At 43.9% G+C, this 230686-nt stretch carries 226 protein-coding genes, 1 riboswitch and 1 other annotated feature (2 of these 228 cut by a window edge); of the genes, 44 read left to right on the top strand and 182 right to left on the bottom strand.

All coding sequences use genetic code 11. The annotated features are described in order from the left end of the window. On the bottom strand, window positions 1-702 hold the 5' portion of the coding sequence (locus IGJ01_RS01930; protein ID WP_034878114.1) for a DUF871 domain-containing protein. 363 nt of this gene lie to the left of the window's left edge; only the first 702 of its 1065 coding nucleotides appear in the window; the start codon lies at window positions 700-702; its stop codon lies beyond the left edge, outside the window. A 246-nt stretch (window positions 703-948) separates the two neighbouring features. Between IGJ01_RS01930 and def the strand changes: the two genes are divergently transcribed. Next, the gene (gene def, locus IGJ01_RS01925; protein WP_429947330.1) at window positions 949-1512 is read left to right on the top strand and encodes a peptide deformylase; all 564 of its coding nucleotides are present in this window, start codon (window positions 949-951) and stop codon (window positions 1510-1512) included. A 93-nt stretch (window positions 1513-1605) separates the two neighbouring features. On the opposite strand, the gene IGJ01_RS01920 is transcribed toward def, so the two are convergent. The 7 genes from IGJ01_RS01920 to IGJ01_RS01890 all read right to left on the bottom strand — a co-directional run bounded on the left by IGJ01_RS01920 (window position 1606) and on the right by IGJ01_RS01890 (window position 8318). Then, entirely contained in the window at window positions 1606-2814 is a 1209-nt protein-coding gene (locus tag IGJ01_RS01920; protein WP_005232314.1) for a M20 family metallopeptidase, read from the bottom strand. A gap of 59 nt (window positions 2815-2873) precedes the next feature. Beyond that, window positions 2874-3713 carry a MetQ/NlpA family ABC transporter substrate-binding protein gene (locus IGJ01_RS01915; RefSeq protein WP_008376213.1) on the bottom strand — a complete coding sequence of 280 codons (840 nt, stop codon included), beginning with the start codon at window positions 3711-3713 and terminating at the stop codon, window positions 2874-2876. Window positions 3714-3765: 52 nt separating this feature from the next. Next, a complete protein-coding gene (locus IGJ01_RS01910; RefSeq protein WP_005232318.1) occupies window positions 3766-4446 on the bottom strand; it encodes a methionine ABC transporter permease in 681 nt (226 codons plus the stop codon). Beyond that, the gene (locus IGJ01_RS01905) at window positions 4447-5523 is read right to left on the bottom strand and encodes a methionine ABC transporter ATP-binding protein (RefSeq protein WP_005232319.1); all 1077 of its coding nucleotides are present in this window, start codon (window positions 5521-5523) and stop codon (window positions 4447-4449) included. A 360-nt stretch (window positions 5524-5883) separates the two neighbouring features. Next, window positions 5884-6122: a binding site (T-box leader), on the bottom strand. 120 nt (window positions 6123-6242) lie between these two features. Continuing rightward, window positions 6243-6767 carry a transcription repressor NadR gene (locus IGJ01_RS01900; RefSeq protein WP_016619644.1) on the bottom strand — a complete coding sequence of 175 codons (525 nt, stop codon included), beginning with the start codon at window positions 6765-6767 and terminating at the stop codon, window positions 6243-6245. Next, window positions 6764-7612: a chorismate mutase gene (locus IGJ01_RS01895; RefSeq protein ID WP_034878116.1), complete on the bottom strand. Its 849-nt coding sequence runs from the start codon at window positions 7610-7612 to the stop codon at window positions 6764-6766. The genes IGJ01_RS01900 and IGJ01_RS01895 overlap by 4 nt, the downstream gene beginning before the upstream one ends. Window positions 7613-7625: 13 nt before the next feature. Beyond that, window positions 7626-8318: an NAD-dependent protein deacylase gene (locus tag IGJ01_RS01890; RefSeq protein WP_005232325.1), complete on the bottom strand. Its 693-nt coding sequence runs from the start codon at window positions 8316-8318 to the stop codon at window positions 7626-7628. Between the two features lie 157 nt (window positions 8319-8475). Between IGJ01_RS01890 and IGJ01_RS01885 the strand changes: the two genes are divergently transcribed. Together IGJ01_RS01885 and IGJ01_RS01880 are read left to right on the top strand one after the other, a co-directional pair. After that, window positions 8476-9144 (top strand): response regulator transcription factor, encoded by a 669-nt coding sequence (locus tag IGJ01_RS01885; RefSeq protein ID WP_005232327.1) that lies wholly within the window; start codon window positions 8476-8478, stop codon window positions 9142-9144. Window positions 9145-9158: 14 nt separating this feature from the next. Further along, complete coding sequence (locus IGJ01_RS01880) at window positions 9159-10064, top strand: sensor histidine kinase (protein ID WP_005232328.1); 906 nt, start codon at window positions 9159-9161, stop codon at window positions 10062-10064. Between the two features lie 73 nt (window positions 10065-10137). Here IGJ01_RS01880 and IGJ01_RS01875 read toward each other — a convergent pair whose 3' ends face one another. Both IGJ01_RS01875 and IGJ01_RS01870 read right to left on the bottom strand, forming a co-directional pair. After that, window positions 10138-10899 (bottom strand): ABC transporter permease, encoded by a 762-nt coding sequence (locus tag IGJ01_RS01875; protein ID WP_086332928.1) that lies wholly within the window; start codon window positions 10897-10899, stop codon window positions 10138-10140. 1 nt (window position 10900) lies between these two features. Beyond that, window positions 10901-11818 carry an ABC transporter ATP-binding protein gene (locus tag IGJ01_RS01870; RefSeq protein ID WP_034878119.1) on the bottom strand — a complete coding sequence of 306 codons (918 nt, stop codon included), beginning with the start codon at window positions 11816-11818 and terminating at the stop codon, window positions 10901-10903. A 315-nt stretch (window positions 11819-12133) separates the two neighbouring features. Between IGJ01_RS01870 and IGJ01_RS01865 the strand changes: the two genes are divergently transcribed. The 6 genes from IGJ01_RS01865 to IGJ01_RS01840 all read left to right on the top strand — a co-directional run bounded on the left by IGJ01_RS01865 (window position 12134) and on the right by IGJ01_RS01840 (window position 19109). Next, window positions 12134-12436, top strand: coding sequence for a hypothetical protein (locus IGJ01_RS01865; protein ID WP_005232333.1), 303 nt, complete (start codon window positions 12134-12136; stop codon window positions 12434-12436). A 147-nt stretch (window positions 12437-12583) separates the two neighbouring features. Further along, window positions 12584-12757: riboswitch (Lysine riboswitch) on the top strand. 115 nt (window positions 12758-12872) lie between these two features. Then, window positions 12873-14462, top strand: coding sequence for an ABC transporter permease subunit (locus IGJ01_RS01860; RefSeq protein ID WP_005232337.1), 1590 nt, complete (start codon window positions 12873-12875; stop codon window positions 14460-14462). Window positions 14463-14473: 11 nt separating this feature from the next. Further along, entirely contained in the window at window positions 14474-15208 is a 735-nt protein-coding gene (locus IGJ01_RS01855; protein WP_005232339.1) for an amino acid ABC transporter ATP-binding protein, read from the top strand. A gap of 204 nt (window positions 15209-15412) precedes the next feature. After that, window positions 15413-16765 carry a branched-chain amino acid transport system II carrier protein gene (brnQ, locus tag IGJ01_RS01850; RefSeq protein ID WP_008376239.1) on the top strand — a complete coding sequence of 451 codons (1353 nt, stop codon included), beginning with the start codon at window positions 15413-15415 and terminating at the stop codon, window positions 16763-16765. A gap of 118 nt (window positions 16766-16883) precedes the next feature. After that, window positions 16884-18389, top strand: a complete 1506-nt coding sequence (locus IGJ01_RS01845) for a helix-turn-helix domain-containing protein (RefSeq protein ID WP_005232342.1) — start codon at window positions 16884-16886, stop codon at window positions 18387-18389. Between the two features lie 360 nt (window positions 18390-18749). Beyond that, a complete protein-coding gene (locus IGJ01_RS01840) occupies window positions 18750-19109 on the top strand; it encodes an iron chaperone (RefSeq protein WP_005232344.1) in 360 nt (119 codons plus the stop codon). A 63-nt stretch (window positions 19110-19172) separates the two neighbouring features. Here the strand turns inward: IGJ01_RS01840 and IGJ01_RS01835 are convergent, their stop codons facing one another. The 35 genes from IGJ01_RS01835 to IGJ01_RS01665 form a co-directional block, all read right to left on the bottom strand. Continuing rightward, window positions 19173-19526, bottom strand: coding sequence for a hypothetical protein (locus tag IGJ01_RS01835; RefSeq protein ID WP_005232346.1), 354 nt, complete (start codon window positions 19524-19526; stop codon window positions 19173-19175). 107 nt (window positions 19527-19633) lie between these two features. Further along, the gene (locus IGJ01_RS01830) at window positions 19634-20092 is read right to left on the bottom strand and encodes a low molecular weight protein-tyrosine-phosphatase (protein WP_005232347.1); all 459 of its coding nucleotides are present in this window, start codon (window positions 20090-20092) and stop codon (window positions 19634-19636) included. A 3-nt stretch (window positions 20093-20095) separates the two neighbouring features. After that, window positions 20096-20665 (bottom strand): TetR/AcrR family transcriptional regulator, encoded by a 570-nt coding sequence (locus IGJ01_RS01825; RefSeq protein WP_005227190.1) that lies wholly within the window; start codon window positions 20663-20665, stop codon window positions 20096-20098. 208 nt (window positions 20666-20873) lie between these two features. Continuing rightward, entirely contained in the window at window positions 20874-22334 is a 1461-nt protein-coding gene (locus IGJ01_RS01820; RefSeq protein WP_430601332.1) for a helix-turn-helix domain-containing protein, read from the bottom strand. Beyond that, window positions 22312-22803: a hypothetical protein gene (locus IGJ01_RS01815; protein ID WP_244732916.1), complete on the bottom strand. Its 492-nt coding sequence runs from the start codon at window positions 22801-22803 to the stop codon at window positions 22312-22314. Before IGJ01_RS01815 ends, IGJ01_RS01820 begins: the two co-directional genes overlap by 23 nt. 44 nt (window positions 22804-22847) lie before the next feature. Next, entirely contained in the window at window positions 22848-23648 is an 801-nt protein-coding gene (locus tag IGJ01_RS01810) for a class A sortase (protein WP_016611452.1), read from the bottom strand. Further along, complete coding sequence (locus tag IGJ01_RS01805; protein WP_016611453.1) at window positions 23638-24720, bottom strand: DUF916 and DUF3324 domain-containing protein; 1083 nt, start codon at window positions 24718-24720, stop codon at window positions 23638-23640. Before IGJ01_RS01805 ends, IGJ01_RS01810 begins: the two co-directional genes overlap by 11 nt. 67 nt (window positions 24721-24787) lie before the next feature. After that, window positions 24788-25528, bottom strand: a complete 741-nt coding sequence (locus IGJ01_RS01800; protein WP_005232357.1) for a WxL domain-containing protein — start codon at window positions 25526-25528, stop codon at window positions 24788-24790. Between the two features lie 11 nt (window positions 25529-25539). After that, window positions 25540-26340, bottom strand: coding sequence for a WxL domain-containing protein (locus tag IGJ01_RS01795; protein ID WP_086332927.1), 801 nt, complete (start codon window positions 26338-26340; stop codon window positions 25540-25542). 45 nt (window positions 26341-26385) lie between these two features. Further along, window positions 26386-27099 (bottom strand): WxL domain-containing protein, encoded by a 714-nt coding sequence (locus tag IGJ01_RS01790; protein WP_016609549.1) that lies wholly within the window; start codon window positions 27097-27099, stop codon window positions 26386-26388. Beyond that, on the bottom strand, window positions 27032-27400 hold the full coding sequence (locus IGJ01_RS01785; protein WP_008376260.1) for an LPXTG cell wall anchor domain-containing protein: 369 nt from the start codon (window positions 27398-27400) through the stop codon (window positions 27032-27034). The genes IGJ01_RS01790 and IGJ01_RS01785 overlap by 68 nt, the downstream gene beginning before the upstream one ends. A 14-nt stretch (window positions 27401-27414) precedes the next feature. After that, on the bottom strand, window positions 27415-32298 hold the full coding sequence (locus tag IGJ01_RS01780) for a hypothetical protein (RefSeq protein ID WP_244732915.1): 4884 nt from the start codon (window positions 32296-32298) through the stop codon (window positions 27415-27417). Between the two features lie 638 nt (window positions 32299-32936). Then, on the bottom strand, window positions 32937-33893 hold the full coding sequence (locus IGJ01_RS01775) for a LacI family DNA-binding transcriptional regulator (RefSeq protein ID WP_244732914.1): 957 nt from the start codon (window positions 33891-33893) through the stop codon (window positions 32937-32939). 13 nt (window positions 33894-33906) lie between these two features. Continuing rightward, entirely contained in the window at window positions 33907-37197 is a 3291-nt protein-coding gene (locus IGJ01_RS01770) for a GH36-type glycosyl hydrolase domain-containing protein (RefSeq protein WP_430601331.1), read from the bottom strand. A 15-nt stretch (window positions 37198-37212) separates the two neighbouring features. Beyond that, on the bottom strand, window positions 37213-39363 hold the full coding sequence (locus IGJ01_RS01765; protein WP_430601330.1) for a glycoside hydrolase family 3 N-terminal domain-containing protein: 2151 nt from the start codon (window positions 39361-39363) through the stop codon (window positions 37213-37215). Between the two features lie 6 nt (window positions 39364-39369). After that, window positions 39370-40149: an endonuclease/exonuclease/phosphatase family protein gene (locus tag IGJ01_RS01760; protein WP_430601329.1), complete on the bottom strand. Its 780-nt coding sequence runs from the start codon at window positions 40147-40149 to the stop codon at window positions 39370-39372. Next, the gene (locus IGJ01_RS01755; RefSeq protein WP_430601328.1) at window positions 40146-41060 is read right to left on the bottom strand and encodes an acetylxylan esterase; all 915 of its coding nucleotides are present in this window, start codon (window positions 41058-41060) and stop codon (window positions 40146-40148) included. Before IGJ01_RS01755 ends, IGJ01_RS01760 begins: the two co-directional genes overlap by 4 nt. Next, window positions 41053-41655, bottom strand: coding sequence for a DUF624 domain-containing protein (locus IGJ01_RS01750; RefSeq protein WP_429960346.1), 603 nt, complete (start codon window positions 41653-41655; stop codon window positions 41053-41055). The genes IGJ01_RS01755 and IGJ01_RS01750 overlap by 8 nt, the downstream gene beginning before the upstream one ends. Before the next feature lie 13 nt (window positions 41656-41668). Continuing rightward, window positions 41669-41812 (bottom strand): hypothetical protein, encoded by a 144-nt coding sequence (locus tag IGJ01_RS01745; RefSeq protein ID WP_194187873.1) that lies wholly within the window; start codon window positions 41810-41812, stop codon window positions 41669-41671. A gap of 274 nt (window positions 41813-42086) precedes the next feature. Continuing rightward, window positions 42087-43688 carry a sugar ABC transporter substrate-binding protein gene (locus IGJ01_RS01740; protein ID WP_086372551.1) on the bottom strand — a complete coding sequence of 534 codons (1602 nt, stop codon included), beginning with the start codon at window positions 43686-43688 and terminating at the stop codon, window positions 42087-42089. 14 nt (window positions 43689-43702) lie between these two features. Continuing rightward, window positions 43703-44584: a carbohydrate ABC transporter permease gene (locus tag IGJ01_RS01735; RefSeq protein WP_005227173.1), complete on the bottom strand. Its 882-nt coding sequence runs from the start codon at window positions 44582-44584 to the stop codon at window positions 43703-43705. A gap of 11 nt (window positions 44585-44595) precedes the next feature. After that, window positions 44596-45507 carry an ABC transporter permease gene (locus IGJ01_RS01730; protein ID WP_005232388.1) on the bottom strand — a complete coding sequence of 304 codons (912 nt, stop codon included), beginning with the start codon at window positions 45505-45507 and terminating at the stop codon, window positions 44596-44598. Between the two features lie 352 nt (window positions 45508-45859). Beyond that, window positions 45860-46861, bottom strand: a complete 1002-nt coding sequence (gene ruvB / locus IGJ01_RS01725; protein WP_301389418.1) for a Holliday junction branch migration DNA helicase RuvB — start codon at window positions 46859-46861, stop codon at window positions 45860-45862. Between the two features lie 14 nt (window positions 46862-46875). Then, window positions 46876-47466, bottom strand: a complete 591-nt coding sequence (gene ruvA, locus IGJ01_RS01720; RefSeq protein WP_005232405.1) for a Holliday junction branch migration protein RuvA — start codon at window positions 47464-47466, stop codon at window positions 46876-46878. Between the two features lie 181 nt (window positions 47467-47647). Then, entirely contained in the window at window positions 47648-48079 is a 432-nt protein-coding gene (msrB, locus tag IGJ01_RS01715; protein ID WP_061053658.1) for a peptide-methionine (R)-S-oxide reductase MsrB, read from the bottom strand. An 88-nt stretch (window positions 48080-48167) separates the two neighbouring features. Continuing rightward, window positions 48168-48566, bottom strand: a complete 399-nt coding sequence (locus IGJ01_RS01710; protein WP_430601327.1) for a GFA family protein — start codon at window positions 48564-48566, stop codon at window positions 48168-48170. 2 nt (window positions 48567-48568) lie between these two features. Further along, complete coding sequence (locus IGJ01_RS01705; RefSeq protein ID WP_430601326.1) at window positions 48569-49129, bottom strand: Maf family protein; 561 nt, start codon at window positions 49127-49129, stop codon at window positions 48569-48571. Beyond that, complete coding sequence (gene mutL, locus IGJ01_RS01700) at window positions 49126-51234, bottom strand: DNA mismatch repair endonuclease MutL (protein ID WP_430601325.1); 2109 nt, start codon at window positions 51232-51234, stop codon at window positions 49126-49128. The genes IGJ01_RS01705 and mutL overlap by 4 nt, the downstream gene beginning before the upstream one ends. Window positions 51235-51249: 15 nt before the next feature. Further along, window positions 51250-53802 (bottom strand): DNA mismatch repair protein MutS, encoded by a 2553-nt coding sequence (gene mutS, locus IGJ01_RS01695; RefSeq protein WP_430601324.1) that lies wholly within the window; start codon window positions 53800-53802, stop codon window positions 51250-51252. Next, complete coding sequence (locus tag IGJ01_RS01690) at window positions 53786-54175, bottom strand: YlbF family regulator (protein ID WP_429970093.1); 390 nt, start codon at window positions 54173-54175, stop codon at window positions 53786-53788. The genes mutS and IGJ01_RS01690 overlap by 17 nt, the downstream gene beginning before the upstream one ends. Window positions 54176-54182: 7 nt before the next feature. Continuing rightward, window positions 54183-54980 (bottom strand): TIGR00282 family metallophosphoesterase, encoded by a 798-nt coding sequence (locus IGJ01_RS01685; RefSeq protein ID WP_010748642.1) that lies wholly within the window; start codon window positions 54978-54980, stop codon window positions 54183-54185. Window positions 54981-55129: 149 nt separating this feature from the next. Then, window positions 55130-56365 (bottom strand): peptidase T, encoded by a 1236-nt coding sequence (gene pepT, locus IGJ01_RS01680; RefSeq protein ID WP_008376304.1) that lies wholly within the window; start codon window positions 56363-56365, stop codon window positions 55130-55132. A gap of 37 nt (window positions 56366-56402) precedes the next feature. Beyond that, window positions 56403-56825 (bottom strand): methylglyoxal synthase, encoded by a 423-nt coding sequence (locus IGJ01_RS01675; RefSeq protein ID WP_008376307.1) that lies wholly within the window; start codon window positions 56823-56825, stop codon window positions 56403-56405. 118 nt (window positions 56826-56943) lie between these two features. Next, on the bottom strand, window positions 56944-57720 hold the full coding sequence (locus IGJ01_RS01670; RefSeq protein ID WP_005227160.1) for a Cof-type HAD-IIB family hydrolase: 777 nt from the start codon (window positions 57718-57720) through the stop codon (window positions 56944-56946). Window positions 57721-57939: 219 nt separating this feature from the next. Continuing rightward, the gene (locus IGJ01_RS01665; protein WP_005227159.1) at window positions 57940-58737 is read right to left on the bottom strand and encodes a formate/nitrite transporter family protein; all 798 of its coding nucleotides are present in this window, start codon (window positions 58735-58737) and stop codon (window positions 57940-57942) included. A gap of 368 nt (window positions 58738-59105) precedes the next feature. On the opposite strand from IGJ01_RS01665, the gene rpsD reads away from it, so the two are divergent. Then, complete coding sequence (gene rpsD, locus IGJ01_RS01660) at window positions 59106-59717, top strand: 30S ribosomal protein S4 (RefSeq protein WP_005227158.1); 612 nt, start codon at window positions 59106-59108, stop codon at window positions 59715-59717. A gap of 149 nt (window positions 59718-59866) precedes the next feature. Here the strand turns inward: rpsD and spx are convergent, their stop codons facing one another. The 4 genes from spx to IGJ01_RS01640 form a co-directional block, all read right to left on the bottom strand. Beyond that, window positions 59867-60316, bottom strand: a complete 450-nt coding sequence (gene spx / locus IGJ01_RS01655) for a transcriptional regulator Spx (RefSeq protein ID WP_008376310.1) — start codon at window positions 60314-60316, stop codon at window positions 59867-59869. Between the two features lie 50 nt (window positions 60317-60366). Beyond that, window positions 60367-60768 carry an Asp23/Gls24 family envelope stress response protein gene (locus IGJ01_RS01650; protein WP_429970091.1) on the bottom strand — a complete coding sequence of 134 codons (402 nt, stop codon included), beginning with the start codon at window positions 60766-60768 and terminating at the stop codon, window positions 60367-60369. A 286-nt stretch (window positions 60769-61054) separates the two neighbouring features. After that, complete coding sequence (locus IGJ01_RS01645) at window positions 61055-62476, bottom strand: peptidoglycan DD-metalloendopeptidase family protein (protein ID WP_429970089.1); 1422 nt, start codon at window positions 62474-62476, stop codon at window positions 61055-61057. 232 nt (window positions 62477-62708) lie between these two features. Then, window positions 62709-64070 carry a citrate/2-methylcitrate synthase gene (locus IGJ01_RS01640; protein WP_086332918.1) on the bottom strand — a complete coding sequence of 454 codons (1362 nt, stop codon included), beginning with the start codon at window positions 64068-64070 and terminating at the stop codon, window positions 62709-62711. 235 nt (window positions 64071-64305) lie between these two features. Here IGJ01_RS01640 and acnA point away from each other — a divergent pair, with 235 nt between their 5' ends. The 4 genes from acnA to IGJ01_RS01620 all read left to right on the top strand — a co-directional run bounded on the left by acnA (window position 64306) and on the right by IGJ01_RS01620 (window position 69849). Beyond that, window positions 64306-67002: an aconitate hydratase AcnA gene (acnA, locus tag IGJ01_RS01635; RefSeq protein WP_005232449.1), complete on the top strand. Its 2697-nt coding sequence runs from the start codon at window positions 64306-64308 to the stop codon at window positions 67000-67002. Further along, window positions 66995-68245, top strand: coding sequence for an NADP-dependent isocitrate dehydrogenase (icd, locus tag IGJ01_RS01630; RefSeq protein WP_016611475.1), 1251 nt, complete (start codon window positions 66995-66997; stop codon window positions 68243-68245). The genes acnA and icd overlap by 8 nt, the downstream gene beginning before the upstream one ends. Before the next feature lie 104 nt (window positions 68246-68349). Beyond that, a complete protein-coding gene (locus IGJ01_RS01625) occupies window positions 68350-69204 on the top strand; it encodes a helix-turn-helix domain-containing protein (RefSeq protein ID WP_016611477.1) in 855 nt (284 codons plus the stop codon). Window positions 69205-69309: 105 nt separating this feature from the next. Continuing rightward, window positions 69310-69849, top strand: coding sequence for a biotin transporter BioY (locus IGJ01_RS01620; RefSeq protein WP_005232455.1), 540 nt, complete (start codon window positions 69310-69312; stop codon window positions 69847-69849). Between the two features lie 91 nt (window positions 69850-69940). On the opposite strand, the gene IGJ01_RS01615 is transcribed toward IGJ01_RS01620, so the two are convergent. The 6 genes from IGJ01_RS01615 to IGJ01_RS01590 all read right to left on the bottom strand — a co-directional run bounded on the left by IGJ01_RS01615 (window position 69941) and on the right by IGJ01_RS01590 (window position 73448). Beyond that, entirely contained in the window at window positions 69941-70507 is a 567-nt protein-coding gene (locus tag IGJ01_RS01615; RefSeq protein WP_086316800.1) for a nucleotidyltransferase family protein, read from the bottom strand. A gap of 30 nt (window positions 70508-70537) precedes the next feature. Beyond that, entirely contained in the window at window positions 70538-71287 is a 750-nt protein-coding gene (locus IGJ01_RS01610) for a 3-oxoacyl-ACP reductase (RefSeq protein ID WP_005232459.1), read from the bottom strand. Then, entirely contained in the window at window positions 71284-71505 is a 222-nt protein-coding gene (locus IGJ01_RS01605) for a DUF2829 domain-containing protein (protein ID WP_005227147.1), read from the bottom strand. Before IGJ01_RS01605 ends, IGJ01_RS01610 begins: the two co-directional genes overlap by 4 nt. An 85-nt stretch (window positions 71506-71590) precedes the next feature. After that, on the bottom strand, window positions 71591-72484 hold the full coding sequence (locus IGJ01_RS01600; RefSeq protein WP_430601323.1) for a metallophosphoesterase: 894 nt from the start codon (window positions 72482-72484) through the stop codon (window positions 71591-71593). 1 nt (window position 72485) lies between these two features. Further along, window positions 72486-72863: an iron-sulfur cluster biosynthesis family protein gene (locus IGJ01_RS01595; protein ID WP_086316797.1), complete on the bottom strand. Its 378-nt coding sequence runs from the start codon at window positions 72861-72863 to the stop codon at window positions 72486-72488. A 15-nt stretch (window positions 72864-72878) separates the two neighbouring features. Beyond that, complete coding sequence (locus IGJ01_RS01590; RefSeq protein ID WP_016619612.1) at window positions 72879-73448, bottom strand: GNAT family N-acetyltransferase; 570 nt, start codon at window positions 73446-73448, stop codon at window positions 72879-72881. A 107-nt stretch (window positions 73449-73555) separates the two neighbouring features. On the opposite strand from IGJ01_RS01590, the gene IGJ01_RS01585 reads away from it, so the two are divergent. After that, window positions 73556-74008 (top strand): YueI family protein, encoded by a 453-nt coding sequence (locus IGJ01_RS01585; RefSeq protein WP_005232467.1) that lies wholly within the window; start codon window positions 73556-73558, stop codon window positions 74006-74008. Between the two features lie 14 nt (window positions 74009-74022). Continuing rightward, window positions 74023-74442 (top strand): hypothetical protein, encoded by a 420-nt coding sequence (locus tag IGJ01_RS01580; protein WP_194199328.1) that lies wholly within the window; start codon window positions 74023-74025, stop codon window positions 74440-74442. 70 nt (window positions 74443-74512) lie between these two features. Here the strand turns inward: IGJ01_RS01580 and gshAB are convergent, their stop codons facing one another. Beyond that, window positions 74513-76777 carry a bifunctional glutamate--cysteine ligase GshA/glutathione synthetase GshB gene (gene gshAB, locus IGJ01_RS01575; RefSeq protein ID WP_430601322.1) on the bottom strand — a complete coding sequence of 755 codons (2265 nt, stop codon included), beginning with the start codon at window positions 76775-76777 and terminating at the stop codon, window positions 74513-74515. A 244-nt stretch (window positions 76778-77021) separates the two neighbouring features. On the opposite strand from gshAB, the gene IGJ01_RS01570 reads away from it, so the two are divergent. After that, window positions 77022-77390 (top strand): BlaI/MecI/CopY family transcriptional regulator, encoded by a 369-nt coding sequence (locus IGJ01_RS01570; RefSeq protein WP_005227140.1) that lies wholly within the window; start codon window positions 77022-77024, stop codon window positions 77388-77390. Between the two features lie 282 nt (window positions 77391-77672). On the opposite strand, the gene ftsY is transcribed toward IGJ01_RS01570, so the two are convergent. The 14 genes from ftsY to IGJ01_RS01500 all read right to left on the bottom strand — a co-directional run bounded on the left by ftsY (window position 77673) and on the right by IGJ01_RS01500 (window position 95916). Next, window positions 77673-78965 (bottom strand): signal recognition particle-docking protein FtsY, encoded by a 1293-nt coding sequence (ftsY, locus tag IGJ01_RS01565; RefSeq protein WP_087664795.1) that lies wholly within the window; start codon window positions 78963-78965, stop codon window positions 77673-77675. Between the two features lies 1 nt (window position 78966). Further along, entirely contained in the window at window positions 78967-79785 is an 819-nt protein-coding gene (locus IGJ01_RS01560) for a Cof-type HAD-IIB family hydrolase (RefSeq protein WP_016619609.1), read from the bottom strand. A 12-nt stretch (window positions 79786-79797) separates the two neighbouring features. After that, the gene (gene smc, locus IGJ01_RS01555; protein WP_430601321.1) at window positions 79798-83376 is read right to left on the bottom strand and encodes a chromosome segregation protein SMC; all 3579 of its coding nucleotides are present in this window, start codon (window positions 83374-83376) and stop codon (window positions 79798-79800) included. 15 nt (window positions 83377-83391) lie between these two features. After that, a complete protein-coding gene (gene rnc, locus IGJ01_RS01550; RefSeq protein WP_005227136.1) occupies window positions 83392-84084 on the bottom strand; it encodes a ribonuclease III in 693 nt (230 codons plus the stop codon). 213 nt (window positions 84085-84297) lie between these two features. Then, complete coding sequence (locus tag IGJ01_RS01545; RefSeq protein ID WP_016619606.1) at window positions 84298-86082, bottom strand: oligopeptide ABC transporter substrate-binding protein; 1785 nt, start codon at window positions 86080-86082, stop codon at window positions 84298-84300. A 16-nt stretch (window positions 86083-86098) separates the two neighbouring features. After that, window positions 86099-86968 carry an ABC transporter permease gene (locus IGJ01_RS01540; RefSeq protein ID WP_153883525.1) on the bottom strand — a complete coding sequence of 290 codons (870 nt, stop codon included), beginning with the start codon at window positions 86966-86968 and terminating at the stop codon, window positions 86099-86101. A 63-nt stretch (window positions 86969-87031) separates the two neighbouring features. Then, a complete protein-coding gene (gene opp4B, locus IGJ01_RS01535; RefSeq protein ID WP_005227132.1) occupies window positions 87032-87988 on the bottom strand; it encodes an oligopeptide ABC transporter permease in 957 nt (318 codons plus the stop codon). Next, window positions 87988-88932 (bottom strand): ABC transporter ATP-binding protein, encoded by a 945-nt coding sequence (locus tag IGJ01_RS01530; RefSeq protein ID WP_005232492.1) that lies wholly within the window; start codon window positions 88930-88932, stop codon window positions 87988-87990. Before IGJ01_RS01530 ends, opp4B begins: the two co-directional genes overlap by 1 nt. Then, entirely contained in the window at window positions 88933-89940 is a 1008-nt protein-coding gene (locus IGJ01_RS01525) for an ABC transporter ATP-binding protein (protein WP_005232494.1), read from the bottom strand. It abuts the gene before it with no gap. A 322-nt stretch (window positions 89941-90262) separates the two neighbouring features. Further along, window positions 90263-90505 (bottom strand): acyl carrier protein, encoded by a 243-nt coding sequence (gene acpP / locus IGJ01_RS01520; RefSeq protein ID WP_005227129.1) that lies wholly within the window; start codon window positions 90503-90505, stop codon window positions 90263-90265. A gap of 110 nt (window positions 90506-90615) precedes the next feature. Continuing rightward, on the bottom strand, window positions 90616-91635 hold the full coding sequence (gene plsX, locus IGJ01_RS01515) for a phosphate acyltransferase PlsX (protein WP_422705461.1): 1020 nt from the start codon (window positions 91633-91635) through the stop codon (window positions 90616-90618). 45 nt (window positions 91636-91680) lie between these two features. Further along, window positions 91681-93747, bottom strand: a complete 2067-nt coding sequence (gene recG, locus IGJ01_RS01510) for an ATP-dependent DNA helicase RecG (RefSeq protein WP_254904959.1) — start codon at window positions 93745-93747, stop codon at window positions 91681-91683. A gap of 77 nt (window positions 93748-93824) precedes the next feature. Beyond that, a complete protein-coding gene (locus tag IGJ01_RS01505) occupies window positions 93825-95507 on the bottom strand; it encodes a DAK2 domain-containing protein (protein WP_005232500.1) in 1683 nt (560 codons plus the stop codon). A 46-nt stretch (window positions 95508-95553) separates the two neighbouring features. Continuing rightward, on the bottom strand, window positions 95554-95916 hold the full coding sequence (locus IGJ01_RS01500; protein ID WP_005227125.1) for an Asp23/Gls24 family envelope stress response protein: 363 nt from the start codon (window positions 95914-95916) through the stop codon (window positions 95554-95556). Window positions 95917-96182: 266 nt separating this feature from the next. Between IGJ01_RS01500 and rpmB the strand changes: the two genes are divergently transcribed. Together rpmB and IGJ01_RS01490 are read left to right on the top strand one after the other, a co-directional pair. Beyond that, complete coding sequence (rpmB, locus tag IGJ01_RS01495; RefSeq protein ID WP_005232504.1) at window positions 96183-96371, top strand: 50S ribosomal protein L28; 189 nt, start codon at window positions 96183-96185, stop codon at window positions 96369-96371. Window positions 96372-96533: 162 nt separating this feature from the next. Continuing rightward, window positions 96534-99182, top strand: coding sequence for a YfhO family protein (locus IGJ01_RS01490; RefSeq protein WP_042890158.1), 2649 nt, complete (start codon window positions 96534-96536; stop codon window positions 99180-99182). Between the two features lie 208 nt (window positions 99183-99390). Here IGJ01_RS01490 and IGJ01_RS01485 read toward each other — a convergent pair whose 3' ends face one another. Further along, a complete protein-coding gene (locus IGJ01_RS01485; protein WP_034872077.1) occupies window positions 99391-100377 on the bottom strand; it encodes an Rgg/GadR/MutR family transcriptional regulator in 987 nt (328 codons plus the stop codon). 303 nt (window positions 100378-100680) lie between these two features. On the opposite strand from IGJ01_RS01485, the gene IGJ01_RS01480 reads away from it, so the two are divergent. Next, on the top strand, window positions 100681-101994 hold the full coding sequence (locus IGJ01_RS01480) for an MFS transporter (RefSeq protein ID WP_086332906.1): 1314 nt from the start codon (window positions 100681-100683) through the stop codon (window positions 101992-101994). Window positions 101995-102051: 57 nt separating this feature from the next. On the opposite strand, the gene truA is transcribed toward IGJ01_RS01480, so the two are convergent. From truA to thiD, 34 genes are all read right to left on the bottom strand, one after another. After that, window positions 102052-102798, bottom strand: a complete 747-nt coding sequence (gene truA / locus IGJ01_RS01475) for a tRNA pseudouridine(38-40) synthase TruA (RefSeq protein WP_008376361.1) — start codon at window positions 102796-102798, stop codon at window positions 102052-102054. A gap of 155 nt (window positions 102799-102953) precedes the next feature. Next, window positions 102954-103751, bottom strand: a complete 798-nt coding sequence (locus IGJ01_RS01470; RefSeq protein ID WP_005227113.1) for an energy-coupling factor transporter transmembrane component T family protein — start codon at window positions 103749-103751, stop codon at window positions 102954-102956. Further along, window positions 103741-104607, bottom strand: a complete 867-nt coding sequence (locus tag IGJ01_RS01465; RefSeq protein WP_008376364.1) for an energy-coupling factor ABC transporter ATP-binding protein — start codon at window positions 104605-104607, stop codon at window positions 103741-103743. Before IGJ01_RS01465 ends, IGJ01_RS01470 begins: the two co-directional genes overlap by 11 nt. Next, window positions 104583-105419, bottom strand: coding sequence for an energy-coupling factor ABC transporter ATP-binding protein (locus IGJ01_RS01460; protein ID WP_005227109.1), 837 nt, complete (start codon window positions 105417-105419; stop codon window positions 104583-104585). The genes IGJ01_RS01465 and IGJ01_RS01460 overlap by 25 nt, the downstream gene beginning before the upstream one ends. 271 nt (window positions 105420-105690) lie before the next feature. Then, a complete protein-coding gene (gene rplQ / locus IGJ01_RS01455; RefSeq protein ID WP_003128038.1) occupies window positions 105691-106071 on the bottom strand; it encodes a 50S ribosomal protein L17 in 381 nt (126 codons plus the stop codon). 70 nt (window positions 106072-106141) lie between these two features. Continuing rightward, window positions 106142-107080 (bottom strand): DNA-directed RNA polymerase subunit alpha, encoded by a 939-nt coding sequence (locus tag IGJ01_RS01450; RefSeq protein WP_008376367.1) that lies wholly within the window; start codon window positions 107078-107080, stop codon window positions 106142-106144. Between the two features lie 79 nt (window positions 107081-107159). After that, window positions 107160-107549, bottom strand: a complete 390-nt coding sequence (gene rpsK / locus IGJ01_RS01445; protein WP_005227104.1) for a 30S ribosomal protein S11 — start codon at window positions 107547-107549, stop codon at window positions 107160-107162. A 27-nt stretch (window positions 107550-107576) separates the two neighbouring features. Further along, a complete protein-coding gene (gene rpsM / locus IGJ01_RS01440) occupies window positions 107577-107942 on the bottom strand; it encodes a 30S ribosomal protein S13 (protein ID WP_005227102.1) in 366 nt (121 codons plus the stop codon). Between the two features lie 17 nt (window positions 107943-107959). Further along, a complete protein-coding gene (rpmJ, locus tag IGJ01_RS01435) occupies window positions 107960-108076 on the bottom strand; it encodes a 50S ribosomal protein L36 (protein WP_002288710.1) in 117 nt (38 codons plus the stop codon). A gap of 32 nt (window positions 108077-108108) precedes the next feature. Beyond that, the gene (gene infA, locus IGJ01_RS01430; protein WP_002288695.1) at window positions 108109-108327 is read right to left on the bottom strand and encodes a translation initiation factor IF-1; all 219 of its coding nucleotides are present in this window, start codon (window positions 108325-108327) and stop codon (window positions 108109-108111) included. A 188-nt stretch (window positions 108328-108515) separates the two neighbouring features. After that, the gene (locus IGJ01_RS01425; protein ID WP_005227100.1) at window positions 108516-109160 is read right to left on the bottom strand and encodes an adenylate kinase; all 645 of its coding nucleotides are present in this window, start codon (window positions 109158-109160) and stop codon (window positions 108516-108518) included. A gap of 60 nt (window positions 109161-109220) precedes the next feature. Beyond that, window positions 109221-110516 (bottom strand): preprotein translocase subunit SecY, encoded by a 1296-nt coding sequence (gene secY, locus IGJ01_RS01420; protein ID WP_005227099.1) that lies wholly within the window; start codon window positions 110514-110516, stop codon window positions 109221-109223. Further along, entirely contained in the window at window positions 110516-110956 is a 441-nt protein-coding gene (gene rplO, locus IGJ01_RS01415; RefSeq protein WP_003128016.1) for a 50S ribosomal protein L15, read from the bottom strand. The genes secY and rplO overlap by 1 nt, the downstream gene beginning before the upstream one ends. Window positions 110957-110996: 40 nt before the next feature. After that, a complete protein-coding gene (gene rpmD, locus IGJ01_RS01410) occupies window positions 110997-111176 on the bottom strand; it encodes a 50S ribosomal protein L30 (RefSeq protein WP_003128015.1) in 180 nt (59 codons plus the stop codon). Window positions 111177-111189: 13 nt separating this feature from the next. Beyond that, window positions 111190-111690 (bottom strand): 30S ribosomal protein S5, encoded by a 501-nt coding sequence (gene rpsE, locus IGJ01_RS01405; protein WP_003128014.1) that lies wholly within the window; start codon window positions 111688-111690, stop codon window positions 111190-111192. Between the two features lie 20 nt (window positions 111691-111710). After that, window positions 111711-112067 carry a 50S ribosomal protein L18 gene (gene rplR / locus IGJ01_RS01400; RefSeq protein WP_005227097.1) on the bottom strand — a complete coding sequence of 119 codons (357 nt, stop codon included), beginning with the start codon at window positions 112065-112067 and terminating at the stop codon, window positions 111711-111713. Between the two features lie 57 nt (window positions 112068-112124). Beyond that, window positions 112125-112661, bottom strand: coding sequence for a 50S ribosomal protein L6 (gene rplF, locus IGJ01_RS01395; RefSeq protein WP_005227095.1), 537 nt, complete (start codon window positions 112659-112661; stop codon window positions 112125-112127). A gap of 31 nt (window positions 112662-112692) precedes the next feature. After that, window positions 112693-113091: a 30S ribosomal protein S8 gene (gene rpsH / locus IGJ01_RS01390; RefSeq protein ID WP_005227093.1), complete on the bottom strand. Its 399-nt coding sequence runs from the start codon at window positions 113089-113091 to the stop codon at window positions 112693-112695. Window positions 113092-113123: 32 nt separating this feature from the next. Continuing rightward, a complete protein-coding gene (locus IGJ01_RS01385) occupies window positions 113124-113309 on the bottom strand; it encodes a type Z 30S ribosomal protein S14 (protein WP_003128010.1) in 186 nt (61 codons plus the stop codon). A gap of 18 nt (window positions 113310-113327) precedes the next feature. Further along, entirely contained in the window at window positions 113328-113867 is a 540-nt protein-coding gene (rplE, locus tag IGJ01_RS01380) for a 50S ribosomal protein L5 (RefSeq protein ID WP_005227088.1), read from the bottom strand. Between the two features lie 27 nt (window positions 113868-113894). Next, window positions 113895-114206: a 50S ribosomal protein L24 gene (rplX, locus tag IGJ01_RS01375; protein ID WP_005232526.1), complete on the bottom strand. Its 312-nt coding sequence runs from the start codon at window positions 114204-114206 to the stop codon at window positions 113895-113897. A gap of 35 nt (window positions 114207-114241) precedes the next feature. Continuing rightward, window positions 114242-114610 carry a 50S ribosomal protein L14 gene (gene rplN, locus IGJ01_RS01370; RefSeq protein WP_003128006.1) on the bottom strand — a complete coding sequence of 123 codons (369 nt, stop codon included), beginning with the start codon at window positions 114608-114610 and terminating at the stop codon, window positions 114242-114244. Window positions 114611-114670: 60 nt separating this feature from the next. Continuing rightward, window positions 114671-114937, bottom strand: a complete 267-nt coding sequence (rpsQ, locus tag IGJ01_RS01365) for a 30S ribosomal protein S17 (RefSeq protein ID WP_005232528.1) — start codon at window positions 114935-114937, stop codon at window positions 114671-114673. Between the two features lie 24 nt (window positions 114938-114961). After that, a complete protein-coding gene (gene rpmC, locus IGJ01_RS01360; protein WP_005232529.1) occupies window positions 114962-115150 on the bottom strand; it encodes a 50S ribosomal protein L29 in 189 nt (62 codons plus the stop codon). Continuing rightward, window positions 115140-115574, bottom strand: coding sequence for a 50S ribosomal protein L16 (rplP, locus tag IGJ01_RS01355; RefSeq protein WP_005226918.1), 435 nt, complete (start codon window positions 115572-115574; stop codon window positions 115140-115142). The genes rpmC and rplP overlap by 11 nt, the downstream gene beginning before the upstream one ends. A 2-nt stretch (window positions 115575-115576) precedes the next feature. Continuing rightward, the gene (rpsC, locus tag IGJ01_RS01350; RefSeq protein WP_005226916.1) at window positions 115577-116233 is read right to left on the bottom strand and encodes a 30S ribosomal protein S3; all 657 of its coding nucleotides are present in this window, start codon (window positions 116231-116233) and stop codon (window positions 115577-115579) included. 13 nt (window positions 116234-116246) lie between these two features. After that, on the bottom strand, window positions 116247-116594 hold the full coding sequence (gene rplV / locus IGJ01_RS01345; protein WP_003127973.1) for a 50S ribosomal protein L22: 348 nt from the start codon (window positions 116592-116594) through the stop codon (window positions 116247-116249). 23 nt (window positions 116595-116617) lie between these two features. Further along, on the bottom strand, window positions 116618-116896 hold the full coding sequence (gene rpsS, locus IGJ01_RS01340) for a 30S ribosomal protein S19 (RefSeq protein WP_005226914.1): 279 nt from the start codon (window positions 116894-116896) through the stop codon (window positions 116618-116620). Window positions 116897-116938: 42 nt separating this feature from the next. After that, entirely contained in the window at window positions 116939-117772 is an 834-nt protein-coding gene (rplB, locus tag IGJ01_RS01335) for a 50S ribosomal protein L2 (RefSeq protein ID WP_005226912.1), read from the bottom strand. Window positions 117773-117811: 39 nt separating this feature from the next. Beyond that, window positions 117812-118105 carry a 50S ribosomal protein L23 gene (locus tag IGJ01_RS01330; protein WP_005226911.1) on the bottom strand — a complete coding sequence of 98 codons (294 nt, stop codon included), beginning with the start codon at window positions 118103-118105 and terminating at the stop codon, window positions 117812-117814. After that, the gene (rplD, locus tag IGJ01_RS01325; protein ID WP_005226910.1) at window positions 118105-118728 is read right to left on the bottom strand and encodes a 50S ribosomal protein L4; all 624 of its coding nucleotides are present in this window, start codon (window positions 118726-118728) and stop codon (window positions 118105-118107) included. The genes IGJ01_RS01330 and rplD overlap by 1 nt, the downstream gene beginning before the upstream one ends. Before the next feature lie 29 nt (window positions 118729-118757). After that, entirely contained in the window at window positions 118758-119387 is a 630-nt protein-coding gene (rplC, locus tag IGJ01_RS01320; protein WP_003127967.1) for a 50S ribosomal protein L3, read from the bottom strand. A gap of 22 nt (window positions 119388-119409) precedes the next feature. Next, on the bottom strand, window positions 119410-119718 hold the full coding sequence (gene rpsJ, locus IGJ01_RS01315) for a 30S ribosomal protein S10 (protein ID WP_003127966.1): 309 nt from the start codon (window positions 119716-119718) through the stop codon (window positions 119410-119412). A gap of 341 nt (window positions 119719-120059) precedes the next feature. Continuing rightward, entirely contained in the window at window positions 120060-120890 is an 831-nt protein-coding gene (gene thiD, locus IGJ01_RS01310; RefSeq protein WP_430601320.1) for a bifunctional hydroxymethylpyrimidine kinase/phosphomethylpyrimidine kinase, read from the bottom strand. Between the two features lie 107 nt (window positions 120891-120997). Here thiD and IGJ01_RS01305 point away from each other — a divergent pair, with 107 nt between their 5' ends. Then, a complete protein-coding gene (locus IGJ01_RS01305) occupies window positions 120998-122443 on the top strand; it encodes a PLP-dependent aminotransferase family protein (protein WP_430601319.1) in 1446 nt (481 codons plus the stop codon). Further along, window positions 122427-123152, top strand: a complete 726-nt coding sequence (locus IGJ01_RS01300) for a nitroreductase family protein (RefSeq protein WP_430601318.1) — start codon at window positions 122427-122429, stop codon at window positions 123150-123152. The genes IGJ01_RS01305 and IGJ01_RS01300 overlap by 17 nt, the downstream gene beginning before the upstream one ends. A gap of 132 nt (window positions 123153-123284) precedes the next feature. Here IGJ01_RS01300 and tuf read toward each other — a convergent pair whose 3' ends face one another. From tuf to rpsL, 4 genes are all read right to left on the bottom strand, one after another. Next, window positions 123285-124472 carry an elongation factor Tu gene (gene tuf / locus IGJ01_RS01295; RefSeq protein WP_005226902.1) on the bottom strand — a complete coding sequence of 396 codons (1188 nt, stop codon included), beginning with the start codon at window positions 124470-124472 and terminating at the stop codon, window positions 123285-123287. 148 nt (window positions 124473-124620) lie between these two features. Beyond that, the gene (gene fusA / locus IGJ01_RS01290) at window positions 124621-126705 is read right to left on the bottom strand and encodes an elongation factor G (RefSeq protein WP_005226900.1); all 2085 of its coding nucleotides are present in this window, start codon (window positions 126703-126705) and stop codon (window positions 124621-124623) included. 80 nt (window positions 126706-126785) lie between these two features. Continuing rightward, window positions 126786-127256, bottom strand: a complete 471-nt coding sequence (rpsG, locus tag IGJ01_RS01285; RefSeq protein ID WP_003127957.1) for a 30S ribosomal protein S7 — start codon at window positions 127254-127256, stop codon at window positions 126786-126788. A gap of 70 nt (window positions 127257-127326) precedes the next feature. Next, window positions 127327-127740 (bottom strand): 30S ribosomal protein S12, encoded by a 414-nt coding sequence (rpsL, locus tag IGJ01_RS01280; protein WP_003127956.1) that lies wholly within the window; start codon window positions 127738-127740, stop codon window positions 127327-127329. A gap of 304 nt (window positions 127741-128044) precedes the next feature. Between rpsL and rpiA the strand changes: the two genes are divergently transcribed. The 4 genes from rpiA to IGJ01_RS01260 all read left to right on the top strand — a co-directional run bounded on the left by rpiA (window position 128045) and on the right by IGJ01_RS01260 (window position 131082). Next, window positions 128045-128719 carry a ribose-5-phosphate isomerase RpiA gene (rpiA, locus tag IGJ01_RS01275; RefSeq protein WP_005226875.1) on the top strand — a complete coding sequence of 225 codons (675 nt, stop codon included), beginning with the start codon at window positions 128045-128047 and terminating at the stop codon, window positions 128717-128719. Between the two features lie 151 nt (window positions 128720-128870). Further along, window positions 128871-129452: a recombinase family protein gene (locus IGJ01_RS01270; RefSeq protein ID WP_430601317.1), complete on the top strand. Its 582-nt coding sequence runs from the start codon at window positions 128871-128873 to the stop codon at window positions 129450-129452. A 194-nt stretch (window positions 129453-129646) separates the two neighbouring features. Beyond that, window positions 129647-130333, top strand: a complete 687-nt coding sequence (gene gpmA / locus IGJ01_RS01265) for a 2,3-diphosphoglycerate-dependent phosphoglycerate mutase (RefSeq protein WP_005226871.1) — start codon at window positions 129647-129649, stop codon at window positions 130331-130333. 101 nt (window positions 130334-130434) lie between these two features. Further along, entirely contained in the window at window positions 130435-131082 is a 648-nt protein-coding gene (locus tag IGJ01_RS01260) for an SGNH/GDSL hydrolase family protein (protein ID WP_005232551.1), read from the top strand. Window positions 131083-131134: 52 nt separating this feature from the next. Here IGJ01_RS01260 and IGJ01_RS01255 read toward each other — a convergent pair whose 3' ends face one another. The 13 genes from IGJ01_RS01255 to IGJ01_RS01195 all read right to left on the bottom strand — a co-directional run bounded on the left by IGJ01_RS01255 (window position 131135) and on the right by IGJ01_RS01195 (window position 144897). Further along, a complete protein-coding gene (locus IGJ01_RS01255) occupies window positions 131135-132322 on the bottom strand; it encodes an iron-containing alcohol dehydrogenase (protein WP_005232552.1) in 1188 nt (395 codons plus the stop codon). Between the two features lie 198 nt (window positions 132323-132520). Continuing rightward, on the bottom strand, window positions 132521-133225 hold the full coding sequence (gene deoD / locus IGJ01_RS01250; protein ID WP_005226852.1) for a purine-nucleoside phosphorylase: 705 nt from the start codon (window positions 133223-133225) through the stop codon (window positions 132521-132523). Window positions 133226-133250: 25 nt separating this feature from the next. Beyond that, window positions 133251-134069, bottom strand: a complete 819-nt coding sequence (locus IGJ01_RS01245) for a purine-nucleoside phosphorylase (protein WP_430601316.1) — start codon at window positions 134067-134069, stop codon at window positions 133251-133253. A 10-nt stretch (window positions 134070-134079) separates the two neighbouring features. Next, a complete protein-coding gene (gene deoB / locus IGJ01_RS01240) occupies window positions 134080-135246 on the bottom strand; it encodes a phosphopentomutase (protein ID WP_005232555.1) in 1167 nt (388 codons plus the stop codon). A gap of 194 nt (window positions 135247-135440) precedes the next feature. Beyond that, window positions 135441-136394: an ABC transporter permease gene (locus tag IGJ01_RS01235; protein WP_005232556.1), complete on the bottom strand. Its 954-nt coding sequence runs from the start codon at window positions 136392-136394 to the stop codon at window positions 135441-135443. Next, the gene (locus IGJ01_RS01230; RefSeq protein WP_005226844.1) at window positions 136394-137545 is read right to left on the bottom strand and encodes an ABC transporter permease; all 1152 of its coding nucleotides are present in this window, start codon (window positions 137543-137545) and stop codon (window positions 136394-136396) included. The genes IGJ01_RS01235 and IGJ01_RS01230 overlap by 1 nt, the downstream gene beginning before the upstream one ends. Further along, a complete protein-coding gene (locus tag IGJ01_RS01225) occupies window positions 137538-139148 on the bottom strand; it encodes an ABC transporter ATP-binding protein (protein WP_005232559.1) in 1611 nt (536 codons plus the stop codon). The genes IGJ01_RS01230 and IGJ01_RS01225 overlap by 8 nt, the downstream gene beginning before the upstream one ends. A gap of 137 nt (window positions 139149-139285) precedes the next feature. Further along, complete coding sequence (locus tag IGJ01_RS01220) at window positions 139286-140404, bottom strand: BMP family lipoprotein (RefSeq protein ID WP_034872080.1); 1119 nt, start codon at window positions 140402-140404, stop codon at window positions 139286-139288. A 63-nt stretch (window positions 140405-140467) separates the two neighbouring features. Continuing rightward, complete coding sequence (locus IGJ01_RS01215) at window positions 140468-140866, bottom strand: cytidine deaminase (RefSeq protein WP_005226837.1); 399 nt, start codon at window positions 140864-140866, stop codon at window positions 140468-140470. Window positions 140867-140920: 54 nt separating this feature from the next. Next, a complete protein-coding gene (gene deoC, locus IGJ01_RS01210; RefSeq protein WP_430601315.1) occupies window positions 140921-141583 on the bottom strand; it encodes a deoxyribose-phosphate aldolase in 663 nt (220 codons plus the stop codon). A 13-nt stretch (window positions 141584-141596) separates the two neighbouring features. After that, entirely contained in the window at window positions 141597-142898 is a 1302-nt protein-coding gene (locus IGJ01_RS01205) for a pyrimidine-nucleoside phosphorylase (RefSeq protein ID WP_042890150.1), read from the bottom strand. A gap of 123 nt (window positions 142899-143021) precedes the next feature. Beyond that, complete coding sequence (locus IGJ01_RS01200) at window positions 143022-144041, bottom strand: LacI family DNA-binding transcriptional regulator (protein ID WP_005226832.1); 1020 nt, start codon at window positions 144039-144041, stop codon at window positions 143022-143024. Window positions 144042-144291: 250 nt separating this feature from the next. Continuing rightward, the gene (locus IGJ01_RS01195) at window positions 144292-144897 is read right to left on the bottom strand and encodes a class I SAM-dependent methyltransferase (RefSeq protein ID WP_086332898.1); all 606 of its coding nucleotides are present in this window, start codon (window positions 144895-144897) and stop codon (window positions 144292-144294) included. Between the two features lie 336 nt (window positions 144898-145233). Between IGJ01_RS01195 and coaA the strand changes: the two genes are divergently transcribed. The 4 genes from coaA (at window position 145234) to IGJ01_RS01175 (ending at window position 149989) form a co-directional block, all read left to right on the top strand. Next, window positions 145234-146157, top strand: a complete 924-nt coding sequence (gene coaA / locus IGJ01_RS01190) for a type I pantothenate kinase (RefSeq protein ID WP_005226828.1) — start codon at window positions 145234-145236, stop codon at window positions 146155-146157. A gap of 80 nt (window positions 146158-146237) precedes the next feature. After that, a complete protein-coding gene (gene guaA, locus IGJ01_RS01185; protein WP_016619593.1) occupies window positions 146238-147803 on the top strand; it encodes a glutamine-hydrolyzing GMP synthase in 1566 nt (521 codons plus the stop codon). A gap of 335 nt (window positions 147804-148138) precedes the next feature. Beyond that, window positions 148139-149014 (top strand): glycosyltransferase, encoded by an 876-nt coding sequence (locus tag IGJ01_RS01180; protein WP_016619592.1) that lies wholly within the window; start codon window positions 148139-148141, stop codon window positions 149012-149014. A 132-nt stretch (window positions 149015-149146) separates the two neighbouring features. Beyond that, window positions 149147-149989 carry a matrixin family metalloprotease gene (locus IGJ01_RS01175; protein ID WP_233499076.1) on the top strand — a complete coding sequence of 281 codons (843 nt, stop codon included), beginning with the start codon at window positions 149147-149149 and terminating at the stop codon, window positions 149987-149989. Between the two features lie 323 nt (window positions 149990-150312). Here the strand turns inward: IGJ01_RS01175 and IGJ01_RS01170 are convergent, their stop codons facing one another. The 4 genes from IGJ01_RS01170 to IGJ01_RS01155 form a co-directional block, all read right to left on the bottom strand. After that, window positions 150313-153330, bottom strand: a complete 3018-nt coding sequence (locus tag IGJ01_RS01170; RefSeq protein ID WP_430601314.1) for a polysaccharide lyase 8 family protein — start codon at window positions 153328-153330, stop codon at window positions 150313-150315. A gap of 204 nt (window positions 153331-153534) precedes the next feature. Next, window positions 153535-154344, bottom strand: coding sequence for a PTS system mannose/fructose/sorbose family transporter subunit IID (locus IGJ01_RS01165; protein WP_005226799.1), 810 nt, complete (start codon window positions 154342-154344; stop codon window positions 153535-153537). After that, window positions 154328-155116, bottom strand: coding sequence for a PTS mannose/fructose/sorbose/N-acetylgalactosamine transporter subunit IIC (locus tag IGJ01_RS01160; RefSeq protein ID WP_005226797.1), 789 nt, complete (start codon window positions 155114-155116; stop codon window positions 154328-154330). Before IGJ01_RS01160 ends, IGJ01_RS01165 begins: the two co-directional genes overlap by 17 nt. A gap of 140 nt (window positions 155117-155256) precedes the next feature. Next, window positions 155257-156219, bottom strand: a complete 963-nt coding sequence (locus IGJ01_RS01155) for a PTS mannose/fructose/sorbose transporter subunit IIAB (RefSeq protein WP_430601313.1) — start codon at window positions 156217-156219, stop codon at window positions 155257-155259. A gap of 190 nt (window positions 156220-156409) precedes the next feature. Here IGJ01_RS01155 and IGJ01_RS01150 point away from each other — a divergent pair, with 190 nt between their 5' ends. Continuing rightward, window positions 156410-157117: a GntR family transcriptional regulator gene (locus tag IGJ01_RS01150; RefSeq protein ID WP_008376433.1), complete on the top strand. Its 708-nt coding sequence runs from the start codon at window positions 156410-156412 to the stop codon at window positions 157115-157117. 24 nt (window positions 157118-157141) lie between these two features. Here IGJ01_RS01150 and IGJ01_RS01145 read toward each other — a convergent pair whose 3' ends face one another. The 31 genes from IGJ01_RS01145 to IGJ01_RS00995 all read right to left on the bottom strand — a co-directional run bounded on the left by IGJ01_RS01145 (window position 157142) and on the right by IGJ01_RS00995 (window position 189254). Further along, the gene (locus IGJ01_RS01145; RefSeq protein ID WP_430601312.1) at window positions 157142-158917 is read right to left on the bottom strand and encodes a glycoside hydrolase family 35 protein; all 1776 of its coding nucleotides are present in this window, start codon (window positions 158915-158917) and stop codon (window positions 157142-157144) included. Window positions 158918-158930: 13 nt separating this feature from the next. Then, the gene (locus IGJ01_RS01140) at window positions 158931-160094 is read right to left on the bottom strand and encodes a glycoside hydrolase family 88 protein (protein ID WP_430601311.1); all 1164 of its coding nucleotides are present in this window, start codon (window positions 160092-160094) and stop codon (window positions 158931-158933) included. A gap of 148 nt (window positions 160095-160242) precedes the next feature. Then, window positions 160243-161070 carry a DUF7402 domain-containing protein gene (locus IGJ01_RS01135; RefSeq protein ID WP_430601310.1) on the bottom strand — a complete coding sequence of 276 codons (828 nt, stop codon included), beginning with the start codon at window positions 161068-161070 and terminating at the stop codon, window positions 160243-160245. Continuing rightward, the gene (locus IGJ01_RS01130; protein ID WP_086332891.1) at window positions 161045-162811 is read right to left on the bottom strand and encodes a DUF2264 domain-containing protein; all 1767 of its coding nucleotides are present in this window, start codon (window positions 162809-162811) and stop codon (window positions 161045-161047) included. Before IGJ01_RS01130 ends, IGJ01_RS01135 begins: the two co-directional genes overlap by 26 nt. Before the next feature lie 445 nt (window positions 162812-163256). After that, a complete protein-coding gene (locus IGJ01_RS01125) occupies window positions 163257-164714 on the bottom strand; it encodes a glycoside hydrolase family 1 protein (RefSeq protein WP_086332890.1) in 1458 nt (485 codons plus the stop codon). 19 nt (window positions 164715-164733) lie between these two features. Beyond that, window positions 164734-166590: a beta-glucoside-specific PTS transporter subunit IIABC gene (locus IGJ01_RS01120; protein ID WP_430601309.1), complete on the bottom strand. Its 1857-nt coding sequence runs from the start codon at window positions 166588-166590 to the stop codon at window positions 164734-164736. 88 nt (window positions 166591-166678) lie between these two features. After that, on the bottom strand, window positions 166679-167494 hold the full coding sequence (locus IGJ01_RS01115; protein WP_223347153.1) for a PRD domain-containing protein: 816 nt from the start codon (window positions 167492-167494) through the stop codon (window positions 166679-166681). Window positions 167495-167877: 383 nt separating this feature from the next. Next, a complete protein-coding gene (locus tag IGJ01_RS01110) occupies window positions 167878-168372 on the bottom strand; it encodes a GNAT family N-acetyltransferase (RefSeq protein ID WP_429946947.1) in 495 nt (164 codons plus the stop codon). A gap of 278 nt (window positions 168373-168650) precedes the next feature. Next, a complete protein-coding gene (lacD, locus tag IGJ01_RS01105; protein ID WP_430601308.1) occupies window positions 168651-169646 on the bottom strand; it encodes a tagatose-bisphosphate aldolase in 996 nt (331 codons plus the stop codon). A gap of 185 nt (window positions 169647-169831) precedes the next feature. Beyond that, complete coding sequence (locus IGJ01_RS01100) at window positions 169832-171001, bottom strand: SIS domain-containing protein (protein WP_430601307.1); 1170 nt, start codon at window positions 170999-171001, stop codon at window positions 169832-169834. A gap of 178 nt (window positions 171002-171179) precedes the next feature. After that, window positions 171180-171914 carry a GntR family transcriptional regulator gene (locus IGJ01_RS01095; RefSeq protein WP_016619581.1) on the bottom strand — a complete coding sequence of 245 codons (735 nt, stop codon included), beginning with the start codon at window positions 171912-171914 and terminating at the stop codon, window positions 171180-171182. A 214-nt stretch (window positions 171915-172128) separates the two neighbouring features. Further along, the gene (locus IGJ01_RS01090) at window positions 172129-173157 is read right to left on the bottom strand and encodes a PTS system mannose/fructose/sorbose family transporter subunit IID (protein WP_008376454.1); all 1029 of its coding nucleotides are present in this window, start codon (window positions 173155-173157) and stop codon (window positions 172129-172131) included. Further along, a complete protein-coding gene (locus IGJ01_RS01085; RefSeq protein WP_005232623.1) occupies window positions 173147-173953 on the bottom strand; it encodes a PTS mannose/fructose/sorbose/N-acetylgalactosamine transporter subunit IIC in 807 nt (268 codons plus the stop codon). The genes IGJ01_RS01090 and IGJ01_RS01085 overlap by 11 nt, the downstream gene beginning before the upstream one ends. Window positions 173954-173979: 26 nt before the next feature. Then, window positions 173980-174462: a PTS N-acetylgalactosamine transporter subunit IIB gene (gene agaV, locus IGJ01_RS01080; RefSeq protein ID WP_005232625.1), complete on the bottom strand. Its 483-nt coding sequence runs from the start codon at window positions 174460-174462 to the stop codon at window positions 173980-173982. A 19-nt stretch (window positions 174463-174481) separates the two neighbouring features. Then, entirely contained in the window at window positions 174482-174757 is a 276-nt protein-coding gene (yajC, locus tag IGJ01_RS01075; protein ID WP_008376459.1) for a preprotein translocase subunit YajC, read from the bottom strand. A gap of 2 nt (window positions 174758-174759) precedes the next feature. Further along, window positions 174760-175191 (bottom strand): PTS sugar transporter subunit IIA, encoded by a 432-nt coding sequence (locus IGJ01_RS01070; protein ID WP_086332885.1) that lies wholly within the window; start codon window positions 175189-175191, stop codon window positions 174760-174762. A 456-nt stretch (window positions 175192-175647) separates the two neighbouring features. Next, a complete protein-coding gene (locus IGJ01_RS01065; protein ID WP_005226765.1) occupies window positions 175648-176400 on the bottom strand; it encodes a DeoR/GlpR family DNA-binding transcription regulator in 753 nt (250 codons plus the stop codon). A 159-nt stretch (window positions 176401-176559) separates the two neighbouring features. Then, window positions 176560-177000 (bottom strand): ribose 5-phosphate isomerase B, encoded by a 441-nt coding sequence (gene rpiB / locus IGJ01_RS01060; protein WP_016611535.1) that lies wholly within the window; start codon window positions 176998-177000, stop codon window positions 176560-176562. Continuing rightward, window positions 176997-177659, bottom strand: coding sequence for a ribulose-phosphate 3-epimerase (locus IGJ01_RS01055; protein WP_077453031.1), 663 nt, complete (start codon window positions 177657-177659; stop codon window positions 176997-176999). Before IGJ01_RS01055 ends, rpiB begins: the two co-directional genes overlap by 4 nt. Window positions 177660-177686: 27 nt before the next feature. Continuing rightward, complete coding sequence (locus tag IGJ01_RS01050) at window positions 177687-178151, bottom strand: PTS sugar transporter subunit IIA (protein ID WP_077453032.1); 465 nt, start codon at window positions 178149-178151, stop codon at window positions 177687-177689. A 14-nt stretch (window positions 178152-178165) separates the two neighbouring features. Continuing rightward, window positions 178166-179539 carry a PTS transporter subunit EIIC gene (locus IGJ01_RS01045; protein ID WP_077453034.1) on the bottom strand — a complete coding sequence of 458 codons (1374 nt, stop codon included), beginning with the start codon at window positions 179537-179539 and terminating at the stop codon, window positions 178166-178168. 14 nt (window positions 179540-179553) lie between these two features. Then, entirely contained in the window at window positions 179554-180498 is a 945-nt protein-coding gene (locus tag IGJ01_RS01040) for a sugar phosphate isomerase/epimerase family protein (protein WP_077453036.1), read from the bottom strand. Between the two features lie 421 nt (window positions 180499-180919). Beyond that, on the bottom strand, window positions 180920-181516 hold the full coding sequence (locus IGJ01_RS01035) for an alpha/beta hydrolase (protein WP_005232636.1): 597 nt from the start codon (window positions 181514-181516) through the stop codon (window positions 180920-180922). 13 nt (window positions 181517-181529) lie between these two features. Beyond that, the gene (locus IGJ01_RS01030) at window positions 181530-182138 is read right to left on the bottom strand and encodes a flavin reductase family protein (RefSeq protein WP_016611541.1); all 609 of its coding nucleotides are present in this window, start codon (window positions 182136-182138) and stop codon (window positions 181530-181532) included. A gap of 17 nt (window positions 182139-182155) precedes the next feature. Next, window positions 182156-183049, bottom strand: a complete 894-nt coding sequence (locus tag IGJ01_RS01025) for a VOC family protein (protein WP_167822637.1) — start codon at window positions 183047-183049, stop codon at window positions 182156-182158. A 13-nt stretch (window positions 183050-183062) separates the two neighbouring features. After that, on the bottom strand, window positions 183063-184025 hold the full coding sequence (locus tag IGJ01_RS01020) for a ring-cleaving dioxygenase (protein ID WP_430601306.1): 963 nt from the start codon (window positions 184023-184025) through the stop codon (window positions 183063-183065). 10 nt (window positions 184026-184035) lie between these two features. Next, on the bottom strand, window positions 184036-184464 hold the full coding sequence (locus IGJ01_RS01015; RefSeq protein ID WP_005232643.1) for a MarR family winged helix-turn-helix transcriptional regulator: 429 nt from the start codon (window positions 184462-184464) through the stop codon (window positions 184036-184038). 298 nt (window positions 184465-184762) lie between these two features. Next, entirely contained in the window at window positions 184763-185827 is a 1065-nt protein-coding gene (locus IGJ01_RS01010) for a bifunctional transcriptional activator/DNA repair enzyme AdaA (RefSeq protein ID WP_430601305.1), read from the bottom strand. A 320-nt stretch (window positions 185828-186147) separates the two neighbouring features. Further along, complete coding sequence (locus tag IGJ01_RS01005; RefSeq protein ID WP_429970071.1) at window positions 186148-186636, bottom strand: glycosyl-4,4'-diaponeurosporenoate acyltransferase; 489 nt, start codon at window positions 186634-186636, stop codon at window positions 186148-186150. Between the two features lie 12 nt (window positions 186637-186648). Then, on the bottom strand, window positions 186649-187755 hold the full coding sequence (locus IGJ01_RS01000; RefSeq protein ID WP_429970070.1) for a glycosyltransferase: 1107 nt from the start codon (window positions 187753-187755) through the stop codon (window positions 186649-186651). 11 nt (window positions 187756-187766) lie between these two features. Next, complete coding sequence (locus IGJ01_RS00995; RefSeq protein WP_429970069.1) at window positions 187767-189254, bottom strand: phytoene desaturase family protein; 1488 nt, start codon at window positions 189252-189254, stop codon at window positions 187767-187769. Between the two features lie 552 nt (window positions 189255-189806). Between IGJ01_RS00995 and IGJ01_RS00990 the strand changes: the two genes are divergently transcribed. Further along, window positions 189807-190184: a DUF7006 family protein gene (locus tag IGJ01_RS00990; protein WP_005232663.1), complete on the top strand. Its 378-nt coding sequence runs from the start codon at window positions 189807-189809 to the stop codon at window positions 190182-190184. A gap of 232 nt (window positions 190185-190416) precedes the next feature. Here the strand turns inward: IGJ01_RS00990 and IGJ01_RS00985 are convergent, their stop codons facing one another. The 3 genes from IGJ01_RS00985 to IGJ01_RS00975 form a co-directional block, all read right to left on the bottom strand. Continuing rightward, a complete protein-coding gene (locus tag IGJ01_RS00985; RefSeq protein WP_223347152.1) occupies window positions 190417-191910 on the bottom strand; it encodes a helix-turn-helix domain-containing protein in 1494 nt (497 codons plus the stop codon). Window positions 191911-192198: 288 nt separating this feature from the next. Beyond that, window positions 192199-192603 carry a hypothetical protein gene (locus IGJ01_RS00980; protein WP_429970068.1) on the bottom strand — a complete coding sequence of 135 codons (405 nt, stop codon included), beginning with the start codon at window positions 192601-192603 and terminating at the stop codon, window positions 192199-192201. A gap of 495 nt (window positions 192604-193098) precedes the next feature. Continuing rightward, a complete protein-coding gene (locus tag IGJ01_RS00975; protein ID WP_429970067.1) occupies window positions 193099-194616 on the bottom strand; it encodes a peptidoglycan DD-metalloendopeptidase family protein in 1518 nt (505 codons plus the stop codon). Window positions 194617-195207: 591 nt separating this feature from the next. On the opposite strand from IGJ01_RS00975, the gene IGJ01_RS00970 reads away from it, so the two are divergent. Continuing rightward, on the top strand, window positions 195208-196701 hold the full coding sequence (locus IGJ01_RS00970) for a helix-turn-helix domain-containing protein (protein WP_005232669.1): 1494 nt from the start codon (window positions 195208-195210) through the stop codon (window positions 196699-196701). A gap of 183 nt (window positions 196702-196884) precedes the next feature. Here the strand turns inward: IGJ01_RS00970 and IGJ01_RS00965 are convergent, their stop codons facing one another. The 5 genes from IGJ01_RS00965 to IGJ01_RS00945 all read right to left on the bottom strand — a co-directional run bounded on the left by IGJ01_RS00965 (window position 196885) and on the right by IGJ01_RS00945 (window position 202499). After that, complete coding sequence (locus IGJ01_RS00965) at window positions 196885-197148, bottom strand: hypothetical protein (protein WP_005232670.1); 264 nt, start codon at window positions 197146-197148, stop codon at window positions 196885-196887. A gap of 16 nt (window positions 197149-197164) precedes the next feature. Next, on the bottom strand, window positions 197165-198595 hold the full coding sequence (locus IGJ01_RS00960) for a catalase (RefSeq protein ID WP_005232671.1): 1431 nt from the start codon (window positions 198593-198595) through the stop codon (window positions 197165-197167). Window positions 198596-198897: 302 nt separating this feature from the next. Then, complete coding sequence (gene budA, locus IGJ01_RS00955; RefSeq protein WP_101698755.1) at window positions 198898-199614, bottom strand: acetolactate decarboxylase; 717 nt, start codon at window positions 199612-199614, stop codon at window positions 198898-198900. An 18-nt stretch (window positions 199615-199632) separates the two neighbouring features. After that, window positions 199633-201285 (bottom strand): acetolactate synthase AlsS, encoded by a 1653-nt coding sequence (gene alsS / locus IGJ01_RS00950; RefSeq protein WP_005232673.1) that lies wholly within the window; start codon window positions 201283-201285, stop codon window positions 199633-199635. Between the two features lie 254 nt (window positions 201286-201539). Further along, window positions 201540-202499 carry an alpha/beta hydrolase gene (locus IGJ01_RS00945; protein WP_005232674.1) on the bottom strand — a complete coding sequence of 320 codons (960 nt, stop codon included), beginning with the start codon at window positions 202497-202499 and terminating at the stop codon, window positions 201540-201542. A 218-nt stretch (window positions 202500-202717) separates the two neighbouring features. Here IGJ01_RS00945 and IGJ01_RS00940 point away from each other — a divergent pair, with 218 nt between their 5' ends. Beyond that, window positions 202718-203647, top strand: coding sequence for a methyl-accepting chemotaxis protein (locus IGJ01_RS00940; RefSeq protein WP_008376493.1), 930 nt, complete (start codon window positions 202718-202720; stop codon window positions 203645-203647). 89 nt (window positions 203648-203736) lie between these two features. Here IGJ01_RS00940 and IGJ01_RS00935 read toward each other — a convergent pair whose 3' ends face one another. From IGJ01_RS00935 to IGJ01_RS00925, 3 genes are read right to left on the bottom strand one after another with little or no spacing between them, the layout of a single operon-like run. Continuing rightward, a complete protein-coding gene (locus IGJ01_RS00935; RefSeq protein ID WP_429970065.1) occupies window positions 203737-204510 on the bottom strand; it encodes a hypothetical protein in 774 nt (257 codons plus the stop codon). Between the two features lie 4 nt (window positions 204511-204514). After that, window positions 204515-205900: a hypothetical protein gene (locus IGJ01_RS00930; RefSeq protein WP_077453065.1), complete on the bottom strand. Its 1386-nt coding sequence runs from the start codon at window positions 205898-205900 to the stop codon at window positions 204515-204517. 48 nt (window positions 205901-205948) lie between these two features. Continuing rightward, complete coding sequence (locus tag IGJ01_RS00925) at window positions 205949-207250, bottom strand: hypothetical protein (RefSeq protein ID WP_430601304.1); 1302 nt, start codon at window positions 207248-207250, stop codon at window positions 205949-205951. 424 nt (window positions 207251-207674) lie between these two features. Here IGJ01_RS00925 and IGJ01_RS00920 point away from each other — a divergent pair, with 424 nt between their 5' ends. Beyond that, window positions 207675-208811 (top strand): serine protease, encoded by a 1137-nt coding sequence (locus IGJ01_RS00920; RefSeq protein ID WP_430601303.1) that lies wholly within the window; start codon window positions 207675-207677, stop codon window positions 208809-208811. A 108-nt stretch (window positions 208812-208919) separates the two neighbouring features. On the opposite strand, the gene IGJ01_RS00915 is transcribed toward IGJ01_RS00920, so the two are convergent. The 4 genes from IGJ01_RS00915 to IGJ01_RS00900 all read right to left on the bottom strand — a co-directional run bounded on the left by IGJ01_RS00915 (window position 208920) and on the right by IGJ01_RS00900 (window position 212210). Next, entirely contained in the window at window positions 208920-209420 is a 501-nt protein-coding gene (locus tag IGJ01_RS00915) for a hypothetical protein (RefSeq protein WP_061053579.1), read from the bottom strand. Between the two features lie 243 nt (window positions 209421-209663). Then, window positions 209664-210092: a DUF1761 domain-containing protein gene (locus IGJ01_RS00910; RefSeq protein ID WP_008376507.1), complete on the bottom strand. Its 429-nt coding sequence runs from the start codon at window positions 210090-210092 to the stop codon at window positions 209664-209666. Between the two features lie 106 nt (window positions 210093-210198). Continuing rightward, the gene (locus IGJ01_RS00905) at window positions 210199-211545 is read right to left on the bottom strand and encodes an amino acid permease (protein WP_430601302.1); all 1347 of its coding nucleotides are present in this window, start codon (window positions 211543-211545) and stop codon (window positions 210199-210201) included. Window positions 211546-211841: 296 nt separating this feature from the next. Beyond that, window positions 211842-212210, bottom strand: a complete 369-nt coding sequence (locus IGJ01_RS00900) for a YxeA family protein (RefSeq protein ID WP_016619558.1) — start codon at window positions 212208-212210, stop codon at window positions 211842-211844. A gap of 321 nt (window positions 212211-212531) precedes the next feature. Between IGJ01_RS00900 and IGJ01_RS00895 the strand changes: the two genes are divergently transcribed. From IGJ01_RS00895 to IGJ01_RS00870, 6 genes are all read left to right on the top strand, one after another. Further along, window positions 212532-213083 carry a GNAT family N-acetyltransferase gene (locus IGJ01_RS00895; protein WP_430601301.1) on the top strand — a complete coding sequence of 184 codons (552 nt, stop codon included), beginning with the start codon at window positions 212532-212534 and terminating at the stop codon, window positions 213081-213083. Window positions 213084-213158: 75 nt separating this feature from the next. Next, window positions 213159-214085, top strand: a complete 927-nt coding sequence (locus IGJ01_RS00890; RefSeq protein WP_005232693.1) for an ROK family protein — start codon at window positions 213159-213161, stop codon at window positions 214083-214085. Window positions 214086-214142: 57 nt separating this feature from the next. Beyond that, window positions 214143-214901, top strand: a complete 759-nt coding sequence (locus IGJ01_RS00885; protein WP_005232695.1) for a MurR/RpiR family transcriptional regulator — start codon at window positions 214143-214145, stop codon at window positions 214899-214901. 159 nt (window positions 214902-215060) lie between these two features. Beyond that, the gene (locus IGJ01_RS00880; protein WP_008376519.1) at window positions 215061-216371 is read left to right on the top strand and encodes a PTS sugar transporter subunit IIC; all 1311 of its coding nucleotides are present in this window, start codon (window positions 215061-215063) and stop codon (window positions 216369-216371) included. A 32-nt stretch (window positions 216372-216403) separates the two neighbouring features. Next, on the top strand, window positions 216404-217843 hold the full coding sequence (locus IGJ01_RS00875) for a 6-phospho-beta-glucosidase (RefSeq protein ID WP_034872089.1): 1440 nt from the start codon (window positions 216404-216406) through the stop codon (window positions 217841-217843). Window positions 217844-218048: 205 nt separating this feature from the next. Then, window positions 218049-218552 carry a GNAT family N-acetyltransferase gene (locus IGJ01_RS00870; protein WP_005232701.1) on the top strand — a complete coding sequence of 168 codons (504 nt, stop codon included), beginning with the start codon at window positions 218049-218051 and terminating at the stop codon, window positions 218550-218552. A gap of 43 nt (window positions 218553-218595) precedes the next feature. Here IGJ01_RS00870 and araD read toward each other — a convergent pair whose 3' ends face one another. From araD to ulaG, 7 genes are read right to left on the bottom strand one after another with little or no spacing between them, the layout of a single operon-like run. Further along, complete coding sequence (araD, locus tag IGJ01_RS00865; RefSeq protein ID WP_016611578.1) at window positions 218596-219282, bottom strand: L-ribulose-5-phosphate 4-epimerase AraD; 687 nt, start codon at window positions 219280-219282, stop codon at window positions 218596-218598. Then, window positions 219254-220153, bottom strand: a complete 900-nt coding sequence (locus IGJ01_RS00860) for an L-ribulose-5-phosphate 3-epimerase (protein ID WP_016611579.1) — start codon at window positions 220151-220153, stop codon at window positions 219254-219256. Before IGJ01_RS00860 ends, araD begins: the two co-directional genes overlap by 29 nt. A 6-nt stretch (window positions 220154-220159) precedes the next feature. Then, window positions 220160-220798 (bottom strand): 3-keto-L-gulonate-6-phosphate decarboxylase UlaD, encoded by a 639-nt coding sequence (locus tag IGJ01_RS00855; RefSeq protein ID WP_034872090.1) that lies wholly within the window; start codon window positions 220796-220798, stop codon window positions 220160-220162. Between the two features lie 60 nt (window positions 220799-220858). Then, window positions 220859-221152, bottom strand: a complete 294-nt coding sequence (locus IGJ01_RS00850; protein WP_008376531.1) for a PTS sugar transporter subunit IIB — start codon at window positions 221150-221152, stop codon at window positions 220859-220861. Between the two features lie 23 nt (window positions 221153-221175). Then, the gene (locus IGJ01_RS00845) at window positions 221176-222642 is read right to left on the bottom strand and encodes a PTS ascorbate transporter subunit IIC (protein ID WP_016611581.1); all 1467 of its coding nucleotides are present in this window, start codon (window positions 222640-222642) and stop codon (window positions 221176-221178) included. Then, on the bottom strand, window positions 222643-223116 hold the full coding sequence (locus tag IGJ01_RS00840; protein WP_005232715.1) for a PTS sugar transporter subunit IIA: 474 nt from the start codon (window positions 223114-223116) through the stop codon (window positions 222643-222645). 47 nt (window positions 223117-223163) lie between these two features. After that, window positions 223164-224228, bottom strand: a complete 1065-nt coding sequence (gene ulaG / locus IGJ01_RS00835; RefSeq protein WP_005232716.1) for an L-ascorbate 6-phosphate lactonase — start codon at window positions 224226-224228, stop codon at window positions 223164-223166. Between the two features lie 332 nt (window positions 224229-224560). On the opposite strand from ulaG, the gene IGJ01_RS00830 reads away from it, so the two are divergent. Further along, the gene (locus IGJ01_RS00830) at window positions 224561-225328 is read left to right on the top strand and encodes a DeoR/GlpR family DNA-binding transcription regulator (protein ID WP_005232717.1); all 768 of its coding nucleotides are present in this window, start codon (window positions 224561-224563) and stop codon (window positions 225326-225328) included. Window positions 225329-225493: 165 nt separating this feature from the next. On the opposite strand, the gene IGJ01_RS00825 is transcribed toward IGJ01_RS00830, so the two are convergent. Beyond that, the gene (locus IGJ01_RS00825; protein WP_016619553.1) at window positions 225494-226516 is read right to left on the bottom strand and encodes a YeiH family protein; all 1023 of its coding nucleotides are present in this window, start codon (window positions 226514-226516) and stop codon (window positions 225494-225496) included. 65 nt (window positions 226517-226581) lie between these two features. On the opposite strand from IGJ01_RS00825, the gene IGJ01_RS00820 reads away from it, so the two are divergent. Continuing rightward, complete coding sequence (locus IGJ01_RS00820; protein ID WP_016611586.1) at window positions 226582-227433, top strand: LysR family transcriptional regulator; 852 nt, start codon at window positions 226582-226584, stop codon at window positions 227431-227433. Window positions 227434-227665: 232 nt separating this feature from the next. Next, window positions 227666-229456: an excinuclease ABC subunit UvrC gene (uvrC, locus tag IGJ01_RS00815; protein ID WP_005232721.1), complete on the top strand. Its 1791-nt coding sequence runs from the start codon at window positions 227666-227668 to the stop codon at window positions 229454-229456. A 74-nt stretch (window positions 229457-229530) separates the two neighbouring features. On the opposite strand, the gene IGJ01_RS00810 is transcribed toward uvrC, so the two are convergent. Beyond that, window positions 229531-230271 carry a GntR family transcriptional regulator gene (locus IGJ01_RS00810; protein ID WP_008376546.1) on the bottom strand — a complete coding sequence of 247 codons (741 nt, stop codon included), beginning with the start codon at window positions 230269-230271 and terminating at the stop codon, window positions 229531-229533. 186 nt (window positions 230272-230457) lie between these two features. Continuing rightward, window positions 230458-230686, bottom strand: the end of a protein-coding gene (locus tag IGJ01_RS00805; RefSeq protein WP_005232725.1) for a PTS sugar transporter subunit IIC. 1052 nt of this gene lie beyond the right edge of the window; 229 of the gene's 1281 nt are visible here — the last part of the coding sequence; its start codon lies beyond the right edge, outside the window — the gene reads right to left on this strand; the stop codon is at window positions 230458-230460.

Below are 230686 nucleotides of genomic sequence, written 5' to 3'. Positions count from 1 at the left end.
CAGATACGTCGCAAACTGCTGCGCACTTTTTGCAGAAACCATCCCATCACCAATGTAAACAGCATCAACTGAGCCAGTAGCCAACAAGTCGATCGCTGCGGCAAAAGGCGACCAGTTGCGGTGTCTTTCCAGTGTGGGTAATCCTTGAAATAACGGTCCGCGTTTCTTGGCATCTCCTGGAACAAAGGCTTGGACGAAAAAGCCTTGTGCTTTCAACCAGCGGTTCTTCTCCTGAAACCAGTCAGCATCCAGTCCTGTTTCTGGTCGGGGGTAATAATTGTGCCAAGCTTCCAAACGAGTAAAATCAGCTCCATACGTCTGCAGCTCTCGAATGTCTTTTTCCGTTAATGTACTGGCATTCAAACTAATGGTCATTTCTTTTGAAAAAGCAGCGATTTGTTGATTGTCGATGGCATAGTCCATTCGTAAACCAGTTACACCGATCTCCCTTAGTTCCGCCAGATTGTCGATGGAAAAGCCCGCTTCTGCTAAGGCGTTTCCAGAAATATCTACCATTAAAGACAGCTGATGGTCTTTTGCGAAACCTCCCAAGTCCGTCAGACGCTGCCGATAGGTACTGCGATCGTCTTCTGGTATGTGCATGGAGGTGAAAATCCCTTTAAAGCCTGATGCCATCGCAGTCATCTGCTCAAGTTCTGCTGCCGTCAAGTCTTCGTTCATAAATACAGAAAAGCCGAACATCTCTTTGCCTCCTTGGTGAGTCACTATCGTGATACCGTTTTCTATAAAAGCATTATAACTGATTCTCTCCCTGTTCGCAACTATATTTCATAATTAAATCATAAATATAGAAATATCGTTTCATTTAATAAGAAAGCTTTACCGTTTAAACTTTCTTATGCCCTTCTTTCTGCACTTGTGGTACACTTTATTAGGAACGAAACTTGCTTTCGTCATTTTTACATAGTAGGAGGAATCACATCATCAATGATTACAATGGATGATATTATTCGCGAAGGCAATCCAACCTTGCGTGAAGTAGCAAAAGAAGTACCATTTCCTTTGAGCGAAGAAGATATCGCACTAGGAAAAGAAATGATGACCTTTTTAGAAAACAGCCAAGACCCAGTCAAGGCAGAAGAACTCGAATTAAGAGGTGGTGTTGGTCTAGCAGCTCCTCAATTAGATATTTCAAAACGAATCACAGCGGTCCTCGTCCCTAGCAGCGACCCAGAAAAAGCAGAACCTGATTTTAAAGATGTTCTTTACAATCCTAAAATTCTAAGTCATTCCGTGCAAGAAGCTTGTTTGGGTGAAGGCGAGGGCTGCCTGTCCGTGGACCGTGAAGTCCCTGGCTACGTGGTACGCCATGCCCGGATCACGATCAGCTATTACGACATCAACGGCAAAAAGAAAAAAGTTCGTTTAAAGAACTATCCTGCGATCGTCATTCAGCATGAGATCGATCATTTGAACGGGGTCATGTTCTACGATCATATCAATCAACAAAATCCTTTTTCATTGAAAGAAGGCATTTTAGTCATCGACTAACTAAAAAGTCTCTACCGACATTTTGCGGCAGAGACTTTTTTTTCTTCTATATTATTGAGTATCCTCTGGATATCTTCCTTCAAGGTTTTGGCGTTAATTGCCTTTTGCTAGGCTTTCTTGATGATCGGCTTTGATTTTTTCTAATAACGCCGGTTGTTCAAAAAGATCTAACGCGGTCAGCGCTAAAAGTTCAGCCGCGATAGCGATCGACTGCAAGCCTTTTTCACTCTTGGCAGCGGCTTTGAATTCTTCCGAATGACCCGCAATGTAGTCATCTGAAATCGAAACGGTGGGTTGGATCGTCGGGATCACTTGACTGACATTGCCGACATCAGAAGAACCAAGACTTGTTTTGGCTTCCGTATCGATCTCATCGGCAGGTACGCCCGCTTCTTGGGCATGGGCAAAGAAGATCTCATCAAAACTTGGTGTCACGATCACATCGTCGACGGAGTTTTGGAACAAGCCGAATTCATAGGTCGCTCCCGTGGCTAAAGCGGCTCCTTTGACGATGTTTTCGACTTTCTCGTAGACATCGTTCAAGGTCGCACGATTGGCTGCTCGTAAATAAAAACGACCGGCTGCATATTCTGGCACGACATTGGCTGCCACGCCACCATCGGTGATCACACCATGAATATTGACGTCTTTTGGTAAGTGCAGACGCAATCCATTGATCCCGTTAAAGACTTGCAGCAATGCTTCTAACGCGTTGATGCCTTTTTCTGGTGCAGCTGCCGCATGGGAAGCTCGACCATAGAACTTGATATCCACTGGATCATTGGCTAATGACGCTGTCGTTTTGCCATAGCGATGGGCTGGATGGACACAAAGAGCGGCATCGACATCATTGAAGAACCCTTCACGGACAAAACTGCCTTTAGCGGAACCATTTTCCCCACCTTCTTCTCCTGGCGTCCCATAGACTCGAATCTCCCCGCCTAGCTCATCGATGAAAGGTTGCAGGGCACTGGCTGCTAAGACGGAATAAGTCCCGAAGAGATTGTGCCCACAAGCATGACCGATCCCTGGTAACGCATCGTACTCAGCTAAAAAGGCAATCGTCGGGCCCGGTTTTCCACTGACATAGCGGGCATCAAAGCCGGTGCGATGTCCTGCGACATCCTTTTTAACAGCAAAGCCTTCTTTTTCTAATTGGGCGATCAGGGCATCGGCTGAGTAAAACTCATAGTTGCTGACTTCTGGGTGATTATGGATATCTAATGCCAAGGCTTGATAAGCGGCTAAACGCTCTTGGATAAATGGTTTAATCGTTGCTTTTGTAATAGTTGCTGTTGTCATAATCAAATCTCTCCTTTTTTATACATGTTTTTTCAATTTTATATCAAATTACGTGGTACTTATTTTGCCCCAAAGGTTTCCCAAGCAGGAACACTTGATCCTTTTGACGTTTCCTCGATGACTTTTTTCGTATCCTCTGTTTGGTAAGCAGCAACCACTTTTTGGTAAACTTCATTGTCTTCATCTTCTTTACGGGCGGCAATGATGTTGACGTAAGGACGGGCCGTTTCATCAACAGGCTCTAAAAAGATTGCATCTTCGGTAGGCACAAATCCTGCATCTACCGCCATGCCGCTATTGATAACAGAAACATCGACATCGGAAAGTGCCCGGGCTGTTTGCGCTGCATCAAGTTCCGAAATTTCTAAATTCAAACGGTTTTCAGTAATATCCGCGACCGTTGGTGTTTGTCCGGCTGCTTCATCCACTTTGATCAATCCAGCTGATTGTAACAAGAGTAATGCCCGACCACCATTGGTCACATCATTCGGGATCGCAACTTTAGCTCCTTCAGCCAAGTCGTTGACATCCGTCACTTTGTCGGAATAAATGCCTAATGGCGCGTTGACTGTATTGCCGATCGATACGAGATCGGTACCAAATTCTTTATTATAATTGTCCAAGAAAAATTGGTGTTGGAATGAATTGAGGTCAATGGAACCATCCGCTAATGCTGCGTTGGGTTGATTGTAATCAGAGAATTGGACATATTCTAAATTGATGCCTTCGTCTTTCAAACGATCTTTGACATCATCCCAGACATCGGTGTCCGCGCCAATCACTCCTAATTTCACAGTGACTTCTTCTTGATCAGTGGCTGCGGCACTGCCATTGTTTCCGCATCCTGTAATAAATAATAATGCTGCCCCTAAGACGATTGATTGTACGATTTTTTTCATTTTTTCTTCCTCCATAGACTTGCTTGTTTTTTTATTTGTACGTAAGTGGTGGTCAGTGTGATACTCGTTTAATGAGTAGGTTGCTGACAAATTGACTGATAAAAACGAATACTAAGATGATCAAGGTCGCCATGATCGTGACATCGGTCTGGAATCGGTTGTACCCGCGGGTGATGGCTAAGTTACCTAAACCGCCAGCGCCAACTGCTCCTGCCATGGCGGTCAATCCGATCACATTGATCACGGTCAATGCAGAGACCCGAATGATTCCCGCCACGCCTTCTGGCAAATAGACCCGAAAAATGATGCCGAAAGGACTGGTGCCCATCGCTTCGGCTGCTTCCACGACACCGGGGTCAACTTCTAGCAAGGCAATCTCGATCTGCCGAGCAAAGAAAGGAATGATCCCAGCAATCAGAGGAACCAATGCTGCTGTTTCGCCGATCGTCGTTCCCACAAGAAATCGGGTAAAGGTTCCTAGCAACGTCAATAAGATAATAAAAGGGATCGAGCGGACCACATTGATGACCTTATCGAGAAATTCAAAGAGTGGTCGATTTTCTAAAATTCCACTCGGTCGAGTCACTACCAGGACGATCCCTAACAAGATGCCTAAGATGCCCGCGATCAAGGAGGTCCAAAAAACCATATACAAGGTTTGGATCGTTGCTGCGACAAATTCATCTTGGATCGCAACAACATTGGGAAAATATCTTTCTAATAAGGCAGCCATCTAAAATCCTCCTTTAATCACATTGTTTAATGGTTCTGCATGATTTTCTTTTAAAATATTGGTGTACACTCCTTGAGACTTCAAATATTCTAAGGCATGTTTGCGCTGTTGGTACTCTCCGGATAAGCTAACGACCAAGCTGCCGATCGGCACTTCTTGCAAGATCTCCACGTTACCGTAAAGAATATTGGTGGTCACTTTGTAGCGACTGTACAATTGGGCGATCAGTGGTTCATTGGTTTGATCCCCCACGTAGGACAGCTCCACCAGCCATTCATTCGGTGCCAAGGAAGAAAACTTCGAACTGCCGAGGATCGTTTCTAAGGCTTGGTCGATGTGCGTCGCCGTTCGGATGAAATCTTTGGTCAATGGTTTTTCTGGTTGGCTAAAAATCTGAACGCTCGAACCTTGCTCAATAACTTCACCGTCTTCCATCACTGCCACTTTGTTGCAGATTTCTTTGACAACTTGCATTTCATGGGTAATGATCACGATGGTCAAACCGAGAGTCCGATTTAATTTTTTCAACAAAGCCAATATCTGTAAGGTCGTTTTCGGATCAAGGGCGCTAGTTGCCTCATCGCACAGCAAGATCTCTGGATCATTTGCCAAAGCTCTGGCAATGGCGACCCGCTGCTTTTGCCCTCCAGATAGTTGGCTAGGAAACGCTTGGGCTTTTTCTTCCAATCCAACAAGCGTCAGCAGCTCGGTTACTTTTTGATGACGTTCCTGTTTGGACCGTCCCCCATATTTCAAGGAAAAATCCACGTTATCAAAAACATTGCGGCTGTCCATCAAGTTGAAGTGCTGAAAGATCATTCCGATCGTTTTCCGTTTTTCTCGCAGGTCTTTCGCAGAAAGTGTGGTCAGCTCCGTGCCGTTGACGACGACGCTGCCGCTGCTTGGGCGCTGCAATAAGTTGATCACACGGACGAGTGTACTTTTCCCGGCGCCTGAGTAACCCACGATGCCGTACACGTCCCCTTTGTCGATCTCGATCGATACGTTTTTGACCGCTTGGATCGCGGGTTTCTTTGATTGATTGAATGTTACTGATATATCTTTTAATGAAATCATCGTCTTCCCCCTAGTTCTTGTCTTTTTCAATAAAAAAAGGCATCCTCAAACAAGTCACCTGTGACTTGTTTGAGGACGCCTTTTTGCGTGTTACCACCTCAGTTTAAGCTGTACTCGCATACAGCTCCTTTTCGAGTACGATCATACTCTAGCCAGATAACGGTCGCTACCGTCGTCGCCTTGCAAACTACTGCTCGGAACGAATCACTCCTTGGCCATTTTCTAAAAGTCGTTTGATGCTTCTTTTCAGCTACCGAAGCTCTCTGTTGAAAAAACGTGCTTTTGTACTTACCAATTCTTCGTGTGTGGTGCTATTTGATTTTTGTGTATAAAAAAAGTCCTTTTACCAGCGTTTGCTAGTAAAAGGACGAATACTCGTGTTACCACCTTTTGTTTAGAAGGTTTCCCTTCCCTCAACCCAACGTCTAGCCGTGCTAGAGATTGGTGCACTTTGTAACGGTAGTGCGCATCCGTGATTGCCTACTTATCGACAATCAATCCTCCAAGGCCATTTTTCATCGCTTCTGACTTGACTCTTTCCACCAACCAGAGTCTCTCTTTAAAGTATCCGCGGTTACTTTCCTTCTCAACAGATTCATTATTCTTGTTGAGTTGTACTTTACTGGAAAATGAACGTCTTGTCAACAAAAAATCACAATTTTTTCATCTAAGTGTTCCCCAAGACTGCCGATAGCGTCCTTGCCAGAATGGTTTACGCCTCAATTTTGATAGAGCATGCCTTTTTCTGCTAACTGTTGTTTGGCTTTTTCCAGAGCCGCAGGATCGGTATAACGCAGCGTATGCAAGTGCACCCCGTTGGTTAAATCAGAGAGCAAGCGGGCTTCTGCATGTTGGGTTTTGTTGATGAAATCAGTCACGTCTTGGTCTGTTTGAATCTGCAAATTGCCAGTGATCTCTCCATAGATTTCATGTTCAACGATGACATCGACCACTTCCACGCCACAAGCGACAAAAATCCGCAATTCTTCTTCGGTTTGTTCAGGCCGATGCTGCACCGCTAGCTTGCTGACATGCCCCGCCTCATTCAACAGTGCTTGCAGTCGATAGCCGCGAGCAGTGGCCGCGATCGCTTCACCGGCTGCTCGCAGCAAGGCAATGTCCCCAACGATGATTTGGCGACTGACTCCTAGTGATTCTGCCAGTTTGCTGGCACTGATCGCTTTGTCCGCTTGCTTCAATGCCGCTAAAATCGTTTCTCGACGTGTTGCTCCATCCATACTCATTCCTCCAATTGATTCTCTTGATAGGTTTTTGAGTGTTTCATAATTGATTGAAACATGGCTAAAATCGTTTCCTCATAGGCTTGATTTGAAATCGCCTGCCGAATATTTTCCAGCACTTTCTCTTCACGATTTTCATCTAAAACCGGCAACTGACTACTTTTCTTCAATTGCACGATTTCATTGACTGTACTCATGCGTTTTTCTAAAAGATGCGTGAGCTGCCAATCAAGGTCATCGATCGCCGCTCGCTGAACAGCCAAAGGATCTTGCTGGTTGTTTTCTTCTTCCAAGTCGATCGTCTTGATGACCCGTGCCGGATTTCCCGCCAGCACAACATTGTCTGGGAATGATTTTGTGACCACACTGCCAGCCCCCACCACGACATTGTTGCCTAAGCGGACCCCTGGCAAAATCGTGGCCGCGCCACCGATCCATGCGTTGTCGCCAATCACGATCGGTGCTCCTAATTCTAAGCCACTGTTTCGTTTGACCGGATGTAATGGATGAGTCGCCGTAAACAACCGAACATTGGGTGCCAGCATACAATTGTCACCAAAGGTAATCGGGCAAACATCTAGTAACACACAGTCGTAGTTAGCATAGAAGTTTTTGCCGACAGAAATATTGTAGCCATAATCAAAGCGGACATTCGGTTCGATATAGATTCGACCAGTCACAGAGCCGAAAGTTTCTTTTAGTAACTGCTCTTTGATTTTTGTATCAGTTTCTTGGTTGATCAGGTTCATTTGTTCACGGGCATATTTCCGGTCTGCCACCAATTCTGGATCTGGGGAAAAGTACAATTCGCCAGCAATCATTTTCTCTTTTTCGGTACGTTGTGTCATATCATAAACTCCTTCATTCAATTTTCTGGAAAAACGTTTCGGCTGCTGCGGTCAACATGCCATATTCATTCGGGATCGCCAATGGTTCCTTATTGATGACCAACACCTGCTGGCTGTAATCGACTAGCCCTGCAAAAGGATAGACTTGCAGCGAAGTCCCCACGACCACCGTCAGGTCGGCTTGAGCAACGGCTTGAATGGCTCCCTCAATGGTTTCATCCGTAAATCCTTCCCCATAAAGCACGATCGCCGGCCGAATCTGACCGTCACATCCTGCATGGTGCCAATCCTGCAAATACGCTTGCCAAGGTACCGGATTACCGCATTTTCGGCAATAACAGTTGTACAAAGAGCCGTGAAAATCGATTCTTTGGTGACTCCCCGCTTTTTCATGCAGTCCATCGATGTTTTGTGAAACGACCCAAACTGTTTTTTTCGTTTGCAGCGCAGCCATTTTTTGATGAATGATGTTCGGCTGGGCCTGAGGATGGTAGAGGTGCTTGACGAACTGATAAAATGTTTCCGGTTCGTTTTCTAAACAGTCATGGCTTAACAAATACTCTGGCTGGGCCAGTCCTTGATAGACCCCTTTTAAGGAACGGTAATCAGGAATGCCCGATGGGGTTGAAACACCGGCACCCGTCAAAAAGGTCACGGATGATGCGGCGGTGACCGTTGCGATTGCTTGCTCAATAGATACCTTCATCGTTCTAACTTCCTTTATGGCTTTTCTCTTATTCTAACCGAAAAAGAACCGTTTTTGCGAAAAATCAGCCATTTTCTTTTTTAAAAGCAACTAATGCTTTTTCTTGCGGAATTGCTTATAATAAATGCAATAAATACAAGAAGAATGGGAAAACCAAATGAAAATTTTGATTATCGAAGACAACAATGAGATCAGCGAAATGTTGGCTACTATTTTAGCAGCTGACTATACCGTCCAGCAAGCCTATTCAGGCACGGAAGGTCTGCTGCTTTTTCAGCAAGATGCTTTCGACTTGATTTTGCTAGATCGAATGCTCCCTGGTAAAGATGGGACACAAGTCTTGCAAGAGATTCGCCAAACCTCCACGGTCCCCGTCATTATCTTGACTGCCTTAGATGAACCAGCCGATGTTTCCACCCTTTTGCTGGCGGGTGCCAATGATTACTTGACCAAACCCTTCAATGTCGAAGAATTAAAGGCACGTATCATTGTTCAATTGCGAACAAATAAACAACCCCCTCCAGTTGCCAGCAGCCACTCGTATAAAAACATTCAACTGTTGCCTGACTCGTTTCAGCTGCAACGAGGAGAGGCAACGGTTCAGTTAAAGAAAAAGGAGTTTGAGATTTTTTCCCTGCTCTTAGCGAACCCCAAAAAAGTTTATACCAAAGAAATGCTCTATGAAGCTGTTTGGCAAGAACCTTACTACGGTGAAGAAAACACGATCAATGTCCATATCAGCCATTTACGCAGCAAAATCAAAACACTCGATCCAGATGAAGCGTATATCGATACTGTCTGGGGCATCGGCGTCAAGCTAGCTTAAAAAGGAGGAACCTCATGCATATACTTCAGTTTTTCGCCGCTCTGATCGTTGTGTTATTGTTTGGCTATTGGTTTTTCTTACTATATGATCTAAAAAAGTACCACCAGCAATTAACAAGAATCAGCGAAATCGAAACAAATCAAGAGATCCATTTACAGACCCGCGTCCCCGCTTTAAAAGCGATCGCCTTGTTAAACAATCAGATACTTAGAAAAAATAAGCAGCAACACTATCAAATGCTGCAAGAAAACCAGCAGTTGGAACAAGCCATTCAAAATATCTCTCACGACTTACGCACACCTTTGACGGTCGCCAGCGGCTACACACAACTGCTGCAAGCCGATGCGACCCTCACCCCGCAACAACTACAGCTGCTGGATAAAGTCAGCAGCAACCTAGAAAAAGTCGAAAATCATCTGGAACAGTTGTTGACCTATCAGCGTCTCAAAGACAATCAGCTCGCTTTGACTTTGGAAGAATTCAATCTTTCTCGTTTATTGGAAGAAGAACTGCTCCAGCTTTATCCTTCTTTTGAGGAAAACCATTTATCACTGACGGTTGCGATCCAACCCAACATCATGATCATTTCAGATAAAAAAAGCTGGCAACGAATTTTCCAAAATGTCCTTGGTAACCTGCTGGAACATGGCAGTGAAACGGGGACGATCCGCTTGAATCAGCAAGGAGATCGCATCGTTTTCCAACAGGAAAATCAGCTGAGATCACCGATCCAGCACCCAGAAAAATTGACCCACCGCTTTTATACCGAAGACCTTTCACGGCATAAACAGCAAGCCGGACTTGGTCTGTATATCATCGCGGCATTGACTAATGCATTAGACGGCAAGATCCAATTGGATACAACCGAAGAGACGTTTCGTTTGACCCTTTTTTGGCAGCAGTCCGTTGAATCCCACTAACTCATGGCTATACACAAAAAACACCCAATCGCTCGACCTTCACTAGTCGATACGGTTGGGCGTTTTTCTGCTCTTACAATTCTTGTCTCTTAAACACCAGATGCGCAGCCAAGAGGCAAAGCAATAAACTGATCAGGCTCCCAAGAAAAATGGGTTGGACTGTTTCCCATGTTTGGAAAGTAGTCATGGTCACCATCTCTAAACCGCCTTGAAAGTCCAAGTATTCTAAAAACTTCCAGTTGGGTAAAGAGATTCGGGCAATCGCAAAGGCCATCGGAATAAAAATCGTCGCCAACACGCTGACCGCTGTATTTTTGGTCAAATACAAAACTAGCACTGCAAAAGAGGAAGTCGCTAATAAAATCAGTACAAAACTAACGAAATAATACAACAAGTTTTCTATCTGTGAAAGGTCATTATAACCAATCCCCCCAATAACCGTTCCCGCTACAAAGCTCACCAAACAAATCGCGACGATCTGTAAGACCAGCACCAATGTATAAACCAAGAATTTCCCAAAAAGATAAGCGGGTTTGGAGACACCAACGGTAATGATATTCTTCATGGTCCCTTTCGTGTACTCACTGCCTAAGACCTGCATCACCAATGGCAAGGAGTAATACAGCAACATGGAAGACAAACTGGTCTGGATCGCCAGAAAGCCAGTCATTTCCGTAAGGCTGCCTCCTGTTTGCGTACTATCCCCAAGAGTGACCCCTACACTACCATTGGAAACAACGGATAAAATCACCAACAATAAAATAATTCCTTCTGTGATCCAAAAACTTTTACTTCTTGATAAACGATACAAATCGGCTCGAATAAAATTCAACATCTTAATTTCCCCCTTCACTTGTTACTAACTCTTTGAAATACGACTCTAGATTTTCCCCTTCAAAAGAAATCCGGTCGATAGCGATCCCTTCATAAACCAGCTGACGGACCAGGTCACGAATCAACACATTCTCTTGATAAATATGAATTTTGTGGTCACTGACGACTTTATATTCGGAAATCAGCTGACTCTCTAGCAAGCGGCTAGCTGTGGCTACATCATCCACTTCTAATTGAATAAACCGTTTCGCCATCAGATCGAATTCGTGTTTGGTCATCTCTTTGATCAGACGCCCCTCACTAATGACCCCAAAACGTGTAGCCACTAGGTACAGCTCTTCTAAAATATGGCTGGAGATCAAAATCGTCATGCCACGTTCTTGATTCAATCGTAAAAGCAGCTCCCGAAATTCAACGATCGCTACAGGATCCAAGCCATTGATCGGCTCATCTAAAATTAGAAAATCCGGCTGATTCAATAAAGCAATCGCTAAGCCCAGTTTTTGTTTCATCCCTAAAGAAAAATCACGGTATTTCTTGTGGCCAACATTGGTCAATCCGACAAACGCCAATGCTTTACTGACCGCCTCAGGTTCCACCACCCCGCTGATTTTGCAATAATAGTTCAAATTTTGTTCAGCGGTCAATTGGTCGTAAGCGACTGGGGTCTCAATCACATTACCGACCCGTTTCAGCATCTGAGTGTACGCTTTGCCGCCTTCAACATCAAACAACTGCAGACTGCCACTAGTTGGTTGGATCAACTGAACGATCGCTTTTAATAGGGTCGTCTTCCCAGCACCATTTCTCCCCACCAATCCATAAATATCTCCCTTAGCGATCGTTAGATCGACATCATGTAGCGCCTGCTGTTTGCCGTAACGTTTGTTTAATCCTTTGATTTTAAGAACATTTTCCATTTTTACTTCCTCCTTGCTTGCTTCTGTGCTCATTCTAGCAAGCAGATCTAAATCAGCTATTAACTAATTATTAATTGATTCTTAACTCGTAGTTTTCTGCAAAAAACAGTTTATTTCTATTATACACAGCTGAAAATGAACCGATCTAGAAAAATCGTCTCTTTTCAGTAAACCCACCAATAGCAAATGTAGTAGATGATCTTTTCATTACTGCTCTTGCTCTTTGTTTTTTGCCTCACAAAGAAAGAGATTCCTTCATGACAAGGAACAAAAAACGTGGTAAACTAGTCACGAATCAAAGTGAGGTGAAATACATTGGTAGCAGCTATTATTTATTGGGCAATGATCATTATCAGTTTCGGTTGGTTGGCAGTCAGCTTATATTTCTCTATCTTCTATTTAGCACGTAAAGAAAATGGCAATTTATGGGCATTCGGCTTTTTAAATGTCATCACAGCAATCATTCAAGCCATCGTCCTTGTGGTTTACCGTACCTTCGGACAAGATTGGGGCGTTACACAATACTCAAGCCTCATCTATCTAGCACTTGGCTTATTGCTTGCTTTGACAGTCATCCAAGCTGTTTTAGGCCGTGAACCAAAAGCGAAAGTCGCTTAAGGGTTCCAATAGACACTCGTAAAAACGATCCGCTTTCTCTTTGATAAAAATAGGGAAATGGTCGTTTTTTTGTTAAAAAGAATTGACATTTGGGTGCTTTTCTTCTAAACTCTGAGAAGAATCAAATTAAATACGAGTACCCTTTAACATTTAGGTAGAGGTCGCGAGGTTCATTAATCCTGCTGAGTGAAGCAACACGTTTACAGCAGAGCTAGGGAACATCGCCGAAACAAGGTCGGTTTTGCTTGCATCGATTTTGTTGGGCCGCAAATGAACAATTTGCGGACTGTCTTAGCTTGTCTAAGTTGCGCTATGTTTTGTGAAAGGTTTGTCGACGATGACCTGTCAACAGCCGTTTTCCAATCATGGAGTACGGCTGTTTTTTTGCTTTTTCATCCTTACCTGCTTGTCCAACTCGTGAAAGGAAAGAGAAAAAATGAAAAAAAATAATTGGATCTGGGCAGTCTTCGCCCTCTGTCTAACCCTCATTCAGCTGCCCCTAACCGTGCAAGCGGATGACCAAACGCCTGCGGAACAATTCCGTGTCGGTATGGAGGCAGGCTATGCCCCATTTAACTGGACGCAAACGACGGACGCCAATGGTGCCGTGCCGATTTCTGGGGAAGAAGGCTCGGCGTTTGCCGGCGGTTACGATGTCCAGATCGCCAAACGAATCGCTGAAGGCTTAGGCAAAGAATTAGTGATCGTCAAAACTCAATGGGACGGTTTGCCGCCAGCTTTGCAAGCGGGGACTATCGATGCTGTGATCGCTGGTATGTCACCAACTGCCGAACGTCGCGAGCAAATTGATTTTACCGATCCTTACTATGAATCAGATTTGGTGGTAGTGGTTCGTAAAGATGGCGAGTTCGCCGATGCCAAAAGCCTCGCTGATCTTTCGGGGGCAAAAATCACTGCCCAGCTGAATACTTTCCATTATACCGTCATAGATCAAATCCCTGAGGTCCAAAAAGAACAAGCCATGCGGGACTTCTCCTCCATGCGCGTTGCTTTAGCTTCGGGCATCATTGACGGCTACGTCAGCGAACGTCCAGAAGGCGTCACTGCCGTCGGTGCAAATCCTGATTTGAAGATGGTCGAGTTCGATGAAGGAGCCGGTTTTGAAACCAACCCAGAAGACGTCCAAGTAGCAGTCGGAATGCGCAAAGGCGATCCCGATGTTGAAAAAGTCAATGAGATTCTTGCAGGAATTTCTGAAGAAGAACGGGTTTCCCTGATGGATCAAGCAGTCTTAGATCAACCTGCAGATGCCAGCGGAGAAACAGCAGATCAAGGTCTGATCGCTGATTTTAAAAAAATCATTGATGATTACGGCATGCTCTTTTTACGAGGCGCTGGCTTGACCTTATTCATCGCGATCCTTTCAACGATCATCGGATTGATTATCGGTCTTTTAGTCGGTATCTTCCGGACATTGCCGCTTTCAGAAAATCCAGTAGGACGTTTCTTCCAACGCATCGTCAATGGTTTACTGACCATTTATATCGAAGTTTTCCGCGGCACCCCAATGATGGTTCAAGCAATGGTTATTTTCTACGGAACTGCTCTAGCCTTTGGTGTCTCCATGAATCGCACGCTGGCAGCCGTGCTGATCGTTTCTATCAATACGGGTGCCTACATGTCTGAAATCGTTCGTGGGGGGATTTTTGCTGTAGATGACGGCCAATTTGAAGCAGCTCAAGCCATCGGAATGACCCATTGGCAAACCATGATCAAGGTCGTGTTGCCGCAAGTGATGCGCAATATTTTACCAGCTACCGGGAATGAGATCATTATCAATATCAAAGATACTGCCGTCTTAAGTGTCATCAGTGTTGCAGACCTCTTCTTCCAAGGTACATCAGCCGCTGGAACGAACTTCCAATACTTCCAAACATTTGCGATCATCGGTGTGATCTACTTAGTCTTGACCATCAGTGCCACCCAGATCTTGCGCTTTGTTGAACGCAAAATGGATGGTCCCAGTGCGTATGTCAAATTAGAAGACATCAACCCGAACGAATAAGGAGGAAGAACATGTCAGCAATCATTGAAATTGACCATTTAAAAAAGAGTTTTGGCGACAACGAAGTCTTAAAAGACATCAGTTTGTCTGTTAATAAAGGAGAAGTTGTCACGATCATCGGTTCTTCTGGTTCAGGAAAATCTACACTTCTTCGCTGCATCAACTTATTAGAAAAACCAACCAGTGGGCAAATCATCTACTTAGGTGAAAATGTGCTGGAAAAAGGCTATGACTTGCCGAAATACCGTACGCATCTAGGAATGGTTTTCCAATCCTTTAACCTATTCAACAATATGAATGTATTAGAAAACTGCGTGACGGGCCAAGTCACTGTTTTGAATCGTGATCGCAAAGAAGCAGAAGCGACTGCCAAAGAAAATCTGGAGCAAGTCGGTATGGCTCAATATGCCAATGCCAAGCCTTCCCAGCTTTCAGGTGGACAAAAACAACGAGTAGCCATTGCCCGTGCCTTATCGATGAATCCGGATGTCATGTTGTTTGATGAGCCGACTTCTGCGCTAGATCCAGAAATGGTCGGTGAAGTGTTGAAGACCATGAATACGTTAGCTCATACTGGCTTGACAATGGTGATCGTTACCCACGAAATGGGCTTTGCCAAAGAAGTGTCTGATCGGGTCATCTTTATGGATCAAGGTGTCATTGCCGAACAAGGGACGCCTGAAGATATCTTTATTCATCCAAAAGAGCAACGCACCAAAGAATTCCTTTCCCGTGTGTTGAATTAATTTTCTGTCTTGAAACACTTAGCGGTCTTCTTCCGAGCTTTTTCGTCCTTTTTCAGTAAGCTTGGAAGAATTCAATGCTAAGTGTTTTTTTATTGCAGGAGGAGTAATTGTCAGAATTTATCAAAAAATCACAAAAAACCATTGCTATTTGTTAGAAACTTTGTTATTTTTTTTAAAACTAAGGAATTATAGGAGCTTTCATTTATGGAAAAAAAGTTACAGTTTAAGGATTACATGTATGTTGGATCAATGCTTTTCGGTCTTTTCTTTGGTGCCGGAAATCTGATTTTCCCCGTTCACATGGGACAAGAAGCTGGCGCGAATGTCGGCTTAGCCAACCTTGGCTTTTTAGTTACAGGGATCGGCTTGCCATTTTTAGGGGTCATTGCTATTGGCGTTTCCCAAAGCAGCGGTGTTTTTGAATTAGCTTCTCGGATCAATCGCCGCTATGCAATGATATTTACGATTTTGCTTTATTTAGTGATTGGGCCATTCTTTGCTCTGCCTCGTTTGGCTACTACTTCTTATGAGATCGGGATCGCTCCCCATGTTTCATCAGACATGCAAACTTGGTTATTGGCGTTGTTCTCTGCCCTATTTTTTGGAGCTGCCTGGTGGTTTTCACGCAAACCTAGCAAAATCTTAGATTATGTAGGGAAGTTTCTAAATCCCTTGTTTCTGGTCTTACTAGGAGTTTTGCTCTTTTTTGCCTTTTGGCAACCACTAGGAACCATCAGCGATGCGCCGATCTATCCTAGCTATCAAAGCGATGCTTTCTTTACTGGTTTCACAAACGGCTACAATACTCTCGATGCGCTGGCATCTTTAGCCTTCGGGATCATCATCGTCTCAACGATTCGCAATATGGGGGTTGAGAAACCTGCGACGGTCGCAAAAGACACGATCCTTTCCGGCTCTGTCAGCATCGTGTTGATGGGGATCATCTATACCTTACTTTCTTATATGGGAACCAAAAGTTTAGGCCAGTTTCCCATCAGCGAAAACGGTGGGATCGCTTTGGCACAAATCGCCAACCATTACCTTGGCACTGTCGGCAGTCTGCTATTGGCATTGATCGTCATCTCTGCCTGTTTAAAAACCGCCATTGGTTTGATCACGGCCTTTTCCGAAACCTTTGCTGGATTGTTTCCAAAGCAAAGCTACGGATTCTTTATCGCTTTGACAAGTATCTTACCAGCGATCTTCGCTAATGTCGGCTTGACCAATATCATCGAGTTTTCTATTCCAGTCTTGATGTTTATCTATCCACTGGCGATCACTTTGATTTTGTTGGCGATCATCAGTCCATTATTTAACCATCGTGCCAGTGTCTATCGAATGACGACATACTTCACGTTGATCGCTGCAATCATCGACGGCTTAAATGCGAGTCCTGCAGTGATTACCAACAACGCTTTCGTGCAAGGAATCTTGTCTTTTGCGTCAGATTATCTGCCCTTTTTCCAAATCGGGATGGGGTGGGTCGTACCAGCTGCGATCGGATTTTTGATCGGTTTGCTATGGTCGTGGTTCAAAAAAGACCCTGTTTCAGCCTAAATTAGTTAAAAAGATGAAAATAACCTACCTTTTTTTAAAGGGTAGGCTATTTTTTTGATTAAAAAGACTGACAGTTTCGTAAAAAAAAGATACAATAGAGCCACAAAGGAGGATACCTATGTTTTATGAAGAACTTATGATGGACCCGCAAACATTAATTAAATTTAAAATATTCCGGCGTATGCTGACTCTGCAAAACCCTAGCCACCCAATCGCACAATTGGCAAAGGAAATGGAGTTAAGCTACCAACAAGCTTTTATAGAGTTGACTGAGATCGACCAAGATCTAACTGAGTTAACTCCGGATCATATGTCGATACTCGGTCGTGGCGGTAAATTACAGCCTCAGAATATCGCGGTAACGATCGATGAATACCGCTTCTATTTATTGAATAAAAGCGTTCCGTTCTTATATGTTCTTTACATGCTGAATGAAGACAATCCTACGATCACGGATTTTTGTGCAAAATACGATGTCAGTCGTTCAACGGTGTCTCGCAAATTTGAACATCTAAAAAAACATTTGAAGCAATTTCAGCTTCGCTTTACGTACACTGAATCAAACTTAGTAGGCGATGAGCGTCTTGTGCGGCTCTCCCTATTCAATATCATTTGGTTAGGTACTCGTGGAATAGAATGGCCATTTGCGATCGCTGAGAGTGAGACAGAAAAAATGGTGGATCGATTCACGGAGTATTTCCCAATGACTCATTCTTATCTTGGCCGATTAGAGTTGAAGTATTTCGCCGCCTTGATTCTTTTACGAATCAAAAAAGGGAATTTTGCCAAATACGACAAGCGGTACAATTTCCTGATGAAAAATAATCCATATTTCGATTTTGAGCGTTTGACACAAGTCGTTGATCCTGAAGTTTCAATGACAGACAAACAATTAAAAGGCGAATCAGGGTTTATTTATTTGATGGCGCAAATCTTCCCATTCTACTTGAGTCCTGAAGAAGAAGCTTTGCAACAAACCTTGCAATTCTTTTCAAGCAAACAAAACCCAGTTTATCCGTTAGTCGCAGACTTGTTAGCAGAGATGAAAGCAACCTTCTTTGCTTCACAACCTGGCCTGTTAGACGAGCCATTGGTCGTGGGTAATTTAATCAATGTGACTTTCGGCAACTACGTTTTCCGTCAGCCGTTTCCAAATATCTATCGCTTGCTGACACCCTCGATCAATCGCGGGTCTGCTGAAGAGCAGCTGCAGCAAAAAATCGATGAATTCTTAACGAACTATCGCGAAGAATCAGCGGTGGACTATATCAATGATGAAAACCAAGAGCAGATGGCAACGATGTATACCCACGCCCTGCTGCCGTTTTATGATCAAATCCGTTATTCGAATCGTTTACGGGTAGGGGTTGCGTTAGAAGATAATTTCTTAGTCGTTCAAGGATTGAATCAATTCCTACATGACTTGACCTTCGTAGCAGCAGAACCTTATGATCTAAACCAGCAAGAAAATTATGATGTCATCGTTAGTTCCAATCAGTTGATGAAAAAACTCAAACCAGAAAAAATGAGTTATATTTGGGATTATGCGGCAGACGATCGGCAATACATTGATTTGTATCGTACGTTGAAAAACCGTTTTGATGAAAAGAACCTTTCTCTGTAACCAAACCGTTACGGTTTCTTAAGAACTTCCGAAAAGATTTGTCACAGAATATTCATATTTATCTCGTATACTCTATGTATACCAACAAACAACCCTAACTAACACTTTTTCATTTTTAACTCCTTCCCGTCGGCCACCCACCGACGGGTCTTTTTTTACTTATTTTCGCAGCCAGCAAACTTAAACACTTTCCAATCTTTTCTCCACAAAAAATTCATATTTGGACAGTATAGTATACATAACCCAACAAACAACCCTAACTAACACTTTTCATTTTTACTCCTTGCCTGTCAGCTACCCACTGACAGGCTCCTTTTTTTCTTACGGGGTTTGCCGTATACTAAAGGCAGGAGGTGGCCTATGACAACAGCCATTACGACAGTTGACCAATACATTGCAGCAGCTCCAGCAGAACGACAAGCGATTTTAAGAAAGGTCCGTCAAACCATCAAAGCCGTTTTACCTGAAGCGGTTGAAAAGATCAGTTATCAAATGCCTACTTATCATCAGGGAGAAAATATCGTACATTTTGCCTGCGCCAAACAGCATCTAGGCTTTTATCCCACGCCTTCTGCGATCACGGCCTTCCAAGAGGACTTACAACCATACAAGACCAGTAAAGGGGCGGTCCAGTTTTCTTTTGCACAGCCGATCCCTTACGAACTGATCGCTGTGATGACCGCTTGGCGACTCGCAGAAGTCAAAAACAAGCACGCGTAACTAGCAATTAAAAAACCGCTATGTCTAATGACGCAGCGGTTTTTTTGCTATGCACAGGCTTGTTTACAAGCCGGGTTTTGTATTCAAGGTGCTAACTTTCAGCACATGATGCAGGGGAATAATCCGCAGCTGCTGACGGTCGCTTTGTAATTTCAAGACAACTTGTTCTTTTGCTACCGTTTTGCCGACGATCCAGCCGGTAACGGTTTCAAAACCACCCAATTTCTCTGTTTTTACTTGCAGCACGACCAGATGCTTGGCAGCGGCTGCCTCTTGCAGCGTTCGCCGGATTTCTTTGACTTTCTCAGACTGATTCTTCTTGTCAGCATCATCACTGAAAAAGGTATCCAGCAACGTTGTGGATGTCATCACAATGAGTTTGCCCAATTGTTTGATGGGCGATGGTTTCTTTTCCATTGGACATTCCTTTCTGCGCGTTGCAGCAGTTTCTAAAACCACACATACGTTCGCATTTCCATGGTTCTATTTTAGCAAATTTTTGATAAAATACAAGCGAACACGCCTTATTTTTCAGAAGAAATAACCTCTAGCCAATAAGGAATCCCCTCTTGCAGCAGTTGATAGGTCTCTTCGAAATCTCCTGTATAATAAGGATCTGGTACTTCCTCAGCCTCTTTGCCAGGAACAACACTCAAATACGAACGGATCTTTGCGGTCGTATCGGCAGGTGCTAGCGCTTGAAGTGTTTCAACATTGTTCGCATCCATGCCGATGATCCAATCAAATGTGGCAAAATCCGCTTCAGTGATCTGCCGTGAAATAAGACCGTCACTAGAGATCCCTGCTTGACGCAGTCTTTTTTTGGTTCCGGGATGAGCAGAATGTCCGACTTCCCATGAGCTGGTCGCTGCCGAATCGATCTGCCAATCCAACTTGTGTTTTGCTATTTCTGCTTTATAAATAGCTTCTGCCATGGGGGAACGGCAAATATTACCTAAACAAACAAATAAAACTTTCGTCATCGCTTACTGCTCCTCTTTTTCATAGATTTGGTGGCCAAAAAATTCCACATCCTTCGCCAAACGAAACAATTGCGTCGCAATCTCTAATGGGGTCTCTGGAAAGTCGTTGTGAATCCAATTTTCCAAAATGCCTCCGCAGCCGTAGGAAAAGAATCGGCTATAAAATAGAATGTCTTGTTTCGTCAATTGCTGCTCTTGATCGACCTCCAAGAACAAGCGCTGAAAAAGCGGTTCTGTGATCTGTAAAAAACCGTTCATTAAGATCTCGCGGTCATAAGCCAGTGATTTGCGGTAAAAGGCCGGCGCTTGTTTCATTGCTTTCAGCATGCGCAAGGCGGCTTCTTCCCAGTTATCAAGGGAGACATCTTCTGTCGTCAAAAAAATCAGGGCATCTTGCCGATAGATCCATTGGATCAAAGCTTTTTTATCAGGAAAATGGTAGTAAAACGTCTGCCGATTGACTTGCGCCTTTTCGGCGATCTCCTGTACGCTGATTTTATTCACTTCTTTGGTCTCACAAAGGGTGATCAATGTCTGGCCAATCACAGCCTTCGTTTGTTTCCCATCCATCATAGGGCACCTCTTTTTCTTCTCTTTCTATCATACCAAATTTTCTAGCAAAAAAAAATCCTATCAAATGGTCCTTTTTCACAGACCTTATCCGAACACTTCGTCAGGGCAATAGATCCCTGTGTGCTTTTTGCATATGGCTGATTTCTGCAAAAAACGCCTGCCTTCATTTGAGGCAGACGCTGCTTTCGATAGTTAAACGGCAAGATGCTCACTGTGCCATTTTGGTTTGAAATTGTTCTCTGCGAATCACGCTGATTTTTTCAGTAAAATTGGCCCAATCGATGGGTCTAGGTGGTGCGAGCCATAAAATATGGTCGATCCCCAACGCACCATAAAATGGCAGGTTTGAAAGAATCAGGTGCGTATGATCATCTGGGTAACTCTGGAATTGTACATTCAAATCGAGAATTTTTTCAATATTCTTTTTGATCATCTGGTTGTAGGAATCACCAAATGAAAAATCAACACAGACATATAAAGGAACCAAAATCTCTTTTAATGGAATCGTAGAAACTAATAAAATAAGGTATCTAAAAAACAAAAACTCTTTATTGTTCCATAAGATCGGTCGATTACGACTTTCTTCCAGATAGTTGCGGCAAAAGGCAGCATATTCAGGATACGTCTCAAGAAAATACGTGACATCCATGTATTGGTACTCATAGCGAGAACTAAAAGAAAACGACAGGAGCTGGTAATGAATCGTAGTCGTTTCGGCATGAAGCAGTGCCAACGTGTCCGTGGCTAGCGAAAACTGCTGTTGGACCGCCTGAATAAACTGCTCGTTTAATTGTTGGATATAGGTTTGTTCTTGGTCGATGTAGCTATTATTGTCGATCAGCCAACCCTCAACGATCAAAAAGCGCAAAATATCTCGTGCTTCACGTTCTAGGACTTCTTGATTGTTGATCGTCAAGATCTCCTGCAACCAACGCTTCAAATCTTCAATGATCACTAAATGTTTTGACAAGACTAAATCGTTTTCCACACTGTTTTGTATGAAATGTCCTTTAGACATCCGCGCCAAAACAATACCTAGATAATGTTTCTTGCGAATCCGCATGCGGGCAGACTGTTCTGGATTCAGCCAAGTACTTTCATTGAATCGATCAAAGGTTTTTTCTTTGTCCAAGATACATTTTGGGAAAGGGGAATGGTTCAAATAATATTCCTTCATAAAAAAGAGAAAAATAAACTCCCGAATCTCACTTTCTTCACCCACCAGCTGAAACTCTTTCGTCACTTCAATGTCGTATTCTTTCAAGATCAGTTTAAACTGTTTAAATTCTTTATAGACGGGATTATGACTTAGATAGTGATTGGTAGCAAATTCGTATAAAGAAGACAATTGCTCAAAAAAGCATTCTTTCAACATAGAAAATTTTAACGCTTGATCTAGATAATAGGTCAGTAGTGTGTCTGAAGTTGCCAGCCCGGAGGCATTCAGTTTAATGACCGTCCCATCGGTCACGATCTCAAATTCCTCATTCAATCCTAGTTCATAAAAATCAAGATTCAATTCTTGAACGGTTTTATTGATCAGAAATTCCGACATGGTCAATTGGTCCATCAATGTTTCCTTCGTTTCAGAAAGAGCGACTGCGTTTTCCAAATATTGCAGCATCATCAATTTTCGTTTGTCCGCCTTATTCAAAAATGTCACAAACATGCGTTTTCAAGCCTCCGTTATTTTTTTGGCCATAAAGAACGTTTCCTGAAAATAGATAGCATAAGCTGGCAAGATACGAAGGTTTGTCATCCCCGTCACCATCCGTATTATTTCCCGGCAGTGCTAAATCGACAGCCAAACGATCCGACGCAAAAACATCTTCCAACATGACTCGTTGTGCTAAGTGCTTCTGTTTTTCCAAAAAACTGCTTTCTGGAAATGAGGATTGTTCCTGTTCTTTTTTCGGAACAGGTTCCGGTTCAGGAGCCGGTGATTCTTTGGATTCTTCCTTTTCTGCAGGCGGTTCATCTGCTTTCTCCGTACTTCCTTCTGGCGGATCCTTTGGGACGATTTCTTCTGAGGGGTCTAGCGGATTATAGATAGTCGCAAAAACAACTTGTTCTGTGACAAGATCGATCATTCCAATAATCATGCAGGCACCAATGACAAAACCAAATCTGCGTTTCATTTCTTCACCCTCCTTATCAACAGAGCTTCTTTTTGATGCTCTTTCTACGGCGCTGAACGTTTCAACAGTTTGTGAACGCCAAGCAGACATCCACTAATTATAAATAAAATAACAAATAAAAGAAACCAATTTTTTTCAGATTGTTGTTTCCATAACATTTCTTGTTTTTGAGCCAACACTCTTGCGCCTTGTGACGTACTGCCCATGGTCGCTGTGTTTTGCGACTGCCCGGCAGTTGCTTGCTCAACAGGAATCGCTGTCAGCACGTAGCGTTCTTCTGTTCGAGTAGGTGTGGGACAAGTAATCAATGTCAACTTTGGTGTCTGGTCATCTGTTAGAACCGACAAGTCGGATTCATCTACGACTTTTTTATCGATAATAATATACTGCTGGCGTTCCTCGAGGTAGGTTACGGACACTTCCATCCCCACCTGTGCTTCTAGCAATTGACCAAATAACAAACTTTGTCTACCGAGATGATGCCCTAAAACGACAAAATTGTTATTTTTTAACAAACGTTCCGGAAACATCACGACACCGCCTTTCAGCAGCTGCTGATTGGTTATCCCCACCAATAGCGGCTGCTGGAACTCGATCGCTTCAATTGCAACAAAGCCGTACCCGGTGATCGTTGCCGACTGCGGAGCCAATACATCCCCTAGAGCCGGCATTTGAATCGTTTCTTCTTCTGGAATCGTTGTCGGCAGCTGGGTCGCTATCGTCAATTCGCTTGTGCGTAATTGCCAACTGACGATGCTTTCTTTTAAAAAAGGAAGTGCCAACAAGAGGATACCTGCGATGATCAAGCCATCGATCAAGTATTTCTCAAGGTGCTCACGCTTCATCCGTTTCATTTTTTTTCTTTCGTCGGTACCATAAAAGCAGCAGTAAGGCGAGCAGCAGCAACAGACCGCCGATCAAGAAGTAAAGCCACGTGTAATCTGTTTCGATCGTCACATCTTTCTTATTAAGATCACGAGCAACATCGCCAGTCACTGTGAATTCTTTTTCGAAGCTCCATTTATAGAGATAGCTTTCTTCCTCGCCTTCTTCATTCTCCACTTTGTATTGTCCTTCATCGCTTTTCCCACCATAGGCCACGGAAGTCAACACATAGGTCCCTGCTTCTAAACGTTGTCCTTCCAAGGAAATTGGGTACGAGAAGTTTGAATTAGGTGCCATTTGCATTCGTGAGGTATCTGAAGCATACAAGACGTCACTATCGCCTTTCTTCTTCACTTCATTGATCAACCGTAAGGAATTTAAGTAAGCTGATTCAGGATTTTGCAACGTAACATTGATGGTATTGCGAGCGTTGACTTGTCCCGGTCCAACATCCAGCAGTTTTAGATCCGGCGTGACTTCTGTTGTATTTTGACGGAGTAAAATCGCAACGACATAGGCATACTCATTCTTGATGGCTAACCCTTGGTCTTCTTCACTGTCAGCAGTATCGGTTTCCGCTGTCGTTTCTTTCAAGGTCAAACCACCGGCAATAACCCCTTCAAACGATTCTGAGGGCATACTGATCTTTAAGGGTAAGGTGATTTGGGATTGTTTCGGGATCGTGATCTCTTCCTCCACTTCAATCAAATCAGCCATATCATAAGGCAAGGTTTCGTCCGCTTCGATGTCGTTTTCGCCATATTCCACGACCCCGTTTAGATTCGTAGTAGCAGAAGCGATCACTGGCGCGATGACGACCTCTTGATCGGTGTCATTGCGCAATTGGACTTCTACAGTTTGAACCGCTCCTGGCTCCATTTTCAAGTCAAAATAAGTCTTTTCTTTATCGATTTGATTCTCTGGAATCACTGGATTGACGGCAAAGTTAAATTCAGAAGCGGTTCCTATGGTTGGTACAAAAAAGAAAATACTTGCGAATAGGAGCGCCAAAAGCTGTTTGATTTTTTTCATGATGGATGTCCCTTCTTTCTATGTATTCTCCTTGAACCCTTTCGAGGTTCAAGGAGAAAGCTGGTACTTATGGGTTGGTTGGTGTGTCTGTTAGTAACCAAGTAAATGTGGTGTTGTATTGGCTGGCATATTTCGTCGTTGAGCCTGGAACTTCCAACTCAATGCTATCCATGGCTGCAGCTAAACTATCGCCCCAGCTCATTAAATAGGTCCCTGCCCCTTCGCCATCTTGGGCACTCATCACTAAGGATTGGGCACCATTTGGATTCAATGTGATCGTTGCGCTCACATTTGATGGTTTTGGTGACAATGAAGGAGTTACCACAGTTCCCTTCGTCAAACGAATTTGCGCAGCAGTCAATTCTTGATCTTCCGCTGTTTTGAACTGACCATTTTGGCGAACATTCAATGTCCAACCGCTCTCTGTTCCCCGATTGTCTGTCACTTGGACAAAATTCGGTCCTTCTTGATTATCACCAACTGAATCCACATATTTTTGAGTTTCCGCATGGTAGATCTCTGTTTTTGAGGTGATTTTTTGTGTGCCAAAGTAAAGGCTTGAAGCAAAATCAATCGATAGCGGTCCGTTCGTTCCCGGATTTGGTCCATCTGGGTCCGTTGGATCCACTGGTTTGATTGGATTTTCTGGATCTGGATCCGTTGGGCTGATTGGATTAGTTGGATCCGTATTTGGTTCAAAGGTGATTTGTCCATTTGAGTTGTATTCTGCACTGTCCGCTGCTTGTGCCAGCACTGGTGCTGCTAGGCTTAAGCCTAATACTGAGAGAAATGCTAGTGTTTTTTTCATGTCTATACTCCTTATCCTTCCGTTCCTGGTGTATCTGATAATACCCAAGTCAATGTAGTCGTGTAGCTAACGGCATCTTTTGGGGTGCTGCCTGGTACAGAAAGTGCGACTGCTTTGGTAATATCGGCTTGTACTTCTTGATCATCTTTGTCTATTTCAGTGATCGACTCAACACTTCCCCAAGCGTTGACCCATGTTCCAGCACCTGTTTGCTTTGCTGCAGTCATCACCACTGATTCAGCACCGGCTGCATCCAACGTGATCGTTGCTTCTGCCACGGGAGCTGTGACGCCAACCGCATTTGATTTAACGGCAGGACTTGTTAGGGTGATGACAGAACCTGTCAATTCTTTATTCAAGGTCGTCTCATTTTTAAATTGACCATTTTGCTTCACAGACAACCGCCAACCGGCATTACTACCGCGATTATCAGTTACTTGGACATAATTGGCAGTTTTTAATGTAGAAGCTGTGCCATCATCGTTCAAGTACCCTTGTGCTCGTGCATAATAGACTTCGTTTTTATTAGAGATTTTATTGACACCAAAATCTAAGCTAGAGGCATAATCGATCGATAATGGGCCATTCGTTCCAGGATTTGGTCCATCGGGATCGGTTGGATCCACAGGATTGACCGGGTTTTCTGGATCTGGATTTTCTGGATTGACTGGGTTCGTCGGATCAGTATTCGGAATAAAATCAACCGCCCCATTTGAGGTGTAAGAAGCCGCTTCGGCTGCTGAAACCTCGGTTGCTGCACTCGCTGCTGCCAAGACGGCAAGACTTACAAAGACCCATGCTGTTTTTTTCATTTCTATTTGACACTCCTTTATCTGTTTTACTGAAAATCAGTGATTTTAATTGCTTTCAGGGACATTCTTTAAATTCCAAGTCAATGTCGTCCGATACTCTTTGGCTAATTTTACGGAACTGCCTGGTACGTTTAATTTTACTGCCGTTGACCCTTCCGTTGCATCGTTCCCAAACTTGTAAATCCAAGTTCCCATTCCTTTTCCGACAGGTGCATTGACCAAGGTGATTTCACTATCGGGTACAAAGGTATGACTTGCAGTAACTGTTGGTGCATACTGCATATCGGTGACTGAAGTTGCTGCACCTGAGGCGATCGATAATGAAGCGCCGACTAGCTCTTCGTCATCAGCCGTTTTGAATTGTCCGTTTTGCACAACACTCAATGACCAACCTTCTTGCGTTCCTCGTTTATCTGTTACTTGCACATAGTTTGGTCCAGCAGCGCCAGCTGTGAACTCTTGCAGCTGTGCGTAATAATCTTTTGTTTCAGAAGTAATCAGTTGGTTGCCAAATTGAAAACTTGAAGCAAAATCAATCGATAATGGTCCAGCTGTTCCAGGATTTGGTCCATCTGGATCGGTTGGATCGACGGGATCCACTGGTTTTTCTGGATCGGTCGGATCAACTGGATTGGTTGGATTCGGGTCCGCTTCAAAAGTGATTGCTCCATTTGAAGTGTATTCAGCGGCATTAACGGTTGTTGGTAACAGAGCAGTGCTCATCAATAGAATGCCTGCCGTCAAGAAAAGTTTTTTCATTTTTTGTTCTCCTTTTGATTAAAATGATTCCTGCTGCCAACAAAACGACAAGACCACTGCTTTGATAGCTATTGAAGTGATCTGATCCTGTTGCCGGCAGAATATTGTTGCCTTTTTGATTAACTTGTTTATTCCCTGGCTGTTCTTTTACGGGCTCTTCTGGCTCCTCAACTGGTTCTTCATAGACGCCGAAAAAGGAAGTAATGCCATTGCTGTCATAAGCACCTGCTTCGGCTGCTGAAACGAGCTGAGGAAATATTAATAGACAGCCAGCAATAATACCGATCATGATTTTTTTCATTTGTTTTCCTGCCTTTATGGGTTGCCCGGTGCCGAAACCAGTTGCCAGCTCAAGGTTCCTTGATAGTCCCCAACTTTTTGCTGTTCGACTGGAACGGTAAGCTTGATTCCTTCATTCTGACTTTCGCCCCAGTGCTGATTCACGACGTATGTGCCATTTTCTGTCAATTCCGTTTCCTCGATGATCATTTCCCCACTGGTTATCATCTGTTCTTGACCGTTTGTCACAAAGCGGAAGACATCGGTTAATTGATCTGTCCCATCCGTTAATGGCTGTTGCTCTTTGACCGTCAAGCGCCATGGACTCCGTTCGGACCCTCTCGTATCTTTCACCGCTAGCTCACCTGTGATCGTTGGCCAATAATCTTGTGTTTCTGTGGCAACTTTCTGCTGCCCAAAATCAAAGTCTGTTGGCACACTGCTTAAAATAAGCTCGCCGGCAACTGCGACATTGACGACTTTTTCTGCCCGTTGACTGCCTGCTTCATAATGGTAAGCCGTTGATACATTTTTCAACAGCTCATCTTCCGTTGCTTGCTGGATCGCGGCAAAAGCTTGCGGATCGACAGTCGGTGGTATATTTGCCCGATTATCTGCAAAAATCGTGGTTGCTTGGGTATAGTCTGCCAAAGCGGCTTCATCTGTCAGCGCCGTTGCTTCTGGTAAGGTCAAACGGACATCTTTTGCATAGACGGCAAATTGCCGATCAGCAGAAATGACACTTTCATTTTTGACCACCACCAGATTCACGGTAGTTTCTGCCTGATTCTGATCGTTTTCCCCTACTGAAAAAGTGATCGCTTGTTTGCGGTAGACCGCTGTTTCTAACGGTTCTTGAATCGCAGCTAAGACCTCATCTGTCAGCGTATCCTTAAAGAAAGGACGCCCGCTGGCTTCGAGATAAGTCACGGCTTGTTCTTTGGTCAGCGATTGTGCCTCTTGCTCTGTAAGGATCACATTGCGGGCTTGGACTTCCGCCTTATTTGAGTAGCGGACACTAATATCGTAACTATACTCCCCATCAGGACTCGTCCAGTCAACTGGCTCTGAATCTGGTTGTTCCGTCAACTGCTGATCCGTGCTATCCAGCTTGCTGGATTTGATTTGCCCCGCATAGACCCATGAACCGGACGTTTGGGTTTCTGGTGTAAACGTCAATGTTGGCAATTCCGTTACCGTGTAGGGAATCAATAAACGCCCTTTTTGCACCTGTGTCCCCGCCTGCTCAGTTCCCCATGCTTGCAAGGTCAGCGGCGTATTGTTCTCTTTGACTGCCGTTACATTGTGACTAATGGCGCCAATCCCGTTAGCGACTCCCGGTGTTTCGACTTCGTAGTTAATGATCGAACCTGGTATCGCAATACCGTACCCGTTGGCTGCATTGGTCACATCGTTGTCCCCGATGAAGGTTTTCCCAGTCGCTTTTTCGATCCCGCTGAAGTTGATTGGCGTGATCGCTGCAGCATTAGCAGCAGTTGGATTTATAGTCAGTACTTGATAGGCACTAACCGCTCCAAACCACGTCCCTTGACTGTTGACTCGAGAACCTGCATCATTGGTCGTCGTTTTCAGCCACGTTAAATGATCTTTGTCCGTATCTGGTGTTGCGAAATCTGAAAGATTGATTCGCCCCGTTCCCGGCGGTGACTCAATCGTCCCTTTGTCTTCCACCGTTAACTTCGCGCCTGAAATCAAATTCGTTGCAGAAGAAATACCGATACCGGCATCCTTGGAAAGATGGATGTCACCGAACTGATGATAGGTCGTTGCGTGATTCGCAGCAGTGGCTGAACGGCCATTTTTGATGTCTCCCCCATTGGCCATCAGCTTGATGCCATTTGTCACGTTCAATTCGGTAAAGTTAACAATCCCCAGACCCGTCACAGCGATCGGATCAGTTTGATAAGAAGCTGTCCCATCGACATTTTCACCAAAGCTCATCTTCACTTGATTACTGCTGTTGGCTACGATCGTGTTGATAAAGCTGTCTGACGCATTTCCGCCTGAGATCCCATTAATACTTTTGGCTCCTTGAACTCGCATCTCGACATCTCTTAAAATTCGATTTGAAGAAATGTTTGAATAATTTGTTGTATACAAGTTACCGATGCTTGATCCTTCTGCTTGTATATTAATATTGATTTTACCGCTTCTTGTGTTGGCGGCCGTTGAACCACCATCGCCATAGATCGTTGCCCCGTTCAATGCATCTGATCCCGGTTTTGTATAAATGTTCAATGTAATCGTATTGGAGCTGTCAGTCCCAACGATGTTGGTACTGTTATACGGATTTCCACCTGAGATATTCGTTCCTGAAGGAAGCTTAAATTCCCCTTCATAATCCCTTAGATCGATTGTTAATTGTGCATCCCCTAGCAGCGAACCTGCATTCGTGATTCCCCCAGAAAAAGCACTTGGACCTGTCCGAGGTGTTCCAGAAAAATCTCCGCCGTAAATTCGATTATCAGAATTTCCATTGATCGTGTGTCCAGAAAAATACCCATACGAGGCCCCCATTGAGGCATTGATGATACCATCATGAACAGTCACTGAAACGTCCCCAGTAATTTTGGCATCCCCCCAACCGCCGCCACTGAGAAACCAGTCGACTTGACCGTAATTTACTTCAGCATGTGAATTACCAAATACACGTTTACCGGTATATCCTGCACCTTCCAACGTATCCACGATCCCGCCATTCAAGATGTTTGCCGTGTTTCCCTCGATGATTCCTGAAAAACCACCACCATAGGTCCAACGAGCGACTACATTGTTTAAGACTGTTTTTGTATCCCCATAAATATAAAGGTTGGTTGCTTGCACACCATTGGTACCGCCTCCGCCTACGATATCAAACGTTCCGACACCATTTGCTCGTGAATTCAAGCTATTTGAATAGGCAATACCATCTTTATAAGATCGTCCCCCATAACTATAAACGAATCCAGGTCCGCCGACCGTGCGAGAATCATTTAATACGCCGACTTCGACAGTTGTGCTGCCGTCAATAAAGCCACCATACCCAGCTGCCCGCGTATACGATAAGTTGTCTCCTCCATAGCTGACACAGCCTTCTAGGATTTTCGTCGTAATATCACCGTATACTTTAAAGCGAGCAGTGGTTTCAGCGTAAGCCCGGCGATCAGTTGGTGTCATCGCGTCATACACACTATCAGATCCAGTTTGCAGACTGGTAACACTTACGTCCATTCCTGCTCCGCCATCGACACGATTGAACGACCCTTGATTGTAGTCACCTGCTTTAATCGTATTTTCAATACTCCCAGTAATCGTTCCATTGGTTCGATTGGCACCAATAAAATAGGCTGCTCCTGTAGAATAGGCGCTAGTGTCTACTTGGTTCGTAATCGCTGTTTGCTCTCGTGTCTGTCCAATATTTCCTTCTCTGGAACCACCATAATAATTCAATCCTGTACCGGTCCAACCACCTACTCCTGTGAGAGTATTGTGGACTGTTCCACCAATGTTCCCGTATTGAACACCGCCATAATAGGTTCCTAAACGGAAATTGGTGTTCGTTGTTTGAAAGACTGTTGCGACATTACCGGTAACATTGGCTGTATTTGAAGTAGTGGTTCCGACACCGCCCCCATAATAATTGGTCAGTGTGCCATTTAGTCGATTGATCGTGACACTGGTATTCCCATCAATCGTACCGATATTGGCACCTCCTGCAATCGTACTGATGCCGCCCACCGTATTATTTACGACAACCGCTGTATTCCCAGTCAATGTACCACCGCTTTGATTCCCACCATAGATGTTCCAAGTTCCAGAGCCTGTCGCATTTACAGTGATCGTCGGATTTCCAGTAAGGTCGCCATTGTTGCTTCCTCCATAAATAGAAAGGCCATTGCCGGTGGAACCACCGTTCAAGGAAAGACTATGTCCATTCATGTACATTCTCGTCCCCGTATAGTTGAGGTTTCGAATCACTACATCAGAACCAAAGTAGATGTCCGTGCCAAAAGGAACGGTTCGACTACCCGAAGTCAACGTTGTTGCATCTGTGATGGGATCATCACTATGCCCTGTGATGATCAAGCGACTGATTTTTCCTTGTAGTGCATAAAAAGTCATGTTGGTATTATCGACTGTGTCTGGAATCGTCTTTGAAGTCAGATTTGTTGGCAAAGTCGCTAAAGCTGAGCCAGAGCCGACATACAAAGCAAATTCTTGACCATTGCCGTTTTGATACATATCAAACAACGCTTGACGAATCCCTTCAGCACTATTGGTGTATTCTGCATATGCTGAATCATCTCCAGCTGGACTTGGTACAGCGATCACTTTCGTTTTATCGGCTTCTGCAATGATCTCTTTGATCGATTGTTCTGCCAACGAGATGTCCGCCGCTCTTGCCTTAACAGTCGGTTTAAAAACAGCGGTCAAGGTTTGATTCTCCGTGAGAATCAATTCGGTCAGCGCTTGACTTGTATAGACCGTACCGTCTAACGCCCATCCTTCAAAATTCCTATCATCTTCAAAAGCCGGCAGTTCACTTTCTTTTAATGCTTCCCCTTTATTTTTGCTGATTTGGATGCGAGTTTTTCTGGTAGCAAATACATGCTCAGTATCTGTTAGAAAGGTCACCTGGACTTCTTCTACAGCTTCGGATGACTCTTCTGTCTCAGAAGAAGATGTCTCAGTGGTTGCTGCAGTCGAATCTGCCGAAGCAGCTTCGCTAGATTCTTGTATTTCCGTTTGATTGGTTTCTTCCTGATTGTCGGTTGATGAAGCGACCGGCTCAGCAGAAGAAATCATTTGTTCTTCACTTGTTTTTGTAACACTTTCGGCTTGTGCCACTACCATTGCATATGAAAAACAAGGACCTGATGTTAGTAGAAAAACAAGCAAAGTTGTTAAAAACCGTTTCACTTTATCCCTCCTATCTAAAAAAATGAACGTATCGCGCAGTGCACGCCCTGTGTTACAACTCTTAGTTTAGCGATTTCAAGAAAAAAAATTATAATTCTTTTTTTCTCCCACTCAAAATTATGATTATAATTGTTTTTTCATAATTAAAAATATCTAACAATTTCCATTTATAATGAACTTATTTTTAATTTAAAAACTTCTTTGAAGAAAACCTATTTTAAAAACCTTTTTTTGCAAACAATGAGTATCAAGGATTCATTCATCCTTACAGATAATACAAAAAACGAGGAATAAATCAAGAGAGAAAATGAGCGTTACATTAGAAAAATAAATTAAAATCCAAAAAAATTGACAAATAGAACATCAGTTATAATTTAAATAGCTAAAACTAACTAATAATTAGTACCCAATCAATCCTTACTCGCCCTAAACAATATAATGGTTATAATGTTACAACAATAATTAGAGAGTTTTTTTAATCATCTATATTTAAAATAACAAAAAAAAAAAAATATTTTTTTTTGCAAAATTACTTTTAGGATGATGTATTATATAAATATTTAAGAAATGCGGATATTTATAAAACAAAAAAAGTATCAAACAGTCTTCACTGCTTAATACTTTTTTTGTATTGCTTGTTAAAACGAGCCACCATCCACAAAAGTGGTATAAATATGCTCGTCCGCCACTGGTTCCCCTTGGATCGATTGTACGATTTTCTCAGCTGCCACCATGCCCCATCGATGTTTCGAATAGGAGATCGTCGCTAAGCGCGGCTGCACAAAAGCGCCTAATTCCGTGTTATCAAACCCGATGATGCGGATCTCTTTTCCGATGCGATAGTCGGTCTCGCGGACATATTTGTAGACCCCGATCGCCATTTCATCATTGAAGGCAAAGATATCAATGGGAAACTGGGGATCATTTGCTAAGAGCTGTTTTGCCGCTCGATAACCAGAAGGTTCCGTGAAGTCACCAGGAATGACTTCATAAGGAATACCAAAGCGCGTCAATTCTTTCGTACTGGCTTCCAAGCGCTCCCGACTGTCGTAGCCTTTTTCTGGCCCTGCTAAGAGGAAGACTTTTTGGCTTTGTCCAGCGATCAAGCGATCGATCGCCAGCGCCGCCCCTCCTTTGTTATCTAACAAGACTTGATGGATATTTTCATGAGACAAGACACGGTCTAACACGACGATTTGATGCCCTCGTTGGGCGTATTGCTCGATTTCCTTTGCTGGAAACGTCCAATCCAAAATGATGGCACCGTCCACCATCCGCTCAGGAATAAACAAGTGTGATTTCTTGCCGCTGCAGACGATCATTTCATAGCCGAAAAGTTCCAACCCTTTCTTGATGCCATCTAGCAATTCCCCATAAAAACTTCCGGCATAATCGGCGAGATAAACACCGATGATGTTGGTTTGTCTGCGTTTCAGTGTGCGAGCAGCCATGTTCGGAACATAGTTCAATTCGTTTGCGATCGCTTGAATCCGCGCACGGGTTTCCTCGGTCACTTTTGGACTGCCATTCAATGCATACGAAACGGTGGATATGGAGACACCCGCTTTTTGGGCAATATCTTTGATTCCTACCATGGCTTCTCCTTTCTTAACGATAGATATCGATCGTATTGGTTTGGTTTTCGTTTAATTTGGCGCAAAGCGCTGCTTTCTTCAGGACAAACGCACCTTGGCGGTAGCGATTTTCCGCAAACCCAGTGGACATTTCTTCGCCGTTGATCAATATTTTCGGCGTACTTGACGAATGATAGACGATTTCGACTGGCCGATCAAAGAGTCGATATGTCAGAGTCAATCCTGCTAATTCCGCTGGCAAGACAGGATCAAGTTCAACATGATCAACAAAGGTCCGAATGCCTAACACATTGCTGATCAACTGATTCATATAGATCCCCGGTCCACTAGAATAGATGCGCCAGCCGCCTTTGACGCCGACTGTTGCCTCCTTAAGTTTACCAAAATTTTCTTGGGCTTCAACCCTTGTTTTGAAATCGCCATCAGAACTACTGAAATACGCATTTGCTTGACGGATTTCCGCATTTTCGACCCGTTGAGCGATTTGGATCGGATTAATGACCCCAAGTGCTTGCCAAGTCTCTTCTTCTCGACCTAATTTCGCCATGGCCTCTATAAAGCGGATGTGGGCGTGAACGTACTGTAAACCGATTTCTCGTCCAAAGTTGGCGGCTTGTTCTGCCCGCTTGAAGTTGGTGCTGACACCACCCGCATAAGTCGCTGGACGATTCATCAAGCGCACCCCATCTGGAAATTGCAAATGCTCCTTGATGATCGCCACATGATGCTCGGCTTGTTCGGGAGATAACAGCTCACCGATCATGCTTTGCTGCATCGGCAGCAAGCGGTATTGGATACCGGTTTTCTTGTCAGTCGGATGGACCATCAGTTCCACGTGCTCGCTATCTTCCATATAGACAAATCCTGGCAAAGTCCCATCAGCTAACATGTATTTTTCAAAGTCATGTTTGATTCCCGCAGACAGTTCCGTTAGATGTTTGGCATACTCTGGGTCAACTGACTGCAACTGGCTGGCTAATTTTTTCAATACTTCATAGGTCAAGGCAACGGTCCAGCTGCTGGCCATTTGTTTCTTCAACTTACTGTTATTTGGCTGCAAGGTGTCATCCCAATCGCCATCACCATAACAAGACAGGTACGTTCCTTCCAAGAAGTTCGCTTCGATATACGCCACTTCTTTTTTCAAATGATCAAACAAAGAAGCTTTGGTCTTGGTTTTCAAGAAGGTCGCGCGATCCGTATAAGGCAGTTCTTTTTCCAAAATCGCGAAGTCTTTGGTTTTTTCGAGATAGTCACTAACGACTTTCATTGGCCAGACGATCACATCTCCGTGGCTCTCATCAGCTTTTTGTTTCTCATAGCGATCAAACATAAACCATTGTGGCCAGTTGCCGTCATCTGCAAATTGATTTTCAAACAAATGCTCGATGATGGATGCCACCATCTCAGGACGATTAAGTGCTAAGAAATACTCAGTCGGTCCTTGGGAAACGTCTCGAGTCCCCCAAGCAGCACCACCGTACTGTTCAAGGCCATGAGGAGACAAGTAATGAACAAGCATATTGTGGGTGTACCAACGTGCCAAGTGATTGAAGGATACGACGTCCGCCTGCGAATGTTTCAATTCAAACTGATTCAACAAATCATCGACAAAGGCCGTATAGGCAGTGTCTTCTTGCTGGCGATCTAACGTTTCGGAAACAAAGGGTTCACCAGTCAGTGTGCCTTGGATCACGAAGGAAACCGTCGCCTGTTCTGCAAAGGTCAATACGGTCGTGCTATCGTCGGCTGCCACATTGAAAATCGTTTCATCGGTCAGTTCAAAAGATTGAGCCGCATGGAGATAATACGTCAATTCTGGATAAGTTTCCGCAATCGGTGAATCCGCTGTTCCTTTGATGGTGAGCAATTGTTGATCTTGCGAAATGGTAGCAGTCGGTACAGCTTCATCGATCCCCATCACAAATTGATTAGTGATGGCCCAGGTGTAGGCACGACCTTGTTCACTAGTGATGGTCGTTGCAATCGTGCGTCCATTTGCTTTCGTGAAAGTCGTTACTTGAATGACATCATCTGCTGTTTTGTAGTACCACGTCGCCGAATTCAAGCCCATTTCAAAGACAGATGGCATCGTTAAAATCCGCCATTGATCGCCGTCTTTCAAATAGATCCGCTGACCGGAACGTTTGAAAAGATTCAATGAGTTGCGGCTATTGCTCAACAATTTGTTCATGTTCGTATTGCCTAATACGATTTGGGAGTTAAACATCCCCGTCATGTAAACGGTCGTGCTCAAAATGGGTTGATCGACGATCAGATCTTGTCCGCTCATCAAAATATGTCCATGGGAGCGTTCCATCTGTCCTTCCTTTTCCTTCAACACGACATGGTGATAGTCAGGGGTAAAAAAGGAATACAGCTGTTCGTCAACGATTTCCACTGCTTCTTGCTGAGGAAATCGCTCGTTGATTTCTTCTGTGGTAAATGTCAGCCCTGTGAGCGGTCGACCGAAGTTTTTTCGAGCCTGCGCCGTTGCCTGCAACGAGTCAAAGGACAAGGCTTGATACGTTTCTTTCAACGTTTCAAGTGCAAACTGCGGTTCATTGACTGCCGTCGCTTGATTGGCTTTGACCGCTGCGTAAAAAACGATTTCCGTAGGTGTCTCACTTATTGTCAACCATTGCGTTTGCAGTGCCGTATAGGCAAATTCGTATTGATACACTTCATTGGCTAATGTCTCTTGGCTGAGTGCAGCTGGTTGATTCGTTTCTTTGTAGCTGCGACCGAAAAATTGATAGCCATCCGTCGAGAAGCCTTTTAAGGCTTGGAAGCTGCCCTGTTCCACCAATGGAAACTGACCATTTTGTGGTTGATTTTGACGCGAAGATAGCACGATTCGATCCTTATCATGGCTAACATGATGGTCGATATATTGTGAAACATAGGCTTCATTGGATTGAACAGCACCTTTGGCTGCGTTACCAAGATCTTGTCCGTAAACCAATTCCGCTTCCCCAGAACCACTCAATTGAACTCGCCAGAACCAGCAATCTTGTGCCAATTGAAAATCTACTTGGTAACTGATAGACTGGTACGTTCCAGTCCAAGTCAGCTGTTTGTCTGAGTAAGCAAAGGCACTGTCAGCATTTGAGCCGATCAAGGGAATGAAGTGCCATTCCCCCGCTTCACGCAGTCGTAGATAGATTTGATTCAAACTGCCATCTAGCGCATTCCCATTCAATTGATTGATCATCACATCGTGACTTTGGATCTCATATAAATCACCGTTTGGTAAAAACGTCACGGTCGTATTTGCATTATTCATCACTATTTTTTTCGTCATAGAAACCTTCCTATCTTACCTCACTAATTGCAGGGTTGTTTGTTGGGTGTCTCGGCTGTTCCCACCAATCATGATGTGGAATTTCCCAGGATCACTGCTTGCTTGTTGGTTGCTGTGGACATAGCGCAGCAGTTCTTCCGTGATCTCAAATTGAACGGTTGCTGATTCGCCAGCTTCTAGCCAAATTTTCTTAAAGCCTTTCAGTTCTTTCACTGGGCGAACCACTTCACCGACTAAATCGCGAATGTAGCATTGGACCGTTTCCCAGACCGCTGCTGTTCCTTGGTTCGTAACAGTGATGGATGCCGTGACTGTTTGATCTTTGGTCATGGTCGGTTGATCCAACGTCACCGCAGAATACGCAACTGGGCTATAGCTCAAGCCGAAGCCAAATGGATATTTGGCATAATTGGAGACATCCAAATATTTTGAGACATATTTTTCATCCGGTGCACTTTCATAAGGACGACCGGTATTGTCAACGTTGTAATACACAGGAACTTGTCCAACGGTTTCTGGGAATGACATACTCAAGCGGCCGCTTGGATTGTATTCTCCCCACAGGATCTGAGCAAGTGCGTTTCCGCCTTCGGTTCCAGGGAACCAAGCCTCGACGATCGCTTTGGCTGCATCAACCCCTTGCAAATCAAGAGGACGACCGTTATAAAGGGTTACGATCAATTGCTCGTTGTATTCTTTCAAGGTTTCAACCAAGGACAATTGGGCTTGCGGCAAGCGAATGTCGCTGCGACTGGCAGCTTCACCGCTCATCCATTCTTGCTCTCCTAGCGCTAAGACAACTTTATCCGCTTCTTTCACTAATTCGATCGCTTCTTGGATCGCTGCTTCAGACGGCGCAAAATAATCAAAGGGCTCTTGACCGATCAACAGATCCGCACCCAAGGATTGAGCCCCCGCCACTAACGTCACCACTTCTTCTTGTTTCCCTTGCCAAGACCAAGCACCTAATAGATCACGGGAGTGAGCACCCGGGCCCACAATCGCCACTTTTTCGGTTTTCTGCAACGGCAGGACACCTTCATTTTTCAACAACACCATTGATTTCTTTGCGATATCTCTGGCGATCTCTCGGTGTTCTTGAGACAGAACAGTGGCTGCTTCAGCGGCTTCATCAGCACCGCGGTATGGATTTTCAAATAGACCTAGTTCATTTTTCAAGGTCAAGATTCTTAGCACGGCTTCATCGACTAAGGCTTCCTCAACGGTGCCTTCTGCGATCAGCTCTTTCAAGTTATCAGTGTAGCAAGTCGTCATCATCTCGATATCGACCCCAGCTTTGATGGCTAATTCAGCGGCGTGTTTTTCATCTTCCGCTGCGCCATGGGCGATCACTTCTTTGATTGCTGCCCAGTCAGAGATCACAACGCCTTCAAACCCGAATTCTTCTCGCAAAACATCGCGGAAAAGCCAGCGATTGGCTGTTGCTGGAATACCGTCCACCGTATTGAAGGAGGTCATCACCAGTTTGGCACCGGCATCAAGGGCCGCTTTATAGCCCGGTAAATAACTTTCTCGCAGTTGGCGTTCTGACATATTGACCGTGTTGTAATCGCGACCGCCGATAGCCGCACCGTAAGCCGCAAAATGTTTGACGCACGCAGCCACGCGGTTGAAATCTGTTCGCAGATCATCCCCTTGATAGCCTTTGACAAAGGCTTCAGCGAAGCGACTGTTCAAGTAAGGATCTTCCCCCGTCGATTCCATGACACGGCCCCAACGTGGGTCTCTTACTAAGTCCACCATCGGTGAAAAGGTCACATGCAAGCCAGAAACAGCTGCTTCTTTGGCAGATACTTCCGCCATCTTCTCCGCTGCTGCCAAATCCCATGAACTACCTAATCCTAATGGAATCGGAAAAATCGTCCGAAAGCCGTGAATGATGTCCGCCATCAATATCGTTGGGATATTCAAGCGGTTATTTTCGATATACTCTTTTTGGACGCGGATCGCTTCTTTTGCACCAGAAACACCTAGCGTTGTTCCCGCATTGTTGATGTTCTCTTGTGTCAGTCCTAAGTCGCCCATTGGGCCGGTTTTCTCTTCTGCTTTATCTGAATAAAAAGCCGCTGCCAGTTGCAGCAACTGATCGATTTTTTCATCTAAGGTCATTTCTGAAAGTAGTTCGGTTAATTTCTGCTGTTCCATTTTTATTCATCCTTTGCTTTCTTCAAATTGGACTTCTGCTTCTAAAGGAAAATGATCGGAGGGAAAACGACGATCACAAGAATCCGTTAGACAGGCGGTTTTGACCACCGTGAAGCCTTTCGTATAGATATAATCAATTTCTTCTAGTTCTTGCCATGGTAACGTATAAATAAAATTTTGATAGGAGCCTTTTGGCCCGTGATGGGGCTTCTGTCCATGTTCTTTGGCATTTTGAAAATGTTGCTCTAAGTACCGATGCACCCGCTCGGTTGGCTCCGCATTCAAGTCGCCCATCAGCAATACAGGATAGCGTTCGATTTGATCTGCCAGCTGCTCAAAGATCACTTTCATCCCTTCAAAACGAGCCATTTCTGAAATATTATCTAAATGGGTCGTGATGACAAGAAACGGCGGATTCTTTTTTTCCTGTATGACTGCCCAAACACATAAGCGTGAATACGCAGCTTCTGGATGAATACTTGGTTCAGTCGGTGTCAATGACAACCAAAACGAACCTGAAGCTAATAACTCGAAAGCCTCTTTTTGATAATACAGTCCAATGCCTTCGCCTAAGCCATCACCATCTCGTTCAGCAGTGACGGAAGCATACTGCGCTAACTTTGCTAAATCTGCAAATTGGCTGGGACGAGCTTCTTGGATCGCCAGAACATCCCAGTCGTAGTAATCGATCAAGGAGCAAACCGCCTCCGATCGATAGTGCCATTGCCATTCTTGGTCATAGTCGGTATCGACTCGTAGATTGTAGGTTGCTACTTTCATCTTCATTCATTTCCTTTGAGTAATTTTTTGATTTGCTGCATTTCACGACGGATTTGTTTCGCTTCGCCGCCGCCATGCCCTTTATTTAAGTAAATACGCAATTCTTTCGGTCCAGGAATCTTTTTATAGGAAACGAAGAAATCTTCCATGGGACAGATTGGATCAGCACTGCCGACCGATGTATAAACAGGACCAGTTATCTGATGAGCAAAATACTTCAAATCAAAATAACTCATGACTTGATAGATCGTTTCCCGCATTTCTGGAAATTGTTCGATATACTCTTGAATCACATGGTAACTTCCTGTTTTTTGTTCGATCCGATGGACAAGATTGGAGTGGCTTGGCACATCGGCAAACGTCGCAAAAATTGGGACGTTCGTTAATGCGTTGACCAATAAGGCGATGCCGCCGCCTTGTGAGCCGCCTCTTAAAATAATGCGCTGCGGATCGATTTCCGGTATCTGTTGAAGGACTTCTAGTGTGCGCAAACTATCTGCGACCAATCGCTTCATATAAAAATCTTCTTTTTTCAAGATGCCGCGTCCAAAAGGTGCTTCATGCTGCGTGGTTTCATAAGGAACTTGATCTTGCGTGCGTCCCCCTTGTCCACGATTGTCGATGACAAGACAGCCGCAGCCGATCAGTAACCAATGAGCGAATTGGAAGGGTTCTTGCACATGATTCATATAGCCTAAAAAATCAATCACGATTGGACAATCTGCCGCTTGTTCTGGCAGCAGCAGATGCCCATAGATCGTTTCATTACCAAGACTTTGAAAAGAAATCGTAAAACAATCGATCCCTTTCAGCAAAGGCGCTTGTTTGGTTCTTTCAAAGGCTAGCGGAAGGGCGTCAAGTTCTTGTTGGACCGAAGCCCAAAAACAGGATCGATCAGTTGCGGTCGATTCAGTCATTTGTCTCTTCTCCCTTCGCTAATACTTTATTGAAAAACAACACTTGTACAAAGGCTGATCCTGAAATGCCTAAACAAACAAATAAGAATAGGTTTACTTTGCTGCACAATACAAAAACAATGATTGGGATCACCAGTAAAATGATCGCATTCGCCGTACTGCTAAGAACCGCATATGCTGTTTCTTTCGCTGTTTCTTGCAATGATTGCGCAAACAAACTGTACAAGAGAACGAACACGACGAGATACAGCGCAGCCAAGCTGACGAGGATCACGGCTAAAACGCCAAAGTAAGGTGTAAGCATCATCAAGGAATAGATCAAACCGGCAAAGACTGCGACATACGCCATAACAAGACCTTCTAAGAAGAGACCACGTTTGAGGTTGCTTAAGAATGCTTGCTTGTATCGTTGCCAAATCGGGACATCTCGTTCCTTGTACAATTGATCGATCGTCCGATACAGCGCGATCAATGCTGGCCCTGCGAGAATCAGCGTCATTGCTGGAATCATAAAGAGAAAACTAACAATGATCATATCTGCTAGAAAAGCAAAGACCCGATAGTACCATCCTTCATAAGAAAATAGTCGATTCATTATGATCCTCCAATCAAAACTTGCTGATTTGTGCTGCGGGTGCTGCGTAAACTTGTTTCTTGCCTTCTTGTGATTTTGGGTCGTTTCTCAACGTAGGGTTTTCTGGGTTGCAGGTCTCACTCAGTGAGCCAATCGCAGTGCTTCTTTGTACGGACACTACGCTCCCTGCGGTCGCCTAGTACTTTTCATCATCTGCTCGTCTCCGCTTTCGCTTCGCCTACAGTTGCACTAAGTAAAACACACTAAGTGCAGCTTGCATGTCTCACTACGCGAGCCAATCGCAGTGCTTCTTTGTATGGACACTACGCTCCCTGCGGTCGCCTAGTACTTTTCATCATCTGCTCTGTCTCACTACGTGAGCCAATCGCAGTGATTCAAAGTAAAGGGAGAGGAAAGGTCTTTTTTTGGCTTCCTTTCCTCTCCTATGGGGGTTATTCTAGTCGTTCGCGGTTTTCGGCCATTTTTTCAGTTTTAATGTCTTTGATTGCATCCCAGTTGTTTGAATCTAAGAAGCCTTCAAAGTCGGTTAGTGTGCTGTCAAATGTTCCTTCATCTTTTGAACGAATCAATGAGATGATCGTACTGTTGATTTTGGTTTTGATTGCTGTGTTTGAACGTGCTTCAGCAGTTCCGGCATCTGGATCCGTATTTTCGATCACAAAGTGTGGATACAATTTGCCTTCGCCCCATTCTTGCATTTGGGTCAACGCATTTTCGGTTTTGACTTTCAGTGCATTGACACGGTCGTTGTTAAAGTAGTTGAAACGGCTGATACCATATTTTTTGTTGTAGCCTTCGTTGTCGGTTTGTTCCATTTCTTTGATTTCTGGCAAGTAATCGATTTTGCCTTCATCGTTGTATTCATACGTCACGCCTTCAACACCGAATTTTGTCAAAATTTGTCCTGGTTCATCGATCAAGTACGTGAAGAGTTGGGTTACTTTTGCTGGATCCGCCGCATCTTTTGTGATGTAGTTGATCAACCAGCCAGAGATTCCTGTTTGGTTCAAGGTTGCTTCACGACCAGAAGTGCTGGCAGGTCCGTCGATTGCGATGTAGCGTGTGTCAGAGTTTTTCATGAATTCGGTGAAGTTCCCACCTTGTCCGCTCGTTCCTGCTACTAAGATCGTTGCATAGTCCCCTTGTTTTACTTTTTCATCATAGGTTGGACCGTCATCGGTAAAGCTGTCATCACTGATGTTGCCGTCACGATACACTTGATTAAAGGTTTTCAACCATGAGATATATTCTTCATCTAAGTTACGATCGTAGAAAGCACCATCTTCATCTTCTAACGGAACACCTAAGAAGTCTTGCAATTTATCTAAGAATGGTCCTGCTGTTTCGCCGATCGTTGTGAAGCCCATTGGTGTCAAATCAGGGAATTTCTCGCTGATTTCTTTCATGACTTTCACATAGTTTTCTGGAGTCGAAACATCTGGTTTGCCCAATGCTTCATAGACATCTTCACGGATCACAAAGTTATCGTTGACGGGAATATTGCCGCTTTCGTAGTCCGCTGCTGTGTTGGAATAGTTTGGATAGCCATAAGTTTTGCCATCATCTAAAGCAAACCATTTGAAGGTATCTTCGGTCACGACATTCATCAAATACGGATCGTATTGTTCCGCTAAATCGTTTAATGAGTATGCCCAGCTATCAGCTTTTGTGGCTGCTTGACTGGTTTTATCCATCAACGTCACGATATCAGGCATATCACCACTTGAAATCAAAGCATTTAATTTCGAATCATCACCTGAAATAAATTCAATATCAATGTTCAAATCTTTTTTGATTTGGGCTGTCGTCACATCTTCACCAAATGGCAAAGCTGTCCAGTCTGAATTGATGTACCATGTGATCTTGGTTGGTTCTTCTTTGGTATCGAGTTTCCATGCTGGTGTCTTTTCATCTAACTCATACCGATCTTTGATAGAAAAATCCGAACTGCTGGCATTGTCTGAGCTGCCGCCACATGCTGCTAAGCTAAGTAATGCTGATGCTGCCAATAAACCGCCTACTACTTTTTTCATGTCTATCCCTCTTTCTATTCTTTTACTGCACCGGCCATCATACCGCCGATAAAGTGTTTTTGAAGCAATGGATATATAATTAAAATTGGCACTGTCGTGATGACGATCGTAGCCAACTGAACCCCACGGGTCGTTGCTTGGACGATAAAGTCGGTACTACCGCTTTCAGTCATCGTACTCAAGTTGGATTGGACGATGATTTCATAAATCTTCATTTGCAGCGGATAGAGATACTCTTTTGTGATATACAGTTTTGTTGTCATAAAATCGTTCCATTGGCCAACCCCGTTGAACAAGATGATGGTTGCCAATGCCGGTTTCGTTAATGGTAAGAAGATTTTATAAAAGATTTGGAATTCACTTGCACCGTCGATCTTCGCCGATTCTTCGAGTGAAGGCGGAATCTCACGGAAAAAGTTCATTAAAATCACGACATCATAATAGCTGAACAAAGCTGGAATAATGTAGACCCAGAAAGAATCCAGTAATCCTAGCGAGCGAATCAGCAAGTACGTTGGAATCATCCCACCACTGAAGTACATGGTGATGACCCCCATCGTTGTATAAATGTTGCGGCCAACCAAGCGTGATTTACTCAATCCGTAAGCCACGATCGCACAAAACAAGGTATGGGTTGCAGCCCCAAGAACCGTTTTTAACACTGAGATCAAGAAGGCACGGGGGATACTTGCGTCGGAAAAAACTTTCCGATAGTTTTCCCAGGTAAAGCCTTTGGGCCATAACACGAGGCCGTTGCCCGCTAATCCAGAACTAGAAGACACGGAGGAAACCAAGATATTCCAAATCGGTACAATGATCATTAACGAGAATAAAATCAAGATCACGGTATTGAAGAAGTAAAACCACGTGTTTTCTTTTGCTTTTCTTTTGATCATGTTTTTTCCTCCTATAAGATAACTGAATTGCCGTTGTTCAACTTGCGGGTCACTCGATCCGTGATCACCAATAAGATGACGGAAATGACCGCGATCCCCAAGCCGACAGCAGTTGCATAAGAGAAATCACCTTGCGTCAACCCCATTTTATAAACAAAGGAGTTGATAACTTCTGAACGGTTTTGGTTCTGTGAATTCATCAAAACTAATGTTTGATCTAGGTTTGACCCTAAGATACCGCTCACATTCAGAATCAAGTTTAAGGAGATGATCGGTGTCAGTAATGGCAATGTGATCGAACGAATCTGTCTTAGCTTGCTGGCACCATCGATTCGTGCGGCTTCATAAAACGTTGGATCGATCCGCGACATACCTGCCAAGTAAAGAATCGTTCCCCAGCCGACTTCTTTCCATAGATCCGAAAGGACCGCGATCCACCAATATTTGCTTGGATCCAATAGATGATTGACCCCTTTGTCCATCAATCCTACGGACATCAACACTTGGTTGATAAAGCCGTTCGTTGACAGCCAAGAGATCATCATCCCACCTAGCACGATCCATGAGAAAAAATGGGGAATGTATGAAACCGTTTGAATAAATTTCTTCAAGCGGCCATCTTGCATTTCAAAAATCATAATGGCTAACACAATCGGGATTGCAAAACCTAATCCTAATTTCAATAAGCTGATGGCTAACGTATTTCTAACTGCTTCCCAGAAAAAACTGTCATTCATAATGATACGGAAATTCTCTAACCCAACCCATGGTGCTGATGAAATCGTGTCAATCACCGTATAGTTTTTGAAAGCGATTATAATTCCGTAGATCGGAATATAATTAAATACGATCATAAATGCCACGCCGGGAAAAACCATCCAGTGAAGCTGCCGTTGACTATAAAACTTTTGCAGTTTACTCATACACAAAATCTCCTTCTTTCTATCCTCGCAACACTACGTATATCTCCACATTTTGGTGAAACGTTTCTACAAAAAGATTATATCCGCTGCCATTCGAAAATGCAAGCCTTTCCAATTATTTTTTTCAGGTTTTCTTTTTTCACAAATTTCGTTGATTTCCTCACAAACACAAAAGCTATTATATCAACATTTTCATAAGAAATCATTTTTCCAAACACTTCCGTTTAATCAAATTTCACAAATAATGTATTTTTTCAACATCTATTGATTCTCAGAAATTATTAAAAAATAAAAAGAAACGTTTCACCAAAAGCACAAAAAAGCAGCAATCATCGTTGATTGCTGCTTCGTTCTAATCACTTCTTTGGGGATAGCCAAAATGGTCATAGGCTAACGGTGTTGCGATCCGCCCACGCGAGGTACGTTTCAAAAATCCTTTTTGGATCAAAAACGGTTCGTACATATCTTCCACTGTTTCGGTTTCTTCCCCGATATTGACAGCGATCGTACTTAATCCCACCGGGCCGCCTTGATACAATTCGATCATCGTGCGGATCAATTTCTGATCGATATAATCCAAGCCGGCATGATCGACTGCCAAAAGCGCCAATGCCTGGTCAGCAACGGTGCGATCGATCAATCCATCTGCTTGCACTTGCGCATAATCGCGAACTCGTTTAAGCAAACGGTTAGCGATCCGTGGAGTGCCTCGAGATCGGCGGGCGATTTCGATCGCCCCTTCTTCCACGATATCCGTTTCAAAGATCGACGCAGTCCGCTGCACGATCTCTTTTAAATCATGGTCTTCATAATATTGCATATGAGAAATGATTCCGAAGCGATCCCGTAGTGGCGCCGAGAGCATCCCCGCCCGTGTCGTTGCGCCGACTAAGGTAAATGGCGGGAGCGGAAAATGAACTGGGTGAGCCGTTGTCCCTTGCCCCACCATGATATCCACATAAAAATCTTCCATTGCCGAATAAAGCATTTCTTCGGCGACACGAGGCAAGCGATGGATCTCATCGATAAACAGAACATCCCCTGGCTGCAGCTCATTCAAGATCGCAATCAAATCCCCTGGTTTTTCGATTGCAGGACCGCTGGTCGTCTTGATTTGGACCTGCATCTCGTTGGCGATCACCATTGCCATCGTCGTTTTCCCTAAGCCTGGCGGACCATATAAGAGGACATGATCCAACGCTTCTTCTCGATTTTTCGCCGCTTGGATATAAATCGAAAGCTCCTGCTTGACTTTGTCTTGTCCGATATATTGGGCAAGGGTTTGCGGACGCAAGGATTTTTCGATGATCTCTTCTTGTTCAGTACTTTCTGGCGAAACAATTCGTTCATCCATCGTCTACTTGCTCCTTACTTTTTCATCATCAATCGGAGAGCTTCCCGCAAGTACTCATCCGTCGATTTTGTCGTATTCGCCGCTAATTGTTTTTCGGCTTTCTTGACTTCTTTTTCGCTATAACCCAATGCTTTCAAGGCTTCCATCGCTTCATCTAAAGCAGTCGTTGCCACGCTTAGAGGAACGATCGCTTCTTCTCCAACCAGTTCAGCCACTTTGCCTTTCAAGTCTAGGATCATTTGCTGCGCCGTCTTTTTACCGACACCTGGGAACTTAGTCAAATAGTTGACGTCCCCATTTTCGACTGCTGTGATCAACCCTGTATGGTCTTCATTGGCCATGATTGCTAACGCACTCTTTGGTCCAATGCCTGAGACACTGATCAATTTTAAAAACAACTGCTTGCCTTCGATCGTGGCAAAGCCGTAGAGACTATGAGCATCTTCACGAATCACTTGGTGCAGATAGATTTTTACTTCTTGGTTTAACTTGCCGCTAAATGAATACGGATTGCCAAAAGCGATCTGATAGCCGATGCCATGGGTCTCAACGACGATATACGCCGGAAAGATATCCGTTACTTTCCCTATGATATATTCGTACATGTGCTTTCCTTTCTGTACATATGTTCCCTTTATTGTAGCACAGACGAGAGGGCAAAAAAAGGACTGTGAACGAAGGAAAAGGTTTAGCAGGAAACAAACGGAGGAAAAACCGTTGTTTCAGTCGCATTTTTTCAAACGAGACATGCTGCTGAATCTTTTTTTCGCACACAGTTCCTAATACTTACTCAACGAGTGATTTGAATTCGCCATAGCCTTTTTCATCCATTTCTGCTAAAGGGATGAACTTCAATGCTGCCGAGTTGATACAATAGCGCAAACCGCCTTTGTCTTGAGGACCGTCTGAAAAAACATGTCCTAAATGAGAGTCAGCTTCTTTGCTGCGGACTTCTACCCGATGCATACCGTGAGAAAAATCGGCTTTTTCTTGAATATCTTGGCGACTGATCGGCTTCGAAAAGGAAGGCCAGCCACAACCGGCGTCATATTTATCAGTAGAAGCAAACAATGGTTCTCCGTTGACGATATCAACATAGATCCCTTTTTCATAAAAATCATCATACTCGCCAGTAAAGGGGCGTTCGGTTGCATTTTCTTGGGTCACCGCATATTCGATCGATGACAATTTTTCTTTTAATTCTTTTTTATCTGTCATTTTTTCACCTGCTTTTCCTCTAGACTCATCCTGTATGCTCTATCATGCCTTTTTTCTTAGCGAATGTAAAATGACTTGCTCAAATTGTTTAAGGGTTTTGCAGCTTTTGCCAACGAGTCGTTGGTTCCGCAAAATGGTAAAACTGCGGTTGGTCTTTTGTATAGATTTCTTCGGTTAAGACAGCTTCTGGCATGTTACCAAATAATCCAGCCGCAAAAAAATAGGTGTGTGCTTCTTTGAGGTAAAAGAACAGACTCGAGCCACATTGACTGCAAAATCCTCGTTGTGCCCACTTAGAAGAATCATAACGTCGCAGCCACTTCGCTCCTTGAAGAGCCATCTGGTTCTCAGAACATGGTGCAAGAGCAAACATTGGTCCGCCGTGAAATTTCTGGCAGAGACTACAATGACAAACCGTGATTTCTTTCGCAACTCCCGTCAAGTTGATCGTGACTTTGCCGCAAAGACAACTACCAGAAACATCCATCCTTATTCCTCCTCCGTAAACTCTTGCAACAACTGATAGACCGTAGCGACAGGAAACCCTACGATCGTATAAAAATCGCCGTTTATCGATGAGACAAATACTTTGGCCGCCCCTTGGATCCCATAGGCGCCCGCTTTGTCTTGGTACTCATCTAAGACAAGATATTGGTCGATCTCTTGATCCGTCAAAGGACGAAACACAACTTCCGTCGAAACCACTGCTTGGCGTTGCTGTTTGCCTTTTTGCAAAACGACGGCGGTATGCACCCAATGGGTCCGTCCGCTCATTTTTCGCAACATCGACCGAGCATCTTTACGGTCTACTGGCTTTCCTAAGATCTCTTCATCCACCACGACCGTGGTATCGCTCGCGATCACCAGATCTTCAGGATAGGTTTGCGTAATAGCCGCCGCTTTTTCTGCTGCCATCCGTTGGACATAAGGGATCGCCGCTTCGTTTGGTCGGACCGACTCGTCGATATCCGCTGGTATGACTGCAAATTCCGGGACTAACTCCGCTAATAATTCTTTGCGTCGCGGCGACTGTGAAGCCAAAATAATCATTCCATGCCACTCCTTGCTCGATGAGGATCTTGAATCCGTTTGAACATCCGCTCCATGTCGCTGTTGGTGAAATGGATCAGCACCGGGCGACCATGGGGACAGTTGAAGGGATTCTCGCATTTCGCTAAATCTTGCAACAAGATCCGGGCTTGTGCTTCATTCAAATAATGATTGGCTTTGATGGATCGTTTGCAGCTCATCATGATCGCGGTTGCTTCACGAAACTTTTTGACACTGACACTTCCTGTCGTCAATAACATATCGATCATTTCGCGGATGATGGCTTCTTCTTCACCGCTAGGGTACCACGTCGGGTGCGCTCGGACGATGAAACTATTGGTCCCAAAAGATTCCAGACGGATCCCGACTTCTACCAGCTTGTCACTTTGTTCTTGTAATTGCAGTGCATCGCTGTTGGGATAATCCAAAACGATCGGCACTAACAACTCTTGCAGGTCATTGGTCACTTCGCCGATTTTTTCGCGGTAATACTCATATTTGATTCGTTCCTGTGCCGCATGCTGGTCGACGATATAGAGCCCCGCCTCGCTTTGGGCAAACAAATAGGTCCCATGCATCTGCCCAAAATAATCCAGTTGGGGAAAACGCTCCTTCGCTGGTTCTTCTTCCAACAACCGTTCGACCGTTTTCAGGTAGTTACGGTCATCCCCATGCATTTCAGGGTGCAGAGTCGCTTGACTTTGCAGATCTTGCGCCGTAAGCTCTGGCGTCTCTTCCGAGAGAAAGGCTGGCGCTTCTAGCAGCGGCGCTTTTGTTTCCATCTGATCTTCCACAAATGGTTTTCGGACAGGCTTATTTGGCAGCGTCTCTTCCAAACTGCGAAAGGTTTCCTCAGTTTCTTCCAACAGGTTTTCGCTAGATCCCTGTGGCATTTCTGGAAGTTTTCCACCTTCCTCCACAGGTTTTTCCACAGAGTTATCCACAGTCTGTTGATAAGTACTGCCCTGAACCTCAAATTTCCCGGTTTCCCGATTATAAGACAAACCAGAAGTCGAATTTCCTGCTGACTCCAGTTCCAAGCCAAGCTGCTGGGCTTTTGGCTGATCGGCAACTTTTTTCTTAAACCGCAGATTGTCAGCCGCGTTAGGAATCAAGTTGATTTCCCGCAGCGCCTCATTGATGGCTTTACTGATTAGTTTCGTTAGCTCTTCTTCTTTTGACAAACGAACTTCTTGCTTAGTCGGATGGACATTGACATCGACTAATAAGGGGTCCATTTTGACTTCAAGGACAGCTAATGGAAAACGACCGACCATCAATTTTGACCCGTAACCGGCTACGATCGCTTTATTCAAAGCAAAGTTGCGAATATAACGACCATTGATGATCGTGGATAAATAGTTGCGGCTGGCTCGGGTGACTTCTGGCAGTGACACAAAGCCAGTGACTTTAAAGTCGAGATCCTCAGTATCGATCGCAATCATTTTTTTGGCCGTTTCCACTCCGTAGATCCCGGCGATGGTTTGTTTTAACTGCCCACTTCCAGTGGTGCTCAACATCTTGTTGCCTTCATGAACGAGGCGAAAAGCCACTTCTGGATGGCTCAGGGCGATCCGATTGACGATATCGCCGATGTTCGCAAGTTCCGTTTGCAGCGTCTTGACATATTTTAAACGTGCCGGTGTATTGTAAAAGAGGTTTTCGACAGTGATCTTGGTTCCTTGCCGCAAGTTGGCAGGCAGATGCTCTTCAACAGCGCCGCCTTTTAAGCGCACAAAGGAGCCTTGTTGGGCGCCTTTGACTGCCGTTTCAATCGAGAGGATCGAAACCGAAGCGATACTAGGCAAAGCTTCCCCGCGAAACCCGAGGGTACGTATTCGAAACAAGTCATCTCGATTGTGGATTTTACTGGTGGCGTGGCGTTTAAAGGCAGTCAAGACATCCTCTTCTGCAATTCCTTCGCCATTATCGATGACTTGGATTTTACGCAAGCCTGCTTCTTCAATAAAAATATCGATTTGGGTACTGCCGGCATCCACGGCGTTTTCAACTAATTCTTTGACGACAGAAGCCGGTCGCTCAACAACTTCTCCTGCCGCGATTTGGTTCGCCAGACGTTCGGATAGCTCTTGGATCTTTCCCATCTGCTGACCTTCTTTCTAAATTCGTTTTTGCAGCTCGTACAATGTATTCAGAGCATCCATCGGGGTCATTTCCAACAGATTCAATTTCTTCAATTGATCGATGACGCCGATTTCTTCCGTAGATACTTCACTAAACAACGACAACTGCTGACTTTCTTCGACGACTGGTTTTGGCTGTACCGTCGGTTCATGTTCCTCCAGCGCTTTTAGGATCGTCGCTGCGCGCTGTAAGAGTGCACTTGGCAGTCCAGCGATTTTGGCTACATGGATTCCATAGCTTTTATCTGCGGGTCCTTCCATCATCTTATGCAAGAAGACAACTTCGCCTTCTTTTTCAACGGCACCGACATGGACATTGCGTAAGTGTGCCAATTCCTCATCTAAAACCGTCAGCTCATGATAATGGGTGGAGAAAAGTGTTTTGGCATGAACTTCTTTGTGGATATATTCAATGATGGCTTGTGCCAATGCCATCCCATCATAGGTCGCAGTCCCACGCCCTAACTCATCAAACAAAATCAAGCTGTTAGGTGTTGCATGACGCAGCGCTTGGTTGGCTTCCATCATCTCTACCATAAACGTACTTTGACCGGCGATCAGGTCATCGCTGGCACCGATGCGAGTAAAGATCCGATCAAAAATCGGCATCTCTGCAGATTTTGCCGGTACGAAACAGCCGATCTGCGCCATAATGACTAGCAAGGCAAACTGCCGCATGTACGTACTTTTCCCAGACATATTTGGTCCTGTGATCAACAGGATCTCTGTTTCTTCATCCATCACGATACTATTTGGAATGTACTCTTGGTGACCAAGGACTTTTTCCACTACAGGATGACGGCCATCGATGATCGATACTGCTCGTTTTTTCGCTACTGTCGGCCGCACGTATTGGTAGCGTTCCGAAACCGTGGCGAAACTTTGTAAGACATCGACCGCACTGACGGCTTTGGCTAACTTTTGTAGACGTGTGATACTCTTTTTCACTTCTTCACGAACGTCAAGAAAGAGGCGATATTCCAAATCCACCGATTTTTCTTCGGCTTCTAAAATCAAAGTCTCCAGTTTTTTCAACTCGGGTGAAATAAAGCGTTCCGCATTGGCTAAGGTTTGCTTGCGCTCGTAGCGAGAGGTATCTAAATTCACTAGATTGGCTTTCGTGATCTCAATGTAATAGCCAAAGACGCGGTTGAACCCAACTTTCAGGTTTTTGACCCCCGTCGCTTGACGTTCGTTGGCTTCTAATTCCGCCAACCATTGCTTGCCATTACGCATCGCCGTACGGTATTCATCTAATTGTTGATGGAACCCGTCTTTGATGATGTTGCCTTCTGTGATCTGCAACGGGGCATCTTCATCGATCGCCGCTTCGATCAGTGCAACCAAATCATCTAAAGGCGTTAATTCCAGCAGCAAGTCATTCCACTCGCCACGGTTGATCCCCTGCAGCAATTGCGCGATCAAAGGCACTTGCTCCAAAGAAGATTTCAACTGCAGCAAATCGCGGCCATTGACATTTCCGAAGGCGACCCGTCCGACTAGGCGTTCCATGTCATAGACTTTCGTCAACGCTTCTTGCAGATCCGCTCGCTCAAAGAAACTGTCCAGTAACGATTGGACCATTTCTTGGCGGGCAGTGATTTTCTTTGGCTGGATCAAGGGACGATCCAACCATTGCTTTAACAAACGTCCCCCCATTGCGGTCTTTGTCTCGTCCAGCAACCACAAAAGAGTCCCTTGTTTTTTTCCGGTTCGAATCGACTGCGTCAATTCTAAGTTGAATTTGGAATAATGATCCATTTTCAAGGCATGATCCGGCTGATATTCCACGGCTTGCTGAATGTGGGCTAAACTGCGTTTTTGGGTAATCGCCAAATAACTTAGCAATTTCTCTGTGACTACTTTTTCTAACCCTTGGGAGAGAGGTTCCGTTAAAAATTGAAATTCGGCATTTTCTTCCAACGTTTCTTGCTTAGAAAACACGACATTCAAGCGATTGGTCAGCATCGTTTGCAATGATTCAGGAATCTCGCTGCACAAAACGACTTCTTTCGTTTGCAGAGCGGCGGCCTCATTGACGACGGCTTCTTCATCTTCCAATTGCGCTGCTTTTAATTCACCGGTACTTAGATCGACATAGGCAAAGCCAAAACGCTCCCCTTGCTGCAAAACAGCTGTTAAAAAGTTGTTTTCTTTGGCGGATAGGCCTTTACTGTCCATCACCGTTCCCGGCGTGATCAGTTGAACGACTTCGCGTTTGACCATTCCTTTGGTGGTTTTTGGGTCTTCCACTTGCTCACAAATCGCTACTTTGTAGCCTTGCTCGATCAAGGTGTCGATGTAATTGCTGGCGGCGTGGTAAGGCACCCCACACATAGGGATCGGTTCCTCCGCATTTTTGTTGCGGCTGGTTAACGTCAGTTCTAAAATTTGTGCTGCCTTGACAGCATCCTCATTAAATAATTCATAGAAATCTCCTAAACGATAGAATAAAAAAGCATCTTGGTACTGAGCCTTGATGCTTAAATACTGTTCCATCATCGGGGTATTTTTAGTTTTTTGAGGCATTGGTTTCATCCTCCTCGATGGCTTTATTCATTTTCTTTTGGATCTCCGTCGTGACATATTGCAGCAATTCATCTGCTTGCAGTAACGCTTGGCGATAAGCAACCACTAAGGGGTGCTGCTCGTATTCGTTTGTCAATGACGCATAACGCTGCTCCGCAGCTTTTTTTGCTTCGGGTTTCTCATAATGCTCAAATTGAACGATTTCTTTTTGCGCTTGCTTCAGCGCTTCTTCCAACTCCAGTAGCCCTAGGTTTTGCAAGGCTCGTACTTGAATTTCTTGAAATTCTTGAACGATCGGATGATTAGACAAAAGCTTTTGCAAAGCAGCCAACTCTTGGGCAACGTTTGATTCTTTGGTTAATTGCTCTTCCATGCTTCTCCTATTCTGTAAACGGGCGATCTTCACTGATTTGGATCGGACGGATCGATTTTGCTTTACCAGTGGCTTCATCAATCTCAAGCAAGCAAGCCGACAAAATACTGCGGCCTTTTTCAATCACTTCAAACCGTTGCGGCAACGCCGTCAAAAATTTTTCAATGACTGGTTCGCGTTTCATTCCCAAAATCCCATCATAAGGACCAGTCATGCCGACATCTGACAAATAAGCCGTTCCTTGGGGCAAAATCCGCGCATCGTTGGTCTGTACGTGGGTATGCGTGCCGACGACTGCCGAAACTCGGCCATCCAAATACCAGCCCATCGCTTGTTTTTCGCTAGTAGTCTCCCCATGAAAATCCACAAAGATAAACGGTGTACGTTTGCGGGCAATCGCAACCAATTCATCCATTTTGCGAAACGGATCATCAAGGTCTACCATGAACGAGCGAGCTTGCATGTTGATCACCGCCAACTCAATGGTGTTGACTTTCACAAACACCATGCCGACCCCCGGTGTTCCCTCTGGAAAATTGGCTGGACGAATCATTTTCTTCGCATCGCCAATAAATTCAAAAATGTCACGGTTGTCCCATGTATGATTGCCTAATGTCACGACATCGACACCATCTTGCAAAAATTTCTTATAAATTTTACCAGTGATCCCACGACCCGCCGCCGCATTCTCGCCGTTCGCGATCGTCACCTGTGGTCGATACGCCTTCTTTAATTTGGGAAGGTACTCCGTGATTGTTTCTCTTCCTAATGAACCAACTACATCTCCAATGAATAATACCCGCACACATTTTTCCTCTTCTCTTTTAGCTTCTTTTCTATTATAAGGGTTTTGGTCCAGAAAAAAAAGGTTCTTTCACTTGCTGTTCTTCCTTGCAGCAAAACAAAAAAACACGCTAGACTTTTTCGCTTTAGTCTAGCGTGTTGCCGCGTTCTCTAGGAAACGGTAGTGTCTTCTTTCCCGACATGTTCCACGATCGCCACGATCAAATCACGGGCTTTTTCCATCGCTTCCACGGTAATAAATTCATACTGGCCATGGAAGTTTTCACCGCCAACAAATAAGTTCGGTGTTGGAATGCCTTTATAGGTGATTTTCGAGCCATCGGTCCCGCCACGAAACGGCGCTTCGATCGGTGTCACACCAATCGCTTGCATCCCTGCTCGGGCAGCTTCGATACTGCGGGGATCTTTCTTGATCAAATCCCCCATATTGTAATATTGGTCATACAGCGTATAGGTGATGCGTTCTTGCCCATAGGCTGTGTTCAATTCGTCAATGATCCCCACGATGTTAGCTTTTCGCTGTTCAAAAAGCATATGATCGTGATCACGAATGATATAAGAAACTTCTGCTCGACCAATATGTCCCGTCAAATTGTGCAGTAGGTAAAAACCTTCATACCCGCGGGTGCGTTCAGGAACTTCCTCTGCTGGTAAGGCATCGTCGATTTGATGCGCGATTTTCAAGGCGTTGACCAAACGACCGTAAGCAGTTCCAGGATGCACACTCGTACCATCAATCGTTATATCAATACGAGCAGCATTAAAGGTTTCATATTCCATATGCCCCACACGACCACTGTCCATCGTGTAAGCAAATGCCACTGGAAAATCCGCCGCATCAAAGCGATCAGCGCCAGTCCCGATCTCTTCGTCAGGCCCAAAAGCGACCCAGACATCGCCACGTTTATGCGCATCCATCGTTTGTAAGATTCGCAGCGCGTCAATGATCTCTGCGATACCAGCTTTATCATCTGCACCCAGCAGGGTCGTTCCATCCGTTGTGATCAGCGTTTCGCCGACATAGTCTTTGAGATTAGGAAATTCAGCAGTTGTCATATAAATGGCTTTTTCTTTATTTAAACAAACATCCTTGCCATCGTAATTTTCATGGATCTGCGGCTGAATATTTTCAGCTTCGAAATCTGCCGTGTCTACATGGGCAATAAAGCCAATCGCCGTTTTTTCAGGATTACCAGGTAGACGTCCGATCACAAAACTATTCTTTTCATAGTAAGCAACATCCGCTACCCCCATCTCGATCAACTGATCTTTCAATAAAAGAGCCAACTCAACTTGTCCCGGCGTCGTTGGGATGGTCTGACTCGTCGCATCTGAGCGAGTATTCATTTTTGCATAGGTCAAAAAATCCTTTAAGATTGCTTTCAATTCTGCACGTCCTTTTTCTTCAATTCTTCTACTATCTTTATAACGACAAGGGACGATTGTCCGTTTCGTGGATCACTTGTCGAAAATCAGCAAAGCCAGCTGCTAACCCCCGCAACAAGATTTCTGCCGTTCCCATATTGGTAGCTAAAGGAATCTCGTACACGTCTGACAAGCGAATCAATGCCGTTACATCTGGTTCATGGGGTTGCGCGGCTAAAGGATCGCGCAAAAAGATCACCATGTCCAAGTCATCTTGCGAAATCATGGCGCCAATTTGCTGATCTCCTCCCAGCGGCCCTGATTTGTAGCGGTGGACAGGCAACTGGGTTGCTTCTTCGATCCTCTTCCCCGTAGTTCCTGTTGCGAAAAGTTCATGCTGCGCTAAAATTTCTCGATAGGCAGTCACTAATTTTACCATTACATCTTTTTTTCGATCATGAGCAATCAATGCGATTTTCATTTGCTGCATTCCCCCTTTTTTCTATTGTACCAATTTATTTTCTTTGCGACCGAGAAAAAACAAAAAAACATAGCACAGATGCCGTAAACCGACTGTGCTATGTCTAAAGGATTCCTTTTTAAATCAGTTGTAATTCTTTCAAGGCTAACCAGATGCCATCTTCATCATTGCTAGCGGTCACCATATCTGCGACTTGTTGGATCTCAGGGACCGCATTGCCCATTGCCACACCGACACCTGCGGCAGTCAGCATTTCACGATCATTTTGGCCATCACCAAAACAGATCACATCTTCTTGCGCTATCCCTAATTGTTCCGCGACGCACAGGATCGTTGCTGCTTTGGAGCCTTCTTTTGGAACGACATCCACACTGTTTTCATGCCAACGCACAAAACGCAGTTTGCTGTATTTCTCGTCAAAGAAATGCTCATACTCTTTTCCGTAAAAAGCCAATGCTTGATAGACTTCTTTTTCTTCGGGAAAATCCATGTCCAACTCAGGAAGTTGGGCACCAAAAGAATGCATCGCTGCTTCCATTTTAGCAATATCCAAAGAAGACGCTCGTTTCGCTGTATCCATCCCGACAAATGCCGTGTCGATCCCAAGCTCTTGGGCTTCTGCCACGAAAGCAGCCAATTGCGTTTCATCGAGTAAGTTTTTATACACCTGCTGATGCGAAAGAAAAGCAGCTGCGCCATTACATAAAATGTAATTATCAAAGGACAACGAACGAATAATATCTTGAGCGTGGAAACGACTGCGTCCAGTGGCAACGGTCACGAAATGGCCAGCATCTCGCAAAAGATCAAGGGCTTTTAGCGTACTGTCGAGTGGCTGTTTGTTCGAGTCAAGCAAGGTTCCATCAATATCAAAGGCAAAGAATTTCCGATTCATAAAAGGTTAAGGCTCGCTTTCTATTAAGAAGTAACTAAGATTTTGGTCTTGGTTGCGGTCATTTTTACAAAAAACAGCAAGAAAAACCGTACATACTTATTCTTAACATAAATAGGCGCTGATTTCAACGCTCCGTTAAGGGATGATGGCTTCTTCCTGGAGAAATGTTAGAGAAAAGAAAAAAAAAGAAGCATCGCTGCTTCTTTTGGTAGGTTCTAATTAGTCGACATAGGTCGATTTTGAGTTGTTCAACCATGCATAGCCCAGCCCCATGACCAAGCCACCGCCGATATAGTTACCGATAAAGGCAAAAACTAAATTATGGATCACACTGCCGACAGTCATACCTGCCAAGTGTCCGCCTGAAGCCCAGAAAGCTAAGGTAAACGCTGGGAAGTTAGCAATAACGTGTTCGAATCCTAAGAAAGCAAAGATGAAGATGATGAAAATGATTGCTGCAACTTTTCCGGCATCGTCTTTCATCCGCATGCTTACTAGCACAGCTGTGTTTACAACGATATTGGCGAACATCGCTTCTACTAAAATTTGGATGGTCGATTTTTCTAATTTCGCAGTGATCGAGGTCAGCATAAAGTTGTCTGCGGTCAGCCCTTGAAAAGGACCTGTCAGTGCAACGATTGAGCCGAAAATCACCCCGCCGATCAAGTTGAACAAGACACACGTAAGCAAAATTTTCAATGCCAAAGGAATACTTAGACGTTTACGGTAAACCCCAACAGTCATATACAACATATTTGATGTTCCTAATTCTGCGTTCATATAAAGAATCATGACTAAAGACCAGCTAAACATAAATGCATATAGAATTTTCCCTAACCCGTGAACCATCGATTCACCTTTCATAGCGATCGCAAAAGCAATAGCTGTTCCGAGGGTCAAGAATAAACAAGCCATCATCGCACGTACAGCGTAACGCAAATAACTACTCTTGATCAGATCGATTTTCTTTTCTATGGAAGAATCGATCTTCTCAAATAATGGGGATACTGGATTCATTTTTTCTACTCCTTTTATGAATAATTTCACTTCGTTATCATTTGCACAATACTTTCATATTCTAATGACGAAAAGCTGTTTTGTAAAGAGATATTTGAAAATATAAGTAATTAATGAAAAATTTCAAGATTTGTTTTCATCAAATCCAAAGCCAGCTCCATCTTGACTTTTGCCCCTAGTTTGTCGTATACTATTCCTTGTGTAAAATAATGCAGCAGGAAAATAACAGCTCGTCACCAGTTCGTTGCCCCTCGGGTGCAATTGCGTAACCGCGGCTGCAAAGGTGAAGATTGAAGAACGAACTGCACGAATGTGAGTTTTTCAACGGATTATTTTACTCCAAACTATTTTATTGGAGGAACTAAATTATGTCTCGTTATACAGGACCATCATGGAAAATTTCTCGTCGTTTAGGAATTTCTTTATCAGAAACTGGAAAAGAATTGGCACGTCGCCCTTACGCTCCAGGACAACACGGACCAAACAGCCGTGGCAAAAAATCAGAATACGGCATGCAATTAACTGAAAAACAAAAATTGCGTCATATGTATGGCATGAACGAACGTCAATTCCGTACATTGTTTATCAAAGCAAGCAAAATCAAAGAAGGTAAACACGGTGTTAACTTCATGATCTTGCTAGAACAACGTTTAGATAACGTTGTTTACCGTCTAGGTTTAGCAACTACTCGTCGTCAAGCACGTCAATTAGTAAACCACGGTCACGTTTTAGTTGATGGCAAACGCGTTGATATCCCTTCATACCACGTTGAAGTTGGACAAGTCATCAGCGTTCGTGAAAAATCACAAAACATCTCAACAATCAAAGAAGCAGTTGAAGCAACAGCTGGCCGCGCGTCATTTGTAAGCTTTGATAGCGAAAAATTAGAAGGTTCATTAACTCGTTTACCTGAGCGTGATGAATTGTCTGCAGAAGTTGACGAAGCACTAGTCGTTGAATTCTACAACCAAAAACTTTAAGATTTCAACCGACACGATTCCTTTTTGGAATCGTGTTTTTTTGTGGAATCAACGGATTTACTGATCCTCTTAAGAAGACCCTTGAAAAAATACCAAAAAAACCGACAATGATACATCGCTGTATTCATTTGCCGGTTTTGTTCCCATTATTAGATAAAGTTCGCAACAGATTCGCCTTCTTCTTGCTTTTGGCGATAATTAAACATGAGCAGCTCTGTTTGGCGTCGTTTGAAAATGATCTTTCGTAAGTTTCGTGGCACGAATTTACGAATGTCTTCTTCATTGTACCCCACTTGGAGCTTGTTCTCATCTAAGATAATTGGCCGTTTCAATAAGTTCGGGTATTGTTCGATCAATGAAAGCAGCTCTTCTAGCTTCAACTCTTCTAAATCGATGTCTAACTTTTGGTACACTTTCGAACGAGTAGATATAATATCTTCCGTTCCATTTTTTGTTAAAGAAAGAATCTCCATTAGTTCATCACTATTTAATGGATCGCTAAAAATGTTTCTCTCTTTAAATGGCAGTTCATTTTCGGTCAACCATGCACGGGCTTTACGACATGACGTACAGCTGGGTGTTGTATATAGTGATATCATTTGTTCATTCTTCCTTTCTCTTTGATGTACTTCGATTTTTTGCCTGGTGCTCAACCTTCGATTTGATCGATCGTTTCCTGTTTGACGATATCGGCGATTCGAATATTGATCTCTTTGACTTTCAAAGAAGTCAAGCGGCTAATTTCTTCTAAAACCACTTCTTGGACTTGCGCAAAGAGTTTGGGGATATCTTTGCCGTAAGTCACGATTACTTCCAAATCAACTGCAACCTCTTCTTTGCCAACTTCCACATCGATGCCAGAAGCGACTTGTGGCTGTTCTTCAAGGTTTTCGGTCATATCTGAAAGAAATCTGCCATTTACACTAATCAAGCCATCAATGGACTGCAAAGCGACACCAACAATTGTTTCAATGACTTTCTCTTCAAAGGACAGTGGACTTGCTTGCGCTGCTTCATTAGACACATTCGTTGTTTGCTGATCGTCAGTCATTTTTCACACTCCTTGGTTAAATAAGAAAGGATACTAGAGACATCGCAAAGTCGCATACACGACCTTGTCTAAAGTGGACATTCCTCTTGGGAATTTTTTTCCCTACCTTTCTAGCATAAATTCTTTTTGTTTTTTTTACAAAGAAAAACACTTGTTTTCGGAATAAATTTATCGTGCAAAATAAAATGAATGCGCTAAAAAAATCTCAAAGCATAATTTCCCTGAAATGATTCGTTTTTCTTGACAAAAAAAAGAAAGCAGCTACACTGCTCTCTTTTATTCTTTGTTATTTTGACAAGGCATCTAATGGATCAATCAGTTGATGCCGGGCTAAACTAGGTGAAAGACTAACTTCAAAATGCAAGTGAGGACCTGTACTGTTCCCCGTACTTCCCATGGAAGCAATCACTTCGCCTTGTTCGACCGTTTGACCGACTTCCACTAAATTGCGATGATTGTGCGCATACAATGTCGTCAGCCCATCTTTGTGCTCGATAGCAACATAATTCCCCCATGAAGAATGATATTCTGAGCGGATCACCGTTCCTGAAAGACTAGCCATGATTGGCGTTCCTTGCGGGGCGGCGAAGTCCACTCCACGATGAAACCCATTGCCTCGTGGACCAAAGACAGAAGAGACAACTGGATTGCTGACAGGATAGATCATCTGTTCGCTGCCTGTCGGTAATTCTGGTTTCTCTTTGTCATAACTCGTCAGAGCATATGCTTCGATCAGCGCATTTAGCTTCTCATTGTATTGTGTATCTGATGCATAACGCCCGGTCAGATATTCCGTGGCATCTTCATAAGACTCCGTTTCTGATTTCCAAACACCTTTATAAAAATTCGGATTGTGGTCCAATCCTTCTTTCAACAATTTCGCATAATCTTTCAAAGAAGATTCGATACTGTCATATTGGCGAAACGTGGCATGAACTGTGTATAAATTACCGGAACCATCGTCTTCTTGCGTTTGGAAGGAAATCCCATTCCCTTCATAAAGTCCCTTAATACCAAATAGGTTATAAAAAGGCTCCTGGCTCAGACGACTTCTTCCGCTACCAGACTCTAAAATCGCTTGTGCAATCATGACCGATGCGTAAAGATTTTCTTCTTGTCCAACTTTACGAGCATCTTCTCCAATCTCCATAATAAAGTCCCACGTTTCTTTGACTGGCGTGACTTCAAATTTTGCTGGCTCATCTTCTTGCGGCGGCGTTACCGTCAACTCTGGTACGTTCGGTACTTCTTTGATGTCAGGCGAAGGCTGGCTTGGTGTTGATTCTTGCTCTGGATTTGGTGTTGTCTCTGGTTCTGGGTTTGGTGCTGGCTCTTCTGGTTCTGGCGCCGGCTCAGGTGTTGGTTCTGGCTCTGGATTCGGCTCTAGATCAGGATTTGGTGCCGGTTCTTCTGGTGTTGGTTCTGGTGTCGGGGTTGGTTCCGGTTCTGGCAATGGTTCTGGTGTTGGCTGTTCAGGAACAGGTGTTGACTCTCCTGGAACTACTTCGCCGTTTTCTCCTGGTACCGTTGCGGCATCTTCAGGGACCAAGCCCATTGTTGGCCCGTTCACTCCCGGAACCGTTGACTCAGCTGTATTTTGACCAGCAGTAGACTCGCTCGTTAAAACAGCCGCAGCCGCTGATACTGGCAGCAATGTTGAAAATTGACTGGTAATAATGGCAATTGCCATCCATTTCTTTATTTTCATTCGTGAACTTTCCTCCTTTATTCCTCCCTCTATCATACAAAAAATGCAAGAAACTTTGTAATCAATTTTTGCATTCCTATATGAAAAAGGAGAAATACTTGATTTTTCTAACGAATGAATGATCCAAGCCATTCATTTGCTCTCTAGTAAAAATACGCAAAAACAGCTCAATACCATCTTTTCAAATGTCCAAAACAAAAACAGCAGCGAGCGTCCTCCCTGCTGTTTTGATCTATCTTGACTCTATATCGATATATTCGCGATCATTTGACACTTCTTTATAGGCGGGGCGCATGATTTTTTGTGCGTTGACCAGCTCTTCGATCCGATGGGCGGACCAACCAACGATCCGTGCAATAGCAAACATTGGTGTATACAGTTCTTCTGGTAGATCCAACATGTTATAAACAAACCCGCTGAAAAAGTCGATATTGGCACTGACTCCTTTGTAGATTTTGCGCTTTTCATTGATGACTTGAGGAGCAATGCGTTCGACCATCGTATACAATTGATATTCTTGCCAAGCTTCTGATCCTTTTTCTTGTGCCAGTTTGGCTACATAATTTTTAAAGATCGCCGCACGAGGGTCGTTGTCGCTGTAAACCGCGTGGCCCATGCCATAAATCAATCCTTTACGGTCAAATGCTTCTTTATCTAGGACTGCTTCCAAATAAGTGCGGACGGCCTGTTCATCGGTAATATCAGCAACGTTGCGCTTCAAATCTCCCATCATTTCTGTCACTTTGATATTAGCACCACCGTGTTTAGGCCCTTTCAAAGAACCTAGCGCTGCAGCAATCGTTGAATAGGTATCCGTCCCACTGGAGGTAACGACTCGTGTCGTAAAGGTCGAATTATTCCCGCCGCCATGTTCCATATGCAAAACCAGTGCCATATCCAATGTTTGGGCTTCTTGGAAGCTATATTCTTTCGTTGGACGCAGCATAGTCAAAATCGTTTCAGCTGTACTCAACTCTTCGGTCGGGCGGTGGATATACATACTCTCCCCTTGATTGTAATGATTGTAGGCATGATAGCCGTAGATTGCCAAGAGCGGAAAGACACTGATCAGCATCAGACTTTGTTCCAATACATTTTCAATGCTGATGTCATCTGCTTGTGGATCGTAACTTGCCAGTGTCAAGATACTGCGAGATAAACTATTCATGATATCAGAAGAAGGTGCTTTCATAATGACGTCACGAACAAAATTGGTCGGCAAAGTACGTTTTTCTGCTAATAGGCAATGAAATGCCGCAAGTTCTGTTTTGTTTGGCAGTTCGCCGAAAAGTAATAAATATGCAATTTCTTCAAAGCCAAAACGTTTTTCATTGACGAACCCTGCTACTAACTCATTGATGTCAATTCCGCGATAACGCAGCTCGCCACAAGCTTCAACTGGCTTGCCGGCAATGATTTTTTCTGGATAAATGGTGGAGATCGTCGTAAGACCTGCTAAGACCCCCGTGCCATTTAAATCCCTCAGTCCACGCTTTACATCATATTCTGAATAAAGATTCATATCTATCAAATTGTATTTCTGACATTGCGATGCAAGATAGGACAATTTCTCTTTCTTTTCTAATCTTTCCACGGTGATGTTACCTCCAATCTTTCTACAAACTATCGACTATAATGTTATTTAACCGTATACAAACATCGTTAAAATAGTCATCCTATAAAATCGTTGCTTTTTAACAAACTTTCACACATTATAGCACGATGTTTAGAAAATGAAATATTTTTCATAAATTTAATTGATTTTTTAAATTATCAACGTATAATTATTCCTAATAAGTACGATTATCTTCGTAAAAAGGAGGATTCTTATGAAGTGGCAAACTCAACTCACCGTCAATGACACGCAATACACGTATATTGACTTAGCGAAAATCACCCAAGACTTAGGGGCTGATTTATCTCGCTTGCCCTACTCCATTCGAGTTTTATTGGAAAGTGTTGCTCGTCATCAGGACGAGGAAATTACAGAGGATTATTTACCATTTTTAGCGAATTGGCAGGCAGAAAGCCCTACCGGTGTCGTGCCATTCAAACCAGAGCGGGTCGTCTTGCAAGACTTTACTGGGGTGCCTGCAGTTGTTGATCTGGCTGCCATGCGGGATGCGATGGTCGCTTTAGGCGGTGCCGCAGAAGACATCAATCCTGAGATCCCCGTCACACTCGTCGTCGACCACTCTGTGCAAGTCGATCAAGCCGGTACGCCTGGGGCGATCGCTTTTAATACGGAGCGGGAATTTGAACGCAACGCAGAACGCTATCAATTCTTGAAATGGGCACAAGGTTCTTTCGACAATTTCGAAGTCGTTCCGCCTGAAACAGGGATCATTCATCAAGTCAACATCGAATCATTGTCTGATGTGATCTTGCAAAAAACACACGAAGACCAACGTCTGCTGTTTCCTGATACATTGCAAGGAACCGATTCTCACACCACGATGATCAACGGTTTGGGGGTCCTCGGTTGGGGGGTTGGCGGTATTGAAGCGGAAGCTGCGATTCTTGGCGAACCTTCTTTCTTTCCTACACCTGAAGTCATCGGGGTGAAATTTATCAACGAGATGCCTGCAGGTACCACAGCAACCGATTTAGCACTAAAAGTAACCGAAGTGCTGCGGATCGAAAAAGTGGTTGGAAAATTTGTCGAATACTTTGGCCCGGGCTATGGTCATTTGAGCTTAGCCGATCGGGCGACATTAGCGAACATGGCCCCTGAATATGGTGCCACTTGCGGTTTTTGTCCGATCGACCAAGAGACCTTGAACTACTTGGCAACGACCGGGCGCTCCAGCGAGCTGATCGAACTCGTTACCGCTTACGCCAAAGCCAACCATTTCTTTTATGATGAAACGACCGTGCCGACCTATACTAAGGCGATCACCATTGATCTAGCAGAAGTTCAGCCGGCATTAGCGGGCCCCAAACGCCCGCAAGATCGGATTTTGCTTCCAGCAGTCCGTCAGGATTTTGAACAATCAGTCACAGCAGCCGTTGGTCCCAAGGGCTTTGGACTTTCGGAGGATGAATGGCAAAAAGAAGCCAGCGTTACTTGGCCAGATGCTGCAGCAGACAAATTAGAGACCGGCGATATCGTTTTGGCGGCGATCACTAGCTGTACGAATACTAGCAATCCTTTCGTCATGCTCTCTGCAGGCTTATTGGCCAAAAAAGCCATTGAAAAAGGTTTGACCGTCCCTCGTACGGTCAAAACCTCCCTTGCACCTGGTTCCCAGATCGTGACCACCTATTTGCAAAACAGTGGTCTGCTGCCGTATTTAGAGCAACTCGGCTTTTATTTAGTGGGCTACGGTTGTACCACCTGTATCGGAAATTCCGGTCCTTTAGAAGCGCCGGTCGCTGAAGCAATTGAGGCGGAAAATCTACTGGTGGCGTCGGTTCTGTCAGGCAATCGGAATTTTGAAGGAAGAATCCATCCACAGATCAAAGCCAATTATTTGGCTTCGCCGCCGTTAGTTGTTGCCTATGCGATCGCTGGCAGCACTCGCAAAGATCTTACAAAAGAACCATTAGCTATCGTCAATGACGAGCCGGTGTATTTGTCTGATATTTGGCCTAGCAATGAAGAAGTCAATGCTTACGTTCAAGAATACGTCGGACCAGAAGCATTTCGCGCTGCCTATGAGCATCTTTTTGATGCCAATGAACGCTGGAATGCGATCGAAACCACCACGAGCGCATGTTATGAATGGGAGGAACAATCTACTTACATTGCTCATCCGCCCTACTTTGAAACATTGACCAAAGAATTGCCTAAACCAGATGTCTTAGCCGATCTGAAAGTCTTGGCAAAATTGGGTGATTCCGTCACCACTGACCATATTTCTCCTGCCGGCAGCATCAGTATGGATTCAGCAGCTGGAAAATTTTTACAAGAAAAAGAAGTTCCATATCGTGAATTCAATTCCTTTGGTTCGCGGCGCGGCAATCATCAGATTATGATGCGGGGGACTTTCGGCAACATCCGTCTGCAAAACCAGCTGGTTCCTGGCAGTACTGGCAGTGTCACGCATTATTTTCCAACTGGGGAAACCTTGTCGATATTTGATGCCGCTATGAATTACCAAAAAGCCGGCCAAAGCTGTATCATTTTAGCCGGTAAAGATTATGGCATGGGTTCTTCTCGCGACTGGGCCGCCAAAGGAACACAATTGTTAGGCGTTAAAGTCGTTTTAGCAGAAAGCTTCGAACGGATCCATCGCAGCAACTTGGTCATGATGGGGATCATTCCTCTTGAATATCTGGCTGGTGAAAGTGCCGCCTCTTTTGCTTTAGATGGCAGCGAAACATTCTCGATTGCTTTGCCAGAAGAGCCAGCGGTCAAGCAGCTGGTCGAAGTCACTGCGCAACGGACCGACGGAGGGACTGTCTCCTTTATGACCCGTCTACGCTTTGATGCCCCTGCAGATATTCGCTATTGGAAGCATCAAGGAATTTTGCCAATGGTCATTCGAAAAAAAGCGGAATTAGGAGGAGCTGCCCATGTCTAACCAAACAACCCATGAAGCAACGACGATCACCATTCCTTACATTGCAGGAGACGGCATCGGTGCCGAGATTTGGCAGGCTGCGCAACCTGTGATTGATGCAGCTGTGAATAAAGCTTATGACAATCAGCGCCACATCGAGTGGCTGGAAGTTTTAGCTGGAGAAGCCGCCTTTGAACAGACAGGGGAATGGCTACCGCAAGCAACCATCGATACGATCAAGGCCCAGCAATACGCCTTGAAAGGACCGTTGACTACCCCGATTGGCGAGGGCTTTCGCTCCTTGAATGTCACCTTACGGCAGACCCTGGATCTTTATGCCTGTGTCAGACCTGTTCGCTATTTTACAGGGGTCCCTTCGCCTTTAAAACAGCCAGAAAAAACCGATATGGTGATCTTTCGAGAAAATACTGAAGATGTTTATGCTGGCATCGAATTTGCCAAAGACGACGACGCAACACAGCGTTTGATCCAGACACTGCAAGCAGACTTTGCCGTCAAGGCGATTCGTTTTCCTAAAACTGCCGCTATTGGCATCAAGCCGATCTCTTTAGAAGGCAGTCAGCGCTTGATCGCTGCTGCCATTGAGTATGCGATTACTCAAAAGCGGCCCACGGTGACACTGGTGCATAAAGGCAATATCATGAAATTTACAGAAGGCGGATTTAAAAACTGGGGCTATCAGCTTGCAGAAACCACGTACGCCGACCAGTGTTTTACAATGAATCAATACAACAAAATCAAAGCAGAAAATGGTTCAAAGGCAGCCGAAGCCGCCCTTGCCTCGGCAAAAACGGCTGGAAAGATCGTTGTTAACGATGTGATCGCCGACAACTTTTTACAGCAGATCCTTTTGTATCCAGAAAAATTCGATGTCATTGCCACTTGTAATTTGAACGGCGACTACATTTCTGATGCACTCGCTGCACAAGTTGGCGGCATCGGGATCGCCCCCGGCGCCAATATCAACTACGATACTGGGGCAGCCATCTTTGAAGCTACCCACGGAACGGCACCGGATATCGCGGGACTTGGCAAAGCCAATCCTTGTTCCCTGTTGCTATCGGCGTGCATGCTATTAGAACATTTGAACTGGCCGGAAGCTGCTGCAATACTGACGCAAGCCATTGAACAAGCCTTGCAAAGTCAGCACGTCACTGCCGACTTCGCACAGTTGATGCCCGAAGCCGTCTGTTTAACGACACAAGCGTTTGGTGAATACCTCCTTCAGCTGATCCATTCGTAAACTCAAGCTGTGATTGAGTCGGCATTTGCCTGCTCAATCACAGCTTGATTGCGTTTTCACCTTTTGAGAAACTATACTTAGAGCATGAAAGGGGGAATTCATTTATGAGTGAATTCAACATGAGAAAAATTGGTCAGCAGATCGCTACCAAACGCAAAGAAAAAAATCTGACCCAAAGCAACTTGGCCGACCAATTACTTGTCAGCTATCAAGCGGTCAGTAATTGGGAGCGGGGCAACTCACTGCCGGACATTGAAAAATTGCCGCAGCTAGCGGCGATTTTAGGCCTATCGATCGATGAGCTGTTAGGGAAGCCAGCAGCTGCGGTTCAACATTATCAAGCAGGAACCGCGCAGCCAAAAGAAATCGCCGAACTAGCTCCGCTGATCAAACCGCAAGAACTATCGGCACTGATTCAAGAAGAACCGTTTCAAGAATCTTCTTTAGACCTAGACTTATTGCCTAGACTAGCTCCTCATTTGAATAGTGCTGACTTGCAGCACTTGCTTAATGGCGCCGAAAATATCCCAGAAGATGTCATGGAAGAACTCTTGCCGTTTTTGAAAAAGCCCCAAATAGAAGAGATCCTTAAAGGCAACCACTATTCCATGGCTTTTTGGGAAGAGGCGGCGCCCTTTTTAACCCCCAACTTTTTGGCGGGAGAAATCAAAGGCTGGCTTGAACCCCCTGACTTTCGCTTTTCTGAGATTGAAGAACTGCTTCCCTTTTTACCTGCACCGTATCTGGATGAACTCCTGCTGACGGCCCTGGAACAGCCAAACGTTACCGCATCAGAACGCTTGTCTTATGATGAAATCGAAGAACTGCTGCCGTTTCTGACAGAAGCAACGATCTGCCGGCTTGTTCAAGCACTGCCCTTCTCAACAGATGAATTGGAAGAAATCGCCCCTTTCCTCTCCTCAAAGAACTTACTTGTCCTATTAAAAAAAGGACACTAAAAAAACAAGATTCTTCTTTACTTTTGGTAAACCACCGTTTATAATTTCGTTAACCAAATAAATCTTTTTTAGGTTAACGAAATTATTACTAGAGAGAAGGATTCGATGAAATTATCATTACGTGAACAAATCCATGCCGCATTATTTGCGATCATTATTGCTGGTCTTTCCCAATTGACGATTCCGTTCGGTTTGATCCCATTGACAGGACAAACCTTTGCGATTGGACTGGCGGTGACTTTCCTCGGCACGCGAACAGGAACGATGGCGATCATCATCTACTTGCTGTTAGGATTGATCGGTTTGCCCGTTTTCGCTGGTTTTTCCAGCGGTGTCGGTGTTTTGTTAGGACCAACCGGAGGCTATTTAGTCGGCTTCCTCTTTAACGGATTGCTTACTGGATTGGTCGTAGAAAAAACGGCGTTTCGCTACACAGGAGCAGTGATCGGCAATATTGTCGGTGCGCTGGCAACTTTGTTGTTTGGTACATTATGGCTGAAATGGAGCACTGGCATGGCATGGCCGGCGGCTTTTAACGGTGGTTTTGTTTTGTTTATTATCCCCGGGATCATCAAAGCCGTTGCCGCAGCTTATCTAGGTATCTTTTTAAGAAACCGCTTGGCGCAACGACTGGCTTTGCGTTAATAAAAAACACTCGCGTCATATGCAGCGATTCCCATCAGTTAGCTTTTTCGTCTAACTTTTGGAAATCGCCACATCACGCGAGTGTTCTTTTTTAGTTGTCGATCTCTTCAATCAACAACTGCGGCCAAACTTTCTGCCACTGCTTCATCGCTTGGCGTTGTCGGTAAACCGCAAGGTACTGGTCATTTTGGGCGAAATGCGGTGTTGGACGCACCCGAAAACTGCAAACATCCTGCCAACCGAAAGGCGCCATCAATTCAATCTCGCCTTGTTTCATTCGTGCCGCCACCGCTGTACAACGCTCTGGAAACTTCGTTAAAGCATCGAAGGTACTTGTATAAGTGGGTTCCTCGGCAAAGTTGTGCTGGTGCATCAACGCTTGGTTTCGAACCTCCCAAGGAAATTCGGGAAACGAACGGCGCAGTTGCGCTTCGATCGCTGCTGTTTCTTCTACGCTTACAGTCGGATCATAAAACACGACATCAATATCGGTTATCGGCACCTCCGCTATTTTTCCGCTGAGAAAACCCCATAAATAATTCCGCAGGTACCCGGCACACAGCCAGCAATCCGGAAGCTGTAACGCTTCAATGATCGTAAGCAGTTGTCGACATTCACGATTTTTTGCAAACAAGTTCTGGATCGCTTGTTCCTTCATTGGCGTCCTCCTCTAATGGGCTCAGGCTAGTTATTTCAAGGTCCAACCACCGTCGATGGGCACGATCGCCCCCTGCAAGTAACTAGCTTGCGGGCTGGCAAGAAAAAGGGTCAGCGCTGCAACTTCTTCTGGTTGCGCCCAACGCTTGACCGGCGTCTCCTCTGCCACCCATTGCGCCATTTTTCCGTCACCGGCAAAATCAGCCGCATTCATCGGCGTTTGAATCGCACCTGGCGCGATGCCCTTCACCGAGATCCCTTGATCTGCAACATCCAATGCCAACTGTTTGGTAAACCCGACGATCGCGTGTTTTGCGGTTGTATAAGCGATCCCACCTCCACCTGCGACCATTCCAGCGATCGACGCCATATTAATGATCGTTCCGCCACCATTGGCTTGCATCAGCGGCAAAATTTCTTTCGTTAAATAAAACATGCTGGAGACATTGGTTTGAAATATCTCCTCCCACTCCATTGATGTCGTCTCAGCGATCGTATGATAGCCATCTAGTTTCCCGGCTGTATTCAACAAGATCGTCATGCCACCAAAGTGTGTAACACAAGCTTGGACCGCTGCAAGACAATTTTCTTCCACCGCTAAATCGCAACACGTGCCGAAAAAGCGGGGCTGGGCTAAAAGCGTATCAGGAAACGATTGGCAGTCAACCCCAAATACTTGAGCGCCTTCTGCAAGAAACGCCTCTGCTTGCGCTCTGCCGATGCCTGAAGCAGCTCCTGTGACAAACACAATCGTTTTGTCATCGATCCACGATGCTGTCATTCCACGATTTTCCAATCTTCCGCAAGAATGTCGCAAACAGTCGGTGCGAAACTCGAGAATCCCTCATCTGCTGTTTTGATCAAAAAGTAAGGGGTGACTGGGGCATTGTCGTACACTTCCCCTTCAACGAATGTCACATAAAGTTCAAAACCGCCCCAACCTTCACGGATGATTTTTTTGCCGGCTTTTAATTCTGGTAAGATTTCTTCAAATGTCATGATTTTTCTCCTTTGGGTTTTTCTTCTAATGGTTTAAATTGCTTGGAAATTCAATTACGAAAACAAGCAGGACTCGGTTGCTGCGCTAATACGGCAGTAGTGTGATCGCTTGCGCCAATTCTTCTAAAAGATGCGTCGTTTTATAGTCCTCAAATGCCTCATGATGGTTTCGCAGCAGCGTCCGAACTTTCGTTGGCGAATATGCTTCTGCTAAGTGATTTTCCATAACGAACCGGCGGGTCAACTGCCATTCATAATAGTAGCCGAAGGGGCGGCAATAGTAGCTGGTTCCCGCAAGTTCTTTTTTCTCAAAGCGTCGATGGGTATGCCCAAAGACAACTGCCCGAACATTGGCGTAGCGGTCGATCACTGCGCCAAAATCGGGCGACCCTAAAAACGCATTTAGGTGGTTCCAGCGGGCATACTTGCCGGTCTGACGAACAATAAACGCTTCTTGGGGCACAAAATGGGTAGAAAGAAGAATTTCTTGGTCTTGCGGCAAACGGGCCAATGTTTCCGCTAAACGCTCATTGATGGCTTGGCTGATTTCCTTATCCGATCCCTTTCGCTGAATCATGCGGTCATACCAAAACAAATTTTTCAGCCGCAAGATCTCAGATTCACTGGTCAGATCAGAATATTGGTAGTCATACCAGCCATTGATTCCCAACAGCAGTGTTTTTTCTGATAAGCGATACGTCTGAAAATTAAGAAAGGCGGGATCATCGAAAGCCTCGGTCTCTTGTTCCGTCAAGTCCACCATTTCATGATTGCCCCAGTGAAAGGTCGTTGGCACCTGTCGACTTTGAAAAAATGCGACCACGTCTAATAGCCGTTGCTTTTTATTCGCCACATCTCCTGCCAGATGCAGATGGGTCACCTGATTTTGCTGCAAATAATCAGCGATCAGCTTCAGATGGGGGTCGAATAATTGGTTGATATCGACGTGCAAGTCGCTAATAACCGCCAGCGTGCCCATATCAGTGGCCTGCCGTCTGCTTTTCGATCCGTAACAATTGGACATCGTTAGCTAAGATCCCGCTATTTCCAATCAATTGCAACCGTTGATAGGTCGGTTCCACCTGCAACCGGGTCTGTTCTTCTAAATACACCTGTGCCCCTTGCTTCAACCAAATCGTGCCTAAGGGTGTCGTTAAAGGGGTGTCATAGATCGCCAATCCTTCTTCTGGATAGCTTTGCGGCACGATAATCAGGCGAAAATGGATGTCCAAACGGCAGGTGATCTCCGTTGCGGGAAACGGACCGACGCCGTCTTCAAAATCCAAATAGAGACGATCGTCTGGCTGCACATAAGGGGTTATTTTTTCAATTGCTGCTGGCTCAATGTTCAGTTCCATGACGAGAGCCCTCCTTTACATAATACGTTTTTTCCATTCCTCAAGGGTGATGCCGCGCGTGACTTCATCGATGATTTCTTCACCCGATTTGCGGGCAGCTGGGATCGTTGCTTCCAATTTCATCCCAATTTTCTCCATAACCCGTCCAGACTTGGGATTTCGGGCATCATGTCGAGCAAAAATCCGAATCAATTCGAGTGTTTCAAAACCAAAATGCAGCAGTGTCATTGCCGCTTCTGGCATGATCCCTTGCCCCCAGTAATCGCGACTTAATGTATAACCAAGCTCAGCGATCTCTTTTTCAGATTCCACCCGTAAATCGATGGTCCCGATCATTTTGCCTGAGTCTTTTTCTTCGATCGCAAATTTTCCTAAGGGTGCAGCAACAAAATACTCGGCGATGCGCAGTTTTGTTTCGTCAACCGACCCATGTCTAGCAAAGACGAAGGCTGTCGTTTCTTCATCATTTGCATAGGCAAACATGTCCGCTGCATCCGCCAAGGAAACGGGGCGCAAGAGTAGCCTCGGTGTCTCCAACCGCTGATTTTCTGCTAATAATAGCAAATGTCGTTCTTTTGTTGTCATAGGATCCCTACTTTCTGTCAATACTCTCTCACGATCGCACCCCTCTTTTGCTATTTACTGGATATGCTATAATAAGCATAAGTAAACGCTTTGAGGAGGATACTTCAATGTCAGACGAATTAGAAAAACGCCTTGATACAGGAATGTATGGGACGCCTCGCGTCAACCCAGATGAACAGCGCAAGTATTTAGGCACGTTTCGTGAACGGTGTTATCTTAGTATGACAGTAACAGAAATGAAGAAGAAGGACAACCAGAAAACGCTCTTGAACGCCTTACCAGATTATCAAGGTGCGCTCGTGCTGCTCAACGGAAAATTGCCAGAATCGATCCAGACCGATTACATCACTTTACTGACCAAACAACAGATGGAATTTCGGATCGTCTCCGATGCCCAAGATGCCGGTCCAGACAGTATCGGCTTGCTGATTGCCGGGAAAGAAGCCGTCAATCAAGACGTCATCGATATCGAAAAAAAATACCCTGCAGCTGCCGCTCCATCAGATAAAGAGCACGAACAACCAGAGAAAACGTCATTTTGGAAACGTCTTTTCCATTAAAAGGAGGAACTATCATGGAACAATCAACACCGCCCTACCTTTCATTAAAGAAAGAACTGCTTGATGCTTTGGATTTGCATATCGATTTGTTGAAAACGGCCCCTACGATCGAATCGAGCCATCTGGATGGCGTATTGTTCATGATGCGCAGCTTGGGTTTTATGCTGGATCGCGCTCCGAAAGTACTCCTACTGGAGGATCAGAATGAAATGAACTTTATGATGTTTCAATATTATAGCCTCCTGTCGGAACTGAAGTACAATCTCGTTTTAAACTTTCCCTATGCCTCGATTCAAGGCGTACCGTTATTGACCTTGATCCAACGTTTTCCTACCACGTATGAAAAAGAAATGAAACAATGGTGGGAAGCCCGAACGGGTCTCAAGGTGGAAGAAACAAAACAAACGATTGAGATCGCTACTTTTGAAGCCTAATAAAAAGACTGCACACTTTCGAAGGGAATCACCTTCCAGAGTGTGCAGTTCTTTGCTCTCTAAGCTTCCATCAGCTTTCGAAGACTTCAGGGAACAACAGGCGTAAAACAGACATAGTTAAGCGTCGGCCTTTCCCGCTGTATGGATAAACGTGCATATGCATCGCTGGGTTGAAATTGGCTTCAATGATTCCATAAGCCCCCGGTTCATTGGCTGGCTTGGTTTTATCTGGAATAATCAGATCGATTCCACTGATAGACGCTTGTAATGCGGCGACCGCATCGACTGCTACTTGTTTGTAGTCATCGTTGAAGTCATCCGTTACATCGATAGAATCACCGCCAGTACTGATATTCGAGTTTTCTCGCAGATAAACGATCTGCCCTTCTTCCGGCACTGAATCAACTTGATACCCTTGCTCTTTTAACATCAGTTGTTCCAGTTCCCCTAATTGAATCAACTCTAATGGAGTCCGATGATGGGTGCCGCGCAATGGATCGAGATTTTTCTCTGCGACGAGTTCCGTGATCGTACGCTTGCCGTCACCCACGACATTGGCTGGGATACGTAATAAAATCGCATCAACTCGCCCATCGATCACGAAGAACCGATATTCTGTCCCTGATAAAAAGGTCTCAACGAGGATCGAATCATCTTCCGCAAAGGCAATGGCGACCGCCGCTTGATAATCCGCTAAAGAGGCGCCTTCTTTGAAAATCGAGATACCGATCCCATAGTTGGTGGTTTTCGGTTTTACCACAAACCCGCTGTGGGCAACTTGAGGATAAAACGCGATCGCTTCTTCTGCCGAAGCGAATTCAGCACCACCTGGTACATGAAAGCCATTTTCGGCTAAGATTTTTTTGGTGACCGTTTTATTCGCCATGATCAATGGGACGATGTACTGATCCTTACTGGTCATATTGGCATTTTTAATATATTCGATGTGGTCTTTCACGGCTAATTTCAAGAACTGATCCGTTTCATCCAGTACCGTCACTTCGATACCTTTTTGGATCGCATCGAACAAGAGAATCTGGGTCGACAATTCCATTGCTCGAAAGCCAGCTAATTGATACGGTTTTTCCCAAGCAGCTTGATGATACTTTTGTCCCAGCAATGTTGCTGTCTGCGCTTGGCTGGTTGCTTGACTCGCTGAGAAAAGACGTCCGGCGAAGGTTCTTTCTGGTTCAGCCAGCATCACAGAAAGCTGATCCAAAAATGGCGGATGCGGCAGCTCAAGGGCTTGGGCAAAGTCCATCATTTCAGCAATCAGTGCTTGCGCTTCTTGCTGATAAGCCAATGGTGCAAGTGGGTGTTCTAATGCGACCTGATCATTTTTCTGATTGCCTTCTTCGATCCACGCATCGGCATCGCTGCCTTCTTCTTTTGTACTTAAAAACAATAAGAAGAAATGTAAGAACGCGACTTGCTCTTTGGAAATGCCATAGCGGGCAAAGGGATCGATATCGATATTTCTTAACTCAATATAACGGATACCAGCTGAGGCTAGATCTGCGACCCGTTTTCCCCCACGTAAACGCACTGGCGCATAAAATTCTTTTTCTTCTGAAAGCTTTCCTGTCTCCACTAATTTGGCAATATCCGCAAGATAGGTCTCTAACGAAGCATAAGATACCTTGACGTCTTCGTGATTCGTGTAGCCATAACGGCTATTGCGAATACTGCGGACTGGTTCTTGCGGTCCGTTTTCTGTCGTAAAATAATTGGCTTCTGATGCAGGGGTCGCCCCAAAGAAATACGTCAAAAACCAGCGATAATGCAAATAATTGCGAGTTACTTTCAAATAAAGCGCCGTTTTAAAGGCTTGATAGCTTTCCTTCGTTTCAGATAAAGCATACAGTTGCTGCAAAAAGTCTTCCGCAAATTCAAAATTGAAATGTATCCCACTGACCATTTGCTTACGGCGACCATAAGTTTTGGCCAAATAGCGGCGGTAGAGCACATCTTCAAATTGGTCTAATTTAGCAATGACGATGTCTTCTTCTTTTTCTGGTAAAGCCGGTGGCATGCTCAAAGGCCAGAGCATTTCTTCTGCTGACATCGAACGATACGCCACATCATGAATAGCCCCTAAAAAACGGAACAATTCATCCACTGAATCAGCGACCGGCGTGATCAGTTCCAGTTGATTTTCCGCAAAATCTGTTTGGATATACGGATGGAAGCGCCGATTGCCCAGCGCTTTAGGATGATCGGTTCCCGCGAACGTCCCATCGAGCCGCACCCGTTGCGCTTCACGCTCAATCCCATAGCGTCCTTTCAATAAATAGGGAAAAAGCTCTTTATGTGATAACAATGTTTTTATTTTCATTCGACTGCCCTCTATGTTCTTCTACTATTTTTTTCTTATATTCTGTTTCTTTCCATCTATTATAGTGAAAAATGGTGAAAAATGCAGAAATTTGCTCTTCACTTGTAATATCTCTTACTAAAATTACCAAGAATTTATAAAATACTTGAATAAATTTGATATTTACCTTCAAAATAAAGTATACTGCTTATAGAACAGTAAATTATTATGTCCATATTACTCTTTTTGAAAGGAAGAATAGTGAATGAAGCCACTTAATCTTACCAAACGCGAACGTCAAATCATGAATATCTTCTGGAATTCAGACAAACCTCTTTCTGCAAATGACATTGCTGTCCAACAGCAAGATCTAAGCAAGAATACCATTCAAGCAGTCGTACGTAAACTAAAAAACCACGACTTATTGAAAGTAGCAGATATCGGCTACAGCGGTACTGTTTTGACTCGGTTGTATTCTCCGAATGTGACCCAAGAAGACTTCTTAGCAGCAGAATTGTCTGATCAATCTTTATTGAATTTGATTACGAACTTTATCGAAACCAACAAAGACATCGATACGTTGAACAACTTGGAAAAAATGATCACTGAGCGCCAAGGGGAACTTAAGAAATAATCTTTCCCCCTCGTTCAACTCGTTGTATTCTGCCTGATACTTCCCAAAGTTTTTAGACAGTGCAGAAGAAAACGAATCGTTCAAACTGCTTTTCCTGATTTTTGGCAAAGTCGTGCATCGCTGTACCCACATTTGCCACGCCAAGTGTTCTCAGCTTTCCGTCACAAGTCAAGCTCATGGAAAGAGACGACGACCCGTTTTCTCTTCCCTTTGATCTCACAAAAGCAACAATAAAGGAGAGCCATGTGCAGGTATTTGACCTGACACAGGGCTCTTCTTTTTTTATTCTTTGATCAAGCCTTTGAATAAGCCGACGACAAATTCATTTGGATCAAATGGTTCTAAATCGTTGATGCCTTCTCCAAGTCCCACTAATTTGACTGGCAGCCGCAGCTCGTTACGGATCGCCAAGACGATCCCTCCTTTAGCTGTGCCATCAAGTTTGGTTAAGACGAGGCCAGAAACATCCGTCGTCTCTTTAAACTGTTTTGCTTGATTCATGGCATTTTGCCCCGTTGTTGCATCCAACACGAGCAAGACTTCATGAGGGGCCGTTGGGTCCACTCGCTGAATGATCCGTTTGATTTTTTCTAATTCGTTCATCAAATTGACTTTGTTTTGCAAACGACCAGCGGTATCTACTAATAAAACGTCAGCATTTTCTCGTTTTGCGCGCTCCATCGCATCAAACACAACCGCTGCTGGATCGCCTCCTGCATTGCCACGAACGACTTCAACCCCAGCCCGTTCACCCCAGACCACTAATTGATCGATGGCACCGGCACGGAAAGTATCCGCTGCAGCCAATAAGACTTTCTTGCCTTCGGCTTTGAATTGATGGGCTAATTTCCCGATGCTGGTGGTTTTTCCAACACCGTTCACGCCAACAAATAAAATGACGGTCAACCCCGGTTGCATGTTCAACTCGTTGACTTCACCGACACCCGCTTCCCCATATAGGTCAACCAATTTTTCGATGATGACATTTTGGACATCTGCCGTTTTCTTCACATTACGCAATTTGACTTCTTGTCTCAATGCATCCGCGATCTTCATCGCCGCATCAAAACCGACGTCTGCGCCGATCAGCGTTTCTTCCACTTCTTCGAAGAAGTCTTCGTCCACCGTACGGAAGTTGGCAAACAATTCGTTCATCCGTTGCCCAAAGGTTTTCCGTGATTTCGTCAATCCTTTGGTGTATTTGTCCTGCACACTTTCCGTCTCTGGCGCTGCTTGAAGGATTGGTTCAGAAGCTGGTACTTCCTCTGATGGTGTATCCTTAGCCACTTCTTCTGGAATACTTGGTGCCTCTTCTCCTTTATTCGCTGTCGTTGCTTCTTGCTGCGGGGACACTTCCGCAGTTTCTTGCTCTGCCTCCAAATCACTGGAGTCGGCGGCTTCTGCAGGTGCCACTGGTTCTGAAGCGCCTTGTTCAGCAGGAGTTTGTGCTGGCTGGCTTTCTTCTGAACGCTGTGCCTCTGGTGAGTCAGCATCGACTATCGGTTTGTCGATTTCTTGCTCTGCTTCTTTGGTTTCTCCAATCAGCGCTTTTTTGATTTTGTCAAAAAATCCCATCTTACGCACCTCCTTTTAAGACATATTCTTCAATCACTGCTGCCACACCGTCTTCTTGGTTTGAAAGGGTGACAACGTCAGCCGCTTCTTTAATGATTGGAACGGCATTGGCCATCGCTACGCCAATCCCTGCATAGCGAATCATCGGCAAGTCATTTTCTTCATCACCGATCGCCATCACTTCTTCTTGCTTGATCCCTAAATCTTGCGCCAATAGGCTGATACCATAGGCTTTGGTGATTCCTTTAGGCATAAATTCCAACAGGTTATTCCGGCTTTTGATGATTTCATATTTCTCGCGGATCTCTGAGGAAATCTCAGGGATCTTAGGATCCAAAACTTCCTGATGGTAGGCGATCACCGCTTTATTATAGAGCATCGATTCATCCAGATCAGCTACGGCAAAAGGACGACAATCCAATAAAGGATTCAAGGAGCCATAAATCGATGGATGCGCTGCTGAAGTCGGCAAACTCAAGACGATCTCTTCTGATACCACGTCTAGAGGCAAATTTAAGTCTTCCGCCACTGAAACCAATTCATGGATATCTGCCAGCTGCATCGCTGCTTTTTCAATGATCTCGCCGGTCTCATTTTTTTGAACCAAACCGCCGTTAAAGGTGATACTGTAGTCGCCGGGTTCTTTCAGCGATAATTCTTCTAAATAGGGACGGATCGCCCGCAACGGACGTCCGGTACAAATAACGATTTTCACGCCTTGTGCTTTAGCACGAGCAAGTACCTCTTTGTTGCGAGGAGTCACTTCTTTTTTGTCATTCAATAACGTTCCGTCTAAATCGATCGCAATCAGTTTAATCATACCATTCCTCCTCTATGCTTGATCTGCTGCAAAACTACCGCCTTCACGCACTTCTTCTAAGCGCACGGACACTGTCTTCGACACTCCGGACTCTTGCATGGTCACACCATACAACACATCTGCGGCTTCCATCGTTCCTTTGCGGTGGGTCACGACGATAAACTGCGTATCATTTTGGAAAGCACTCAAGTAATGACCGAAACGAGAGACATTGGCCTCATCCAATGCTGCTTCCACTTCGTCAAGCACACAAAATGGTACTGGACGAACTTGAATAATGGAAAACAATAACGCAATCGCAGTCAGCGCCCGTTCGCCCCCTGATAGCAAGCTGAGGTTTTGCAATTTCTTGCCCGGTGGTTGGGCTTCAATCTCGATCCCAGTGTTCAATAAATCTTTCGGATCTGTTAAGACTAATTCCGCATGACCGCCGCCAAACATATTAGGAAATACTTGTTTGAATTGCAGACGGATCGCATCGAAGACTTCGCCGAAACGGGTTTTGACTTCTTCATCCATTTCAGACATCGTATCAAACAGCTGTGCTTTAGCCGACAGCAGATCATCTCGCTGACTCGTTAAGAACAAATGCCGTTGATTGACTTGTTCATATTGTTCGATCGCATTTAAATTGACTGGACCAATTTGCTCGATCGCATGTTTTAGTTCCTGAATGTCGATTTTGGCTTGTTCTGCATCCTCGATTTCAGGGAAATCTTGCGCGGCCTTTTCAAAGGTGAGATTGTATTCTTCTTGTAAATACAACAAACGATTGTCCATCACCAATTCTGCGCGATTTTTTTCGATCTCAACTTCAGTTTTTTCTGACAGCTTTTCTTTTTGCGTTAAGTTTTCAGCACTCAGGGATTCGTCTAATGCGCCGATTTCTTGTTGAACCACTTGCCGTTGTTCACGAATCACCGTCAATTCCGCTGTTACCTGCTGCTTGGTTTTTGTGAATGCTTCAATTCGCTGAAGAATGTTTTCTTCTGAAAACTCATGATCGCTGACGTTACTTGTCAAGGCAGCTAACTGCCGTTCTAAGGAGTGCTGACGCGCTTCGTTTTCTTCCAATGCTTGATTCGTAGCGGCAATTTTTTGCTGCAAATGCGCCACTTGTTCTTTTTGAACGGCGAAAGCTGCCTGCAAGCGCGCACTTTCTTGTGCTAAGGTTTGGCGTTTTTCCTCGATCAAGTCTTCTTCGGCATTCATTTGATGAATATCTTGATCGATTTTCGCCAATTGCGCCGCAATATTCTTTTGCTGTTCTTCCAAACTCGTCTTCTTCTCATCATATTCTTCAAAGAAGGCTTGCACTTCGCGATGTTCAAAATCAAACACTTGCTGCTCTTGCTTCAAGCGGCTAAGGTCATTCTCAAGATTTTGTAAGCGGCTTTGCAGTTCATGCTCCGTCATACGAGCCTGTTCGCCTTGCGTCCGCAATTCTTCTAGTGCTGCTTGTGCTTCTTTGGTCGCTGCTTCAAAATGCTGGACTTGCTTTTCTGTTTTTAAAAGCCGCTCATCCAATTGCGCCGCTTGTGCCGTCAATTGTTGTAGCTCATTGCTTTGGCTAAACAAACTACCGGCATTTTTCTTCGTTGCGCCACCTGTCATGGAACCGCCAGCATTCATGACATCCCCTTCTAAGGAAACGACCCGATAGCTATAGTTCAATGCCCGTGCTAACGCATTGGCACTTTGCAAGTCTTCGGCAATCAAGATACTGCCTAACAAGTTATCCGTAATGGTTTGGACGTGTTCAGGCGACTGGACCAATTCGCTGGCAACACCGATAAAGCCAGACACTTGCTTGGCTTGATTGCGGGCATAATCTGGCAAATGACGGGCTTTGATGGTCGTCAACGGTAAGAAAGTGGCACGACCGCCGCGATTTTCTTTCAAATACGTGATGGCTGCCCGTGCATCTCGTTCATTTTCAACGACGACATGCTGTGCAGCGGCGCCTAGTGCGGTCTCGATCGCCACGGTATAGTCTTGTGGCACATCGATCAACTCCGCTACTGCGCCAACGATGCCGCTGATCTGTTGTTTGTTTTTCAAAATCAAGCGAACGCCTTGATAAAAACCGCTATAATTTTCTTGAATGTCTTGCAGACTGCGCTGTTTCGCACGTACTTGCTGCACTTGACTCATTAACTGATACATTTTCTTTTGTTCTTCATCAAAGCGTTTTTTGTTGGTTTGAGCTTTTTCTTGAAGATGGATATATTGCTTGCGTTGTTCTTCTAAAATCGCCTTAGCCTGCGTTAGCTGTTCTTCCACGATTTGCGCTTCCGTCGTCTTTTCTTTCAACGACGTATTCATTTGCGTCTGCTTGCTCAACGCCGTTTGATTTTTCGCGGCTTCTTGCTGGTATTGACGCTCCAAGTATTTCAATTCGTTTCCGATCGTTGCCTGCTCTTGCATGGCTTCGACATATTGGCTACGCAATTCTTCAATGATTTCTTTTGCTGAACGTTGGTACTTTTCCTGCTCTTGCTGACACGCCAGCATCGCTGCTTCAACTTCCTGCACACTCCGATTCTTTTGTGAAAGCAAGCCGATCAGTTCCGCTTTTTCTTCATTTAAAAGCGTGACCCGTTCCGTAACTTCCTCTAGGGTTTCTTGGTATTCCGCGGAGCTTTTTTGCGTATGTTTTGATCGCTCATCTAAGACTTCTTTTTGCCCTTCGGCTTGCTTCAGTCCTTCGGTGACCTCTAAAAGCTGCTGATTCAAACGCTCCAACGTTTCATCAAAGGCGGTACGTTGTTGCCGCAAAGAATGTAGCGACAGTTCCCCTTGGTTGATCTTTTCGGAAATCTGCGCCAGTTCTTGGTTAAAGGTACTCAGTTGAGCTTTGGCTGTCTCCCACGCTTCTTTTGCTTTCGTGATCTCTAAGACCGCATAGGCCACATCAACCGTCGTCAATTTTTCTTTTAACGCTAAAAAGCGATTGGCTGCGTCACTTTGGGCTGCCAAAGGCACCAACTGATCTTCTAGTTCATAAATGATATCTTGTAGACGGCTTAAATTGTCTTCCGTTTCAAACAACTTTTGCTCGGCTTTCTTTTTCCGCTGTTTGTACTTCAATACCCCCGCCGCTTCTTCAAAAATCCCACGACGGTCTTCTGGTTTGCTGCTGAAAATTGCTTCTACCTTGCCTTGGGAAATGATCGAAAATGATTCTTTCCCCAGCCCAGAGTCCATAAATAACTCTTGGATGTCCTTTAAGCGGCAAGCTTGTTTATTTAAGAAAAAGTCGCTTTCGCCGGTTCTTCTCAAGCGGCGAGTCACGCTGATCTCACTGTAATCCATCGGCAAGTAATGATCGCTATTGTCTAAAACGATCGTCACTTCCGCTATATTTAGCGCTCTGCGGGTGTCAGAACCTGCAAAAATAACATCAGGCATTTTGCCACCACGTAGATTTTTGGCAGATTGTTCTCCTAAAACCCAACGAATCGCTTCGGTAATATTGCTCTTGCCGCTGCCATTTGGTCCGACGACTGCAGTCACACGATGTTCGAAATCAATGACTGTGCGGTCGGCAAAGGATTTAAAGCCGGCAATCTCTATTCGTTTTAAATACACTCCGCCAGTCCTCTCTTACTGTTCAAGATCCGCCAAGGCATTCGCCGCGGCGTCCTGTTCTGATAATTTCTTCGATTTTCCTTGTCCTTTTCCGATCAAGGTATCATCGCAATAGACTTCCGTCCAAAAAATCCGTTCATGGGCGGGGCCTGCTTCTTTGATCAAACGATAGTTGATGGAAACATCGCCGCCACGCTGCAAGACTTCTTGCAAGCGGGTCTTGTGATCCATCTCATGGGAAAAAGCACCTGCTTTTACTTTTGGAAAAACAACTTTCGTCAAAAAGCCGCTGACACTTTCCAGTCCTTGGTCCAAGTATAACGCACCTAAAAAGGCTTCAAATAGATCACAAAGCAAAGAAGGTCGTTTACGACCGCCAGAGTTTTCTTCCCCTTTGCCTAGACGAATGTATTCATCGAATCGGCAATCTTTGGCAAACATGGATAAACTGTCTTCGCGAACGATTGCCGCCCGTAGCTTCGTCAGCTTACCTTCGGGCAGATCTGGCAATTCACGATACAAATACCGTGAAACGATCAACTCTAAGACAGCATCGCCCAAAAACTCTAAACGTTCGTTATCTGACAAGTGCAAGTTGCGGTGCTCATTCACATAAGATGAATGCGTAAACGCTTGTTCAAGCAGATCTACATCATGGAACACAATATCAAACTTTTCTTTTAGTTCTTTCGTTAATTGTGTATTCATTTGTCACATTCCTTCATTAGTTTATCGACACTTCCCTATTATACTGGTTTTTGCCGAATTATGAAATGTTTCCTCCAAATTCTTGGAAAGACCGTAATAAAATTTTATCTACTTATTCTTCTCCTGTATAAAAAAAGCCTGTTTTCCTCAGATACCTGCAAAAAAACAAAAAAAAAGACGTCCCAGAAAGGACGCCTTTTCAACGATCATTGATTAACGAGATTCAGCTGTAACTGAAACTGTTGCCCATGTGTTATGGTCTGCATCATATGCCCATGTAAAGTCTTTCACGCGATTTGAAATTGGTAAAACTTCATTACGATAAAGTGTTGGGATTACGAATGCTTCATCTGCAGCATATTCTTGCCATGCATCAAATGCTTCTTTACGTTTTGTTTCGTCAAATGAATCTTTTGAATCGATTGCTTCTAATAGCTTCGTGTTTTCTTCAGATTCAAAACGAGTGTAGTTGAATGCTGAGTTTGGTCCATAAAGGCCAGTTGGAGAAGGATCTGATCCAGTTCCCCATGCACCTTGGTAAACATCAACTTCAGGATCATCATTTTTCAGCTTGTCATAGAATGCTTGGAAGTCAATCAAACGACCAGTTGTGTACTGTACATCAAGGCCGATTTCATTCCATTGTTGAATGTAGTAATCTGCTAATGGTTGTGCTGTTTCGCCACCTGACATTGAAGCAAAGTTGATGGTTAATTTCTCACCATTTTTGTCTTCACGCATGCCATCACCATCGACATCTTTATAACCAGCATCATCAAGTAATTGATTTGCTTTGTCGATGTTTAATGTGTAGCCTTCTACTTCGGTGTTGTGCAATGTACCGAATACTGGTGGGATCAATGTCGTTGCATTTGTACGCAAGCCATTATAGAAACGACTTCCGACAGCATCATTATCTAATGCATAGCCCATTGCTTGACGCAATGATTTATCCGCCATTTTTGAATCAGGATCGTAATTAACTTTTCCTTCTTCATCATTCCAAGTCCCCAATTTAAAGCCGATATAAGTATAGGCTTGTTCAGGACGACCTAAGATTTGGTAGCCATCTGTATCTTTGTATGTTGGGTACGTATCTGTTGGCATTGACAATGCAATATCATATTGTTTTGCATTCAAAGCTTCTACGATTGAAGAAGTTGGAACAGCTTTAAATGATAATTTATCCATTTTAGGAGCGCCGCCGTAGTAGTACTCATTTGGTACATACTCAACAGATTCTCCCGCAACGATGTTTGACATCACATAAGGACCAAAGACGATTGGATTTTTACGAACAGGATCGCTTGATTCCATATCTTTGACTTCAATTCCTTCAAAGGCGTGTTTTGGTAATGCTGAAGACCAAATACCGCCACCGGCTTGCATCATACCAGGGTGAACTTCTTTGTATTGAATTTTAACGACTTTGTCACTTTCTTTGGTGATACCAGAAATTGTATCAGATTTGCCATCATGGTAATCTTCCATACCAACAATGTTAGTAAAGTTATTATCGTAACGGATACCTGTATAATCTTTATGACCGATTACTTCATAAGAGAAGATCACGTCATCTGCCGTTACATCTTCACCGTCAGACCATTTCAAGTTGTCCCGCAATGTGATTGTTGCTGTGTTGTTCTCTTCGTCTAATTCAAGATTAGCCGCACCACCATCAACGATTCGGAAATCGGCGTCTGTTAAGAACAAACTTTCATTACTTGGTTGCATAAATTGGAAATCATAGTTATCTTGATAAAATTCTGTTTGGAACAACCCTTGGAACTGCGTATCCATCACTACTGCAACGTCCAATGTTCCGCCTTCGATTGCATCCTCGTCATTGTTGACTTCTGTTGGCATTGAGCTGATATCTTCTGTTTCTGTCGCTGCATTGCCGCCACCAGAAGAATCGGTTCCGCCGCCGTTGCTGCCACAAGCTGCCAATGCTAACACTGACAAAAGAGTGACCATACCAAAAATATTTTTCTTCATCCTGTATCCTCCTTGTTTATCCTAGTCGTTGACGCGCATCCGCTGAACGCTTAAATGCTTGACCAACGTAATTGATACTCAACATCAAGACTAAAATTAGAATTGATGCGGGTAACCAGATCCACTGTCTGTTGACCAGCACATCACCGCTGCTGGCATATCCGATCAGTGTTCCCAAACTTGGAACATTGGTCGGCAGACCAAAACCTAAGAATGTTAGTGTCGTTTCAATACCGATATTCGCTGCAAAGTTCATTGTTAAGTTGGTGATGATCAATGAGCTAAGGTTCGGCATGATTTCGCGGAACATGATGACAAAGTCATTGGTTCCGAGGGTTTTCGATGCACTAACATAGTCGCGACGGCCTTCTGAAAGGGTCTTACTTCGGAAGAGCCTTGCTTTTCCGACCCAGTAAAAGGCACTCATGACCCATATAAAGGTCCAAACGTTATAACGAGGTACGATCGATACGATAACGATAATGATCAACATGATCGGCAAAATCATAACGAAGTCAACGATACGCATCAAAATGTTATCAATGATGCCGCCGTAGTAACCTGAGATGATCCCTAATCCGACCCCAACGATCGACGTAATGATCGTGATTGAAAAACCAATCAAGATTGAGTTACGCGCACCGATGATCAATTGTCCCCAAACATCACGGCCACCTTCATCCGCCCCTAAAAGGTAGGTGCCGCCGTTTGGCGAAATCGCGCCAGGTACAGCATATTTATCAAGGATGCTGACACGCATCACTTGTGATTGATCGATAACTGCCGAGCCGATAAACACGAATAATAAAACTGCGACTAACAAAACTAATGAAAAAATCGCCATTTTATCTTTTAAGAATTCGCGAAAAATCATTTTCAATCCCATAGGCGGGATGCTCTCTTGTTTTAGTACTTTTTCTTTCTTTTCAGACACATTTATCCCCTCCTATTACTGGATTCTGATTCTTGGATCGACAATACTCATGATGATATCTGACAGCAGCGTACCGATCAAGGTCGCTAGTCCTAAGATCAATGTCAGTGAAGTGATCACGGCATAGTCCCGTTGGACGATACTATCGATAAACAGTTTTCCGACACCTGGGTAGGCGAAGATTTTCTCAATGACCACAGAACCTGCGATCAATGACGTGATCTCGTAGCCCATTTGTGATGCGATCGGCAACGATGCATTCCGGAAAACGTGACGTGAGAAGACTTTGTTCGTTGGTACCCCTTTTGAACGAGCGGTACGAACGAAATCCAATGATTTCGAATCAATGACTTCACTTCGCAAGTATTGGATCGTCACTGCTGTTCCTAATAATGCAGAAGTGATTGCCGGTAATAGTAGGTGATACAAGCGACTCCAAAACTCAGCCATGCCGCTGACCCCCGGTGCAACGGAACCACCCGTTGGGAACCAAGCCAATCGGTAACCGAAGATGAACAATGCGATCAACGCAAAGATAAACAACGGTACGGCGAAACTGAAGAAGTTGTAAACAACGACGACTTTATCAAGCAATGAATTTTGGTAACGTCCTGCCCACATCCCTAAAGGAATGGCAATCACGTAAGTCAAAATGACCGTCAATAAGGATAACCACAATGTATTGCTGATACGTCCTGCTAATAATGTTGAAACAGGCAATTTAAAGATGAAGCTTTGTCCAAAGTCCCCTTTTAAGGCATTTCCGATCCAGCGGAAATACTGGGTATACCATGGGTCATTCAAACCAGCGGCTTCACGCATCCGCTCAATAACAGCTGGATCTTGGTTTGGATTGATCAAACCAGTAAATGGATCCCCAGGCATTGCTTGTGCGATCAAGAAAATCAAGATACTCAAAATAATGACTTGTGGGATCATCAACAACAAACGACGTAGAATTGTTTTCCACATTATTCAGCACCCCCGTTTTTCAATGCGACTTGGTGCGACTCGGTGATTTTACGCAAGTCATACACTCTGCCAGATTCGTCGTAGTAATCTTTTTGATGGGTCACATATTCCAACTCGACCTTGCGGCGGTTTTCTTTGTGAGCATCGCGATTTTTTACGTCGATTTGAGGAATCGCTGATAATAAACGTTTTGTATAGATGTGACGCGGGTCTTGGTAGATATCTTCCCGTGTCCCGATCTCAACGAAGCGGCCTTTGTACATGATGGCGATATTGTCGCACATATGTTTTACGACCCCTAAGTCATGAGAGATAAATAAGAAACTTAAGCCGAATTCTTGCTGGATCCGTTTCATAAAGTTCAGTACCTGTGCTTGCACGGATAAGTCAAGAGCTGAAACCGGCTCATCGGCGACGATCAGTTTTGGATTGGAAGCTACCGCACGGGCAACCCCTAACCGTTGACGTTGTCCGCCAGAGAATTCATGCGGATATTTGTATAGGGCATCTTCTGGCATCCCAACGATATCCAACAAACTTTTCACACGTGTTTTCTCTTCTTGATCGCTTAAGCGTTCAAAGTTGCGCAATGGTTCTGCGATAATGTCCACCACACGTTTTTTAGGATTCAAGCTAGACATTGAATCTTGGAAAATCATTTGGACATCTTTGTTGTAGTTCATTTTCTTGCGGACAGAACGTTTAGTCACGTCTTGCCCATCATAAATGATTTCGCCGCTAGTGATTTTTTCTAACCCAACGATAGCTTTCCCAGTTGTGGATTTACCAGAACCAGACTCACCAACCAATCCGTAGGTTTTTCCTTTTTCAATGACGAAGTCCACACCATCAACGGCGTACACGTGATCCGTGACGCGGTTGAAGAATCCGCTGCGAATAGGATAGTGGACTTTCAGATCTTTGATTGTAATTAATTCTGTCATCTACACTTCTCCTTCTTCGTCTCTAAAATGAAAATGCTTGTAGCATGTGCAACGGACCAAATGATCAGGTGCTACTTCATGCAAGACTGGGTTTGCTTCGTGGTCGCTTTCAGGGATCCAAGGAATCCGTGCAGCAAACCGACAACCAGTCCGAGGCATATTTTTCAAGGAAGGAACCACCCCTTCGATCACATGCAGTTCACTGTCTTGAGAATTTTCTTGAGGGATCGAGTTAAGCAATGAGCGGGTGTATGGATGTTTCGGATTGGCAAACAACTCTTCGGCTGATGCGACTTCCACAAACTGTCCCCCATACATTACGGCTACTCGGTCGGCCATCTCTGCTACGACACCTAAATCGTGGGTGATCAAAATGATCCCCGTTTGCGTTTCTTCTTGCAAATCTTTTAGTAGATCAAGGATCTGTGCTTGGATCGTCACGTCCAACGCTGTCGTTGGCTCATCCGCAATGATGATTGGCGGTTTACAAGCAATCGCGATCGCGATGATGACCCGCTGACGCATCCCACCAGACAATTCATGAGGGTATTGACGTCCTACACGTGGCGGATTTGGAATCCCAACTTGTTCTAATAATTCTAATGCTCGTGCTTGGCGCTGTTCGGCATTCATATCTGTATGATAAGACAAACCTTCTTTGATTTGGTCTTCGATCCGCATCAACGGATTCAGTGCAGACAACGGATCTTGGAAAATCATCCCAATATCATTTCCGCGAATTTTGTTGTATAACGTTTCATTTAAGTTTGACAAGTTTAAATCTTTATATAAGATTTCCCCAGTGATTTTCGTGTTGTTTGGGTCATGTAGCCCCATGATCGTTGTAGCCAACGTACTTTTTCCGCAACCAGATTCTCCTACGATTGCTAAGATCTCATTACGATCCAGTGTAAAAGAAATACCATCTACTGCGTCATAGTAATCGTCTTTGATACGAAAACCTGTGTGAAGGTTTTGAACATCTAGTAATTGATTATCTCTGGACAATCGAATACCCCTCTCTACTTTCTAAGATGTCTTGCGTTTTAATGTAAAAAAGAAGGAACATGCATTTCATTTCCAAAAGCTTTCTTAACATTGTATAATATATTCTTAATAATTATATAGAAATGCTAACAATAATGCAAGTCCCAGAAAACTTAATACACTGAATTTTCAGAAAATTTACATTACGCTTCCAACGCCGTCATGTCAGGTTTAACGATCGTTTTTTTGATTTCGATTCTAAAGAAAAGCCGCCCAAATCACAGCGGATCAATTATGAGAAAGAAAGAGCTAAGTCATCTAGGACTTAGCTCTTATGTCTGTCTTAAGCAAGATGGCTTGAAATATAATCAACCGCTCCACCGACTGTTTCGATCTGCTCGGCATCTTCATCAGAAATCTCGGTACCAAATTCATCTTCTAGTTCAAGGACGAATTCCATCACACTGATCGAATCAGCGTTCAAGTCGTCTTTAATGCTCATCGTATCCGTTACGTTCTCTGCGTCAATTTCAAAATGATTGGCGATCACGACCGCAACTTTCTTGAATACTTCATCTCGTGTCAACTGGCTTCACCTCCACGCGTTTGCACAAAACATAGAATGGCTAACAAACATTGTACTGCTTTCTATGCTTTTTGTCTAGATTTTTTTGCAATTTCATTACAATGATTGCATTATGATTGCGTTTCGTCTTTTGCAGCCGGCATTTCTTCAAAGTGGGCGACCAATTGTGCCACGACATCTGTTGCTAGCATCGTATGGATCTGCTTGATGGTGTACGCTACCGCTTCTGGTCCTGTCGCACCATGGGTTTTGATGACTGGTGCTTTCAAACCAAACAATACGGCCCCGCCATGTTTCGCATAATCCATTTCATTTTTCACTTTCCGCAATGCATCTTTCAGTAACAATGCGCCTAATTTTCCTTTGGTACCTGAATCAAGAATCGATTGTTTCAACAACGCCATCAAGTTCAAGGCGGTTCCTTCGATCGATTTCAAAACAGCGTTCCCAGTAAAGCCATCTGTCACGACGACGTCAGCTGCACCATCCAGTAATTCCCGGGCTTCGACATTGCCGATAAAGTGGATCGTAGTATCCGCTGACAGCAGTTCAAAGGCTTTTTTCGTTAATTCACTACCTTTGGTTTCTTCCGTTCCGTTATTTAACAAGCCGACCCGTGGTCGATTGATCCCACGAACTTTTTGGGCGTAAAAGGATCCTAAGACGGCATAGTTTGCCAAATGTTCTGGTTTATTGTCGGCATTGGCACCTAGATCCAGCATATCAAAGCCAGCATCTTTGCCGATCACTGGCATTGTGGACATCAATCCTGGACGATCGATTCCTTTGATCCGACCGACGATAAACAAACCAGCCGCTAACAAGGCACCGGTATTTCCAGCTGAAAAAATCGCATCTGCTTCGCCATTTTTCACTGCTTGTGCCGCTAAGACCATTGAAGCGGTTTTTTTCCGTCTGATTGCTTTGACGGGTTCGTCATCACTATTGATTTTTTCATCTGTGTGGATGATTGTGACATTTTTATCATCCGTCATGTATTTTTTGATTTCATTTTCTTTTCCGTAAAGGAGGAATTCAATCTCTGGAAAGTCTTTTTTCGCCAGCATGACTCCTTCTACGATCGCTTTTGGGGCGTTGTCTCCGCCCATTGCATCAACAGCAATCCGCATCTCGCTGCCACTCCCTTCATTTTCCCAATCAGTATAGCATATTCTTTAATCAAAAAATTGTTTGTCTGCTTTTTTTGCTGCCAAATAGTTCGCCAATGCCGAAAATTCTGGCAACAGCTGCCAGCTGTTTTTTTGCCAAAGCTGGGTAGCTTCGACTTGTGCCACTTCTAGAATATGGGCATCCGCGACCAAATCGGCAGCCGCAAACTCTGGCAAGCCCGATTGTCGATTGCCGAAGACTTCTCCTGGCCCCCGCAACTGCAGGTCTTTTTCGCTGACTACAAAGCCGTTGGTGGTTTCTGTCATGATTTTCATTCGTTCGACCCCCGTCTCATTTTTCGGGTTCGCGATCAAAATACAGTAAGAAGCATCGGCGCCGCGTCCTACCCGTCCACGTAATTGGTGGAGCTGGGCTAATCCGAAACGATCAGCATCGATGATCAGCATCACTGTCGCATTGGGAACATTGACCCCTACTTCGATGACCGTCGTGGAAACCAAGATCTGCAGTTGATTTTCTTTGAATGCTTCCATAATAGTGTCTTTTTCTTGATTCTTCATTTTCCCGTGCAACATCCCTACTTGATAGGTTGGGGAAAAATAACTTTGCAGCTGCTCATAAATCTCCGTGGCATTCTTGACATCCAGCATTTCGGATTCTTCGATCAAAGGACAGATGACATACATCTGATGCCCCTGTGCCAATTCTTTTTGCGCCCACTCTAAGATCGATTCAAACTGCGGTGGCCGGACCCAGCGCGTCTCTACAGGAATCCGTCCTGCCGGCATTTCATCGATCACCGAAACATCCATTTCGCCATAGGCGGTGATCGCTAGTGTACGTGGGATCGGTGTGGCGGTCATAAAGAGCACATCAGGCAGATAGCCTTTTTCCCTTAATACTTTTCGCTGATTGACCCCAAAACGGTGTTGTTCATCGGTGATGACTAAGCCAAGATGTGCAAAGTCTACCCCTTCTTGAATCAGTGCATGGGTCCCAACGATGATGTCGATCTCCCCGGCTGCTAATTGTTCTAAGATGACCCGCCGTTCTTTTGGTTTGGTCGAGCCTGTCAAAAGAGCGGTGGTCACTTCTAAGGGGTCAAAGAGTTGATTCAAGCTTTCTAGGTGCTGTTGGGCCAAAATTTCAGTCGGCACCATCAGTGCGCCCTGAAAGCCAGCCGTCATCGTAGCATAGAGGGCGATCGCCGCAACGACTGTTTTCCCGCTCCCTACATCTCCTTGTAAGAGCCGCTGCATGTGCTGCGGACTTTTCAGGTCATGGCAGATTTCATTGGTCACGCGCTTTTGCGCATTCGTCAATTCAAAGGGCAGTTTACGAGTAAATTCTTTCAAGCGTTGCACATCATAATCGATCGCCAAGCCGTTTTTCTCGGCTTTTTCGCTTTTCTTCAGTCCTTGGATCTGCATTTGGAACAAAAAAAACTCTTCAAAAATCACCCGACGCTTCGCTTGATGGCTCTCTTGGGGATCTTTGGGAAAATGCATTGCAAACATCGCGGATTTTCGATCCAACAAGCGATATTTTTCGATCAATGACAAAGGCAAGATCTCTGTGATCTGATCACCAAAATCAAGAAATGCCTGTTTGATCAGTTCGATCAACACACTTTGACGCACGGCTTTATTGACATGATAAATTGGGGCAAAGTCTTCTGCGCTCTTGCTGCCGAGAATTTTCATTCCCGTCAGTCCTTTGCGTTTGGCGTCCCATTTGCCATAGACGGCGATCTCTTCTGAGACCTCTACTTTGTCCTTCAAATAAGGCTGATTGAAAAAGGAGACATTAAAGACATCGTGGTCTTGCATCATGCGAAATTGCAACCGACTTTTCTTGTAACCAAAGCGATTGACGACCGGTGGGGAAACGACGATCCCCTTGATCGTTACTTTTTCTTGGTCTTGAATCTCCGCTAATTGCCGTTCTTGAATGTCTTCATAACGAAACGGGTAATACTTTAGCAGGTCTTCGATGGTTTCGATTCCTAAACTCGCCAAGTCTTGGGCGCGTTTTTCTCCGACACCCTTTAATACCGTAAGTGGCTGATTCAGCATAGGTACCCTCCTTTTCCAAAAGTGATTTTGATTCATTGCAGGGGTTCCTGCATTCATAGAAAAAGACGGAGCCAAAAATCATCTACGATTTTTGCCCCCGCCGCCTAATTTGTTTATTCTGCTGAGAAAAGATATGGATAAACCGGCTGATCTCCTTGATGGATCTCTACTTCGATCTCAGGATGCAGTTCAACGATCGCTTCTTCGATTTTCGCTGCTTCTTTGGCTTTGCCTTCTTCACCGATAATGATGGTGACGATCTCAGTATCTTCTGTGATCATTTTTTCTAAGGTAGTCATCGAAGCAGAGAAACGATCGGGAACAGAAACAACGATTTTGCCGTCCACCATTCCTAAGAAGTCGCCTTCTGTGATTTCGATGCCATCAATTGATGTATTACGGATCGCATGGGTCACTGAGCCACTGACAACACTTGCTAAGACATCAGTCATCGCTTGCTGGTTTTCAGCTAGTGTGGATTGCTCGTGGAAGGCTAGCATCGCCGTCATCCCTTGAGAGATCGTCCGTGTTTCAACAACCGCTACTGGAATCTCGGAAACTTCCGCTGCTTGCTGCGCAGCCATAAAGATATTTTTGTTGTTCGGTAATACGATCACTTGATCAGCATTGACTTCATTGATTGCCACCAAAATGTCTTCTGTACTTGGGTTCATCGTTTGGCCACCACTGATGACATAAGAAGCGCCTAGGCTAGTAAACAATTCTTTCAAGCCTTCGCCAGCCGCGATCGCGATGATCGCAAATGGTGTCCGCGGACGTTTTACTGGTGCAGTTTTTGCTTCTTGCTGATCGTGTTCCAAGATCGTTTCATGCTGAAGACGCATGTTATCGACTTTGATTTTCACCAACGAACCGAATTTTTGACCATAATTCATAACTTCGCCGGGATGTTCCGTATGGACATGGACTTTGATGATCTCATCGTCATTGACCACTAATAAGGAATCCCCTAACTCGTTTAAGTAATTACGGAATGTTTCATAATCAAATTCACTATCTACAGTCGGACCTTCACCGATCTTCACCATGATTTCTGTACAATAACCAAAGGTGATGTCTTCTGTCGCTAAGTGCCCTTGAACGCTGCGATGATGTTCGGCATTGACCATTTCGTCCATAGCCGCTGGGGAAGGTTCGAAGATTTCATCGGCTGGGTATTCCCCAGTCAATGCATTTAAGAAGCCTTCATAGATAAACAACAATCCTTGACCGCCGCTATCTACCACGCCGACTTCTTTTAAGACGGGCAATAGATCAGGGGTTTTCGCCAATGAACGTTTTGCGCCGTGAACCACGGCTTTCATCACTTCGATACAATCATCGGTAGTTTGTGCTTTTTTCTCGCCATATTCAGCTGAGATGCGTGCCACAGTCAAGATGGTTCCTTCCACAGGTTTCATGACTGCTTTATAGGCGGTTTCTACTCCATGAGTAAAGGCTTGAGCCAATTCTGGTGCAGTGAGTGTTTCTGCGGTCGGGATAGCTTTAGAAAAACCGCGGAATAATTGAGACAAAATGACGCCGGAATTCCCACGTGCGCCCATCAATAGTCCTTTTGAAAGTGTAGCGGCAAGATCGCCGACGTTTTCTGAAGTCGCATCTGCGACAGCTTTTGCTCCACTGGTCATGGATAGATTCATGTTTGTCCCGGTGTCTCCATCTGGAACAGGAAACACATTCAATGAGTTGACAAACTCTGCATTAACTTGTAGACGAGCCGCGCCTGCCTGCACCATTTCTTGAAACTGACTTGCGCTGATATTCGTTACCTTCACTTAGATAGTCCTCCTTAAAATCATCCGCCATGAACGGATCCCTTGCCTAATCTGGCAGTACACGTACGCCTTGAACAAATACATTTACCGAGTTCGCAGATACACCTAGCATCGTTTCTAAGTTGTATTTCACTTTTTCCTGCACGTTGCGGGAAACTTCGGAAATTTTTGTTCCATAGCTAACAATCGTGTATACATCCACTGCAATGCCGTTTTCTTCTTGGCGGACAACGACACCGCGAGAATAATTTTCTTTTCGTAAAATTTCATTGATGTTATCTTTGATTTGTTTCTTGCTAGCCATACCAACAATGCCGAACACATCTGTTGCTGCGCCTCCGACCACTGTTGCAATGACTTCATTGCTGATTTCAATAATACCTGATGAGGTTTGAATTTTTACAGCCATTTTATAGCCTCCTTCAACGGGCATGACCCATCTTTCTTCTTACATATTTTATCATAGCTGTACCGCAAATAAAAGGATGAGACATATGAAAAGGGGCTTTCTGACCAAACGTCTTGCATTTCGACCTTGTTTAATTTACAATGTTTACTGGGAAAAGTCAATGTTTCTTGAAAATTACTCTTGCTTTTTTCACCTTTCTGTGATAAATTCAGATGGTATGAGCTGAAATAGCGCTCCAACATCAAGGCAAAGGAGGAAATAACCACATGGCTAAAGTTTGTTACTTTACTGGACGTAAAACTGCAAGTGGAAACAATCGTTCTCACGCAATGAATGCGACAAAACGTACTGTGAAACCTAACTTGCAAAAAGTTCGCGTTATGATTGACGGAAAACCTAAAAAAGTTTGGGTGTCAACTCGTGCTTTGAAATCTGGAAAAGTTGAGCGCGTATAATTAGACCTTTTCGGCCGTTCGTTTTGAACGGCTTTTTTTGTACCCTTTTTTCTTTGGTGCGCTTTCACTTAGGTTTTCATTAAAGAAAATAGGTCTTTGTTTTTTTAATCGATTCACCTGTGGTAAACTAAGAAAAAATTGATAAAGAACAGGTGACTTCTTGTGACGAAAATAAAAACATTTGCCAAACAACATTGGCCTTATATGCTTGCTAGTTTCTTCTTGCCGTTTCTTATCATGGCAGTGATCTATTTGACCATCGGTATCTACCCCGGCAGCAGCCGCAGTGTCTTAGCCAGTGATGCCTTTTCGCAATTCTCAAACTTTCATGCCAGCTTTCGCAATATGCTCTTAGGCAAGCAAAGTATCTTTTATACATGGAACGCCTCTTTAGGCTTAAATTATCTGGCATTGATCTCCTATTATTTAGGGGGAATCTTCACTCCCCTCGTCTTATTTTTCCCAAATCAGCTAATGCCAGATGCGCTGTACTTTTTAACCTTGATCAAAATCGGCAGTGCGGGCTTGGCGTTTTGGTTCTATGCCAGCCAAACCTTTAAGATCCAACGTTGGCAGCATGTGACCTTAGCAGTCTGTTATGCCTTGATGTCCTTCATCACCGCCCATTCGGAACTGATCATGTGGCTTGATGCCATGATCTATCTACCGCTAGTGATTTTAGGTATTGACCGGTTAGTGAAAAAGAAAAAAACAGTCGTGTTATTTATCAGTTATCTGCTGTTATTTTTATCCAGTTTTTACATGGGCTTTATGATCGGTCTCTTTTCCGTGATGTATTTCTTGGTTCAATTGGGTCGCAACTGGAAGCAAGCTCGCGGGGCGATCATTCCTTACGGCATCACCTCTTTGTTAGCTGGCGGCGCCTCAATGGTGATCATCTTACCTGCCTTATTAGATTTGCGGTCGAACGGGGAAGAATTGACGACGATTTCTTCCTTTAAAACCGAAGCCACCGATGTCTTTGATCTCGTGATGAAAAACATGATCGGTGTTTACGATACGACAAAATACGGCTCCATTCCCTTCATCTATATCGGCTTATTGCCGTTGCTGTTGTGTATTTTATATTTTGTTTCGAAGAAAATCCGCTTGAAAGATAAATTCTTATACGCTGGCATGTTTGCTGTTTTGATCGCCAGTTTTTATATCGTGCCGATGAATCTTTTTTGGCATGGGATGCATGCCCCAAATATGTTCCTTTTCCGCTATGCCTATTTGTTCTCCTTCTTAGTGATCATGCTGGCGGGATACGGATGGGAGCAACTTCAGCAAAAAGATCGCGGATTGTTTCTCATTATTGGTCTTTCTACGATCGTGGTATTTGCCCTCTCCTACGCATTGAAAGGAGCCGGAACCTATGAATATGTTTCCGCTACTTCCTTTGCGCTAACGATCGTATTCTTTGTTCTTTACTTGTTATGTATTGGGTTCGGGCAATTAGGTCTTTTAACACAAAAACGAGTGACGATCTTGATGCTGATCTTCGTCTGCGGAGAAATGGCCGTCAATACGAGCGGCATGGTTCGCGGAATTTTGAATGATTGGAACTATGCTTCTCGTAGTTTGTATACAGAACCTTATCCGGACATCAAAAAACTAGTCACTCAAGCCAACGAAGACAATGATACCTTTTTCCGATTAGAAAACCTTGATCCTGTTTCTTCCAACGACAGTATCAATTATGGCTACAGCGGGGTCAGCATGTTTTCTTCAATTCGTAACCGCAATTCCTCAAGCTACCTGGATAAGCTGGGCTTTCGGTCTCGCGGCACCAATTTAAATATCCGCTATCCGAATAATACCTTGCTGATGGATGCTTTTACAGGAATCAAATACAATATCTCCAAGCCAAATCTCACCAAATACGGCTTTCAACGAGTCGGAGAATCTGGTGAATACAAGCTCTATGAAAATCAAAATGCGTTACCTCTAGGTTTCTTGGCTGAACCGACCATCGAATCGATTGAACAGCCGCAAAACGACAACTTGACGAGCCAGAAAAATCTTTTCAATGGCTTGGCCGATTTAAATTTAGAGTATTTTGCCTTTCAGCCGATCACGGTGATCCATAGTAAAAATACAGATATCACCAATGACGGCATGTATATGAAATTTACCGAACAAGAAAGCAATGTCGCAAAAGAAGTGACTTGGCAAGTGGAGGTTCCAGCGAACTCGCAAGCATACTTGAGTCTCTTCCCTGCCAACTTTGGGGAATTGGAAAGCTCATCTGCCACCGTGACAGTCAACGGTCAGCAGCGAGAAACGCAAATCAGTATCAACGGTCAATACTACGACTTAGGACATTATGAGACCGATACGACGGTTCAATTCACCGTCAGCTTCTACGGAACGCCTGAAATCTCCTTCCAAAACCCGCAAGTCGTGACCTTGGATACCAACGCCTACCAACAAGCAATTGATGCGATCCAAGAACGAGGGGTCGCTATGACTGTCGGCAAACGCAGTGCCAAAGCCGACATCACGACTGAAAAAGAGCAGCAGCTTGTAACAACCATCCCTTATGACAAGGGCTGGACTGCTACGCTTGACGGCAAAGAAGTCCCAATCACGGCCTTTCAAGATGGCTTTATCAGTGTGACGATCCCAAGTGGCACCCATCACTTGGAACTCTCCTTCTTGCCGCAAGGCTTTGTTATCGGTGTTTGCTTGTTCTTTGGCTGCATCGCATTGTTTATCTTGTTTGCTTGGTTTTACCAGAAACAAGTAGCCAAAAAGCAAGTCTTGGACAACCAACGCCAACTCATGGATCAACCACCAGAAACCTAATCGAAAAAGAACCAACTCGTCTTTTTGAGGCGATCTCCTTAAGTTAGAGCAAAAGCTGACTTATGGGTGTCGCTCAATGATCGGTGAGTTTGGTTCTTTTTTGTGCTCAGGTTCCGCAGTTGTTCGCTCTAGTGGTCTTAGCATCCATTACCGACTAAGTCCCCTTCGATGCGGGGCCAAATGCCTAGCCCGTTAGCCCTTAGAGCGTTTAGCGAAACATAAGATAACTGTTGGGTTCTTCCGCATTTTTCTTGATGGAGTGCAACGATCGCTCCCATAATTTAACCATTTTGGTTTGTTTTAAGACGCGAAAGATCGAAAGCCCTTGATCGATTTTCAACAGTCCTTTTTCTTGATCGCCATAAATATACCAGTACCATCCTTGATAGCAAAGAAGATGCGTACTGTTTAGCATGTCTCCGCGATCTGCCAATAATTCCTCTGCAATGGTCAACACCTCTTTTGCCCACTCCAGGCGGCGAAAATTGACAAACGTCGTAAAACAACTAAAAATCAAATCCATTTGAATTTCTCGCATCAAGGACAAACCTTGTTCTTTTTTTGTGCGAGAGATAGCGATCTGCAGTAAGTGATAGGAGGTTTCGACAGGAAACAAGAATTGAAAATAACGAAACAGCAAAATCTCATAAACGCCCCAGTTGTCTACTTTCGTAAGGTAGGAAATGACGGGGCGGGTTTTGGTGCGTAGCTTTTCCATATAGTCGCCAGAAGAGTGATCGGGTTTAGGACCTGAGAGATTGATTTCATGTATCTCCTTTGTGATCTCAAGGTACAGAAAAACAAAAGAATGCTGTTTGGAAGCGGCGATCAGTTCGCTACGCATTTCCTCCAGCCCTTCTTTGCTTCTCTGGGCGTGGGCGTTACTCAAATAAGCTTCTTTGTTGATCCCTAAAATTCGATCCAGTAAATCCATAAATTCGCTCGTCATATAGCTGGGAAAGCTCATCAGGTTGTCGTGCCCTTTTACGCCCTTTTGCTGCGCACGCAAATAATAAAACTCTTCCACTGTGACATGGATATTTTCTAATAAGCGTTCCAATCGATGAATACTGATACTTGAAGCACCTTGCTCAAATTTACTGATAAACGAGCGACTGTTTTGTTCATCCGCCACTTGAGCGATCGTATAGCCGCGCTCTTTGCGCAATTGTCGGTACAGTTTTCCTTCTTCCATAACCATCCTCCTCACAACGATCGGTCTACAAACGCCAAACCAATCCCACTTCACGAATGAAGCTCCGCAATTAAATTTTCCTGTTCTAGATTTCAAGTTTAGATTCAAACCTATAAAATGTTGAGTAACAAAATCTGCGGCACCTTATTTACATGCCACTCTTTTAACTGCTAATCACTCATGACAGTAACCTCTGGTATGCTCCTGGTACATTTAAATTCCACTATAGTGGATTATTTTCTTCTCTTAGTATAAAGCATCCTATACTGATTTTACAACGTAGAACGTGAAAGGATGATTTCGATGAAAGAATATCAACAGAACAACGGCTATCGTGCCTTAGTCAACGCCGCCTTACTCAGCGGTATCGGCATGAGTTTATATAATATCGTCTTTGTAGTTTATGCCAGTACTTTACCCTTTAATGCCCTTGCTGTTTCCTTAGCCTCCATGGCACTGCTGATCCCTGATCTCTTACGGATCCTGACCGGCTATCTAGCCGATCGTACCAAAAACAAAGTGCAATGGATGATCAGCAGTCGACTATTACAAGGAGTCCTTTTTGTGGCACTCGCTTTTTTGATCCAACTGCCGCCTAGTTTATGGTCTTTCTTCCTTTTGCTAGGCATCAACATTGTATCTGATTGTTTGGGCGCTTATTGTTCTGGGTTACAGCTGCCCTATGTTCGCCGTCTTGTGCCTGCTGATACCTTAGACAGTGCCATGGGCTTTCAAATGGCGTGTCAAACCACCGTTCAAATCGTCTTTCAAGGCATCGGTGCTTGGGGGATCATTTTACTGAATAATAACTTTGCGGCTTTTGGTTTGATCAATGCCGTGACGTTTTTCTTAGCCGCGATCGTGATCTTCCTGAACCGCTCGCTCTTCTATGCGGTGCCAGGGAAAATCAATCAAGCAGCAACACCACTCTTTCAGAATTTCTCGGATACTTTTAAATTATTGACTGGTACGGCTTTTCTTAAAAAGATGATCCTCTTTGCCTTACTGATCAATACCTTAGCTGCTAGTACGAGCGGTCTACTAAATCTCCAGCTGTTGGATGACCTTGCGCTTTGGTTTGCCACTTATGGCAACACCGTTGCGATGGCAGGCATCGCTACTTCGATCGGTATGGTCGCTGGCGCCTTGTTTGCTGCCGACTGGTTCAAGAATACCGGTCTGGTTCGCTTGATTGCGTATACCTCTTTCGTTTTATGTCTGTTGACCTTGAATTTTCTCTTCCTGCATAACCGTTGGCTCATGATTGCGCTGCTCTTTGCTGAAGGCTATCTGATTGGAAAAATCAATCCTCGTTTTTCGGCATATCTGATTCGTGAGATTGATGAAGAACATCTCGCCATCAGCAGCGGGATCTTTTCCACCATTGTGATGCTAGGGGGACCTGTCGGACAAATGGTCTTTTTAGGCATCGGCAATCGCTATCACGTTGCTTGGAGCTGGCTGCTTTACTTGCTTTTCGCATTTTTGGTAGCCATCGCCGCCTTAGTCGCTGCCGGTACCTTGGAAAAAACACCCACCATTGCTGCGCCTAAAAACGCGACGGAAAGGACTGAAGATTGGCAAGAAACCACCTCTGTTTTGCCTGAGAAAAAATAAAAACACAAGCTTTCGCTATCTCTTGTTGTGTAAGAGCAGCGAAGCTTGTGTTTTTCCTTATTCATAAGCAACATGAACCAAATACAATCCTTCTGGATGAGCCGTGGGACCTGCCGCATTTCGGTCTTTTTGCGCAATGATTGCAGGAATGCTGTCAGGTGCGATCCGTCCATTGCCGATTTTCAGCAATGTGCCCACCATGATCCGGATCATCTTGTACAAAAATCCATCGCCGCGAAAGGTAAAAATCAACTCATCTCCAGCGTCATTGACCGCCATGGACGCCTCATGGATCGTCCGCGTCTTGTCATCGACTGAACTGCCCGTCGCACAAAAACTGGTAAAGTCATGGGTGCCTAAAAAATCTGGCAACGCTCGTTGGATTTTTTCCAAATCTAGCGGATACGGATAATAGCTGGCATAATGGCGGCGGAAAGGACTGCGGGGTTTCCCAATGTCTACCCGAAACTGGTAGGTTTTTTCAATGACTAAGTAGCGGGCATGGAAGGTATCGTCAACGATCTCCACCGATTTTACCGCAACATCTTCTGGCGTTTGGGTATCTAATCCAAAGCGCATTTTTTCCAGTGGACGCTTTTGAGGGAAATCGAAGTGGATCACTTGCCCTTGCGCATGGACCCCCGCATCGGTGCGGCCAGAGCCATGAATCTGGATCGGTTGCCCATTGTTCATCTTCGTTAATGTCTTTTCAATCTCTTCTTGAACCGTTCGTCCATTGGGTTGACGCTGAAATCCTTGAAAATTCGTACCATCATAAGCGATCGTCGCTTTATAGCGGACCATTGAATCACCTGTTTCTTTCTATTTTTTCAAAAAAAGGCCTATGAGAAAAGTCTGATCGATCGACAGGCCTTTTCGAACCAGCCGCTGGGATTGCCAGCAGTCTCGTTGCTTCGTTAAGAACCTTTCGTGGGTTGACTTCAATCATAGGTCTTCGTTTATCCTCTTAAGAACACTAATGCTACTGTAAAGAGCGCAAAAACGATGACAACCAATGTGTCCCGTTGATGCCAGTGCAAAATACGATACTTGGTACGCCCTTCGCCGCCTTGATAGCCTCTGGCTTCCATAGCGGTAGCTAGATCTTCCGCACGGTTAAAGCTGCTGACAAATAAAGGAATCAATAAAGGAACGATCGCCTTCATCTTCTGCAACAGTCCCCCTTCGCCGAAATCGACCCCGCGGGCACGCTGAGCATTCATAATTTTTTCTGTTTCATCCATCAAGGTTGGTACAAAGCGCAACGCAATCGACAGCATCAGTGAGATTTCATGGACAGGGAAACGGATCGCTTTTAAAGGACGCAAAATGTATTCGATCGCATCTGAAAGCTCTAATGGGGGCGTCGTTAACGTCAACAGAGTCGACATGAAAATGATCAAAACAAAACGACAAAAAATAAAGATCCCATTTTGGACACCAAATTCTGTGATGTTAAAGATCCACCAAGACCAATAGACGTCACCGCCGGTAGTAAATAAAATCTGTAACGCCACGGTAAACAAAATCAGCCAAATCAAAGGACGTACGCCGCGAATAAAGAAGCCAAAATCAATTTTTGAAAAAGAGATACAAAAAAGCGTAAAAGCCCCCGCTAATAAATAGCTTTGCCAATTATTCGCCAAAAAGATAATCGCGATAAAATAAAAACTAGCAATCAATTTGACCCGTGGATCTAAACGGTGGATCAAGGAGTCCCCGGGAATAAAACGACCGAAAATCAGTTTATTCATCATGGGCAGTCGCCCCCTTTGCTACTAAAACATCTGCCAGTTCATCAGCCGTTAGCGGCAACTGCTCAAATGCCAATCCTCTGGCTTGTAGTTGCTCCGCAAATGCGGTTGCTGTCGGTACCCCCAACTGCTTTTCTTGCAGCCAAGCAGTGTCTTGAAACACAACGGACGGCGTGCCGGCTTTGACGAGACGTCCCTTTTCTAACACATAGACATAATCAGCATAGTTCGCCACATCATCCATCAAGTGGGTCACTAAAATGATCGTCATGTTCTTTTCCCGATGCAGGCGATCAAACATTTCCATCATCTCTTTGCGTCCTTGTGGATCTAAGCCAGCTGTCGGCTCATCTAAGACCAAAACTTCTGGTTCCATAGCTAAGACTCCAGCAATCGCTACACGGCGCATTTGGCCCCCTGAAAGGTCAAATGGTGAACGTTCCAGAAAACTTTCATCTAAACCTACCAATTGAATGTATTCTTGGGCTAAACCTTTGGCTTCTTCTTCGGAGATGCCAAAGTTTTTCGGTCCAAAAGCGATATCTCTCGCAACGGTTTCTTCAAATAATTGGGATTCAGGAAATTGAAAAACGATCCCGACTTTTTTACGTAACGGTTTTAGATTTTTGTTGTCTGACTCGGGTTTGATGACTCGCTCACCGATCGTGACCGTTCCAGTCGTTGGTTTTAATAATGCATTCAAGTGCTGCAGCAACGTAGATTTTCCGCTACCCGTATGACCGACTAAGGCGGTATAAGAGCCTTCTTTGATCTCTAAATCGATATCGAACAAAACCCGTTGTTCAAACGGAGAATGCGGTTGGTAGGTGAATCCTACTTGTTCAAAACGGATGTCCATAGCCAATCCACCATCCCTTCTTCAGTTAAGTACGCTTGTGGTACCGTGACGCCCCGCTGTTTTAGTGCCGCCTTTAATTTTTCAGGAAACGGCAGATCTAAGCCTAGCTCAATCAGTTCCGGACCTGCAGAAAAAATCTCTGCTGGTGTCCCTTCGCGGACGAGCTCTCCTTGACGCATCACCAGCACCCGATTGGCGTTAGCTGCTTCATCAATATCATGGGTGATCGATAGCACGGTCAAATTGTTTTTCTCTTTGATTTTTTTGATCGTTGCGATCACTTCTTCACGGCCTTCTGGATCTAGCATACTAGTGGCTTCATCAAGAATGATGATATCCGGGCGCAGTGCAACGACACCGGCAATGGCTACCCGTTGTTTTTGACCACCAGAAAGGCGCGCGGGTTCCCGCGTCGCAAACTCGCTCATCCGTACTTGTTCCAGAGCGTCTTTGACACGAACCAGCATTTCTTCTCGCGGGATTCCTTGATTTTCTAAACCGAAAGCCACATCATCTTCCACCGTCGAACCAACGAATTGATTGTCAGGGTTTTGAAAGACCATACCGACCATTTTTCGAATATTCCAGATATTTTCTTCATTCAAAGGCAATTCGCCGACAGAAACACTGCCTTCTTGCGGCAAGATCAAGCCATTGATGGTTTTTGCTAAAGTTGATTTTCCAGAGCCGTTATGGCCGATCAACGCCACCCATTCCCCTTTGTTGATGGAAAAGGATACGTTATTTAACGCGGCACGCTCTTCTTCGCTATAACGCACAGTAATAGCATTCAATTCAATGATTGGCTTCATGATAGACTCCTTCATTTGCGATTAATTCTTTCTAACACTACCAAAAAAGCGCACGTTTTTCAATGATTCGCGCACGATTTGTCTCCAGATCTTTTTTTCACTTGCCATCACCTGTCTTGACAGGTAATCGAAAGTAAAAAAAAAGCACTTTATGATGAGTGCGTACACCTCGAAATACATCGAGGTGTAGGCGCTGAGCTAGACTCGGAAAGTTTCTTCCAACATCATAACACTCTTAGTAAACATCTATAAAGTGATGATAAGTGTGATTTTAAACAAGTTCTAGGATAACCATTGGTGCAGCATCTCCGCGTCTTGGTTCTGTTTTCAAGATACGAGTATATCCACCTTGGCGATCTGTGTAACGAGGAGCGATATCATTGAATAATTTTTGTAATGCTGATTCAATAACTACTTCTTCGTTTTCTTCACGTACACTTGCAACTTCATTACGAACGAATGCTGCTGCTTGACGACGTGCATGCAAATCACCACGTTTACCTAAAGTGATCATTTTTTCTGCAGTTGAACGAACTTCTTTCGCACGAGCTTCAGTCGTAACGATACGTTCGTTAATGAATAAATCAGTTGTCAAATCACGCAACATCGCTTTACGTTGGCTAGATGTGCGTCCTAGTTTACGATAACTCACGTGGTTTCCCTCCTTCACTTTCGAATGTTGTATCGGTCAGACGAACCGAACTAACGTAATCGAAAACGGTTTAATCGTCTTTACGTAGTCCTAAACCTAAATCATGTAATTTCACTTTGACCTCTTCAAGAGATTTACGGCCTAAGTTTCTTACTTTGATCATTTCTGGTTCAGATTTGTTTGTCAATTCTTGTACAGTATTGATTCCTGCACGTTTTAGACAGTTGTATGAACGAACAGATAAGTCTAATTCTTCGATCGTCATTTCCAACATTTTTTCTTTTTGTGTTTCTTCTTTTTCAACCATGATTTCAGCGTTTTTCGCTTCATCAGTTAGGTTAACAAAGATGTCTAAATGTTCAGTCATGATTTTCGCAGACAAACTCATTGCTTCCAATGGTTCGATTGAGCCATCAGTCCATATTTCCATCGTTAATTTGTCGAAATCATCTCGACGACCGACACGTGTGTTTTCTACTTGATAGTTGACACGACGTACTGGTGTATAGATTGAATCGACTGGAAGAACGCCGATTGGCATGTCTTCTTTTTTGTTTTCGTCCGCTTGAACGTAGCCGCGGCCAGGTTTCACTGTTAAGCGAGCATGGAACGTAGCACCTTCAGAAACGGTACAGATATACATATCTTTGTTAAGGATTTCTACATCACTATCAACGATGATATCGCCAGCAGTTACTGTAGCAGGTCCTGAAATATCAATTTCAAGGGTCTTTTCTTCATCCCCGTACATTTTCAATGCAAGACCTTTAATATTCAAGATGATTTGAGCAACGTCTTCCCGAACACCCTTAACAGTTGAGAATTCGTGTAAAACTCCATCGATTTGAATATTGGTGATTGCCGCACCAGGTAAAGAAGATAATAAAATACGACGTAGGGAATTTCCTAGTGTAGTTCCGTAGCCTCTTTCAAGAGGTTCCACGATGAACTTGCCATAATCTTTGTCTTCATCAATCTTTGCGATTCTTGGTTTTTCGAATTCAATCATTCTTATCTATTACCCCTTTCAAAACGAAAAGTGTCTTGTTCAATGACGTATTTGTTACACTCAAAATGAGCAGCACTCATTAAACACGACGGCGTTTTGGAGGGCGGCATCCATTATGAGGGACTGGAGTCACGTCACGGATCGCACTCACTTCCAAACCTGCTGCTTGTAATGAACGAATTGCTGCTTCACGTCCAGAACCAGGTCCTTTAACTGTTACTTCAACAGTTCTTAATCCGTGTTCCATTGCTGCTTTGGTAGCTGTTTCTGCTGCCATTTGAGCGGCAAAAGGAGTAGATTTTTTGCTTCCTTTGAAACCTAATGAACCAGCTGATGACCATGCTAATGCATTACCATGAGTATCAGTGATCATTACGATTGTATTATTGAATGTTGAGTGAATATGTGCAATACCCGCTTCAATATTCTTTTTCACACGGCGTTTACGACTCACTTTTTTTGCTGCCATGAAGTTTTAACCTCCTTCACTTAGGAATTATTTTTTCTTGCCTGCGACTGTTTTAGACGGGCCTTTACGAGTACGTGCATTGTTTTTCGTGTTTTGTCCACGAACTGGCAATCCACGGCGATGACGGATCCCACGGTAAGAACCGATTTCCATCAATCGTTTGATGTTTAAGTTCACTTCACGACGAAGGTCACCTTCAACTTTTAATTTATCAACTTCTGCACGGATAGCATCTGTTTGTTCATTCGTTAAATCACGAACACGAACTTCTTCAGACACGCCAGCGTCAGCTAAAATTTGTTTTGCAGTCGTGTTACCAATACCATAGATATAAGTAAGTGAAACGACCACACGTTTATCACGAGGAATATCTACTCCTGCAATACGAGCCATATTTGTTACACCTCCGATTATCCTTGACGTTGTTTATGTTTTGGATTTGCTGGGCAAATCACCATAACGCGTCCTTTACGACGAATTACTTTACAATGTTCGCACATTGGTTTTACTGATGGTCTTACTTTCATGATAATACCTCCTGTGGTTTTACGGAGTACAATTATTTAAAGCGATAAGTAATGCGGCCACGGTTCAGATCATACGGGGATAATTCCACCGTTACTTTGTCTCCAGGTAAAATACGAATGTAGTGCATCCGGATCTTACCAGAAACGGTCGCTAGAACTTGGTGTCCGTTTTCCAATTCTACTTTAAACATTGCATTCGGCAAAGTTTCGACGACTGTACCTTCGACTTCAATCATATCTTCTTTTGCCACGCACAGTACCTCCTTGTACTTGTGATTTTCACACGATAAAATGGCGGAAACTCGGTTCCCACCTGATATTCTCAAACTATGCTCCTACTTAATAAAAAGTAGAAGTCGGACTGACATATTCTATCATATCCTGTCAAAGATTTCAAGAGAAAGTTTTAAGCTGCAAGTTGGACTCGGGCAATCTATGATTAGTCAATGATCTTTTGAACATCTTCGAATACAGCGTCGATGTCGCGATCCCCATCAATCGATTGCAATAACCCTTTGTCTTTGTAATAAGTCAAAATTGGTTCACTGCTTTTGATATTGACAGCTAGACGATTTTTGACCGTCTCAGGCTTATCATCTTCACGCTGGTAGAAGTCATGACTTCCACAACGATCACATGTTCCTTCCTCTTTGGGAGGATTGAACAATTTATGATAAGTTGCCCCACAATTGCGGCACATGAAGCGGCCGGCTAAACGTTCTACAAGAACTTCTTCAGGAACATGAATATCAATAACGGCATCAAGTTTTTTGTTAAGGTCAGCTAGCATCTCATCTAACGCTTTTGCTTGATCCAAAGTACGAGGAAAACCATCTAATAAGAAACCTTTCTCGGTATCAGGTTCAGCTAAACGTTCTTTAACGATCCCATTTGTAACCTCATCAGGAACTAATGCGCCTTGATCCATGTATGATTTTGCTTTAAGGCCTAGTTCTGTTTCGTTCGCCATCGCAGCCCGAAACATATCGCCTGTTGAAATATGAGGAAGACCGTATTCAGCAACGATACGTTCTGCCTGAGTACCTTTTCCAGCACCAGGTAATCCCATTAAAATGAAGTTCATTCTAATTCCTCCTGTAAGTTTTTGAATAGTGTTGAGGAAATCCTCAACACTTCAATAACTTTAATTGATGAAACCAGTATATTTCCGTTTCAGCATAAGCCCTTCTAACTGCTTGGCAGTATCAAGTGCCACACCGATAATGATCAATAGACTCGTTCCACCTAGTCCGATCGATTGCGGTAAATTCCAAGCCATCTGAGCGATGATTGGAAGTAAAGCAACCAATCCTAAAAAGATCGATCCAACCGTGCTTAATCGCATCAACAAACGCGATACATATTCTTCTGTTCCTTTACCAGGACGCACACTCGGAATGTAACTTCCTTGTTTTTGCAAGTTTTCCGCTAATTTCTCAGGGTTCACTTGAACAAATGCGTAGAAGAAGGTAAACGCAACAATCAAGACAGTGTAGATGATCGCACCCGGTACAGTGTTGTAACTAAAGATCGTTTGCACCACTTCGTACCAAGTTTCTCCTCTATATGAACTACCTAATGCTTGAATGATCGCATTTGGTGTTGTAATAAAAGAACTGGCAAAGATAACTGGGATAACCCCGGCAGCATTTACTTTCAAAGGAAGGTAACTGCTGGTAGGCGCTCCTGCTACCCGTTTTGTATATTGGATCGGAATCTTGCGTTCTGCCTGTTGAACATACGTTACTAAAGTAATGACGATCAACACAGCGATCACAAGCAGCGCCATAAAGATAGCATTTAGCCAGATATCCGATTGATCCACGTTAATGAAGTAATCTTCAATCAATTCTTTGATGCTTGCTGGTAAGCGTGAAATGATCCCCGCAAAGATGATCATTGACACACCGTTTCCGATACCACGCTCGGTGATCTGTTCTCCTAACCAAGTGACTAACATCGTTCCGGCTGTTAAAATCAGTCCGATCACGATATAGGTTGCCATATTAGGATTGTTTACAAACCCGAGTTGAGTGTAATAGTTAAATCCAGCCGTTAATGTCATGGATTGGACAAAGCCTAATACCAACGTCAAGTAACGTGTTGCCTGATTTAATTTCTTACGACCCACTTCACCTTGTTTCGACCATTCAACAAATTTAGGGACGATATCCATCTGCAACAACTGAATGACAATTGAGGCAGTGATGTAAGGCGAAACCCCCATCGAGAAAATCGAAAATTGTTGCATGGCGCCACCACTTACCAAGTTTAACATGTTTAAAAATGGTAGATCCGCGATGGTATTTAGGCGACTTGCGTCTACGCCTGGCACAGTAATATGTGTTCCCAGACGAAAGACAAACAAGATTAAGACGGTGAACAATATTCTGGATCTAATATCCTTAACCTTAAAGGCATCCTTCAATAGTCTGATCATTAGATCACCTCGATTGATCCACCAGCAGCAACGATTGCTTCTTCAGCTGCTTTTGAGAATTTAGCTGCTTTCACAGTCAATTTCTTCGTTAATTCTCCGTTAGCTAATACTTTGATTCCAGCTTTTTCGTCTTTGACGATTCCAGCTTCGTGTAAAGCAACAGGTGTTACTTCAGCACCGTCTTCAAAGCGGTTCAAGACATCAAGATTGATGACTGCATATTCTTTGCGGTTCACATTTGTAAAGCCACGTTTTGGTAAACGACGGAACAATGGTGTTTGTCCACCTTCGAATCCTAGACGTACTCCGCCGCCTGAACGAGCTTTTTGACCTTTTTGTCCACGTCCAGCTGTTTTACCGTTACCAGATGAAGTTCCTCGTCCGACACGGTTACGTACTTGGCGTGAGCCTTCTGATGGTTTTAATTCATGAAGTTTCATAGGTTTGGCACCTCCTTAATCAAACTAGATCTGCTGATCCTTAGACCTCTTCAACGTCCACTAAGTGAGAAACAGTGTTAACCATGCCTTTGATTGCATCATTAGCAGGTTTTACAACTGTTGAATTCAACTTTGTAAGACCTAACGCTTTTACAGTATCACGTTGGTTTTGGGGACGTCCGATAATACTGCGTTTTAAAGTAATTTTCAATTCAGCCATTATAGTGTCCTCCTTAACCGATTAATTCTTCTACTGATTTGCCGCGAAGTGCTGCCACTTCTTCAGCGCGTTTTAATTGTTTTAAACCTTCAACTGTTGCGCGAACAACGTTGATTGGTGTGTTAGAACCTAAAGATTTAGATGTGATATCAGCTACCCCAGCTAATTCCAATACGGCACGAACTGGTCCACCAGCAGCTACCCCAGAACCTTCTACAGCAGGTTTCATAAGGATGCGTCCGCCGCCGAATACACCGATAACTTCGTGAGGGATTGTAGAACCAACCATTGGTACTTCCACCAAGTTTTTCTTCGCGTCTTCGATTGCTTTACGGATTGCTTCTGGTACTTCTTGCGCTTTACCAGTACCGAAACCTACGTGTCCGTTTTTGTCACCGACAACAACTAATGCAGCAAAACGTAGACGACGTCCACCTTTAACAACTTTAGTTACACGGTTGATCGCAACAACGCGGTCTTCTAATTCCAAATGTTTTGGATCAATATAAACCATGAATGGTGTTCCTCCTTCTCTTAAAATTCCAGTCCATTTTCGCGAGCTGCTTCAGCTAAAGCTGCTACACGGCCATGGTAAAGGTATCCACCACGGTCAAAGACTACTACTTTAATACCTTTTGCTGCTGCACGTTCTGCGACTAATTTACCGACAGCTTGTGCTTGTTCAGTTTTTGTTGCACCTGAAACTTCTTTGTCTAAGGCAGAGGCACTTGCTAGCGTCACACCCGCTACGTCATCAATTACTTGTGCGTAGATGTTTTTGTTCGAACGGAACACGTTTAAGCGTGGGCACTCAGCAGTACCAGAGATTTTGTTACGTACACGACGATGTCTTTTCTGACGTGTCTTGTTTTTATCTGGTTTTGTAATCACAATTTGTCACCTCTTTTAATTTTGCTAGCCTAAGCTGCTAGTCGTAAAGAATTACGACTATTTACCAGTTTTACCTTCTTTACGGCGTACAAATTCGCCAACATAACGAATTCCTTTGCCTTTGTAAGGTTCTGGAGGACGAACGCCACGGATATTGGCAGCCAATTCGCCAACGACTTCTTTATCTGATCCTTTAACGATCACAGAAGTGTTTGAAGGAACTTCGATTTCGATTCCAGCTGGCGCTTCGATTTCAACTGGATGAGAGTAACCAACGTTCAATACAAGTTTTTTCCCTTGTAATTGAGCACGGTACCCAACCCCGATTAATTCTAACGCTTTTTGGAAACCTTCAGAAACACCAACAACCATGTTGTTGAAGTTTGCACGGGTAGTTCCGTGGATAGTTTTCATTTCTTTACTATCATTTGGACGAGTGAATGTTACTTCGTTTCCTTCGATATTCATTGTGATATCAGAAGAGAAAGTACGTGTTAATTCACCTTTAGGTCCTTTAACTGTAATGTCGTTTCCGTTTTGCTTGATTTCAACACCAGCAGGAAGAACGACGATCTTATTACCGATACGACTCACTTAGAGGCACCTCCTTGTGGAATATTTTAAATTACCATACATAAGCGACTACTTCGCCGCCAACATTTTTTGCTCTAGCTTCTTTGTCAGTGATTACACCGTCAGAAGTTGAGATAATCGCGATTCCTAGACCATTCAATACTTTTGGTACTTCGTCAGCTTTGACATAAGCACGCAAGCCTGGTTTAGAGATACGTTTTAAGTTTGTGATAACACGTTCACCGTTTTTACCGTATTTAAGAAATACGCGGATCACGCCTTGTTTGTCATCTTCAATGTATTCAACATCGCGGACGAAACCTTCACGTTTCAAGATTTCAGCGATATCACGTTTGATTTTTGAAGCAGGTACTTCTAGGCTTTCGTGTTTAACCATGTTTGCGTTACGCACGCGCGTTAGAAAATCTGCAATTGGATCTGTCATGACCATGGGATAATTTACCTCCTTTATGCGAGTATAGTTTACCAGCTAGCTTTCTTCACGCCGGGAATTTGTCCTTTATAGGCAAGTTCGCGGAAGCAAATACGGCAAAGATGAAATTTACGATAAACTGAATGTGGACGTCCGCAACGTTCACAACGAGTATATTCTTGCGTTGAGAATTTAGCAGGGCGTTTGTTTTTAGCAATCATTGATTTTTTAGCCACGTAGTTCGCCTCCTTTTTTTATTTTTGGAATGGCATGCCTAATTGTGTCAACAATTCACGAGATTCTTCATCTGTGTTTGCTGTTGTTACAATCACGATATCCATACCACGTACTTTGTCGATCAAATCATAATCTACTTCAGGGAAAATCAATTGTTCTTTGATACCTAAAGTGTAGTTTCCGCGTCCGTCGAACGCTTTTTTGCTCACACCGTGGAAGTCACGGACACGTGGCAATGACACACTTACTAGTTTATCTAAGAATTCATACATTCTTTCGCCGCGTAGAGTTACTTTCGCACCGATTGGCATTCCTTCACGTAAACGGAATCCTGCGATAGATTTTTTCGCTTTTGTGATCAATGGTTTTTGACCTGAGATCAATTGTAATTCTTCAACAGCTTTGTCTAAGTTTTTAGCATTAGAAACAGCGTCACCGACACCCATGTTGATAACGATTTTATCAACTTTTGGTGCTTCCATGATTGAGCTGTAGTTAAATTTGTCCATTAATGATGGGACAACTTCTTTTGAATATTTTTCTTTAAGGCGGTTCATCTGTTAGCCCCTCCTTCCTTCATCAGATTATTTATCAAGAACTTCTCCGGTTTTCTTAGAAACGCGGACTTTTTTGCCGTCAACTTCTTTGTAACCGACACGCGTAGCTTCACCGTTCGATGGATCAACCACCATCACGTTAGAAACATGAATTGGTGCTTCCATTTCAACGATTCCGCCTTGAGGAGCAGTTTGAGAAGGTTTTTGGTGTTTTTTGACAACATTGACACCTTCAACAACGACTTTGTCATTTTTAGGAAACGCTGCTAGCACAACGCCTTCTTTGTTTTTGTCTTTACCAGTGATAACTTTAACTTTATCGCCTTTTTTAACAAACATGTTTGTTTCGCACCTCCTTTAGATAAGAATCACTATTACAATACTTCTGGTGCTAGGGAAACGATCTTCATAAAGTTGCCTTCACGCAATTCGCGGGCAACTGGGCCAAAGATACGAGTTCCACGAGGGCTCTTATCGTCACGGATAATAACCGCAGCATTTTCATCGAATTTGATGTATGAACCGTCTGTACGACGAGCTCCTGATTTAGTACGAACGATAACGGCTTTAACGACGTCACCTTTTTTGACAACCCCACCTGGCGTTGCTTGTTTAACCGTAGCAACAATCACGTCACCAATATTGGCAGTTTTACGACCAGATCCGCCAAGGACTTTGATCGTTAGAATTTCACGGGCACCTGAGTTGTCCGCCACTCTTAATCGGCTTTCTGCTTGGATCACGATGTGTATCCTCCTTTCAGATTTTGCAATTCACAATCTATATAGGAAAATCTCGTGTGATTAGATAATCACTGCCTTTTCAACAATCTCTACTAGACGGAAACGTTTCGTAGCTGATAATGGACGAGTTTCCATAATTTTCACGATATCGCCAACTTTTGCTTCGTTGTTTTCATCGTGTGCTTTGTATTTCTTAGAATAGTTCAGACGTTTGCCGTAGATAGGGTGGTTTTTCTTTGTTTCAACGACAACAGAGATAGTTTTATCCATTTTGTCTGATACCACGCGACCTTGGTAAACTTTGCGTTGATTTCTTTCTTCAGTCATACGCTAAATGGCCTCCTTCCACTATTACTTAACTTGTTCACGCAATACTGTTTTAATGCGTGCAATCGATTTACGTACTTCTTTGATACGTGCAGTGTTTTCTAATTGACCTGTTGCTAATTGGAATCTAAGATTGAACAATTCTTCTTTCAATTGTTTTTCTTGATCTAGCATTTCGGCAGTGGTTAATTCTCTGATTTCTTTAACCTTCATTCGATTCACCACCCATTTCCTCACGTTTTACGATCTTCGTTTTCACTGGTAATTTGTGAGAAGCAAGACGTAGCGCTTCGCGCGCAACTTCTTCAGGTACACCGGCAATTTCAAACATGATTTTACCACGTTTAACTGGTGATACCCATCCTTCAGGAGCCCCTTTACCAGAACCCATACGTACCCCGATAGCTTTGGCAGTATAAGATTTGTGAGGGAAAATTTTGATCCATACTTTCCCGCCACGTTTCATATAACGAGTCATTGCGATACGGGCAGCTTCGATTTGACGGTTTGTGATCCAGTGTGATTCAACAGCTTGTAAGCCGTATTCACCGAATGCTACTTCTTTTCCGCCTTTCGCTTCGCCACGCATTTTTCCGCGGAACTCACGACGGTGTTTTACACGTTTAGGTACTAACATGTTTATTTCCCTCCTTTCTCAGTGTTCTTTTTAGTTGGAAGAACTTCTCCACGATAAATCCACACTTTAACTCCTAGTTTTCCGTATGTTGTATCTGCTTCTTCCCATGCGTAATCAATGTCCGCACGTAATGTATGAAGTGGAACTGTTCCTTCTGAGTAACCTTCTGAACGAGCGATATCCGCACCATTTAGACGGCCAGAAACTTGTGTTTTGATTCCTTTAGCGCCAGAACGCATTGTGCGTTGGATCGCTTGTTTTTGAGCACGACGGAAAGCAACACGGTTTTCTAATTGACGTGCGATTCCTTCGCCTACTAATTTAGCATCTAAATCTGGTTTTTTGATTTCAACGATGTTGATGTGAACTCGTTTGCCAGTTAGGCTATTTAATTCTTTTCTTAGGTTTTCGACTTCAGATCCGCCTTTACCGATAACCATACCTGGTTTAGCTGTGTGGATTGAAATATTCACGCGGTTTGCTGCACGCTCGATCTCAACTGTAGACACAGCGGCATCAGCAAGTTTAGATGCGATAAATTTACGGATTTTCAAATCTTCATGTAGAAATTCAGCATACTCTTTTTCAGCATACCATTTAGCATCCCAGTCACGGATGATGCCTACACGCATTCCAATTGGATGTACTTTTTGACCCACTGATTGTCCCTCCTTATTTTTCTGATACGACTACAGTAATATGACTTGTACGTTTGTTGATCGGTGAAGCTGAACCTTTCGCACGTGGACGGAAACGTTTCATCGTTGGTCCTTCGTTTACGAATGCTTCAGAAACAATCAAGTTTTCAACATCTAAGTCAAAATTATTTTCTGCATTGGCAATAGCTGACATCAAGACTTTCTCGATGATTCCAGCTGCTTTATTTGGTGTGAACTTTAAGATCGCGATTGCTTCAGCAACGCTTTTCCCTCTGATTAAGTCAATAACTAGACGAGATTTACGAGGAGAAACGCGGACTGTTTTAGCAGTTGCTTTCGCTGATGTGATTTGTTCTGCCATTTTTGGATATCCTCCCCTCAAAATTAGCGTCTTGTTTTCTTATCATCGGCAGCATGTCCGCGATAAGTTCTTGTTGGTGCAAATTCACCTAATTTGTGTCCTACCATGTCTTCTTGGATGTAAACTGGTACATGTTTCCGTCCATCATACACAGCAATTGTAAACCCGATAAAATTAGGGAAAATTGTAGAACGACGTGACCAAGTTTTGATCACTTTTTTCTTTTCAGCGCCTTCTTGTGCTTCGACCTTTTTCATCAAATGGTCATCGACAAAAGGTCCTTTTTTCAAACTACGACCCATGGTGTACCTCCTCTCAAAATGTGCGACACACGGTCAAGTATATTACTTAGTTTTACGACGACGAACGATAAGTTTGTCTGATTTTGCTTTTTTGTTACGTGTTTTGTAGCCAAGTGCTGGTTGTCCCCAAGGAGAAACTGGTGCTTTACGTCCGATTGGTGCTTTACCTTCACCACCACCGTGTGGGTGATCATTAGGGTTCATTACGCTACCACGTACAGTTGGGCGTTTGCGCATCCAACGAGAACGACCGGCTTTACCGATGTTGATCAATTCGTGTTGTTCATTACCAACAGAACCGATTGTTGCACGACATGATGCTAAGATCATCCGTACTTCACCAGAGTTCAAGCGGATCAATACGTATTTGCCTTCTTTACCAAGTACTTGAGCACTTGTTCCAGCTGAACGAATCAATTGTCCACCTTTACCAGGTTTCATTTCGATGTTGTGGATAACAGTACCGACTGGAATGTTTTCTAGTGGTAATGCATTCCCTACTTTAATATCTGCATCTGGACCAGAAACGACAGTCATGCCAACTTCTAATCCTTTAGGTGCTAAGATGTATGCTTTTACTCCATCCTCGTAATGTACTAACGCAATGTTAGCAGAACGGTTTGGATCATATTCAATCGTTTTAACCGTAGCAACGACGTTGTCTTTGTTACGTTTGAAATCGATCAAACGGTATTGACGTTTGTGACCGCCACCTTGATGACGAACCGTGATACGTCCGTTGTTGTTACGACCAGCATTGTTTTTCAAAGGAGCTAACAATGTTTTTTCTGGTGTTGAAGTTGTGATTTCAGCGAAATCAGAACTTGTCATATTACGACGGCCGTTCGTGGTAGGTTTGTACTTTTTAATCGCCACGTCTTTTTCCCTCCCATGTAAAATTTATGCGTGAGTTGCTTATTCAGCAGCTTCGAAAATTTGGATTTCTTTAGAATCTTCAGTTAAAGTCACAACAGCTTTGCGACGTTTTTTTGTATATCCTGCATATTTACCCATGCGTTTGAATTTAGGACGAACGTTGATGATGTTCACGTTTGCCACTTTCACTCCGTCAAAGGCAGCTTCTACAGCTTGTTTTACTAAAGTTTTGTTGGCTTTTGTGTCCACTTCAAAAGTGTATTTCTTGTCATCCATGGCAAGCATTGATTTTTCAGTGATCACTGGGCGTTTAATAACGTCTAGTAAGTTCATTATGCAAGCACCTCCTCGATCTGAGTAAGAGCAGTTTGTGTCACTAACATTTTGTCGTTAGAAACGATGTCTAGCACACTAATGTTATCAGCAGTAACTACAGAAACTTTTGGCAAGTTGCGCGCAGATAAAGCGGCAAAGTCGTTTTCAGATTCTAAAACTACCAATACTTTAGAGTCAATTGTCAAGTTAGCTAAAACTTGTTTGAATTCTTTTGTTTTTGGAGCATCAAAGCTTAATCCTTCTACTGCTACCAAGTTATTTGAAGCAACTTTTTCTGACAATACAGATTTCATTGCTAAGCGACGAACTTTTTTAGGAAGTTTGTAGCTGTATGAACGTGGTGTTGGTCCGAAGACTACGCCACCTCCACGCCATTGTGGTGAACGGATTGAACCTTGACGGGCACGTCCAGTTCCTTTTTGGCGCCATGGTTTACGGCCACCGCCACGAACGGCACTGCGGTTTTTCACAGCGTGTGTTCCTTGTCTTAATGAAGCGCGTTGCATGATGATTGCATCATAGACAACTGATTCATTTGGTTCGATTCCGAAGATTTCTTCGTTCAATGTAATTTCGCCATTTTGGCTTCCATCTTGTTTGAATAATGCTACATTCGGCATTCCTTAGTTCCTCCTTTCTTCCTATCTACTTATTTAGCTTTCACAGCTGATTTGATTGTAATCAATGATTTTTTCGCGCCAGGTACATTACCTTTGATCAAGATAACGTTGCGTTCTGCGTCTACGCGTACGATTTCCAAGTTTTGGATCGTGATGCGATTTCCGCCCATACGTCCAGCAAGACGTTTGTTTTTAAATACACGGTTAGGTGCAACTGGACCCATTGATCCAGGACGACGGTGGTAACGAGAACCGTGAGCCATTGGTCCGCGGCTTTGTCCGTGACGTTTGATAACGCCTTGGAATCCTTTACCTTTCGAAGTGCCGGTTACATCGATGATGTCTCCTGCTTCAAAAATATCAACTTTGATTTCTGATCCTACTTCTAAGCCCTCTAGCTCTACATTCTTGAATTCGCGAATGAAGCGCTTAGGAGCCGTGTTTGCTTTTGCAACATGACCTTTCGCAGGTTTGTTAGACAAAACTTCACGCATATCTTGGTAACCGACTTGAATTGCTTCGTAGCCGTCATTTTCGATTGTTTTCACTTGTAGCACTACGTTTGGTGTAGCTTCTACTACAGTTACTGGAATCAATTCGCCAGATTCAGTGAAGATTTGAGTCATTCCCACTTTTTTCCCTAAGATTCCTTTGGTCATGATTACACCTCCATCTTAATTATTATAGTTTGATTTCGATATTAACACCGCTTGGCAAGTCTAGCTTCATTAAAGCATCAACAGTTTTTGGTGTTGGATTCACAATGTCGATTAGACGTTTGTGTGTACGCATTTCGAATTGTTCGCGTGAATCTTTGTATTTGTGCGTCGCACGGATGATCGTGTACAAGCTGCGTTCAGTTGGTAATGGAATTGGACCAGATACGCCAGCTCCAGTTCTCTTTGCAGTTTCTACGATTTTATCCGCTGATTGATCTAAAATACGATGTTCATACGCTTTTAAACGGATACGAATTTTTTGTTTTGCCATTGTTTTCCCTCCTTCGCCTATTTTGAAAAGTAGACATAGCTCCACGAAAATTTTCCGTCACGCTCGTCCATGGCAAAGCGTCCGGGCGTGTCGCAACCTCTCGTTTCGTAGCCGGCAGAAAATTTCTTTGCTGCCAGTGTGACTTACGTATTTACGTAAACAGCACCTTTATGATTATATTACGGATAAACATTGATTGCAAGCTTTTTTTATGGAAAAACCGGGATTCTTTTGCATTTCTTTCAGAAAATTTTCTTTTGTTTTCGAAACACAAAAAAAAGAAGCGTTGCCCGCTTCTTTTAAGTGCTTCTTCAATTCCTATTTATATAGAAGAAAACCTGCTATTGCGGCGCTTCTTCCTTCATACGGTCTTGGGCGTGGGTATAGGCACCGTGCCACACATGACCCACATAAGGATTGATGACCACGCCTTCTTTGATTGCTGCTGTGACAAAGGCTTTCGCTAAGCGAACACTTTCCACGACGGGTTTGCCTTTTGCAAGACCCGCAGCGATCGCTGCTGAAAAGGTGCAGCCTGCTCCGTGATTGAAATCAGTAGTGATTTTGCCACTTTCTAACAAGAGGAAGGATTCTCCATCATAAACAAGGTCAATGGCTTTTGCTCCTGGCAAGCGATGACCACCTTTGATCACGATGTATTTAGCACCTAATTGATGGATTTTTTCAGCAGCTTGCTTCATGGCTTCCACACTCGTCAAATCCCCCAAACCCGAAAGAATCCCCGCTTCTACTAAATTAGGAGTGACAACATCTGCTAAAGGCAACAAATGCGTGATGATGGCATCGACACTTTTTGGCTGTAAGATTTCTGCGGTCCCTTTGCAAGCAATGACGGGATCGATCACCACATTTTTGACTTGCTGTTGTTGAATCATCTTCGCTGCTTGCACAATATTGTCTTCATTGCCTAACATCCCCGTTTTAAGGGCATCCATCGGATCACCTGCAAAAGCGGAGATCAATTGCTTTTCAACAAGTGCTGGTTCCATTGCTGTTACTTCATGGCTCCAACCCGCTTGTGGATCCATCGTGACGATCGAAGCAATCGTGGCAAAACCAAAGACACCATACTCCTGAAACGTTTTTAAATCTGCTTCGATACCGGCTCCTCCGGTTGAATCAGACCCGGCAATTGATATTACTTTTTCCATCTTCCTCATCTCCTTGTGCTTTTTGCTAAGTATAGTCAATCTTCCCCTTGACGAAAAGAGCCATTTGGCTTATTTTTAAACCATCCAATTGAAAAAGGTGGTGCAGGATGGCTTCATCAAGTATCGACAAACAAAAGAAACAACCGATTTACCAGCAGATCGTGACCCATTTTATCGAAGAGATCCAAGCGGGAACCTATGGGCCTGGGGATCGTTTACCACCAGAGCGCAGCCTTGCTCAGACTTTTGACGTCAACCGTTCCACCGTCGTCAAAGCGTTAGATGAATTGAAGAGCTTAGGATGGATCGAACGAAAACAAGGCAGCGGCTCTCGCGTATTGGAAGGTCGTTGGGGGAACCGACAAACACCGCTTTCTTATTTGCGCTCGTCTTTAAGCAGCCCTTACTTGCAGCAAGACCCTTACGTTCAACAGATTCAGCACTTGCGCACCGAGAAGGATGTGCTGGATCTGTACACAGGTGATCTACCTGCCGATCTGATTCCCGACTTCACGTTTCCCGCCTTTACATGGGAAGAGATCCGCAAAGAAAGCACCAAAGTATTACCGACTGGTTATGAGCCTTTGCAAGAAATCTTATTGCAGCACCTTGCTGATTCCTTCAATTTGCCCACCAGCGGTCAAAAACTAGTAATTACTGCCGGTTCGACGCAAGGAATCACCTTACTGATGCAAGTCTTATTGCATGCGGGGGATTGTATTGCGACAGAGGACCCTTCTTTCTTGTTCTCTCTCCCCTTGTTTTCCACGATGAATGTCCAGCTGATTGGGATCAAGCAAGATAGTGAAGGGATGCGGCCTGCGGCATTGGAAAAAGTGTTGAAGGAAAAGAAGATCAAATTCGTCTATCTGAATCCCACCTTCCAAAACCCAACTGGCCACACCATGAGCGAGCATCGGCGCCAAGCGATCATCCGCCTTTGCCAGACCTACCAAGTACCGATCATTGAGGATGATGTTTTTAGCGAGTTGGCTTTTGATGAAGTACCGCCCAAGCTAAAATCCATGGCTCCCGAAACCGTCATTTATTTAGGCTCGCTTTCAAAATTACTTGGGTCATCAATCAAAATCGGCTGGCTTTTGGTGCCAGAAGCGTTAGCCGACCAATTTGCCCAAGCGAAAAAACGGATGGCGATCGATACCACGATCTTCCCGCAAGTCCTTGCCAACATCGCCTTACGCTCCTCTGATTACCACCAGCAGCAGCGGACACTGCTTACAGAAATGGCCCAGCGCCAGCAAGACCTACTCCAACTCTTGCAGGCATTTCAGGAGGACTGGCAATGGCAGCCGACGAAAGGCGGTCTTTACCTGTGGTTGACTTGGCGTCACCGCAAATTGACTCGCAAAGATTGGTCGCTCTTTTTGGCGAACGATTGCTTAGTAGCACCTGCGTTTCTTTTCAGTAACGATACGAATGGCTTGCGTTTGAACTATACCCGCTTAGCCAAAGATGATTTACCACGATTTCAAGAACGATTCACAAAAATCACCCAACAGTTAAAGGAGCAAACCTATGAACGAAACCATTGAGCTTTTGCACAACCACCGCACTTACCGACAATTTGACCCTGACTACCGCTTGAGCCAAGAGCAAGTAACCGCGATTTTGACTGCCGCTCGTCAAGCACCAAGCTGGATGAATGGGCAAGCCTATTCGATCCTGGTGATCGACGACCCGCAGATCCGCCAACAAATGGTCGAATGGAATCCCGGCAATCCTCATATCGCAGCAAGTTCGCTCTTTCTGCTGTTTCTCGCAGATTTAAACCGAACCAAAAAAGTTTCTGACGAAAAACAGACCCCTTATCCAATCGATGAGGGCTATCAGCCATTATTGATTGCCACCACTGATGCCAGCATTGCTTTACAATCTGGTGCGATCGCTGCTGAATCACTGGGCTTAGGTGCCGTCATTTCCGGCAGTGTCCGCAAAGACAGCGCCAAAATCGCTGAATTGTTGCACTTACCGGAATATGTCTACCCTGTGGCTGGCTTGAGCATCGGTAAACCAATCGTAGAAATGAAGGTCAAGCCTCGCTTGCCAGAAGAAGCGGTCATTCATTACAACCACTATCAGGACTATTCTTATGAGTCGATCGAAGCCTACGATCAAACAATGACTGATTTTGGAGAAGCTCGCGAGACCAAACCATGGTCAGAAAAATTTGCTGGGTTTTACCGCAATCGCCCTGACCAAGGATTTGACGCCTTCTTGAAGAAGCAAAAACTAATAAAATAAAAAGCACCGCTCTCTTTAGCTTCGATGAATCACAGTGGATTCGTCAACGCTAGAGATGGCGGCTCTTTTTTGGTTCTACGAGTTAAAAAAAAGAGCAAAAGCGCGTACGCTTTTGCTCTTCGATCAATCAAATTAAGCTTGGATTGAAGTTACAACGCCTGAACCAACAGTACGTCCGCCTTCACGAATTGAGAAACGAGTTCCGTCTTCGATAGCGATTGGGTGGATCAATTCAACGTCGATTGTTACGTTATCACCAGGCATAACCATTTCAGTTCCTTCTGGTAATTCAACAACACCAGTTACGTCAGTTGTACGGAAGTAGAACTGAGGACGGTAGTTAGTGAAGAATGGAGTGTGACGTCCACCTTCTTCTTTTGTTAAAACGTAAACTTCAGCTTTAAATTTTGTATGAGGTGTGATTGTACCAGCTTTAGCTAATACTTGTCCACGTTGGATGTCTTCACGAGCAACCCCACGTAGCAATGCACCAATGTTATCCCCTGCTTCAGCATAGTCTAACAATTTACGGAACATTTCAACACCAGTTACAGTTGTTTTAGCAGTTTCTTCAGCAATACCAACGATTTCAACTTCGTCACCAACGCGAACTTGTCCACGTTCAACACGGCCTGTAGCAACAGTACCACGTCCAGTGATTGAGAATACGTCTTCGACTGGCATCATGAATGGTTTGTCAGTGTCACGTTCTGGAGTTGGAACGTATTCGTCAACTGCAGCCATTAATTCCATGATTTTTTCTTCGTATGAAGCATCGCCTTCAAGAGCTTTCAAAGCAGAACCAGCGATTACAGGAACATCGTCGCCTGGGAAGTCATATTCTGACAATAAGTCACGAACTTCCATTTCAACTAATTCTAGTAATTCTTCGTCATCAACCATATCCATTTTGTTTAAGAAAACAACGATGTATGGTACACCAACGTTACGTGATAACAAGATGTGTTCACGTGTTTGAGGCATAGGACCATCAGCAGCAGATACTACTAAGATCGCGCCGTCCATTTGAGCAGCACCAGTGATCATGTTTTTAACGTAGTCCGCGTGTCCTGGGCAGTCAACGTGAGCATAGTGACGTGCTTCAGTTTCGTACTCAACGTGAGCAGTTGAGATAGTGATTCCGCGTTCGCGTTCTTCTGGAGCGCCATCGATTTGGTCGTAAGCTGAAGCTTGAGCCAAACCTTTTTTAGATAATACAGTTGTGATAGCAGCTGTAAGTGTAGTTTTACCATGGTCAACGTGTCCGATCGTACCAATGTTTACGTGGGGTTTAGAACGGTCAAATTTTTCTTTTGCCATTTTAAAATGTTCCTCCTAAAAATGCAGTTTATTTTTTATATTTGATAGGTAGGGAGCCGCAGCTCCCCATCCCTTATCATCGATAATATTGTACACGAAACTCAGAAAAAAATATAGCTTTTTACTTAATTTCCTATACTTCCATCAATTATTCAGCTTTGCCGCCGTTTTTCTTGATGATTTCTTCTTGAACAGATTTAGGTACATCTTCATAGTGATCAAATGTCATCATGAACGTACCGCGACCTTGTGTTGATGAACGAAGTGTTGTTGCGTAACCGAACATTTCAGCTAATGGCACGATTGCGTTCACGATTTGTGAGTTACCGTGTGCTTCCATTCCTTCTACGCGTCCACGACGAGCAGTTACGTGACCCATAACATCACCTAAGTAATCTTCTGGTACAGTGATAACTACTTTCATCATTGGTTCAAGAATTACTGGGTTTGCTTTCTTCGCTGCAGCACGTAAAGCCATAGAAGCTGCAACACGGAAGGCAGTTTCACTTGAATCGACATCATGGTATGAACCATCATAAAGTTTTGCTTTGATGTCTACTAATGGGTAACCGGCTAAGACACCGTTCGCCATTGAGTCTTCAAGTCCTTTTTCAACTGCTGGGATGTATTCACGAGGAACCACACCACCGACAATCGCGTTTTCGAATTCGAAGCCTTTACCTTCTTCGTTTGGTGTAAATTCGACCCATACGTGACCGTATTGACCTTTACCACCAGACTGACGTACAAATTTACCTTCCGCTTGTGTTGCTGCACGGAATGTTTCACGATAAGAAACTTGAGGCGCACCTACGTTTGCTTCAACTTTAAATTCGCGACGCATACGGTCAACTAAGACGTCCAAGTGAAGTTCTCCCATACCAGCGATAACAGTTTCGCCTGTTTCAGCGTTTGTTTCCACACGGAATGATGGATCTTCTTCAGCAAGTTTTTGTAAAGCAACCCCCATTTTATCTTGGTCAGCTTTTGATTTAGGCTCAACAGCGACTTCGATAACTGGTTCTGGGAATTCGATTGATTCAAGGATTACTGGTGATTTTTCATCACATAGTGTATCCCCAGTTGTTGTGTCTTTCAAACCAACAGCAGCGGCGATATCGCCTGAGTATACTGTTTGGATTTCAGCACGTGTGTTGGCGTGCATTTGTAGGATACGACCGATACGTTCGCGTTTGCCTTTTGAAGCATTCAATACGTATGATCCAGAGTTCAAGATACCTGAATACACACGGAAGAATGTCAAACGACCTACGAATGGGTCAGTCATTACTTTAAATGCTAATGAAGCAAATGGTGCTTCATCGTCAGCCGGACGATCAGTTTCTTCGTCTGTTTTAGGATTGATCCCTTTAATCGCAGGAACATCAAGTGGTGAAGGCAAGTAGTCGATGACTGCATCCAACATCAATTGAACCCCTTTGTTTTTAAAGGCAGATCCACAAAGAACAGGGAAAAAGTCAACTGTCAATGTTGCTTGACGAATACCAGCTTTCAATTCTTCTTCAGTGATTTCTTCACCTTCCAAGAATTTCATCATTAGTTCTTCATCAGTATCAGCAACAGCTTCGATTAATTTTTCGCGCCATTCTTCAGCTAATTCTACATATTCTTCAGGAATTTCAGTCTCTTGGATTTCAGTTCCTAAGTCATTTGTGTAGATTTCAGCTTTCATTTTTACTAAGTCGATAATACCAGTAAAGTCATCTTCCGCACCAATTGGTAATTGGATTGGGTGAGCATTTGCTTGTAAACGATCATGTAAAGTTGATACAGAGTATAAGAAGTCTGCACCAATTTTGTCCATTTTGTTACAGAATACAACACGTGGTACGCGGTAATCTGTCGCTTGACGCCAAACTGTTTCTGTTTGAGGTTCTACACCTGATTGTGAGTCCAACACAGTTACAGCACCATCAAGTACACGCAATGAACGTTGCACTTCGATTGTGAAGTCCACGTGTCCTGGTGTGTCGATGATATTTACGCGGTTTTCTTTCCATTGCGCAGTTGTCGCAGCAGAAGTGATTGTGATCCCACGTTCTTGTTCTTGTTCCATCCAGTCCATTTGAGAAGCACCTTCATGTGTTTCACCAATTTTATGGATTTTACCTGTGTAATAAAGGATACGTTCAGTTGTCGTTGTTTTACCAGCGTCAACGTGGGCCATGATCCCGATATTACGAGTTTTTTCTAGCGAAAATTCTCTTGCCATTCTAGGTTGTTCCCCTCTCATTCTTACTTAACTTAAGCTAAGGTTGTCTCAGTACCTTCCAATAAAAAGCAGTGAGGATCTTACCAACGATAGTGAGCAAATGCGCGGTTGGCTTCCGCCATTTTGTGTGTGTCTTCGCGTTTTTTCACAGAAGCACCAGTGTTGTTTGCTGCATCCATGATTTCTTTTGCAAGACGTTCTTCCATTGTGTGTTCGCCACGCAAACGAGCGTAGTTTACCACCCAACGAAGACCTAGAGTTGTACGACGTTCAGGACGTACTTCTACTGGTACTTGGTAGTTAGAACCACCGACACGGCGAGCTTTAACTTCCAATACAGGCATAATGTTTTTCATTGCTTGTTCGAAAACTTCCAATGGATCATTTCCTGTAGATTCTTTGATAATGCCAAAAGCATTGTAGATAATATTTGCAGCAACACCGCGTTTACCATCAACCATTACACGGTTGATCAAACGAGTTACTAATTTTGAGTTATAAATAGGATCTGGTAAAACATCACGTTTTGCAACAGGACCTTTACGAGGCATCCGTAACTCCTCCTTCCGAGATATCAGTTCTGATTTAAATAAGATTCATTTGATCTGTTTGTCTTAAAGATTAAGCTTTAGGACGTTTTGTACCATATTTAGAACGAGATTGTTTACGATCGTTAACACCGGCAGTATCCAATGCACCACGAACGATATGGTAACGTACCCCTGGTAAGTCTTTTACACGTCCACCACGTAACAAGACCACGCTGTGTTCTTGTAAGTTGTGTCCGATACCTGGAATATAAGCTGTCACTTCAATCAAGTTTGACAAACGAACACGCGCATATTTACGTAGAGCTGAGTTCGGTTTTTTCGGTGTCATAGTTCCCACACGAGTAGCTACCCCACGCTTTTGAGGTGAGTTAACATTCGTTTGAGCTTTCTTGAAACTGTTATATCCTTTGTTCAATGCTGGTGAATTTGATTTTTCAACCTTGGATTTACGAGGTTTACGTACTAATTGATTAATTGTAGGCATCCCTAGTTGTCCTCCTTCCTTGATTCGCTTTATAGTCCCACACATCCAGGTGGTTCTTTTTTTGCGATAAAAAATAATGCATTCTCTGCATTCATATCAACTATGCTTTGATAGACAGTCAGCACGTCTCCAACGAGAGACCTGTAGATAAAGCACCTTTGATAGAATATCATGCTTATTCTTACCTGTCAAGTATCCTCCCAAGCTTTTTTCAAAAGAAATCTGTTACGAAAAAATCCGCAAATTTTGCGCTTCTTCCTATATAATAGAGACAAAGCATTTATTTAAAAAAGGCGGGAAGAAAATGAACCTAAAAGAAATGGTCGGCATTGAAGCGGCTAGTTATGTAAAAGATGGCATGGTCGTTGGCTTGGGCACTGGCTCAACAGCCTACTACATGATTGAAGAACTGGGTCGACGTGTAAAAGAAGAAGGTCTATCGATCACTGGTGTCCCAACTTCTTGGGCATCGAAAAAACAAGCAGAAGGATTAGGTATCCCGATTCGCACCATCGATGAAGTGGACGCTGTGGATCTAACGATCGACGGTGCAGATGAGATCAGCAAGGATTATCATGGCATCAAAGGCGGCGGTGCAGCCCTTTTATTCGAAAAAATCGTGGCGTCTAACTCCAAAAAAGTTTTGTGGATCGTTGATGAATCGAAAATGGTCGAAACACTTGGTGCCTTCCCGTTGCCAGTGGAAGTGATCCCTTATGGCAGCCAACAGCTGTTGCGTCTGTTCGAGAAGAAAAACTACCATCCAAAACTGCGTCTGAATGAAGAAGGCGAACCTTTAAAAACCGATTGCAGCAATTACATCATCGATCTTCATCTAGAAACGATCACCGCTCCTACTGAGTTGGCACAGGAATTAGATGCTACAGTGGGCGTGGTTGAACACGGTCTGTTTTTGGATATGGTTCATACGATCATTGTCGGATTGCCTGAAGGACCGAGTACCAAGCACGTTAGATAAAGGAAACAAAAAAGGAGAAGCAAAAATGCTTCTCTTTTTTTCGTTATTTTTCTTCAATCGACTTAATTTTTATTATTTTTTGTGCAAATTACCCTATCATTTAAGAAATAATTATGATACATTCAATAAAAAGGGAAAGGTAGGAGGGTTTATGAAAATCATAGGCTATGCTCGTTCAACGATCACCGATAACTCAACAAGTGAACAATTAAACAAGCTCGAAGAATTTGGGTGTCATGAATTTTTCCATGAGACATTTAGCGTGGAAGAAAGTGAAGAAAATCATTCATTGGAGTCAGTGGTGGCACAAATGCAGCCCGGTGACACCTTAGTCGTTACGGAACTGCATCGTTTAGGGAAGACGACCAGAAAGCTGACCGATCTCACGGATCTATTAAAACAGCGAGAGCTTCATCTGGTTTCACTGGCAGAACAAATCGATACCCGCGGTCCGATGGGACAGGTTTACTTCAATTTGATGGAAGGACTTGCGATCATGGAACGCTCACTCATCAAAGAGCGCACGCTGGTCGGCTTAAATAAAGCCCGCAAAAAAGGCAAAATTGGCGGTCGTCCAAAGATCGATCCAAAAACGATCAAAAAAATCCGTCAATTGTACTACGAAAAAAAAGAAACGATTCAATATATTTCTGAAAAATGCGGTGTTTCTGTAGGTACATGCTATAAATACATAAAATTATCCGAAGAAGAATGGAACAAGTTACGTTCATAGTTGTCGACTCCCCCTAGAACAGCATGAAACAAAAGCGGTCCTCTTTTTAATGATCCCCTTTTGTTTTTCCTTAAGAATGGCGTTTTCCCCCAGCTTTTCCTCCAAAACCATGGAAATTCTTTGAGAAAGAGTGTACAATAAATACGGAATTGAAAATTTCAGAAAAATATCGAATATCTAAAGGAGAGTTTTACATGCCAAAATTAGTATTTTCTCGTCATGGACTAAGCGAATGGAACAAATTAAACCAGTTTACCGGTTGGGCTGATGTTGATCTAGCGCCAGAAGGTGTCGAAGAAGCAATCGAAGGCGGACGTAAAATCAAAGAAGCAGGCATCGAATTTGACGTTGCTTACACATCTGTTTTAACTCGTGCCATCAAAACTTGTAATTACATTTTAGAATATTCTGATCAACTTTGGGTACCAACGATCAAATCATGGCGCTTAAACGAACGTCATTACGGTAAATTACAAGGTTTAAATAAAAAAGAAACTGCTGAAAAATACGGTGACGAACAAGTACACATCTGGCGTCGTTCTTACGATGTTTTACCTCCATTGATGGAAGCTTCAGATGAAGGTTCTGCTGCAAACGACCGTCGTTATGCAATGCTTGACCCTCGCGACGTACCTGGTGGAGAAAACTTAAAAGTTACTTTAGAACGTGCATTGCCTTTCTGGCAAGATGAAATCGCCCCAGCATTAAAAGACGACAAAACTGTCTTAGTTGCGGCTCACGGAAACTCTCTACGTGCATTAGCAAAACATATCGAAGGTATTTCTGACGAAGATATCATGGATCTTGAGATCCCAACTGGTCAACCACTTGTTTATGAATTGAACGATGATTTGACTGTTGCGAAAAAATACTACTTATAAGCCTCGCTTATCGCTGCCCTTTTTAACCAAAGGGCAGTTTTTTTATTGGCATTTTCTCCCCCCTCTTTTATAATTGAGGGCATACTCGAAAGGAGCTTATTATGAAACTAGTCAAAAATGATACCGTTTTATTTTTAGGTGACAGCATCACAGATTGCGATCGTGATCGCCAAGACCCCCACGATTTAGGACATGGGTTTGCCCGTCTCGTTGCCGATCAGCTGGCAGAGAAATTCCCCACTGCGGGCTTTACCTTTTATAACCGCGGGATCGGCGGCAATAAAGCTGCCGATGTCTTAGCCCGTCTCCAAGAAGATTGCCTCCAATTAGCGCCTGACGTCTTGGTCTTTATGATTGGGATCAACGACACGTGGCACAATGCCGGTGGTCCCGATTTTGGTTCAGAAGCTGCGGCAACGTCCTTTGAGGCAACCTACCGTCAAATTCTGGAACAAGTGACCCAACAAGGGATCACGCGTATTTTCTTGCTGGAACCTTTTGTATTGCCATATCCTGAAGATCGCCAAACCTGGCGGATCGATCTTGATCCGAAAATCCAAATCGTTCGTCGCTTAGCTGCCGCCTTTCATTGTCAACTGCTGCCGCTGGATGGCTTGTTTGCCGAAGCATCCGTCGCTAGCTCCCCACAGGCACTGACAGGCGATGACGGTGTGCACCCTACTCCTGCAGGACACGCCTTGATTGCGAATCAGCTAATGGCCCGTTTGGCTTTTTCTTCTGAAGGGTAAATAAACAGACCGCTCCGCGACAACCAAGTCGCAGGAACGGTCTTTTTAATGATTAAAGATAGGTTGAAGGAGTCAAGGAATCTTGGTAGATTGCGATCACGTCTTCTTCTTGTAGCGGTACATACGCATTTGTTGCAATAGAGCTGAATTGAACTGCTTGAGCCGCCATTTCAGCAAAATGAGTGTCATCGGCGATTCCCACTTCTGGCAAAGTCATCGGAATATCGCAAGAAGCAAAAAAGTCATACAGTTTTTGAATCCCCATTCGGGCAGCTAATTCTGGCACTGCTTCTTGGACACCAAAGACTTCTCTGGCAAAACGCGCAAATTTCGGCGCCGTTTCTTCATTCAATACATGAAGCATCCAGCGTGGGGTCAGGATCGCTAAGCCGATGCCATGGGTAATGTCATAAAACGCACTCAACTCATGCTCCATCGCATGACAAGACCATGCACCACCCTTGCCGCTTCCAGTCAAACCATTTAAGGCTAAGGTGCTCGCCCACATCAAATTCGCCCGTGCGTCATAGTCCGAGGGATCCTTTAATGCGATGGGCAGATTTTTAATGACTGCTTTTAGCAATCCTTCTGCTACACCGTCTTGGACATCTGTTCCTTCTGTTTTACTGAAATAATTTTCAATCAGATGGCTCATGATATCCGCTGAACCGGCAGCCGTTTGATAACGACTGACACTAAAGGTCGTTGTTGGATCTAAAAAGGATACTTTCGGTAAAAATTCGGGTCCGTGAACGCCAAGTTTTTGTTTCGTTTCTAGATTAGAGATCACTGCGCCGCGATTCATTTCACTGCCGGTAGCCGCAAGGGTCAAGATCGTTACTAATGGAATCGCTGGTCCTTGATAGCTTCTGGAAAGTACTAAGTCCCAAGGCTCTTGCTCACTGCAAGCCGCCCCAGCAATCACTTTGCTGCAATCAATGACAGAACCGCCGCCAACAGCTAAAATGACGTCGATCTTTTCTGAACGACAAAGAGCGGCTCCTTGACGAACGGTTTCGATTCGTGGATTTGGATCGACACCAGTCAATTCAGTGACTTGATTGCCGTTGGCAGTCAATTGCGCCATGACTGCATCGTACAAGCCGTTTTTCTTGATACTGCCGCCACCATAGACTAGCAAGACGTTTTTTCCAAATGTATTCAGTACTTCTGGCAATTCGTTCAGACGGTCTTTCCCAAAACGAATGTCCGTCGTTACATGAAACGTAAAATTATTCATTGTCTCGTCTCCTTTTTACACCTTTTCTTTTCATTAAACCATTTTCTGGCAAAAGTGCAACGCTTCTTCGTGGCTTTTTGCCAACAAAAAAAGATAACACATTCTCGGTTGCATGCAAACCAATACGATTTGGCTGCTTGCTCTATCAAAAGCAAGCAGCCCTCGCATCGTTCATGCACCGATCCTGTGGTATCTTTTTTACGCAATCGCTGTTTCTAAGCCAACTTTGATCATGTCGTTAAACGTCGTTTGTCTTTCTTCTGGCGTTGTTTCTTCTCCAGTGATGATGTGGTCGCTGACGGTACAGATCGCTAAGGTTTGAACGTGGAATTTCGCCCCTAAATAGTATAAGGCTGCGGCTTCCATCTCAACACCCATCACCCCAAGGTCTGCCAACTGTAACGTTTCCGTCATGTCATCTTTGTAGAAGGTATCTTCAGATAAGATGTTGCCGACGTGGGTCGTAAATCCTGATTCAATCGCTGTATCATAGGCTTTACGCAGCAGTGCAAAGTCAGCGATTGGTGGGAAATGGAAACTTTGGAAGTTTTTTGCCACCATCGAGGAACTTGTTGCTGCCGCTTGGGCAATCACAAGATCACGCACATGGACATCTTTTGAGATGGCACCACACGTACCGACCCGAATCAATTTCTTCACGCCGTAAGAGTTGATCAATTCATGGGCATAGATGCTCGCTGAAGGCATGCCCATGCCGGTTCCTTGGACAGAGACCCGCTCGCCCTTATAAACGCCTGTATAGCCCAACATTCCCCGAACATTGTTGTAACAGATCGGGTCTTCTAAAAATGTTTCAGCAATATATTTCGCCCGCAGTGGATCACCTGGTAACAAGATTTTGTCTGCGATCTCGCCTGCTTTTGCTTCGATATGAACGCTCATTCGTTTTTCTCCTTTGGTCTGCTTTTTATAGTACTGTTAACGTTTCTTTGATCAACGCTTTAAATTCTGCCTTGACCCGTTCCGTCGTTTCCACGACTTCTTCGTGATTCAAGCTCGCTTGCATACCAGCAGCCAAGTTTGTGATGCAAGAAACACCTAAGACTTTCAAGCCACTGTGAACAGCAACGATCACTTCTGGGACAGTCGACATACCGACAGCATCGGCACCGATCGTCCGAGCAAAGCGGATCTCTGCTGGCGTTTCATACGTAGGACCTGAGAAGCCCATATAGACGCCTTCTTTTAAGTGCAATCCTTTTGATGCGCCAACTTTTTGTGCCGCTTCCCGATAAGGCAAATGGTAAGCTTGGCTCATATCTGGGAAACGTGGACCCATTTCTTCTTCGTTTTCACCAATCAGTGGGTTGTCCCCCATAAAGTTGATTTGATCGGTGATCAACATCAAGTCTCCAGGCTGGAAGCTTTCGTTCACACCGCCACAGGCATTGGTCACGACTAAGGAATGAGCTTTCAATGCCGCCATCACACGGACGGGGTAAGTGACCGTCTGCATCGAATGGCCTTCATAATAATGGAATCGTCCTTGCATCGCTAAGACTTTTTTCCCAGCTAATGTTCCATAGACCAATTGTCCGGCATGACCGACCACTGTCGAAACAGGAAAATGCGGGATATCGTTATAAGGCAACACGATTGGGTTTTCGATCTCATCGGCTAATTCCCCTAAGCCAGAACCTAAAATCAAGCCAAATTCCACTTCATCGACGCCGCTTCCTTTGATAAATGCCGTTGTTTCTTGTAATTTCTCATGTAACGTTGTCATTTCATCACCTCTAGTTTAAATGTTTTAAAAAGCTAGTTCCGTTTTCTGTAGCTGAAACACCAAAGTTTTCAGCGATCGTTGCGGAAATATCCGCATAGTAGCCTTGTGGCAATTTTCCTTGGCCTTGGAATTTCTTGCTGTACGCTAGTAATGGCACATATTCTCTCGTGTGATCCGTTCCCGTAAAGGTTGGGTCATTGCCGTGGTCAGCTGTGATCAACAGCAGATCCTCGTCTCCCATTGCTTCTAAGAGTTCTGGAATACGCAAATCAAAATCTTCAATGGCGTGGGCATACCCTACGACATCGCGACGGTGACCATAAAGCGCATCGAAGTCGACTAAGTTCGTAAAGCTTAGACCCGTAAAGTCTTGTTTCATCACCTTCAGTAATTGATCCACACCGTCCATATTGCTCTTCGTCCGTACAGAATCGGTGATTCCTTGCCCGTTGAAGATATCATTGATTTTCCCAACGGCGATCACGTCTTTTCCAGCTTCTTTCAATGAATCTAACACTGTATGGCCAAATGGATCGAGTGCGTAGTCATGACGATTGCTCGTACGAGTAAAGTTTCCAGGCTCACCGACATAAGGACGCGCGATGATGCGGCCGATCATATACGGCTCATCTTTCGTGATATCCCGAACGTACTGACAAATACGATACAATTCTTCTAATGGAATGATTTCCTCATGAGCGGCGATCTGCAACACTGGGTCAGCCGAAGTGTAAACGATCAGATCCCCGGTCTTCATTTGATGTTCGCCAAAGTCATCAATGACTGCTGTCCCAGAATACGGCGCATTGCAGACGATTTTGCGTCCAGAGAACGCTTCGATCTGTTGCAATAATTCATCGGGAAACCCATCTGGAAATACGCGGAAAGGCTTTTGGATATTCAAGCCCATGATCTCCCAGTGACCCGTCATCGTATCTTTCCCAACAGAAACTTCTTCCAATTTGGTTGCATACCCATCATGGTCAGCTACCGCCTTTACGCCTTCTAAAGGACGAATCGTACCTAGGCCTAATTGTTCCAAGTGAGGGATCGTTAAGCCTGCTTCTTTTGCAATATGGCCTAATGTATCTGAACCGACATCACCAAAAGCTGCCGCATCAGGTGCTTCACCAATTCCGACTGAATCCATCACGATCAAGTGTACACGTTTAAACATTCTATTCCCTACTTTCTTTATTTTATGCTTTTACAAGCGGATCTACTACCTCTATCATACTAAACTTAAGCAAAAATTGCGCTGGGTTGCTTTGGAAATTTCTTGACGCTTTCCTTTCACCCAGAGGATAGAAAAAGGGCAGGACACAGCAACACATTCATGTCCCATAGCCCCACCCTTTCATACTGAAAAAATTATTTAGATTTAATGTAGTTCTTCCCGTTAGCTTTCGGACCAGCAGCTTTTCCAAGGAAAAGAACGAGCACGATGATCGTCAAGGCATAAGGCGCAGCTTGTAAGTAAACTGCTGGAATGGAAGAGATGATTGGCAGCTGGCCACCTACGATACTGATGTTTTGCGCGAAACCGAAGAAAATCGCTGCTCCCATCGCACCAAGTGGATTCCATTTACCAAAGATCATCGCAGCCATCGAGATAAACCCTTGACCGGCGATCGTTGTCACAGCAAAGCGACCCGCGATCGATTGAGCAAACAAGGCACCGCCCATCCCACCAAGGAATCCAGAGATCAAGACGCCTGAGTAACGCATCACGTAAACATTGATCCCTAAGGTATCAGCTGCTTGAGGATGCTCACCGACAGAACGAAGACGCAACCCAAAGCGTGTTTTGAAAATCACGAACCACGCGATCACTGAGATCAAAATAGCGAAGTACGCCGGTAAGAACGTTTGATTAAAGAAAATCGGGCCAATGATAGGAATATCTTTAAGAATCGGGAAATTGAAATACCCCAATGTCCGTTGGATGTTATCGGTTTGCCCTTTGTTGTAGATCGCTTTAACTAAGAACACGGCCAAAGCTGGTGCCATCAAGTTCATCACCGTACCACTGATGATGTGGTCTGCACGGAAGTTGATGGTTGCCACCGCATGCAGCAAGGAGAAAACCACACCGACAAGTCCGCCGACGAGCATCCCTAACCACGGTGTCCACGCACCAAATTGTGACGCAAATTCAATATTGAAAACAATCGAGCTAAAAGCACCCATAACCATGATTCCTTCAAGACCCACGTTAACGATCCCGCTTCGCTCTGAGAACACGCCACCTAGCGCCGTCAAAATCAGAGGAGACGCATAAATCAATGTTTGAGTGACGATCGAAGAAATTAAACTAATATCCATTAGATGGTTCCTCCTTCCTGATCTTGATCGTTTGGTTGGGCTTCAATCTCCTGTACGACCAGCGCTTCTTTTTTGCCGTCAAAGATTTTTGCCAACAAGAAACGAATCACAAAACTGATCGCTACGAAGAAAATAATAATTGCGATATTAACATCAACTAATTCAGATGGAATACCTGCAAACTGCATGCCTTGTCCACCTAATTTCAAAATACTGAACAAGAGGGCTGAAAGCAAGATTCCGATCGATGAGCCGCTTCCTAACAAGGATACAGCCATACCGTCAAACCCGATGCTTAATGATGACCCTTGAACGAAGAAGTTTTCAAACGTTCCTAGTCCTTGAACGACTCCACCTAATCCGGCAAGTGTTCCAGAGATGATCATGGAGATAATGATCGTCCGTTTGCTACTCATCCCAGCATATTCAGAAGCGCTTGGGTTCAAGCCCACCGCGCGGATCTCATAACCAAGAGTGGTTTTTTTCATCAAGAACCAAACCAAAACTAAGAAGATCAAGGCTAAGAAGATCCCCAAGTTCAAGCGAGAGTTGCTCGTGATACTTGCTAGAAACGGGGTCTGCATGGAGGCATTTTCCCCCACCATTTTCGTGACCCCTTTTGTCGTGATCATGGATTCGCTCATCACATTATTGACTAAATGGTTCCCCGTATAAAGCAAGATATAGTTCATCATGATCGTCACGATGACTTCACTCGTACCAAAGAATGCCCGTAGGAACCCAGGAATCGCAGCTGCGATCGCCCCGCATAACGCCCCTACGATCACGGCTAATGGCAAGACCACCAACCGAGGCGCATCCGGCATCGCTAGTGCGACCCAGATACTGGCAACCCAACCTGCTAGCGCTTGACCAGAAAGACCGATATTGAAGAATCCCGCTGAGTTTGCAACGGCAAATCCAAGAGCGGTAAAGATCAATGGTCCTGCTGTAACAAAAATCTCACCAATGTTGCGGGCATTTAACCCACCTGTTTGTCCGTTGATAAAAACGGTCCGGAACATTTGTGTATACCCTGTGATCGGGCTGTAGCCGAAGGCCGCCATAATGATTCCGCCAAGGACGAATCCCAACAAGACAGCGATGATCGGCACTAATATATTGCGGATCTTTTCTTTGCGGTTATTCAACCGAACCACCTACTTCCTCCATTTGCAGCTCTCGTCTTGCTTCCTCCAAGGAGTACCCTGCCATCAACAAGCCAAGCTCTTTCTCTGATGTTTCTTTCGGATCAACGACCCCAACGATCTCACCAGCATGAATAACAGCAATGCGGTCTGATACATTCAAAATTTCATCTAATTCAAAGCTGACTAATAAAACAGCTTTGAACTTATCCCGTTGTTCAATCAAGCGTTTGTGGATAAATTCGATCGCTCCGACATCCAACCCACGGGTCGGATTGGCAACGATCAATAGATCAGGATCGCGGCTGATTTCTCGTGCGATAATCGCTTTTTGTTGATTCCCGCCGGACAATGCCCGTGCCGGTACGATCTCATTGACTGTTCGTACGTCAAATTCTTGAATCAAGTCACGAGCAAACTCGTTGATCTCTCCATAGTCCAAGACACCTGCATTACTCAAAGGTTTTTTGTAGTAGGTTTGTAAGGCGATGTTTTCTGATAACATCATATCCAAGACAAGCCCGTATTTATGGCGGTCTTCTGGCACATGACCAACGCCGGCTTCGGTGACTTTCCGAGGCTTGAAGTTGGTGATGTCATCGCCATTCAGCAAGACCTTGCCACTTTCGACTTTCCGTAAACCAGTGATGGCTTGTAACAGCTCTGATTGCCCATTGCCATCGATACCAGCAATCCCCAATACTTCACCTGCACGTACTTCTAAGCTTAAGTTTTTGACTGCTTCTAAGCCGCGGTTTTCTTTTACGACTAAGTTTTCAACAGAAAGCACGACTTCTTTTGGTGACGCCTCTTTCTTCGGTGTCTTGAAGGACACAGAACGACCAACCATCATATCGGCCAACTGTTGGGAGCTGACGTCTTTGACATTGACAGTGCCGATCCCTTGCCCCCGACGGATAACTGTACAGCGGTCTGCCACCGCTTTGATCTCATCCAGTTTGTGGGTGATCAAGATGATCGATTTCCCTTCACGCACCAATCCGCGCATGATCTCGATCAGCTCTTCGATTTCTTGCGGTGTCAAAACTGCCGTTGGTTCATCAAAAATCAGTACATCTGCGCCGCGGTAAAGAGTTTTCAAGATCTCTACCCGTTGTTCCATCCCGACAGAGATGTCACGCACATAAGCATCTGGATCAACCGATAAACCATATTGTTCAGAAACTTTTTTGATTTCTTTGCGGGCTTTCTTGCGATCTAACACACCGAGATGATGGGGTTCGCTTCCCAAAATGATATTTTCTGTTACAGTAAAGGCGTCTACCAGCATGAAATGCTGATGCACCATACCGATCCCCAATTTGTTTGCTGCGGTCGGACTCGTGATATTCACTTTTTCACCATTCATCCAGATTTCACCAGATGTTGGTTCCAATAATCCTGACAACATATTCATCAAGGTCGACTTGCCCGCTCCATTTTCACCAAGCAATGCGTGGATTTCTCCTGGCCTTACTTGCAAGTTGACATCGTCATTGGCTTTGAACGTTCCAAACTCTTTGGTGATATGACGCATTTCTACAACATATTTTTCCTCAGCCAAATTACTCACATCCTTACTTTCTAATTCGCTTATACAAACCATTCGTCATGTCAAAAAAATAATTGCTATTGCTTAGGATGATTACTATCCTCATGAAAACCCGTAGCTTTCATCAACATAGTAATCCAACAACGATCATCTTGCCCTAGGCTAGGGCAAGATAACCGAAAAGAACCACTTTATTTTTCAGGTGTTTCTGGTACTTCTACTTTGCCGTCGATCACGTCTTGTTTCGCTGTTTCGATCGCTGCTTTGGCATCATCTGAAAGGAACCCTTCAGTAATGTCTACACCGCCATCTTTCAAGCCGTAAACAATGTGTTCGCCGCCAGGGAAGTTATCTTCTAACGCACGAGTTGAGATATCTTGTACCGCTGCGCCAACACCTTTCAATGTTGAAGCCAGTGTGAAGTTATCTTCTTTGCCGTCAGCAGTTGTGAATTTTCCTTCGTCTTGTTGATCGCTATCCACACCGATGACCCAAACTTTTTTGTCTTCTAGGTCTGCTTCGTTCAATTGTTCGTTGATTGCTTTTGCTTCTTGGAAGACACCTGCACCAGTACCGCCAGATGCGTGGAAGATTACGTCAGCGCCGCCTTGATACATTGAAGCTGCCAATGCTTTTCCTTTGGCAGGATCACCAAATGATGCTGCATATTGAGAATCAATGGTAATTTCTTTGCCTAGTTTTTCAGCTGCGTCTTGAACACCCTTTGTGAAACCAGCTTCGAAACGGTCGATAACGACGCCTTCTTCACCACCGATGAAGCCGACTTTGTTTGTTTTGGTTGTATAAGCTGCAGCATAACCAGCTAAGTAAGCTGCTTCATTATCTTTAAATGTTGCTGAAACAACGTTGTCTTTGCCTTCGATCACATCATCGATGATCCCGAATTGTGTATCAGGGTTTTGGTCTGCTGCTGCTGCGATTGAATCTTTCAATAAGTAACCTACACCGAAAATCGTTTTGAAACCATTTTGAACGGCACCATTTACGTTTGTTGTGTATTCTGATGCTTCATTTGATTGCACGTAGTCATAACCACCAGCACCGCGAGCGATCCCGTGTTCTTCCCCCCATGCTTCTAAGCCTTCCCATGCGGATTGGTTGAATGAACGGTCATCCACCCCGCCGATATCGGTAACGATTGCGACACTATGCGCTGCATCAGTCGTACCGTCTGCAGAACCGCCACCAGTTGAATCAGTTGAACCTGAATTTCCTCCGCCACAAGCACCAAGTAAAGTCAACCCAGCTACTGCAACAATACCTAAACTAAATAATTTTGCTTTTTTCATTGCTGTAAAGCCCCCTAAAAATATAGTTTTTTTCAACAGCCGCATCGACTGAATGAACATGGTTTATAAATCTTTGTTCGTAAAGTAATAAGGCAATAGGCCTTCTACCGTGGTTTCTTTGATCACACCATCATCGCCGACTAAGGTCACCGGCATATCTGGCGCACAAAATTCCACCATGACCTGGCGGCAAGCACCGCAAGGAGAGATCGGTTCTGGCGTATGACCCGCCACAACCAAATGTTGAAACTCTTTTTCGCCTTCAGAAACGGCTTTGAAAAAAGCCGTTCTTTCTGCGCAATTTGTTAAGCCATATGAGGCATTTTCAATGTTGATCCCTTGATATATCGTCCCATTTTTGGCAACGAGACAAGCACCGACCGGAAACTTAGAGTACGGCACATACGCTTTATCTAAGGCGGAAACGGCGGTGTCGATCCACTCTTTTTTCGCTATTGTCATTGTCTTCCCCGCTCTTGTTTTTAATTTTTGCTACTTTACTTAACAATGCTAAGCTTAGTAGCCAGCACCTGTTGAGCCAGTCACGATAGCAACACTTGCGCTTGTTCCTAAGCGATTTGCCCCCGCTTCGACCATAGCTGCAGCTTCTGCTTCGTTGTGGATACCACCAGAAGCTTTGACACCCATTTCTGGTCCTACTGTTTCACGCATCAAGCGAACATCTTCAACGACTGCCCCACCAGTTGAAAAGCCAGTTGAGGTTTTCACGAAATCTGCACCAGCTGCTTTGGCTAATTCACAGGCTTTGACGATTTCTTCGTTTTCTAATAACGCTGTTTCAATGATTACTTTGACAAGCGCTTTGTCTTTGGCTGCTTCAACGACTGCTTCGATGTCTGCTTGAACTTTTTTGTATTGTTTTGATTTCAAGGCACCTACGTTGATTACCATATCGACTTCATCTGCGCCGTTTTTGATCGCATCTGTTGTTTCATAAGCTTTGACTTCAGATGTGTTTGCCCCTAAAGGAAACCCGATCACGGTACAAACAGCCGTTGGTTCGCCTTGTAATTTTTCTGCTGCTAATGAAACCCACGTTGGATTGATGCAGACAGAATAGAAGTGATAGGTTTTTGCCTCTTCGATGATTCGTAAAACATCTTCCTCCGTTGCGTCTGCTTTCAAAATCGTGTGGTCGATCATGCGATTCAATTCCATTTTTATTCGCTCCTTATTCTGTAATAATGTCATGGATCAATGGCGGTTCTGCGCCATCTTCCCCAATTTCAATATTTTGGTCGATCAATGCTTTGACATCCTCGATTGCTTCGGTATTGCTATAGATCGTCAATAGCGATTCCCCTTCAGTTACGGATTCGCCAACTTTCTTATGCAATTTGATGCCCACTGCATGGTCGATGTCTTCGTCTTTGGTCTTACGACCTGCCCCTAACATCATCGCCGCGATCCCTAGCTCATTGGCAACTAATTTCGTCACCACGCCGCTAGTTTTCGCTGGGACCTCAACTTCATATTTTGCTGTCAAAATCTTGCTCGGGTCATCGATCACTGAAGCGTCTCCGCCTTGATCTATGATCATCTGTCTGAATTTTTCTAACGCTTTGCCTGAATGCAAGGCTTCTTCCAACAGTTGGCGTGCTTCTTCCAATGAATCAGCTTTTTTCGCTAAAACGACCATTTGGCTGCCCAGTGCATAGCACATTTCTTCCAAGTCTTTCGGTCCTTTTCCTTGCAGTGTCTCAATAGCTTCCACCACTTCCAAACTGTTCCCGATCGCTTCCCCTAGAGGTTGTGACATATCAGAAATGACTGCCATCGTTTGGCGATTTGCCAATTTTCCGATGCGGACCATCGTTTGGGCTAAGCGTTTGGCATCCTCCAAGTTTTTCATAAAGGCGCCATCGCCTGTGGTTACATCTAACACGATCGCATCGGCACCTGCCGCGATTTTTTTACTCATGATCGAGCTGGCGATCAATGGGATCGAACTAACCGTTGCCGTCACATCTCGTAAGGCATACAGTTTTTTGTCCGCAGGAGCTAAATCTCCTGATTGACCGATCACGGCCACTTTACTTTCGTTGACTAATCGGATAAAGTCGGCTTCAGAAAGCTCGATTTTAAATCCAGGGATCGCTTCAAGCTTGTCTAACGTCCCTCCGGTATAGCCTAAGCCGCGGCCAGACATTTTCGCAACCGGTACGCCAACACTAGCCACTAATGGCGCTAGGATCAACGTGGTCGTATCACCAACACCACCAGTCGAATGCTTATCGACTTTGATTCCTTCAATTGAGGATAGGTCGATCACTTCACCAGAATTTGCCATTGCTAGCGTTAAGTTCGTGATCTCTTCATCTGTCATATCTACATAAAAAATAGCCATCAACAAGGCACTCATTTGATAATCTGGAATACTTCCTTCAGTATACGCAGTTACAATGTAGTCAATTTCTTCCTTCGTTAATGACTTGCCGTCACGTTTCTTTTCAATTAAATCCACCATTCGCATCGAAATGACCCTCGCTTCCTTTAACATTATACAATAATTTTTCGTAGGGTAAACCACTTTAGTAAAACAGTTTACTAAATATCGCAAAACTATGAAAACACTTACAAGAAGAAATATACCGCATTATTTCTCGCTTGTCAATGTCTTCACGCTCTCACGAATAATTAATTTTGTATCAAAAATCTTATTTGGAATTCGCCGTGTCGGAAACTCAATGGCGTCCACTAAAAACTTTGCTGCGGTAAAACCGATCTCAAAGGTCGGCTGCATGACCGTGGTAAGCGGTGGTGTGATGTATTCCGATAATTTCAAGGCATCAAAGCCGATCACCGAATAGTCTTCTGGTACTTTTTTGCCAGCCTCATAAATCGCTTGATAACAGCCGATCGCCATGGCGTCGTTACCGCAGAAGAATGCTGTGATCTCTTTGTACTTTAATAATTCCTTCGTTGCTTCGTACCCGCCGGTAACCGTTAATTCAGCATTTTCTACATATCGGCCTTTAAAAGGGATCTGATGGTCCTTCAAGGCATGGCGATAGCCATTGAACCGTTCCTCTAATTGATAGTAGCCGGTGATTTCTTTGAGCATCGCAATGTTGCGGTGACCGTTTTTGATCAAATAACTGACGGCTTGGTAGGCACCTTCGTATTCTTTCACGATTAAACGACCATTGTCCCGCTGATTGATCCCGCGATCGACTAAAATAATTGGTCGGTCATCAAAGAACCCGCTCTTCAAGGAATAATCCTCCGGCAGTAAATGCGGCGTCGCTAATAAGATACCATCTACCGAACGATGAGACAGTTCATTCAAATATTGAACCTCTTTTTCTTGGCTGTGGCGCGAATTGCATAACACTAGCATGTAACCTAGTGGATTGAAATAACTTTCCGCCCCTTCAATGACTTTAGAGAAAAAGAAATCCGTCACATCAGGCACGATCATTCCGATCGTTTTTGAATGGCGGTTGATAAGATTCGAAGCAAAAAAATCCGGCTTATAGTGATATTTATTTACGATATCTAAGACCCGCTTCCGGGTTTCTTCACTAAAACGGCTGCCTTTATTGTTTAGGATCTGCGACACGGTCGTGACAGAGACGCCAGCCATTTCAGCAATCTGTTTAATCGTCAATTTCATCTGCTTCTCTCCTCTCTTGCCTAAAGTGTAGCAAATTTTTCTCAAAAAAAATAGCACACTTTCAACAAGTGTGCGACTTTCTTTTTCGTTGATCAAAAATAGCCCGATGATATAGACAGCTGATTAACCAACGCTGCAATTGCCCGAAAGGCTGCTGGCAATAGGCTTTTTGAGAAACCAACTGGTCCAGTTGCTGCTAACCAGCGCTTGACTTGGCGATGCCTTTGATCTGCTGAGAATCAAAGAGCAGCTACGCTTCTTTTACGCTTTGAATGATGTAATAGCCTTTGTCTTTTTTGATGATTTCGGCATTGCCAAAGGTCTCTTGCATTTTCTTTTGAGCACTCGGCGCCCCTTGTTTCTTTTGGATCACGATCGTTAAAGTCCCCCCTGTTTTTAGTAGCGGAAACGCCCCTGTCAAAATCTCATGGACGACTTCTTTTCCTGCCCGAATCGGTGGATTGCTGAGGATCGCCGCATAAGCAGGTTGATTTAATTGGGCATAGATATTGGATTGATGGATATCTACCTGTTCAATGCCGTTACGCTGGGCATTGCCTTTTGCCAAATCCACTGCCCGTTGATTGATATCGATCATCTCGACAGGTCGCTGACTTGCATAAGCCAACGCTAAGCCAACAGGACCATAGCCACACCCAACGTCTAGCAGACTTCCTTCTGGCAGCTCCGCCCACTCAAACGCATCGATCAGCACCCGCGAGCCGTAGTCCACCGTGTCTCGGGAAAACACCCCGCTATCTGTCACAAAATGAAAGTTCTTTCCTCTTAATTCAAACGACCACTGTTCAAAATCATGGGCCATATCAGGATTTTCTGTATAGTAATGATTACTCATGATTATGCTCCTTTCTTCTATTCCCTTTTCGCTTGTCTTTTCTACTGGCTTCTACTGGTTTTTTCCTTGTTGCTTCTATTAGAACGAATGAACGTAGTGAAAACACCAGTAAAAAGGCGTGCAAGATTTGTCTGCTGTTTCTTTCTAATCATACCGAAAAACAGCCAGAAGTAAACGCCCAGCAAAAAAAACAACGAAAAAACAGTTTTTTGTTGTTTCTGCAAAGGAAATCATGTCTTTTTTCCAAGTTCTGCGGGTTTCTATGGTAAAATACTTTCGAACAGTGGCCTATCGCTTCTAATAGAAACCGATGATGCCGCAAAAAAGGAGCCTACTATGCAAGAAACCATGAATTTTTATCAAATTCCTCGTGAGCAATGGCAAGGGTTTTATACGAACGGCATGATGCCTTTCACTCAAGAAGAATTGGATAATATCAAAAGTTTGAACGACCGGATCTCGGTCCAAGATGTGGAAGATGTTTACGTGCCTTTATGCCATCTGATCCATCTTTATATGAAAGAGTTTGAATCATTGACCCTCAGCAAGGGACTCTTTTTACACCGCTATGTTAAAATGCCGCCTTTTATCATCGGCATCGCTGGAAGTGTCGCCGTCGGCAAAAGCACCACCGCACGACTCGTCCAAAATTTGTTGGCCCGTTTGTTTCCCCGTAGAACCGTCCAACTGATCACCACTGACGGCTTTTTGTACCCGAACGAAGTCTTGGAGGAACGCGGCAGCTTGAATCGCAAAGGATTTCCAGAAAGTTATGATATGGAAGCCTTGATCAACTTTTTGAATGCGGTCAAATCAGGAGAACCAGACATTCAGATCCCCGTCTACTCCCATGAAGTCTACAATATTATTCCTGATACGTATGAAACGATCAGTCAACCAGATATCTTGATTGTGGAAGGCATCAATACCCTGCAATTGCCTGCCAACCAACAAATCTATATCAGTGACTTTTTTGATTTTTCAATTTTCGTGGATGCCCAACCGGCACTGATCGAAAAATGGTATTTGGAACGATTTGAATCATTACTAGACACTGCCTTTCAAGATCCCAGCAATTATTATTACCAATATGCGATCGGGGATCGCAAGGAAGCGATTAAAATGGCAAAAGAAGTATGGAAAAATGTGAATTTAAAGAATTTACACGAGTATATCTTGCCTACACGCAGCAGAGCCGATATAATTCTTCATAAAACAAAGCACCATTTGATCGATGAAGTGTTCTTGCGTAAGTATTGACCGCTTCATTTTTATAATTATGCTGTTGAAAAGGCCCAGCCTTTTTTCAATAAAAACTAAAAGAATTGAGGTAATTTATTGTGACAAACGTTGACACTTTGCCAAACGTCGAAAAAATTATCGTACTTGATTACGGTAGTCAGTATAACCAGCTGATTACACGCCGTATTCGTGAGTTCGGTGTTTTCTCAGAATTATTGAGCCACCGCATTACCGCTGAAGAAGTAAAAGCGATGAATCCAAAAGGGATCATCTTATCTGGCGGACCAAACAGCGTCTACGACGAGAACTCTTTCGGCATCGACGAGAAAATTTTTGATTTAGGCATCCCAGTTTTAGGGATCTGTTACGGCATGCAGTTGATTACTTATAAATTAGGCGGAAAAGTTGAACCTGCCAAAAACCGTGAATACGGCAAAGCAGAATTGGAAGTCACTTCTGATGCAGCGGCCCTTTTCCAAAACACGCCCGCAACCCAAACCGTGTGGATGAGCCACGGGGACTTGGTCACTCAAGCACCTGCAGGCTTTGATGTTGTGGCGACGAGCAAAGATTGCCCGATTGCTTCTATCCAAGATGCAGAACGCAAAATGTACGGTATCCAATTCCACGCAGAAGTTCGCCATTCAGAATACGGCAACGACTTACTGCGTCACTTTGCCATTGACGTTTGTCAATGTACAGGTGATTGGACAATGGACAACTTCATCGATATGGAAATCGCAAAAATCCGCGAACAAGTGGGCGACAAAAAAGTCTTGCTTGGTCTTTCCGGCGGGGTCGATTCTTCTGTCGTTGGTGTTCTTTTACAAAAAGCGATTGGCGATCAACTGACTTGTATTTTTGTTGACCACGGCCTCTTGCGTAAAGGCGAAGCCGAGCAAGTAATGGAAAGCTTAGGTGGCAAATTCGGCTTGAACATCATCAAAGTTGATGCCAAAGAACGTTTCCTATCAAAACTTGCTGGGGTTTCTGATCCTGAAGAAAAACGCAAGATCATCGGGAATGAATTCGTGTATGTCTTCGATGATGAAGCAACGAAACTAGCTGGCGAAGAAGGCGTTTCTTTCCTTGCCCAAGGAACCCTTTATACCGACGTCATCGAATCAGGAACCGAAACTGCTCAAACCATCAAATCACACCACAATGTGGGTGGTTTACCTGAAGACATGCAATTCAAATTGATCGAACCATTGAACACCTTGTTCAAAGACGAAGTCCGTGAATTAGGGACTCAACTTGGCATGCCAGACAGCATCGTATGGCGCCAACCATTCCCTGGACCAGGTCTAGGTATTCGTGTCCTTGGCGAATTGACAGAAGAAAAACTAACGATCGTCCGCGACTCGGACGCAATCTTGCGGGAAGAAATCGCAAATGCCGGCTTAGACCGCGACATTTGGCAATACTTCACCGTCTTACCAGGCATCCGCTCCGTCGGTGTCATGGGCGATGGCCGGACCTACGATTATACCGTCGGCATCCGTGCAGTCACTTCGATCGACGGCATGACCGCTGACTTTGCCCGCATCCCTTGGGAAGTCCTACAAAAAATCAGCGTCCGCATCGTCAACGAAGTCGCACACGTTAATCGGATCGTGTATGATATTACGAGTAAACCACCTGCTACTGTGGAGTGGGAATAAAGTAGCAACCTCACTTGGTTGCGAAATATTGATTTAACAGTTTTTTAGCTCACTTGGAATGGATAACAATGACCTGTTTTACCTAGGTTCACCACCAAAATCCCGTCAGATTTCTCTGACGGGATTTTTGATTTAGGCTTAATCTGACAACCCTTTTGGGAAAATACGATAAGAAATTGTTGATTCTCGTTAACTATGTTAATCCCAATAGTGGGACTAACGCTCATATTGGAAATCAGATACGATAAAATAAGCTTAAATGCTTTTATTGCCTAAGTTTCTATAGAAGGTTTTTATTAAAAAATAAAAAACACTAAAAAGGGTGGACCTGAACTATGAAGAAGAAAGCTGTCGTTTATTGTGTTACGGGGTCACATATTCAATTAGCTGCAGTATCCATTGCGTCAATAGTAAATACTTATGAAGGGAATGAACCTTTAGATATATTAGTAGTTGTAAATGAACTAGGGAACGAAGAAATACTGAAATTGAAAAGTATTTCTAGATTATATGGAGAAAAAAATGTAATTATTACTATTTGGTATCCACCTAAAATAATAAACGAAATAAAGAATTATAGTAATTCGCGTTTTCCTGAAGTCACTCTGTGGAGATTATTTCTACCTTCATATTTTAGCAATTATGATTACATTCTCTATTTAGATAATGACACTATTGTATACGATGACGTATCCAATTTCTTTGATTTGATCCCTGATCAAAAATCAATTGCTGCAGTTAGAGACTTCTACTTCTCAGTTATAAGTGATACAGAGGACAGCTTTAAATATTTTGGCGTAAAAACTATGAAGAATTACTTCAATTCTGGAGTTATTTTATTTAATGTAGTTGTGTTCAATGAACAGATACGACCAGAAGCCATAGTACGTATGATAAATAAGAATGAATACTTGTATTTAGATCAAACCATTTTAAACATTCTTTGTGAGAGAAGTGTTGAGTTGTTGCCTTATGAATACAATTACCAGAAAGATGATCATTGGTTATTTGATTGGGCAAAAAATGTGAATCCACTCAAATTTTTGAAAATTGAAAAAGCTAGAAAAAATATAAAGATTCGACATTTCGTTGAATTTGAAAAAAATTCGATGCCCTGGGAGCATCTTTCCATACAAGATAAATGGGAAAAAGATTTTTGGAATTATCTGTATGAAATCAAGTCAACAAGTTTAAGGAGTGGAAAACAATGAAAAAAAATTTTTTCAAGAATTCGTTCGTTATTTTTAATTGCATTAATTTACTCTATAGGAACAATTTCTGTAGATGCAAAGTCAGCCGACATAGCGAAGACGCCTATTGTTGATTATTACTATCCTGGAATATTGTATGGTACAGCTACTTGTGTTAACGAATACGGTACCATCATTTACGACTCAAACTCACTAGGAGAAGCCTACCAAGAGGCTGTCAATGAAGCTGCGCAATCATGGAATCAGTCGATTGGGAGATCGGTAATTGTCGAAAAATCAAGTGTAAATGCAGCAGATAACCAAGTTGATTTAGTTTTGCAATCAACGGATGGCGATTCCTATGCAGATATGGGGTACTCCGGATTTGGTTGGGGGAATAGTACGAACAGAATATTTTTGAATAAAGCTGCTTTAAATGACGCATCATCTGGAAAAGGAACCTCCGGCTACGTACAGCTGGTTTCAACTATCCGACATGAAATGGGGCATACTTTAGGTCTCCAACATGACAATGGATCAGTGATGGCTGATTTATATGATGCCCAGGTTAGCAACAATCAAGAGATGCTGGATGCAGCGCAAAAAACGGCGGACTCAATTTCTAAGGGGATACTTCCTGCTGTCCCATTATTCAACAAATATGCGATACTAAATATCCTTAATAATAGGGATAAAATCTATTATTTGAATAATCATCGTTCTAATCAAATTGCCTCAATCTTTTTAGATTCTCCTGCTGGAAAAATTTCTGGCGTTACTTTCATCGATCAAACAGTTGAAATAACAGGTAACTATAATTTGTATAAACTGTCTCTGTCCCCAAGAGATCCGTATGTAGGAACAATTTCTAGTAATAATCTTATGAATAGAACTGTTTCAGTTACTGAAGATATTGTTTCTATTTATGGTCAACACTATTATCTTTTTGAAATTGATGGAGAAGAGTATATTGTTAATCGCCGCGCCTTCGGATAAATTCGCTACCAATTCTTACTTGAAAAGTTGCCACTGCAATCTTGGAAAAGTGTGCTTGCAATCTTAGATACATTCTTTAGTGGCAAACATACGCCTTTTAAGTAAGAAGAAAATTAGCAAACGTTTCATGCTAATGCGCAAGTTTTCAGCATTTTCTTTGAGGATTTTTTTGACAAAACCTCGGCCCTTGAAAAGTAGTTAAAGGAATTAATAGTCAACGAAAAAATCTATGTTTAGCCTTTCATCGTTTCATTTTCTAGCTGACAAAAAACAGCTAGAGATTGATCCCTAGCTGATGATGAGACAGATAGCATTGAAACACCTTACTCGACTACAATCACTTTATTTCCACCATCTTGCTCCGCAAAGTTTACCGTAAATAGATCCGTCGAAGCATCATAGCTGATTCCATCACTTTGAGAGACGATTTTTTGGTAGTCTTTTGGCAATTTTAAGGTCATGGTCGTCGTTGTTTGAGTTGGATCAGAAAAGGCATAGATGGTTTTGCCTTCTCTACTTGTTCTAATCAATGAAAGAGGTTTGTTAGTAGTAATATCGGCGACACTACCTCCATCATTCTGCCAAAAATTGATACCTAAATAGTCAGTTTGATCAAGTTTTACTGCTTGAACTTCCGAGGTATTGGCTAAAATCTCCAGCGGTTCTTCTTGGGCATAGGCAGTCAGTTCTGTTTCATTGATACCTGGCAACATGACATACGCATAATGATCCTCCATGGGATTTTTGCCATGATTGATCAAGAATTTTCGATATTCTCCGGTATAAACCGCATTACTTGGAAAGGCCTCATTGATTTCTGTATAGCTACCTGTTCGTGTTTCACTTACCACGTTTACTGTCGTTTCTTCTGGAAAATAGTAACCGATATTGGCCTGGGAATGATCGGAGTCTAACAACAACCACTGCTTGCTGCTTGTTTCATTTGTTTGATCAATACTTCCTTGATCAGAAAGGATTTGATAAGTATACGCATCGTTTAGTAAGCGATTATCCACGACCGTCTCAATAGAAGCTGTCGTATCACCAGTGATTCCCGCACCTAAAGCGACAATCTGCCCATCAATGATAAACCACGATTTTTTTGCCCGCACGTTCATAGGTAAAACATTCCCGTTATTTTTTGTACCCGTTTTGTTTAATGCCATTCCCACCGCAGCTGCACCATCATAAGCCACACCGCCTACCCACTTTTCTGGAGACGTTACCGTTGTAAAAGCTGAATTTTCATCCGCTAATTGTATGGTGTCCACGGTTGTTCCTGGCAAGCGATATGGATCGACGGTCGGCCAATAGCTAGAATTGAATTGAACTTGATCATCATTATAGAGGTAGAGCATCCCGTCTGCTGTATGCCACCCACGCTTGTTTTCCTTGTTGCCAGCTTCAAAGGAAGAAATGCGACTGGAATATAGTCCTAAACCCACCATATAATCAGTTGTTCGTTGAACAAAGCGATCCATTGAAGCGTACAGTTTTGTTCCCGTAAAAGGTAATGCATCCCCTGTAATCGATGGGTCTGCCAAGAGATTCATTGTCATTTGTAAATCATTGAAGTTTCTTGCATTCGTCAAATAATAGTCTGGATTTTCTTTGAGCCAATACTTGGCAGCTTCACGGAATTTTTGCTGGTATTGGGTTGGTGCGAATTGGGATACGATCAACAAATTATAGACTGTTGATGAGCCATAGCCGGCTTTGGTTTTGGCTGGAGCTCTTGAAATCGAACGACCATTGACCAACGGCAGCATTTCTCCTTGATAGATCAACGGCAAGAATGCTTGATCAACATTTTTAACAAACGTTTGTACGAGATCAGCGTCCATCTCAAAACTTGATCCTTGCGTGATAGCTAGAATTTGTCCCACACCCTTGATCAGTACATTTCCATAAGAACCAGTATAAGGGATCGTATTATGCTGAATAAAGGAACCATCTTTATAAAAACCATCGCCTTTTGTGACTAACTGAAATACTTCTTCGATACTTGCTGAAGCTTGGGTGATTTTCCCAGCGTCCCTTTGCAAAATGCCCAAGCCTAATACAGTAAGCGCGAGATCTGTACGATTAGCACCAGAAGTCACAAAATTTGGAATAAAAGCAAGCTCAGTAAAACTGCCTTGTGTCTTCGTATACAATTGCTTGAAGGGATCTGGTACATAACTGCTGATAATGGCAGTGTATTGCTGTAATTTCTCGGACGGTAACTCAGCGCCTAAAATCATTAAAGTACTGATCAGTTTTTGCGGGACACCGATTTGCCAATCCCACCAGTTTCCATGGTACTTTTTCCCATCATACCCTTTTCGAGTGACCATGAAATCTATCCCATCAATAATCGTCGTCGCCACTGCATCATCTTGATACAAAGAACTACCTTTCGTGCCATAGGCTAAAGCCATTTTCTGTAATTTTGTAAATTGAGTCGTTACATCCGCTGAAGCAGTATTCCCTTGTTCGAGGGGCCATAGGCTCGTTCGATCAGATGCTTTATTTATGGTTTGATACAACGCCTCAGCTTCTGAGGTGACCATCTGCACGTAATCAGCCATAGTCGGATTATTTGGATCATAGTGATCGGAAACCAGTTGATTTTGCCATTTTTCTTGCAGCTTCATAAATTCTGCTGTATGATCTTCCACGGGCAAGCTGCCGATAGGACCGCTGCGCATCGATAATACCTTCAGCTTAGATAAATTGCCAAACAAACGGATACCCACATACCCGGTCCAGTCCCCATCAATTGCCGTACCATTGGGATAGTTTACCTTTTGATTCTCATAAAATAGCTGATCATTTAAAAAGGCACGAAAACTCGAGCCCTCATACTGAAGCAAGAGTTTATATTTTTGTCCCGCAATCAAAGTAGGTCCAGAAATAGCTGTCAGCCATTTTCCACCTGGTTGACCAAGTTGCCACTGCCCATCACGATTATAAGCAAACGATTGCCACTGATCTGTCTTTTGTTCATCTGCGCGAAAGACCACCCCAATGTTCGCTTGGTCTTCATATAAGAAAGTAGTTTCAAAATCCCCTGAAGACCGCTTGGGAGCATCTTTGTTGAGCGTTACTGATTCCAGATTGGTGCCTTGCTTCGTATTACTGATCATTAAACCAGTAGCATTTTGTGCTACTTCGGCTTTCCCGACTAAATCTTGCCAAGACCCTTTCTGGTTAGAAAAATCCGAGTGATAGATCGATTCTGCTTCCGGCAATTCGGGTATTTGTTCCTCGGCATTTCCAGAAAGACGAGAGGCGCCAACTACCGAATACAGCAACAAGAAACACCCCATGATCAACAGATATTTTTTCCCTTTTTCCATCCTTTACTCCTCCTATTTCCCCGCGCAAAAGATAGCGCTATCATTTCGTGGAATAGGAAAAGAGTGAAGAAATTCATTTCCGCACTCTTTTCCATTTAGTTCAACTATTCTAAAAAAGAAAACAGGTTGACTACCCTAACTACTTATACGATTTACAAAACAATCACAGCAGCTGCCCATTTCCTTTTACACCATGATTCTTTCTTAACCCAAAATACCAAACGCACTCAAAACGATCGATAAGATCAAGATGATCCAAATTACTCGAGTAGAATTTAGTTTCTTTTGGCCTAGCATCCAGTAGGTCAGCAAGACGAGCAAGATAGGTACAAGGGATGGCAAGATGGCATCCAACGTGTCTTGGATCACCAATTCGACGCCATCTTTTTTATAGACAAAAGGAACAGTTGCTTTGACCACAGAGGGAATCAAGGCACCAATCACTGTAACCCCTAAAACGGTTGCGGCATTGGTGAAGGCCGATAATTTGTCTTTCAAGGTCGTCACTAATTTGACCCCTTGTTTGTAACCTAGAGGTAGCAACGCTGCCCGACCGAAAAGTAACGCGATGTTGGCGATGATCCAGATGACACAACCAACGACGGAACCATTTTGCGCCAATGTGCCAGCAACAGAGCCAAAGATCGTACCCCAAATCACGTGGAACAAGGAGTCACCGACACCGGCTAAGGAACCCATCAAGGCCGTTTTCAAGGCGATGATCGTTTCTTTGGCTTTGTGTCCGTCTTGTTCTTCGATAGCGACATCGATCCCCATGATCAAGTTCCCAAAGATCGCATTGGTATTGAAAAATTGATTGTGGGTCCGCAGCATATCTTGCAGCTGGGTTTCATCATGGCCATAGAATTTTTTCAAGACGGGTAGGATGCCGTAAAGGTAGCCCGAACTCATCATTCGCTCATAGTTCCAGTTTAATTGGCTTGCCAAAATATAGCGCCAGCTAATGGTATTCAACTCTTTTTTTGTCAGTTTTTGATCACTCATCGCCATCATATCCTCCTTCAAAATCTCCGGCAGCTGCCGTTGCAACCGTGCCTTTTTCGCTATCACGTTTAAAGACTAACATTGCTGCTACAAGTCCGATGATGGAAACGCCGAGCATTGGTACTTGCAGATACGCAGCTAAAAAGAAGCCTAATAACAAATAAGGAATGTAGTGCTTTGTTGGCAAGTAGCGCAATAAGATCGCTACCCCGACGACTGGCAAGACGCCACCAGCGGTTTTTAGTCCGGTCATCAGCCATTCTGGCGTGTTATCGGTAATCGTCGTAACGACTGCATCTCCAGCTAAAAGCATCAATAAAATCGGAATCGCCCGTGACAATCCCCACAAGAAAGAACCCGATAAAACTAACCGTGGGATTCGTTTGACTTGCATGTTGTCGATGGCTCTATCGATCCGGTGTAGTAGAAATACGTTACAAAAACGAGCTACGACATCCAGTTGCAGCATCAGCAAGGACACTGGAACTGCTAAGCCGATGCCATATTCCGCGCCGTTTCCTGAGATCACGGCAAACGCTGTTCCCAGTACTGCGCCGGTAAAATAATCCGGGACGGATGCACCACCAAATGCGGCGATCCCCAAACGCATCAACTGTAAGGTCCCACCGACCATCAAACCGGTCTTTAAGTCCCCCATGATCATTCCAGAAATCATTCCGGCGATCGCTGGTTGGGTCAACGTATTGGAAATAAGTGAATCATTAATAGCAATAAAAGCATAAACAGTAATAAGAATGATTTGATACGCTGCTAAATGCATGAATTTTCCTCCTAATTGTATGAACGAGTCTTAACTGGCTAGTTATCGATCGTTATGTCGCCTCAGATAAATCGTGAAAAACACTCGTTTTTTGACAAATCTTCCGCTACACATTCTCCTCGATTCAATCCCTACCTGGTTTATCCTCGTAATTTCTTCATAAAGTCGATCGATGGTTCATTGGGTACAAGCTGTGCCGTGACGGTGATGCCTTTTGCGGCGATCGCTTCAAAGATCGGCTCTTCTTCTGGCAGTACTTGAATGCTTTTGGTCACTTCCCGTGCGCCTTCTTTGTAGCTCATGTTGCCGACGTTGATCGCTTTGATCGGTCCATCTGCTTCAATATAACGCAAAACATCTTGGGGATTTTTGAAAAGCAAAAACAACCGTTGTTTTCCATAACGACCGGCGCGAATATTTTTGGCTGCCGTTGCCACCGGAAGGACCGAAAGTCGCATCGAAGTTGGCGCTGCCATTCGTAAAGAAGATTTTTGTAATGGGTCTACGGCGGCTTCATCATTGGCTACGATGATCCGTTGCGTGTTTAAACTGGTGGACCAGATACCGGCGACTTGTCCATGGATCAAGCGCTCATCGATTCGACTATTGACGATATTTTCTTGCCCAGCATACGCACTGTAATCCCCTAATTCCTCTTGCTTTTCTTCTAACATCTCTTGTTCTGCTTGGTTCATCCCTGCTTTGACATCAACGATGTTTTCTTTGGCTAAGCAAAGCAGCTCTTTGATCGTCGCTCGTTGATTGACGACTGCCTCGATCACTACGGACAATGTCATTCCAGCGAAGATCGCCACTTCGTCATCCTCTAAATAATTCTTGACTGCAACGTTGCACGGGGTTCCTCCTAATAAATCCGCAATAATCAATGTTGAACCGTTAAGGGCTTTCATTTTCTCGTTCAATTCTTTCTCAAATTGCAGATTGTCACTATCTGGTCGTAATGAAACGGTGTGAACGTTTGCTTGCTGGCCTACGATCATCTCGAGACTACTTTTGACCCCTTCTGCCATGCCGCCATGACTGATCAATACAATGTTTTCCACTAATTTCCCTCCTACTCCGCAGGTCGCCCTACTTAACATGTTATGTTCCTTGTAAGCATACTATACCACATGGCAAGCCATTCGTAAACCTAATATCTTAACATATTGAATTTTATTTTTCAGACCTGTATAGACTGGAAAACAACGAATTTTCTACACTAATTAAGTGGCAGGAAAGGATTTAACATGTTATGCTTGATGTATTCATATGGAATGGAGGGAAACCACTGTGTTGCCAAAGTATGAGCAGATCAAGCAAGATCTTTTACAAGAAATCAAAGACCATAAATTCATTCCCGGTGATAAGTTTTATTCAGAGGCAGATATCAAGCGGATGTATTCTGTTAGTTCGATCACGGCAGTCAAAGCGTTGAATGAATTGACGAGTGCTGGCTATCTGTATCGCATCCAAGGCAAAGGGACCTTTGTTTCAAAAGCAAAAGTATCTCAGAGTGTGAAGTTTTCCGACATTGAGCTGCATTCACTGGACCAAGAAAAGGTCAAGGTCCTTGCGGTGGAAGAAGGAAATGCCCCAGAGATTTTGAAAGAATTAGGATTGGCTGCCAGTGCTTCCTACTACCGAATCAAACGAGTCCGCTATTTTGGCGACGTTCCTTTCTTGGTTCACATCACTCATTTGCCGAAGAAGCTGATGAAAGAACCGATCGCCAAAAACCTCAACCAATATGCTAGTGTTTATGAGCGGGTCCGAAAAGACTTTGCGATCGACCTTTTCTCATTGGCTTCTGTTGAAACCAACGAAATCGTATTTCCTGATGACGCTGAATTGTTGAACTTATTGCAACTGAGCTTCCGAGAGCCTGCGGTCAAACAAGTCAAGCACTCCTATTTAGCAGATGGAAGTGTCGCTGAATACATCGTCAGCTACAAGCACTGGAAATATTTCAAAACAAAAATAGAAGTAGAGCCCGCGTAAATTTGGGTCTCTACTTCTATTTTTTTATTCTACGACAGGTTGATCACAGAAAACGAGTTCCTTGATCTCAACGCCATCGGTTTCAAATACCACGACTTCGTTGCTGCCTTTTTTCAAAAATTCTTTCGGACAGTATAAGGAATGCACGGGGCCACGTTGCCAATAGCGACCAAGATTGATGCCATTGACGATAACGACGCCTTTCCCATACCCACGGCAATCGATAAACGTATCTCCTACCACTGTCAGACTGAAGGTCGTTTGATAAAAGGAGGGGTGTGTCGGATTTTTTCCTGCTTGATAATCGATGGCTTGTAGCTGCTCTGCGGAAAGCGTCAATGGGTAATGACGATAGCCTTGATGGAAATGAATATCTTGCATGATGCCCCCACGGATGCCTTTGGCTTGTGTAGGCCCATTCAATTTAAACCCGTAGTTCACGCGCCCTAAGTTTTCTACTAAGACATCTAGCTCGATGGTTTCTTTATCTGGTGTCCCTTGGATCAACAGCTCCTCACCTAGCGTTTCTTGGTATTGGATCGCCTGTAATTGGCCGTCGGTAAAAATATGCAACCGATCGCTAGCTTCTACCACTTTTAATTTGTTTTCTCGATGATAGTTTTTTAACTGAACCGAATAGAGCAAATAGCCGTAGCCTGTGCTGACAGTTTCCATTGTTAGTGGATACATGTTTTCTTGCGGTGCCATCAGTTGATCTTTGATAGCCAATAATGAGACACTGTTTTCGATGGGAAAGGTTCCTAATGCCTCTAATTGCTTGGTCCGTGGTTTGGCTTGCCACACTTCGGGACAGGCTTCTTTTATGGCTTTTTGTACATGATAGTATTTGTCGGTAGGTTCTCCTGCTTCTGTCAGTAACGCATCGTAATCATAGCTGGACACTTGTGGTAGATCCAGCGCTCCCCGAGCGGAACAGCCATTGTAAAAGCCAAAATTCGTCCCTCCATGGAACATGTAAAGATTCAAGGAGCCGACTGCTAACATCTCTTTGACTTCATTGGCTAAGTCTTGACCGTCTCGCTTGATGATTGGCTCCCCCCAGCGGTTGAACCAGCCATCCCAGTATTCCATACACATGATGGGCCAATTTTTGCCATGTTTTGTCATGAAATCTTTCATCACAGCCGCATTTTCCTTGGAACGACTGCCGAAATTGCCTGTGACAAAGACGTCGTCTTCAATCAATGTCCCAGCGTCCAAGACTTCTTCCCATGCCCCATCTGAGGTAAACAAGGGTACATCGATGCCGTATTCTTCCATCAACTCCTTGGTCTGGCGCAAATACGCTTTTTCCATTCCATAAGAGCCGTACTCATTTTCCACCTGCATCATGATCACTGGTCCCCCATGGGTGATCTGCAACGGCACAAGCTTTGGCAACAAGACCTGGAAATAGTTGCGCACCTTTGCCATGAAGCGTGGGTCGGTTGAGCGCAACCGCATCGGTTCATTTAACAGCCAAGCTGGCAACCCACCAAATTCCCATTCAGCACAAATGTAGACGGAAGGTCGCAAAATGACCATCAAGCCAAGCGTTTGGGCTTGCTTTACAAAAGCACAGATGTCTTTCATCCCCTCAAAGTCGTAGACTCCTTCACGAGGTTCGTGGAGATTCCAAGGAATGTAGGTCTCAACTGTGTTGGCTCCCAGTGCTTTTAGATTGTAGAGGCTATCTGTCCATTGCACCGGTGTCATGCGGAAATAGTGGATCGCTCCGCTGATCAATTTGATTGGTTTTCCATCTAACAAAAAATCTTCTTTTATCTCAAACGTTCGCATGTCGTCTTCCCCTTTACCAGTATCTTTGCCAATCAGGCAATGCCAATCGGATCAATCCTTCTAAATAGAAATAATCACCCCAAAGATTGGGCTCATCGATGCCTTTGCCTTCCGCATGAGCATACACACCATGCAGCAATAAGCCTTCATTTTCTGGCACTTGGCTCGCTGCATACTGCTCGCCTAATTGGTAAAGCATTCCTTTAGCGATTTTTTGGGCATCGGGATATGCCCCCATTTTCTCTGCTTCCAACAAGCCACAAGCCGCAATCGCTAAAGCAGAGCTGTCTTTTTCAGCAGGATGTTGGTCGTTAAAATCAAAGTCCCAATACGGCACCAAATCTGCTGGCAAATGAGCCAAAAACACCTCCACGATCTGCGGATAATTTTCTGGAAAAGGCTGACTATGCAGGTAGCTTTCATTCAAAGGAAGCCCTAAAATCGCCCAGCTCTGCCCTCGTGCCCAAATCGATTGGTCGCTGTTTCCTTGATGCGTCGCACCGTGACTTGGCTGCCCCGTCTCAGGATCGAAATAATACGTATGAAAGGTGGTGGCGTCATTCTTAATGACGGTCTTTCGGACTGTCTGATAATGCTTACTCGCAGCCTCTGCGTAGCGAGGCTCTCCCGACAATTGAGTTGCTGCAAATAAAAGCGGCAAGTTTAGTAACGAATCAATAATCAAGCGGTATTCTTGTGGGTCGCCATAAGTGCCCCAAGCTTGAATAAATTCCCCCTTTTCTTGAAACCGTGCCAGCAAAACATCTGCTGCTTGAATGACTTCTTGCTTGCAGTGTTCATCGCCAGTGATCTTGTAGCCCGCACCGGCAGATAAGCTATATAAAAAACCAATATCATGATGATCTAATACAAAATGGTCGTCTAAACGCGTTTGAAAACTGTCGATATTTGCCATAGCTCGATCAAGAAAGTTCTTTTCCTTGGTCCACTCATAGGCGAGCCACAACATCCCGGTCCAAAAGCCATTGGTCCAATCATCGTTGCCTTTCAGCCGATATTTGCCATTGGTGGCACAGGCTGAAGGAAACTGTGTGCCAAAGCGCTGACTATTTTTTTCGATCTGTTGGATGCACGCGGTGATTTTATCCGCTAACCACACATCGGTCACTTTTTCTCCTAACAGGATCAAGCGTTGTTTGTTCTCTTGCAGACGCATGTTTACACTCTCCTTAACTTGTTAACATATTAACTGAAATCATTATAACGTAAACGCACAAAAAAAGCGACCTTCCTTCCTTGATTCCTAAAAAAGAGCATGACAACTGCACACAAATGCAGACCTGTCATGCTCTTGTCCTCTTTTTTTAACAGTTCCAACCAAATACTTCGATTTGTGAAAGAGCTGGGAAGGGGGAATCATCCTCTGCTTTTTGCAGCTTTTTATAGGTCAGCTTAGTCGTTTCTTTTTTCGGAAAACGAACTTCTTGAAAAGACGCCGTATTTGTCGTTTCCACCACCAGCTCTTCTCCATCAGCAAAGACCAAGGTCCCTTTGGTCCAGTAGCTATCATGGGGATAATCTGCCCGCAATAGGAAGCGAACCCGATCAATCAAGACGGGACGACCAAACTCAATGGTCAACGCAGCATCGGCTTGCTGATTGATGCCCCAAGAAGCAAACGGATACGAACCGTGGGATCGGTTGCCATATTTTCCATCAATCGCATTCTTGGCAAAAAAGACGGAATCATCTCGCGTTTCCACATTCGCTGAAGCATGAGGATACGCCCCTGTCGCTGACTTTTGATCATGGGCATTGAAGGATAAATTTTGATAATTCGTGATCTCAAACGCATGGGCTTTGCGCACCATCAGGTGATGGCGCTGCGAGGTAAAGGCCGTTTCCACCGAGGACTTTCGAGCGGACTCCGTCCAAGGAATCTGATACTCCCAAGTGGATTGGGAAAGATAGATCAGTGATGGTGCTAAGGTTTCATCAAGCTGAAGGACATAATACGGATTTTCCCCCGTCACCTCAATAACGATCTTATCTCCTTCCTCATAGGGATAGTTTTTAATGGCTAATACGGCCAAATCATCATCAGAAACTTGAAATGGCGCGGGTTCTTTTTCATGGTCGATGCGACCGACGATCACCTGGTCCTGCTTATTTTTTATTGCTAGCGTAATCATTTGGATCGATCCTTTCTTTTTCTACGATACCACCGACTAAACAAATCAAACGGTGCTTCCCTGGCGGAATATGTTGTGCTAAGTATGGAAAACTGGTTCTTGGAAAAAAGACGGAGGTATTGGCTTCTGGCTGAACAATACTGGCTTGTTGATAGCCTTCGATGTTGATGATTTGAGAACAAAAGCCCTCTTCACTGACTCGACTCCAGGTCGGTCCTGTTTGGGCCTGAGGCAACCGTCCAGTCAGCGGTACACTAAATCCGCCCTCACGAAGGTCCAACGAAATCGTCGTCGTCAACTCGTGCACGCGCACATGCCACTGACCAAATGGATAAATCTCAGTTTCAATCACTACCTCCCCAAAGGGAGCCCATTGGATAAAGATGCCTTTTTCCGTCACTCGATAATCCATGACTGCGCCCTTCGTGCGAAAATAGCTGCCATCTCGAGCAATAGCTAATGTACTATCGAAGGCGCCTTCGGCATACGTGACGCCGGCTTTCGGCACACTGAAGCCAAATTTGCTCGAATAGACGAATTTGCTGTATTTTGCTTGAGCATGCGCTTGCTGTTCAAGCATCAAACCTGCAGGATACCCCAACAAATGATGGTTTTTTTCATTGTGCACCAGCAACATATTGCCTTTTTCAATCCGTTTTTGCGGCTCTCTCTTGATTGGCTCAGGTTCAGCCCGCCAAAAAGGATGCGTTTCTGCGACCGCTAAAAGCAAAAAGGTCTTAAGCCCCCAGTAAGGCGAGCCTGGTGCATTGTACCCTTCTGCCATCACTTGATTTTCATAGTGGTATCCGATGGACAAGCGACCATCGAAAGTGAAAATCTCCTGCGCCATCCAATTGCGCAAGTGTTTCGCCAGTAGTCCTCGCACCTGTCCCCATGGGATCGCTTCGACATCTGCGAAAACCAGCGCCGAGAAAAACGCCCCTTGCGCAAACCGATAAGTCAGGCTGCGGCCATAGGGCAAGGCTTCGCCGTCTTCATCAAAATAATAGATGAAATCTTGGGCAAATCGGGTGGCTCGTTCTTTAAAACGCTGTGCCCATTCTGGGTCTTCGTCTTGCATAAATGTAGCGTAAATCAAGCCATAATAATGAAACGCAAAAGGAATATAGTAATCTCGCTGCGTCGTTTTCCCATCTACGTACCAACCATCGCCAATGTACATGGAATCGATCAATGCCAACTCTTGGGACAATGCTTCTTTTGCCAACGGTTCCCCACAGTGAAACAGGGCAACGCGAATCAACACTTTGAAGAATGTCCAGTTGTTCTTAGGAATCTTGCACTCAAGTGCTTGGGATAGCCAAGCCACTAGCTTTCGCTGGTTCTTCTGCGGCAACGCTGTCCAAAAAGCATCCTTTTGCAATAAAAGAGTCAATGACAATGCGGCTGCTTCCACGATGTATTGATCATAATCCGTGATCCTTCCCCAGTAAAATGCGTGTTCAGGATCTGTCCCCGCGATCACTTTTTCCACATAAGCTACTCGTAACGGATCATCTGAGCAAATCCTCCAATAAGGCGCCAGCCCCCACAAAGGACGCACAAGCGCTTCCATCTCAGCCCGTGTTCGGTCATACACGGCCCCACTGCTACCTAGATTCAATCCTGGATAGTCATCTGCCAAGATCGCTTCTCGCAAAGGAGCGATCATGTCTTCCACTGCCCGCTGATAATCCAGACGCGTCAAAAACGGATTCTCTTTGATTGCCATTTGCTTCATACGCCATCTCCTTCTGTCAATTTACAGAACAGAATAGCAAGCCACGACTTTTTTATCAAGCGATTTTCTACTGGCAATACTGCTGAAAAATGAGAAAAGATTTTGAGGGATTTTTGACTTAACCTGTTAACAAAAAAAGAGGAATTGAAGCTATGGGAAAGTGATTGGAGAAATGGCGAAAGTTAACTGATTTAATATTAAGAAAATATGATAATCAATAGGAATATTTATTAAAAAAATCATAGAAAAGTTTTAAACTCATTTACTAATCAACACATACAAACACCATTGAAATACAAATACGCGACAGCAGTTGAAACTGCTGTCGCGCGCTTTGGGTCTTATGCTTTTAAAAAGCCAAGCATGAGGCACACTCCTACTTGCAACGATTGTCTGAGTTTTTCTGTTTCTATCTTTTTGCTCCCCTGCTCATTCACAGCCTTTTTTATAATTTATCTCCATTAGAAGCAATCACTTTCTTGTACCAATAAAACGAGTCTTTCCGATAACGAGCCAAACTTCCTTGTCCTTGGTCATCTTGATCCACATAGATAAAGCCGTAGCGTTTTGACATTTGAGAAGTTCCGCAACTGATTAAATCAATGCAGCCCCATGGCGTGTATCCCATGAGATCAACACCGTCTTTAACGGCTTCGCGCATTTGTTCAATGTGTTTTTTTAAATAATCGATTCGATACGCATCGTGAACTTCCCCATTGACTAACTCATCTTTCGCTCCTAACCCATTTTCACAAACAAATAAAGGTTTTTGGAAACGATCATATAATTTAATCAATGATATTCTTAACCCAATTGGATCAATTGGCCAGTCCCATTGAGAGAGCTCTAAATATTCATTTTTAATTGGGCTATCAAAAGTACCTGCTAATTTAGAAGCATCTTCTCTAGCCTCCGCAACATGAGACATATAATAACTAATGGCCACAAAGTCCACTGTCCCCTCTTGAAGGATATCCGCATCTTCTGGTCGGATATCGATGGACAAGTCATTCTCTGAAAAGTAGCTATAAATATAGCTAGGATAATACCCCCGTGCTTGAACATCAGGATAAAACATATTCAACTGGTTGGATTTCACCGCTTGCAGTTGATCTTCTGGCTTTGTTGTATGTGCATATGCTTCTATTTGATTGATCATACACCCAATCTCTACATCAGGAATAATTTCTTTCGCAGCTTTTACAGCCAATGCGCTTGCCAAGAATTGATGGTGAGACGCTTGATATGCCGCTTGCAATGAATCATCCACTAAATCTTCTAAGATCCCCGCCCCTGTATATAAGCTATTAAGATTCATATTCATTTCATTGAACGTGATCCAATACTTCACCTTATTTTTATAGCGTTCAAGAATAACCCGGGCATACTTCTCAAACAAGGGAACTAGCTCACGACTGATCCATCCGTTGTACTTCTTCGTCAGTTCGATCGGCATTTCATAATGTGACATCGTTACCAAAGGCTCAATGCCATATTTCTCACACTCATCGAAAACAGCATCATAAAAAGCTAGACCTACTTCATTCGGCTCATCTTCAAGTCCCGTGGGGAAAATCCTCGCCCATGAAACTGATAAGCGAAAACATTTAAATCCCATTTCTGCAAATAAAGCAATATCTTCTTTGTACCGATGGTAAAAATCAATGCCCCAACGTTTTGGGAAAAGATAACATTCAGGATGCATCGCATACTCAGCTAACTCTTTTGAAGTGACGTTAAAAGTAAAATTATTTACTTTTCCAGAAGCATAAGGGTCTTTGTATGCGGCAAAATCTGAAGTTGATAATCCTTTTCCGCCTTCTAAATAAGCACCTTCGATTTGGTTAGCAGCGGTAGCTCCTCCCCATAAAAAATCATCTTTAAATCCTGTAAATTTTTTCATTATTTTCTCTCCTTTTCTATTATTGAATGCACATCATCAAGCGCGATGTCGTTGACTCCACATGCCTATCTCCAGTAATGATCACGTCTAAAAATTCTGAGCTATTGGTCACAATGATCATTGTTGTTAGATCATACCCACTTCTAGCTATTTTTTCTAAGTCAAACCTAATGATGGGTTGTCCTTTTTCGACTGTTTCGTCTGCTGCAACAAGATAATCAAAAGATTCGCCTTGCAGCTTGACAGTATCGATCCCAACATGGATCAAAAGATCGACACCTTCTTCTGAACGTATTCCTACCGCATGCTTCGTCGGAGTCATCATCGTGATTTTCCCGGAAAATGGTGCGTAGACTACGCCTTCTTCTGGAAAAATTGCTACCCCTTTTCCCATTAGCCCTGTTGAAAATGTCTCATCTGCAACGGTCGCTAAATCTCTGACCTCGCCTTCCATAGGAGAATAAACTTCAATTGGATATTTGGTTTCAACTGCTATATTGGTCGTTTTTTCTGATGCTTTTTCTGATGCTTCTTCTTCAAATCCCAAAAACATTGTTAGAACAAACGAAACGACAAAACTAGCGATATAACCGATCAGCGCATAAATAAAATTATTCGAATCCTGAATAATGTATGTTGGTAAAGCAGTAATACCAGGAATAGAAAATGCGGTCACTTGGACTGCAAAAAAGCCAAAAATCGTTCCTCCTACAGCGCCTCCTGCCAATGAGGCATAGAAAGGTTTCTTCAAGCGCAACGTTACGCCATAGATAGCTGGTTCAGTAATTCCGAAAATTGCAGGAATCAGAGTAGAAAATGCCAAAGATTTCGTGGTCGCTTTTTTCGCCTTCAAAGCTACCCCTAAAACAGCTCCAGCCTGTGCACTATTCGCAACCAAATTCATCGGCAAAAGCATAATATCGTAGCCTAATTTTTGAAGACTAGCAAATGTTCCAGGAAAGAAAGCATAATGCATACCTGTTATGACGATCAGCGGCATCAGTCCTCCCATCAACAAGCCCGCTAAAGGACCTGCAACGGTGAACAACGTGGTAAAGATTTCTTCTAAATATTTACCTAAAAAATTTCCTAGTGGTGCAACGATCGCTAAGAGAATCGGTGCCGTGACTAGTAAGGTCAACATTGGACTAAAAACGATGTTAACTGTTTTAGGAACTACTCGATCCATCCATTTATTGATATAGCTCATAAGAAGTACACCTAAAATAATCGGTAATACCGTAGAAGAATAGTTATTTAATGGAATGGCTAGACCAAATAACGATAATGCACTTCCTCCTTCTGCCGCACCATTGATCAGCGTGGGATACATGAGGATCGCTGCTAACGCAGCAGCCAGAGACTCTTTCGTCTGAAATTTTCTAGCTGCTGTGATAGCAACAAAGAAAGGCAAGAAGTAAAATACCGCATCTGAGAAGATATTCAATACTTCATAGGCAGAGCTCTCTGGTGAAAGCCACCCAACTACAACGAATAATGCCATGAGACCTTTGATCAAACCTGACCCGATGATTGCAGGCATCAGTGGCGTGAAGATTCCACTAATCACATCGAAAATTTTATCTAAGAAGTTCATTTTCTTATTCGAAGACCCTTCCATAGTAACCTCTTCCCCTAATTGATCGGCAACTTCTTTGTAGACTTCAGCCACCTTGGCACCAATGATCACTTGATATTGCCCCCCACTAAATTGACTGCCGATCACTCCTGCTAATTCATTGATCTCATTCTTTTCTACTTTCGAATCATCTATCAAATTAAATCGTAAACGGGTAATGCAATGCCAGCTTTGGGATATGTTACTTTTTCCACCAACTAAGGCAATGATTTTTTTCGCTAATTCTTTATTTTCCATTGTTGCTCCTCCTTTACTAAAGAAAAAGCCCAAGTGAAAAAAACTTCCACTTAGGCTTATGCTCTTTTCTAGATAACACACCTTATCTTTATTTAGTTGTAATTCGTTCAATATGAATGACTAAATATACCAATTCATCCTCAGAGATTTTCCAATGGTACTCTCTATCTAGCATATCTTTAATGAGCAGACCACAGGCATAACTTTTCATATATCGTTCCTGAATCAGTTCACGTATTTGCTCGTCCATCTTCAACGACGTTTTTTTGTTTTTTTGGCGCATAATGAAATAACGAATATGAGTAATAAATCGTGAATAATCTGCTGTTGTTTTATCTAAGACTGTTCCATAAAGGATTTGGACGATTTTAACAATTTTTTTGATCACTTCTGTTATTTGCAATGTATCTGCCATATTCGACTGATCAATCTGTCCATTCACAAAATGAAGCGCAATAAATGCTGCTTCCTCTGGCAATAATTGCACAGCTAACTCTTGTTGAATAAGTGCCAACGCTTGCTTACCGATTTGATATTCTTTGTAATATAGATGAGGAATCTCCCATTTGATGGGATTTTCATTTTCTACCGAATTGTTCAACGAAAAAGTTAAATGGTCTGCTAAAGAAAACAACAATCCGGTACCAAACTTTTGATTTAATTCTGCTTCCCCAAGATCAATAATTTTTGCTGCAATACTTAATACTTCCGGCGTATAATTCTCTATCTTATGGCTATGCTTCTCCTCTTCATTGGGAGTAAAAATTTTACTGATCAATGCTTCATCAACCATGTCTCCACGTTTCTTTTTAAACCCAATTCCTGTCCCAAATAAAACTTTCTCAGTCCCTTGATCATCTCGTACCAAAACAATATTGTTATTCAGTGTTTTTACTATAGTCATCATTTCCACCTCCTTAAAGACAAAAAAACACCAAACCTAAAACGAAGCTTCCTGCGCTGTTACGCGAAGAATAACTTTGCTTTTGGACTTGGTGGTGCCTGACTTGTTTATCAGTAACACTCCTGCATCTTTGACAACATCGTACTATCTACAAAAGAAAATGTCAACCCTTACATTTTTCTTAAAATCGATGACTATACAAATCGATAAGGGCACCAAGTCGCAGTATTAGTTATAAAAACCAACGATTTTTTATAGCTACTTTTTCGTAATGTTTACTCATTTATTTAGGATTGTTTTCCAGAAAATCTAATTTAATAAGGAGGTTTTTTAAATTTTCATAACCGAATGATTTGTTATTTCATTCTTGCTTCACCTGTTGTTTAAGAATTTCTGATCTTTTTCTCAAAGCAGACCACACTTACCTTCTGATCATTGACTGTTGTCACGGCTTTTCGTGTTTCTTTAAATCCTTGACTCTCCCAGAAAGATCTACCGGCTGTATTTTCTTCAATAACAGCGAGAGATACGAGAGAAATCCCCTTTATGCGCCAGTCTTGTTCTACTTGATGATAAAGAGCTTGCCCGTGCCCCTGACGTCTTTCGCCAACCAGCAGCAAGCCAATATACGCAGTGCCCTCTTGCGGATAATCAACAAGATAATCCATGATAGCAATAGGTTTTTGATCATAATAAATAATAGAAAATACCTTTTGCTCTTGAGCCACAGATGGCGGTAGAACAGTCATGTCCCGCATGAGTTGTTCGATGGAAGGTGTCTCTTTCGTTAAAGCAAAATAGGCCTGGTTTTTCTGATAAATACTATAGGCAGCTTGTTGGTTTTCTGACGTGACGGAATGAAACGTATACTCGTTCATGAATGCTCCTTTATTGTAGGTTTATTGAACCTTATTTCGACCAAAAGTGAAGCAGGTGGATTTGATGGCTCTTACTGCTAGTTTATCCTATTCAAGTCCCCTCGTAAATTACTCTCGAAACCTCTTCCTATTTACGTTTCATTCCTACGATGATAACCGAACTTGTCAACGTATAAAAAAGACACCCTAAAGCCTTAAGTCAGAAGCCTGCCACTTCTTCTCAAAAGCCCTTAAGATGTCTGATTATTGGCCATTTCTCTTGTCAAACAGTGAAAAAACTATTCCTTGACTGCGACTTTGTCCCACCAAGAAGTGGCGGTCTTTTGGATCACTTCATTCAAGTCTTCGATGTGCTGTTTTCCAGTACTTGCTAGCCATTCTTTGGCTGCTTCTGTTCCTTGTTTTACAAAGGGCTCAACACCATCTTTCCACGTTGCCCGGCCGCACAAGACGCCATTGAAGGTGGAGCCAGCTTCTTTGGCAAAAACCAGTGTTTCTTGGAATAAGCTGGCTGATACGCCTGCACTGAGAAAAATAAACGGCAGATGTGTCGCGTCGCTTTGCGCTTTGAAATACGCGGCAGCTTCTTCCTTGGTATGCACGGCTTCTCCCTTGGCAAAACCTGCCACATAATTCATGTTGACTGGTACTTCCACTTTTAACACATCGACTTTGTACTGCGGTTTTGAAAATTCCTTCATCAATCCAATGACTTTTTCTGGTTTGCGTTGCGCATATGCTTTTGAGTCGACTTCAGGCAGCTTAGCATCATAGGAAAGGACTTCTAAAAAGAAGGGCAGATCAGCCGCTTGGCATTCGCTGCCGAGTCGTTCCACAAAGACGTGTTTCAACTGATTGATCTGGGCATCTTCATCTACATCATAATAAAGCAAAAATTTGATGGCATCGGCGCCTGCTGCTTTTAATCGCTCAACTGACCATTCCCCTAATAAATCAGGCAAACGTCCCGGCGTAGTCGCATCATAGCCGGTTTTTTCATACGCCAGCAAAAGCCCCGCCTCTGGATCACGACTTTGCGCAGCTGCCAACCCATATTCTGGATCTAGTAAAATGGAAGACGCGTAAGGGGTCAATTCTTGTGAGACTAGCTTTTTAAACTGGCTGATTTTTTCTGCATCAGCCTCCACGCCAAGTGCTGCCATCATTTTTTTCAAGGCACCTCGTTGGTCGATTGCTAAAGCTGCGATCACTCCTTCTTTCGTTGACAGGCGATCCATTGCTGCTTTTTTGGGTTTCGTTATGGTTGCTTTCATTAAAATTCCTCCTTTTTTGTCCATGCCAAAGAATCAACCGCTTTCACTTTTTTCAGTGTTGGCGAAACGGTTGTCAGCACATATAAAAATGTCTATTGATGAAGCCGTTCGACTGATTGACCACCGCACGTATCGACTTCGTACACGAAAAGATACGTGCTCGTGGTGGTCTTTCTCAGTCATCGTTAGTTGTTATACGGATGAATCGTCACGCCTTTGACCACCCGATTGACGGTACGCGTTGGCGAAGGGGTATCCGGTGTATTACCGACTTTGATCGATGCCAACAGTGCGATCGTTTGCGCAAAAACAATGTCTACTAAGGCAAGATAACCGTCTGGCAATAATGTGGCATCTGGAAAGAAAAAGTTTGTTCCTGAAAAATTCACAGCTGCCGGCTGTCCGATGGCGGTCACTGCGACGGCGATGCCGTCACTCTTTAATTCTTCCAACATATCAAGATCATACTGCCGCGTGTATGGCGTATTGCTGACAAAGACAAAGACGAGGGTTTGATCATCTACGAATGATTTCGGTCCATGACGGAAGCCCATCGAAGAATCGAACACGGTGGCGATTTTTCCCGCAGTCAGTTCCAATACTTTTAGCTGTGCTTCCCTGGTCAACCCCGACAACGTGCCTGAACCAAGGTAAACGATTCGCTTAAAGGAACGGTCCGTCAGTACTTGGAGTTCTGTTTCTCTGTCGATCACTTCTTGCCCCAACCGGCTAAGGGTTTCAACATAATGCCCTTTTTCCGCCAGAGGCGTCTGGTCAAAAATCAGCAGTGCCGAAAGGGCCATGCAAGAAAAGCTTCCCGTCATCGCAAATCCAGCATCATTTGACCTCTCAGGCATCAATAACAGATAACTCGCTTCATCAGCCGCAGCTTGTTGTGCCAAAGATCCGTCGGCTGCACAAGTGATCGTCAAATGATAGCTGTCCGCAACGAATTGATCGACGATTTTGACCGCTGCTAAACTTTCTGGTGAATTGCCACTTCTAGCAAAAGAAACGAGCAGTGTTGGCTCATCCGCAAATAAAACTTGTTCTGGAGCAGCGACAATATCCGTCGTAGCAATACTTTCAAAAAGATAATCCACCGTTGCGCCGTTCTTATTCAAGTAAGGAACGATCGTATCTCCAACATATTGCGATGTCCCCGCTCCCGTGAAGACCACGCGGATTCGCTTGTCCGTCTTTTGCTTGATAGTACGTAAGAAAGCCGCGATAGCCTCTTGCTTTTCTTGATAGATCGTCAAGGTTTCTTGCCACAGTTCTGGCTGTTGTTTGATTTCTCTTGTTGTAATCTCCGCACCTAATTCTGCTAATTCCTTTGTTGACAGTTGAAACATCTTTCTTCCTCCTAGCTGCTGGTTTTCCAGTATGTATTCCCAGTGACGGTACGAGGAGCGTTGTCTTGGATGAATACTTAGCGATCACCCAAAGGGCAAACTTCCTCGACCTCACTGGTTTTGAATACACACCTTTTCTTTGCTCGAGCGGATCATTTCAGACTGTCTAGGAAATGCGCTACTCGTCGTTACGCAAGTGGCGGACTTTGTATCTAAATTGGTCTGCTCGAGCAACACTCAAGGTGTATTCGATCACTTCATTTTCAATATTGAACGTGCTGCGTACCAGGTTCAACACCGGCGCACCTTCGTGGATTTTTAGCAATGCCGCATCTTTCGCACTGGCAATGCTGGCAAAAAATTCTTCGTCCGCTAGGCGGATCACTTGATGAAAATCTTCATGGAAGATATCGTACAATGGTTTTTGCTCGATCATCTCACTCGTTAAATTCATGAAGCGCTTGACGGGCAGATAAGAACGCTCGATCATCATCGGTTGGCCATCAGCAAGACGCAATCGTTTTAACTTGTAGATCGGCTCGCCAATGGAAACTTGCAACTGAGTAGCAAAATATTTTGTCGCTTCCATTTTTTTGAATGCCAATACTCTAGTTTCCGGTTGTTTCCCCAGTGCTTTCATCTGTTCGGTAAAACTATAGGAACCCGATAAATTGGTTGCCTGCTTGCGGATATCCGAGACAAAGGTTCCTTTACCATGTTGGCGATAAATATAGCCTAATTTTTCTAACTCCTGTAGTGCCAAGCGAACGGTGGTCCGACTTAACCCGTAGCGCTTTGACAGTTCTCTTTCTGAGGGAAGCATCGTGTCTGCTTCCATTTCATTTTCGATTTTTTCAATCAGTAAATTTAACAATTGATCGTATAATGGTTGTCGATTTTTATTGATATTCATAAGCCCCTCCAAACTGGTTACTACCACATAACGAGTGTACTATTTCCCGATAGGCGTGTCAAACAATCGTCTACAGGGGCTCTGTTTCCTGAACTTGCATCTCTTCACGCAGGAAAATGAACCAATTGCCAGCACGAGCTAAGCTGAAAAGTCAGCTTTTGCTTGCTTAGCAAAACTCCTCCTACGGTTTGCGCCGTTTCTTCTGCTAGCTTGCTTATTGCGGCCAAATGGATGGATACAGACCAAAGCCAGAACCGATCAAGCCGATCACTAGCAGCAAAGCGATACATTTCAACGGCGTCCAGCCGCGTTTTGATAAGAAGAAATACAGCATCAGTGTGATGGTCAATGGAATCACTTGCGGCAAGATCCCATCGAGGATTTTTTGAATATCGATCGTCACAGGCACTTCGTTGACTTTGTTAAACGTCAATTCATATTTGCCGTTAGCCAATTCGTTGACCGCCGCATTTTCTTGCAGTGTGTCGGTCAATTGTCCATTCTCATCCGTGGTATACAGCATGTCTTCGTAAGCGGCAATGGCTGCTTGATCATCCACGATCGTCGTCGCTTGTGTCACTTCATTGGTAGTACCGTTAGGGATCTGAATATCCAAAGACGTCGCCCCATACACGCAGGTCAAGGAACCGACAACAAAAATCCCTAAAATACTCGCTGCTCGGGTGAACTCTTTGGCATTTTCCGTTAAGATCCCAATCGCATCTGTCCCTAAACGATAGGACCAATGCATCAAGAAGAACCGTAAACCAAATTGGGCCGCATTGAATACCAGTAAGAAAATAAACGGTGCAGCGATGTTGCCGTTGATCGCCATATTGGCTGTGATACCAGCTGTTATCGGTACCAGAGTGAACCAGAATAACGCGTCACCGATCCCGCCTAGCGGTCCCATCGCGGCGACTCGCACTGCCCGAATCATGGGAATATCGGCTTTGTTTTGTTCCATCGATAGAATGATCCCCATCACAAAGTTCACGAGGAATGGATGAGTATTGAAAAACTCTAGGTTATGGCTCATTGAAGCAGCCAAGTCCTTTTCATTTTTGTGGATCTTTTTCAATCCCGGTAAAATACTGAATAACCAGCCTCCTGCTTGCATTCGCTCATAGTTGAAAGAGGCTTGTAGAAATAAGGAACGCCAGACCATATTGTTCAAGGTCTTTTTATCCAGTTGTTCTGCGGGCGCTTGTTCGCTATAAGAATCGGGAATATTATATGCCATCTTCATCGCCTCCGAAATCATAGGTATTGGCTGTTGCTACTTTAAATTTGGACTGGATTTGATAATCCCAAAAGGCTAATGCAAAACCGATAAAGGCTAGAATGATCAAGGCTGGTCCTTGCAAGGAAGGTGCCGCCATTACGATCGTGGCTAAACCAAACCCCATAAAGAAGAAGCCCCACATTTCTTTGGAAACCATCACTTTTAGTAAAATCGCAAAACCGACATACCGCATCATGCCCCCAGCTGCGCCGAGCCCACCCATCAACCATTGAGGGATCGCTGCGACCGCCTGATTCCCGAAGGCAGCACCGCCGATAAAGAATAAGACCACAATCAAGCCGAAGATCGTTCCAAGACCCACCATCGCTAAATAATTGATCCGGTCAATGCCCTTCGTATTGGCATCATGGGCGTAGCTGTCAGCTTTTGACATCACTGGCGACATTAGTGAGAAGATAATCGTCACCCCATATTGCCCCAGCAAAGAAAACGGAATCGCCGTAGCGACGGCCACTGTCGGTTCCAGCTGCAGCGTGATCGCTAAGATTGCTGCCATAATTCCGCCAATCACCGCATTTGGCGGTTGCGCGCCGCCCACCGGCATATTGCCGATCGTCATTAACTGATAGGTTCCGCCAACGATCAAGCCGGTTTGAAGATCTCCAAGAATAAGTCCGATAACCATCCCGGTAACAATGGGCTGGTACAATGATTCTAAAAAACTAAATTGATCGATTGCGGCAATGAATGTAACTATGAAGACTAAAATGATTTGAAAAATCGTGTAATCCATTTTCTTTCTCCTTCCTTATCTCTGCATCACTGAAATAATTTCTTTTCATCTTCAACAGGTGTCGTTGGAACCCGCTGAATCACTAATTGCACCCCCATTTCCTTCAGTTTTTTAAAAGCATCGACATCTGCTTCATCGACGGCAACTGTCGTAGCAACCTGTCTTTTCCCTTCTGACATATGCATATTCCCAATGTTGAGTTTCTTGATTGGCACCCCACCTTCAGCTAATTTCAACGCATCTTGAGGATTTTCAACCACCATGAAAATCTTTTGTTTTGGCGATGCTTTATGAATGATCTCGATGGTTTTTTGAATCGAGAAATACCTCGTTTGGACGCCAGCTGGCGCCGCCATATCCATCAACCCTTGTCTGACTTTGTCTTTGGCGACCTTATCATTTGCCACTAAAATTAGATTTGCCCCCAACGTACCGTTCCATTGGGTGGCAACTTGCCCATGAATCAACCGATTGTCGATTCGCGTCAACAAAATATTTGGTTCTCCCATAAATATGTCCTCCTTCTATTTACTGCATGATTTCTGCAACCGCACTGCGTTCTACTTCGATCACCGTTCCCGATTTCACCCTTAGATCGACCGTCTCTTTCCCAAGTGCTTGAATCTCCCCAATAATGCCGCCGTATAATTTGATTTTCTGCCCCTTTTTCAAGGACTGCTGCAATTCAGCGAAATAGCCTTTTTGCTTTTTCAGATGTTTCCCATTCAAGAAAGATGAGACCGCCAAAAAGAGAAAGAGAAAAACAAGCACCACGATTGAGGCTGCTAAGATCATTTCCCACATCGTTAAATCCCTTCTTCCTCATTGGTTTCCTCATGGCCTTTGATCTTTCCGTGAAAAATACCGCTCTTGCCAATCTCTGCCAGTTCTTGACAAAAACGCTCTGGATCAGTTGCCGTATATCTAGTCAACGAACCTTCCACTAGCAGCAGTAGATTGATGCCGCCGATGACCTCGACTTGCGGGACCTCATTGGCAGCGGTCATCGCAACATTAAAAGGGGTCCCGCCTACAAGGTCTGCACAAATCACGACCCCATCACAGGTTTCCTTTAATTGATCGATTGCTCCTTGCAACTCTTTTTCAAAGTCAGCTAACGGATTTTCCTCTAAAAACGACACTGCTAGAAACTGTTCTTGCGGCCCTGCAATCATCGCAAGCGCATTTTCCATCCCTTGCGCAAATCCTCCATGACCTGTTAAAACCAAACCAAGCATCTTATGTCCTCCCCTTACTCTCAACTGGTAGTAACCACATATCCAATATAAACGCTTTCATTTTGTCTGTCAACAATTTTTTTGTTTTTATATAAAAATGTCTTTGTTATCTTTAAATACGAAAAATGGCGCCAAAACAATGATTATCAATTAATAACCCAATTGATAAAGGTATTGAAATCCATCAAGGGAACGACTTTAATGTTATTTTTAACAAGTACGTTCACTGGTTTTTGAGTCTTGGTATCTAAAGAACCACAAGTCACTCACTATTCACCGATACAACAATCAACGTTGTTAAATAAAGGAACTATCAACAAATTTGCTTCCTTACTAAAAAACCAGCTAGGTATAATCCCTAACTGGTTTTGATCATCACCAAACTCATTTTCCATTATGCGTTTTATTAAATTGTATCTCCAACATTGCCAATACCACTCAGATGCCATCCTGTTTTTAGTTCGGATAGATGATTTGCGTCAGTTCTCCAATCTTATCGTTATAAGCATCAGAAATAATGACAACGTCTTCTGTACTAAAAGCTTTTACCGCGGCGACTTGTCCATATTTCGAACTGTCACACAATAAATAGGCGGTTTTGGCATTATTTAGAATTTCACGCTTTTTGTTCGCCTCTACCAAGTTGGGCGTGCTTACACCTTTTTCAGCATCAATACCATTAGCACCTAAAAAAGCCGTTTGAAAGTTAAACGTTTGTAAATTTGCATCCGTCAATGGACCATTCAAGGATGAAATAACGGGATTGTATCGGCCACCAAGAAGTAAAATCTCGGCAGGAGTTTCTTGTTGAATTGTAAAGACACTCGTATTGGTAGTAATAATCGTGATTTTTTTATTAATGATTTTATGCAGTAACGCTGTACAAGTCGAACCAGAATCTAGGTAGATCACATCACCATCGTGAACCAACTCAGCAGCCAAAGTAGCGATCGCTTCTTTCTCTTGGGAATACAAAGCAGCTTTAGCTGCAATCGGCATTTCGGAAGCCGTTGAACAAATCTTCACTGCGCCACCAGCCAACAATTCAACTCTTCCTGATTTTTCTAATTCTTTTAAATCCCGCCTCAATGTTGAGATAGAAACAGTAGGCAAAATGCTTTGCAATTGCTCTATTTTTAACAGTTCATCTTGAGCCAAAGCTTCTAAAATTTTTTCTTGTCTTTCATATGGAATCATAGCAACCTCCATTAATTGGTCAACTTCACTTTTTTTCAAATTATACCATACTTTTTCTCTCGGTATGAGCAAGGACTTTCATTGTTCGTCAATTTGATCTAGATTATGGGATAAATTTCTCGTTAACAAAAAAAGACGAGGATTCGCATTAGCGAATCCTCTAACCTTTGATCATTCTACTTCTAACTGACCAATCATTGCTACCCGTTTTTGGTGACGACCACCTTCAAACTCAGCAGCCAGCCATTCCTTAGTAATCATTTTCGCTAGTTCGACGCCCACGACGCGCGAACCAAACGCCAATACGTTGGTATTGTTATGCTCTTTTGAGAGCTTAGCACTATAGGGTTCGCTGCACACTACGGCTCGGATGCCCTTGATTTTGTTGGCAGCAATTGAGATACCCACGCCTGTGCCACAAATCAAGATTCCCAAATCACACTTTTGGGTTACCACCGCTTCTGCAACAGTCGCCGCATAATTGGGATAGTCAACGCGTTTATCACTTTCTGTCCCAAAATCCTGTACCGTGTGCCCTAACGACTCCAAATAGGTGATGATATCAGTTTTTAATTCAAACCCAACATGATCACAACCGATTGCTAGTTTCATGCTTGATCCTCCTCTTTATATATTGAGATCAGTTCTTGATACGATTCTTCTTTTCCAAAAAGAGCGGAGGTCCCTAAAACAAACCCATCAACACCTAAGGCGCTTAAGCGAGTCATTACGGCAGGCGAAATCGCTCCATCTGCCATTAATTGGTAGAAATAACGTTCCTTAACTGCAGCAAGCTGCTTTATTTTTCCTTCTACATGTGTCAAATACGCTTGACCTGAAAAACCGGGATCAACAGTCATTACCATCACGTAATCGATCAATGGCAGCAGTTCTTCAATCATTGCTACACTTGTTCCAGGATTGATAGCGATTCCGGCTTGTTTTCCCTTTTGCTTGATTTTGTTGATAGTTCTTGTAGGATGGCGATCTGCTTCCGGATGAAAATAAATGATATCTACACCTATATCCGCAAATTTCTCTACATACGCTCCCGGATCTTCAATCATCAAGTGGACATCAACTAAGGTTTCTGACCATTTGCAAATAGCTTCGATATCTTGAAGTCCCATACCAAAATTTGGAACAAATCGTCCGTCCATAACATCAAGATGAAAAATATCGATTTTCGCCGCTTTTAAAGCGGCAACCTCGTCCTTTAGCATTGAAAAATCAGCACACATCATAGATGGACACAAAATTTTTTTCTTCAAAACACTACCTCCTGTCAGCAACTGTTCTCACTCATTGATAACGCCAATCGTTTGTCCACAACGCCCTTGCTTCTCTGTAATCGTCAAGGTTCGCTGTGCGGAATTAGTGAAAACAACGATTACATCCGTTTCTTTGCCTTGTGATGCCAGAAACGGAAAATCAACGTTTGCCAGCACACTCTCGGCAGTAACTTTGTCACCTTCAGAAACTTTGGTATCGAATCCTGCGCCATTTAGTTCCACAGTATCGATCCCAATATGGACTAGAACTTCTAAGCCATTTTTGGTTTTTAACGAAATCGCATGTTTTGTAGGAAACACAGAGACCACCGTTCCTTCAATCGGTGCTGTAACAAGATCATCTGTTGGTACCACAGCAAACCCATCGCCTAATAGTTTGGTTGAAAACATCTCGTCCTTCACTTGGTCAATACTTTTCACCACGCCATTAGCTGGTGCATATATAACGTTTTTCTTCTTAAATAGACCCATATTTCCCCTGCTTTCTACGCCAACGTCTCGTCTCGATTGGTAAATACAAATGCTAAGACTGCTGAAACCACCATTGAAATCAGTAAGCCGATCATCGCTTGTATGAAATTCGAGGAAGTTGAGCCTACAAAGGCGGGAAAAGTGGTGACACTACCAAAGACAAAGGCATTCGTTACAACTTGCATCAATCCTAAATAGGCCCCACCCACAGCACCACCAATAATTTGCGCTAAGAAAAGTTTTTTATTTTTTACAAGTAAGCCGAACAAAGTAGCTTCGATAATCGCTGATAATGCGATCGTGACCAAGCCAGTTAAAGCAAAGCTTCGTAGTTTTTTATCTTTTGCTTTAAAGTAAACGCCAATCGTTGTACCTATCACAGCGAAGTTACATGCAAAAGTAAAAGGAACGATGTAATCAAAGCCATAGGTTGAAACGTTATTAATCATGATTGGATTGACTGCCCAGTGAATGCCCAAACTTACGAGAACACTCCAACCACCACCAACTAAGATTCCAGTTAGCACACTACTGCGCTCGATCAACCAATTCACCACATTAGCGACTGCTTCGCCACTATAGACCCCGATTGGTCCAATAACGATCACTGTCAATGGAACCATAATCGCTAGTGAGACTAAAGGAACGACCACCAATTTTAAAGTCTCCGGTATGTGTTTGTCTAAGAATTTGTAGAGATATGAAAAAGCCCAAATCGAAAGGATGATTGGTACGACAGTCGAATTGTAGTTCATCAAAACGACTGGAATCCCGAAGAACTCCGTCGTTGCACCGTTGCCTGCTCCTCCCATCAATGCAATAAAATCAGGATTGATTAACGCAGCCCCGATCAATGCCGAGATATACGGACTGGCACCAAACCGCCGCGCTGAAGTAAACGCTAACAATACGGGTAAGAAATAAAATACACTCATAGAAGCAACAAATAAAATCGAATAAGTGCCGCTGTCTTCACTGATCAACCCGAGCTGAACAAACAAAATCAGTAGTCCTCTTAAAATACCTGAGCCCGCCAAAACTGGGAGTAGTGGCGCAAAAATAGCAGATACGGCAGAAAAAACATTGCTGATAATACTGCCAGAAGCTTGTTCTTCTGTGGTAGGGCTACCAGAAATTTCGTCACCTTTAACTAACGGCTCAAACTCATCATAGAGCTTTCCAACTTCTGTCCCAATCAAAAGCTGGTACTGGCCCGCCTTATTAATGACATTGATCACTCCGTCGATATTCTCGACGGCTTGATCGTCCGCTTTTGCGGTGTCATGTAACGTTAGACGCAACCGGGTGGCACAATGTGTCATATTGCGAACATTTTCCGCTCCGCCTATTTTTTCTAAAATATTTTTTGCCATCACTTTGTAATCCATCTTCCCCACTCCTTTTATTTTGATTGATTTGTTGGTGACAAAAATTCAAGCAGCAACTGATTGGCTGCGACTGCATCGTTTTGATCGATCACAGCTTGAATCGCAGCCAAGCCTACGTTATCGATCATTTGATCCATTTGTTTGATCATTTTCATGTTTTGTTCGCACTCTTTTGAGGCATGCTCAATTACAGGGAACGTATCAAAATAAATCACACCGTCATAGTTATGCTTTTTGACATAATACAAGAATTCTAATGTTTTGAAGGGTGTTGCTGAACCGATCATCAATCCATCGTCGTTTAACCCATACCCATCATTCAGATGCACCCCGTATAATAACCCTTTTCCAGCGAACAGATCCGCAGCAAAAGCAGGGTTTTCGTGTTTCATTAGCATGTGGCAATAATCAAGGGTCACACCTACATTTTTACGGTTGATCTCATTAAGCATCATTCCAGTGACACCCATACTATCAATGAACGCATAGGCTCTTGGTTGAAATGGCTTATACTCGATACTGATTTTCAAATCTGGTGCGTAGTCAGCAATTTCAATAAAGGCAGCCCGAATCTGATTCCAAACCTTTTGGTAATTGATTTGAAAACTATAGTCAAAGCCATCAAACCCGAGCCAAATGGTTACGACTTCTCCACCTGCTGCACGACAATAATCAACAGCTTCTTTGCATAACGTTAAGGCATGCTGCGCAACCTGTGGGTCAGCATTGCCTAATTCACCGTTGATAAACTCTTCTCTGAATCGCAATGCAACACCATTCAATTTCAAATCAGCTTGTCCCAATCTCTCTTTCATTTCAGAGGCAGTCGTCCCACCGACGTGCTCCGGATAATTTAAATCTACGTAATCAAGCCCCAATTCTTTGAATGCGCCAAATACATTGTCTAAATCATTTTCGTAAATTGATAAAAATGAATTGATTCTCGTTGCTAATTTCATCTTCATTCTCCTTAGCCATTTATTATAGACTCAGAATAGCACAAAATTTTTCCATTAACAACCACTTTATTTCATATTATTTCAAATTAATTCATAAAGAAGCATTGTCTCTATTAAAAGAAATACTTCAAAAAATTGATTTATAAGCATTTATTTTGTTAAAACTCCATTTTGGAATCATTTGAAATAAATTGATTTTTTATGGATAATTTTAAAAAAGTTATCTTGATTCACTGATTATGCTGATTTGACTCTATTCGTTTCAGAAAAAGGATCATTTGGTAAATTCCTAGTGGGCTGTTATTGAACTAGGCGTCCCTAGTAATGTATCCCCTCTCACTCTTTCGAATTGTTTTCACGTGAAACAAAAAAACCTAACCAACCAGCAGGATCGCTGTTTGATTAGGAAATGGGCACTGCTTTATTGTTTGGTCAACCACGTGCGCGAGTGTTCAACTTCTTCATACGTTAACTGATGACTTGGGGTCCAAACGGTTGAAAGGACTGCGCCCCGCGAGGTAAAGATCTCTTGGACGTAAGCACTGTCAGCTAGGGAAACGATCGGGTCGTTTCTGCCAAAACTCAGAAACACATGAGTGTCAGGCAAGGAATTCGTCGGTACATTCTCGACTGGATACATGGCGTGGTAGAGGATCGCTTTTTTGAAGTGGTCACTATCATTTAGTAATAAGCGAATGGCAATGTTGGCGCCATTGGAATAACCCACCAGTACCACTTGCGCTAACGAAAAGTTGTATTCTTTGGCGGCTTGCCGAATAAAATCGGCTAATTCGTCGCCGCGAAGTGCTAAGTCGGCTTCATCATAAACCCCTTCAGCTAGGCGTTTGAAGTAACGGGGCATGCCGTTTTCTAAGACATTGCCGCGAATACCTAATAGTGAAGCTTGGGGATCAAGGGCTTTGCCTACTTCTAGCAGCGACTGTTCGTCGCCACCGGTGCCGTGGAGCAGCACCAAAACTGGTGCGTCAGCTGCTCCTTGTTGATAGATTGCTTTCATCGAAGTTCCTCCTTTAACTTGGTCGTTTGATATCGAAAATCTCCCCAATCGTTGCGTAAGAATTTCCCGCTAGCCGGCTGACTGCTTGTAAGGCACGGGGATCGATCTTGCCATCTTGATAGACATCCTCTGCAATCTGGTAGCCGACGACTTCCAACAATAAGAGATCGGCAGTGGTCTGCTGGTCTTTTTTGATGGGTACGTGTTGATGCAGAATCGTTTCTAAGCGTACATTGGCTTCTTTCAAGCCAGGAACGACAATTGTTTTCGATGTCGTTGTGGTAAATCCAGAAACCGTCAACTCGCTTTGGTCTGCGGGCAATAATGCCGCGGTTTTATTGGCCTCTTGGACATTTGTTTGATCCAAAATATGCACGACGGCTTCTTTTGTCGCCAACAGATTGCGGGCGGTGTCTTTCAGTTCCCCCTCTTTACGCTGGATAGCCAACGAGAGGATCACGGGTTCTGAGCTGACGATGTTAAAAAAACTGAATGGGGCGATGTTGACGATACCATCGGCTGATTGCGTACTGACCACTGCCACTGGCCGTGGAATGATGGAGCCGATCAGTAGTTTATAATTTTCTCGTTGGGTCAAATTCTTGGGATCTAAATAGTGCATACAGCGTCTCCTTTTTTCTAAACCGATAAGTCTGGCAAGCGATCCTCGATCTCTGCACGACGGCTTTCAAATTGGGCTGGCAGCATCAACTGCTGTCCTAACGTTTCTAATGGTTCATCAACTAAAAAGCCTGGGGTTTCTGTTGCGATCTCAAAGACGATGTTGCCCCGCTCTTGGAAATAGACGGCTTTGAAATAATTGCGGTCTTTGATTTCAGTGACTCCGTATCTTTGATCGTACAAGTACTCTTGCCACTCTTTTTGCACTGCTTCCGTTGGCACAGACCACGCGATGTGATGGACGGTGCCGACACCCCAGCGCCCTGCTGGCAGTGCTTCATGGGGCACGACGATCTCATGAGCGAGGGTGCCTGCGGTATGAAGATGGGTGCTTTTCTCTGTTTTGTTAAAAATGTTTAGTCCTAGATCATCTGCCAACGTTTGAATGGTCGCTTCTGGTTGTGCCGAAAGCAAGACGGCCCCATGAAAGCCTACAATCGCTGGTGTTTCCGCCGATTCTTCGGCTTCGACTAACGCCAAAGACAGGTCATGCTGATCATGAAGTTCTAAAGTTGGCCGATCAAACAATGTACTTTCTTGGACAGTTACTTGATGTTTCGCCAAATGTTCTTGCCAATAGGCACTGCTGCCTTTAGGAATACGAAACGCGATCGTGCCGACTTGTCCGCTTCCTACTCGTCCAGGATGGGCATTTGCCCATGGAAAGAAGGTGATGATGGTCCCATTTTCTAATGCTTGATTGCTGTAATAAAGATGATACGTGTACGGATCATCAAAATTGACGGTTTGTTTGACGAGGCGCAACCCCAACACGTCGCGGTAAAAGGCAACGTTCGTTTGCGGATCGCCTACGATGGCTGAAATATGGTGGATCTGTTGAATGGGTTGCATACTGTGTGCCTCCTTAGGCGCGTTTTGTATTGAAGGGTTTGATGACTCCTTCGATGTATTCACGGCGATTTTCTAAAAATGGTGCCAATGATAAGGACTCACCCAATGTTTCGTATGGCTCATCCCCCATGAACCCTGGTTCATCTGTTGCTAGTTCAAAAAGAATATGGCCGATGCGCACATACAAGGATTCAAAATAGTAGCGATCCACATAGCCGGAGTTGGCCAATCCCAAGTTATCAAAGATTTCTTGCCAAACTGCTAATGAGTCGTGGTGAGCTAAGCGAAAAGCGACATGATGTACTTCGCCATCGCCTTGTTGCGCTTGCGGGCTCGTGGTATCTTCCACTAAAACGACTTGAGCGCCATTGCCGCCTTCACCAACTTCTAGCAAATAGCGATTATCTACTTGATCAATGGTTTTGAAATCAAAAACGGATTCCAGCAGCCCTTTGAAATCTGCCAAGTAAGAAACAGACATTTCGACAGGACCTAAGCCATAAATCGCAAATTTAGTAGGAACCGGTCCTTTTTTCCAAGGAGTACCAGCTTTCACGCCAGTATTGTGTTCGTCAGAGATCAATTGATAAGCTTGCGTATCAAAATCCCAAAAACGCATCACTTTTTTCCCAAATTCGGTGGTGATTGCTTCGTGTTTTACCTCAAATTCATCAAAGCGTGCGGCATAATAATCAAGGGCAGCATCACTGGGTACTCGGAAACTGGTGCGGGTGATCGAGTTGGTTCCTTTGCTGCCGCGAGCGGTATTGGGAAAATCAAAGAACGTCATGGTCGTTCCCGGTGACCCTAAATCATCCGCAAAGTAGGTATGGTACGTATAAATGTCATCTTGATTGACGGTTTTTTTCACTAAACGCATCCCTAACACATCTGTAAAGAAATGGTAATTCCGTTCCACATCACTTGTCATGGCCGTCACATGGTGTACCCCTAATAATTGATCTTGTTTTCTCATTTTCTTTTCCTCATTTCTGATCGTAAGTTATTTTTCGTAAAATTGTTTTTAATTGTTGCAATTCTTCACTGCTGAGTTCGGAAAAACTCGCCGCAATCTTTTGTGCATGACTGGGAAAAATTTTCTCCATCAATGCCCTGCCTGCTTCCGTAATCCTGACGTAAGTTACCCGTTGATCTTCTTGGCTAGGTTCCCGGCGCACGCAGCCTTTTTTGACTAATTGATCGACTACATAGGTTGTCGAGCTGCTGGCGATCAAAATTTTTTCCTTGATGGCTTGCGTCGTATGGGTGCCTTTATGGTAAAGCAATTCCAGTACAGAAAACTCTGTGATATTTAAGCCATAACAACGAACATCTTTTTTTGCCACTTGTTCCAAACGACTCGCCGTACGCAGCAAACCGATGTACGCTTTGAGCGCTTCTTCTTGATGCGCCATTTTCCTCACCTCTTTATTTCGAATTCGAGATAATCATAACTTACTTTTTGTAAGTTGTAAAAAGATATGCTTTGGTTGTTTAAGAAAATCATTCAATGCTTATTTTTATAGAGGTTAAGAACGGTTAGACACTAACGAAGGTCCCACCTTTTCTCTACGTCCCCTTCAAATCTAATAAAAAAACGGAACTCATGAAAGGTTCCATGAGTTCCGCTAAATATATATTTTACTGAAGAGGATTCGATCCATTCCATGTACCGATGAATGAAGCGCTGATTCCGACGCATACTTGTCCTTTTTAGATCATTGTGGTCGGCTGCACCTGCTTTTCCAAAGCCAGTAACCACTTTTTGCGTTCGACACCGCCGCCATAGCCGCCGATGCTGCCATCGCTATTGATGACGCGGTGGCATGGAACGATCAACGCCAATTGATTTTTTCCGTTGGCATTGGCAACAGCTCGGGTAGCTTTTTCATTGCCGATTCGCTGTGCCAATTGTTTGTAAGAGTATGTTTCTCCGATCTTCATCGCCAACAGCTGCTGCCAGACGGCTTTCTGAAAATCGGAGCCGATCAATGCAATTGGAATCGTGAAAACAGTTCGATTTCCTTCAAAATATTCCGTCAGTTCTTGCTTAAGCTGCTGGATGATTGCTGTTTGCTGGGGAATAATCACTGCATTCAAACGGCTTCTCAAAACAGCGATCTCCGTTTCTAGCCCTCTGCGATCCACGAATTCTAACAAGTAAAGCTGCTGCTGGTCGCTGATCGCCAACATCGACCCTATCTTGGTCTCAAGCCAAGCAGAAGAAAGAATCGTTTTTTCGCGGCTGTTGGAAGGCAATTCCCCCATAATCCGGGAAAACGCATCTCGAAAGCCGTTGCCAGAATCGAAGCCGGCTTCTAATTGTGCTTGGATCAGCGGTTCTCCTTCACGAATCTGCTTAAACGCTAACCCTAAACGGCGTGCACGGGAATATTCGATAAAGGTCATGCCAAAATATTTTTTAAATTGTCGACGCGCAGTATTGGGATGGATCGCTAGCGTTTCAAAATCTTTATCGGTCCACTTTTTCTCCGGGTTACTCTCCACCGCTTCCACAAGGCTTTTCACGTCAGGGGATAAGTGGCTAGGTGAGCTGAGCGGGCGACATCGTTTGCAGGGACGATACGCCGCCAGCAGCGCTTCTTGTGCCGTCTGAAAAAACTCGCAGTTTTTCTTGAGCGGTTTTTTCGCTGGACAGGTAGGACGGCAAAAGACGCCGGTGGTTTTTACCCCAACGTAAAAAATCCCTTCATATTGGGAATTTTTTTCAATCAGCATGTCGTAATAGTGGTCCCGTTGTCGGCTATCTTCAATCATCTTGCGCATCCCTCCTTCTTTTCTACACTTACAAAAATACTTTGTACCTGTCCTAACACACGACCAACCAATGCAGCAGCCTGCAAAGGCAGGTCGAAAATTTGCCCATATCCTTCTGATGACATACGATCACCCTTTCCTCTGAATGACCTTAGTGTACAAAGAATGGTCTTGACGCATCCCATAAAAATTAACATCAATTTTTTTAAAAAGGATCGAAGGCAGTTATCCTCCGATCCTTTTGATTTCCCGTTTGCCTATTTTTCGGCGAATCTTAAAGCGGCACCTACAGGAACCTAGACCGTCGCCTTCTGCTTGACTTACAGGGCACTTTTTTTCCGCAAGACTCGCTCCAAACGGGGGCGATTATAGCGTTGGATCATGATGAATGGGCAGTTGGCCAATAACGCATAGGCGATCATCACCCAGCCCGCCCACGTAGGATTCCAGAGGAAAAAGAACGGTGCTGGAACAATCAGCAGCCAATGGGTCAGCTCTGCTCGGCGTGTTTCGATGACGAATTTTTCCAGATAGTCCTTTTGTTGCTGAGCCAAGCGAGATTTGTCAAAGCCTTTTTTGGCAATCACAGTGCCGTCGGGCAATTTGTCTTTCCACTGACGAATACGAAATACCTCCGCCCAGATTCTGCCGCCTTTTTCAAAGGCAAAAGAACGGAACCAGTTGGCATGACGTTCAAAAAAAGCATCACTGACTTTGCGCAAGCCAAACGAGATGCCTAGATGAAACAGCAGCCAAGCCAAGCTGTCTGTAATGAGCAAGAGCAGTGGAGATAAGGTGATCAGCGGCATGTGCATCGCCTCCTATAAATTGATTTTTCGTCCTTTCCAGGTCACGGATTTCAACAAATGGGTTTGGATCCATGACCAACCAAATAAGCCTAGGAAAAAAAGAAAGTAACATGGGAAAAAAAGCAGCAAGACTCGGTTGAAGTTGCCGACACGGCGAGCAAAGCACAGAGTTTGTCCAAAATAAGCAGAATAAAAAAGCAGTCCTAGCCAAAGCGGTTCCATCAGAAACGGTGCCGCCAGTACCCCAATGCCGCCGCTGATCCACAAGATGACACCCGCCATGATCAAAGGGTGAGTGAATTGCGAAGCAGTGGCAAAGTCCTTCGTCCAGCCTTGAACAAGTTGACGAACACCAGCTGGATACATCCGAAAGGCCAACAGGTCTTTTCCACCATACAAGGTGATCGGCAAGCGTTTTTTCTTAAAGCGTCTCGCTAATGCTAGATCATCTAAGATTCCTTGTGGCATGTCCTGATGCCCATTGGCTTGAAGGTACGCTGTTTTGCTGCACAAGATACACGGACCAAAGGCGCCGCCGGCTGAGAGTTTTTCGCCTACGATAGAAAAGCGGTTCAACCCGACAGGTAAGATGACATTAAAGACGGCAGATAGTTGTTCATACAGGCGCTTCGTTTGATGATAGGGCTGCACCGAGAGCAGGCCTTGTCCCGATCGCTCCTCATACGCAGCGAAAAGGCGCTCTAAGCCATCTTCTGCTAGAAAGAAGGTATCGGCATCCAAAAATAATAGATACTTGCCCACCGCTTGTGAGGCGCCTAACCAGCAAGCCGCCGCTTTCCCAGCAGAATCAGCAGCGGTTTGCAAGACCGTCGCACCGAAGCGCTTGGCGCAGGCGATCGTCTCGTCTTCCGATCCGTCATCAACCACCAAAATCTCCACAGGATAAAGGGTTTGCTGCTGCAAGGATGCCAACAATTGCGGCAAATTTTCTTCTTCATTGCGGGCGGGGATGATGATCGACAATTCTGCCCTCTCCTTCAAGTCTTTGGATGCGGCTGTCTCCTTGCGGGTGGGTATCGTCGGCAGGCGGAAAAAAATCAGCCAGCCTGCCAGCCAAGCAGCGCAAATACCAGCGAGCAGCAGGTACACAGTCATCATCCTTTCTTGTCTTAGTGTTCTCTTTTGGTGATCATCTCACTGACTTGCTGGCCACTAAGGGTCACCATCGGCATGCCGGCACCGGGATTGACCGTACCGCCAACGAAGTATAGATTTTCGTAGCGTTCGCTGTGTTTCGGGTGTTTAAAGCCATGATTTTTCTTGCGATTAGAGACCGTGCCGTAGATGGCGCCGCGATGTGACAAATAATTCTTTTGGATGTCTTCGGGTGTCCAACGGTCTTCATACACGATGTGCTTGCGTAGATCCGTTAAGCCCATGTTTTCCAGCTTGATCAAGATCCGTTCACGAAAGGCATCGTATTCCGCTTCCGTAAAGGGTTTATCCTGCAAATAAGGGATATGAGGCAAGATTTTGATGTTCTCATGCCCTGCCACTGTTTGCGACGGATCGGTTTTGTTGGCATTGACCAAATAGATCGTTGGGTCTTCCGGCAGCTGATGCTGATGGAAATTTTGATCAAAGTTTTCTTTTGAGGCATTGGAAAAGAAAAAGTTGTGGTGCGCCAGTTGCGGATAGGAGGTTTTGACCCCTAAGTGCAAGACAAAGCCAGAACTTGCTGGTTCAAATTTTTCTTCCAGTTTTCGAGTAAAGGTCGGCGCTTCTTCTAACAGCTCTTCATAAGCCGGGATCACTTCCATGTTGGAAACAAAATAGTCGGCTTCGATCAACGTACCATCATCCAAACGAGCGGCACGGATTTGTTCTTGTTCAACGATCAATTTTTCCACTTTATGTCCCGTATGGAAGGTCACACCGATCTCTTTTGCTAAGCGAACGATGCCTTCGGCTAACCGATGCATCCCGCCTGGCACGTACCAGACACCTTGGGCATGCTGCATGTAGATCATCATGTTCAAGACGGCTGGGGCGTCATAAGGAGACGAGCCGACATACTTGATAAAATAGCTCAGCATGTCTTGCAGCTGCGGATTGCTGATACGTTTTTGAATGGCATCATGCATGGAAGAGAAATAATCAAAGCCTTTCAGCGCTTTGATCACGCCGTGATACTTCAAGATTTCTTTCGTGGTATCTAAGCCTTTCTCGAAATAGCCTTTTTCCGTGATATCATAAATCTTTTGCGCATAGTCCAAAAAGTCTTGGTACTCTGCCATGTCTTTTTCCGACAAGTGGGGGTTTTCCTTTGCCATGCGGGCAAGATCGCCATAGAGATCGATCTTGGTGCCGTCAGGAAAAAAGGAGCGCCATTCCAATGGCAATCGGCGAATCGCAACATAATCCGCCATATCGCGATTGCTGCCAGTAAATAATTTTTCAAAAATCTGCGGCATCGTCAAAATCGAAGGACCTAAGTCAAAGCCGAAGCCGTTTGTTTCCAGTCGGTTCAATTTGCCACCTAAATGGTGATTTTTTTCATATAATGATACATCAAAGCCATTTTGGGCTAATGAGACCGCCGCTGATAGACCACCAAGTCCGCCGCCGATCACTACAACTGTTTTTTTCTCATTCATTAAGTTGCTCCTCGTTTGCTTTAATAAACGTCCCTATTTAGCCAATTCTTTTCACCGAAACAGACGGTTGCGTCTCACTGCAACTGCGTGTCTTCGCACTATTTTGGCATTGGCCACTTGAATCAAAGGATCGTTTTTCTAGATAATTCTATAGTATCACACCTTTGAAAAAATGACGGGGATGAGCCTACCGGTCAACTGATGCTGTTTTTTCTCAACCATGATTTCAGCGAATGAAAAAACAACCTGCTGGAAAAGAAAGGAAACCCAGTCATTTCGTCCATTCCGAAAATATTCTTTTTATAACAACAATTATCAGAATAGTTGAACATTTTTGACGTTAATACCAGCGAAAACAAATCTTCGTATGGTTACGAAAAAACGCGTTTGAGCCAATTTGGAATATCCTGTACATTGAATGTAGCGAAAGTCCTTCCCCCAATCATTAAAAAAAACAAAAGGGCCTTCTCAGTAAGACATTGCTTAACAGTGACTCTTTTTGATAATGACACGTATTGTCACCTTTTCCTAACACTTATAAGGAGTATTGATATGAACTTAAAAACGATCCAATCAGCCGAAGAATATGTAAACTTTTTTGACGTAGAATTTATCCACTCTCCCTGTTCTTATACACACCCAAAAATCTTTAATTTTTATCTCTCTTTGCGCCAACGATTCTTGGCGATCTATGAACAAGACGAGGGTACTTTTTTCGAAAAAATGTCGTTGCTCTTAGATATCGACGCACAGCTGCAAATACTAAAAGAACTTTATGTTTTAAAAATTTCTTCTCTAAACGAGTATACGGAAGAAGAGATCATTCAGCTGACGGTCAAAGACAAAACCTGTTTCTATCGGGAATTGACCGGTCTTCAGCTAAACCAAAAGGCGCCTTGGAGTTTGATTTACTTAAGTGAAGCCCAATGATTTCGCCCACATTGATCGATTGAATTGAAAACCGCTGGTTCCAAAGGCTTGCATCCGTACCTGATGCATTCCCCACTTCCCCTTCCCACACTCCTGCACAGCTGCGGAGAGTCAAGCCATTAAAAAAGAAAGCATCTTTCCTTCTCACTGTCTAAGCAGTGAAGGAAAAATGCTTTCTTTTCATGTAAAAGGCCCTTTCTAGCAACTCTTTAGGTCAAAACAGAATGGGAAACTAGAAGAGGTCTTTTAGGGCAAATTGGCGGGTGACGTTAGGATTGATCCGTTCAAGCAGCCGATTCCAGTCAGAAGAAGAAGGGATCGTTTTGAAGACGATACATTCAACGATATCTCGAAATTCGGTCGCATGCTCGGCATAGTTCGTCACTAGCAGATCAATGGTATTTTGTTCTAAATATTGAGCATTGACTTCCCCTGAGTCAGGATAAAAGACTTGATGGGATCGGCTAAAATAGCGGTTGGACCAGCCCTCAATGTACTGAACGATATTGTTATTTCCTTCGAAGATAAAGGCGATATTTTTTCGGGGAAACCAATGACGTTCTCGAACAGATTCGATAAAAATCACTAAGTTTGCACAAAAATCCGTCAGATACTCCACAGAATAAAGGGTGTGGTACTCGCAACTACTTTCTAAAAACTCTCGGTAAGCAGCAAACTCCTTAGAAAAAGTTTTCTTAATAAACGCATTCACATCATAAATATTACGATTGGCCGAAGTGGATAAGCACTCCTTCAATTTGGCAGAAGTAAAAAAGGATTCGATCAGAATCTGATCTTCTTTAGGCTTTTTCGACGATACATTCAACATCTGATAAAACTCGTTGGTCAACGTGCGAATCTCGGTCCAATGATTATAAGAAAGACAAAACTTTTGTTCGACGATCACATTTTGCAGTTTTTTCTTTGTGATAATACTAACAAACAAAAAGATAAGTTCATCGTTCGTCAATCGACATTGAAAGTACTTTTCAATAATGCCATTGATTCGCTGAAAGTGCATCAGCTGAATACTGTGTCGCAAGGCGTGGTACAATTCGTCGTTGATTTGCACAGTTTTGCCTTGCATAAATCGCTCAAGCGAAATATAAAGTAGATACGTATATTGTGAAAACGAAACGGTGTGATAACTATTTTTGTCAAACATCCTGCCGATTTCCGTTACTGCCTGTTGGACCGCAGCTGGCGGAAAGACAGTATGGGGTGTGCTATCCGTTTCATAGAAAAAGGTACAGAAGAAATTGCGGATATCTGCTTCTTGTCCAACGATATTCAGGGGATCTAGTGCTAGTTGGAGATCAAAACGTGCCAGTTGTTCATGAATGCGCTGCAAATATTTTGATAAGGTACTCTTGGATAAAAACAAGCAGTCCGCCCACTCATCGATCGTCTTTAACTCTCCAATAAAAATATTTTCCAATAAAATAAAGAGCGGTTCATTCGCTAAAAGCGAGGCTTTTTTCTTTTCATACTGTGAATAATCAAATAGTTCAAACGAATAGCCTTGATTGGTGGAAGTGATCAGGATCAACCCACAGAAATAATCATTAATCTGACTGATGTCTTTGCCAATCGTCCTTGTGGTACTACTTGTTACTTCAGCCAAATGGCTGGCACTGCAAATTTCATTTTTTTCAAATTCACTTAGAATCTGCAGCCATCGGACGGTCGATTTGCTTGTGACAAAACTCAATTGAAAATTTTTCAAACATAAGCTCCTTACTAAGAATTTCTTTTTTGCGGCTAATTTACGCATGAAAGGCGCCTAAGCAGTCTCATTATATCGGTTTTCATCCTACATAAAAAATCGGTTTTTTCATAGACTGATGAAAAAAAGCGTTGTGTCCAGACTACTGTCTTATGACAATTATTTTATCGGCTATTAAAAATAGTGCAAGGATTTCGCTTTTGCTTTCATCAGATTCTGCTTAAGGAATAAGAAAATTCTTTGTAACATTTGCTTCATTTTGAAAAAAACTGCTATGTTGAAAATCACCTATGTTTTCTTTATTTGTCTAAATGTGTCTGTCATGATGTTTAAAAGCTGTTCATATTGCGTTTCTTGACTTACTTTTTTCATCTGCACGTTAAAGTCCTGTTCAATAAATTGTTTGGGTATCAACTGATCCATTTCTATTTTTGAAAGCCTCTCGGTACATTTCGCTAACAGTTGGTAATCCTTTACGAGTGTTTGCGGCAGCTTGTATGTTTGTGTAAAAAAGGAATAGCTCGCATTCTTTTGAATCGTTAGTGCCACCTGCTTTTGAATCAAATAGTGTAATTTTTCTAATTGCTTATCTGTGACGGATCGTTCACCGTTTTGTTCAAATAATTGACAGTAATAGTCTAAAAATTCGCTATTGGCCATCACTGCCTCAAAATCCGTTTTATTTATTCTCATAAAATGTTCCCCTCTTTTTTTATTTTATGCATCACTGTGTAAAACATTCTTTTCGTTTAACAGAAAAAAAGAGCAGCTCATTTATCTCTTCTACTTTTTTATGGTTAATCATTTCTTGTTAGTTCTTTTCAACGATCAATACTGATTAGAAAAAAAGGAATAGACTTATAATTGATGCACTTCCTGATTATTCGCTCCCCTACTTCGTTAGCAAGTTTTTATTCGTAGGGGTAAAAACTGTAACGATTTTGCTTCTCCGCTCATCATCAATAGCATTCGAACCTACCATTTGTGCTGCTGGCTGACCGATCTGTTCACGCCAGTTTATGGGTTAGCAACTGTTACGGTTATGTGAAAATTATAAAGAATCTATGCACGATTTTTTTAAACATTTTTTCGGTTTTCATGAAAAAAAAATTAAAATCGTTGCTCCCAAAAAATTGCTGGAAAAGACAAAAAAAGAAAGTATCCACGATACTCTCTTTTCGGCAATCCTTATTTTGTTAAAAAAGCGATGGGATCGACCAATTGCTCTTGGCTCAAACTAGGCGATGCACTGACTTCAAAGTGCAGGTGTGCGCCTGTGCTATTGCCCGTACTACCCATGAGGGCAATCGTTTCTCCTTGTTTCACTTGTTGGCCCACCCTCACAAGGTTCTGTTGATTATGGGCATAGAGCGTCGTCATCCCGTCGTCATGAAGAATTGCTACATAATTCCCCCAAGAAGGATGAACCTCTGAACGGATGACCGTTCCAGATTGACTCGCCATGATGGGTGTCCCAAACGCTGCGGCAAAGTCAACGCCCCGATGAAAGCTTCCCCAACGTGGGCCAAAAGTAGAAGTGACAACGGCTTTTTCAACAGGAAAAAGATACGTCTCGCTTGCGGTCACATCAGGTTTTTTCTGATCATAACGGTTCAACGCATAGGCTTCGATCAAAGCTGTCAGCTTTTGATCATACGTCGTATCTGTGGCATACCGACCAGTCAAATAACGGGCAGCCTCTTGATAAGAAGTCGCTTCTGATTTCCATACGCCTTTATAAAAATCAGACTGCTGCCCGACCCCTTCTTTCAACAAACGAGCATAGTCCATCAATGACTCTTTGTAGCCAGTATATTGGCGGAACGTTGCCGTGATTGTGTAGTGATTTCCCGAACCATCATCTTCTTGTGTCCGAAAGGCAACACCCTGTCCGTGATAGGTTCCTTTGATACCAAAGAGATTGAAATACGGCGCCTGACTCAATCTGCTTTGACCGCCACCTGATTCTAAAATAGCCTGTGCAATCATGACAGAAGCGTACAAATCATTTTTCAAGCCAATATCTCGGGCATCTTCGCCGATTTCTTGGATAAAATCCCACACTTCTTTTACTGGTGTGACCGTCAAGCTCGTTTCGCTACCTTGCTGCGTTATAGGATCGGATTGACTTGGCCCGCTTGGTGCTTGGGTACTTGGTGGTATGATCGGAGACACAGCCGCCGGTGTTTCTTGACTTGCATCACTGTTTGCTTCTGGTGTCGGTTGCGTTTCTACAGGTTCTGACGGTTGGGGCTTCTCTGGCTGCGTCTCAGGTTTGGGCGCTTCAGGCTTCGTTGGTTTTTCTGGTTTCGGTGCTGGGGTTGGTTCTTCTGGCTGAGAAGGCTCTGGCTTACTCGGTAGTTCTGGCTCTGGTTTCGGCTCTGGTTTCGGTTCTGGCGTCGGTTGGGGATCTGGGGTTGGTTCTTCGGTTTGCTCTGTTCCCTCCGGCGCTGTCTCAGATCCTTCTGGTACACTTTCTACAGGTGCCGATCCTTGCTCCGAATCGGACACTTGTCCTTCCCCTGCTGGAGCAGTTTCTTCAACCGTCCCTGCTGTGCTGCTACTGTCACTTTCTTGTGCAGCTGTTTCTGATGTTTGGGCAACGATCGTACCTTCCGATGCAACAACCGCAGCTGAAACTGGCACACCAGCTAAAAGTTGTCCGCAAACCAAAAGAAGCGCTACCCCTTTTTGCGAATGCTTCATAGGCGATTTCCTTTCTCTCCTTTTTTCACTTAACAACCTCTATCAAAAAAACATGTTGTCATCCAAATAGTAAATAAATATCAATTCTCTTTTATTATACTACGCTTCGTTTTTTCGACTCAAGCAAATGACTCCCGTGCTTGTCAAAGAGAACGAGTTGTTGGAAGAATGGGTCTACTGGTAAAGGATCACGTTTTGCATCCAATTCGTTATCGAGTCTGGGTTGCAGCTTTTTCTTTCTGTTGCCTAAGATCCTCTGGCGTCATCAGAAAAAAACACAGTTTTTCAAATGGGCAACTGCCAGTTGAAAAACTGTGTTTTTATCGTCTTTTCTTGCTTCATTAGCTTTTTATCTAGCGTTTGGAGCCTTTCTATTAGCGCTTCGTTTTCTCAAGTTTATGTATGATTTTTGGCAATTGGTTTCTCAGGTCCTTGCTATACTTACCGTGAACGATTGATATTCCCGGAAATGTTCTGCTGGTAGTCAGAGCCTTCAAGGCACTGTGGCAAGAACGCCTAACAGTTGAACGTTTCATTCTCTGTGTAAATGATTATGCTATAATTATTTAAACTTATTTTTCGGAGGCTGACATGAAAACATTTCAATTAAAATTCATGCGAAATCGTACGTTGATTCGCTGGCTGCAATTGTTGAATGAATTTGAGAAAAGTCCCTCCCGTACACTGGGAGAACTCGCTGAAGTGACCGAGAGCAGTACGCGTACGTTGATTACTGACATTGCTAGCTTGCGAGAGTATTTTAAAGGGGCTATGGCGATCCATACAGCAAAAATCGGGTATCTTTTTGAAGAAATCGATCATGATAGGTATCGAAAGCAAAAGCAAGAATTGATAAAAGATGAACCGATTTTCCAGATTTTAGAAAGTATTTTTTATGATGAGCAGCAAACCCTCTTTGATTGGAGCTTAACGCTTAATATTTCTGAACAAGCGCTGATCAGCTACTTCCGGAAAATACAGCCATTTTTATCCCCTTTCTGTTTAAAAATCAAAACGGATCCCGTCTCTTTGGCAGGTTCGGAGATCGATATACGAAAATTTTTCTGTCTTTTTTACTACGAGTCTGACATTAATGTCCACACGTTATTTCCCTCGATCCATGTACAAGATGCGGTGATGGAAATCACTGACCTTTTGGAAACGAAGGCCTTACAGAGCTCTTCTTTTTCTTATTTTGCTTATATCCTTTATATGAGCGTGGAGCGCAGCAAACGCGGTTTACTTGCTGCCCCCTCTCCAGAACTAAGCGAGTTAGTTAAAAAAAATGGTTTACTTTCAAATTATGAGGACCTTAAAAAGATTATCCAGCGTTATTTTACCTTTGAGTTTCCTCAAGAAGAAGCAATCTATCTTTTGACTTGCATCATTTGTCGTCGCAAACTCAACACCGATCTAGAAACAAGCAAAGTGTTTTGTCTTAACTATAACCACTGGCCCGCGATCAAACAAATCACTGCTGATTTCTATGCCCAAAATCGCGGCAACAGCTTTGATGAACAAAAAGATTTGCTTTGGTTAGAGTCATTCTTCACTATTTTCAAGCTTCGTGAGTTGTTATCGCCAACGATGAACGTCAACATCGATGATTTGAATGCTTTCGTCAAAGAAAAATTTGCGGCTGAATATAAAAAAAATCGCCAGTTTTTGCTCTCACATCCTCTTGTGAAAACACTCTATTCTTTCGACCATTTGGATGATTTTTGTGCAAGTCTCACCTTCCACATGGAAGCCATCATTGAAGAGAATTGGGGCACACGGAGAACTATAGCTGTTATTTTTGAAGGTAACGAGTATGTTTGTGAGTACGCCGAAAGTATTATCCGAAAATATCTTGGCGTTTATCATGAAATGTACTACCCTGATTCAAACGAACTCTCCCACGAGTATTTAAAAGAAAAAAACATTAATTTTCTCATTACTAACTACTCCGAATACGCCACTGAATACTTACTGGATGTTGAAAGTGTCTTATTAAAATCAATACCCGACGCTGCCGATTGGAATTATCTTTTGAATCGAATCAATCCGAGAATTTTGCGGTTGGTCGTTCTTGATAATACGTAGTAATTCCAATCATTCACGCCGCTTCTCCAAAGAAAGAGAATTGATATTTCCTTGTCGCCTTTAAACGAACGCCTGACTAATCCTCCCATATAAAGCTGTTCTTTTTTAGTGGAAGCAGCTTTATATGGGACTTTTCCAATGAATCAAGTACGCTTTTTCCTTCTACGCTGCTACTATCAGCAATCATTGCTCTTTGGATTGATCTGCACTTAAAAATGTCCGTTTCGTAAAAGCCAGTGCGCCTACGAGGGTCATGAGTACGATGATTGGATGAGAAGATGCAGACAAGATCCCCAAAATCGCCGTCAACAGCGTGCCCGTATAACTCAAACCGACTGCCCATTGCTGAAGCCTTGAAAGCTCTCGCAGCTGCCCTTTAAAGGCCACCCCCAGCATCATTGCTCCGACAAAAGATAAAAGACCAAAAACTACATGTAAAAGTAACATTCTTTTTCCTCCTTTCTTAAATGTTCACATCGATCGCTTCAGCGATTCGTCTGCCGTATTCTGGGTCCGCACGGTAAAAATGCATGACCTGCCGTTCTTTGATCTGTTGATTTTGAACCTGTCCCAAACTTCCCGCAATCGTTTGAATTAAACGTGTTCGTTCTTCTTCTGAGAGCAAACGATAAAAATCACCTGCTTGGCTATAATAGTCTTCATCGTAATCAAAGGAACCGATCTCTCCTTCTAACGAATAGTGGATGCCCTTGGCATGCGGGTTTTCTTTGATGCCATCGAAACTGTTCGGTTCATAATTGATCCCTGAAGAATTCGTTTTGGTATTCATGAAACCGTCCTGTTGGTGATTATGGACAGGCGCTTTTGGCGCATTGATCGGCAACTGGCTGCTGTTGGGTCCAACTCGATAACGATGCGCATCACCGTAAGCAAACAGCCGACCTTGCAATAGTTTGTCCGGAGAAAAATCAATCCCTGGAACGATATTGCCCGGTGAAAAAGTGACTTGCTCGACTTCGTTGAAATAGTTCTCTGGATTGCGATTCAAAGTCATTCGTCCCACTTCAATGAGCGGATAGTCTTTTTGTGAGACTGTTTTGGTCACATCAAAAAGATTGACGGCAGCTGACCAACCTTCTTCAAAGGGAATGATTTGAACATAGAGTGTCCAAGAAGGATACTCCTTTGCCTCAATCGCTTTATATAGATCTTCAATATGATAATCAGGATTGCTTCCCGCAAGTTCTGCTGCGAGTGCCGCACTCATGTTCATAATGCCTTGATCCGTCCGAAAATGATATTTCACCCAAAAGCGTTCTCCCTCTGCGTTGAGCCAAGCGAATGTATGGCTCCCATACCCATGCATATGACGAAAGGTTGCCGGTAAGCCCCGATCCCCCATCAACAGGCTGACTTGATGGAGGGATTCCGGTGAATGGGACCAAAAATCCCATACCGCCTCTGGATTTTTCAAGTGCGTTCGCGGGTCTCTTTTTTGGGTATGGATAAAATCAGGAAACTTCAACGGATCACGAATAAAGAAAATCGGGGTATTATTGCCCACGAGATCATAATTCCCCGCTTCCGTGTAAAATTTAACCGCAAACCCCCGAGGATCGCGCAACGTATCCGCAGACCCTAGTTCTCCGGCAACCGTTGAAAAGCGAATAAACATCTCCGTTTCTTTCCCGATGGCTGAAAGAAACGCCGCTTTCGTGTACATCGTTACGTCGTTTGTTACTCGGAAGACCCCATGAGCCCCCGCACCTTTCGCATGAACGACCCGTTCGGGAATCCGCTCACGATTAAAATGTGCCAGTTTTTCTAGCAAATGGACATCTTGAATCAACACTGGGCCACGGCGCCCCGCTGTCAAAGAATTCTGGTTATCCGCTACACTGGCTCCTTGCGCAGTCGTCAACTTTTTTTTCATATCTTTCCTCTTTTCTCTATAAAATCAGTCAAGTGCAATTACTCTCAACAAAATACTTCTAATCAGTACAAAAATTATCATTATTCTTAAAATATATCAATTTATTTGCTCTCAAATAAGAATTAATTAAGATTTTTGACCATTTCCCAATTTTTCTATCGAAGTATCCAGGTTTTGCAGCAAGCCTCATGAATAAAAGGAAGCACAAAAAAGCAGTGAAGCGTTGGCTTCACTGCTGCTTTGCGTTCCATTCGATCCGAGACCACTCTACTGGCGATCAATTATTTTTTGCTGCCTGCTGCTTATTCGGCAGCTTCAATATCCTTGGCGATTTTTGCGACATCGATCTCCCGCTGCAAATAGTCTTGGTTGTCGATAGGAAAATGCTGACGAAATTCGGCTAGTTCCATCAATTCGACTTCGCCAGCTGCCACTTCAAAGTCTAAGACATGACCAGCAAATGTGCGATCATCACTAATAAAATGCAAATGGAAACCGGCGGCCGCAGCACCGTGGAACAGCAACGGGGTAAAGAACCCGACGATCGTGCCGCTGATATCTTCTGCTTGAAATTCCGGCTGATGCTGGATGATCTCAATGAATTTTGGGTATGGTTTTTCTTGCTTTGGGGCAACGCGGACGTGCATCTTGGTAAATACCCCATAAATCTTGACAGCGGAAAACAAATTCGGGCTGACTTCTGTCAGGACGTGGTTTTTCACTTCTTCATCGGTCATTTCTTGGCTGACCTGCAGGTGCTTCGCCGCAGAAAAATCAACGACTGCCGCATAGGGGGTTCCTTCATTTCCTTGGAGCACTTGTACCTTGCCCGACTCGTCTACATGGTAGATTTCACCATCTAAAATAATCACTTCACCATTGGAACCAGCCAAAGTACCAATCCCAAAATTGCCATATTCAAGCATTTTCCCGATTTGCTCCGTGCCATCCATTAAATCCTGCATCAACCCACCTAGGGTGCCATGCTGATATAAATAACTTTTGTTTTTCACTTTCATCTTGATGCTCCTTTGGTCTTAATAAAATTGATCAGGTAGGATCGTTTTGCCAAGATCGGCATTGTCTGAATAATCCACAGGGATATCAATGATCACTGGACCATCCGTTGCAAAGCCTTCTTCGATGGCTGCCATCAATTCTTGTTTGGTGGTTGCCCGTAAGCCTTTGGCACCAAACGCTTCGGCATATTTCACGAAATCAACTGGTCCAAAATCAACCCCAGAAGCACGATCATATTTCATTTCTTCTTGGAATTTCACCATATTGTAGGTACCGTCATTCCAAATCAAGTGAATGATGTTTTGTTTCAAACGGACGGCTGTTTCTAACTCTTGGGCAGAAAACAAGAAGCCACCATCGCCAGATACAGAGATCACTTGAGTATTTGGTCGCACGAGCGCTGCCGCGATCGCCCATGGCAAAGCTACCCCTAAAGTCTGCATGCCATTACTAAAGAGCAGATGCCGTGGCTCATAACTGCGGAAATGACGGGCCATCCAAATGTAGTGGCTGCCGACATCCACCGTCACCGTCATGTCATCGGTCACTTCTTGTTGCAAAGCATCAATGATTTCCAGGGGATGCAAGGTATTGTTGCTGCCTTCGACATCCGCTGGTTTTTCATTGAGTTTGGTTTGCAGCGTCGTTAAATAGTTTTGAGCGTCTTCGGTCAAGTGATACTGATCGATGGCTTTTGATAGTTGTTCAATAATTTTCGCGATACTGCCCATCAGTTCAACTTCTGGCTGCATAAATGGATCGATCTCCATCGGTACTTCATCGATGACGATCACGCGGGCATCTTTTTCCGCATTCCAGTTGCGAGCTTCGTATTCGATCGGGTCGTACCCCACAGCGATCACTAAGTCGCTGCGTTTCAACAGCATATCACCAGGCTGATTGCGGAACAAGCCGACGCGGCCAAAGAAATGCTCTTCTAATTCACGAGAAATGATCCCAGCGCCTTGGAAGGTCTCTACGACAGGCAACCCAGTTTTTGCAACTAAATGACGAATCGCTTGTGTTTCTTTCACGCCTGAAGCCCGCATTCCTAAGAGTAGGACAGGCAGCTTGGCTTCTTTGATCCGATCGACGAGTGCCTGGATATCTTCTGCATCGGCACTGCCTAATTTAGGCGAAGATAGTGGTTTGATCGCTGCCCCTTGAACGGTTCCGTCCGTCACATCTTGAGGAATGGATAAAAAGCTCGCCCCTTTTTTCGCTGTTTTTGCGATGCGAAAGGCGTTGGCAATACTTTCAGAAAGGGTTTCAGGATCTTGGACTTCACTGCTGAATTTCGTGATCGGCGCAAACAATGCCGCATTATTCATGCTTTGGTGGGTCAATTTTGAAAGGTCAGAACGCTTCACTTGGCCTGCTAGTGCCAGGACGGGATCACCTTCGGCAGTTGCCGTGACCAACCCAGTCGCTAAATTACTGGCTCCTGGTCCACTTGTCGCAATGACGACTCCTGGCTCTCCTGTCAGGCGACCGATTGCTTGTGCCATAAATGCCGCGTTTTGTTCATGTCGTGCCAAAATCAACTCTGGTCCCCGATCACTCAACACGTCAAATACGCCATCGATTTTTGCACCGGGAATCCCAAAGATATAAGGCACCCGATGATTTTCTAAACTTTCAACAATGATTTCTGATCCTTTTGCACTCACTGTATTACCTCTTTTCAAAAAACTGTATTAATCACAATACATATAATAGCACTTTCTATTTATTTATCAACGAAAAACACTTATTAATATCTGTACTATAAAAACGTAGTTTTTTAGAGAGCGTTTGCATCTGCTTCAGACCGCAGGTGTATGTCTTTCCATTTTTCCGACAAAAAAAGGAGTGGATCGCTCCACCCCATAAATCCTTTACTGTATCAGAACACCTCTAAAAAGAAGCTTCTTTTGTCGGTTTTTTATTCTGCTGGGACATTTTTTTCCGTCAGCCAACCGACAGCCAGTGTCATGGCAGCTCGTGCAGCTTGGGTCTGATCCATCGCATTGACCATCACAAAATCATGGATGATTCCTTGCAGACGTGCTTGGGTAACTTCCACGCCAGCTGCTCGTAAATGCTGCGCATAGGCTTCCCCTTCATCCCGCAAGACATCTGCTTCCCCCGTAATGATCAACGCTGGTGGCAGATCGGCTAACTCCTCTTTGGTCGCTCGTAAAGGAGAAGCGGTAATTTGATTCCGCTGTGTTTCATCCGTCGTGTATTGATCCCAGAACCATTGCATCCCTTCTTTGGTCAGAAAATAGTTTTCGCCAAATGCTTCATACGAAGGCGTATCAAAGCGGGCATCTGTCACAGGATAGAACAATAATTGCTGTGCGATCGGAATGCCACCACGGGCTTTCGTTAACAAGGTCATAACAGTCGCCATGTTCCCACCTACGGAATCGCCAGCCACGGTCAAACGGGTAAGGTCTAAGCCTTTGACATCGACAAATCCCGGTAATTGCTGCAAGACCGCATAATTTTGTTCGATCGCCGTTGGGTATTTTGCTTCTGGCGAACGACTGTATTCAGGAAAAATGACGATCGAGTTGGTTCGTACCGCCAATTCACGGATCAATTTATCATGAGTTGCGGCACTGCCGAAGACCCAGCCAGCGCCATGGAGATAATAAATAACAGGGAGAATCGCATGATTTCCTTCGGGACGAACAAAACGAACATTGATGGCCCCCCACTCGCCTGTATCTACGGTCTGATCTTCTATCTCAACCGCCAGTTTATTGACGGGTGACTCTTGGACTTGTTCCAATAGTGCGCGCCCTTCTTCTGGCGGTAATTCATAGATCCGTGGGTGCGGTGCATTTGCCTCACTAAATTCAACGGCTGCTTTTTCCAACGAAATTCTATCTGTCATACGATTCTCTCCTTTTGTTTGAAATCGTTCGTGTTGATCTTAAGGGTACCACCAAGTCATTCTGATGCAAAGAATCTTGCTTTCTTCTGTTTCCAAGCATTTTGTTCGACAAAAAAGGTGGTTTTTGCACTCTTAACTGCCTTGCCTTCATGACCGATAACTGTAAGACACTCGCTGTGTAAACTTCCCAAAAAACTGAAAGGCGTAGGTAAGTACGTATGAAATTCACATTAGATGAAACACAAAATAACCGTCTGCTCGCTGCTATTTTTCAAGAACTCGCTGTCATAGTCTTTGATCCGCAAAAAGAAGTTGTTTTCGCCAATGCCAACATGACTGATATCCTAGGGTACAGCCAAGAAGAAATCATTGGCTTGCCGCATCGGACCTTTTGTTTTGACCATTATGCTGCCAGTACGGATTACCAAGCTTTTTGGAATCAACTGCTGTACTCAAAGCAACGGTTTCAAGACAAAATCATCCGAAAAAACAAACAAGGAGAAAAACTGATTTTAGAAGGGATCTACTTCCCCGTCCTCGATGAGCAGCAAGAAGTCGTCAACGTCGTCAAAATCGCTTTTGACATTACCCAAAGAGAACAAGCCTTAGCGGTCACTATCAAAAAAGTGCAAGAAAGTGCTGCTTCCCTGACACGACTTTCTGCCAACGGGCATCAGCAAGTCGATCATTTGTCAGAAAACTTGGCGCAAGTCAAACGGCTGTCTGATCAAAATCAAGCAACGACCCATGCCTTAGAAATGGATAGCCAACAGGTGACAGCGGTGCTGCATGACATCGACCGCATTGCACAACAAACCAAACTGCTATCCTTCAACGCTTCCATCGAAACAGCACGGATCGGCGAACAAGCAGCTGGCTTTCGGGTAGTTGCCGATGAAATGCAAAAATTAGCCGAACAGACCAAGCAGTTGACCCAAACCATTGCCGCAACCATGCAAGCCATCAACCAACAAGCCTTAGTCGTGTTAGATAGTACCGAGTCGACGACTATGAAAATCAGTGATTCGCAAAAAAGTCTCGCTGCCGTTTTGCATTCTTACGACACGCTGCGAACGACGGCCAGTCTTTTAAACGATGAAGCCGAGTATTTAACAGAGACCAACAATGCTGAGTTGGAAACCACATGAAGTGAAAGAGAGCGCCGCTGTTTGCGACGCTCTCTTTGTTTTTTTGACCAATAAATTGATTCCCTATTTGATTTCATCGATACTCAGCACTAGCCAGTCTCCCACTCTTGCAGCAACTGCTGTAATTCTTGCAAAAATGATTGGGTCGCAAAGCCCAATGCTTGAAGAGGAACACGATATTCCTGTTGAATCACCAAAAAGCTACTAAACATTTTATGCTGGACCTCAAAACCGAGGTTTTTCCAAACAATCCAGGAAAAACTGACTATTCGTTTTTCTTTCTTTTCGTACGTGCACAAATACACTCGTTCAACGCCAAAAAGCAGTCCCGCATTCGCTTTCTTGCCAGTCATCTTTGACGTTAGCAACGCAAGAGGGGTCTCCGTTTCAGGCACTTGAAAACTAGCGAGGACTTGTCTTTGCCATTGCCTTGGTAGCACTTGTCTTTCTCCAGAAAAATAGAACAAAAAATTTTGCTCTTGCAAAAAAGCATTCAAACGAGTTTGTCGCTCCTTGACTGGATCGCGTGGCGCCCGCTGAATCAAAGACGTCTGATTCATTGCCGCTTGCTTTGACTGCTTGTGATTACTTGAACCCCCTGCCGCTGAGGAGTTTCCCAGGGGAAGAGGATCCATCGTTTGGTTGGCAGCAGCTGATTGACTGATTTTCTTCAGCAAAACAGCAAGGTGCGTCAACGAAAGCTGTTTTGCTGTCATAGGATTGGCATGCGGGCTTTTGGTAGGATCGAAGGACCGTTTGATCACCATTTTCCCACGACAATACAGACAAATCGCCGTGCCAGCGTCCCAATTGACTTCTAGTTCTCCTAAGCAGTGGGGGCATTGAATCGGAATAATATCCATTGAATCATCCTTTCGTTTCGATACAGGTATCGGAGCTATCCGTGGTAAAGATACGGATCGTATTCCAGCTGAAAAACGCCAGCAGCACTAGAAGCGATATGCCATAAAAACCGAAATACCAAGTCAGGAATGTTAAAAAAAGGATCAAGGCGAATTCATACGCCATGTTTTCCAGACTGCTGTAAAATACTGTCTGTCGGACGAGTTTCTTCCTACGCGTTTCAAAAGCTTTCTTCACTGCAGTTGCTGATGCATCCGATTGACTCAATGCCTGAGAAAGTTCTGCTTTGAATTTGCCGTACTCTGAGAAAAACTTGACCTCTGGTACGAGCAAGAAATACCAAGTCACAACACAAGCAATCAGCAAGATGACCGCTGAAACAATCAGACTAAAGGCAACGGCAGGCATTAAAAATCCACCAAAAAAAAGATTCAAGAACGTTCCTGAAAGCATACCTAACAATAAAAATATACAGAAAGAATTTCCAAGGATCCTGCTGGTTTTGGAAAAACTTTTCTTCACTTGCACCAGCTGTTCACATTCAGGAAGCTGGGTTGGAAAGAGACGTTCAGCATCGGTGCCATCAGCCACGAAAGAATAGGTTTGGTTTCCGTACTTGAATTCGCCAATGTAATAAGGAAAATACAGTTTTTCCGTATCACATTGTTTCGGAAAAAGAGTCAGTTGAACCTCATTGGCAACATCTGCTCCCACCAAATGGTCTTTGGCTTTTGCTTCAAAGACTTCCAATAGATGGGTATCAGCAAGTGCCGCTTCTCTGGAAATATCAAAATGCAGCACCTGAACGCCTTGGCTAAGTGCCGAAAACTGCTGCATATCCGTGCAATAGGCGGCTCCTTTTTGAAGATGTAGCGGCAGCTTACCATTGATACTGTAATCCGCTTCTTTTTGGGTATCTGTAGGGAAATATTCATTGAAAATTGTTGTATTCCCGCTGTTATGTAAAGAAATGTCGGCAGTAATGCGCCCACTCCCCCTCTGCTGTTCCTCGTGGACATAGCTCCCTCTCACTTGAGCATCATAAGCAATTTGAAAATAATACATCGGGATAAATACACGTTTTAGATGAACCATCTCTAGCTCAAAAAAGATACTTTCCGAGATGGTGTCTTGCCATGCTAGTCTATTTTTCAACGCCGCTTCACATGCCTTTTCATCATAGGCAAACGGATAAAATCCTTCTTTGACGGTCCCTTGAATGCGTGACAACTCTTTAAGCGAGACGACTTGTTTTGTTTGTTCCTGGTTTTTTTGTTCCGGTTTGATCAACAGCTCATTTAAACAATACTGACAGACTGCTTTCCCTGAGTCCCAATCAACTTCTAGACGTCCCAGACAGCTGGGGCATTGGATTTGGGTGATTTTCATTTTTTCTCCTTTTTATGAATCGTTTTTTCTTTTCAACAAGATGGTTTATCAAAGAAACCGAAGAATGTTCCAAATAAGGGTAACGACCACGACCACATAAGCGAGCGTATCGAGCCATTCATAAAATCTTCTGATTCTTGCAAGCTTCTTTTCACGCTTCTCGTAGTTTGCTAAAAAAGCGGTCCCAGCCGTTTTCTTACCTAATAATTCTCTTTGGCACTCATCTCTAAATTTTTGGGCTGTTTTGAGGTACTGTTCTTTTAGAAAGTGCAACACTATCCCCGATACTACCCAATAGATTGTAGTTGGCAGAGAACTCATGACAATCCCCCCTATGACAGCCCTAAATACTCTTCCGAGAGGGATCCATTCAGAAATGAATAGAGCCAAGATCATCAGGATCACACCTAACGTAAAAAAGAGTACGGAGGACCAGCCAAAAACCTTACGAGCTTTTGAAAAATTCGCAACCGTTTGATAGGTAGCTTGGAACTGTGGGATAATCGGCAGCTTCATTCGGTCAGGATCTTTGCCGTCGATCGCAAATTCAAAGGATTGCTCTTGGTACTTGAAGGTGCCCATATACAGGGGAAAGTAGAGCTCTTCTGTAGCACAGCTGATCAGGGAAAGATTTAGGTGCAGCTCTTTTAGATGATCGGCAGATTCTTTCTTCTGGATCACCGCATTCGCATGAGCTCTCAATTCCGCTTGTTTTTCAGAACCAAAGAGCGCCTGCTCTTGCTCAATATCAAAGGGAAAAACATGAATAGCATGTGCTGAGACTAGCTGTTGAAATTCCTTTTGATCGGTATTAAAGTGCGGTTTTCTTTTCATTTCATCATTGACCTCAAAGCTCTGAGGAATTTCTTGTTCGATCACCTCCGAACTGCCGCATTGATAGAGTATGACCGTCTCATCTGGATGGTCGCCGCGCTTCTTTTCCCACGTGGTCGTATAGCCGTCCCAAGCAATGGAATGGGTATCGTAGCCAAAGGCCCCCTCCCAGTGCATCGTATAGGTCACCTGAAATTCATAAATCGGAATAAAATATCGTTTTACCTCGCTGACTTCAAGATGAACGATAATGTCCTCAGGAACTGATTCCTGTTGGATCAGCCATTTTTTCAAGGCATTTGCTACCTCGTCTTCATTAAAGGCAAACGAATAAAACCCTTCTTTGACTTTTTGAAAAACTACGGGAGCCTGTTCATTCGAAGCTTCTTGCGTTTGTTTTGGCGGCGACTGTAGGACTGATTTAGTTAAGCAATATTGGCAGACTGCTTTTCCTGTCTCCCAGTCAACGGTTAACTGACCCAAGCAGCTGGGACATTGGATTTGTGTGATTTTCATTGCTACTCCTTTTGCACATACTGATTTTCTTATCAATGAAGTGGCTTAGTTGCACATGAGGGGGAATGTCTTTTTTATGGTGTTATTTGGGGGAAGCAGCGAAGGAAAGCCGCTTGTTTGCAGGTATTTGCTCGATTTCATCCGTTTGTTCAAAGCGTCTTTTTCCAGTAATGAAGTAAATACGTGTATTAGGACCAAAAGCTGTTTAGCAAAAAAAGCAAATACAAACGAAAAACAACTCTTTCTATATCATTTTATAATAAAAATTTCTGTAAATCTATTTATTATTGATAAAAATCTATCGGTTTGCTAGTTGAACTCCCTCCATACGTTCAGCAACCCTTGCTAGCCGGTTATTAATGGCGGATAAGTTAGGAAAAATGTTATAATTAAATTATTCACAAGAAAGGAAATGGAAAAAAGTATGGGGATATTTATTTTTGTTGTTGGTTTTTTGACAATGGTTGTAAGCGGAATCTTTTTTGTTCTTAGTTTGATCAAGAAAAAGCCGCTTCGCAACAAAATCGTTATTTTTATGGGTGGTTTTCTCTTATTGATTGGCGGAGCACTAATGACTCCAGCAGCAACACCGGACCTTCACGTAGATGAAGCAGAACTGGTTACCAACGAACAAGGCGAAGCGGCGATTACGGGTCAAACCAACCCAGAAGCGCAACTGACGATCAACGGGGTGGAGGTTTCGCTGGCGGACGAAACATTTTCTTACACCGTGCAACTTGAAGATGAAGAGGAACAGGAATTTACTCTCCAAGCCTCAATGGGTGGAAGCGCCAAAGAAGAAGTCGTCACCGTCAAACCTTCTCGCGCATTTCTAGCGAATTTACAAGCTGAAAGACAAGAACAAGCAGCACTGGAAAAAGCTGAGACGGCACTGGCGCTTGCCGAAACCCAGCCAAACCAAAAGAATTATGACGAAGCCGTGACGCTGATTCATGCTTTAAGTAAAACCTACGAAAATTTTGCTACCCGGCTAGCTGTAGTTGAAGAACACCTTGCCATCGGCAAAGCCCTTTATACCGCTGAAGCTTCTCTTGAGCGCAAGGATTTCGATCAGGCAAAAGAATTGGTCGCACAAGCGGTGTTGAACAAGGAAACGTTTGAAAGTCGGTTATCCACTGTAGAAACCAAGATTTCTGAGAAAGAAGCAGAAGCCCTCGTTGCAGAAGCTGTCCAAGCGGTGGAAGCGGCAGAGGCGGAGCCGACAAAAGATGCCCTTGCTCGTGCAGAAGATGCTGTCGCTCGTCTCAAGACCCCCGATGAGGAATTAACTACTCGAACGAAAACAGTGGCGCAAACGATCACTGCCAACGAACAAGCAGCCGCACAAGCTAAGGCGGAGGAAGAACGGCAGGCAGCCGCCGCTGTGCCAGAACAAAGCCAGCCAGCCACTGCTAGCAATCAAGCCCAAACGTCGGTCCTCGTTACACCAACAGGTTCGAAATATCATACGAGAAAATGCGGTAACGGTACCTACACGCCTGCAACTTTAGCAGAAGCGCAAAGTCGCGGACTTACTCCTTGCGCAAAATGTTTTCCGTAATAGCCACTAAATTTTACAACAAAAAAAGACAAACCTCATTTTTGTCTAAGGTTTGTCTGCAGTCTAAAGCGGTTGTCTCGTCGGAGGCAGCTGCTTTTTTGTCACTTGCTATTTCTCATCGTAAGAAAACTCGTACTCGTTTTGTTCATCATCGATCAGACGCTTGTCATTGTTGTCCACCATTTTGAATACTTTCTCAAAATCATCGCCAGTCATGCGCACTTCCTTTTTCTCTTGATCAATGATCACTTGGGCATTTGTCACTTCAAAGGTGTGCATAGTGCCGATGTCTGCCGCAGTCAGTGCTTTGCTTTTGGGAAACTCTGCTTGCAGTGTTTCGTTGATCTGCACTAATTGCGCCTCTTGTTCTTCTACCAATTCCGCAGGTTCCTGATTCGGATCGACCAAAAAACTCAGCGTTTTATTGACGGTGAGCTTTCCATCTTCCAAAACGTACAAGGCATTTTGTTGATGACTGTTGCTATTGGTCAATACTTGATTTGCAGCTGCAGAGTCAACCCCTGAGCGGCTGCAGCTTGCCAAAAAAAATAGCACCGCCAGACAAACGGTAGCAAACATTCTTCTACCTAACTTGCTTTTCGTTTTCATTTTTCCCCTCCTCGTTTTCCCTAAGTTTCCTTCTTTCATGATTTTTCGCAAACCCGTGGGTTTGTGTTTCCTGTCAAATTGAGTTATTTTCAGTATAGCATAAACAATTTGCTTTTATAGCTTTTTTTTATAGTGAGATTAATTTCACGCGCAAAAAAACCAACCTTGTCGAGACAAGATCGGCTTTCTTTAGGATTGATTCGTTGAGATCTTTGAACGTTCTCGCTGGGATATGATCGCTGCCTATTGTCCAATTAGTCCGACAACAAGCCCTAAAACGATCACTCCTAGAAACCCATTCACAAGGTGCAGCCCAACTAATTTACGGGACTGTCCCGAGTAAACAGCCATCACGAAGGTGGCGACCCCATACACCCCTAGCCACAATAAGCAAGCGACTTGCAAGGAGGTCATCAGCCAACCATCATGATCGAATGTGGCAAACCAATAGACGACTTGATAGGTCGCTGCCGATAAGAGAATCCCACCAACAATCGTGCCGCCAAAGGTAAAGAGCATGTCACCGGTCGTCATCTGCTGACCGTCCATCTTCTCTGCCATTCCTGATTCTTTCGCCCAAAACTTGCCCCACTTATGCATCGGGTTGTAAAGCAGACTTTCCACCACAACCCAGCTGAGGGTGCCGAAAATCAATGTCCAAAAATTAACCATTTTCGTATTCTCCTTTACTTTATTTTTAGCCATGTTCCTGAGAAGCGAAAAAATAGCCAAGCGGGCTGTTCCTTCTCCATCAGTTTATGCCTTAAGGGAGGGTTCTTCAACTTTTTCCACTGGTGTCCTCTATTTTTCGATGGTTCCAATAAAAACTAAGAAAAATGATCGTATACAGCAATGCGGTGAAACCTGTAACCGCTAATGGGTTAGTGATCAAGATTCCGGCAAACAGCAAAAGCAACGCAAGGATCGCCCCACCCAAAAAAATCGTATAGCCCATTTTCTTCTGCTTGCGTACCAAAACAAACGCCGCCACACTGATCAACAACCAAATCAGTAATACAGTATACGACAGGGAGCCTGCCAGATAATTGAAGAGTTTGTCGCCTAAAAAGTAAGAAAGAACGACTCCAAGATATAAAGTACCGCTGCAAAACATGATCGCTCGTTGGGGCACGCTGTTTTTATTCAGCATCGTGAAGCGGCTTTTTTTCTGGCCATTGTTGCTTAACCGGAAAAACAACGTTCTTGAAGAAGCATAGACCCCAGAATTGATGGAGGAAAACAAGGCCAAAATGATCACTAAATTAACGATGTCGGAAGCAAAAGGCACATGGATTTTTTGAAACACCATTACAAAGGGACTGACATTTGGATCTGCTAATTGATTCCACGGATAAATGATCAGTAAAAGAAACATGGGAATGATGTAAAAAGCGGCAATCCGAGTCATTACTCCTTTGATTGCTTGAGGGATCGCTTTTTTGGGATTTTCTGCTTCACTAATCGTGATGGCTACTAACTCAGAACCGCCATACGAATAGATTACGACCAATAAAGAATTGATAAATCCTTTGAGACCGTGAGGGGCAAAACCACCATAGTCTGTCATTTGTCTCATCGTCGGTAAAAAGCCCAGATCAAAGACTTGCGTGGCAACCAGATAGAGACCCACCAAGATCAGCACAATCACCACACTGATTTTGGCCCACGAAAGCCAGTATTCCGTTTCTGCAAACAAGCGGACCGAAAACAAATTGATGATGGTCGTGAGTAGTGCCAAAATCAAAACAAAGATCCAAGCTGGAATATTGGGAAACCACAGCTGCAAAAAGCTTGCGGCAGCAACTGCTTCGGCGATGATGTTGATCATCCACATTGACCAGTAGATCCAATCAATGAAATCAGCTGTATGCAAGCCAAGATACGGCTGGACTAAGCCCGAAAGGCCATGTTGTTTTTGGTCAGATAAAACCAACTGTCCCAGTCCTGTCATGACGACAAATAAGATCAGCCCACAAAAAATAAACGCTAGCAAGACCGCAGGCCCCGCTAACTGGATCGCTTCCCCACTGCCTTTGAATAGGCCGGCACCGATTGCGCCACCTAGTGCCAACATAGTGATGTGTCTGGTTTTCATCTGTTTTTTTAATTGATTTTTTTCTGTCATACGTTCCTCCTCGAAAACCGTTGATCCTTCATACACGGTGATTCTCTCACTGTTGCTATTTTTAATTATATGAATGATTTTTTTTAACTACCTCATAGAGAATACCAGACGTTTCTACTATTGCAACTAAGAATCGAAAAAATTATCTATTTTTTCTGAAAATTCTATCATCCTCTAATCTTTTTCACCCAAATCAAATCTTGGCGAACTTTTCTTTAGGTGAAGGTACTAAAAAAAGCCATCTCCCAACTTGTGGGAAATGACTTTCTGTCCGTTTCTTCAAGCAGGCTCGATGATCAATGGGTCGTAACCAACTCGTCTTTGATAGCGTCAGGGAGATCCTGCTCGGTCACCTCTTGATACGACTCCACATGTTTGCCTTTTGCATCAAGCTCTAGGTAGGCATTTTCTTTTAATTTTTGTGGTGCCCAAAACGTGATTTTTATTTTTTGTCCATCTTCATTGATTCCTTCTTGCGTATATTCATAGGCATCATGTTCTTGCGGCACGCCATACTCATCGGATGTTTTGACATAAACCTTTTTCTCCGGTACGAAAGGATTGAAACGATCCACCAGCTGAACCAGTTCGCTGGAATCATCTTTCGTAAAATAAGACCATGTAACCAATGTGACGGTCCCGATCGTTAACACGAGCAGGATCATACTAATTGCTTTTTTCAAGTGATTGTCCTCCGTTTTTTCTATCTACCTTCAGTATAAAAAAACAAGCGATAAATATAATCAAACTTAAGACGTATTTTTCCGTCGGTCATTGTGACTAAGGTATCAATGGAATATTTCCTGCTTTTTCCACCTAAATGTATAGACAAACAACTAAGTTACTCCTACAAAAACGTCCCTTCTCACAGGAAGACCAGACTGTTTAATAAGTATCGTGATTTTTCATTCTTTGTAGTAAACTAAACTGCAACAACTTACTTTTAAATACTCATGATTGAAAACTATAGAAAATCGAGGTGTCCCATGCTAGAAATTAAACTGATCGATCAAGAACACCAAGCTGATATCCGCTTGAAAAACGAACCCTTCTCCTTATGGGGGAAAATGCTGCCGTCTTATAATGAGGGCAACTGGCAGTACACGATCTGTAAATTTGCACCTGAAGACATTCAGACGATGCGTTTCCCAGATGAAAATTATTGCTATGATGAAATGAGCCGAAACAGTCTGTTTATCGGTGCTTATGATGATGGAAAATGCATCGGCTTAGCGATCGTTCAAGACGCTTTTTTCAAGTATCTGTACCTCTATGACTTAAAGGTCAACACAGACTACCACAAGCAAGGAATCGGTCAACTGTTGATCCAACAGGCACTGAAAGCGGCCCTTGCCAAAGACTATCGCGGCATCTATACACAAGCGCAGGACAACAATCCTTCTGCCTGTCTGTTTTACTTGCGAGCAGGCTTTCGTATCGGAGGCCTGGATACGGAGGTGTACAAAGGAACCAATCAGGAAGGCAAAAGTGACATTTTGTTTTATTTGGATGCAGCGGAAACGGCTGTCAAAAAATAGCTGAAAAAAGAAAAAAATTCCTCCTGCCAGATGGTACACTTAAGGCAACAATGTTTTAGAAGGTGAGGAAGAAGAATGTACGTAGGATTTGATATTGGCGGAACAAGTATTAAATATGGGGTTTTAGATGAAACCGGAGTGATCCTTGAAAAATCAGCGATCCCCACTAGCTATGAGCCAGCCCAGTTTTATCAGGATCTACTCACGATCATCGAAGATGCCCAGAGCCGCCACACGATTGATGGCATTGGGATCAGTGCCCCAGGGATCGTTCAAAAAGACGGGTTTATGTTAACGGCTGGAGCCATCAAATCGTTATATGGTGAAAATTTTAAAGCAGTCTTGGAAGCGCGTACAGGATTGCCGGTGGCGGTGGAAAATGATGCCAATGCAGCAGCGATTGCTGAAAAATGGATCGGGAATGCGCAAGAGGTAGCCAACTATTTGTGTCTTGTCCTAGGCACTGGTGTAGGCGGTGGGATCGTGATCAATAATCAAGTCTACCGAGGTGCTCATGGCATGGCTGGTGAATTTGGCTGGATGGTGATTGATCAGCTGCCAGAAGAAGGCAATATCGAGGAAAGTTCCATCAATAAAAAAACTGCCGTCGTGGGCGGCTTGATTCGCCTCTACAATTTATCTGGCGCAGCAGTTCCTGGCTTTGAACCCACCCAAGACGCCAAAGAGATTTTTGACCGCGCGCAGCAAGGCGAAGCGTTGGCGCTGAAGCTGACGGACCAATTTCTAACGGATTTATCTGTAGGACTGATCAATTTGATTAGCTGTTTTGACCCAGAATTGGTATTGATCGGCGGCGGCATCAGTGCCAATCCTTATTTCTGGGAACGCCTGCAGGCTCGCTTGACGATCACGGAAACACGGCATGAAGCGATTAATTATTTGCGCGGACAAACCATCGCGCCTGTTCGTCCAGCGAAACTAAAAAACGATGCCGGCTTGATCGGCGCAGTCTATCAGATCCACCAACAGCTGCACCGTTAAAAGTTCGGATATGCTATACTGGTGTAAATTGATTATCTAGGACAGCGAGGAACCAGCATGGCGCTTTTTGAACAATTAAACTTGAACAAGCTCTCTGCGGTAGAACAAGAAATCTACCGTTTTATCGTCAATCACTTAGAAAAGATCCCGTATATGCGTGTGCGCGACATTGCCGATGATGCTCATGTCTCTTCGACTTCGGTCTTTCGTTTTATTCAAAAAGTCGGCTTTCAGTCGTTTCCAGAATTTCGCTTCTATATCAAAAATCATTTAGAAAAAGCCCATTTTGACGCGCATCCTGAACACTTAGGTTTAGAAGCGCGCATCAAAGGCTTGAATATGCAGATCTTCCACCCTGATGCGGAATACCAAATACGAAAACTTGCCGAAGCGATGCGGGATGCCGATTTGATCTTATTTATGGGGATGGGGGCATCCGGTGCGATCGCGCAATACGTTGCCCGCAAGCTAGCCAGTCTCGGTTACTTTAGTATCAGCATTGATGAGCTGACCTACCCAATCAAAAGCTTTTTGCGAAAAGATCAAAAAAATGTTTTGGTTTTTCTGAGTGTCTCTGGTGAAACCAAAGAACTGATCGAAGTCATTACCGGTTTAGACAATCAAGCGATCGTGCAGAAATACTGCATTACCCCTAATCGGGAAAGTACGTTGGCACGCCTGTGCGATTATTCGATCGAGTATGCGATCAAAGAGGAACGCAAAGACATCTTTCTTGATTTGACTAGTCAATTGCCTTCAGTAGCGATTTTAGAAACACTGATCGGCTATTTACAAGATTATCGTTCCAACCCTTGATGGTTCAGTTTACTGAACCATCTTTTTTTGTAACACTGTGTTCCGGATGCGGAATTTTTTTCATTTCTTGAGAGATATGTACGGAATCCGTATCCGCTTACTTTTAGCCGCTTTCATTCGCTATAATGATGGCATCAATTAAGGAAAGGTGTTATTATTATGCAAAAATTCAATGACCTGTTAGACCGCTCGTTGGTACCAATCGCAACAAAGTTGAACAATCAACGCCACGTAGCAGCGATCCGGGATGCATTCATGCTGATTTTCCCACTGACCATCGCTTCTTCTCTCGTTATTTTGGTCAACAATATTTTATTTTCCAATGAAAGTTTCATCGTGCAATTATTTCAACTGAATCGGCTTTTTCCTAATCTGGAAAGCGCCCAGCAAGTTCTAGCTTCCGTGGCGAACGGGACCATCAACATCATGAGTTTATTCATTGCGTTTCTTGTTGCCCAACTTTTAGCCAAGCATTTCCAAGCAGATGCTACGCTAGTTGGTTTGACAAGTGTCGCTGCCTTTATGATCTTGTACCCGACCTCCTTTGCAGTAGATGATGTCAATGTGATCTCCACACAATATTTAGGCGCCCAAGGGTTGTTTGTAGCTATGATCGTGGCTTGTTTGGTCGGTGAATTCTTACCGAAGCTTTTCAAGGTCAAACGATTGCAGATCAAAATGCCTGAAATGGTACCACCAGCTGTTTCCCGTTCCTTTTCTGGCATGATTCCGATCGTGATCATCGTGGCAGTCACTGCTTTGATCAATTTCTTAGTTTTGATGATCGCGCCAGAAGGCATCAATGAACTTATTTACAACGGGATCCAAAGTCCATTGCGGGATCTGGGGGGCAATGTCGTCGGTGTCTTGATCTTGGCATTTTTGCAAACCACGTTGTTTGCGATTGGGATCCATGGACCAAACACATTGAATGCGGTTCGTTCAGCGATTTTTACCGAACAAGATCTAGCTAACCTAGACTTTATCAACCAGGGCGGCTCCTTGTGGGACGTTCCTTACAAAGAAACCTGGGGCGTTTTAAATGATATGTTCGCAAATATGGGCGGAACTGGTATGACATTGGGCTTGATCATTGCGATCTTCATCGCTTCAAAACGTCCAGAACAACGTGAGATCGCTAAGATGTCCTTAGTTCCAGGAATTTTCCAAATCAATGAACCGATGATCTTCGGTCTACCGATCGTCTTGAATCCAATCATGATCATTCCGTTTATTTTGACACCAATGGTCAATATTTTGGTGGGTTATTTTGTCACTGTTGTCTGGCCGATCATGCCGACCCCAGCGATTGGGGTACCATGGACGACCCCAGGAATCATTAATCTATTTTTAGGAACTGGAGGAAATGCGATCGCTGCGGTTGTCGGTGTCGTTTGTCTTGCGATTTCGGTCTTGATCTATTTGCCTTTCGTGATCGCCTCTAACCGTTCCCAGAAAGTAGAATTATAAGCAAACGAATGAGTCGAGGAGGAATGAAATTTATGTCCGCAAAAATGCCGAAAGATTTTTTATGGGGCGGCGCGATCGCTGCCCATCAAGCGGAAGGCGCTTGGAATGTTGCTGGCCGTGGAATGAGTACCGCCGATGTCATGACGGCCGGTGGCAACGGTATTCCCCGTAAAATCACCAAAGGAGTCATTGAAGGGGAATATTACCCGAACCATGAAGCCATTGACTTTTATCACCGTTACAAAGAAGATATCCAGTTATTCAAAGAACTGGGCTTGAAATGTCTACGGACATCGATTTCTTGGAGCCGGATCTATCCAACTGGAACAGAAGAAGAACCAAATGAAGCCGGTCTCCAATACTACGATGATCTTTTCGACGAATTGCAGGCAAATGGCATCGAACCCGTCATCACTTTGTCTCACTTTGAAATGCCTTATGCCCTCTATGAAGAATTTGGTGGGTTTGCTAACAAAGAAGTGATTCCCCTCTTTGTCAAATTCGCTAAGACTGTTTTTCAACGGTATCATGACAAAGTGACGTATTGGATGACTTTCAATGAGATCAATAATCAAGCAGATGGGCAAGAGCCGCTGCACGTTTGGACCAATTCTGCCATGATCATCGAGGATGACAGTCAAAAAGAAGCACTCGTCTTTCAAGCGGGCGTCAATGAGTTGATTGCCAGTGCGGCAGCCGTGATCGAAGGCAAAAAAATCAATCCAGAGTTTCAGATTGGTTGTATGATGGCCTATGTCCCGGTCTACCCCTACTCTTGTGCGCCAGCTGATTTGATGGCATCCGTCAAAGCCAATGAACGGCGCTATTTTTACAGCGACGTCCACGTACGAGGCAAGATCCCAACCTATGTGCAAAAATATTGGGCAAAAAAAGGCATCACGATTGAGATCACGCCCGAGGAACAAGCGCTATTAAAAGCGGGAACCGTTGATTATATTGGGTTCAGCTATTACATGTCAGGAACGATCTCAACCCTTGATGAAGTGGCTGGCACACCAACTGAGGATATCCCGGGAGCAAAAATCGTGAGTAATCCTTATATCAGTGCTTCTGATTGGGGCTGGCCTATCGATCCAGTCGGGTTGCGCTATGTGTTAAATACGATCTATCAACGCTATGACTTGCCGCTATTTATCGTAGAAAATGGCTTTGGTGCTTACGATCAATTAACCAATGAACAGCAAGTCCATGATGACTACCGCATCACTTACCTGAAAGAGCATATCGAACAGATGGAAAAAGCGGTGGTTGAAGATGGTGTACCGCTATTAGGTTATACGCCTTGGGGGATCATTGATATCGTCAGCTTCGGCAGCGGCGAAATGGAGAAACGCTATGGCATGATCTATGTCGACAAAGACAATACCGGCAAAGGAACCTTGAATCGTTTGAAAAAAGATTCCTTTGCGTGGTACCAGCAAGTAATCGCCTCTAATGGTGAAACGCTCTAATTACTGCTTCCATGACTAACACAAAAACCGCCCCCTCGTTTCGCCATCCTCCTTTTTACATTAGGAGCCTGGCAACGAGGGGCGGTTTTCTTATTAAAGAGGTGCGCCATTGCGAGGATGGCTTTTCTTATCATCACTAAACACTACCTCGATGCTTGTGGTACACTATAGCTATTCATTTACTTTTACGTTAAGGAGGAACTGCATGAAGCCGATATTTCGTCCAATCCAATCTCAAGATGATGCGCCATTAGCTGCTATCATTCGCAAAAGCTTGACCAACCACCAGTTGGCGGTTCCAGGAACTGCCTATTTTGATCCCGAGTTAGACCACTTAAGTGAATTTTATGCAGCAGATCCTGCTAGCCGCCATTATTTTGTCGTCACCGATGAATCGGGTACCCTTTTAGGCGGCGGTGGTCTTGCCGCTTATGATTCAGAAGGGCAAATCGCCGAGCTGCAAAAATTTTATCTTAGTGATGCCGCCAAAGGGCAGCGTCTCAGCTATCCCCTGCTGGCGAAGATCGAGGCCAAAGCTTTTGAACTAGGCTATCGGCAACTCTATTTAGAATCCCATCATTCTTTAGAAGCTGCCTTGCATGTCTATCAAAAAGCCGGCTATCGCGCATTGTCCCAGCCACTATTGGCGGCACAGCATACCACGATGGATCGCTTTTATGTGAAAACACTCGTTGAAGAAAACGAATAGAACAGCAGCCATTCCTTGATCGCTAGGAATGGCTGCTTTTACGTTATCCTTGTCCATAATAAGCATGTTCGCCATGCTTGCGGAAATAATGTTTATCCAGCAAATAATCAGCGATCGGTGTTCGCTCTAAGGTCAAAGCTTCGGTACCTAGTGCCATTTCTGCAACCTCTTCTAAAACAATACTATTGCTGACCGCTTGTTCCGCAGATTGCCCCCAAGTAAAGGGACCGTGTCCCGCTGTGAGGACAGCTGGGCATGCAAGCGGATCTAATCCCCGCTTTTCAAACGTCTCGACAATGACTTTGCCGGTTTCTTTTTCATAGTCTGCCGTTACCTCAGAGGCCCGTAATGGTCGTGTACAAGGGACACTACCATAAAAAGTATCCGCATGCGTCGTTCCATATGCAGGAATGTCTCGCTGTGCTTGCGCCCATTTTACCGCATTTGTCGAATGCGTATGGACGATCGCCTTGACGCCTTCGAAGTGCTTATACAATAGCGCATGGGTTTTGATATCCGAGGAAGGCTTCAACGTCTTCGCCTCTTTCGGTGTTCCCGTTAAGTCGCAAACCACCATTGAATCAACCGTCATCTTCTTATAATCAACACCACTTGGTTTAATGACGATGATCCCTAAATCTCGATCAATCTCACTAACATTTCCCCAAGTCAGCTTTACTAGCCCTTCCTCAGGTAGTCTCTTATTGGCTTGATAAACTCGCTCTTTCATCAATTGAAGCTGATTGATCAAGGTAACCGACCTCCTTTAGTTTTGGTAATAAATATGCTTTGGCTTGTTCAATCTCCCCAATCGGGTCAGCGCTCGTCTCACTCCACATCTCGATGACAAAAGAACCGTTATAATTCAACCGCTTCAGCGTGCGTAAGCAGCCATCAAAATCAACACACCCAGTGCCAAACGGTACTTCTTTAAACTTTCCTCGAAACTTATCTGAGACCGCCAATGTATCTTTCAAATGAATCTGGGTAATCTCGCAAATGCCTTTTTCTAATTCATAACCGACATCATTTTCTGGCCAGGCCGACAGGTTCCCGACATCTGGATAGACTTGTAGATAGGGTGAAGGGATCTGCTCCTTGATCCGTAAATACTTTGAGATAGAATTCAGAAACGGATCATCCATGATCTCTAGTGACAAAACGACCCCCTTTTCAGACGCCCTGGCGACGGCTTCTTTTAGATTGGCAATGAACCATTCGCGGCTACAAAGACTTTTTTCCTCATAATACACATCGTATCCGGCTAATTGGATGCAGCGAATACCCAAATCTGAAGCCAAGTCGATGGCTTTTTCCATCAGATGCATCGCGTGCTTGCGCTTTTTTTCATCGATCGAACCAAAGGGAAACCGCCGATGTCCACTGAGACATAAAGACAAGATTTTGATCCCCGAGTCATAGATTGCCTCGACGATCTCTTTGCGCTGTGCTTGGTTCCACTCTAGGCGTGCCAAGCGTTCATCGGATTCATCGATGGACATTTCAATGAAGTCGAAACCTCGGTCTTTGACAAACTGCAATCGTTTCGGCCAAGAAAGGGCTTTGGGTGTTGCTTTTTCATATAGACCGATCAAACTCATAGAAAACTACCCCCAAATCCGTAAAATCTCTTGCTTGAAATCAACTGCTGCTTGTTGCGGATCGTCAGCGGCAGTGATGCCTCGTCCTGTGATAAAGGTATACACATCAATGCCAGCAAACAGAGCCAACGTCTCGACGCTCAATCCTCCCGTGACGGACACTCGAAACCCCATATCGATCAATTTACGGACTTTCGTTAAATCTTTTTCTCCCCATGTTTCACCAGCTAACAATGCGTCACGACTTTGATGATAGATGGCTTGTGAGATGCCGGCATCTAGCCACTGCTGTGCTTGCTGGTAGGTCCAGTCACCATATAATTCTACTTGGATCTCAGCAATTTCTTTTGCCGCTGCCTTCATTGTTGGGATCGTTGCTGCACAAATCACGGTCATATAATCCGCGCCAGCTTGCTGGCAGTTTTTGGCGACCGTCCCACCGGCATCGGCACATTTTGTGTCTGCTACGATCAACTTCTCCGGATACATTGCTCGGAAACAGCGTAATACCTGTTCTCCTTCTTGCAACAATAAAATAGTCCCTGCTTCAATAATATCAACCACATCGCCGACTTTTTTGATATCTGCCAGTGCACTAGCTAAATCGGAGTGATCGCAAGCAATCTGTAGTTTTGGTCTGCTCATGAAATTCCCCTCTCTTTTGTTTGACCAACCTTTTTGTTTTGCCACATCCTGTTACGCTGACTACTCCTTTGAAAGACCCGCTTCTCTGACCCGCTCAATGATTTCTTTTGGAGACATCACATTTCTGACCCCGATTACTGTTACGCCCTTTTCTTTTGCTTTATCGAACATATTGACAAAGTTCATTGGCGTAAAGACCACATCGTAATTCTTGGCGGTGCTTTTGCCTTCAGAAATCGCGCAGTGGTGGATAGAGGTGATTGTGATCCCTTCAGACTTCAAAGCTTTTTCAACACTCCGCATCATCATCAAACTTGTTCCTGATCCATTTGCACAAGATACTAATACTCTCATCGTTTTTTCCTCCTAAGAATTCATTATTTTTGTTTTTCTACATACGCATCGTAATCATCTACGATCAAGAAATATCCTTCTGGATCTCTGCGGTACTGCAATTGCGGAATCACTAATAAGATCACCACCACAAGAACCACACCAATGATGCCTAAGAATTTCATCAATACTGTAAAGAATGGCCAGACGGTCGCCCAGTCGAACATACCAAGATAGCCGCCATATTGGGACAATCCTACCCAAGTAGCGATCAAGGCCGAACCACCGATCTGAATGATGCCTGATAAGAATGGGAAAAGACAAGCCGCCTTGATACCTCCACGGTTGTTGGCAAAAACGGCAATCGCTGCATTATCAAAGAACAGTGGGATAAACCCGGCAATCACGATCGTTGGTGACCGGAACAAAATCAGTAAAGCAATCATTAAAAATTGTCCTAATGCACCGAATAAAAAGCCCACCGTCACAGCATTTGGTGAACCAAAGGCAAAGGTTGCCGCGATATCGATCCCCGGAACAGCACCTGGTAAAATCGTATTTGAGATTCCTTGAAATGACTCGGTCAATTCGGAAACGAAGGTGCGCACACCTAATTGAAGAATTGCTAAGTAGACGGCAAACATCAGTGATGTTTGTAAAATATAAAATAAGAAACTTTGTCCTTCTGCCATAAATCCTGCTGTTATTAAATAATCTTGTCCAAGTGTCACTAAAATGATACCGAAGAAAAAGAGCATCAGGATCGAAGTCGATACCATATTTTCATTGAAGACCGATAAAAAACCCGGTAGTTCGACATCTTCTAATTTCCGATTGGATTTGTTCTTTTTGAACCGTTCCGCAAGTCTCGCAAAGAAATAAACACCAAACATCTGTTGATGGGCAATCGCAAAACCAGCACCTTCCGTCAAATCTTGACAGATGCCCACGGTCAAATTGGAACCAACCGCCCAATAGCAGCCTAAGATCAAGCCCATGACAAGTAAGACTTCGATCCGACCCAAGTCTGGAAAACAAAATAGCAGTAACCAAAAGGCCGTTGCGGCTTGCTGTACTTGCACATTTCCAGTAGTAAAGACGGCCCGCAGCTTCGTATATTTTTTAAAGCGAACGAGTAAGATATTAAAAACAAAGGCAATCAATAATAAGAGCATCGTGTCACCAAAGGTGCGTCCGAATCGTTCTTCAATGCCGGCGGTGATCGCATTTTGACCAAAATACGGGTCAGTGACCATCGCATCTAATTCAAAACGCTCCTTAAGCCCCACCAAGATCGGACGGAAATTATTGACCAATCCACCAGAGCCAATCGTCAAAATCAAGTAACCAACGGTGGCTTTTAAGAAACCTGCGACACATTCAACAAACGGCCGTTTCAATAGTAAGTAACCGATCAGTACAATAAAACCGATCAAAAAAGCTGGCTGCATCAAAATATTCTGAGCAAAGTAATCCCAGCATCTCAATAAGAAATCTCCTACCACTTCCATCTAATCCCTGCTTTCTTTTTGGTCATATTTCTCCATCACCATTTCAAAATCTGCCATCGTTTTTACACCTAATAGATCTTCTACCAGCCCCTCTTCCATCAACATCTCTGATAAACCAGCGATATTGTTCATATGTGCTTCAGCGTTTTTGGCAGCGAGCATAAAGAACAACTGCGCCTCCTTGTCCGGATTATCTTCCTGAAACGAGACGGGCGCTGGAAAAATCGTCAGCCCGATCCCTGTTCCTAAGACGCCTTTGCTTTCTGCTGAAGAATGGGGCATGGCTACTTTGGGAATGATCACAATATAAGGACCGTATTGATGGACATCCCGAATGACATCTTCAATGTACTGATCCGTAATCAACGCCTTTTGCTTTAATCCTTCGCCACTCGCCCAGATAGCAGCTTCCCAGTCTTCGGGCTGTTCATGGTTGATTGCAACCAACTCATTTTCATAAAAATAACGCAGCATTACGTTTGCTCCTTTCAAATTTGGCTTTTGCAGCATCCCCCCTTCTTTTATAAGAAAGAAGGGAATGGCGTATCATTGTCGACCGAAAAAACATCTTTGAAGCCACGATAGAAATTAAATTCAAGATCATCTTTATTCGTTGGGTAGGTGAATTTGCCGCCAACTTGCCAAATATACGGTTTAAACTCATAGTTCAAACGATCTTTTTTAAACTTCCAAATCTCGGTGATCTCTTTTGGATCAGCCATAAAATTGGACCAGATATCATAATGTACGGGAATCACCACTTTGGCATTGAGGGATTCGGCCATCCGCAACATATCGACTGATGTAACTTTGTCGGTGATGCCCCGCGGGTTTTCGCCATATGCACCTAAGCAAACATCGATCTTGTACTGATTCCCATGTTTAGCAAATACATTCGAATAATGAGAATCTCCTGCATGATAAATCGCCCCACCGGAAGTCTCAAACAAGTAATTGACTGCGATACGATCCATGTCCTGTGGCATTTTTCCTTTCAAGCTGGTATCCGGATCTTCACAAGTAATCAGAGCGGTTCGATCGAATGCTTCTAAAGCGACGATTTTCACCTGCCCAATAGTCACTTCATCCCCCGGTTTGACCACGATGGTTTTTTCTTCTGGTATTCCCCATTTCAACCAAGTTGCAACGACTTCATGGGGACCGACGAATTTTGCTTCTGGACAATTTTGATGGACTGCGGCTGCGGTATTGATGTCTAAATGATCGGAATGGATGTGGGTCACCACTAACGCATCCACTCCTTTGATTGCAAATGGATCGATCACAAAGGGCTGAGTCCGTAGGTTAGGCTGCATTTCTTGTACACCACTCATTCGCATCATTTGATGGCCTTTTTTCATTTGCCCATTCCCATGACTGCGCTTGCCAGTGCCACACCAAAGGTCGCATAAAATATTGGTTCCTTCCGCACTCTTCAGCCAAATACCCGTACAGCCTAGCCACCACATGGAAACTGTGCCTTCTTTCACAAGCTCATTTTCAATCTCTTCGTTCAAATAGGTCCCCCATTCTGGAAACGTATTTAAAAGCCAACTCTCTTTCGAAACATCATTTACATGTGCCATTCTTATTCCTCCCTTGCTTATTTACACTTTGATTCTAACATATAGAAAAACGCTTTCAATCTAGTTTTATGTTAATTTAGCTTATTATATGTTAATTAACCCATAAATAAATGTGATTATTTAATATATATGGTAATGTATAGGGGATATGTTAAAATGAGTTCGAAAGAAGAAACAACAAACACATCGTTGCTTCTCAACAAGTGGTGTGGGATCATCACTTGAACTTGCGAGAATGAGGCGAGAAGGTTTTTGCTATGCAAAGGCAATCGCAATCTGGATAAACGATGAAAGACAAGAATAGAATAAAGCGCATGTAAGGAGGAAGTATCGTGAAACGTTCCAATGAAGAAGTGAGGCAAAGGAGAAAACAATTGATCGATCTGATAAAAACATCTGGTTTTTCTGATGTGAAGACCCTCAGTCATCAGTTGGGAGTATCAGAGATGACGATCCGCAGAGACTGTACCGTACTGAGTGAGATGGGTCAGATCAAACAAACCCACGGAAAAATCGAATACTGTGAAGCTTATGAAGATGAAGCGCATCCCACCGACTCGATCGAGTACATCAAAGATCGACTAGCCAAAGAAGCGGCTCGCCAAGTAAAAGATGGCGATACCCTTTTCGTCAATACGAGTACTAGCGCCGCTCAAACGTTGCGCCATCTCACAGACAAACGAATCAGTTTGTTGACGAACAATACAAGTGTGATCCAAATGGAACACCATCCAAAATCAACGATCGTTTTAAGTGGCGGCGAAATACGCTATCCTAAAGCGGCCTTGTCAGGGGATATCGCCGTGGAGTCGTTTTCTCATGTTCGTTCTGATGTTACGATCATTGGTTGTAGTGGGTTAGATTTACAGACCGGCATTTCCACTTCAGTGATCCACGAAGCCAAAGTCAATGCGAAAATCATCGAAAATTCTGGCAAGTTGATCGTTATCGCGGATTATCGAAAAATCGGTAAGCAATCCAATTTTACGATTGGCGCAATTGCGGCTATCGATCTGCTGATCACCGACCATTATTCTGATCCCAAAGTCATCGACTTGATTGAGCAACAAGGTGTTCAAGTCATCCAAGTTCCCGTCTAACCATCTTTGTCGCTAAAAAAAGCCCGACAGTTGATCTGAAAAGCCACGCCTTGCTGCCTCTTCCAACAGAAACAGCAAAGCGTGCCCTTCGATCAACCGTCGTGGCTTTTTTCGTTAAACAATCGTACGCTTCAAACGTGCTTTATGGGATGTGCCTCGTGTGAATTAGAGCCGCAGCAACCAAATCAACGCAACAGCACCCACGGTTTGGACGGCTCCAACGGAAAGACCATAGAATAAAAAGCGCGGTCCTTCTTTTAAAAACTTGCGGAAATCCAGGCGCAAACCGATGGCTGCCAACGCCGTTGTTTCAAACCACGTACTGATAAAATGAGCACCCTCATTCAACCAGCTAGGCAGCGGCAAGAAGCTGTTCAAGATACAGATGGTCAAGAAGCCCAACACATACCAAGGGATTGGCAGCCGTAGCTTACCTTTGCCTTTGGTTTTGGTGGGGGTCTTTGTCGTCATTCGTTCAAAAACAATGACGACGACTGCCAACATGATGATGCGCGCGATTTTAAAGAGCATCGCGTATTTGACGGTGTCGGCATCAATCAAACTAGCCCCCGCCACGACTTGCCCGACGGATTGCAGTGTGCCGCCAAGTAAGGCGCTTTTTTGCAATAGATCATCGCCGTATAAGGCCAAGCCTAAAAACGGCAGCGTCAGCATCATCACCGTTCCTAAAAGATTGACCAAGGTGATGATCTGCCCTTTTTCTTCATCATCGGCATCAATGGCTGGTGCGATCGCCGCAATCGCAGAGGACCCACAGACAGCATTGCCGCCTGCCATCATCAGGCTCATCTTTTGATTAAAGCCCATTTTTTTCCCTATCAAATAAGCAGCGGTAATGACCAAGCTCATCATCAGCAAAATAAAGAGAAAGCCCCGAAGACCCATTTCACTGATAGTCTGGAAAGTGACGGTAAAGCCCAGCAAAACCACCGAATATTCTAGGAGACGACTTTCCGCAACCTTCGTCCCGACTTGATAGCGTTCTTGCTTGAACAGTGTATTTCCTAAAATGATTCCTAATAAAATAGCAAGGGTTGCTCCCCCTAATTTTGGCACAGCCAAAGCCATGATTCGGGCGATGACGGCTACCGAAAAGGACAGGAACAAACCGGGAAGTATCAAAGCTGTTTGTCGTTGCTTCATTGCTTTCATCCTTTCATATAACATCCATTATACACAGATTGACCGATCAGTAGGATTTATTGGTATAATAGTTATGATTGAATTTTCTAATGGAAGGGATTGCAATGTTAAAATTATTGGAGACTTTTAAGATGGTCTATGAAACGAAAAATTTTTCGAAAGCTGCCGAATTGCTATTTATTTCGCAGCCCACGGTTTCTGCTCAAATCAAGCAGTTGGAACAAGACCTGGATACACCGCTCTTTTTACGCAATGGTCGCAAAAACGTGATCGCCACACCCCAAGCAGAGTACCTTTACGAAAAGGCACTGAATTTATTGGATGAGTGGTCGACGATCACCAGCGAGATCCATACCAACACGCAGCACCAAAGCCACTGTGCCCTAGGCATCTCTCATACCTATGCGATGGCCTTGATGCCTAACTTGATGATTGCTTTATACAACGCCTTTCCCACGGTACGTTTTCGGGTATCGATGATGAACTCCGCTGAAGTCTTAACAGCGCTTGAACAACATCAACTGGATTTAGGGATCATTGAAAAACCCTTATCCGCACCGAGTATTTTGCGTTTTCCGATTTTGAAAGATCAGCTCGTCTTAGCTGGCGATCCCCAAACCGGTCCTTGGCTCGTCCGAGAAGCGAGTTCTGGTGTCTACTATTACACTAAGCGCTATCTGGAGGAACAGAACATTCAAGGACCGATCATCGAGATCGCCAGCAATGAATTGATTGTCGCTTTGCTGAAACAAGGCTTCGGCTGTTCGATCCTTTCCAAGCGAGCCTCCCACGGCATTGGCTATCAACTGCTGGATAAAAACTTTGAGCGCCAATTTTACTTAATCCAGCGCAAAGTAGTCACAGAACCAGCCATCGAGGGATTGCGGACCTTCATTCAGGAGTGGTCGCAAAACGATCCCTCACAGGTGGCAAGCGTATAATAACAAACTGATTTTTTGGGGGAACCACCGCCTCGTGGGATTTCTTAACCTTTTCTTACGATTACGCTTCCTCGCTGCTGATCTGGTCCGATTGATTGTTTCTTAAGAAATTTGTGCTAAAATGAGGAGTACTGGCTATGGGCTCTAACGTTCCCCTTTTTGAGGGAAACTTAGACCGCCCTTTGACTACTTATGCAGTTCGTGAAGCAAACCAGTAAGAAAGGATCTTGAAATGAACGAACAAATCAAGAACAAATTAGCGCTGCTTCCTGATCAACCTGGTTGTTATTTAATGAAAGATAAAAATAACAAAATCATCTATGTTGGGAAAGCCAAAATTTTAAAAAATCGTGTCCGTTCGTATTTTACCGGCAGCCACGATACGAAAACCGAACGGCTCGTTCAAGAAATCAATGATTTTGAGTACGTCGTTACCGAATCAAATACGGAAGCTTTATTGCTGGAAATCAATTTGATTCAAAAAAACAAACCAAAATACAATATCATGTTAAAGGACGACAAGTCGTATCCTTTTATTAAAGTGACCAAAGAGCGCTATCCGCGTTTGATCATCACTCGTAAAGTTTTAAAAGACGGGGCTTTATACTTCGGCCCTTATCCTGATGCACGAGCAGCCAATGAAACCAAACGGGTGCTAGATCGCCTCTTTCCTTTACGAAAATGCGGTCCTTCTCAAAAGCGGCCTTGTCTTTATTATCATTTGGGTCAATGCGTCTGTCCTTATGTCAATAATGTAGACCCCAAGGATTATCAAAAGATCGTGGATCAAGTCAAACACTTTTTCCACGGCGGTCACGTCGATATTTTGAAAGATCTGAAAGAGAAGATGGGCGAAGCCATTGAAACATTAGAGTTTGAGCGAGCGGCTGAGCTGCGGGATCAGATCCAAGCGATCGATACCGTCATGACGCGACAAAAAATGACCTTGACCGACCTGATGGACCGTGATGTCTTTGGCTACAGTGTCGACAAAGGCTGGATGTGTGTCCAAGTATTCTTTATCCGTCAAGGAAAGCTGATCGAACGAGAAGTCTCTTTGTTTCCTTTCTACAATGAAGCGGATGAAGATTTCTTGACCTTCGTCGGCCAGTTTTACCAAAAGAATGAACACTTCATTCCCAAAGAAGTCTTTGTTCCGCAAAATGTCGATGCTGCCCCATTAGAAGCGCTGTTGGAAACCAAAGTCCTGCAGCCCCAACGAGGCGACAAAAAGAAATTGGTCGATTTGGCCAATAAAAATGCCCGCATTGCCTTGGCCCAAAAATTTGCGTTGATCGAGCGTACTGAAGAACGGACGATCGGTGCTGTGGATCGTCTAGGCGATGCCATGGGGATCCCGACACCTTATCGGATTGAAGCCTTCGATAACTCCCACATCATGGGAACCGATCCGGTTTCTGCAATGGTGGTTTTTGTCGACGGGAAGCCGTTTAAAGATGATTATCGGAAATATAAGATTCGTACCGCACAAGGCGGCGATGATTATGGCTCTATGCAAGAAGTCATCTACCGCCGATACTCTCGTGTCCTAAAAGAAAACCTGCCTTTTCCTGATCTGATCATCATCGATGGTGGGAAAGCCCAAGTCGGTGCCGCCCAAGAAGTGCTGCATAACCAGCTAGGTTTAGATATTCCCGTTGCCGGATTAGTGAAGAACAACAAACACAAAACCAGCGAGTTGATTTTCGGAGAATTTTTAGATCCGATCCAGCTGGAACGCAATTCTGTCGAATTCTTTTTGCTGCAACGGATCCAAGATGAGGTCCATCGTTTTGCGATCACCTTCCATCGCCAACTGCGCAGTAAAAACAGCTTTTCTTCCAAGCTAGATGAAATTCCTGGCTTAGGACCAAAACGCAAGCAACAGCTCATGAAAACCTTCAAGTCGTTAAAAAACATCCAAGCAGCTTCCGTGGAAGAGATCCAGCAAGCTGGTATTCCCAAAGCCGTTGCGGAAACTATCTTAGCCAAACTAGGCGATCAAAACCAACCCACTTCTTAAGTCAAAACAAAAACGCTCCATAGCCAACAGTAGCTATGAAGCGTTTTTTCGTTGAAGAACCATTTTGTAAGCCGTTACTTTTTGCGGTGCTGTAACAGATCAGGCTTCATGTCTAACATGGAATAGCCACGAACATCATACCGATTGCGGCTGCAGGAATAGTCCACTGGACGTCCCGATTCTAAATAGATGATCTGTTCTAATTCCAATACTGGATCATCTGCTTGGCACGCTAAATAGGTTTGATCGTATTCATCACTTTTGGCAGCCTGAAAAGTCCGATAAGCACCAGCAAATTTGTAGCCTAAATCTTGCAACAGATAGTCATAGACGGATTCTTCCAAGATCTCTTTCGTCAAACCGCTGACCAGATCCAACGGCATATAGGAATGCTCGAGTATGTATGGATTGCCTTCTAAGATCCGCAAACGGATCACATGGTAGATTGGTTGTTCGGCAGTGATCTGAAGCATCTCTTGAATTCTTGTTGTAGGAAAACAGACTTCAAAGGTGATGACTTGGCTAGTCAACGTCCGTTTTTCTTGTTTCATCTGATAGCTCAGGCCTTTGTATTCTGTCACCGATGAGGTATCTTTGCCCCAAAAGGAATGATTCAAAACTTTGGTCCCTAAGCCGCGCTTTGTCAGCAGCAAGCCTTCCATAATCAGGATATTCACCGCATTTTTAATCGTCATTCGGCTGACGCCAAACTCTTCCACTAACTCTGTTTGATAAGGTAAAAGACTGTCTTTCGGATAAGTTCCGTCCTTGATTCTTTTACGCAGAACATCTGCGATCTCCATATATTTGGGCATTTTGCCACCTCCAAAACGTGTGTTGTATTGATTGAAAAACGAGAAAAGAACCGGCCAAACGAAAAGAGTGTCATCACACCACTGCACCTTCCAATGAAGCAGTGTGATAAGGGGTATTGCACTCTGATCGCGGCCGGATAAGGTCTATTACGTTTGGCGCTTGTTTCTAATCGACTCGATCAGACATTACGCATTTTTTAAACGGCGTGTTTCTTGAATTTGCGCCATTTTCACGAACGGCAAGTAAATAACGATCGACAAGATCAAGTTAACAGCTGCCAAGATTCCGCCAGCAATACTTTGTGTCGACAAAATACCGCCGATGATTGGTGGCGTCGTCCATGGTGCGATGACGGTACTTGCAGGAACTAAGCCAGTTGCAGTTGCAAAATAAGCAGTCGTGACTAAAACAAGT

Origin of the sequence: Enterococcus sp. AZ089 (genome assembly GCF_050547225.1) — a bacterium.
Taxonomy (GTDB): Bacteria; Bacillota; Bacilli; order Lactobacillales; family Enterococcaceae; genus Enterococcus_D; species Enterococcus_D entomosocium.
This window is presented reverse-complemented; position numbering and strand designations above follow the sequence as displayed.

Coding starts and splice junctions, on each gene's coding strand:
- def (WP_429947330.1), top strand. CDS start 949: ATGATTACAATGGATGATATTATTCGCGAAGGCAATCCAACCTTGCGT.
- IGJ01_RS01920 (WP_005232314.1), bottom strand. CDS start 2,814: ATGACAACAGCAACTATTACAAAAGCAACGATTAAACCATTTATCCAA.
- IGJ01_RS01915 (WP_008376213.1), bottom strand. CDS start 3,713: ATGAAAAAAATCGTACAATCAATCGTCTTAGGGGCAGCATTATTATTT.
- IGJ01_RS01910 (WP_005232318.1), bottom strand. CDS start 4,446: ATGGCTGCCTTATTAGAAAGATATTTTCCCAATGTTGTTGCGATCCAA.
- IGJ01_RS01905 (WP_005232319.1), bottom strand. CDS start 5,523: ATGATTTCATTAAAAGATATATCAGTAACATTCAATCAATCAAAGAAA.
- IGJ01_RS01900 (WP_016619644.1), bottom strand. CDS start 6,767: ATGAGTATGGATGGAGCAACACGTCGAGAAACGATTTTAGCGGCATTG.
- IGJ01_RS01895 (WP_034878116.1), bottom strand. CDS start 7,612: ATGACACAACGTACCGAAAAAGAGAAAATGATTGCTGGCGAATTGTAC.
- IGJ01_RS01890 (WP_005232325.1), bottom strand. CDS start 8,318: ATGAAGGTATCTATTGAGCAAGCAATCGCAACGGTCACCGCCGCATCA.
- IGJ01_RS01885 (WP_005232327.1), top strand. CDS start 8,476: ATGAAAATTTTGATTATCGAAGACAACAATGAGATCAGCGAAATGTTG.
- IGJ01_RS01880 (WP_005232328.1), top strand. CDS start 9,159: ATGCATATACTTCAGTTTTTCGCCGCTCTGATCGTTGTGTTATTGTTT.
- IGJ01_RS01875 (WP_086332928.1), bottom strand. CDS start 10,899: ATGTTGAATTTTATTCGAGCCGATTTGTATCGTTTATCAAGAAGTAAA.
- IGJ01_RS01870 (WP_034878119.1), bottom strand. CDS start 11,818: ATGGAAAATGTTCTTAAAATCAAAGGATTAAACAAACGTTACGGCAAA.
- IGJ01_RS01860 (WP_005232337.1), top strand. CDS start 12,873: ATGAAAAAAAATAATTGGATCTGGGCAGTCTTCGCCCTCTGTCTAACC.
- IGJ01_RS01855 (WP_005232339.1), top strand. CDS start 14,474: ATGTCAGCAATCATTGAAATTGACCATTTAAAAAAGAGTTTTGGCGAC.
- brnQ (WP_008376239.1), top strand. CDS start 15,413: ATGGAAAAAAAGTTACAGTTTAAGGATTACATGTATGTTGGATCAATG.
- IGJ01_RS01845 (WP_005232342.1), top strand. CDS start 16,884: ATGTTTTATGAAGAACTTATGATGGACCCGCAAACATTAATTAAATTT.
- IGJ01_RS01840 (WP_005232344.1), top strand. CDS start 18,750: ATGACAACAGCCATTACGACAGTTGACCAATACATTGCAGCAGCTCCA.
- IGJ01_RS01835 (WP_005232346.1), bottom strand. CDS start 19,526: ATGGAAAAGAAACCATCGCCCATCAAACAATTGGGCAAACTCATTGTG.
- IGJ01_RS01830 (WP_005232347.1), bottom strand. CDS start 20,092: ATGACGAAAGTTTTATTTGTTTGTTTAGGTAATATTTGCCGTTCCCCC.
- IGJ01_RS01825 (WP_005227190.1), bottom strand. CDS start 20,665: ATGATGGATGGGAAACAAACGAAGGCTGTGATTGGCCAGACATTGATC.
- IGJ01_RS01820 (WP_430601332.1), bottom strand. CDS start 22,334: ATGTTTGTGACATTTTTGAATAAGGCGGACAAACGAAAATTGATGATG.
- IGJ01_RS01815 (WP_244732916.1), bottom strand. CDS start 22,803: ATGAAACGCAGATTTGGTTTTGTCATTGGTGCCTGCATGATTATTGGA.
- IGJ01_RS01810 (WP_016611452.1), bottom strand. CDS start 23,648: ATGAAGCGTGAGCACCTTGAGAAATACTTGATCGATGGCTTGATCATC.
- IGJ01_RS01805 (WP_016611453.1), bottom strand. CDS start 24,720: ATGAAAAAAATCAAACAGCTTTTGGCGCTCCTATTCGCAAGTATTTTC.
- IGJ01_RS01800 (WP_005232357.1), bottom strand. CDS start 25,528: ATGAAAAAAACACTAGCATTTCTCTCAGTATTAGGCTTAAGCCTAGCA.
- IGJ01_RS01795 (WP_086332927.1), bottom strand. CDS start 26,340: ATGAAAAAAACAGCATGGGTCTTTGTAAGTCTTGCCGTCTTGGCAGCA.
- IGJ01_RS01790 (WP_016609549.1), bottom strand. CDS start 27,099: ATGAAAAAACTTTTCTTGACGGCAGGCATTCTATTGATGAGCACTGCT.
- IGJ01_RS01785 (WP_008376260.1), bottom strand. CDS start 27,400: ATGAAAAAAATCATGATCGGTATTATTGCTGGCTGTCTATTAATATTT.
- IGJ01_RS01775 (WP_244732914.1), bottom strand. CDS start 33,893: ATGGTAGGAATCAAAGATATTGCCCAAAAAGCGGGTGTCTCCATATCC.
- IGJ01_RS01770 (WP_430601331.1), bottom strand. CDS start 37,197: ATGACGAAAAAAATAGTGATGAATAATGCAAATACGACCGTGACGTTT.
- IGJ01_RS01765 (WP_430601330.1), bottom strand. CDS start 39,363: ATGGAACAGCAGAAATTAACCGAACTACTTTCAGAAATGACCTTAGAT.
- IGJ01_RS01760 (WP_430601329.1), bottom strand. CDS start 40,149: ATGAAGATGAAAGTAGCAACCTACAATCTACGAGTCGATACCGACTAT.
- IGJ01_RS01755 (WP_430601328.1), bottom strand. CDS start 41,060: ATGACTGAATCGACCGCAACTGATCGATCCTGTTTTTGGGCTTCGGTC.
- IGJ01_RS01750 (WP_429960346.1), bottom strand. CDS start 41,655: ATGAATCGACTATTTTCTTATGAAGGATGGTACTATCGGGTCTTTGCT.
- IGJ01_RS01740 (WP_086372551.1), bottom strand. CDS start 43,688: ATGAAAAAAGTAGTAGGCGGTTTATTGGCAGCATCAGCATTACTTAGC.
- IGJ01_RS01735 (WP_005227173.1), bottom strand. CDS start 44,584: ATGATCAAAAGAAAAGCAAAAGAAAACACGTGGTTTTACTTCTTCAAT.
- IGJ01_RS01730 (WP_005232388.1), bottom strand. CDS start 45,507: ATGAGTAAACTGCAAAAGTTTTATAGTCAACGGCAGCTTCACTGGATG.
- ruvB (WP_301389418.1), bottom strand. CDS start 46,861: ATGGATGAACGAATTGTTTCGCCAGAAAGTACTGAACAAGAAGAGATC.
- ruvA (WP_005232405.1), bottom strand. CDS start 47,466: ATGTACGAATATATCATAGGGAAAGTAACGGATATCTTTCCGGCGTAT.
- msrB (WP_061053658.1), bottom strand. CDS start 48,079: ATGACAGATAAAAAAGAATTAAAAGAAAAATTGTCATCGATCGAATAT.
- IGJ01_RS01710 (WP_430601327.1), bottom strand. CDS start 48,566: ATGGATGTTTCTGGTAGTTGTCTTTGCGGCAAAGTCACGATCAACTTG.
- IGJ01_RS01705 (WP_430601326.1), bottom strand. CDS start 49,129: ATGATTATTTTGGCTTCACAGTCGCCGCGACGCAAAGAATTATTAGCG.
- mutL (WP_430601325.1), bottom strand. CDS start 51,234: ATGGGAAAGATCCAAGAGCTATCCGAACGTCTGGCGAACCAAATCGCG.
- mutS (WP_430601324.1), bottom strand. CDS start 53,802: ATGCCTCAAAAAACTAAAAATACCCCGATGATGGAACAGTATTTAAGC.
- IGJ01_RS01690 (WP_429970093.1), bottom strand. CDS start 54,175: ATGGAAGAGCAATTAACCAAAGAATCAAACGTTGCCCAAGAGTTGGCT.
- IGJ01_RS01675 (WP_008376307.1), bottom strand. CDS start 56,825: ATGAAAATCGCATTGATTGCTCATGATCGAAAAAAAGATGTAATGGTA.
- IGJ01_RS01670 (WP_005227160.1), bottom strand. CDS start 57,720: ATGAATCGGAAATTCTTTGCCTTTGATATTGATGGAACCTTGCTTGAC.
- IGJ01_RS01665 (WP_005227159.1), bottom strand. CDS start 58,737: ATGAATCCAGTATCCCCATTATTTGAGAAGATCGATTCTTCCATAGAA.
- rpsD (WP_005227158.1), top strand. CDS start 59,106: ATGTCTCGTTATACAGGACCATCATGGAAAATTTCTCGTCGTTTAGGA.
- spx (WP_008376310.1), bottom strand. CDS start 60,316: ATGATATCACTATATACAACACCCAGCTGTACGTCATGTCGTAAAGCC.
- IGJ01_RS01650 (WP_429970091.1), bottom strand. CDS start 60,768: ATGACTGACGATCAGCAAACAACGAATGTGTCTAATGAAGCAGCGCAA.
- IGJ01_RS01645 (WP_429970089.1), bottom strand. CDS start 62,476: ATGAAAATAAAGAAATGGATGGCAATTGCCATTATTACCAGTCAATTT.
- acnA (WP_005232449.1), top strand. CDS start 64,306: ATGAAGTGGCAAACTCAACTCACCGTCAATGACACGCAATACACGTAT.
- icd (WP_016611475.1), top strand. CDS start 66,995: ATGTCTAACCAAACAACCCATGAAGCAACGACGATCACCATTCCTTAC.
- IGJ01_RS01625 (WP_016611477.1), top strand. CDS start 68,350: ATGAGTGAATTCAACATGAGAAAAATTGGTCAGCAGATCGCTACCAAA.
- IGJ01_RS01620 (WP_005232455.1), top strand. CDS start 69,310: ATGAAATTATCATTACGTGAACAAATCCATGCCGCATTATTTGCGATC.
- IGJ01_RS01615 (WP_086316800.1), bottom strand. CDS start 70,507: ATGAAGGAACAAGCGATCCAGAACTTGTTTGCAAAAAATCGTGAATGT.
- IGJ01_RS01610 (WP_005232459.1), bottom strand. CDS start 71,287: ATGACAGCATCGTGGATCGATGACAAAACGATTGTGTTTGTCACAGGA.
- IGJ01_RS01605 (WP_005227147.1), bottom strand. CDS start 71,505: ATGACATTTGAAGAAATCTTACCAGAATTAAAAGCCGGCAAAAAAATC.
- IGJ01_RS01600 (WP_430601323.1), bottom strand. CDS start 72,484: ATGGGCACGCTGGCGGTTATTAGCGACTTGCACGTCGATATCAACCAA.
- IGJ01_RS01595 (WP_086316797.1), bottom strand. CDS start 72,863: ATGGAACTGAACATTGAGCCAGCAGCAATTGAAAAAATAACCCCTTAT.
- IGJ01_RS01590 (WP_016619612.1), bottom strand. CDS start 73,448: ATGACAACAAAAGAACGACATTTGCTATTATTAGCAGAAAATCAGCGG.
- IGJ01_RS01585 (WP_005232467.1), top strand. CDS start 73,556: ATGTCAGACGAATTAGAAAAACGCCTTGATACAGGAATGTATGGGACG.
- IGJ01_RS01580 (WP_194199328.1), top strand. CDS start 74,023: ATGGAACAATCAACACCGCCCTACCTTTCATTAAAGAAAGAACTGCTT.
- gshAB (WP_430601322.1), bottom strand. CDS start 76,777: ATGAAAATAAAAACATTGTTATCACATAAAGAGCTTTTTCCCTATTTA.
- IGJ01_RS01570 (WP_005227140.1), top strand. CDS start 77,022: ATGAAGCCACTTAATCTTACCAAACGCGAACGTCAAATCATGAATATC.
- ftsY (WP_087664795.1), bottom strand. CDS start 78,965: ATGGGATTTTTTGACAAAATCAAAAAAGCGCTGATTGGAGAAACCAAA.
- IGJ01_RS01560 (WP_016619609.1), bottom strand. CDS start 79,785: ATGATTAAACTGATTGCGATCGATTTAGACGGAACGTTATTGAATGAC.
- rnc (WP_005227136.1), bottom strand. CDS start 84,084: ATGAATACACAATTAACGAAAGAACTAAAAGAAAAGTTTGATATTGTG.
- IGJ01_RS01545 (WP_016619606.1), bottom strand. CDS start 86,082: ATGAAGAAAAATATTTTTGGTATGGTCACTCTTTTGTCAGTGTTAGCA.
- IGJ01_RS01540 (WP_153883525.1), bottom strand. CDS start 86,968: ATGGGATTGAAAATGATTTTTCGCGAATTCTTAAAAGATAAAATGGCG.
- opp4B (WP_005227132.1), bottom strand. CDS start 87,988: ATGTGGAAAACAATTCTACGTCGTTTGTTGTTGATGATCCCACAAGTC.
- IGJ01_RS01530 (WP_005232492.1), bottom strand. CDS start 88,932: ATGACAGAATTAATTACAATCAAAGATCTGAAAGTCCACTATCCTATT.
- plsX (WP_422705461.1), bottom strand. CDS start 91,635: ATGCGGATTGCTGTTGATGCAATGGGCGGAGACAACGCCCCAAAAGCG.
- recG (WP_254904959.1), bottom strand. CDS start 93,747: ATGAATCAAAATCACTTTTGGAAAAGGAGGGTACCTATGCTGAATCAG.
- IGJ01_RS01500 (WP_005227125.1), bottom strand. CDS start 95,916: ATGGCTGTAAAAATTCAAACCTCATCAGGTATTATTGAAATCAGCAAT.
- rpmB (WP_005232504.1), top strand. CDS start 96,183: ATGGCTAAAGTTTGTTACTTTACTGGACGTAAAACTGCAAGTGGAAAC.
- IGJ01_RS01485 (WP_034872077.1), bottom strand. CDS start 100,377: ATGGAAGAAGGAAAACTGTACCGACAATTGCGCAAAGAGCGCGGCTAT.
- IGJ01_RS01480 (WP_086332906.1), top strand. CDS start 100,681: ATGAAAGAATATCAACAGAACAACGGCTATCGTGCCTTAGTCAACGCC.
- truA (WP_008376361.1), bottom strand. CDS start 102,798: ATGGTCCGCTATAAAGCGACGATCGCTTATGATGGTACGAATTTTCAA.
- IGJ01_RS01470 (WP_005227113.1), bottom strand. CDS start 103,751: ATGATGAATAAACTGATTTTCGGTCGTTTTATTCCCGGGGACTCCTTG.
- IGJ01_RS01465 (WP_008376364.1), bottom strand. CDS start 104,607: ATGGACATCCGTTTTGAACAAGTAGGATTCACCTACCAACCGCATTCT.
- IGJ01_RS01460 (WP_005227109.1), bottom strand. CDS start 105,419: ATGAAGCCAATCATTGAATTGAATGCTATTACTGTGCGTTATAGCGAA.
- IGJ01_RS01450 (WP_008376367.1), bottom strand. CDS start 107,080: ATGATTGAATTCGAAAAACCAAGAATCGCAAAGATTGATGAAGACAAA.
- rpsK (WP_005227104.1), bottom strand. CDS start 107,549: ATGGCAGCAAAAAAAGTGAGTCGTAAACGCCGTGTGAAAAAGAATATT.
- rpsM (WP_005227102.1), bottom strand. CDS start 107,942: ATGGCTCGTATTGCAGGAGTAGATATTCCTCGTGATAAACGTGTGGTC.
- rpmJ (WP_002288710.1), bottom strand. CDS start 108,076: ATGAAAGTAAGACCATCAGTAAAACCAATGTGCGAACATTGTAAAGTA.
- IGJ01_RS01425 (WP_005227100.1), bottom strand. CDS start 109,160: ATGAACTTCATTTTAATGGGATTACCTGGTGCTGGAAAAGGTACTCAG.
- secY (WP_005227099.1), bottom strand. CDS start 110,516: ATGATCAGACTATTGAAGGATGCCTTTAAGGTTAAGGATATTAGATCC.
- rplO (WP_003128016.1), bottom strand. CDS start 110,956: ATGAAACTTCATGAATTAAAACCATCAGAAGGCTCACGCCAAGTACGT.
- rpmD (WP_003128015.1), bottom strand. CDS start 111,176: ATGGCTGAATTGAAAATTACTTTAAAACGCAGTATTATCGGACGTCCC.
- rpsE (WP_003128014.1), bottom strand. CDS start 111,690: ATGGTTTATATTGATCCAAAACATTTGGAATTAGAAGACCGCGTTGTT.
- rpsH (WP_005227093.1), bottom strand. CDS start 113,091: ATGGTCATGACAGATCCAATTGCAGATTTTCTAACGCGCGTGCGTAAC.
- rplE (WP_005227088.1), bottom strand. CDS start 113,867: ATGAACCGCCTTAAAGAAAAATATTCAAAAGAAGTTGTCCCATCATTA.
- rplX (WP_005232526.1), bottom strand. CDS start 114,206: ATGTTTGTTAAAAAAGGCGATAAAGTTAAAGTTATCACTGGTAAAGAC.
- rpsQ (WP_005232528.1), bottom strand. CDS start 114,937: ATGACTGAAGAAAGAAATCAACGCAAAGTTTACCAAGGTCGCGTGGTA.
- rpmC (WP_005232529.1), bottom strand. CDS start 115,150: ATGAAGGTTAAAGAAATCAGAGAATTAACCACTGCCGAAATGCTAGAT.
- rplP (WP_005226918.1), bottom strand. CDS start 115,574: ATGTTAGTACCTAAACGTGTAAAACACCGTCGTGAGTTCCGCGGAAAA.
- rplV (WP_003127973.1), bottom strand. CDS start 116,594: ATGGCAGAACAAATCACATCAGCGAAAGCAACTGCTAAAACAGTCCGC.
- rpsS (WP_005226914.1), bottom strand. CDS start 116,896: ATGGGTCGTAGTTTGAAAAAAGGACCTTTTGTCGATGACCATTTGATG.
- IGJ01_RS01330 (WP_005226911.1), bottom strand. CDS start 118,105: ATGAACTTACTAGACGTTATTAAACGCCCAGTGATCACTGAAAAATCA.
- rplD (WP_005226910.1), bottom strand. CDS start 118,728: ATGCCGAATGTAGCATTATTCAAACAAGATGGAAGCCAAAATGGCGAA.
- rplC (WP_003127967.1), bottom strand. CDS start 119,387: ATGACCAAAGGAATCTTAGGGAAAAAAGTGGGAATGACTCAAATCTTC.
- rpsJ (WP_003127966.1), bottom strand. CDS start 119,718: ATGGCAAAACAAAAAATTCGTATCCGTTTAAAAGCGTATGAACATCGT.
- thiD (WP_430601320.1), bottom strand. CDS start 120,890: ATGGAAAAAGTAATATCAATTGCCGGGTCTGATTCAACCGGAGGAGCC.
- IGJ01_RS01305 (WP_430601319.1), top strand. CDS start 120,998: ATGGCTTCATCAAGTATCGACAAACAAAAGAAACAACCGATTTACCAG.
- IGJ01_RS01300 (WP_430601318.1), top strand. CDS start 122,427: ATGAACGAAACCATTGAGCTTTTGCACAACCACCGCACTTACCGACAA.
- tuf (WP_005226902.1), bottom strand. CDS start 124,472: ATGGCAAAAGAAAAATTTGACCGTTCTAAACCCCACGTAAACATTGGT.
- fusA (WP_005226900.1), bottom strand. CDS start 126,705: ATGGCAAGAGAATTTTCGCTAGAAAAAACTCGTAATATCGGGATCATG.
- rpsG (WP_003127957.1), bottom strand. CDS start 127,256: ATGCCTCGTAAAGGTCCTGTTGCAAAACGTGATGTTTTACCAGATCCT.
- rpsL (WP_003127956.1), bottom strand. CDS start 127,740: ATGCCTACAATTAATCAATTAGTACGTAAACCTCGTAAATCCAAGGTT.
- rpiA (WP_005226875.1), top strand. CDS start 128,045: ATGAACCTAAAAGAAATGGTCGGCATTGAAGCGGCTAGTTATGTAAAA.
- IGJ01_RS01270 (WP_430601317.1), top strand. CDS start 128,871: ATGAAAATCATAGGCTATGCTCGTTCAACGATCACCGATAACTCAACA.
- gpmA (WP_005226871.1), top strand. CDS start 129,647: ATGCCAAAATTAGTATTTTCTCGTCATGGACTAAGCGAATGGAACAAA.
- IGJ01_RS01260 (WP_005232551.1), top strand. CDS start 130,435: ATGAAACTAGTCAAAAATGATACCGTTTTATTTTTAGGTGACAGCATC.
- IGJ01_RS01255 (WP_005232552.1), bottom strand. CDS start 132,322: ATGAATAATTTTACGTTTCATGTAACGACGGACATTCGTTTTGGGAAA.
- deoD (WP_005226852.1), bottom strand. CDS start 133,225: ATGAGCGTTCATATCGAAGCAAAAGCAGGCGAGATCGCAGACAAAATC.
- IGJ01_RS01245 (WP_430601316.1), bottom strand. CDS start 134,069: ATGACAACGTTACATGAGAAATTACAAGAAACAACGGCATTTATCAAA.
- deoB (WP_005232555.1), bottom strand. CDS start 135,246: ATGTTTAAACGTGTACACTTGATCGTGATGGATTCAGTCGGAATTGGT.
- IGJ01_RS01235 (WP_005232556.1), bottom strand. CDS start 136,394: ATGGATATTAGTTTAATTTCTTCGATCGTCACTCAAACATTGATTTAT.
- IGJ01_RS01225 (WP_005232559.1), bottom strand. CDS start 139,148: ATGGTTTGTATAAGCGAATTAGAAAGTAAGGATGTGAGTAATTTGGCT.
- IGJ01_RS01220 (WP_034872080.1), bottom strand. CDS start 140,404: ATGAAAAAAGCAAAATTATTTAGTTTAGGTATTGTTGCAGTAGCTGGG.
- IGJ01_RS01215 (WP_005226837.1), bottom strand. CDS start 140,866: ATGACAATAGCGAAAAAAGAGTGGATCGACACCGCCGTTTCCGCCTTA.
- deoC (WP_430601315.1), bottom strand. CDS start 141,583: ATGGAATTGAATCGCATGATCGACCACACGATTTTGAAAGCAGACGCA.
- IGJ01_RS01205 (WP_042890150.1), bottom strand. CDS start 142,898: ATGCGAATGGTGGATTTAATTGAAAAGAAACGTGACGGCAAGTCATTA.
- IGJ01_RS01200 (WP_005226832.1), bottom strand. CDS start 144,041: ATGAAATTGACGATTAAACAGATTGCTGAAATGGCTGGCGTCTCTGTC.
- IGJ01_RS01195 (WP_086332898.1), bottom strand. CDS start 144,897: ATGAGTAATCATTACTATACAGAAAATCCTGATATGGCCCATGATTTT.
- coaA (WP_005226828.1), top strand. CDS start 145,234: ATGCAAGAAACCATGAATTTTTATCAAATTCCTCGTGAGCAATGGCAA.
- IGJ01_RS01180 (WP_016619592.1), top strand. CDS start 148,139: ATGAAGAAGAAAGCTGTCGTTTATTGTGTTACGGGGTCACATATTCAA.
- IGJ01_RS01170 (WP_430601314.1), bottom strand. CDS start 153,330: ATGGAAAAAGGGAAAAAATATCTGTTGATCATGGGGTGTTTCTTGTTG.
- IGJ01_RS01165 (WP_005226799.1), bottom strand. CDS start 154,344: ATGATGGCGATGAGTGATCAAAAACTGACAAAAAAAGAGTTGAATACC.
- IGJ01_RS01160 (WP_005226797.1), bottom strand. CDS start 155,116: ATGCATTTAGCAGCGTATCAAATCATTCTTATTACTGTTTATGCTTTT.
- IGJ01_RS01155 (WP_430601313.1), bottom strand. CDS start 156,219: ATGTTAAGTAGGGCGACCTGCGGAGTAGGAGGGAAATTAGTGGAAAAC.
- IGJ01_RS01145 (WP_430601312.1), bottom strand. CDS start 158,917: ATGCGAACGTTTGAGATAAAAGAAGATTTTTTGTTAGATGGAAAACCA.
- IGJ01_RS01140 (WP_430601311.1), bottom strand. CDS start 160,094: ATGCGTCTGCAAGAGAACAAACAACGCTTGATCCTGTTAGGAGAAAAA.
- IGJ01_RS01135 (WP_430601310.1), bottom strand. CDS start 161,070: ATGATTACGCTAGCAATAAAAAATAAGCAGGACCAGGTGATCGTCGGT.
- IGJ01_RS01130 (WP_086332891.1), bottom strand. CDS start 162,811: ATGAAGCAAATGGCAATCAAAGAGAATCCGTTTTTGACGCGTCTGGAT.
- IGJ01_RS01125 (WP_086332890.1), bottom strand. CDS start 164,714: ATGAAAAAATTTACAGGATTTAAAGATGATTTTTTATGGGGAGGAGCT.
- IGJ01_RS01120 (WP_430601309.1), bottom strand. CDS start 166,590: ATGGAAAATAAAGAATTAGCGAAAAAAATCATTGCCTTAGTTGGTGGA.
- IGJ01_RS01115 (WP_223347153.1), bottom strand. CDS start 167,494: ATGACTATAGTAAAAACACTGAATAACAATATTGTTTTGGTACGAGAT.
- IGJ01_RS01110 (WP_429946947.1), bottom strand. CDS start 168,372: ATGAACGAGTATACGTTTCATTCCGTCACGTCAGAAAACCAACAAGCT.
- lacD (WP_430601308.1), bottom strand. CDS start 169,646: ATGAAAGCAACCATAACGAAACCCAAAAAAGCAGCAATGGATCGCCTG.
- IGJ01_RS01100 (WP_430601307.1), bottom strand. CDS start 171,001: ATGTTTCAACTGTCAACAAAGGAATTAGCAGAATTAGGTGCGGAGATT.
- IGJ01_RS01095 (WP_016619581.1), bottom strand. CDS start 171,914: ATGAATATCAATAAAAATCGACAACCATTATACGATCAATTGTTAAAT.
- IGJ01_RS01090 (WP_008376454.1), bottom strand. CDS start 173,157: ATGGCATATAATATTCCCGATTCTTATAGCGAACAAGCGCCCGCAGAA.
- IGJ01_RS01085 (WP_005232623.1), bottom strand. CDS start 173,953: ATGGATTACACGATTTTTCAAATCATTTTAGTCTTCATAGTTACATTC.
- agaV (WP_005232625.1), bottom strand. CDS start 174,462: ATGGGAGAACCAAATATTTTGTTGACGCGAATCGACAATCGGTTGATT.
- yajC (WP_008376459.1), bottom strand. CDS start 174,757: ATGTGGGAAATGATCTTAGCAGCCTCAATCGTGGTGCTTGTTTTTCTC.
- IGJ01_RS01070 (WP_086332885.1), bottom strand. CDS start 175,191: ATGCTTGGTTTGGTTTTAACAGGTCATGGAGGATTTGCGCAAGGGATG.
- IGJ01_RS01065 (WP_005226765.1), bottom strand. CDS start 176,400: ATGGAGGTTGCTATGATTCCATATGAAAGACAAGAAAAAATTTTAGAA.
- rpiB (WP_016611535.1), bottom strand. CDS start 177,000: ATGAAACTAGCAATCGGTTGTGATCATGTTGGGTTTGAATTAAAAACT.
- IGJ01_RS01050 (WP_077453032.1), bottom strand. CDS start 178,151: ATGGGTCTATTTAAGAAGAAAAACGTTATATATGCACCAGCTAATGGC.
- IGJ01_RS01045 (WP_077453034.1), bottom strand. CDS start 179,539: ATGGATTACAAAGTGATGGCAAAAAATATTTTAGAAAAAATAGGCGGA.
- IGJ01_RS01040 (WP_077453036.1), bottom strand. CDS start 180,498: ATGAAATTAGCAACGAGAATCAATTCATTTTTATCAATTTACGAAAAT.
- IGJ01_RS01035 (WP_005232636.1), bottom strand. CDS start 181,516: ATGAAAGCAATCTATCAACAAGGAGCAGCTGACGCACCAGTTTTGGTG.
- IGJ01_RS01030 (WP_016611541.1), bottom strand. CDS start 182,138: ATGCACTATTTAGATCCCAAGAATTTGACCCAACGAGAAAATTATAAA.
- IGJ01_RS01025 (WP_167822637.1), bottom strand. CDS start 183,049: ATGCAACCCATTCAACAGATCCACCATATTTCAGCCATCGTAGGCGAT.
- IGJ01_RS01020 (WP_430601306.1), bottom strand. CDS start 184,025: ATGAGAAAACAAGATCAATTATTAGGGGTACACCATGTGACGGCCATG.
- IGJ01_RS01015 (WP_005232643.1), bottom strand. CDS start 184,464: ATGGCGCATCAAGAAGAAGCGCTCAAAGCGTACATCGGTTTGCTGCGT.
- IGJ01_RS01010 (WP_430601305.1), bottom strand. CDS start 185,827: ATGATTGAAGATAGCCGACAACGGGACCACTATTACGACATGCTGATT.
- IGJ01_RS01005 (WP_429970071.1), bottom strand. CDS start 186,636: ATGCCGCTGATCACCTTATCTCCACTGCTCTTGCTCATTACAGACAGC.
- IGJ01_RS01000 (WP_429970070.1), bottom strand. CDS start 187,755: ATGATGACTGTGTACCTGCTGCTCGCTGGTATTTGCGCTGCTTGGCTG.
- IGJ01_RS00995 (WP_429970069.1), bottom strand. CDS start 189,254: ATGAATGAGAAAAAAACAGTTGTAGTGATCGGCGGCGGACTTGGTGGT.
- IGJ01_RS00990 (WP_005232663.1), top strand. CDS start 189,807: ATGAACTTAAAAACGATCCAATCAGCCGAAGAATATGTAAACTTTTTT.
- IGJ01_RS00980 (WP_429970068.1), bottom strand. CDS start 192,603: ATGAGAATAAATAAAACGGATTTTGAGGCAGTGATGGCCAATAGCGAA.
- IGJ01_RS00975 (WP_429970067.1), bottom strand. CDS start 194,616: ATGAAGCATTCGCAAAAAGGGGTAGCGCTTCTTTTGGTTTGCGGACAA.
- IGJ01_RS00970 (WP_005232669.1), top strand. CDS start 195,208: ATGAAAACATTTCAATTAAAATTCATGCGAAATCGTACGTTGATTCGC.
- IGJ01_RS00965 (WP_005232670.1), bottom strand. CDS start 197,148: ATGTTACTTTTACATGTAGTTTTTGGTCTTTTATCTTTTGTCGGAGCA.
- IGJ01_RS00960 (WP_005232671.1), bottom strand. CDS start 198,595: ATGAAAAAAAAGTTGACGACTGCGCAAGGAGCCAGTGTAGCGGATAAC.
- budA (WP_101698755.1), bottom strand. CDS start 199,614: ATGAAAGTGAAAAACAAAAGTTATTTATATCAGCATGGCACCCTAGGT.
- IGJ01_RS00945 (WP_005232674.1), bottom strand. CDS start 202,499: ATGACAGATAGAATTTCGTTGGAAAAAGCAGCCGTTGAATTTAGTGAG.
- IGJ01_RS00940 (WP_008376493.1), top strand. CDS start 202,718: ATGAAATTCACATTAGATGAAACACAAAATAACCGTCTGCTCGCTGCT.
- IGJ01_RS00935 (WP_429970065.1), bottom strand. CDS start 204,510: ATGGATATTATTCCGATTCAATGCCCCCACTGCTTAGGAGAACTAGAA.
- IGJ01_RS00930 (WP_077453065.1), bottom strand. CDS start 205,900: ATGAAAATCACCCAAATCCAATGCCCCAGCTGTCTGGGACGTCTAGAA.
- IGJ01_RS00925 (WP_430601304.1), bottom strand. CDS start 207,250: ATGAAAATCACACAAATCCAATGTCCCAGCTGCTTGGGTCAGTTAACC.
- IGJ01_RS00920 (WP_430601303.1), top strand. CDS start 207,675: ATGGGGATATTTATTTTTGTTGTTGGTTTTTTGACAATGGTTGTAAGC.
- IGJ01_RS00915 (WP_061053579.1), bottom strand. CDS start 209,420: ATGAAAACGAAAAGCAAGTTAGGTAGAAGAATGTTTGCTACCGTTTGT.
- IGJ01_RS00910 (WP_008376507.1), bottom strand. CDS start 210,092: ATGGTTAATTTTTGGACATTGATTTTCGGCACCCTCAGCTGGGTTGTG.
- IGJ01_RS00905 (WP_430601302.1), bottom strand. CDS start 211,545: ATGACAGAAAAAAATCAATTAAAAAAACAGATGAAAACCAGACACATC.
- IGJ01_RS00900 (WP_016619558.1), bottom strand. CDS start 212,210: ATGATCCTGCTCGTGTTAACGATCGGGACCGTCACATTGGTTACATGG.
- IGJ01_RS00895 (WP_430601301.1), top strand. CDS start 212,532: ATGCTAGAAATTAAACTGATCGATCAAGAACACCAAGCTGATATCCGC.
- IGJ01_RS00890 (WP_005232693.1), top strand. CDS start 213,159: ATGTACGTAGGATTTGATATTGGCGGAACAAGTATTAAATATGGGGTT.
- IGJ01_RS00885 (WP_005232695.1), top strand. CDS start 214,143: ATGGCGCTTTTTGAACAATTAAACTTGAACAAGCTCTCTGCGGTAGAA.
- IGJ01_RS00880 (WP_008376519.1), top strand. CDS start 215,061: ATGCAAAAATTCAATGACCTGTTAGACCGCTCGTTGGTACCAATCGCA.
- IGJ01_RS00875 (WP_034872089.1), top strand. CDS start 216,404: ATGTCCGCAAAAATGCCGAAAGATTTTTTATGGGGCGGCGCGATCGCT.
- IGJ01_RS00870 (WP_005232701.1), top strand. CDS start 218,049: ATGAAGCCGATATTTCGTCCAATCCAATCTCAAGATGATGCGCCATTA.
- araD (WP_016611578.1), bottom strand. CDS start 219,282: ATGAAAGAGCGAGTTTATCAAGCCAATAAGAGACTACCTGAGGAAGGG.
- IGJ01_RS00860 (WP_016611579.1), bottom strand. CDS start 220,153: ATGAGTTTGATCGGTCTATATGAAAAAGCAACACCCAAAGCCCTTTCT.
- IGJ01_RS00855 (WP_034872090.1), bottom strand. CDS start 220,798: ATGAGCAGACCAAAACTACAGATTGCTTGCGATCACTCCGATTTAGCT.
- IGJ01_RS00850 (WP_008376531.1), bottom strand. CDS start 221,152: ATGAGAGTATTAGTATCTTGTGCAAATGGATCAGGAACAAGTTTGATG.
- IGJ01_RS00845 (WP_016611581.1), bottom strand. CDS start 222,642: ATGGAAGTGGTAGGAGATTTCTTATTGAGATGCTGGGATTACTTTGCT.
- IGJ01_RS00840 (WP_005232715.1), bottom strand. CDS start 223,116: ATGCTGCGTTATTTTTATGAAAATGAGTTGGTTGCAATCAACCATGAA.
- ulaG (WP_005232716.1), bottom strand. CDS start 224,228: ATGGCACATGTAAATGATGTTTCGAAAGAGAGTTGGCTTTTAAATACG.
- IGJ01_RS00825 (WP_016619553.1), bottom strand. CDS start 226,516: ATGTTATATGAAAGGATGAAAGCAATGAAGCAACGACAAACAGCTTTG.
- IGJ01_RS00820 (WP_016611586.1), top strand. CDS start 226,582: ATGGAAGGGATTGCAATGTTAAAATTATTGGAGACTTTTAAGATGGTC.
- uvrC (WP_005232721.1), top strand. CDS start 227,666: ATGAACGAACAAATCAAGAACAAATTAGCGCTGCTTCCTGATCAACCT.
- IGJ01_RS00810 (WP_008376546.1), bottom strand. CDS start 230,271: ATGCCCAAATATATGGAGATCGCAGATGTTCTGCGTAAAAGAATCAAG.